Origin of the sequence: Micromonospora sp. NBC_00362, assembly GCF_026342155.1 — a bacterium.
Taxonomy (GTDB): domain Bacteria; phylum Actinomycetota; class Actinomycetes; order Mycobacteriales; family Micromonosporaceae; genus Micromonospora; species Micromonospora hortensis.
This window is the reverse complement of sequence record NZ_JAPENH010000001.1, coordinates 4,287,089-4,515,487: the sequence shown is the minus strand read 5'-3', so window position 1 is coordinate 4,515,487 and position 228,399 is coordinate 4,287,089. Positions and strand designations below refer to the sequence as shown.

Sequence of the window (228,399 nt, the reverse complement as noted above, 5' to 3'; positions counted from 1 at the left end):
CGGTCGACCACCCGGGTCACTCCGCTGGTGGACAGGGAGGTCTGTGCGGCGAGGTCGGTCATGCGTAGTTGGTTGCCCGGCGAGCGGGCCAGTCGGGTGATGACCTCGAACTCGACCGCGGAGAGGCCGTGCTCCTCGAGTTGGGCGTTGAACCGGGCTGACAGCCCGGCGTGTGCCTCGAAGAGCAGGCCGACGGCGGTGATCCGGGGATCGTCGAAGACGTTGGTCACCCGTTCATCATACCAGTGGTTGACACGGGGAATGTTGCAACGGTTATAGTTGCTCAAGCAGTCGTTGGGCTATTAAACAATCTCCTGGAGGACAGCACCATGACCAGCAGCATCGAAGCGGTTACCCGCGACTGGGACAGCCTCACCATCCCGGCGGCCGGCACCTACGCGCTCGACGTGGCGCACAAGCGGGTCGGCTTCGTTGCCCGGCACATGATGGTGAGCAAGGTTCGCGGTGAGTTCAACGAGGCCACCGCCACCATCACCGTCGCCGAGGACCCGCTGCAGTCGTCGGTCGTCGCCACCATTCAGGCCGCCAGCGTCGACACCACCCAGACCGACCGGGACGCCCACCTGCGCAGCCCCGAGTTCCTGGACGCCGAGAAGTTCCCGACGCTCGAGTTCCGCAGCACCGGGGTCAAGTCCCGTCGCGGCAGCGAGTTCGTGCTCACCGGTGAGCTGACCATCAAGGACGTCACCCGCCTGGTCGAGCTGGAGGTGGAGTTCGAGGGTGTCGGCCGCAGCCCGTTCGGCCAGGACATCTTCGGCTTCTCCGCGAGCACCGAGATCGACCGCGAGGAGTTCGGCCTGACCTGGAACGTCGCCCTGGAGACCGGGGGCGTGCTGGTCAGCCGCAAGATCAAGATCGAGATCGAGGGCGAGGCCGTCCGTCAGGCCTGATGTCCCCAGTGATCGCCGGAGGGCAGGGGAACCCTCACGGCGATCCGAAACGCAGGGCCCGCGCCGCACGTCGGCGCGGGCCCTGCGTCGTTCCCACTGGTGGTAATTGTCACGGGTTGTTCGCACCGCAATCGGGTCCAGCCAGTCGACGACGGGGTACAGATGGCGCCACGAGCGCGTCCGCTCCGGTCGCCGTCGGATCAACGCCGTCGGCCTCTGGCCCCGGTCAGGTGGGCGCTCTTACCGTGGATGCTTCACAAAGCGCTTCCGGGACGGCATGATCCCGACCGCGCCGGCCGTCGGGAGGACACATGGGCAGGGACGTCTCAGAGGGCGCCTTCACCCGGGATGATCGCGTCCGATATCGGCAGAAGGTGCGGCGGTGCCTGGACGTCTTCGCCCTGATGCTGGACGACTTCGGCTTCGACGCCGACCGGCCGATGACCGGCCTGGAGATCGAACTCAACCTGGTCGACTCGGCCGCCGAGCCGGCGATGCGCAACGAGGAGATCCTCGCCGACATCGCGGACCCTCTCTTCCAGACCGAGTTGGGGCAGTTCAACCTTGAACTCAACGCCGAGCCCCGACTGATCGAGGGCACCGGCTTCGCTGACTACGAGCACGACCTGCGCGGCAGCCTCTCCCGGGCCGACGAGCGTGCCGCCAGGTCCGACGCGAAGATCGTCCTGGTCGGCATCCTGCCCACCCTCACCGAGGGGCACCTGGTCGAGGACAACCTCTCCACCAACGAGCGTTACCGGGTGCTCAACGACCAGATCGTCGGCGCCCGGGGCGAGGACATCGAGCTGGACATTCGCGGCGTCGAGCAGTTACGCACGCACACCGACTCGATCGCCCCCGAGGCCGCCTGCACGAGCCTCCAGTTCCACCTCCAGGTCGCCCCGGACAGCTTCGCCGACTACTGGAACGCGTCCCAGGCCATCGCCGGGGTGCAGGTGGCAGTCGGGGCGAACAGCCCCTTCCTGTACGGCCGCCAACTGTGGGCCGAAACACGGATCGCCCTGTTCCAGCAGGCCACCGACACCCGTCCAGACGAGCTGAAGGCCCAGGGAGTACGGCCGCGGGTCTGGTTCGGCGAACGGTGGATCACCTCGATCTTCGACTTGTTCGAGGAGAACGTCAGGTACTTCCCGCCGCTGCTGCCGATCTGCGAGGACGAGGACCCGGTGGAGGTCCTGCACGCCGGAGGTGTGCCACAGCTCGGGGAGCTGCGGTTGCACAACGGCACCGTCTACCGGTGGAACCGTCCGGTCTACGACATCATGAACGGCCGCCCTCACCTGCGAGTGGAGAACCGGGTGCTGCCGGCCGGTCCGACGGTGGTGGACATGCTGGCCAACGCGGCCTTCTACTTCGGGCTGGTACGCGGTCTGGCCGAGGCCGACCGACCGATCTGGAGTCAACTCACCTTCAGCTCCGCCGAGGAGAACTTCCACGCCGCCGCCCGACGTGGCCTCGACGCCGTGCTGCACTGGCCCGGGCTCGGCGACGTGCCGGTCACCAAGCTGGTCCTTGACCAACTGCTGCCCACCGCCGCCACCGGTCTGGACGGGTTCGGTGTCGCCCCGGCGCAGCGGGACCGGCTGCTCGACATCATCGAGCAGCGCTGCCGTACCGGCCGCAACGGTGCCGTCTGGCAGACCGAGGCGGTCTGGGCGGCGGAACGGCACCACGGCATGGACCGGACGGACGCGTTGCACCACATGGTCCAGCGCTACGCCGAACTCCAGCGCACCAACGAACCCGTCCACACCTGGCCAACCACCTAGCCCACCCCACCCCACCCACCCCCGAACGCGTTGACCATGAAGTTATTGCCATGACACGCCGGGCGAGGTGGCAACAACTTCATGATCAACAGGTGGGTCAGGGGTTCAGGGTGGGTCGGGGGGGCCAGGGTGGGCCGGGGGGCCAGGGTGGGTCGGGGTTAGTCGGTGGTGCGGCGTGCTGCGCGGGTGCGCCGGCTGGTGGGGGTCAGATCCTCTGCCACTGTTGCTTCGGTGGGACGACCGGCCGGATCCGCGAGGTCCGGGTCCGTACGCGGGGCGGGAACCTGCGGTACGGCGCTGGCGTCGGACGGCGGCGAGCCCGTCCGGGGCGTCTGCGGTGTGGCGTCGGCCCTTCTGCGCCGCGCTGAGGTCCCGGCCGTCGAGGCCGTGGAGCCGGCCGTCGAGGCTGAGGTTGTGGCGGTCGAGCCGGAGACCGGCGGCGCGGGCTCGGTCTCGGCGACCGGGGCCGGGTCGGCCACCGTGTCGCGGGGCGCCGCACTCACCTCGGCCGGGCGGCTCTGTTCGGCCGGGCGGTTTCGCTCGCTTCGCTCGCCGAGGCGGGCGGCCAGCACCGAGCCGCCGATACCGGCGATCACCGCGTACGGGGCGATCAGCTGGGTGGACAGCTGCGCGGGGCCCAGCGTCGACCAGTGCGGCAGGGTGGTCAGGTAGGCGAGCGCGACGAGCACCGGGCCTGCCGCGCCGGAGGCCGCCGCACCGACGCGGTGCCCGCCCGAGCGGGCGGACCGCCGGGCGGCCAGTACGCCGATCAGCAGCGCGGGCACCAGCGCCAGCAGCGCACCGGGCCAGTAGAGCTGGCCCCCGATCCAGTACCGGGCGTGGTCCGGGTCGAACTGCCAGGTACCGAGTTGGGCGCCGGTCAGCCCTCGTCCGACGCGTACCCCGTCGATCACGGAGATCACCGCGAGCAGCCAGAGCCAGGCGGCCGTCGCTGTCACGTTGACCGCTGCTGCTCGGGAGCGAAGCGCCCAGATCGCGACGAGGACGCCGATCAGGATGCCCAGCGTCGCCTGTACGGCGGCCGTCCGTTGCGGAGCGCCGGTGTCCGCGCCGGTCGCGACCCGCGCGGGTACCGCGATCAACAGCACAGTGACCAGCCCGCCCAGTCCGGCGCCAAGCGCCAGGGTCACCCGGCGCAGCAGGCCACCTCGGTCGTGGACCGGCGGCTCGGCCACCGGTGGTGGCGTGCCCGCAACCTCCGGGCGGGCCGTGTCGACGGCCGGTGAAGGCCCGTCGGCCGGGCTCTCGTGCCCCGGCCTCCGATCGTCGAGCTGCGGGCCCTCGTGGCGGGCAGCTCCGTCGGGCGGCGTTTCCGGAGAGATCACGGCCTTCGCCGGAGCGTTCCGTTGGTGCAGCCGCTGCGCGCAGACCGCGCCGAGGACCGTCGAGCTGGCGGCGAGCCAGGTGGCCCAGGCGAGGCCGTCCGCCCAGGCGGTGTCGGTCGCACCGGCATCGGTGGGCGTCCAGGTGATGACGCCGAGCCCGTAGCCGAAGCCCAGTTGTGCGGCACCCGCGCCGGCAGCGACCCCGATCGCCGTCGCGATCGACACTCCCCAGCCCTGTCTGGCCATGCCGGGCAGCGTAACGTCCCGTCGTCGGCGCGGCGAGTCGCAAGGACCCGCCGGTGTGGACCGCCGGTGCGGGCGGGTTGGGCGGCGGGCGGTACGGTCGCCGGTGATGAGGCGGTGGGCGTTATGACGGACACGAACACGGGCCAGCAGGATGCCGCCGGTGGCGGTGCGGGCCGGGCCAGCGTCGTGCTCGGTGGTGGGTTGGCGGCGGTGCTGCTCGCCGCCGTGGGTGCGACCGGCGGCTGGTTGCTGGCCGGCGAGGACGACGCACCCTCTGGTGACCCGCTGGCCGTTGCGACCACGGCTGGCGCGTCGACCACCAGGGCCACCGCACCCCGACCGAGCAGCGGCCGGCCGACACCGTCGGCGGTCCAGACCTCCGCCACCCCGACCAAGGCGGCCGGCCTGACCGTGCCGCCGGTGATCGGCACCGACTTCGAGCAGGCCAGGGATACGCTGCGCAAGCAGCGGCTGGGTTGGCGGCTGGTCTTCGGTGGCGGCGCCGGCCGTACGGTCGAGAGCACCACACCGGCCGTGGGCACCGCTGTCGCCCGGGGGACGACGGTGCAACTACAGGTCGCCGGGCCGGCGCCGGCCGCCGAGGTGCCGGACGTGGTCGGCAAGAGTTGCGCCGACGCCGCCGACGAGTTGGTCGACGAGGGCCTCTACCCGCGCTACCTCAGCGGACGTACCGGGAAGGTCAGCCGGCAGGAGCCCGCCGAGGACGGCCCGGCCCGGTGGAACGACCAGGTCAGCATCTGGTGCGGCTCGGACAACCAGCCGACCGCGAACCCCACGCAGTGAGGTCAGGCCGGCGGGTTCGAGCCTGCCGGTGCCTACCCGCCGTCCTGTCCCGCCGACGGCCGGCGCGGCTCGGCACGCTGGTCCCCACCGATGGGGGTGTGGGCGACTAGGTTGGCGGTCGAGGGCCATGACGCCCGTCCGGGTTCGGGAAAGGACGTGCGATGAGCGACGACCGCCAGGAGCCTCCCGCCGGCGAGCACGACGACGACCGGACCCGCCCCCTGCCCTCCGCCGCTGATCGGCCGGCCCCGACCGGGCCCGCCGCCGAGCGACCGGAGCCGACGCAACCGACGCCAGCGGCCACCGGCCCGGACGAGACGGCACCGATAGACCGGACTGTCCCGGCTCGTCCCGACCTGTCGCCCGACCAGACCATGCCGATCGACCGGTCCGCCGGCACCCGGCCGGGTCCGCCGGCCGACCGGACGGCGCCGATACCGCCAGCCTGGTCCGGTCGGGCCGAGGTGCGCTCGCCTCGACCGGATGACGCCGGCGGTGAGTGGTACGTCGAGGAGCAGGGTGGTCGGCGGTGGTGGTCGCCGATCCTCTGGGGCGTGCTGGCGCTGTTGCTCGCCGGCCTGCTCGGGGGCGCGCTCTGGGTGGTGCTCGCCCAGCAGGATGACGACCGCAACGATCCGGGGCCCACCCCGTCCCCTCCGCCGACCGGTGCCCCCAGGACCCCGCCGACCAGCGCAGCCCCCACGTCGACGGCGCCCACCAGCGAGTCGCCGAGCAGTTCGCCGACCACTGACGCGCCGGATGAGCTGCCCGTGCCACCGCTCGTCGGCCTGCCACAGGCCACCGCCGAGGGGCTGTTGGCTCGGCTGGGCCTGCCCTACCGGGTGGTGTACCGCCCGTCGGAGCTGCCACCGGGGACGGTGGTGGGCACCGAGCCGGAGGCGGGCACGTCGGTGTCGACCGACGACGAGCTGTTGTTGATCATCTCGCAGGCCGTGCCGCCGAGCGGGTCGAGCCCGACCACGCCGAGCCCCACGGTGACGAACACACCGTGACCGCTGGTCACCACATCCGGCGGCGGGTGCCGACGAGACCGATGCCGGCCAGCGAGATGGCGAGGCCGAAGATGCCGGACCAGAAGAGGGAGCGGCGGATGTCAGTTGCGCTGTGCCCGGCCGGAGCGGCTTCGGTGAGTTCCTGGGGGCCGTCGGACTGGCCGCCGGCGCCAAGGCCGGACACCGGCCCGGTCGGGTCGGCACCACCAGCGTGGTCGGCAGGGGTGCCGGTGTCGATCCAGCCAGGTTCCTCGTAAATCGACTGACCGTCGCCCGTCGGCGGGTCGGAGTCGAGCACGGTGATCTCCGGTGCGGGCACCGGTGCGGTCAGCCGGGTGGACGACATCGCCGGGTCGCGGACGAGGACCAGGAGTGTCGCCATCGCCCCGAGGAGGGCGAGGAGTCCGAAGGCATAGGCGATACGGGAGCGGTGGTGCCGCCGCAGGGCGGGCTGATTGACCATGACCATCCCAGGGTCAGGGTCCTGGACGAGCGGTGGAACGGTGCCGGGGTGGGCGTACCGATTCTATGGCGACGGCACGCCCACCGGCGGCGGTTCGGGTCGGTCAGCCCACCCGGAGCGGGGTACGCGCGACCGGGCGGCGGGCCCGCACTGTGTGCGGACGGGGTTCGGGGGCGGCCTGCAGTTGCTGCAGCCCTTCCCGCTGGACGAAGATCGACCGTCGGGTGACAGCGTCGCCCGCGGCGTTCAACTCGTAGCCGTCGAGCCAGAGCCAGCCGTCATAGGTCGGCCAGTCGAGCACCCGGATCACCCGGAACTTGATCGGCCTGAGGAACTGGACACTCGCCGCGCGTGTCACGTGCAGTACGTCACCGGTGCGGGGAAGCACATGGGCTCCTGGGGAGGATCGGCCGGCGGTTGCGCCGGCGGTGCCTGAACGGGGGACGTCTCGGCCGGTGACGGGGTCGTGCCTCGTGAACCGGTGGTGCGGATGGCGGTGGTCGGGCCGTACCCCGCTGGTGACGTGCCGCCACCCGACCACCACCCGGTTGCTTCCGGGAACCGCGCCCGCCGCCGCAGCTTGCCGGCTTGCAGCGGCGGGGTCCTTACCCCGGAGCAGGTCGCGTTGTCGTCGGCCGGGCCCGCGCCGTGCCCGGCTTCCCCGAAGCGGTGGGTTCACCACTCGGAGGGACCGGACGGAGACGCTGAGTGATCCGTGCCATACGGACAGAGTGCATCAGGGACGTGCTTCATGCAAGTTGCACGTCGACTTTTGCCGATACGTGAGCGTGTCGCGCGAAAGGCCTATTGAAGCCATCCGCGTCCGGGCGGCAGACTGGGGACCGGTTTCGCCCGTCGCGGCCGGCCGAGGACCGGCACCACCCCTTCGTCGCGAACGCTCGCCGGTCGACGGTCGCGCCCCCGGCGGGTGTCACCAGTGGCGCGTTACCGGAGGTAGCCCGAGTGGGGTCGAGCAGCCAGCGGCGGGGACCAGTGACTCACGGGTTGCGCGATGAGTGAGCGGCGCAGTCCCACCATCAGACGGCGGCGGCTCGGGGCCGAGCTGCGCCGCCAGCGGGAGTCCGCCGGGATCACCATCGAGGTGGTCGCCGAACAGTTGGAGTGCTCGGCGTCGAAGGTCTCCCGGATCGAGACCGGGCACACCACGGCCACCCCACGCGACGTGCGGGACATGCTGCGGATCTACGGCGTCGTCGGCGCCGAGAGCGACGAGCTCGTGCAGATCGCCCGGGAGGCCCGCCAGAAGGGCTGGTGGCACCCCTACAGCACGGTGCTCGTCGGCGCATACGTCGGGCTGGAGGCGGCGGCCAGTTCGATCCGGGCGTACGAACAGCAGGTCGTTCCGGGTCTTCTGGAGACCGAGGAGTACGCCGGGGCCATGATCCGTGCGGCTCGGCCGGACTTCACCGCCGATCAGGTGCATCAAAGAGTGCGTGTCCGTTTGGGCCGTCAGTCGTTATTGACCCAGGACGATCCGGTCGATCTGTGGGTGGTGCTCGATGAGGCGGTGGTAAGTCGGCCGGTGGGCGGGGACGAGGTGATGCGCGGTCAACTCAAGCGGTTGGTCGAGGTGGCCGAGTTGCCGAACGTGACGCTGCAGATCCTGCCCTTCGAGGTGGGTGCGCATGCCGGCATGGACGGCACGTTCACGATCCTCAGCTTCCCTGAGCCCGGTGATCCGGATGTTGTGTACGCGGAGAACGCCACGGGTGGGCTTTTCCTCGAGAAGAGCGACGAACTACAGAAGTACAGCTTCATCTTCGATCACATCCGCGCTGCGGCCATACGTCCGGAGGAGTCCGTCGCACACATCGCAAAACTGGCAGAGGAGCCGTTGTGGAAATGGCGACCAAAGGGTTCCCCGTGGACCTGACGCAGGCAGCATGGTTCAAGAGCTCGAAGAGCGGGCCGAACTGTGACAACTGCGTGGAGGTGGCGTACGTGACGGGGGCGGTCGGAGTGCGGGACTCGAAGGACAAGGCGGGCCCCGCCCTGGTCTTCGCGCCGGGTGACTGGCACTCCTTCGTTGCCGGCACCCGGGGTGGTGTGTTCGGCGCGGTCTGACCGACTGGTCAATGGAGTCCCCGTCCGGTTCGCCGGACGGGGACTTTGCCGTGTCCGCGGTGGGCGCGGCTGCCTGTCGCGTCGCGGCGGGGGTCGGAGAGGTTCCGTCGGGATTCCCGTCGCCAGAGCGTCCCCGTCTCGTTGAACCGATCGGTACGGCGCTGGTCGACGACCCGCCGCACCGACCCGCAACCGAGCGAGTAGGCGAGACGGATGACGACGATCGGTTCAGACAACCTCACCACCGGTCCGGCAAAGCCGGAGCGGTTCGGTGGCAAGTACCGCGGTGCTCGTCGGGACACGGTTCTGACCGAGGTGGTCTCGACCGACCAGGAGTTGAGCGGTCGGGAGGGTGCTTCCGAGACGACGGATCCTCCGCTCTCGCTGCCCTCACTGGACCCGAACCCGCTGATCGAGCCGTCGTTCCCGCCGGCGGGCTGGCCGATGGAGCCGCCCGAGTCCCTGGCGGACCACCCGTTGCTGCGGGGTCTGCTGATGGAGTTGCCGCCGAAGGGCACAGTGCCCTCGCAGGACTGGCTGGACCGCTGGTTCGAGGCCACCAGGTCGATCCTGGAACTGCTATACGTGCAGAGCGCCAGCCGCCCGCGTTGACCCTGCGACGGCGGGCTGGGCCCGCTCCGCGAGGCGGTTGTGGCGTAGCGCGTGCCGGACCCCGATGGCGATCACCGCTAGTGCCCCCACCGTGATCGCCGGCCCGGTGACGCCGGGGTCGGCGCCGAGGTCGGCACCGGCGGCGGCGATCAATGCCGGCAGCGTGGCCAGGGCGGTGACCTGCGGTGGCAGCCCGACGAGCGGGTGGGCTGCGGCGGCGCGCAGCCCGTGCGGCGCGGGGGTGGCGGGGGCACTGGCGAACGCGCCCGCACCTGCCCAGAGCCGGCGGATCCGTCGTACCGAGCAGACCGTCGCCACCAGCGCCGGGCCGGCGGCCACTGTGAGCCCGGCGGCGGCCCGGTCGACCGGCGCGGTGCCGGCGCTGAGCAGCCCGCCGCCGAGCACGGCCGCGGTGAGCGCCACGCCGGTGAGGGTCAGCGCCAGCAACCATCCGGTACGCCGACGCAGCATGCGGGTGTTGCGCAGCCCGGGGAGGCCGTCGGCAACGACGCCGGCGGCCAGCCAGACGGCGGCGACCGGAAGCAGGATGGTGAGCTGACTCTCCATGTTCGAGAGTCTTTCCCGAATTCCGGCGAGGCGAATCCGGGCGCGTCCCCCGTTCGCCCCGGACGCCGGGCCCGTAGGGGGTCATCACTCGAAGGTATGGCCGTTTCGACATGTTCAACTGCCCGACGACTGACTTACCCTCAGCTAGATCGGCGAGTGTCGATTGATGTTGGGACCGGTGGTCACGTTCCACTGCCGGTCAGAGGGAGGTAGGAAATGGGTCTTCCACGAAGGTCCGTACTGATCGGGGTGGCCGCGGCGACAGTGCTGGCCGTCGGTACCCCAGCCCTGGCCGCCGAACCCGTGGGTGTGGTTCGGGCCGCCGGCGGAGCCACCGCCGTGCCGGACAGCTACATCGTCGTACTCAAGGACAGCGCCGTGGCCCGGGACCGGGTCGGCGACACCGCGAAGCGGCTCTCCGGCCGCCACGGCGGCACTGTGGCCCGCACCTACGGAGCGGCGCTGCGCGGCTTCGAGGCCACCGTGAACGCGAGCGCGGCGGCGCGGATCGCGGCCGACCCGGCGGTGGCGTACGTCGAGCAGAACCACACCGTCTCGATCTCCGGCACGCAGGCCAACCCGCCCTCCTGGGGCCTCGACCGGATCGACCAGCGCAACCGGCCGTTGGACAGCTCCTACACCTACCCGAACACGGCGAGCAACGTGCACGCCTACATCATCGACACCGGCATCCGGTTCTCACACAACGACTTCGGCGGCCGGGCCACGTCCGGCTACGACGCGGTGGACGGTGGGTCGGCCGACGACTGCAACGGGCACGGCACGCACGTGGCCGGCACTGTCGGCGGGTCCGCGTACGGGGTGGCCAAGGGCGTCCAACTCGTCGGCGTACGGGTCCTGAACTGCTCCGGCAGTGGCACGAATGCCGGCGTGATCGGCGGCGTCGACTGGGTCACCGCGAACGCGATCAAGCCGGCGGTGGCGAACATGAGCCTCGGCGGCGGCGCGAACAGCTCGCTGGACAACGCCGTCCGCAACTCGATCGCCTCGGGCGTCACGTACGGCCTGGCGGCCGGCAACGACAACGGCGCGAACGCCTGCAACACCTCGCCGGCGCGTACCACGGAAGCCATCACGGTGGGCTCGACGACCAGCTCGGACGCCCGGTCGTCGTTCTCCAACATCGGCACCTGCCTGGACATCTTCGCGCCCGGCTCGTCGATCACCTCGGCCTGGTACAACAGCAACACCGCCACCAACACGATCAGTGGCACCTCGATGGCCACCCCGCACGTGGTCGGAGCGGCGGCCCTGGTGGCCAGCGCCAACCCGAGCTGGACCCCGGCTCAGGTCCGCAATCAGCTGGTGGCCAACGCCACGCCCAACGTGGTGAGCAACCCCGGCTCGGGCTCACCGAACCTGCTGCTCTACGTGGGTACCGGCAGCACCCCGCCGCCGCCCACCGGCTGCACCGGCACCAACGGCACCGACGTGTCGATCCCGGACGCCGGCTCGGCGGTGACCAGCTCGATCACCATCTCCGGCTGTGGTCGCAACGCCTCCTCGACCTCCACGGTGGCGGTGAACATCGTGCACACCTACCGCGGTGACCTGGTCATCGACCTGCTCGCCCCGGACGGCAGCTCGTACCGGCTGAAGAACAGCAGCACCTCGGACAGCGCCGACAACGTGAACGCCACGTACTCGGTCAACGTGTCCGGTGAGGCCGCCGACGGCATCTGGCGACTCCAGGTGCGGGACACCTACTCGGCCGACACCGGCTACATCAACACCTGGACCCTGACGGTCTGACCGGTCTCTGACGACCGAGGCCCCACCCGGCACGCCGGGTGGGGCCTCGCGTCGTACGGATCGGGCTCAGACCGAGAAGGTGGCCGGCCGCTCGGTGGCCGGGGCCGGCGGGCGGGCCTTCCACAGGCCGATCTTCTGCGCGGCGAGCCGGCTCAGGTAGACCGGGTTGAGGATGACGTAGCGGCGCCAGAGCCGCTTCGGCTCCAGACCGAGGCGCCAGAACCACTCAAGACCGGCCCGCTGCATCCACGGCGGGGGCTGGCGCAGCAGCCCGGCGTGGTAGTCGAAGGCCGCGCCGACCGCCATCAGCGGCATGTCGAGCAGCGGCCGCATGGCGTACGCGAAGACCTCCTGGCGCGGGCAGCCGAGCCCGACCAGCACCAACCGGGCCCCACTGGACCGGATCCGGTCGGCGATCTCGGCGTCCTCACCGGGCTGGACGGCACGGAACTTGGACGGCTCCACCCCGGCGATCTTCAACGCCGGGAACATCCGCTCCAGGGCCGGGATCAACCGGGCGAGGGTCTCCTCGGTCGAGCCGTACAGGTATACCGGTAGCCCCTCGTCGGCGAAGCGCGACAGCACGTGCAGGGTCAGGGTCGGCCCGTACACCCGGTCGCTGAGGCCGGCGTGGTGCAGCAGGTTGAGCGCCCAGCGCACCGGCTGCCCGTCCGGCGTGACCACGTCGAAGGAGTTGAGCCGCGCGTTGTGCGCCGGGTCGAGCACCCCGGTCATCACACCGTGCACTGCCAACGCGGTCAGCGCGAGGGGACGCCGCTCGTGTGCCGCGGTCACCACCGCGTCGGTCGCCGTGGCGTAGTCGGTGGCGTCGACCAGGACGCCGAGCACGTTGCGCTTCGTCCGGACACTCACGGCTGGGCCACCCACTTGTCCACGTTGGCCTCGTAGATTTCCCGCAGGATCATCGGCACGTCGTACGTGATCTTCCAGTCCGGATACTGCGCCTCGAACCGGGCCATGCTGCTGACGTACCACTGGTGGTCGCCGGTGCGGTTCTGCTCGACGTAGTTGATCTGCGCCTCGCGGCCGGTGATCTCCTCAGCGATCCGGAATGCCTCGATGTGCGAGGTGTTGGAGTGCCGGCCGCCACCGAGGTTGTAGACCTCAGCGGATCGCGGGGCCCGGAAGAACGCCTCGAACGCGGTCAGCACGTCGTGCGAGTGGATCGCGTCCCGCACCATCTTGCCCTTGTAGCCGAAGAGGTTGTAGGTCCGGCCCTCCATGACGCAGCGCATCAGATAGGCCAGGAACCCGTGCAGCTCGGCCGCCGAGTGCGCCGGGCCGGTCAGCGTGCCGCCCCGGAAGCAGGCGGTCTTCATGTCGAAGTAGCGCCCGTACTCCTGGACCATCACGTCCGCGGCGACCTTGGAGGCGCCGAAGACCGAATGCAGCGAGTGGTCGATCGACATCTCTTCGGTGATGCCCTGGTACCAGCGGTGGTCCTCGGGCAGTTCGTACCGGGTCTCCAGCTCGATGAGCGGCAGGCTGTTGGGCCGGTCGCCGTACACCTTGTTCGTCGAGCAGTGGATGAACGGTGCGTCGATCGCGTGCCGGCGCGTGTTCTCCAGGATGTTGAGCGTGCCGCCGGCGTTCACGTCGAAGTCCGTGTACGGCTCCTTGGCTGCCCAGTCATGGCTCGGCTGGGCAGCGCTGTGGATCACCACGGCGATGTCCGAGCCGTACTTCTTGAACACCTGCTCCAGGCCGTCCCGGTCCCGGATGTCCACCGCGAAGTGGGTGTACGCGTTGCCCAGGTCACGGCCGAGCCGTTCAAGGCTCCACGAGGTGGAGCCGTCCTCGCCGAAGAAGTACCGGCGCATGTCGTTGTCGATGCCGACAACATCCAGACCGAGGCCGGCGAAATGCCGGACCGCCTCGGAGCCGATCAGACCACCCGACCCTGTCACCAACGCGACACTCACACGCCACTCCTGGTCCATCGGAGGCAGAATCCATCGGAGCATAGCGTGACGTCCAGCACGCCCCGATATGACGGAAGGGCCCCGCATGAAGCGGAGCCCTCGTCGTTGGTGGGGATGGGGGGAGTTGAACCCCCACGCCCTTTCGGGCACACGGACCTGAACCGTGCGCGTCTGCCATTCCGCCACATCCCCGTGGCACAACCCGGAACACTCTAGCCGCCCGGCCCCGCTGTCTCCAACGGGCCTCGGGAATACTACGCTGTCCCCGGCGCTCGCCACGAGCGATTACCGTTCGTGGCGGACGAAAGATTAGCACGACAATCCCGGCCCTTCCGAACGGGTCGAGAGCAGCCGGCCGAGCGGCGTGTGAGCTGCGCGCGCGCCGGCCGGATACCATCATGTCCTCGGGACCCGAGGAGGAGCCGGTGAGCGTGCTGCAACGCTTCGAGAAGCGTCTGGAAGGCCTGGTCGAAGGGGCCTTCGCCAAGGTCTTCAAAGGGGTGGTTCACCCCGTGGAGATCCTCAACGCCATGCAGCGGGAGGCCGAGGCGCACAAGGCGATCCTGGCCGGTGGGCGCACGTTGGTGCCCAACCGCTACGTGATCGATCTCTCGCCGTTCGACCACAGTCGGCTGGCGCCGTACGCCGCCGCGCTGGCCCAGGAGTTGGCCCAGTCGCAGGCGGAGTTCATCGGCGAGCAGGCGTGGACGGTCTACGGCGACGTGATCGTCGAGATCGAGCGAGGCGAGGGTCTGGACACGGGCATGTTCCGTGTCACGGCCGAGGTCTACACCGGCGGTGAGGTCGCCCCGGTGTCGGCGCCCGGCTACGACGCTGGCCCGCCCGCCTACCCCGCGTACGACCAGGGCGGTGGCTACGGTCCGCCGCCCGGGCACGGTGGCGGTCGCAACGTGCGGCTGGTCTCCGGCGACGGTCGCACCTACCCCCTCCAGATGGGGTCGACGGTGATCGGTCGCGGCGACCAGGCCAACCTGCGTCTGCCCGACGTCGGCATCTCCCGGCGACACGCCCGGCTGGATTTCGACGGGGGCCAGGTCGTGTTGACCGACCTGGGTTCGACCAACGGCACCATGGTGAACGGGCAGCGGGTCTCCGCCGTCGCGCTCAACCCCGGTGACATGGTCCAGCTCGGGACGACGACGCTGACCTTCCGCGTGGACGGCTGACCCGCCTTGCCGGAACTGGTCATCACCGTTGCCCGGTTCGGGTTCCTGATCCTGCTGTGGATCTTCGTGTTCACGGTGGTCGGCGTGATCCGCCGGGACCTCTTCGCGGGCGCCCGGTCCGGTCGTCTGGTGGCCGCGCCACGCGCGGTAGGCGCCTCGACGGGGCAGGCGGCGAAGCCGGCGAAGGTGAAACGGGGCAGAGCGGCGCACCAGCTGGTGGTGACGGCCGGTCAGCTGGCCGGCACCAAAATCACTCTCGGTGAAGCGCAGATCACCATTGGTCGGGCTGAGGACTCCACCCTGGTCATCACCGACGACTACGCCTCAGCGCGACACGCCCGGCTCATGCCGCGTGAGGGGCAGTGGTACGTCGAGGACCTCGGCTCGACTAACGGCACGTACCTCGATCGCGCTAAGGTCTCCGGACCAACCCCCGTCCCCCTCGGCGTGCCGATCCGGATCGGCCGCACTTCCCTCGAATTACGGCCATGACTCTGACCCTGCGCTATGCGGCCCACAGCGACCGCGGTCTGATCCGAGACGGCAATCAAGACTCCGTCTACGCCGGGCCGCGGTTACTCGCCGTTGCCGACGGCATGGGCGGTATGGCCGCCGGTGACGTCGCCAGCAACATCGTCATCGGTGCCATGGCGCCGCTCGACGAGGACGTCCCGGGGGACGCTCTCGTCGATGCGTTGCGTTCGGCCGTGGGCACCGCCAACCAACAACTCCGCGACACGGTGGACGCCAACCCACAGCTGGAGGGGATGGGCACCACGCTGACGGCGACCCTCTTCACCGGCAGCAAGCTGGGGATGGTCCACATTGGCGACTCGCGGGCCTACCTGCTGCGCAATGGCGAGTTCGCGCAGATCACCAAGGACGACACCTACGTCCAGATGCTGGTCGACGAAGGCCGCATCAGCGCCGAGGAGGCGAGCAGTCACCCGCAGCGGTCGCTGCTCACCCGCGCCCTCGACGGTCGGGACATCGACCCGGAATACTCGGTCCGCCAGGTCATGCCCGGCGACCGGTACCTGATCTGCAGCGACGGCCTCTCAGGTGTGGTCAGCGCCGAAACCATCGGCGAGACCCTGCGCGAGTACACCGACCCGCAGCAGTGCGTCGAGCGGCTGGTGCAGCTCGCGCTGCGCGGCGGTGGGCCGGACAACATCACGGTGATCATCGCCGACGCCACGGACCAGGACATCGTCGAGGCGACACCGATCGTGGGCGGCGCCGCCGCCCGGGACCGCGGCATGGCGACCTCCGCCGACGACTCGACTCCGGCCGCCCGAGCCTCGGCGCTCTCCGCGCCGCGCCCGGCCGCGCCCGAGGAGCCGGCGGCCTCCGACGACGACGCCGATCGGCCGAAGCGACGCCCGGTCCGGACCGCCGCCATGGCGCTGGCCCTGCTGGTGATCGTCGGTGGTGCGGCGTTCGGTGGTTGGACCTACACCCAGCGGCAGTACTACGTGGGAGCCACCGAAGAGGGCCAGGTTGCCGTCTTCCGCGGTGTCCAGGGTCAGATCGCCGGGATGGACCTGTCCAGCGTGCACCGTCGCAGCGGCACCCGCCTGGACGACCTCACCGTCGCCGCACAGGACACCGTCAAGGTCGGTATCCGGGCCAAGAGTGAGCCGGACGCCGAGCGTCAACTCGCCGAGTTGACCAGCGACACGCCGAGCAACCCCAACCTGAAGCCGCTCTGTCCACTCGACCCGACCGCCGCCGGGGTCACCACGCCGACTCCGACGCCGACCCCGGTCGGTTCGACGCCGACCCCGAACGGCAGCCCGAGCGCCAACGCGTCGCCGACCCCCAACGGGGTTGTCAGCGCAAGCCCGACCGTCGGTGCCACCACCGCTCTCGGTGGGGCCGGCGCGACCACCACACCCGACGTCACGCCCTCCGACTCGGCCACACCGGCGCTCGACACGGCCGGCTGCCGGTCTCCTGAGTGAGCGTCGGCTGAGATCCTGAGGACTCCACCCGTGACCGTAGCGGCCACACCGGCACCCTCGCCCGCCACCGCGGGCGAGCAATCCGGCGTACGCCTGGCGCGGTCGCGCCGCAACGCCGAGCTGTACCTGCTGTTGCTCGCGATGGTGCTGGTGGCCGCGTACGGGGCGACCGTCGAGGCGAACCTGCTGGACACTGTCACCTCGGACTTCTGGATGCCGGCCGCCGCGCTCGGCGCGGTCTTCCTCGGCCTGCACCTGGTCATCCGGTTCCTGGCCCCGTTCGCCGACCCGGCGCTGCTGCCGGCGGTGGCCCTGCTCAACGGGCTCGGGGTGGGCTTCCTGCGCCGGATCGACCTGGGCGACGCCCCGGTGGCCGAGCGGGAGAGCCTGGCCGTCTTCGCGGGGCAGGGCGGGCGGCAGCTGGCCTGGACGCTCAGTGCGGTGATCCTCGCCGCCGGCCTGCTCGCGATCATGCGCGACCACCGGTCGATCTCGCGGTACGCGTACACCCTGGGGTTGGCCGGCATCGTGCTGGTGATGATCCCGGCGGTGCTGCCGCCGAGCATCTCCGAGATCAACGGCGCGAAGCTGTGGGTTCGGGTCGGCAGCTTCTCGATCCAGCCGGGTGAGTTCGCCAAGCTGGCGCTGCTGGTCTTCTTCGCCTACTACCTGGTGCGCAAGCGTGAGGTGCTGTCGCTGGCCAGCCGGCGCTTCCTCGGCATCGACTTTCCGCGTGGCCGTGACCTCGGGCCGGTGGTCGGCGTCTGGCTGATCAGCGTCCTGGTGCTGGTCTTCGAGAAGGACCTGGGCACCTCGCTGCTCTACTTCGGCATGTTCGTGGTGACGCTCTACATCGCCACCGAACGGGTCAGTTGGCTGCTGATCGGCCTGGTCCTCTTCTTCGGCGGCGCGTACCTCGCCTATGTCCTCGGCTCGACTGTCGGCGGGCCGTTCGCCAACTTCTACGTGCGGGCGGAGATCTGGCTCGACCCGTTCGCCGACCCGACCAACAAGGGCTACCAACTCGTGCAGGGCCTGCTCGCCCTGGGCACTGGCGGGCTCTTCGGCGCGGGGCCGGGCGGCGGTCAGCCGGAGATCCTGCCCGAGGTGCAGAACGACTTCATCTTCGCCGGCATCGGTGAGGAGATCGGCCTCTTCGGCCTGTCCGCGCTGTTGGTCGTCTACCTGCTGATCGTGGAGCGCGGGCTGCGTGCCGCGCTCGCGGTACGGGACTCGTTCGGCAAGCTGCTCGCCGGCGGTCTGGCGTTCACCCTCGGCCTCCAGGTCTTCGTGATCGTCGGCGGGATCAGCAAGCTCATCCCGCTGACCGGTCAGACCACCCCGTTCCTGTCCGCCGGCGGGTCGTCGTTGATGGCCAACTGGCTGCTCATCGCGGTGCTGCTGCGGGTCTCCGACGGGGCCCGCCGACCGGTGACCGGGGGCAGCGGGGGCAAGGCGGTCCGACCCGGCGGTGGCCCGCCCGAGCAGCTGCACGGTGCTCCCACGGAGGTGATCAAGCCGTGAACGCACCCCTGCGCCGCGTTGGCGTCGTCGTCATGGTCCTGTTCGGTCTGCTCTTCGCCAACCTCAACTGGATCCAGGCCTACAAGGCGGATGAATACCGGACCAGCGACTACAACGGTCGGGTTCAGGTCGCCGAGTACGACCGCAAGCGCGGCAACATCGAGGCTGGTGGCACGGCCGTGGCCACGAGCAAGGAGACCACCGGCAGCCTGAAGTTCCTGCGCACCTACCCCAGCGGCGCCAAGTACGCCCACGTGCTCGGCTACAAGCCGGTCAACCTGGCCGACCAGGGCATCGAGCAGGTGGAGAACGACTTCCTGGCCGGCACCAGCGACCAGCTGATCGGCGACCGGTTGAAGGACATGTTCACCGGCGACGACACCGGCGGCGGCAACGTGCTCCTCACGCTCTCCAAGCGGGCCCAGGACGTGGCGTACGAGCAGCTGGGCAACAACGAGGTGGGTGCGAAGCGGGGCGCGGCGATCGCCATCGACCCGCGTACCGGTGCCATCCAGGCGCTGGTCTCCATGCCGAGCTTCAACCCGAACCCGCTGGCCAGCCATGACACAAAGGGGGCGGCGGCGGCGTACAACAAGCTGGAACAGGACCCGGAAGGTCCGCTGAAGAACCGCGCGCTCGCCGAGACGCTGCCGCCGGGCTCCACCTTCAAGATCGTGGTGGCGGCGGCGGCGCTGGAGAACGGCGTCACCAAGTCCACCCAGATCCCGGCCGGTCCCAGCTACACCGCGCCCACCTCGGGCACCCCGATCCGCAACGCCGATCCGTCGATCTGCCCGACTCGGCAGGTCAGCCTGCTGGAGGCGGTCACCAAGTCGTGCAACACCGGCTTCGCCCAGCTCGGTGTGCGGCTCGGCGCGGAGACCGTCAAGGAGAAGGCCCGCCAATTCGGTTTCGAGCAGGAGGACCTGACCGTCGGCCAGCTCGGCGAGGGCGGCCTGCCCACGGCGGCCAGTCGAACCGGGACGATGCAGAACCAGGACGGCAGCACCGACCCGGCCGCGCTGGCCCAGTCCTCGATCGGTCAGAACAACGTCCGGATGACGCCCCTCGAAGGCGCCATGATCGCCGGCTCGATCGCCAACAACGGCAGCCAGATGCGGCCGTACCTGGTGCGGCAGCTGCTCGCTCCGGACCGGACCACCAGCTACTACACAGCGAAGGCGCGGGAGCTGCGTCAGCCCGTCGAGCCGCAGGTCGCCACCGACCTGCGCGAGATGATGGTCAGCGTGGTCCAGAACGGCACCGGGCGAAAGGCCGCGATCAACGGCTACACGGTCGGCGGCAAGACCGGCACCGCCCAGTCCGCCCCGGACCGGCCCGACCACGGCTGGTTCATCGGCTTCGCCCTGGACAAGAACGGTAACCCGGTCTCCGCGGTCTGCGTGATGCTGGAGCAGGCCGGCCCCGGTGGCAGCGCCGAGGCGGCTCGGATCGCCGGTCAGATCATGCGGGCCGCCATCGCCGACCCAGGGGGTCGCTGACATGCTCAGCCCCGGCGTGCAGCTCGGCAACCGCTACCGTCTCGACGAGCGGATCGCCAGCGGTGGCATGGGCGACGTCTGGCGCGGCACCGACCAGGTGCTCGGCCGGACGGTCGCGGTGAAGAGCCTGCTGCCCGCCCTGCTCGACGACCCGGACTTCGGTGAGCGGTTCCGCGGCGAGGCCCGCACCATGGCCACCATCAATCATCCCGGCGTGGTGGACGTCTACGACTTCGGCAACGACCAGCAGATCGCCTTCCTGGTCATGGAGTACGTCGAGGGTGACGCCCTGTCGTCCACGTTGAGCCGGGTCGGCCGGCTCACCCCGGCCCGGACGATGGCCCTCGTCGCGCAGGCCGCCGACGCGCTGCACGCCGCGCACGAGAAGGGCATCGTGCACCGCGACGTGAAGCCGGGCAACCTGCTGGTCCGGCCGAACGGCACGCTGGTCCTGACCGACTTCGGCATCGCCCGCTCCGACCTGGTCGGCCAGCTCACCGCCGCCGGTTCGGTGCTCGGCACCGCCTCGTACATCTCGCCGGAGCAGGCCACCGGCGGCGTGGCCACCCCGGCGTCCGACGTGTACGCCCTCGGCGTGGTCGCCTACCAGTGCCTGGCCGGTCGGCGGCCGTTCGAGGGCGACAACCCCCTCGACATCGCGATGCGACACGTCCGGGAGACGCCCCGGCCACTGCCGGCCGACATCCCTCCGCAGGTGCGAGCACTTGTCGAACGGGCGTTGGCAAAGGACCCGGCCGCCCGCTGGCCGAGCGCCGCCGCACTCGCGGGAGTCGCCCGTCAGCTCAAGGCCACGCTCTCCCAGCAGGCTCGGGCCGGCGCCAACTCCGGGCCGGTGTCCGCGGCGCCCGCCTCACCCGCGGCGCCCGGCCGGGCCCAGGTGCCGCAGGCGCACCAGATGCGTCCACCGGCTGCCCGTCCACCGGTGGCCGGAGCCAGGCCGACCGCTGTCGCACCCGCCCAACAGCCACGCCCCACCGCCGTCGCGCCGGCCGTCCGGCCGCAGGGCGCACCGAACGGCTACCCGCGCGGTGCGGCAGCGGTGCCGTCCGGGCCGCCCCGGCAGGAACACCCGCCGGCGTACGTCCGGCAGGCCGGCCCGGCGACGCCGTCGCCCCAGCCCCAGCGGTCCCGGCCGGGAATGGTGCTTCTCGCCATCCTGCTGGCCGTGCTGGTCCTGCTCTGCTCCGGCGTGATTTCCTACAACCTACGGAAGCAGTCGCAGGCCGGTGTATCGGCCGGGCTGGCGCCGCGCACCGTGGCGTCCGGCGCGCTACGACTCGACCGGCGCGACGATCCGACCCGGACGTCGTACCGTCGAGAGGTACGACTCCAGCCGGGCAACGGCGGGACGACGACGAGCGAAGGACGACAGACGCGATGACAGCGCAGGCCCGCCTGCTCGGTGGCAGGTACCAGGTCGGCGAACTGCTCGGCTATGGCGGCATGGCCGAGGTGCACCGTGGTCGCGACCTCCGGCTCGGTCGGGACGTCGCGATCAAGATGCTCCGCACCGACCTCGCCCGGGACGCGACGTTCCAGATGCGGTTCCGTCGGGAGGCGCAGAACGCCGCCTCGCTCAACCATCCGGCCATCGTGGCGGTCTACGACACCGGCGAGGAGACCGCGCCGACCGGTGAGACGCTGCCGTTCATCGTCATGGAGTTCGTCAACGGACGGACCTTGAAGGAGGTCCTCGGCGCCGAGGGGCGGCTTCAGCCGCGCCGTGCGCTGGAGATCTGCGCCGACATGTGCGCCGCCCTGGAGTTCAGCCACCGGCACGGCATCATCCACCGGGACATCAAGCCCGGCAACGTGATGCTCACCCAGACCGGCCAGGTCAAGGTGATGGACTTCGGCATCGCTCGGGCGTTGGCCAGTGGTGCGACCACCATGACCCAGACCAGCGCGGTCATCGGCACTGCCCAGTATCTTTCACCGGAGCAGGCACGCGGCGAGGCCGTCGACGCGCGCTCCGACGTGTACGCGGCCGGCTGCGTGCTCTTCGAACTGGTCTGCGGGCACCCGCCGTTCGTCGGGGACAGCCCGGTCAGCGTCGCCTACCAGCACGTACGGGAGACGCCGCCGACGCCGAGCGACATCAACCCGGACGTCACCCCGGCCGTCGACGCGATCGTGCTCAAGGCGCTGTCGAAGAACCCGCTGAACCGCTACCAGAGCGCTGGCGAGATGCGGGCCGACCTGCTCCGCGCCGCCGCCGGCCGGCCCGTGCTGGCCACCCCGGTGCTGCGCGAGGCGGAGACGGTGGCGATGGCCCCGGCCGGCGGTGGGGGCGGCTATCCGGCTTCCGGCCGTGGGCCGCAGACCGGGCAGATCCCGGCCCGGGTGGGTGACCCCCGTCAGCGCAAGGCGTCCTCCTGGCTGATCGCGACGTTCAGCGCGGTCGGCGTGCTGGCGGTGATCGCCCTGGTCGCCGCCCTGCTCTGGAACATGCAGAAGGACAACGACCTGAAGTCGGTGCCCACCCTCACCGGCAAGGCCCGGGACGTGGCGATCGCCGAGATCCAGAAAGCCGGTCTGTCCGCACAGGTGGGTGACCCGGTGATGGCAAGTGACTGCACCGAGGGCACTGTCGTCAAGCAGAACCCGCTGCCGACCACCTCGGTGAAGCAGAACGGCACTGTCACCATTCAGATCTGTGGCGGTAAGCCCGAGGTGCGTGTTCCCGCCGGGCTCAAGGGCAGCAAGCGGGAGAGCGCCATCGCCCGGCTCACCGAGGCGAAGCTCAAGTTCGACGTCAAGACGGTGAACGACGAGGCGAGCCAGGACGAGGTCCTCAGCGTCGACCCGCCCGAGGGTGAGAGCGTTCCCGAAGGTACGCAGGTGAAGCTCACGGTCTCGAAGGGCAACATCCGCGAGGTGCCGGACGTCGTCGGGTTGGGCCAGGAGGAGGCCACCCGCGTCCTCCGGAACGACGGCTTCACTGTCGACGTGCAGAAGGGGCCGGAGGTGCCCGCCGACCAGGCGGGGACGGTCACCGACCAGAGCCCGAACGGCAAGGAGAAGAAGCCCACCGGCACGAGGGTGATCATCAAGGTGAGTCAGCCCGAGCCGGAGACCGACCCGACGCCCTCCGTGACGCCGACGGGCACGCCGACGGGCACGCCGACCACTCCCGGTAACGGGGGAGGCATCGGTCTGCCGTTCCCACCCCCGCCGAGCCGGCCCCAGGACTAGGCCACCTGCGGGCATCGACGTGACCGAGGCTGAGTCTTCCCCGGTCAGGCCGGTGCGGCGGTCGCCTCGACGCCTCCGCCGGCTGGCCGTCGCGGGCCTCGTCGTGCTGGTGCTCGCCAGCTCCCCGTGGCTGTGGACGACGCTCGCCGCACGCGGCCACCTGTACGCCGCCGCCGACGCGCCGGCCGCCGACGTGGTGATCGTGCTCGGCACCGAGGTGGCGGCCGATCGGCAGCGGCCGGGCGACCGTCTCGCCGGCCGCCTGGACACCGCCGCCGAGTTGGTGACCAGCGGGCGAGCCACAGTGGTCTTGGTGTCGGGCGACGGCGGTGGGGAGTCCGGCGACGAGCCGGCGGTGATGACGACGTACCTCGCCGAGCGCGGTGTCGACAGGCGTCGGATGGTGGCCGACCCGTTCGGCCTGGACACCTACGACAGCTGCGCGAGAGCCCGCGAGGTGTACGGCGTCGAGCGGGCCCTGATCGTCACCCAGTCGTACCACCTGTCCCGGGCGGTGACGCTGTGCCGGCAGCTCGGCCTCGACGTCGACGGGGTGACCGCCCGCTGCGACGGCTGCGGTGCTGCCCTGCTCGCCGAGAAGTCGGTTCGGGACTACTTCGCCAGTGGCAAGGCGGCGTGGGACGCGGTGCGCGACCGACCGCCTGCGGTGCGTTCGCCCGCCAGTTCCGCGGTTCAGGACGCGCTGCGGGGCTGACCCGGCCGGTGCGGGGTCCCGATGATCCGGTGACTGTGCCCTGACGTCCGGCCCCTCAGGCGGTGGCGAAGGCCGCCCGACGACGTGCGTCCACCTCGGCGGCGAGCGCGGGTGCGCGCTCCAGCGCCTCGGGGTGACCGCAACTGGCCAGCCAGTTGGCCAGCATCAGGTGACCGCCCTCGGTGAGCACCGACTCCGGGTGGAACTGGACGCCCTCGATGGGCAGTGTCCGGTGCCGCATCGCCATCACCACGCCGGAGCCGGTCCAGCCGGTGACCTCCAGCTCGTCGGGGAGCGTCTCGGGCAGCACGGCGAGCGAGTGGTACCGGGTGGCGGTGAACGGGTCGGGCAATCCGGCGAGTACGCCGACCGAATGGTGTCGTACCTCGGAGGTCTTGCCGTGCAGCAGCTCGGGGGCGCGTGTCACTGTCGCCCCGAAGGCTTCGCCGATCGCCTGATGGCCGAGGCAGACACCGAAGATCGGTAGCTGACCCGCGTACTCCCGGATGACGTCCAGGCAGATGCCGGCCCGGTCCGGGCTGCCCGGCCCCGGCGACAGCAGGATGCCGTCAGCGCCAACAGTGCCCACCTCGGCGACGTCGATCTCGTCGTTGCGGCGGACCTCGCAGTCCACGCCGAGCTGGCCCAGGTACTGCACGAGGTTGAAGACGAACGAGTCGTAGTTGTCGATCACCAGGACGCGCATGGTCACCTGCTCGGGGAGGGGGGCGCGGGGTTGTTCTGGTCGGTGTCGTACGGCAGATCGTGCTCGTCGCCGGCCGGCGTCTCCCCGGTCACCGGGTCGCCGCCGCCACCCGTCTCGGCGGGTACGCCGGACTCGACCTGCACGTCGTCGAAGGGCAGCAGCGGCTCGGCCCACGGGAAGGCGACGTACCACAGCAGGGCCACTGTGGCAGCCACCAGGAGGACCGAGCCGGTCAACTTCCCGACCACCCCGAACGGCAGCTTGCGCCAGATGAACGCGTACACCGGGTCAGCCTCCCAGCTCCGCGGGGCGGCCCGCGGACTTGGGTTGGGTGCGGTCCAGTTCGGCGTGGATGATCAGGCGTTGGTAGTTGTCGAACTTCGGGTTGCACGTGGTGAGGGTGAGCATCCGCTTGGTCGCCTTCTTGTCCGGTTCGCCGGGCACCGGTGCCACCACCTCGACCTGGGTCGGCCGGACGATCCGGGACTGCGACACCCGGTAGACGTACCAGTCGGTCTTGCTCTCGACCACTATCGGGTCGCCCTCGTTCAGCTCGTCCAGCCGCCAGAAGGTAGCCCGGTTGCGGTGGCCTGCGACGGAGAAGTTGCCCACCTGGCCGGGGAGCGCACTGGTCGGGTAGTGGCCGGGGGCGAAGCGGATGTCCTGCTGAGTGACCCCCTCGACGACGACCCAGTTCTTGTCGAGCTTGGGGATGTAGAGGCCCGCGAGCGGTTTTCCGCGTACCGGCGGGGACGGTTTGACGCTCGGGCCGACCGACGGGGCCACAGTCGGGTCGTCGGTCGGGCCCCACGCCTGGGCCAACTGGTTGTTGAGGTCGTTCTGGTGGGCGTCGACGATGGCCGACTTGCCCCAGACCTCGTAGCCGGCGAAGAGCAGGACCACCAGACCGAAGGTGATCAGGATTTCGCCGGTGATGCGGACGCCGGTGCGCAGTCGCGAGCCGAACGACGGGCGGGTCAGCTCGGAGTAGACGCTCTTGTAGCCCTCGCCGGTCTGGTGCGGCCGGAGTTGCACCACCCGCTCGCCACGTCGGGGTTGGGGAGGGTCGGCGGGGTTGGCGCCGGTCGGCTCGTCCGGGACGGCGGTGCGGGGGACGGCACCCATCAACGCTGTCGAGTCCATTGTCGGCGGCCTGGTGGCAGGAGTGGCGGGCACTGCCGGAATCAACGCGGTGGCGGCCGGGTCCGCGCCGTGATCCCCGCCAGCGTTCGGCGGGACCCGGCCCGGCCCGGTCGGCGGGACCCAGCCGGGCCCGGTCGGTGGGAAGCCTTCCGGCCCGGCCGCTGCGACGCGCTCGGGGGCGGCCGGGGAGACCGGGGTGGCCGGGGAGCCGGTGGGTCGGCCGGGACGGGCGGTGACCTGCGGAATGTACGCGGTCGGCGCGTCGGCAAGCGGCGGCGTCGAGGGCCCGGAGGAGACAGGCCGGCTCGGCGCGCTGGGAGCCGACGGCCGGGTCGGCATCGGCACCCCGCCGGGCGTGGCCGGGCGGGTCGGCGCCGCACCGGGTGGGTTGCCGGCCGGCGGGCGGGGTGCGGCGCCGGGTGGGTTGCCCGCGCCCGGCGGGCGGGTCGGTGCGGCGCCCGGTGGGTTGCCGGTGGTCGGCGGGCGGGTCGGTGCGGTGCCGGGCGCCGTCGGTCGGGTGGACGCGGCGCCGGGCGCGGGGGGTCGGGTCGGGGCGTTGCCGGGGGCAGCCGGCCGAACCGGGCCCTGGTTGCTGGCGGTCGGTCGGCCGGGGGTGGTCGCGGGGGGAACCCCCGCGCCGCCGTGTGAGCCCGGCCCGGCCGCCGCGCTGCCCGGCCATGGCGGCGGCGCTTCGGCACCCGGGCGGCCCGGGTTCCCGGTCGGCTCGGGTCGAGCCCCGCTCGGCGGCGGCTGCTCGGTGCGCGGCTGCTCTGCGCGTGGCTGCTCGGTGCGCGGCGGCTGCGGGGCTCGCGGCGGCTGTTCAGGGCGCGGCGGTTGCAGCACCGGCTCGGGCCAGTTGCTGGCCGGGGTCGGTCGGCCCGGTGTCGACTCGGGCCGGTCGAACTTGGGCAGAAAGGCGGTCGGCTCGTCGGTCTGGTCCCGGTGTCGCCCGTCGCGTCGTTCGTCCGGCCCGCTCACTTGGGCACCGTAGCCGAGCGCAGGGCGGTGGAATCCTCGAATGCGGGAACTCGCACCGTGGAGGCCGTCTCGCTGTAGCCAAGCTGGTAGTCGTCGACCGCGTCCTTGAACAACCGGACTCCCTGAGAGCTGGCGAGGGCCTGCTGGAGGGCAGCGGGATCGCCGATCGCTACGATCTTGAACGGTGGGGAGTACACCCGGCCGTGCAGTAGCAGGGTGTTACCGACGCAGCGTACCGCGCTGGTGGTGAGCACGCGGACATTCATGATTGACATGGCCTCGGCTCCGCCGGCCCAGAGCGCGTTGACCACCGCCTGTACGTCCCCCTGATGCACCACCAGGTCGTCGTTGCTGGCGTCCGACTGGGTCTGGTCGAGCTGGGGCGCGTCGTTCAGCTCGACTGTCACCCCGGGTCCGCTGAGGGCGGTGAACCCGGCGTCCTGGAGGCTGCCCTGGGCGCGATTCTGTTGAGCCTTGATCGGGGCGTCCGACCCGGCCAGGGTGTTGGTCCGTTGCTCGACCTCGCCGCGCAGCGTGGCGGCGCGGCGCTCGCTGGCGGCGACCTGTTCGCGGCGGTCCTCGATGAGCTGGTTGAGCTGGGGGCGCCGGTCCTCTCGGAGAGCGGTGCCGCCCGCGGTGGTCGCGGTGGTGGTGAAGAGCAGCCCGGCCGCCGCGGCGATCAGGGGCACCCCGATCGACCAGCCCGGACGGCGTTGGCGCGGTCGCCGGGGCAGCAGCCCGGCGGCGGCCCGTCGGAGGACCTTCTGCCAGGAGGTTGCGCCGGATGTGTACTCCACCGAGCGTTCCTTCCGCGTGTCGGGGATCGGTCCGTACCGGCTGGGCCGGTGATGCGAACAGTCCCGCCTCTTTCGGTCACTCCGTGCACCGGCCTGACCCCATTCGTGGTCCAGGCGGCCAATCGGGACTACGCTAGCTCTCGAACATTATTGGCCATGGACCGTCGCCCCCGCGCCCGGTTGTCAGGCCGGACGAGGTCGTCACCCCTCTGGAGAGCGCCGTGCCCAAGTCTCAGGTCCGTAAGAAGAAGGTGTACACCCCGCCGACGGACGTACGTCCGACGACGACGACGTCTTCGTCGCGCAAGCCTAGCCCGGTGTGGTTGCCGATCACCGCGGTCGCCTTGATCGTCGTCGGGATCGGCTGGCTGGTGCTCTACTACCTGTCCGAGCAGGAGTACCCGGTCATGGCGTGGGGTTACTGGAACCTCGCCGTCGGCTTCGGTGCGATGGTCGCCTCGCTGGGGTTGCTCTCTCGCTGGCGCTGATCCGAGCGGACCGTCGCGTCGGCGGTCCCACGTCACCCCGTCGAGCCCCTGCCCAGCAGGATCGGGTGGGGCCCCCTATGGTGTGCGCAGGCAGCGCGGCCTACTGCGAGATGACTCACGTTACCGCTGGGTAACCTTCGCGTAGGCTGCACTGCATGACCGAGCAGAGCGAGGTCATCAGGCAGCAGACCGGGGAGGCCAACTCGATGGGCAGCGTCCAGATCGTCACCACGATCCTCGCGGCCGCCATCACCGCTGTGGCGGTGTGGCTTGCGGTGCGTGCGGTCCTGAAGATGGTGGCAGTCATCCGGCTCGGGCAACCCGCGCCGGAGCGGTTCTCCGACAAGGTCGCCCGCGCCAGGACGATGCTGGTGGAGACGGCCGGCCACACCCGGATGCTCAAGTGGGGCGTGGTGGGCGCCGCGCACTGGTTCGTGATGGTCGGCTTCGTCGTGCTGTCGCTGCTGGTGCTCGAGGCGTACTTCGAGGTGGGCACCACCGACGGCGGTCTGCCGATCATCGGGCACTGGACGATCTTCGGTCTGGTCACCGAGATCATCGGGGTGCTGAGTCTGGTCGGCATCCTGGTGCTGATGGCGATCCGGCTGCGCAACCGGCCGACCCGCCCGGGCGGGCGGTCCCGGTTCACCGGCTCGACAATGTGGCAGGGCTACTTCGTCGAGTGGATCGTGCTGCTGGTCCTGATCTTCGGCTTCGTGATCCGGGGCTTCAAGGTCGCCACCGACCACTTCGAGTTCCCGTTCTGGGCCACCCCGGTCAGCCACGCTGTCGGTGCGGTGCTGCCCGACTGGGAGGACGGCGTCAGCGTCGCCGCGGCCATCAAGATCATCATTTCGATGACGTGGCTGATCGTCATCTCCCTGAACGTCACGATGGGCGTCGCCTGGCACCGCTTCCTGGCGTTCCCCAACATCTTCTTCAAGCGGGAGCCGGCCAAACCGGCCGGCTCCGGTCTCGGCGCGCTGCGCCCGATGACGAGCCAGGGCAAGCCGCTCGACTTCGAGGAGGCGGACCCGGAGAAGGACCAGTTCGGCGTCGCCCACGTCGAGCAGTTCAGCTGGAAGGGCCTCCTGGACTTCAGCACCTGCACCGAGTGCGGTCGCTGCCAGTCGCAGTGCCCGGCCTGGAACACCGGCAAGCCCCTGTCGCCCAAGCTGCTCATCCTGAGCCTGCGTGACCACGCGTACGCGAAGGCGCCCTATCTGCTGGCCGGCGGCGGCAAGGACCTGACCGGCGAGGAGAAGGCCACCCAGGCGCAGCTCGCCCACCTGGACGTGCTGGCCCTCGCCGAGGCCGACAAGCCGTTGATCGGCACCGCCGAGGAGGGCGGTGTCATCGACCCGGACGTGCTCTGGTCCTGCACCACCTGCGGCGCCTGCGTCGAGCAGTGCCCGGTGGACATCGAACACGTCGACCACATCGTCGACATGCGCCGCTACCAGGTGCTGATCGAGTCGAGCTTCCCGTCCGAGGCCGGCGTGATGCTGCGCAACCTGGAGAACAAGGGCAACCCGTGGGGTGCCCCGCAGAACACCCGCGAGGACTGGACCAAGGGCCTGGACTTCGAGGTGCCCCGGGTCGGCGAGGTGGACGACTTCGAGTACCTGTTCTGGGTCGGCTGCGCCGGCGCGTTCGAGGACCGGGCCAAGAAGACCACCCGCGCGGTGGCCACGCTGCTCAACGAGGCGGGCGTGACGTTCGCGATCCTGGGCGAGGGCGAGACCTGCTCCGGCGACCCGGCACGACGGATCGGCAACGAGTTCGTCTTCCAGATGCTCGCCCAGCAGAACGTGGAGACGCTGAACGAGGCGTTCGAGGGCCGGGACAAGGCCAAGCGCAAGATCGTCGCGACCTGCCCGCACTGCTTCAACACCCTGGGCAACGAGTACGGGCAGCTCGGTGGCGAGTTCGAGGTGGTCCACCACACCCAACTGCTCGCGCACCTGGTCGCCACCGGCAAGCTCACGCCGGTGCAGCCGGTCGACGGCGGCGTCACCTACCACGACCCCTGCTACCTGGGTCGGCACAACCGCGTCTTCGCGGCCCCCCGGGAGGTCCTCGGCGACGCCATCGCTGGCGACCTGACGGAGATGCCGCGAAACAGCGAACGCTCCTTCTGCTGCGGTGCTGGCGGCGCCCGGATGTGGATGGAGGAGAAGATCGGCAAGCGGATCAACGTGGACCGCGTCGAGGAGGCCATGGCCACCGGGGCGAAGACGGTAGCGGTCGGCTGCCCGTTCTGCTCGACCATGCTCAGCGACGGGGTCAACGGCAAGGGTGCCGGCGAACAGGTCGAGGTGATCGACGTGGCCAGCGTGCTGCTCCGCTCGATCAAGCCCGAGCAGCCGCAGGGCGGCAAGGAGACCGCGCCGATCGGCGGCTGAGACGCGTACTCCTGGGATTTGTTCATCGACGGCGGCGGCCCCTGAGGGCCGCCGCCGTCGTGCAAGAATCTCGCCGAGGTGAGGCGACATCGACGGCCTACTCTTGACGACGCTGTTGCCCCTGGTCGGCTTCGTAGCCCTGACCGCGGGCAACGCGTTCTTCGTCGCGGCCGAGTTCGCCCTGGTCACCGTCGACCGGGCGGAGATCGACCGGCGGGCCGCCGCGGGCGACCAGGCCGCCCTGACGGTACGCACAGCGTTGCGCGAACTCTCCTTCCAGCTCTCCGGGGCGCAGCTCGGCATCACCATCACCGCGCTGCTCACCGGCTACCTGGCCGAGCCGGCCCTGGCCCGGCTCTTCACCCCGTTGCTGCGCCCGCTGGCCGGAGACAGCACCGAGCGGCTCACCCCGTTCATCGCGTTGGGCCTGGCCACGCTGATCTCCATGCTCTTCGGCGAGTTGGTGCCGAAGAACGCGGCGCTGGCTCGGCCCATGCCGGCGGCGCTGGCCACGGCCGGCCCGATGCACACCTTCTCCCGGACGTTCGGCTGGGTGATCCGGGGGTTGAACGGCTCGGCGAACCGACTGGTCCGCGCGCTCGGCGTGGAGCCGCAGGAGGAGTTGGCAAGTGCCCGCTCGCCGGAGGAGTTGGGCCTGCTGGCGGGCATCTCGGCGCGGGCCGGCGCGCTGCCCACCGACACCGCGATGTTGCTGCGTCGCACCATCCGCTTCGGTGACAAGCGGGCCGCCGAGGCGATGACCCCCAGGGTGGACGTGGTCGCGCTGCGCGCCACAGCCACCGTGGCGGAGCTGCTGGAGGCGTCGCGGCGGACCGGGCGGACCCGGTTTCCCGTGTACGAGGAGACCCTGGACCTGGTGACCGGCGTGGCCGGTGTGCCCGACGCGCTGGGTGTCCCGCTGGCCGACCGGGCGTCGACCCGGGTCGGCTCGGTGGCCCGCGAGCCGGTGTACGTGCCGGAGAGCCTGAACCTGGACGGTGTCCTGGCCGCGCTGAAGGAGGCCGGGGCCGACCTGGCCATCGTGGTCGACGAGTACGGCGGCACTGACGGCGTGGTGACCGTCGAGGACCTCGTCGAGGAACTGGTCGGGGAGATCGCCGACGAGTTCGACCCGGCGAGCGTGGACGACGACGGGTCGGCCGAGCTGACGGTGCCGGGCGGTGAGCGCACGGTGCTGGTCGACGGTGTGCTCCGCTCCGACGAGTTGGCCGAGCAGACTGGCTTCCGGCTGCCCGAGGGGCCGTACGAGACCCTGGCCGGGTTCCTGATGGCCCAGCTCGGGCACATCCCGCTCGCTGGCGAGACGGTCGAGACGGACGGCTGGGAGTTCACAGTGGTCGAGGTGGAGCGGCACCGGATCGAGCAGGTCCGGGTGTTGCGCCCGGCGGATCCGGACGACGATGACTGAGCTGCTCGTGACGGTGCTGTTGCTGCTCGGCAACGGGTTCTTCGTGGGCAGCGAGTTCGCGCTCATCGCGTCCCGCCGGACGGTGATCGAGCCGCTGGCCGCCGGGTCGAAACGCGCCCGTTGGGCGTTGTCGGCGATGAACCAGATCCCCCTGATGATCGCTGGCGCGCAGCTCGGCATCACGGTCTGCTCGTTGGGTCTGGGCGCGATCGCCGAACCGGCGCTGGCTCACCTGCTGGAGCCGCCGTTCCACGCGGCCGGCCTGCCGGAGCGGGCGGTGCACCCGGTGGCGTTCGTGCTGGCGCTGGGCGTGGTGGTCTTTCTGCACACGGTCGTCGGTGAAATGGTGCCGAAGAACATCACGCTTGCCGGTCCGGAGGTCTCTGCGCTCTGGCTCGGCCCGGCGATGCTGGCATTCTGTGTGGCCACCAAACCGTTGTTGCTCGCGATGAAATGGGCGGCCCGGCGGGTGCTCGCGTTCTGGCGAATCGAGGCCTCCGAGGCGGTGAAGACGGTGTTCACCGCCGAGGAGTTGGCCGGGTTGGTTTCCCAGGCGCGGACCGAGGGGCTGCTCGACGCGGAGCAGCACGCGCGGATCACGGGCGCGCTGGCCCTGCACGCCCGGACGGCTGCGGACGCGCTGCAACCGTGGTCGACGGTGGTGACGGTGGCCGAGGACGTCTCGCCGGCGTCACTGGAGGTGCTGGCGACCCGGACCGGCCGGTCCCGGTTCCCGGTGGTGCAGCGGTCGACCCGTCGGGTGCTCGGTTTTGTGCACGTCAAGGACGTGCTCGGGTACGCCGGGCAGGGCCGCCGGTCGCCGGTGCCAGCCGACGTCTACCGGCCGCTGGCGGTGGTGCCGCCGGACCGTACGCTGGCCGACCTGCTGCTGGCGATGCGTCGCGAACGGCGGCACATGGTGCTGGTCAGCGACGGGCGACGGCCACTCGGTGTGGTCACCCTTGACGATGTATTGACCGCAATCGTTGGGTGATGAACCAATACCCTTGGTGTGCAAGCGGTTGCACGACAGTGATGGTGACCGCCCTCGCCTTGATTACCGCCCCGAGCTTCCCTAATGTGGGGCACCGACCGCTGTGGGTCGTCTGCCTCGGCCCTTCCCTCACGCGAGGCGCCCGGCGGTCGGTTGCAAAGGAGTCGGTGCCGGTGGCAACCATGCCCCCTCATCGTCACGACCTGAATGCGTCTGCTCGCTCTGGTGGCCTGCGTCGCGTCGCGCACCGGGTGCTGATCCTGGTCGCTGCCGCGGCGGTCGGCGCCGGTCTGCTGACCGCGCCGGCACATGCCGCGCCCACGGTCGACGAGATCGAGGCGCAGATCGACAAGAAGTGGGAGCAGTTGGAGCCCACCATCGAGCAGTACAACAAGGTCCGGGCGCAGTTGAAGGTCAACCGGCAGAAGTCGGCGAACCTGCAGAAGAAGATCGAGCCGCTGGCGCTGCAGAGCGAGTTGGCGCTCAACCGGGTCGGCGACCTCGCCTCCCGCTACTACATCTCGGGCCCGTCGCACGACATCGGCGCGCTGCTGGTCAGCGCCAAGCCGGACACGCTCACCGAGCAGCTCACCATCCTCGACCGGCTCGCTTCGCAGGAGCGCAAGGAGGTCGAGGGTGTGCTGGCCGTGCGGGCCAAGTACGACGGCGAGAAGCAGAAGCTGGACGCGCTGATCGTCACCCAGACCAAGCAGCAGAACGAGCTGGCGGCCAAGAAGAAGCAGATCGACGCCGAGATCAAGCAGCTCGAGGCGTCGATGCCCAAGACCACGGTCAAGACCGCGGCCTGCCCGACCATCAACGGCGTGGTCAGCGAGGCGGCACGCACCGCTATCAAGACCGCCTGCGGCAAGGTCGGCAAGCCGTACGTCTGGGGCGCCACCGGGCCGAACTCGTTCGACTGCTCGGGGCTGACCCAGTACGCCTACAAGGCGGCCGGGATCTACCTCACCCACCACACCGGTGACCAGTGGAACGAGGGCAAGGCCATCTCGCGAGGTGACGCCCGCCCCGGTGACCTGGTCTTCTTCTTCTCCGGCCTGAGTCACGTCGGGCTCTATCTGGGCAACAACACAATGGTGCACGCGCCACGTGCCGGTAAGCCGGTGCAGGTGTCCAGCATCAACACAATGCCGGTCGCCGGGTTCCGCAGACCTGGCTGATCCACCTCACGCGACACGAAGGCCCCCGGTCACCGACCGGGGGCCTTCGTGGTTCTCAGCGGGGCGCGCCGACCGGGGACGGCAGGAGCTGCACGTCGGCGAGGTCGACGTACATGATCCGGTGACCGAACTGGATCTGCGCGTACCGGTTCTTGCCGCGAATCACCGTCCAGTCGCCGGACGAGGAGCCGTCGAACGTGCTGGCCCGGTAGTACTCGCCGGCCAGCACCGCGCCGACGGCGTACCGCTGCCCGGCGGCCAGGGTGTATTGCAGCGGCGAGATCGCCTGGTAGGGCACCCCTTCCGGGTACGCGGACTGCTCCGGGTACGCCCGTCCGTAGACCGGAACTGTGGTCCGTCCGGGCTTCGGCGTGGCCACGATGCCGACGGTCCAGCTGGCGGTCGGCGCGGACGCCGGGTTGTGGAACCAGGCCCGCTGCCCGAGGTACCAGATCGCCGTCCAGTCGCCCTGCCGTCCGGCCAGCGCGTACGTCTGCCCGGCTGACGCCCGGGCCCCGTGGTCCGACACGGCCATCGTGTTCGGGCTGCCGTCAGGGCGGAGCGCGATGTCGTTGACCAGCGGCGCGTCCGCGGACGGTGCGCTGCGCAGCACCACAGCGGAGGAGCCGCGTGGCGCGCAGGGCACGCCCGGGGTGACGCAGTCGGTGAACGCCGGCTGGTTGGTGACGTAGTCCGGATCGATCCGGACCATTCCGGTGGCCGGGGTGCCGGTGTCCAGTCGAGGCGCGTGCAGCAGGTCGAAGTAGTGCGTCCAGTCCCAGTACGGGCCCGGATCCCAGTGCATTCCCCGCACGGTCGAGGGGATGGTGCCGGGCACGTTGTCGTGACCGATGATGTGTTGCCGGTCCAGTGGGATGCCCAGCCGCAGCGCCAGGTGCCGGACCAGCTTCGCCGAGGTCCGGTACATCGCCTCGGTGTACCAGGTGCCCTGCGCCGCGAAGCCCTCGTGTTCCAACCCGATCGACTTCGCGTTGACGTACCAGTTGCCGGCGTGCCAGCCGACGTCCTTGGTCTTCACGTGCTGGGCGATGTGCCCGTCGACCGAGCGCAGCGAGTAGTGCCAGCTCACGTAGGTCGGGTCCTGGACCAGTTGCAGGGTGGTGGCCCAACTCGCCTCGGTGTCGTGGATGACTATGTACTCGATCTTCTGCCGCGTGGGCCGGTCGGAGAGGTCGTGGTTGCCGTAGTCCCCGTCGCCGAACGCCTCGTAGGGCGCCGGGATCCACTCGCAGGAGATGGTGCGCGGGCACTCCACCCCGTCCGGGCGGGCCAGGCGGCGCAGACCCAGCCGGTCCAGCCAGGAACGCTCCGGCCGTACCGCGCGGGCCAGCAGGGTGATCCGCTGGCCGTCGTCGGTCACCCGGGCCTCGCCCGCGCCGATGGTGGTGAAGACCTCGTCGGCGAAGGCCGCGGCGGCGTCGGCGCTGTCCGCGCCCGAGTAGCGGGCCACCGCGCCGTACCAGGCCGCCGGGTCGGTGTCCGCGCCGACCGGCGCGCCCAGATCCCTCTGGTACGCGCTCAGCAGCGCGGCCCCACCCCGGATGTTGAGGCCCGCGTCGGTGCGCAGTGCCTCGGGAGTGGCGCCGGTCAGCGTGGCGGCGGCGTCGACGGTCTGCAACGCGGCGGTGGACGGCGCGGGTGCCTCGACCGGTCGGGGCGCGGGCACTCGGGCGGGACGGGAGTCGTCGCCGCGTGGGTCCTCGACGCCGGCGTCGTGGTGGCCGCGCCCGGGTAGGGCGGCCACGTGCCGCGCGTCGGTCAGGTGCATCGGACCGTAGCCGCCACTGGTGCTCGGCGTGCCGGCGTTGGTGTCCCAACGGGACTGCAGGTAGGAGACGCCGAGCAGCACGACGGCCGGCACGCCGTACTCGAGGGCCGCTGCGGCGTACTGCTGCTGGCGGTCGGTGCTGGGCGCGGCGGCGGCCGGGCCGACGGAGAGTGGCACGGTGGTCGCGGCGGCAACCACTGTGGCGGCGAGCAGCGCGCGCCAGCCGGTCGACAGGGTTGGATGGTGCATCGAACCCCCTAGATTCTCGCGGAGTGAGGTCAGGTCACCATCGCGCCGTCCGGGAGGTCACGTCAATACCTTTCTATCTATCGAAGTGGATGGAAAGAATTCTTCACACACTGTCGGTGACGTCGTCCAATCCGTACGGAGTGTCACCGCCGCACGGGTTGCGGATCGGTAACAGGCGTCTCTACTCTGGTCATTTGTCGGCCCGACAGCAGCTCCGCCCAACCTGGGCGGTAACGGACCGACACCGCCGAGTCGTTTCCGAGCGAACCGGGGACCCAGGTCCCTCGGGGTGAATCCGCAGCCATTGCGGTAGGGCGCCGACTTCCCGCCCGAACCCGTCAGCTAACCCGGTAGGCGGTCAGGAAGAAGGAGTACGGAACCCCGGTGGCACTCCATGCCCCGCGGCCGTCGTCCGAGCGGTCGGCATCAGCCGGCCCGGCGTCGATAGTGCCGCGCCCACGCTGGTCCCGCTTCACCACCGCACTCGCCGCGCTGGCCGGCATCGCCGTCGTTCTGACCGGCAGTGCCACTGCGGCCCACGCCGACCCGTCCGTCGCCGAGATCGAGCGCCAGATCGACGCCGACTGGAACAAGCTCGAACCGATCATCGAACGGCACAACGCCACCCGCATCGACCTCGCCGCGAAGCGCAAGCAGGCAGACGCGCTGGCCGCCCGGATCACTCCGCTCGAGCGCCAGGTCGACGCCGCTATGAACAAGGTCAGCGCCCTGGCCGTACGCGCCTACAAGGGTGAGAACGTCTCGACCGTCAACGCCGTGCTGGGCAGCCGGTCGCCCAGCGAGGTGGTCGGCCAGCTCGAAATGCTCGACCGCTTCGCGCACAACCAGCAGAAGGACGTACGCCAGGTGGCCGACCTGCGCGACCAGTTGGCCGCGCAGAAGGCGCCACTGGACGAGATGGTGGCCCAGCTGACCCGCACGGAAGCTCAGCTCGCGGCGAAGAAGAAGCAGATCAACGACGAGATCGACCGCCTGCAGAAGCTGCGCCTCAAGGTGTACGGCAGCGGCGGCGGCGGTCCGCTGCGCCCGGCGCCCTGCCCGGGCAGCTACCCCGGAGGCGGCGCGGGCACCGCTGTCAAGTTCGCCTGCGCGCAGATCGGCAAGCCCTACGTCTGGGGTGCCGAGGGCCCGAACTCGTACGACTGCTCAGGGCTGATGCTGGCCGCCTGGGCGAAGGCCGGCGTGTCGCTGCCGCACAACGCCGCCGCGCAGAGCCGGGTGACCAAGAACGTCAGCAAGGGCGACCTGCGCCCCGGCGACCTGGTCTTCTACTACAGCGACATCCACCACGTCGGCATGTACGTCGGCGGCGGCTGGGTGGTGCACGCCTCGCAGGCCGGTCAGCCGGTCAAGATGAAGAAGGTCGACGACGGCCCGATCCACAGCTACGGCCGTCCAGGCTGACAGTGAGTCATCGAAGGGCCCGTCGCGATTCCGTCGCGGCGGGCCCTCGTCGTCTCGGTCCTGGCTGCTGAACCTCAGCGTGTTGGCCAGGTGCGCCAGTGCTGCCAGGCGCGGCTGGGTGTCGGCCCCCGCTGGCCCTGGTAGCGCGACCCGTAGACAACCGAGCCGTACGGGTGCTCAGCCGGCGAGGAGAGCCGGAAGATGCAGAGCTGCCCGATCTTCATGCCCGGCCAGAGGGTGATCGGCAGGTTCGCCACGTTCGAGAGTTCCAGCGTCACGTGACCGGAGAAGCCCGGGTCGATGAAGCCGGCGGTGGAGTGCGTGAGCAGGCCGAGCCGGCCCAGGGAGCTCTTGCCCTCCAGTCGGCCGGCGAGCTGGTCACCCAGCGAGATGACCTCCAGCGTCGAGGCGAGCACGAACTCCCCCGGGTGCAGCACGAACGGCTCGCCGTCGGGGACCTCGACCGCCGAGGTCAGGTCGTCCTGCTGCATCGCGGGATCGATGTGGGTGTAGAGGTGGTTGTTGAAGACCCGGAACAGCCGGTCGAGTCGGACGTCGATGCTGGACGGTTGGACCAGGGTGGGCTCGAACGGCTCCAAGCCCAGCGTGCCGGCCTTGATCTCGGAGACCAGGTCGCGGTCGGAGAGCAGCATCGGACCACCATAGCCGCGTTGCCAAAAGTGGCCGGATTCGGTGCCGGTGACCAGCGCGTCGAGGTCGCTGCTCGTACATTTGTTCGATAGAATGCCCACATGGCTTCCTGGTCCGAATTCGCCGCCGACGAGCCCCGACTCGCCGACGGGATCCGCGTTCTCCTCCAGCAATACGGGCCGGGCTTCGGCTATCTGGCCACGGTCCGTGCCGACGGCGGGCCCCGCGTCCATCCGGTCTCTCCGGTCATCACCGCCGAGGGGCTGTTCTGCTTCATCATCGACTCGCCCAAGCGCCGCGACCTCGAACGTGACGGCCGTTACGCGCTGCACTCGTTCCCTGCCGAGGAGAGCGACGACGAGGCGTACGTGGCGGGGCACGCCCGTCCGGTGACCGATCCGATCCGGGTGGCGCAGTTGGCGCAGAGCGCCCGGGCTGAGCCGCAGGTCGACTGGCGGCTCTTCGAGTTCACAGTCGACGTGGCCATGCTCACCCGCCGCGAGCAGCACATCGCGGGCATTCCGGGCCTCGCACCGAGTCGGCCGGCCGTTCGGGTCTGGCTCGACCCAAACGCCCCGTTGACGGTGGCAGCGCCCCTCGCCGTCCCGCAGGCGCGCCCGACCCGCCTCAGCCGTGACGTCCAGTGCACTGCCGCCTGACCACCGCCGGAAGATCACCGGTGCCGGCTCCGTCGTAACGGAGTCGGCACCGGGTCGTACGCACCGCCCGGCACCCTGCCGCCCGCGGTGATCAACTCGACTTCAAGGAAGTCGCGGTGTCCCAGCGCTCCGGATGCCCCGACTTCCAGAAAGCCGAGTGGATCAACCCCGTACGGAGGGGTACGTGGACAGCCGCGACCGGCGGGGGTACCTGGGTGCAGAGGCTCGACGACTCGGGTACAGTGGTGCCGCTTGCGGGTGTAGTTCAATGGCAGAACATCAGCTTCCCAAGCTGACAGTGCGGGTTCGATTCCCGTCACCCGCTCCACTGCGAAGGCCCTGCCCAGGACGTGAGTCCCGGTCAGGGCCTTCGACGTTCACGGTCAAACGATCAGGCGCGTGCCATCAGCCGCTGCTTTTCCAGGTCGTCAAGTCCCCTCGAAGCCCCGGTACGTTCCGGACTCGTCGGCGGCGTCGGCGAACTCGGCGAAGTCCATGTTGGCGATGGTGAGGTTGGCCGAGACGTCCGGATACCAGCGGGGCGGCACGTGGAAGGTGCGACCGGGCTCGCGGCTTAGGTCGACGGCGAGCAGCGGGCGTTCGACGTCGATCATCGTGGCCGCGTCGGCCACGAACAGGTACGGGAGCCAGTCTTCATCACCGATGGGGGCGTTCGCGTCGATCAGCTGCTTGACGGTCGCCTTGCTGTAGGCGGGATCGTCGACGAAGGTCGCGCTGTAGTAGCAGTCCCACCGGCGAAACTCTTCTTTGACGGCCTCCCACGTTGTGTCGTCGGTGAAGTCGGTCCGGAGCACAAGCGATGCGAGGTCGTCGGGTTGCGGCAGAGGGGGCACGACGCAGATCCTCCACCCCGCCAGGCCCTATCGGTAGTCGGCGAAGATGCGACGTTCCACGCCGTCGACGGTGACCGGGCCGCCGTGGGGGAGAACCCACTGTGGTCTGGTGTGGCCGAACGGAACCCCGACGCAGATGACCGCCTCGGGGTTGTAGCGGGTCACCACGTCGACGACAGTGTCGCGCTGCTGCTCACGAAGTCGCGCCCGATCCGCGGCCGGGGGTCGACGGGTGTGGTCGGAGACCGGCGGACGGGCGACCAGGACCGCGTCGACGGCGCTGAGAAGACCGCGTTCACCCAGTGACCGGACGATCCAGCCAACCTCGCGGGCGGGGAGAAGCTCCTCCGACGTCTCGATGATCAACACTCCGCCGTGCAGGACCTCCGGCGGAAACGGGAAGCGTCCCGCCGTCAGGATCCACTGGATGACTTCCAGGCAGCCACCCCAGGTGGGGCCGGTGACCGCGCGGGACGGCCCGTGCCAGCTCCACGGCTCCGTCGGTTCGCGCTCGCCGAACGACTTCAACGCCTGGGGATCTGCCCAGTCGATGCCGACGTCCTCGGACTCACCCGGGTCGGTGATCTCCAGTCGTTCCCCGGTGAGCAACGCCGCTCGCAGTGACCGGACGTGGATGTCGTCGACGGCAGGCCCGGGGCCGAGGTGCACCTGGGAGGACCCGCCGTAGAAGCTGGCGATGCCGAGGCCCCAGAGCCAGTGGTGCAGGTTGGTGTTGTCGCTGGTGCCGAGGAACGGCTTCGGGTCGGCGCGGGCCAGGTCGGCGTCCAGGTGGGGGATGACGGTGATCTGGTCGTCGCCGCCGACGACGGCGAGAATGCCGCGTACCTGGGGATCCGCGAAGGCGGCGTTGATGTCCGCCGCCCGCGCTGCCGCGCTCGCGCCCACCTGGCGGGTCGTGGGGTATTCGACCGGAACGAGGCCGGTCAGGTCGGCGAGCCGTCGCATGGCCTGCTCGTGGATCCCGGGATAGGCACCGGCCGCGGCGAAGGACGGTGAGAGGACCGCGAGGTGGTCCCCCGGGCGTGCCTTCCGAGGACTAACAAGCTCATGCTCCATGTCGAGATCCAACAGGTGCGCGAGCCCGTACGCATCTCATTTCGGGGCGGCTGTGGACGCGCACGCCCGAGGCGTTTCAGCACCAGCGTGTGACATGCCTAGATCGTTCTCTCGGCAGCGAAGTAGGGCTCGGCCGCCTCCAGTCGGGGCACCTCCACTCCCAGCCTGCGCGCCTCCGCCAGGGTGTCGCGACAGACCGCGCGCAGCTCCTCGGGGTTGGCGTGGGCCTCCATGACCAAGCGCATCGGCGGGAAGTGCCTGAACAGCCGGGCCATTGCCGGTGCTGCCAGCCAGACGGGCGCGGTGAACGGAAGTAGCTCGCCGCGGTGCCGCCGCAGATCGACGCCGCAAGCCTCGACGGGCCGCAGGAGTTCGCGGGTGGCAAGGATTGCTTCGCGTACGTTGCCGGGCGTCAGCTTGGACAACGAGCCCAGCTTCAGGCTCTGCGTGTGCGGGCCTGCGTTCTGAACGAAGTGGATCGACAGCCAGCCACGGAAGTCGGAGTTCTCCTGGAGCCTGTGTCGATCCAACAGCTGCGCTCAGGTGGAAGCCCGAAACTCCTGATGGCGTCGCAGGAGTTCCCGTAGTGCGTTGATCTCGGCAGCCAGTGCGGCCTGCCCCTGCTCGGTGATCCTGATCCAGGTCTTGGGCCGGCGGCCGTGGTAGCCCCGTTCGATCTGGATCAGGTCGGCCTCCTCCAGCACGGCGAGGTGTCGGGAGAGGTTGCCGGCGGTGAGTTCGAGGGCGTCGCGCAGGTAGGCGACTTCCACCCGTTCGGCCTCTGCCGCGATGGTGAGGATGCCGAGCCGGTTGCGTTGGTGGACGGTGTCGCTGAGCCCGTTCGTCGGGTGACCGCCGGTGCCGGTGCCGGCGGCCTCTGCGTTGCTGCTCACGCCGGCCTCTTGATCGTGTTGAGGAGGGCGATGCCGCCGCCGACGAGCAGGATCGGTGCGGGCAGCAGGGCCGCCAGTAGGAAGCTGTGGCGGTTCAGGTCCCCGGGCTGGAAGTTGGCGGTCTGGAAGTAGATGTTCACGAGGACGACCGCCGCGGCGTAGACCACGGCCACGACCGTCAGGCCACGACTGCGTTCCAGTCGAGCCAGGACCAGTAGCCCCACCGCGATGACCAGGTGCGGGATCATTCCGCGATCGGAGATGCCCAGCAGCGGTGTGGTCACCCAGCCGGTGGCGTTCGAGATCACCGTCGCCGTGTTGAGCAACAGGTACCGCAGCACGATCGGCAGCACGAGCCCGACGATGGTGCCCACGATGCCGGCGATGACGTACGGCCGAGCCGGTGTCTGGACGCCCACCCGCACACCATGCCACCGGTACCACCAGAGGCTGAGCAGGTAGCCGCCGATGAGCGCCGCCAGCCAGTACCAGCCGAGGGTCGCCGAGCGTTCGAGGAATTCCCCGCCGAGGCCGGTCAGTGCGGGGTTGTCCTGCCCGACACGCATGCCGAGCGGATCGGTCGACTCGACGTACAGGGGTGCGGCTGCCGCCATCAGGAGGCCGAACAGCAGCAGCGGCAGCCAGTAGGCGTTGCGGACGGCCCGGGTACGCCGCTGGAGGGCGGTCACCGAGGCCAGCAGCTCTCCGGGTGTGCTGCCGCTGTTCGGCGCGGTGCTCGATCGGTCCGTCACTGTGACCTCCAGGCTGCTGCGCGGATCTGCACTACCAATAGGTTTGCATCGCAAATCATTCTGCGCAAGTGTTCCAGCGAAGTGATGACATCCGCGGGGATCGACCGTGGTAGTTCCTGCCGGGCCTCGGCAGCGGCTAGGGTCCGGCTTGGAGGTGGTCCGTGTTCACCGAAGCCTTTCCGATCGTGACGACACCTGACCTGCCACGACTGATCGCGTTCTACCGGGACGTGGTCGGCTTCGAGCTGACCTACCAGTTCCCGGACGAGGGCGCCCCGGAGTTCGTCGCCCTGCGGCTGGGCAGCAGTGAGCTCGGCCTGGCCGCCAACCCGGAGGCTGGCGGGCCGGCCGACTCGCACCGCTGGGAGTTGTGCGTCTACGCCGACGACTGCGACGCGGCAGTGGGCGCGCTGCGTACGGGTGGGGCGACAGTCACCGAGGAGCCGGTCGACCAGCCCTGGGGCGAGCGGTCCGCCCGGGTCACCGACCCCGACGGCAACCGGTTGCTGGTGCTGGCCCGGCTCTAGACGATGGTGCCGGGGAGGAGGGCGGTCATCGCCTCCAGAACAGCAGATGGGTGACTCCGCTGGGGCTGGGCGCCGACTCGAGGTGGAAGCGGTCCAGCAGTTCGTCAGGGCTGTCCCACAGCCGCTCGCCCCGGTGTAGGTCGACGGGCGCCACGGCGATGTGCATCGTGTCGACCAGGTCGGCCTCGATGAACTCGCGAATGGTGGCCACCCCACCGCCGAGGCGTACGTCCCGACCGTCGGCTGCCTGCGTCGCCTCGGCCAGCGCCTCGGCCGGGCTGACATCGCGGAAGTGGAACGTGGTGTCGGAAAGGCTGAACGACGGGCGCAGGTGGTGGGTGAGCACGAAGACCGGCGTGTGGAACGGCGGGTTGTCCCCCCACCAGCCCTGCCACTCGTGATCCTTCCAGGGGCCGCGCTGCGGGCCGAACTTGTTGCGACCCATGATCTCCGCGCCGATGTTGCACTCGGCGTCGCGGGTCAGGTAGTCGTCCAGGCCACGAGTCCCGCCCGGCTCGGTGCGATACACGAAGCTGGCGGTGGCGGCACGCCAGGAGAACAGCGGGGTGGGGTCCGCGTGACCAAAGGGCCGTTCCAGGCTCTGCCCCTCTCCGGTCCCGAACCCGTCGCGCGAAACGTTGAAGCACTGCACCCGCAACAGTTGCGGCATGGTGTGTCGTCCTTCCTTCGATGGGCCGTGATTCAGTTCGCGGTCACCGTCGGGCCATCGCCGCGGCCCCGGTCGTCGAGCACGAGCGGGGCGCGACCGCGCACCGCGTACCGGATGTGGGTCACCTGCGGGGTGACAAGGACGCGGGTCGGCGTCAGCTCGACACCCCCCGCCCCGGTGCCGCTCCCCGAGGGGTCGGAGTCGAACGCGATGTCCCTACCGGGAAGAAGTGTGACGCGTGCCACTCTCGGGCTCGGTCAGGTACCACGTCCCGGCGTGTTCCGGGTCGCGTGACCAGCGCATCCGGGCCCGTTCCTCCGGGCGAGGGCTCCAGTCCCGGTAGGGCGCGAGGGCCACCCGCCAGACGATCACCGCGAAGAAGTACAGGCCCGGGCCGACCAGCCAGAGCAGGGCGTCGCGCCGCCGATAGGAGGCGTAAGGCGCGAGCCACGCGGTCGCCGCCATGGGCACCGCGACCGCGCTGAGGTCGGCCACCGGCCCGCGACCGAACCGAGACTCGATCAGCTCGCGGAGGAGGAGCGACGGAATCATCACCCCGACCAGCAAAGCCCCCGTGCGGACCATGCGGAGCCGGTGGGTCCGGCCACCCGGGGATACGCGGGCAGCAGTTCCTTCGGTGGGCACCCCCGGAGAGTACGGGTTTGTCGCAACGAAGCCCGACCCTCTGCTCAGCGTGATGCCGGGGGCGGATGTTCGGCCCGACTAGGGTGGCGATCATGCGGATTGGCATAGTGATCCTGCCGGACCAGCGGTGGGCGGAGTCGCAGCGTCGCTGGCGGCAGGTCGACGAGTGGGGCTTCGACCACGCCTGGACGTACGACCACCTGGGTTGGCGTGACCTGGTCGACGGCCCGTGGTTCGACTCGATGGCCACGCTGACCGCGGCCGCCACGGTGACCTCGCGGATTCGACTGGGCGCCCTCGTGGCGTCACCGAACTTCCGGCACCCGGCCGCGTTCGCCAGGCAGATCACCACTGTGGACGACGTCTCCGCCGGCCGGCTGCTGCTCGGCCTCGGTGCGGGCGGCATCGGCTTCGACTCGGCGGTGCTGGGTGGTGAGACGCTGCCGCCGCGTCAGCGGGTCGACCGGTTCGCCGAGTTCACCGAGTTGTTGGACCTGATCCTGCGGGAGGACGGCACCACCTGGCGTGGCGACTGGTTCGCCGCGGTGGATGCCCGCAACAACCCCGGCTGCGTGCAGCAGCCTCGGGTGCCGTTCGTGGTGGCCGCCAACGGGCCACGGTCGATGCGGTTGGTGGCCCGCTTCGGGCAGGGTTGGGTGACCACCGGCACCGGTGACGACAACGACCTGGCGGGTTGGTGGGCCAGTGTGTCGGCGCTGTCCGCGCGGATGGACCGGACCCTGGACGAGGCCGGCCGCGACCCGGCCAGCCTGGACCGCTACCTCTCGCTGGACGCGGCGCCGGTCTTCTCGCTCAGCAGCGCACAGTTCTTCGCCGATCAGGTCGGCCGGGCCGCCGAGTTGGGTTTCACCGACGTGGTGACGCACTGGCCGCGCGCCAGCAGTTGGTACGCCGGTGACGAGGCCATCCTGGTGGACGTGGCGACGCGGTTGCTGCCACAACTGCGCGGCTGAGGCTGACGCACCGACCCGACCGGGTCAGGTGCCGAGGTCGCCGCTGGCCACACCGCCCTCGCCGCCGGAAACCAGGCGGAAGCGCAGGCAGACGATCGGGGTGTCGCCGTCGACCGGGGTGCCGAGCCGCGCCCAGTAGGTCGAATGCCCGGCCCGCCACTCCTCGATCGAGCGGTCACCCTCGCCCTCGGCGTGGGCGAAGTCCCAGGGCACGTCGGCGAAGCGGACCACCTCGACTCCGGTGATCTCCACGACGCCGGCCAGTGCGTTGTCGTCGTCGACAAGGGCCAGACGTTCGCCGACGTGCTCCAACTCCTCGCCTTCTTCCGCGTACTCGGCGAGCCGGCCGGCCGTCGCGGTCTTCACACCCGCCAGCACCAGAGTGTTGAGGGTCGACCGCAACTCGCCGGGGGTGCCGAGGGCGAGGGCGCGTAGTTCACCGATCCGAGGCCACATCCTGCCGAGGCTAGGCCAGCGCGGGCCGGGCCGCCGCCGCAATACCCGTCGCCCCGCTCAGATCAGTTGGCCGGCGTAGCCGGGTGCGGTGAGGAGCCGCTCGTCAGTGCTCGTCGCGTACGCGTCGAGGATCGCGTCGGCGAGCTTGACCACGTGCTCGTCGCCGTGGCGGGCCGCGCGGGCGAAGACCTCCGACGGCGGCGCGGGGGTCACTGTCGGGGGCGCGATGCCGGTGGCCGGGGCGTACACGGAGGTCATGGCCGCCGCCGCGGCCCAGGCCGCGGCGAAGCTCGGCGCCCACAGACCCCGGTCGAGTGCGGGCAGGGTACGCAGCACGGCGGTCGGCGCGGTGACCGCGTGCACCAGCATGACCGGCGCTGCGTGCCCGAAGCGCAGGTAGTCCAGGCCGGCCCGGTGCACCAGCGTGGTGAGCCCACGCTCCGCCTCGGCCGGGCTCCGCGCGGGGCGCAGCGTCGCGAGTGCCGGCTCCCATCGGGGTACGCCCGGCAGCTGGTCCAGCCGATCCCGGACGCCGCCGGTCTGGTCGTCGATCCGGGGCAGCCCGGCCAGCGCGGCCGCCACGTCGATGTCGTCGGCGCCCGGCTGGTCCGGGTCGCCGGTGAACAGCCGGTCGGTGCCGGGGATCGGCTGCCAGCGGGCCGCCCAGTAGCCGAGGGCCTGACCCAACTCGGTGAGCCGCTGTCGGTTCTCGTCGTCCGGGTCGAGCGCGCGTACGGCGTGCCCGACCCGGATCACACCGTGCGTGGCGCCGGCGGCGATGCCCGGCAGTAGCCGGGGCCACCAGGTGCCGAGCACCGCACGCCACTGGTGTTCGCGCAGTTGCCTGTCGAAGTAGGCCAGCCAGTCACCGGCGCGCCTCGGATCGCCCAGCGCTGACCGCCAGTCGTCGATTGGGTTCAGCCCTCGGGGCACCTCGTCGAGGCGGCCGAGGTAGTCGTCGAGCCAACGGTGCACCCGGTGCGGGTGCCCGTGTCGGACCAACGCCTCGACGGCCATCGGCCCGTGGTTGGACAGCCAGCCCTGATATTCGGGGCCGGTGCGGTGCAGCCGCTCGTACGCCTCGTCGAGAATCCCGTCACTCATCCGTCGATCGTCGGTGCTCAACCTCGCTTCAGGTCAAGCGGGCAGATCCGTGGCGTCGATCAGGCCGGTGATCCGTAGGTCGGCCGCGACCTCGGGCGGGCAGTCCACGGCCACCACCGCGGTGCCGAGCACCTCGGCGCCCCGCGCGGCGCAGATGTCGTAGAGGGCGCGTAGCTGCGCGCCGGTACGCACCCAGTCGTCCACCACCAGCACCCGGTCGTCGGGGCCGAGGTGTCGGTCCCGTACGGCGAGGTCGACCCGTCGGCCCCGGTAGTCCGGCGGGCTCTGCGCCCAGGTGAGTGGCCCTGCCGGCAGTCGCCCGTCACCGGGCTTGTGGGCGGCCACGAAGCCGACCCCGAGGGCGGTGGCGGCCAACGGCCCGAGCAGCAGCCCGGTGACGGCCGGCGCGAGCACCACGGTGGGCCGGGCGGCCCGGTACGGCGCCGCCAGGGCCGGCCCCAGCTCGGCCAGTACCGTCGGGTCCCGCCACCAACCGGAGATGTCGCTGACCAGGTGACTGGTGTCCGGGCCGGGGTCGATCCACTGGAACAGGGCGGCCAGGCGTTCGGTCAGATCGGCGGGCATCCGCTCATCCTGCGGCACGGGGGGTGGGCGTGGCGGCACCCGGGCCACCCGGCCCATCCCGGGTCGGATGATCGGCTACACGTACCTGTGCAAATACGGGCATAGCACCATGATCACGTTGACTTCGGAAGTGCTTCTCTCGTTACGGTCCGACCCGGTTTGTTCAGACGACGAAAGGACCGGGCCGGTGGCAGGCAAGCACTCCCGTACCCGCATCTTCTCCTCCCCGGCGGGCATCGTGGCCACCGCGGCGGTCGGCGTCGCCCTCGCCGTCGGAGGCACTGTAGGTGCCGTTCAGTTGGTCTCCGGCCCCGACCAGTCGGGGCAGGTGGCTCTCGACCTCACCCCGACCACCGCCGCGAGCAGCCTCACCCCCACCAGCGCCCCGGCCGTCACCCCGAGGGTCAGCGCCTCGCCCAGCGTGACCGCCAGCCCGTCGGCGACCCGGTCGCAGCAGGCCGCCTCTCGGGGCAAGGAGCGCACCGCGTCGCCGAAGCCGAAGCCGACGGTCAAGAAGACCACGGCCGCGGCGAAGGTGCTGGACAGCGGCTCGTGCGGCGCCTCGTTCTACTCCGACGGGCAGCTCACCGCCAACGGCGAGTCGTTCAACCCCGACGCGCTGACCGCCGCGCACAAGACACTGCCGTTCAACACCAAGGTCCGGGTGACCAACCCGGCCAACGGCAAGTCGGTGACGGTGCGGATCAACGACCGCGGCCCGTTCATCGACGGTCGCTGCCTGGACCTCTCCCGGGCCGCCTTCGCCAGCATCGCCTCGGTCGACGTGGGCGCGCTCACCGTCCGCTATGAGGTCCTCGGCTGAGTGGGATCGGCGACGCCGATTCGGCCGGCCGACTGGGCCGGCCGGACAGAACCTCCTCGGACGACGGGTCAGGTTCATTCACCGGTTCACGTGGATCAGGCAAACTGTCCCTCGTACCCACGCGACTCCTCCAGTCGGGCCGTCGCCCGCTGAGCCCCGGATCCCGCGCCGGCCTCGGCGCGGCCCTCGTTCTGCTCGCGATCGTCTCGGCGGTGGAGGCGGCGGACGGCCGCAAGGTGCACTACGTCGCGCTCCTGGCGGCCGCGCCGGTTCTCGCCGCCGCCCTGGCGTCCTGGCTGGTGGTCCTGGGAGTGGGCGTCGCGGCGACGCTGATCGGCGCCGGCTTCGCGCTGATCGCGCCGAAGGTCTCGTTGGACACCTCGGTCAGCGTTGTCGCGGTCGCGCTCGTCACCGGGATGGCCGTGGCGGTGGCCTGGGTTCGCCAGCGGCAGGCCGAGCGGATCGTGGAGCTGACCAAACTCGCCTCGGTGGCCCAGCAGGCGGTGTTGCGCCCGCTCGGGCCGCAGGTCGGCACGCTCTCGGTCGCGGGACGCTACATCTCCTCCACCGCGACGGCCGAGATCGGCGGCGACCTGTACGAGGCGATCGACACGCCCTACGGCGTCCGCATGATCATCGGTGACGTGCGGGGCAAGGGCCTGGACGCGGTCCGGCTGGCCAGCATCGTCCTCGGTTCCTACCGGCACGTGGCGTACGAGCGGGCCGACCTGCGGGCCGTCGTCGCCGACCTGGACCGCGCGGTGGCCCGCAACGTCGGCGACGAGGACTTCGTCACGGCGGCTCTGGTCGAGGAGCGCGGCGGCACCCTCACGATCGTCAACTGCGGGCATCCGCCACCGCTGCTGCTACGCCGGGGTGCGGTGATCCCACTGGAACCACCGGCCCCGGCGCCTCCGCTCGGGTTCATGCCAGTGGTCCGCCCCCGGGTCGAACGCCTGGAGCCCGGGGACCGGCTGCTGCTGTTCACCGACGGTCTCGGCGAGGCGCGGCGGGACGGCGAGTTCTTCCCGACCGCCGACCGGGCCTGGCGACTGCTCGGCCATGGCACTGTCGCCGACGGGCTGGCATCGCTGGAGACCGCCCTGGTCGAGTGGGTGCACGGTCGGCTCGACGACGACATCGCGCTGGTCCTGATGGAGTACGTGGGAGCCCGTACCGGCGCGGCCGTAGCCGTGCCGAGCTGGGAGGTCGGCGCCGCCGAGAGCTGAGCCGGCCGACAGCGCCCGCAGGTGTGTAATCGCCGTCACTTGGGTGATCCGCTTGTCGCTGCCTACCCGCGAGTAATACAGTCGGGGTTACTGATCGGTAACACCTGTCCGGAAGCGGGGCCAGCGAGCATGACCCACTACAAGAGCAACCTCCGGGATCTCGAGTTCAACCTGTTCGAGGTCTTCGGGGCGGACCGGGCGTTCGGCCAGGAGCCGTACTCGGATCTCGACACCGACACCGCCCGCAGCTTCCTCGCTGAGGTCGACCGCCTCGCCCGCGAGGATCTGGCCGCCAGCTACACGGACAGTGACCGCAATCCGCCGGTCTTCGACCCGGCGACGCACACCGCGCCGCTGCCGGAGTCGTTCAAGAAGTCCTACCAGGCATTCATGGACTCCGAGTTCTGGCGCCTGGACCTGCCGCCGGCGCTGGGCGGCACCAACGCGCCGCGCGCCCTCTGGTGGGCGCTCGCCGAGCTGGTGCTCGGCTCGAACGCGCCGGTCTGGATGTACGCCTCCGGCCCGTCCTTCGCGCACGTGCTGCACGTCGAGGGTAACGAGCGGCAGAAGAAGTGGGCCAGGCTCTTCATCGACAAGCAGTGGGGCTCCACGATGGTCCTCACCGAGCCGGATGCCGGCTCGGACGTGGGTGCGGGGCGCACCCGGGCGATCCAGCAGCCCGACGGCACCTGGCACATCGAGGGCGTGAAGCGCTTCATCACCTCGGGTGAGCACGACCTGAGCGACAACATCGTGCACTACGTGCTGGCGCGTCCGGTCGGCGTGGAGGGTGCCGGTGGCCCCGGCACGAAGGGCCTGTCGCTCTTCGTGGTGCCGAAGTTCCACTTCGACGAGACCACCGGCGAGCTTGGCGAGCGCAACGGCGTCTACGCCACGAACGTCGAGCACAAGATGGGCCTGAAGGTTTCCAACACCTGCGAGGTGACCTTCGGCGAGCACGGCGTACCGGCCAAGGGCTGGCTGCTGGGCGACAAGCACGACGGCATCCGGCAGATGTTCATGATCATCGAGTACGCCCGGATGATGGTCGGCACCAAGGCCATCGCCACCCTCTCCACCGGCTACCTCAACGCCCTCGAGTACGCGAAGAACCGCGTGCAGGGTGCCGACCTGATCCAGCAGGCGGACAAGACCGCCCCCCGGGTCACCATCACCCACCACCCGGACGTGCGCCGCTCGCTGCTGCTGCAGAAGTCGTACGCCGAGGGTCTTCGCGCTCTGGTCCTCTACACCGCCACCTGGCAGGACAAGGTCGCGCTGGCCGAGGCTGCCGGGGACGAGAAGGCCACCAAGCTGGCCAAGCGGGTCAACGACCTGCTGCTGCCGCTGGTCAAGGGCGTCGGTTCGGAGCGGGCGTACGAGATGCTCGGGCACGAGGCCCTGCAGACCTTCGGCGGCTCCGGGTTCCTCCAGGACTACCCGCTGGAGCAGTACGTCCGCGACGCCAAGATCGACACCCTGTACGAGGGCACCACCGCCATCCAGAGCCTCGACCTGATCTTCCGCAAGATCGTTCGGGACAACGGCAAGGCGCTGCTCGCGGTCTCCGGCGAGATCCAGGAGTTCATCTCCTCCGAGGCGGGCAACGGCCAGCTCAAGGAGGAGCGGCAGGCGCTGGGCAAGGCGCTGGCCGAAATCCAGAACATCCTCGGCGTGCTGACCGGCTGGCTGGGCGAGGCGCAGGGCGGCGACACCCGCGCGCTCTACAAGGTCGGGCTGAGCAGCCGGCGGTTCCTGCTGGCGATCGGCGACCTGGTGGTCGGCTGGCTGCTCCAGCGGCAGGCCGAGGTGGCGCTGAAGGCCCTCGCGGGCGAGGTCTCCGCCAGCGACAAGGCGTTCTACACCGGCAAGGTGGCCGCTGCCCGCTTCTTCGCCCGTGAGGTGCTGCCCCGCATCGGCGCCGACCGGCGGATCATCGAGGGTGCCGACCTCGACATCATGGACCTCCCGGAGGAGGCCTTCTAGGTCTTGTGCTGGGTCGCACCACCCGGCACCTGCCACGGCCGGTGGGGCTTCTGCCCCGCCGGCCGTCGCCGTCTCCGTCCGGCGGCGGCACGTATTGGCCGAGCCCGGTCGGGTATGCCGCTGGCGTGGCGGGTAACCGTCGCGTGACCTCGAAAGGGAACGCCCAGAGCCACCGCACGGGGGAGTGCAGCGCACATGGGTGTAGGAAGCGGCATTTTTCTCATCGCCATCGGCGCGATCCTGACCTTCGCGCTGAGGGCCAACGTCTGGTGGATCGATGTACGCGCGGTCGGCTGGGTGTTCATCCTGGCCGGGCTGGCCGTACTGCTGACCACTGTCTGGTTCTGGCAGGACCGGCGCAAGCGGGCTCGAACCCTCATCGTGGAGGAGAACCGGCTGTCTCATCCGACGGCGATGATGCCGCCACCGCCGGACCCGCCGCCACCAACGGCGCCGCCGTCCTGATCCCCGCACAAGGCGTACCCCTGAGCCACCCGTCGGATCGGCGGGTGGCTCAGTCGCGCGCGGTGTGGCGAGCCGTGAGCGGCGCTCCCGCCCTACTCACTTCCGCCCAAGCGGTTGGGACCCGGTGCACTGCCAGCTCGGCGGTGCGCAAACCCCCGTCGTCCACTCCCTCGGGATCCAGGAGCGCCGAAAGCAGCGAGATGCCCGGATTATGGGCAATGATCAGCGCCGTACGGGCCGCCGGGTCCACAGTGCGGACCAGCGACAACAACTCCTCGGGGTGCGCATCGTACGCACCCGGCTCATAGCGGACGGTTGGCCGAGGACCGGTCGGGCCGCCCTCCGGCGGTGAACCGGTCATCCCCATCGCCACCCCATGCCAGGTCTGCCGGGTGCGTCGGGCCGTCGAGCAGATCACCACGTCGGGCAGCAGCCCCTGATGCGCCAACCAGGCCCCAGCCGCAGCCGCGTCGGCGTTCCCGCGTGCACTCAGCGGCCGCTCCGCGTCGTCCGCCGCGTCGCTGCCCTGCTCGGCCTTCGCGTGCCGCAGCAACACCAGAGTCCGTGTGTCGGGGTCGACGTCCGTCATGCCCCCAGCTTGCCCGATTGGCGATCTCCGTGCCTGGGTAAGTCGATGGATGCCGCACCCCTACCGACGGCCGCGGCGCGACGTTAGAGCCGAGGAGCGAGACATGGGCATTGGTGGCAGCATCTTCTTGATCGCATTAGGCGCGATCTTCGCATTCGCAGTGGAGGCCGACCTGGGCTGGCTGGACCTGGCCGTGGTCGGCTGGGTGCTGATGCTCGCCGGCGTCGCCGGCCTGCTCACCACCCTCTACTTCTGGAACAGCCGCCGCCGCCCGGTGGTGGCCGCTCCGGTTCGCGAGGAGCGCGTGGTGGCCGACCGGGTCGTGCCGGTCCAGGACAACCAGGTCATGCAGGAGTACCGCGAGGTGCGTCGGCCGGGCCGACCGGTCTGATCCTCGCCCACACACTCCGGGGTCCCGCAGCGTCGCGGGGCCCCGGCTCGCGTCTGCGCCCGGTTCGCGTCTGCGCTCGGCTCGCGTCTGCGCCGGGACCGCCGGCGTCCCGCCACCCCTGCCAAGATCCGCACACTTTCAGGGAAGTTGCTGCCTGAGGGTGCGGCGAGGCAGCAGTTTCCCCGATGTTGCGCGGATCTTGAGGGCGGGCCCGATGCCGGGGCCCGCCCGGGAGCGGTGATCGGCCGAAGATCGCGCTCGATCCAGGAAATAGGGCTCTCGGGTGCCAGGGAGGCCACTACATCCTTGATCGAGCACGATCATGGCGGCCGCCGCCGTTGCGTTCGCGCCGAACGGCGTTGCCGGGACCAGGAGGCCGGGCTGCGTTCGCGCCAGTGTGCGTTTATGCCGGGCTGCGTTCGCTGGCCGCCTGTGCACCGGCCGTTCGGGTCGCGCCTGCGTCGTGGCCGTTCGGCTCAGGCGAACAGCGCGAAGTAGATCGCGATGTGGTGACAGAGCGCCGCCAGCAGCGTGCAGGCGTGGAAGAACTCGTGATGGCCGAAGACGGTCGGCCACGGGTTGGGTCGGCGCAACGCGTAGAAGACCGCGCCGACGCTGTAGATCGCGCCGCCGACGATCAGCAGCACCAGCGCTGCGACGCCGCCCCCGTGCAGGATCTCCGGCAGCATGGCGACCGCCACCCAGCCCAGCGCCAGGTAGAGCGGTGCGGACACCCAGCGCGGCGCGTGCGGCCAGATCACCTTGACCGCCACGCCGGCCAGCGCGCCGCCCCAGACCAGGGCCAGCATCACGGTGGCCGGCCGGGGGGCGAGCAGCATCGCGCAGAGCGGTGTGTACGTGCCGGCGATGAAGACGAAGATCATCGAGTGGTCCATCCGGCGCATCACCTGGTAGCCGCGCTCTGACCACACACGACGGTGGTACAGCGCGCTCGTGCCGAAGAGCCCGCAGACCGTCAGGCTGTAGATGAGGCAGCTCACCAGGGGTGCCCACCCCGGCCGGGTCGCGGCGATCGAGCAGAGCACGATGCCGCAGACCACGGCGACGAAGAAGGCGTACGTGTGTAGCCAGCCGCGCATCCGGGGCTTACCGATGTCGACCGGCTTCAGGCGAAGCGGGGCGGAGGTGGTCACCCAGTCAGGTTACGGCACCGTAGGTTACTTGTAAGTAGTGGCGTTGGTGACACCTGGCACCGTCAACGTGAACACCGGATCGACTCGACATCGGCGAGGATGAGCGAATGCGGATCCGGCCCGTCGGGGCGCACGCCCTGCTACTCGACTGCACCACCCCCGCCGACACCCCCGAAGCCGCGGCCGACATCCCGGAAGCCGTGTTTGTCGAAGCGTGGCGGGCCGAGCTGTGGCGGCGTCGGGAGCGGGGCGACCTGATCGCCGTGGAGATCGTGCCGGCGGCCCGGACAGTCCTGCTCGACGGCCTGCCCGACCCGACCACCACGGCCGAGCAGCTGATCCGATGGGCGCCCGCCGTCACCACCGCGACCATTCGCCCCAATCAGGCCGACGCCGACGCCGACGGCAACACCGACGGCAACACCGACGGCAACACCGACGCCGACGCCGACGCCCACGGCAAAGCCCACGCCAAAGCCGAAGCCCACGCCAAAGCCGACGCCCACGCCAGAGCCGACGCCGACGCCCACGCCCACAGCGCCACGACCGGAGACGGAGCCGACGGCGCGGCGGACGTGGACGTACCGGTCATCTTCGACGGGCCGGACCTGCCAGCGGTGGCGGAGCACTGGGGCGTGGACGTGCCGGCAGTGCGGCACCGGTTGGCCAGCACCCGGTTCCGGGTGGCCTTCTGCGGATTCGCCCCCGGATTCCCCTACCTGACCGGGCTGCCCACCGAGTTGGCGCTGCCCCGGCTGGCCACGCCCCGTCCCCGGGTGCCGGCCGGCTCGGTCGCGTTGGCCGGCCCGTACGCCGGCATCTACCCGGGCGCTTCCCCGGGCGGCTGGCTGCTGGTCGGTCGGACCGACCTGGTGCTGTTCGACGTGGCCGCCGACCCGCCGGCCCGACTCGGTCCGGGCACAACGGTCCGGATGGTGGCGGCGTGACCCACCCGGCCGCCATCGAGGTGCTCCGCGCCGGTGCGCTCACCACAGTGCAGGACCTGGGCCGGCCGGGTTGGGCGCACCTGGGCGTACCGCGGTCCGGTGCCCTCGACCCGGGTGCCCTGCGGTTGGCCAACCGACTGGTAGGCAATCCGGAGCAGGCGGCCGGCCTGGAGATCACCCTGACCGGTTGCACAGTGCGGCTGACCCGGGCGGCGACGGTGGCTGTGACCGGCGCCGAGGTCGCCGTCCAGGCGGGTGTCCGACCCGGTGACACCGGACGCCCGCTCACAGTGCCGGCGGGGACGGTGCTGCGGATCGGTCCCGCCCTGCGGGGTGTACGGACTTGGCTGGCGGTGGCGGGCGGCATCGACGTGTCGCCAGTGCTCGGTAGCCGGGCCACCGACACCCTCTCCGGGCTGGGACCGCCCCGGCTACGGGACGGTGACCTGCTGCCGCTCGGTGACCCGGTCGGCGCCCCCGCACCGGTGGACCTGACCGTGTGCCCCACGCCGCCTGAGGAGCTGCACCTGACGTTGGTCCCCGGTCCTCGCGAGGACTGGTTCACGCCGACCGCGTTCGACAGGCTCTTCGGCAGCGCGTACACCATCAGCCCGGTGAGCAACCGGGTCGGCGCGCGGCTCGCCGGCGCGGCGCTGCCCCGCGCGGTGGCTGGCGAACTCCCCAGCGAGGGCATCGTGCTCGGCGCGGTGCAGGTGCCGGCGGACGGACAACCCCTGATCTTCCTCGCGGACCACCCGACCACCGGTGGATACCCAGTCATCGGGGTGGTCACCGACGTGACCCCGCTCGCGCAGGCCCGGCCAGGTACTACCGTCAGATTCCATGGACCTCAACGCTGACCTGGGCGAGGGATTCGGCATCTGGCGACTCGGCGACGACGAGGCGCTGCTGAGCCTCGTCACCTCCGCAAACGTCGCCTGCGGCTTCCACGGCGGCGACCCGTCCACCATGCGGCGGGTCTGCGAGGGCGCCGCGCGGCGCGGGGTCGCGGTGGGCGCGCAGGTCGGCTACCGGGATCTGGCCGGCTTCGGCAGGCGGCACATCGCGTACGACTTCGCCGAGCTACGCGACGAGGTGACCTACCAGTTGGGGGCGCTGGACGCGTTCTGCCGGTTGTTCCGCACCCGGGTCCGCTACCTCAAGCCGCACGGGGCGCTCTATCACGCGGCCAGCACCGACGAGTCCCAGGCGGCAGCGGTGGTCGCCGCCGTCAGCGGCTACGACCCCGAGCTGCCAGTACTCTGCCTTCCCGGCTCGACGCTCGCCCAACTCGCCGTGGGCGCGGGCCTGCCGGTGGTTGCCGAGGCGTTCGCCGACCGCGCCTACCTGCCCAACGGGGCGCTGGTGCCGCGCGGCACCCCCGGCGCGGTGATCACCGATCCCGAGCAGATCGCCGAACGGGCGGCGCGGATGGCCACCGAACGCAGCGTGGTGGCGGTCGACGGCACAGTCATCCCGTGCTCGGTCGACTCGATCTGCGTGCACGGTGACACCCCGGGCGCGGTTTCCGCCGCCGAACTCGTCCGCGCCACCCTGATCGACGCCGACATCACGCTGGCCCCGTTCGCCTGATCGGAGGGGCCCAACTGGGCCCCTCCGATCGCGTCAGGCGTCCAGGCCGCGAAGCACCAGCGGCAGCCGGGTCACCGCGCCGTCGACCACCCGGACCGGTACGCCCCAGTCCTGCCGGGTCAGGTGGCACGCCGCGTGCTCGACGTCCGCGTCACAGGTCGCCGCCTGCGCGGTCACCTGAAGCACCCCTGCGGTGACCTCGCCGTTGAGCACCAACCGGCGGGAGAGTTCGGTGCCAGTGCCGGCACCGTCCACCAGCAGTTCCGGCGGGGACGCGGAGACCACCAGCCGGGTCGACGGCCCGTACGTCTCGTCCAGCTTCTGCCCCGGCGCCGGGGTGAAGACGATGTCCAGGGTGACCTCGCCGGCGGCGACGTCGGTCGGCTTGCGCTCCGTGCGGCGCCGGGGCCCGTCCACAGTGCTGGCACCCGCCGCCGACAGGGCACCGGGGGCGAGCCGGGTCAACCGGTGCGCGGCGGACTCCACCACCAGCACCTCACCGGACGGGGTGAGCACCAGGTCGCTCGGCTCCGCCAACCCGTCGGCGACTGTGGAGACCTGGTTGCTGGCCGGGTCGAAGCGACGCACCGCGCCGTTGTACGTGTCCGCGATCAGCACCGAGCCGTCCGGCAGCGCGCACACGCCCAGCGGGTGCTGGAGCAGCGCCGACTCCGCCGGGCCGTCCACGTGCCCGAAGTCGAACAGGCCCTGCCCGACGGCGGTGCCCAGCACACCGTTCTCGACGTACCGGACGGCGCTGGACTCGCTGTCGGCCACCCAGAGCCGGGTGCCGTCCGCGGAGACGGAGAGCCCCGACGGTTGGGCCATCCACGCCTCGGCCAGCGGGCCGTCGCGCAACGCCTCGACAGTGGTGCCGGCGTACATGCCGGCGGTCCGCTTGATCGGGTCGAACCACCAGAGCTGGTGGATGCCGGCCATCGCGATGATCAGCTTGTCGTCGTACCAGGCCAGGTCCCACGGCGACGAGAGGTCGACGGCGAACGCGTCGTGGGCGTGGTCGTCGACCTCGGCGCGCCACTGCCGCCCACTGCCGGCCACGGTGACCACCTCGCCGGACTCCAGCCGTACGCCGCGCAGCAGGTGGTTGACAGTGTCGGCCACCACCAGGTCGTAGCCGGCCACCTCGGCGACGTGCGTGGGCAGCAGGCACACCCCCTGCGGCTCGGAGAACGTCGCCGCGGTGGCCGGCCCGTCCGCCCGGCCGCGCTCGCCCGAGCCGATCCGACGCACCGGCGTCTCGCCGTCCGGGTCGATCTCGACCAGGGAGTGCCGGGCCGAGTCCGAGACCAGCAGGTTGTCGTTGGGCAGCAGCACCGCCTTACCCGGGAAGCGCAGCGCGGTCTCCGGTGCCGGCGGCGGGACGTATGGGCCGTTCCCCCGGTGCAGGGTGCCCTTCGCCTCGTGGGTGGCGACCAACTCGTCGATCAGTCGGGCCAGCCCCTCGGCGTGCCCCTCGCCGGCCATGGTGGCCACCACGTAACCCTCGGGGTCGATCACCGACAGGGTCGGCCAGGCCCGGGCGGCGTACTGCTGCCACATGTCCAGCTCAGGATCGTCGAGTACGGGGTGGTGCACCCCGTACCGCTCCACCGCGGCGGCGAGGGCGTCGGCGTCCTTCTCGTGCTCGAACTTCGGCGAGTGCACGCCGATCACGACGAGCACGTCGCCGTACTTCTCCTCCAGCGGGCGCAGCTCGTCGAGCACGTGCAGGCAGTTGATACAGCAGAACGTCCAAAAATCGGCAATGACGATCTTGCCGCGGAGGTCGGCGAGCTTCAGTTCGCGCCCACCGGTGTTCAGCCAGCCCCGACCGCGCAGTTCGGGGGCGCGTACACGCGCTGTCGTTCCCATGCCTGTCAGCCTGCCACGCCCCGTGGGCCCAGCCGCCGTGACCCGTACGACAAGCGTCCTAGCCTGCGCCGCCTTCGCTGCGGCGACCTGCGCGATCTTGCACTTTCTGTCCCGACCTAGGGTGCATTTGGTGCAAAAGAACGACCGAAGCTGCAAGATCGACGGGCCGAGCTGCGAATAGCTTGCTCAGTGGCCGAGCTTCCCGATCTCGCTGATCTCGGTCCCAAGAGTGGGACAGGCCCAGACCGCTCGGTCGGCGCGTACCACCGCTGTCAGGGGGTGGCTCTCGGGATGCTGGGGACAGGGCGGCCAGTTGGTGGCACGACCCAGTGACCACAGTGCCTCCACCGCCCAGTCCTGAACCTGGTCGGCGAGTGTAACGATCTGCGTCACTGTGGGTAGTCCGAGGTCGATCGAGATCCCTCGGCCGGAACCGTCGGAAGCGTAGAGGAAGGCGCTGGCGGTCTGTGGGTCGTCTCGCCACGGTTCATCGCGGAGATCGGGCTGCACCCCGTCAGGCTTCCCAAGATCGGACAAGATCGGCTCCAGCGCCGCCGCCAACTCGCGTTGCACGACCGGATTGTGCCTGAAGCAAGAGGCTCCGGGTACGACGACGGCGGAGCCACGGTTGCCCGTGACCCCGCCGTCGGTGGAGCTACTTCGTGGCCGGCTTCAGGCAGAGCACCCGGTTGGTGCCCTCACCCGGCAGCACCACGTGGGGCTGCGTCGTGTCGGTGCACTTCTCCTTGGCGTCCACCTTCGAGACGATCGTGAACGCGCCCGCCTCGCCGCAGTCCGCCGCCGAGGCGCCGCCCTGCCCGGACTGCTTCACGCAGGTGCCGACCGCCGGGTCGAAGGACGGCGTGTCGTCCCCGCCGACCTTGCCGAGCAGCAGCAGCAGGCCGAGCGGCACCGCCAGGATGAGCATCGCGGCGATCAGCACCGCGGCCAGCACCCGGCCGTTGCGCACCTTCGGCGTCGGTGGCTCCACCTTCGGCTCGTCGGCGTCCGGCTTGAACGAGTCGAACCGACCCTGGTCCGCCTGGCCGGTCTCCTGGCCCCAGGACGGCGCGGGCTGCGGCGGTGGCGGGAACGACGGGAAGCCGCCGCCCGGCGCCGGTTCGGTCGCCGGCCCACCGAAGTTCGGCGCACCGAAGGTCGCCGCCCCGTTCACAGTGGCAGCACCGGCGGCAGGCGACCCGGGGCCGCCGAACTGGTCCGCCGGCGGCTCGGCACCGGAGTGCGGGCGGGTGCCGTTCACCGGCCTGTTGTTGCCCGGGGCGTCGACGAAGGACGGCACACCGGGCGGGAACGCCGGCGGTGCCGGCGGGGCCTCGTTGAATGAGTTCGCTGCGGCCTGCCGGTCGTCGAAGCGCGGATCGGCTGGGGACTCGCCGCCCCAGCCGGGCCCAGCCTGCCGCTGCGCGTCGTTCTGCCAGTCGGGTGGGGACTGCTGCCGCTGCGCGTCGTTCTGCCAGTCGGGAGCGATCTGTCGCTGCCCCTCGTGCTGCCAGTCGGGCGTGGCCTGCCGTGGCGCGTCGTTCTGCCACTCCGGAGCACCCTGGCGGTCGGCGCCCGAGTCGCCCTGGAACGCCTCCGGCTCCGGCTCGGCCTCCGGCTCCGGTCGCGCCGGACGGCCGTACACCCGGGGTTGCGGGTTGGCCGTGCCGGTCGGTCGGATGGCCTGGTCGGTCGGGGGCATCACCCGGCTGGCCAGCGGCACCGAAGCGCTCGCCGTGGCGCGGGCGGCTGCCCCGGCTGCCGATTCGGCGTCCGACACCGGTACGACCGCGCGGCCCGCTCCGGACTCCGGAGAGGTACGTGGGGCGGGCACCACGGCGCCGCTCGCAGAGGCGTCCTCGGTGCGGCCACCGTACTGCGCGGCGGCGTCCGGGGTCTCCCGCTCGGCGTAGGCGGGCTGCTCGGGGATCGGAGCGAACTGGGCCTGGGGCGCGTAGTCGGCCGGCGGGGCGGCAGCCAGGCTGGCACCCGGGACGCGCTGCTCCTGCGGGGGCAGCGGCACCGCGTTCGCCGGCGAGATGCCCGGCGCGGGCCCAGGCTGATAGGCCGGTGCCTCGTCGCCCCGGTCCGCCTCCCAGCCTCCACGGGACTGGGCGGAAGCCTCGGCCTCCGCGCGACCCCACACCTCACCGGGTGCCCACGGCTCGACCTCCGACACGCCGCCGGAGTTGCCCTGGGCGGCGTTGTCCGGGCCGGTGGCCCAGTTGGGCGCGCCGCCGCTGGTGGGCACGCTGGCGCTGGCACGGGCGGGGAGGTTGGTCGGCTCCGCCGGGGTCCACGCCGCCTGCTCCGGCCGCTCGGTCGGCTGCTCCGGTTGGGAGAGCACCCAGTCGGGCTGCTGCGGACGGCCTTCGGCCTCGCCCCAGGCGGCCGGCTGCGCGGACTGGTCCTGCCGTGCGTCGCTGCCGTCGTTCCACCCGGCGGGCTGCGCCTGCTGCTGCTGCTGCGCGGCCCACCCGCCGGAGTTGGCCGGATCGTCCTGCGCGGGCCAGTTCGTTGTCGGAGCCGGGACCTGGGCGGCGCCACGGGCCGGGCTCGGCTGGGCGGCCTGACCCCAGCCGGGGGCGGGCTGCTCGGTCGCTTCGGCGGGCTGGCCCCAGGTCGGTGGCGACTGCTCCGCCGGCGTCCACACCGGCTGGTCGTCGCGGGCGGCACCGGCGGCGGGCCAGCCGCCGTTGCCAGTGGCCTGGTCCTGCTGGGCGCCGCCGGACCAGCCGGCGGCCTGCGGTGCCTCGGATTGCGGAGACTCGGCCGCTCGCCAGTCTGCTGCGGGCGGGTTGGCCTGCGCCGCGCCGCCCCAGCCGCTGGCCGGGTCCTCCTGGGCGGGCCAGGCCGCGGTGGCCGGGGGAACCTGCGCGGCGCCCCGTGCGGCAGGCTGGGCCTGAGTCCAGTCCGGCTGCTCAGCGGGGGCGTTCGGGGTCCAGGTCGGTGCGGGAGCGCTCTGCTCGGCCGGCGTCCAGCCCTGCTGTTGCGCGGCCCAGGGGTCGGGCTGTGCCGGCGCTGGCGCACCGTCGTTGCCGGGCCACGTGCCGGGCTGCTGCTGCGGCGGCTCGCTCGCGCCACCACCGGCGGCCCAGGCGGGCTGCGCCGGGTCGTTGGGTTGCGGAGCGGCTGCGGCACCCCAGGCGGGGGCCGCCGGCTGCTCGGGCTGGGCCGCCCATGCCGGCACCGACGGGTGGGGCCGTGTCGGGGGCGGGGGTGCCCAGCCCAGGTCGGGGCCGGCGGCGTTCTGGCCGTTGTCCGGCTGCGCCGGGCGGTCGCCGTACGGCGCCGGTCCGCCGGCGCCCGGCGACACCTCGTCCGGCTCTTGGCCGGGTCGGTGCGGGCCCTCGGACGTCATGGGTGCGCCTCCTCCATCACATGTCGGCTCGCCGGTGCCGATCGGTCTCCTCGGCGTGGCTGCCGGCGTCACCGGCGTACCGCTGTGCCGGCTCCCCGCACGGTATCGGGTGGTGGCACGACACGTCCAAGGAGCACTGGTCGTCACTCACCGTCGCCGGTTGATGTCGAGCAGTTTCTGTCGGCTCGGCCTCTGCCGGGTCGGCGGGCGGCGACCGAAGCCCACCGTACCGGGCGCTGCGGCAGGGCGGAATCCCGGTGGTGGTGGTTCGGAAACGCCGATGGCCCACCCGGTGGGCCGGGTGGGCCATCGATCTGGAGGAGGTGAGGAATGTCGTGGAGCGTCAGCTCATGTGACGCTGGGCGATGACGAGGATCTCCTCGCGAACCGCCGGCGAGTTCGCCGAGCGCAGCGCGTGCTCGATGGCACGGGCGCGGCGGGTCGCGTCGCGGTGGTTGCGGATTCGCTCGATCATGCTCATTGGTGGGTCCCCCTAGCTATTCGGTTGTCAGCCCCTGATGCCTCTATTCAACAGCAGAAGCCGGCGAACTTCCATCGATTATTAGGTGAGCTGAGACACCTGCCTAACAATCAAAGGTCAACAGGCCATCTGGCCGACGGTTCCGTTGCCCAACGGACACGGCCGGTGTGCCGGGCGTTAACCCGTGGCACACCGGCCGTGGCTGGCGTTCGAAGCGATCAGGTCCAGGCGAGCAGGGCCGCCTCCGGATCCGTGAGGAAGTCGCCGATGTCCCGCAGGAACTTCGAGCCCAGCTCACCGTCGACGATCCGGTGGTCGAAGCTCAGCCCCAGCGTGGTGACCTGGCGAACCTTGACCTTGCCCTTGTGCACCCAGGGCATCTCCCGCACCGCGCCGAAGGCCAGGATCGCGGACTCACCCGGCGGCAGGATCGGTGTGCCGGTGTCCACCCCGAACACGCCGACGTTGGTGATGGTCAGCGTGCCGCCGGACATGGCCGCCGGCGAGGTGCGGCCGGACTTCGCCGTCTGCACCAGGTCGGTCAGCGCGTCCGCCAACTCCCGCAGCGAGAGTCGGCCGGCGTCCTTGACATTGGGCACGATCAGGCCGCGTTCGGTGGCCGCCGCGATGCCGAGGTTGACGTACTCCTTGACCACGATCTCGTCGCCCGCCCAGGTCGAGTTGACCATCGGGTGCCGTTGCACCGCCAGCAGCACCGCCTTCGCCACCAGCAGCAGCGGCGAGACCCGTACGTCGCGCCACTCCCGTCGGCCGCGCAGCCGGTCCAGGGCCTTCATCGCCCGGGTCACGTCGACGGTCAGGAACTCCGTCACGTGCGGGGCGGTGAACGCCGAGCGGGACATGTTCTCGGCGGTCAGCTTGCGGACGCCCTTGACCGGGATGCGCTGCTCCCGGTCCGCGCCGAAGCTGGGCGCGGTCGTCGCCGCGATCGGCTCGGCAACCACCACACTCGCGCCGCTCGCCGCCTGCTGGACGTCCTCCCGGGTGATCGAGCCGAGCGGCCCCGATCCGGTCAACGTGCCGAGGTCGACCCCGAGATCCTTCGCGAGCTTGCGCACCGGCGGCTTGGCCAGCACCCCGCCGGTCGCCGTCGCGGCCCGCCCGTTCTGGGCCGGCGCGACCACCGGTGGCGGAGTCGGCGCCGCCGGTGCGGGAGCCGCCACGGCCTGCGCCGGGACCGCGCCCTTGCGGGGGCGGCGCTTCGCGGCGGTGGTACGCGGGCCGTAGCCGACCAGCACCGCCGTCCGCCCACCCGGGGCCGCACCACCGATGAGGCCGGGCTCGACCATGCCCTCGGCCGGTGCCACCTCGACCGCCGCCAGCGAGGCCGCCGACGGGGTGGGCAGGTCAGCGCTGGGCGTGGCAGTGGTCGACGGCGCGTCCAGCGGCCCGGCACCCGGGTCGGTGTCGATCGCGATGATCGGCGTACCGACCTCGACAGTGGTGCCCTCCGGGTGGTGGATCGCCTGGACCTGACCGGCCCACTTCGCCGGGATCTCCACGGCCGCCTTCGCCGTCTCCACCTCGACGATCGGCTGGTTCAGCTCGATGGTGTCGCCTACCTTGACCAGCCAGGCCAGGATCTCGCCCTCGGTCAGCCCCTCGCCCAGGTCAGGCAGGTTGAACGTCTTGATCCGGGACATGTCGCTCACCAGCCGAAGGTGCGGTCGACGGCGTCGAGCACCCGGTCGAGGTCGGGCAGGTACTCCTCCTCCACCCGGGCGGCCGGGTAGGGGGTGTCGAAGCCGGTCACCCGTAGTACTGGCGACTCCAGGGAGTAGAAGCACTCCTCGGTGATCCGGGCGGCCAACTCGGCGCCGAGGCCGATGTTGGACGGCGCCTCGTGCACCACCACCGCACGGCCAGTGCGCTTCACCGACTCGTACGCCGCGGTCAGGTCCAGCGGCGAGAGCGAGCGCAGGTCGATGACCTCCAACTCCCGGCCGTCCTCGGCGGCGGCGGTCGCCGCCTCCAGGCAGGTCCGCACCATCGGGCCGTAGGCCAGCACGGTGACGTCGGTGCCGGGCCGCACGACCCGCGCCGAGTGCAGGGGGTACGCGGCGGACAGCGGCGCGTCCAGGTCGACCTGGCCCTTCTCCCAGTAGCGCCGCTTGGGCTCCAGGAAGACGATCGGGTCGTCCGAGGCGATGGCCTGCTGGATCATCACGTACGCGTCCTGCGGGTTGGAGCAGGTCACCACCTTCAGGCCGGCGGTGTGCGCGAAGTATGCCTCCGGCGACTCGGAGTGGTGCTCGACAGCGCCGATGCCGCCGCCGAACGGGATCCGGATCACCATGGGGATGCTGAGCCTGCCGCCCGAGCGGTAGTGCATCTTCGCCACCTGCGACACGATCTGGTCGTACGCGGGGTAGACGAAGCCGTCGAACTGGATCTCGCAGACCGGCCGGTAGCCGCGGATGGCCAGACCGACAGCGGTGCCGATGATGCCGGACTCGGCCAACGGGGTGTCGATCACCCGCTGGTCGCCGAAGTCCTTCTGAAGACCGTCGGTGATCCGGAAGACGCCGCCGAGCTTGCCGACGTCCTCGCCCATGATGATGACCTTGGGGTCGTTCTCCAGGGCGCGGCGCAGACCGGTGTTGAGGGCCTTGCCGATGGTGAGCGTCTCCGTGGCCATCAGTGGGCGCTCCCCTCGAACGACTCCATGTAGCGGCTGAACTTCGCGCGCTGCTCGTCGAGCAGCGGCGACCCGTTGGGGTAGACGTGGTCGAACATCGTCACCGGCTCCGGGTCCGGCATCTCCAGGACCCGCTCGCGCAGGTGCACCGACTCGCGGCGGGCCTGCTCGTCGACCTCGGCGAAGAAGCCCGCGTCGGCGATCTGCTGCTTCTCGAGGAAGGCCTTGACCCGGGCGATCGGGTCCTTGGCTTGCCACGCCTCGACCTCGCTGGCGATGCGGTAGCGGGTCGGGTCGTCGGAGGTGGTGTGCGCGCCCATCCGGTAGGTGTACGCCTCGATCAGGCTCGGGCCCTGCCCGAGGCGGGCGTTGTCCAGCGCGGTGCGGGTGACCGCGTACGTGGCGAGCACGTCGTTGCCGTCCACCCGTACGCCGGGGAAGCCGAAGCCGGCGGCCCGCTGGTAGAGCGGGACACGGGTCTGCCGCTCCAGCGGCTCGGAGATCGCGTACTGGTTGTTCTGGCAGAAGAAGACCAGCGGCGCGTTGAACACGCTGGCCCAGACGAACGCCTCGTTCACGTCGCCCTGGCTGGTGGCGCCGTCGCCGAAGTAGGCGATCGCCGCCTCGCCGTCGTCGGTGCCGGTCTTGCCATCGATGGTGATCCCCATCGCGTAGCCGGTCGCGTGCAGGGTCTGCGCGCCGATGACGATCGTGTACATGTTGAACTTGAACTCGTTCGGGTCCCAGCCGCCCTGGTCGACGCCACGGAACAGGCCGAGCGGCATGATCGGGTCGATGCCCCGGCAGTAGAGGACGCCGTGCTCCCGGTAGGTCGGGAAGGCCATGTCCTGGGTGCGCAGCGCCCGCCCGGAGCCGACCTGCGCGGCTTCCTGGCCGAGCAGGCTGGCCCACAGGCCCAGCTCGCCCTGGCGCTGAAGAGCGGTCGCCTCGGCGTCCAGCTTCCGGACCAGCACCAGATCCCGGTAGAGACCGCGGTATTCCTCGTCGGTGAAGTCGACGCGGTACTCGGTGCCGTCCGGCCCGGTGGCGCTGTCAATCCGCTCGCCTTCGGGGGTGAGTAGCTGCACCAGCGCGGGGTCGCCGGTCGCGCCCTTCCTGGAGCGGGGTGCAGCCCGCTTGCTGCGGGTGGTGCCCCCGGGGTCGCCCTTTGCCATCGGTCTCTCCCTGTCGTGTCTGCGTCGGCACCGGGGGGTCACCCGGCCGCGCAACTCGTGCGCCTGCCCGGCTGCTGCCGGACCGGTTCCTGGCGGCCGCGCCTAGCCCCGGTGGGGGTTGCCGCACGGCGTGATCCGGGTTCTGGCCGAACCCGGATCGGGAGCGCCGGCGCTCAACCGCGCCTGCCGCGAGGGTGCGCGGAGGTCACGGCTGCGTTGCCGTCGTGCTCCATATTCGCAGAGCAGGTGAGCGCGCCCACAGTACGCCTGCCTCCGCAATCCGACCGCCCATGATTTGACGCCGTTTGTCGTCATCATGCCGGCCCGCGTTTCCCATGCGTTGCGGCACGATTCGTCACCGTTCGGGCAGCACCGCGTGTCGACACGCGGTGGAGGTTGGCTGACCCACTGTGACTGCGCGAGGCTGATTACCGCAGGATCGCGCCTATCGGGTTATTTGTCGGGTTTTTACCCACGACGGCGTCCATTCATGTCCACCGACGGCCGACGACTAGGGGTGTGCGGTGTTCGAGCCAGGTGACGGTCCCGGCATACCAGCGCTTGGCCGGCATCGGTCGGCCGGCGGCTACCGCCGGATGGTCGGTGTCCACCGGGCCCCCGGCGCCGGTGGCCCCTCCCGCGGTTACCTGCTCACCGTCGCGCTGCTGGCCGGCACAGCGTCGATGCCCATCCTCGCCGCGATCAGCGCGGGCTCGGCCACCCCGGGCAGCACCGCCCTACCGGACAGCAGCACCCCGTTCATGCCGACCCCGTCCGTCGGGCCGGTGGTGATTCCCATGCCGATGACCAGCCAACCACCGCTTCCCCCGCTCGGCACGCCCAGCGTCGACCCGACCAGCGGTTGGCTGCCGGCCGCCCCGTCGCGTCCACGGGAAGGGCCCGCCGCCGATCCCGGGCCCGCCCGCTGGACGACAGCCCCGCCGGTGGCACCGAGACCCACGCGGAGCACCTCGCCGCCGGCACCCCCACCCGTCGTTCCGCCGCCGTCGACCGGCCCCGACCCGACCGATCCGCCGGACCCGGACCCGACCGACCCCGACCCGACCGACTCGCCGGATCCGGACCCCACCGACTCGCCGGACCCGGACCCGACCGGCTCGGCCGACCCCGATCCGACCCCGACCCTGACGGTGGACCCGACGCCCACACTGGACCCGACGCTGGGGCCGACACCCACGCCTACCGACGACGCGACAGCGACCGCCGTGCCGACCAGCACCCGGTCCGTCCCGGCCCCCACGCCCACGCCGCCCGCGGTACCGACCCGCCGACCCAGCCCGGCGATCCCGTCGCCGTCGGCCGTCGCCTCGACGCCCAGCGTCAGCCCGGCGCCACTGGCCGGACCGACCTACGGTGCGGTGTCGCCGACGGTACGGTGACGATCAGGCGCGGCTCGTCCGGCGACGGCGGCATGCGGCGGTAGGCGCGTACCGGAGGGGGTGGCGTGGGCGGCGGTGCGGAACCCCGCCCGGTCACCGTCCGGCCCGGCCCGGGGTTGCGGATCGCCCGGCTGGTCACCGAGGTGACCGCCCCAGCGGTGCTCGTGTCGCTGCTGATCATCACGGTGAGTTGGCACAGCGCCAGCCGCCCCGGTCAGGGCCTCGTCTGGGGTCTGCTCGCCACTCTGTTCGTCACCGGCATCCCGTTCGCCTACATCGTCGGCGGGGTACGCCGTGGCCGGCTCACCGACCACCACGTCGGCCGCCGGGAGCAGCGCCGGGCGCCGCTGCTGGTCGGCCTCGGCTCGGTCGCGGCGGGGCTCGCCCTGCTCGCCGTGCTCGGCGCGCCCCGCCCGGTGCTGGCACTGGCGGTGTCCGGCCTCGTCGGCCTCGTCGTCGCCGTGTCGGTCAGCCACTGGTGGAAGATGTCGATCCACTCGGCGGTGGCCGCCGGCACGCTGGTCATCCTGATGCTGACCTTCGGGACCCGGCTGATCGTCGCCGCACCGCTGCTGGCGGTGGTCGGCTGGTCCCGGGTACGGCTGAGAGACCACACTGTGGCGCAGGTGCTGACCGGAGGTGCCCTCGGTGCCCTGATCGCCGCGGTGATCTTCGGCCCGCTGCGCTAGCCCGACCAGGGGCCGGCGGCGTGCCGGTCGGCCCTGGCGGACGATGCCGGCCGGGCCCAGGGCGGGCGGCATGGAGCCGCCCACCCTCAGGCGCCGTCAGGCGCCGTCGTCGGCGAGGCGGTGGCGGTTCGCCTCGATCCACGCGTCCAGCGCGGCCGGGTCGTCCGGGTCCACCCCGTCGGCCATCAGCTGCGCCACCGCGGCGGTGGCAGCGCTGCGCCGCTCACCTGTCGAGTAGAGGCGGGCGAACTCCGGCACCATCTCCTCGATCGCCTCGTCGGTGCGCGTCGCCGCCGCCTCGGGCAGCCCGCGCTGGCGCGACGCGTACCGCGCCCAGGCCCGCAGCACCCGGGGGAGCATCGCCGCGTCGTCCATGTCCAGCACGGCCCGGCGGTGCACCCAGTCGAGGAGGAAGAGCCCGGACACGGCGGGACTCCAGCGCATCGGATCGGCGTCCGGGAAGCTCGCCGAGTGGTCCAGCAGCAGGCTCAGGCAGAAGTGCAGGGATGCCAGCTCCGGGCCGTCCACGGCGTCCAGCCCGAAGCGGGCGGCCTCCGGCGCGGCGAGGAACCGCCGGACCAGGTCGGTGCGCTCGGCAGCGGAGAGCGGCTCGACCTCCGCCGGACCGGTCGGGTCGGCCGCGGTGGGCAGCATCGCCAGCCGGGCCCCGACCAACGCTCGGTCGGTGGCGAGTGACCCCTCGCCGGGCAACTCGCCCAGGTCGTCGGTGACCGCCAGATGACGGGCCACCTCGCCCCGGAACCGGGCTGGATCTTCGGTACGGAACCAGGTCAGCTCGTCGTCGGCGCACATCTGCCGGACCTGGTCCAGGATCCGTTCGGCCGGCCCGCCCACGAAGATGTCCTTGGTGATCCCGATGTTGTGGTCCACCAGGGCCACCAGCGCGTGCTCCGAGCCGCCGGACTCGTCGTCGTAGGCGAAGGTCGCGAGGTAGGAGGTCTGGTCGCCGTACACGTCGCCGTACGCCCAGGTGCCGGTGAGGTGCACCCGGCCGAGCTGGGCCGTCCAGGTGGGCGCCTGGCTGCCCGGGCGCACCCGATCGGTGCCCTCGGCGGTCGGGACGAGCGTGGCGAAGACCTGCCGGATGGTGGTCGCCGCCGCGATCCTGCGGCGGGCGGTGGCGGCGAGAAAGCCGGTGACGAACTCCCGTACGGCGGCGTCGCGGTCGGACTCCGCGATCGCGTAGACACTGCCCAGCAGGGCGCTGCCGAGCATCTCGGCGTCGAGGGCGGACTCCAGCTTGGTCACGTCGCGTGCGGCGTGCAGCACCGCGTCGTAGGGGGTCTGAGGCGTGGCCATGCTCCGACCCTACGCCGCCCGGGGCGTACGCAGAGCGGTAGCGAGCCGTGCGGAGCGTCAGCGGCGTGCGGCGTCCCGCAGCGCGTCGCGTGCCTGCGCGTACGAGCCGAGCACGATCCGTACCGGTGTCAGCACGTACTCGTCGCCCACCTGGGCGACCCGCGCCGTCAGCCGCTGGTCGGCGCGGGCCCTGGCGCGCCGGGCGGCCCAGCGCACCACCGGGCGGGTCAGCGCCGCCACCAGCAGTCCGGCCAGCAGGCCGCCGAGCAGCAGGACGGTCGGCAGCGGCACCTGGCCGACCATCGGGTTGTCCAGCGCGGGCAGGCCGAGCGCCCGCAGCGCGTAGCCGAGCACCAGCCAGCCCAGCCCGACCACGGCGGCGAGGGTGACCAACCACTGCACACCGCCGACGACCCGCCACCACAGCGGGCGACGGTCGAGGCCGAGATCCGTGCCGGCGATCGTGCGATCCAGGGCGTCCGGCAGGTCGCCGAGGCGGGACCGGGCGGCGGAGGTCACCGCGCCGGGCCAGGCGGCGGGCAGGTCGGCTGCGGCCCGGTCGGCCACCGCGCGGATGGCGAGGCCGAGCGCCGAGCGCTGGGCGGCCGTCGGGTCCGGTACCGAGGTGGCCGCCACCAGGCTCTCCGCCGGGTCGGCCTGGTCACCGGTCGGGCCGGGCAGGTGCAGCCGACGTAGCGGGTCGGGGCGCAACCGTCGCCAGCCCCGGACCACGGGCCAGCCGGTGGCCGCGCCGGCCCGGTGTCGGTACGCCCGCTCCACGGCCTCGGTCACCGCTGGCACCCCGGCCGCCCCGGCCAGCGCCCGGTTCAGCCCCTTGACGGCGGTGTCGTCCGGCCCGTCCGCGGGCCGGGCCGAACCGACCAGCTCGTCCAAGCCGGCGACGACCGTGTCGACGTCACCGGCGAGCCGGCGCAACGCGGCCTGCCGCTCGGCGACGGTGCGCTCCAGCGCGTCGCGCAGCCCGACCATCCCGGCCGGATCGAGGGCGGTGGTGGCCAGCAGGGGCACCCCGGTCAGCCCGTCGGTGTCGAGCAGCCGACGCAGGTCGTCCAGGACCCGGGGCACCTCGGCCGGGGGCAGCCGGTCGGCCTGGTTGAGCACGACCACTGTGACGTCGCGGTGCCTGTGGAACTCGCGCAGGTAGCTGTCGTGGATGACCCGGTCGGCGTACTTCTGCGGGTCGACCACCCAGACCACCTGGTCGACCAGGCCGAGCAGTCGGTCCACCTCGAGGCGGTGAGATCGCTGCACCGAGTCGAAGTCGGGCAGGTCGAGCAGGATCAGCCCGTGCAGGGCAGTCTCGTCGTCCGCGTCCAGGGCGCTCTCCCGGACGAATCGGTGTCGGGGCAGTACGCCGATCCAGTCGAGCAGATGGTTGGCGCCCTCCAGGGCCCCCCACACGCAGGCGTGGGTGACGCCGGTGGTCGGCCGGCGGACCCCGACCGGCGAGAGTTCCAGTTGGGCCAACGCGTTGAAGAGGCTGGACTTGCCGCTGCCCGTGGCGCCGGCCAGGGCGACCACCGTGTGGTCCCGGGACAGCGCGAGCCGGGTGCCGGCCCGCTCGACAAGCGTGTGCGCGGGCACCAGGTCGGAGTCCGGCAGCAGACCGTCCACGGCGGTCAGGAACCGGCGTACCGCGTCCAGGCGGGCGATCAGCGCGTCGGCGTCGACCCGCTGGTCCCCGCGGAACACCTCGCGTACCCGGCCGGCGATGTTGCTCACCGGGAACCCTCCTCGTCGGCGGCGGACAGGCCACTGCGGTGCCGGGCCAGCTCGACCCGGCCGGCGGCCCGGCGCAGCCCGTCGCCGGCGTCCTCGGCGGGGCGGGCGTCGGCGGTGCGACTCAGGAAGCGGTCGGCCTCCGCGTCGAGCAGCGTCCGCACCCGGTCCAGCAGGTCGGCGCGGGCCTTGGCGGCAAGGGTACGCACCGCCTGGTCGCCGAAGATCGCCTGGAGGACGGCCTGTGCGGCGACAGTGGTGCCAGCCCCGGTGGCCAGCTCCAGCCCGGTCGGGATGAACGCGGTGGAGGCGAAGACGGCGATCATCACGGCCAGCCCGGTGGCGTTCACCGCGTACGCGGCGGTGCGGGCCACGAACCGCTTGTCGCCGCCCTCGACCCGGACCAGTTCCAGCACTCCGCGCTGCCAGTCCCGGACCATGCGCTCGGCGCGCTCGGGTAGGTCCGCGCTCGGGTGGGCGAGCGCCGGGTCGAGCAGCCCGGCGCCGGCCGGGTGTGCCTTCCACCCGGTGTACGCGGACTCGGCGGCCTCCGAGGCCACCCCGCGTAGCAGCGTCACCAGTTGGGACTCGATGGCGTTGCGCAGCTCGGCGGCGGGCGCGGGTCGGCCGGTGACGGCGGCCACGACCCGGTCCCGGAGGCGGCCGATCCGTGCCTCCAGCGTGCGGAACAGCTCGCCGGTGCCGACGAACTCCTGCCAGCGGGCGAGCACCTCACCCCGGAGCAGCCGGCCGTCCTGGAGCCCCTGCTCGACGGTGCGCTCGGCCCCCCGGTACGCGGCCCGGACCCGTTCGTCCAGCCCGTCGGCGGCGGCGAGCTGCTCGTCGGCGGCGTCGGCCAGATCCTCCACGGCGGGGTGGAGTGCGGCCAGCGCCCCGTCGAGGGTCTGGCGAACCACCGCCGCCCGCGCGTCCACGTCGGCGGCCAACCGGGCGAACCAGTCGGCCAGTGGGGCGGTGACTCCCTCGGGCAGCAGCCCCTGACCGTCGACCCAGGTCTCGGGCAACACGAACAGCGGTGCCCGGCCGAGGTCCTGCTCGGCGAGCATCTCGCTCAGGTGCGCGGCGATCTCGTCGGTGGCCTCGGCGGGCACCCGGTCCAGCACCATGGCGATCACCGCGCCGCGTGCCCGGGCACTGCGCAGCAGCTCCCAGGGCACCGCGTCGGCGTACCGGGCGGCGGTGGTGACGAAGAGCCACAGGTCGGCGGCGGCCAGCAGTTGGGTGGCGAGCGCCCGGTTGGCGTCGACGACCGAGTCGATGTCGGGCGCGTCGAGGAAGGCCAGCCCGGCGGGCAGGGCCGGGGCGGTGACGAGGTGCAGGGCGCGTGGATCGTCGCTCGGCTCGGTGGTGCGGGTCAGCCCGGGCAGGAGGTCACCCTGCCGGAACCAGGCCGCGTCGGACGGGTTGCAGACCAGCACCGGGGAGCGGGTGGTCGGCCGGAGCACGCCGGCGGCGCTGACCCGGGCCTTGACCAGGCTGTTGACCAGGGTCGACTTACCCGCGCCGGTGGAGCCGCCGACCACCACGAGCAGTGGGGCGTCCAACCGGGCGAGCCGGGGCAGCAGGTAGTCGTCGAGTTGGTCGGTGAGTGCTGTGGCGCTGTGCCGGGCAGAGTTGGCGGAGGGCAGCGCGAGGGGATACCGGGTCGCGCCGATCGCCTCCCGGAGGCCCGACAGTGCGCCGGGGAGGCTGTCGTCCCCGGTGGTGGCGGGCGGCTCCTCCGCGGCGTCCGGCGGGTCGGTACGGGCTGCGACGGCGGGCGCACCGGAACGGGTGGCGGGATCGCCGTGCGTCGTCACCGCTAAAGCGTGCCCGACCGATGCAAGGGAAGACAACCGGACGGTAATAACGGCTGGGTTGCGTCGGGTTGACTCAAGTCAACTTGACGATTGGCCAACGCGTGGCACTATTGAGTCAAGTTCACTCAACTTGTGGTGGGGCCCGCTGCGAGCGGTGCTCGCCAGCAGCCCACGGGCGATGCCCGTCACCTGCACAACCTTATGAAGCGAGGAAGCGAAGATGGCACGTGCGGTCGGTATCGACCTCGGCACGACGAACTCCTGCGTCAGCGTTCTCGAGGGCGGTGAGCCCACCGTCATCGCCAACGCTGAGGGGTCGCGGACGACTCCTTCGATCGTCGCGTTCGCCCGTAACGGCGAGGTGCTCGTCGGTGAGGTCGCCAAGCGCCAAGCGGTGACCAACCCGGACCGGACGATCCGGTCGGTCAAGCGCGAGGTCGGCACGAACTGGTCCGTCGACATCGACGGCAAGAAGTACACCCCGCAGGAGATCTCGGCCCGGACGCTGATGAAGCTCAAGCGGGACGCCGAGGCGTACCTGGGTGAGCAGATCACCGACGCGGTGATCACCGTTCCGGCCTACTTCAACGACAGCCAGCGCCAGGCCACCAAGGAGGCCGGCGAGATCGCCGGCTTCAACGTGCTGCGGATCGTCAACGAGCCGACCGCCGCCGCCCTGGCGTACGGGCTGGACAAGGGCTCCAAGGAGCAGACCGTCCTGGTCTTCGACCTCGGCGGTGGCACCTTCGACGTGTCGCTGCTGGAGTTGGCCGAGGGCGTCGTCGAGGTCAAGTCGACCAGCGGTGACAACCAGCTCGGTGGCGACGACTGGGACCAGCGGATCATCGACCACCTGGTCAAGACGTTCCGCGGTGAGCACGGCATCGACCTGGCTCAGGACAAGATGGCCCTCCAGCGGCTCCGCGAGGCAGCCGAGAAGGCCAAGATCGAGCTGTCCGCCGCCACCACCACCAACATCAACCTGCCGTACATCACCGCTGGCGCGGCCGGCCCGCTGCACCTCGACGTGACGCTCAGCCGCGCCGAGTTCCAGCGGATGACGCAGGACCTGCTGGACCGTTGCAAGGGCCCGTTCGAGCAGGCCGTGAAGGACGCGGGGATCAAGATCTCCGACGTCGAGCACGTCATCCTGGTCGGCGGTTCGACCCGGATGCCCGCCGTGACCGACCTGGTCAAGCAGCTCACCGGTCGCGACCCCAACAAGGGCGTCAACCCGGACGAGGTGGTCGCCGTCGGCGCCGCCCTCCAGGCCGGTGTGCTCAAGGGTGAGGTCAAGGACGTCCTGCTGCTCGACGTGACCCCGCTCAGCCTGGGCATCGAGACCAAGGGCGGCATCTTCACCAAGCTGATCGAGCGCAACACCACCATCCCGACCAAGCGTTCCGAGGTCTTCACCACGGCGGACGACAACCAGCCGTCGGTGCTGATCCAGGTGTTCCAGGGTGAGCGGGAGATCGCGGCGTACAACAAGAAGCTCGGCACCTTCGAGCTGACCGGCCTTCCGCCGGCGCCGCGCGGTGTGCCGCAGATCGAGGTCGCCTTCGACATCGACGCCAACGGCATCGTCAACGTGCACGCCAAGGACCTGGGCACCGGCAAGGAACAGAAGATGACGATCACCGGCGGCTCCTCGCTGCCGAAGGACGACATCGAGCGGATGCGCCGGGACGCCGAGGAGCACGCGGAGGAGGACAAGCGCCGCCGCGACGACGCCGAGACCCGCAACGTGGCCGAGGCGCTCCAGTGGCAGACCGAGAAGTTCCTCGCCGAGAGCGGCGACAAGCTGCCCGGTGAGAACCGCGAGCAGCTCAACGAGGCGCTCGGCGAGCTGCGTGGCGCCCTCGGCGGCCAGGACATCGAGAAGATCAAGTCGGCGCACGAGAAGCTGGCTCAGGTCTCCCAGCAGGCCGGTTCGCTGCTCTACTCGCAGCAGGCCGAGCAGGGTCAGCAGCCGGGTGGCGAGCCCGGACCGGGTGCGACCGGTGCGACCGGTGCGACCGGTGCGACCGGCACGCAGGCCGGCGGCGCCGACGACGTGGTCGACGCGGAAATCGTGGACGAGGACGGCAAGAAGTGACCATCGGCCTCCGACACGTTTGCACGGCGAAGGGGATGAGGTAGCCGCATGACGCAGAAGCCACGAGCCGCCGACCCGGGCGACACCGGGTCGACGCCGGGTGGCTCCGCGACCACGGAGCCGACCGGCGACGGGGAGCGGGTCGTCATCCGCAACAACCGCAAGCTCGTCGACACCGCCGAGCCGGAGGGGACCGCCGCCGACGCGGAGACCGGTGTTCCGGCCGAGGGTCTGGTCGAGGACGCCGAGGTAGTGGTCGACGAGATCGAGGTCGAGGTCAACTCCACCGACGGGCCGGAGCCGTCCGGTCCGCCGGTGGTGGACGCCCCGGCGCAGCCGGTGGACGGCGGCGGCACGGGCACCTCGCTCGGCGCCGAGCTGGAGGCGCTCCGGGCCGAGCTCGACGAGCGGACCAAGGACCTGCAGCGGGTGTCGGCGGAGTACGCCAACTACCGCAAGCGGGTCGACCGCGACCGCAGCCTCGTCCAGGAGCAGGCGACCGGCTCGGTGCTGGCCGCGCTGCTGCCGATCCTGGACGACCTGGACCGGGCCCGGGAACACGGCGACCTGGTCGGGCCGTTCGGCACTGTGGCGGAACAACTCACCACAGCGCTGGGCAAGTTCGGCCTGAACGCCTTCGGCGAGCAGGGCGACCCGTTCGATCCGACCCGGCACGAGGCGGTCGCGCACCAGACCTCGGCCGACGTCAGCGAGCCGACCTGCGTACAGGTCATGCGACGCGGCTACCAGCTCGGTGAGCGGCTGTTGCGCCCCGCGCTGGTCGCGGTCGCGGATCCGAAATAGTGCCAGACAGTGACCGAGCTGTCCCGCCCACCGCTCAGCGGTGGGCGGGACGGCCGGGCCACCAGGGTCGGAAGGAGGTGGACCGGTGAGTTCGAAGGACTGGATCGAGAAGGACTTCTACGCCGTGCTCGGCGTGGACAAGGCCGCCTCCGCGGATGACATCAAGAAGGCGTACCGCAAGGTGGCCCGGGAGTCGCACCCGGACCACAACCCGGGCGACCCGAAGGCCGAGGAGCGGTTCAAGGCCGCGTCCGAGGCGTACAACGTGCTGTCGGACAGCGGCCGCCGTCGCGAGTACGACGAGATGCGTTCGCTCTTCGGCTCTGGCGCGTTCCGGCGCAACGCCCGGGGTGGGGGTCAGCCGGGCGGCATGCCGTTCGACGTCTCCGACATGTTCGGCGGCGGCGGAGGCGGAGGCGGCGATCGTCGCTTCGGCGGCGCCGGCTTCCAGGACCTCTTCAGCTCGATCTTCAGTGGTGGTCAGGCCGGTGGGCAGGCCGCACCACACGGTCCGGCCCGTGGTCGGGACGTGGAGACCGAGGTGGCGCTGGACTTCGGCGACGCGGTGCGCGGGGTGACGCTGCCCCTGACGCTGCGCGCGCCGGGAGTCTGCGACACCTGCCACGGCAACGGGGCCAAGCCCGGCACCCAGCCGCGTACCTGCCCGGTCTGTCATGGTGCCGGCGTGACCACCCGCAACCAGGGGTCGTTCAGCTTCTCCGAGCCGTGCCGCAACTGCCAGGGCGTCGGCACAGTGGTCGAGGAGAAGTGCCCGGAGTGCCACGGCAGCGGCGGTGTCACCAAGACCCGCACCATGAACGTGCGCTTCCCGGCCGGTGTGGCCGACGGTCAACGCATCCGGCTGGCCGGGCGTGGCGAGCCGGGCGAGCGCGGTGGCCCGGCTGGTGACCTCTTCGTGCACGTCAAGGTTCGGCCGGACGAGCTGTTCGGGCGTACCGGGGACGACCTGACGCTGACCGTGCCGGTCACCTTCGCGGAGGCCGTGCTCGGCACGGACCTGCGGGTGCCCACGCTCGACGGTGCGATGACCCTGCGGGTGCCGCCGGGAACGCCGAGCGGGCGGGTGCTGCGGGCTCGCGGCAAGGGTGTGGTCCGTCGCGACGGGCAGGCCGGTGACCTGCTGGTCACGCTGGACGTGGTGGTGCCGGCCCGGTTGTCGGACGAGGCGCGTACGGCGCTGGAGTCGTTCGCCGAGCAGACCCCGCCGGCGGCCCGGGAACATCTCGACGCACGGGTGCGTCGAGTCAGTTAGTCCGGTGGAATGGACGCGGAGGTGAGCGGGATGTCGGGCGAGTTCCTCGGTTCGGGCGACCCTGCCTACGAGGCCAAGGTGCTGATGATCTCGGTAGCGGCACGGATGGCGGGGATGCACCCGCAGACCCTGCGCCAGTACGACCGACTGGGGCTGGTGCAGCCCGGCCGGGCCGCTGGTGGCGGGCGTCGCTACAGCGTCCGCGACGTGGTGCTGCTGCGCGAGGTGCAGCGGCTCAGCCAGGACGACGGGATCAACCTGGCCGGCGTCAAGCGGATCATCGGGCTGGAGCGGCTGCTGGAGCAGGCGCAGCAGCGGGTGGCCCGGCTGGAGGCGGAGCTGGACGCCGCGTACCGCCGGGTGGCGGAGCTGGAGTCGTTGGCCCGCTTCCCGGGCCGGGATCTGGTGCCGACCAACCGCACGTCCACAGCGCTGGTGGTGTGGCGCCCCCGCCGGACGCCCGATCGCTGACCTGCCGCTCACCCGGATCTGTCTTCTCGGCCCGGACCGCGCTGGATTCCCGGCGCGGTCCGGGCCGCTTCAGTTAGCCTGTCGATAAGGGTCCAATCGGCTTAATCTGGACCTACCGGCATGGCGAGGGGGAGCGATGGCGGAATCGGCGAAGAAGGTGGCCCAGCAGACCGAGGACCGGTTGGAGAACCTGGCCGAGACCGTCCGCAAGAAGTTCGACAAGGTGACCGAGGGGACCTACCGGGACCGGATCATCGCGGGCCGGTTCGCCGAAGACGGCGACCACGCCGGCGAACGGGGCCGAGCCGAGACGGAACGCAAGCAGGACTGACCGGTGACCGACGTGCGGGCCGGGACCCACGGGGGGTCCCGGCCCGTTCGCCGTGTCGGGGTCGGGGCCCGTTCGCCGTCGGAGTGCGGGCCGGACGTTGGGACGCCGCCCTCGGCCCGGGGTGGGTGGCCAGCCGACGCGTAGGTCCTTTCGAGCTGAATCGTTTATGACATCACGCCACAGCTCTGCCCAGACACAATTCGAGCTCGACCGGCCCCGACCGGCCCCGACCTCGACCGGCCGCGACTGACCCGCCCGATCCGGGCTGACCGATCCTGGGCGGGCCGGGCGTGAATCGTTTGCGACATCAGCTCCAAAGGGCCGCGAACAGCACAGCATCCAGCCACCGCGGGCGAGGGAGCCACCTGAGTCGTCTCAGCCGAGGCGGCGGTTTTCGCGGACCAGGCCGCCCTCGCACCAGTCCCGGTAGACGAAGAGGTCCGGTCGGGCCAATAGCACCCGGCCGTTGTGCGCCCAGACCTTCATCAGCTCGTCGCCGTCACGCTCGGCCTGTTCGACGAGCTTGCGGAAGCGGCGCTTCGGGTGGGCGCGGAAGTTCGTCCGGATGCCGTCGGCCGCGTAGATGTAGAGGCAGTGCAGCGCGAAACGCCGGGCCGGGCAGGTTGGATCCATCGCCAACTCGAAGAGCGTCAACACCAGCCGGTCGCCGGAGACCAGCAGGTCCCAGTCGGGTGGCATCGAGGCCAACGGCACCGAATCGGGCTTGTACGCCCAGGCTCGCAACTCCGCCGGAGTCGGATCGACGGGGTTGGCGAAGCCGTGGAACGTCGACTCCTGCACGCTCACCGGCCAACCTTCCGCTCTCGCCCGCGTTTGGCAACGCTGCCTGCGGACCCTGGCTGCTGGGGCGAAACGGTAACCCGCCGTCGGGTGCTGCGGTAGTACCCGCGAGGAGCAATTCCGCAACCGTTGGCACGGGCGGGTCCGTTGCATCGACAGCGCAGCCGATGATGCTCCTATGACAATCCACGTTAGACGGTTACGGCGGGGTGCCGAGGCCGACTTCGTCGAAGGGCTGGAGTGGCTTTTCGCGAGGATCTCGCCGTGCACCCCGAGTGGCGCTCCCGGGGTGTCGGCTCCCGCCTCCTGGCGGCGGCCAGGGCGTGGGCGCACGACAAGGGTGCCGACTATGTCTTCCTGGAGTCCGGCCTCGCCCGGACCGAGGCGCACCGCTTCTACCTCCGCGAGGGTGCGACGCACGCCGCCGCGGCGTTCAGGTGGAGCTCAGTGCAGTGAGTCGGCGACCGGGATCGGCTCCCGCCGTTGGGCCGCCGCGCGGTTGCGCAGCCACCGCTTGAACCACGGGTAGTCCGGCAGCCGGGCCAGGATCGGCCCGGTCACCACGGTGATCAGGACGTACGTCGCGGCCAGCGCCGCCAACCGCGGCTCGACACTCCCGGCGGCCACCGCGAGTCCGGCGATGACGATGGAGAACTCACCTCGGGGTACGAGTGCCAGGCCGGTCCGCCATCGACCGGGTTCCGCGATGCCGACCCGGCGGGCGGCCAGGTAGCCGGTGAGCGTCTTCGTCGCCATGGTGACCACTGCCAACGCGAGCGCCGGCAGCAGCACCGGGGGGATGTCCTGCGGGTCGGTGGTCAGGCCGAAGAAGACGAAGAACACAGCGGCGAACAGGTCCCGCAGCGGCGAGAGCAACTCGGTGGCGTGGTGCGCCACCGGGCCGGAGAGCGCGATGCCGACCAGGAACGCGCCGACCGCCGCCGACACCTTGAGCGACGCGGCGAGGCCCGCGATCAGCAATGTCAGACCGAGTACGCCGAGCAGCAGCGCCTCCGGGTCCTTCACCGACAGGGCGGACGAGATCAGGTGGCCGTACCGGATGGCGACCACCAGCACGATCAGCACAGTGCCCACCGCGATGGTGAGCGCGATTCCGCCGCCGAGCAGGCCGGTGCCGGCCAGCACGGCGGTGACGAGCGGCAGGTAGAGGGCCATCGCCAGGTCCTCGATGACCAGCACCGAGAGGATCACCGGGGTTTCCCGGTTACCGAGCCGGCCCAGGTCGGCGAGGACCTTGGCGATCACCCCGGAGGAGGAGACCCAGGTGATGCCGCCGAGTACCAGGGCGGCGACCCAGTCCCAGCCGAGCAGCAGGGCGAACCCCGCGCCGGGTAGCGCGTTGAGGACGCCGTCGATCAGCCCGGCCGGTGCCGCCGAGCGCAGGTTGCCGACGAGTTCGTTGGCTGAATACTCCAGCCCGAGCATCACCAGCAGAAGGATGACGCCGATCTCGGCGCCGACCGCGAAGAACTCCTCGCTGGCGTCCAGCGGCAGCAGCCCGCCGTGCCCGAACGCGAGCCCGGCGAGCAGGTAGAGGGGAATGGGAGAGAGGCCGAATCGCCGGCTGAGCCGGCTGAGAAGCCCAAGCAGCAGCAGCAGCGCACCGACTTCGATGAGCAGCGTGGTGAAATCGTGCATCCGCCTAGCCGTCCGGGTCACTGTCGGCGAGGATGGCGGAAACGCCGTCGAGACCTCTACGGGTCCCGACAACGACCACCACGTCGCCGGCCGCGAAGCGGAAGGAGGGGAGTGGCGAAACGATCACTTCGCCTTCACGCAGTACAGCCACGATGGAGGCGCTGGTGCGGGTACGCGCCTTGGTGTCGCCGAGCCTCCGGTTGACGTACGGGGAGCCGGCCGTGATGGCGATCTGCTCGGTGAGCAGGCCGGCGGCCTGCTCCCGGAGCCCGGAGAGCTGGCCGAGCATCAGCGACGCGCCGAGGATGTCGGCGAGAGCCTCGGCCTCGTCGTCGGTCAGCGGGATGTCCGACTGGCAGGCGTCGGGGTCGTCGGGATCGTAGAGAACGAGATCACGGCGGCCATTGCGGTGGGAAACGACGCCCAGGCGGCGTCCGGACTCCGTCACCAGATCGTGACGTACCCCGATCCCGGGTAAGGCGGTCTGCTCGACACGTACTCGCACAGTCCAAGGCTACCGCTTCGTGAACAGAACGCAGATCTTGGAGGGACAGCCCTTCTCGGATCAAGCGGCCGGTGCCCGCGCCGGCAGAGCGGGCGCGGGCACCTGGGCACGTCGGGGTCAGCGGAGGCTGGCGAAGAACTCGCGGATGTCGGTGACCAGCACCTCGGGGGCCTGGTGGGCCGCGTAGTGACCGCCGACGTCGCCCCGGCCGTCGACGTCGGTCTCGTACGCCGTCCACCGGACGATGTTCGCGTGGTCCCGTTCGGCGAAGCGGCGGATGGACTGGAAGTCGCCGGGGAACATGGCCAGCGCGGTCGGAGCGGTGGTCGGCTCGGTCGGCTGCTCGCCAGCGTGCGCGTCCTCCCAGTAGAGCCGGATCGCCGAGGCGGCAGTGCCGGTGAACCAGTAGAGCGCGATGTTGGCCAGCACGAAGTCGGCGTCCAGGCTCTCGTCGAAGAGCTGGGCGTTCCAGGCGAGCAGCCCCACCGGCGAGTCGGCCAGCGCGAAGGCCAGGGTCTGCGGCTGCTGACTGTGCACCTGGTTGAAGGAGAACTTGTTCTCGTAGAACCACTGGAGGTGCCCGAGCGCCGCCTGGTCCGCCTCGGAGAGCCCGGCGAACTCGGCCGGGTCGCCGGAGGGGAACGAGAAGAGCTGGGTGACGTGTACGCCGAGCACCCGCTCCGGGGCGATCCGGCCCAACTCCGGCGCGATCATCGAGCCGGCGTCGTTGCCGACCGCGCCGTAGCTGTCGTACCCCAGGCGGTCCATCAGCTCGGCCCAGGCGCGGGCGATGCGGAACCGGTTCCAGCCGGCGCCGTGGGTCGGGCCGGAGAACCCGAAGCCGGGCAGCGACGGGACGACCACGTGGAAGGCCGGCGCGTCCCTGTCGGTCGGCTCGGTGAGCGGGGCGATCACGTCCAGGTACTCCAGCACCGAGCCGGGCCAGCCGTGGGTGAGCACCAGCGCTGTGGCGTCCGGCCGGGACGATCGGACGTGCAGGAAGTGGATCCGCTCGCCGTCGATCTCGGTGACGAACTGCGGGTGAGCGTTCAGGCGGGCCTCGACGGCGCGCCAGTCGAACCCGCCCCGCCACCGGTCGGCGAGGGCGCGTACCCGGTCGGTGCTCATCCCGTACGAGTCGCCGGCGTCGGGCAGTTCGGCGGGCCAGAGGGTGCGGTCCAGCCGGGCGGCCAGGTCGTCGAGGGCGGTCTGCGGGATCTCGACGCGGAACGGACTGATCGCGGTGGCGCTCATACGGGAACTCCTTCGGAACGGAATGTTTCGTTCTGAAATCACCATAGCAGAGCGGAACGATCCGTTCCACTGTTAGGCTGGGGGCATGTCAACGACTTCCGGCAAGACGCTGGGCGGTCGCCGTGCCCAGGCCGCCCGCAACGACGAGGTCATCCTCGAAGCCGCCCGCGCCGTCTTCCTCGACGACCCGAAGGCCCCGATCGCCGCCGTCGCGGAGCGCGCGGGCGTCGGCATCAGCGCCCTCTACCGGCGGTACGCGGGAAAGGAAGACCTGCTGCGCCAGCTCTGCCACGACGGGCTGCGCCGGTACGTCGCGGAGGCCGAGACCGCCCTCGACGAGCCGGACGACTGGGCCGCGTTCACGGGATTCCTGGCCCGGGTGGTCGACGCCGACGTGCACTCGCTCACCGTCCACCTGGCCGGCACCTTCACCCCGACCGAGGAGATGGGCCGGGACGCGATGCGCGCCGGTGAGTTGGCGACAGCTCTGGTCGACCGAGCCCACGCCAGCGGGCGGCTGCGCCCGGACGCTGTCGTACACGATCTGGGGTTGTTGTTGGAGGCGTGCGCGGCGGTCCGCGTACCCGATCCGGAGCGGACCCGCCAACTGCGCCGCCGGCAGCTCGCGGTCCTGCTGGCCGGTTTGTCGTCGGCGCCGGGAGCGGACCCGCTGCCCGGCCCGCCGCCAGCGGCCGGCGAGTTCGACTGGCGGTGGCGGCGCCGGGAGTGATGGCCGTCACGCGCTAAGGTTGAGCGGAATACGCTCAACTCTGGTTGTGTCCAACCCAATGGACAACGCCGATCCGGGGGAGCCCATGAACACCGAAAGACTCACCACCAAGAGCCGCGAAACCATCACGGGCGCTGTCGCCCTGGCCAACCAGCGTGGTCACGCCACGGTGGAGCCCTGGCACCTGCTCCTGTCACTCCTGGACACCGACGGCTCGACCGCCACCGGCCTGCTGCGCGCCGTCGGGGCAGACCCGACCGAGCTGCGCCAGGCCGCCCAGCGCGCCGTCGACAACCTGCCGGCCGCGCGCGGCTCCAGCATCGCCGAGCCGACGTTGGCTCGGGAGTTCGTCAACGCCATCGGCGCCGCCGAGCAGATCGCCCGGCCGCTGGGCGACGAGTACACCTCCACCGAGCACCTGCTCGCCGGCCTGGCCCGGGTGGGCGGGGCGGTGTCCGGCGCGCTGAAGACCGCCGGTGCCACCGAGGAGGCCCTGGTCGCCGCCTTCCCGACCGTTCGCGGTGGGGACCGTCGGGTCACCACCGCCGACCCGGAGCAGACCTACCAGGCCCTCACCAAGTACGGCGTCGACCTGACCGCCAGCGCCCGGGACGGCAAGATCGACCCGGTCATCGGCCGGGACTCCGAGATCCGTCGGGTCATCCAGGTGCTCTCCCGGCGTACCAAGAACAACCCGGTGCTGATCGGCGAGCCCGGCGTCGGCAAGACCGCGATCGTCGAGGGTCTGGCCCAGCGGATCGTCACCGGCGACGTGCCCGAGTCGCTGCGCGACAAGAAGCTGATCTCGCTGGACCTCGGCGCGATGGTCGCCGGCGCCCAGTACCGCGGCCAGTTCGAGGAGCGGCTGAAGTCCGTCCTGGAGGAGATCAAGAACTCCAACGGGCAGGTCATCACGTTCCTCGACGAGCTGCACACGGTCGTCGGCGCCGGCAAGGGCGAAGGCTCGATGGACGCCGGCAACATGCTCAAGCCGATGCTGGCCCGTGGCGAGCTGCGGATGGTGGGCGCCACCACGCTGGACGAGTACCGCGAGCACATCGAGAAGGACCCGGCGCTGGAGCGCCGCTTCCAGCCGGTGCTCGTCGGTGAGCCGACCATCGAGGACACCATCGGCATCCTGCGCGGGCTCAAGGAGCGCTACGAGGTGCACCACGGCGTACGGATCACCGACGCCGCGCTGGTGGCCGCCGCGACGCTGTCCGACCGTTACATCACCGACCGGTTCCTGCCCGACAAGGCGATCGACCTGGTCGACGAGTCCGCGTCCCGGCTCCGGATGGAGATCGATTCGCGTCCGGTCGAGGTGGACGAGATCGAGCGGGCGGTCCGCCGGCTGGAGATCGAGGAGATGGCCCTGGCCAAGGAGCCGGACGCCGCCTCCGCCGAGCGGTTGGAGCGGCTCCGCAAGGAGTTGGCCGACAAGCGCGAGCAGCTCACAGTGCTCTCCGAGCGCTGGCAGACGGAGAAGAGCCACATCACCAAGCTCTCCACCGCCAAGGAGGAGTTGGAACGCCTCGGCGGTGAGGCCGAGCGGGCCGAGCGGGACGGTGAGCTGGAACGCGCCGCCGAGCTGCGCTACGGCCGGATCCCCGCCCTGAAGGTCGAGCTGAAGCAGGCCGCGGAGGAGCTGGCCCAGCTCCAGGCCGACGGCGCGATGCTCAAGGAGGAGGTCGGCGCGGACGACATCGCCGCGGTGGTCGCCTCCTGGACCGGCATCCCCGCCGGCCGCCTGCTGGAGGGTGAGACGGCCAAGCTGCTGCGGATGGAGGAGTCGCTGGGCGGCCGGGTGGTCGGCCAGACCGAGGCGGTCGGCGCGGTCTCCGACGCGGTACGCCGCGCCCGGGCCGGTATCGCCGACCCGGATCGCCCGACCGGCAGCTTCCTCTTCCTCGGCCCCACCGGCGTCGGCAAGACCGAGCTGGCCAAGGCCCTCGCCGAGTTCCTCTTCGACGACGAGCGGGCCATGGTCCGCATCGACATGAGCGAGTACGGCGAGAAGCACTCGGTCGCTCGCCTGGTCGGTGCCCCGCCCGGCTACGTCGGCTACAACGAGGGTGGTCAGCTCACCGAGGCGGTGCGCCGACGGCCGTACTCGGTGGTGCTGCTGGACGAGGTGGAGAAGGCCCACCCGGACGTCTTCGACGTGCTGCTCCAGGTGCTCGACGACGGCCGGCTCACCGACGGCCAGGGCCGCACCGTGGACTTCCGTAACGCGATCCTGATCCTCACGTCCAACCTCGGGTCGTCGGTGATCAGCGACCTGACGCTCGCCGACGAGCAGCGCCGGGAGGGCGTGCTGGCCGTGGTCCGGTCGCACTTCAAGCCGGAGTTCCTCAACCGGCTGGACGACATAGTGGTCTTCGCCTCGCTGCGCGGGGACGACCTGCGCTCCATCGTCGACATCCAGTTGAACCGGATGCGGCGGCGGTTGGCCGATCGCCGGCTGGGCCTGGAGATCACCGATGCCGCCCGGGACTGGCTGGCCGAGCACGGTTACGACCCGATCTACGGTGCGCGACCGCTCCGTCGCCTGGTCCAGACCGCAATCGGAGACCAACTGGCGAAGGCCCTCCTGTCCGGCCAGATCCGCGACGGCGAAACGGTGAAGGTGGACCGCGCCACCGAAACCAACACCCTCTCCGTCACCGCTGCCTGATCCGTCGCACCCGGGCCGACCCCGCCTCGCGGGCGGGGTCGGCCCGACCCGTCTCTTCGCCGCCGACGGCACCCCACCGGAACGCTCCGTAGCTGCGGTATCACCAGACGACGATGAGTTTCTCCAGGTGCGCGGGGTTGTTACCGTTCCCGCCGACGCACTTGGGGAGGTGGTCGGCATGAACGGTCCCGTGGCGTACCTGGTGACGACGCTGGGGTGTCTGATCGGAGTCGCCGGGGTCGTGGTGGCGGTGGTGGCGGTGCGCAAGGGCCGCAAGGCCGCCCGGCCGGCGGCACCCGCAGACCCGTTCCGGGACACCGACAGCGACGCGCTCCGCGGCGACCCGCGCCGGCTCAAGCCCGGCGACATCGTCGAGATCCGCCGGGTGTCGTACGCGGTCCGAGGCTCGGTGCATCTGAACGAGGGCGGCTGGAGCTGGGCAGAGCACCTGCTGGACACGGTCGAGGGCGACAAGCGCTGGCTCTCCGTGGAGGAGGACCCGGACCTGGAGCTGGTGCTCTGGACCGCCGAGCCGGCCGCGACGATCACCCCCGGTGGGTCCACCCTCGACTTCGCCGGCCGCCGCTACGCCTTGGAAGAGTCCGGTCAGGCCCGCTTCACCGCCACCGGCAGCACCGGCCTCGACCCCAGTGGCACCCTTCGATACCACGACTACCGGGCGCAGGGCGGCGAACGGCTCTCCTTCGAGGCGTACGGCCAGGCCGGCTGGGAGGTCTCCCTGGGCGAGCAGCTGCACCGCGCCGACGTGATGGTGTACCCGCAGGCCGGGCCGGAGGCCAGCTGACGTGTTGGTGAGCCTCCACACCCCGTACGTCGACACCTGCGCCGCCGACTTGAGCCTGGCACTCGGCGGACCGGAGCGGCCCGCGCTGCACGTCCGCGACCTCACGCTGCCCGGGGGCGTCCGGCTGCGGCTGCGCCTGCTGGGCGCGTCCCACCAGGTCGTGCTGGCCGAACCCGGCGGTGCGGCCGAACTCACCGAGACGGTCGCCTGCCTGCCTGGTCGGCCGCCGCACCTGCCCGACGCCCTGCACGACGAGGCGGGCGGCTACCGCTTCACCGCCAGCGTGCTGCGCCCCGCCGACGGTGAGTTGCACACCCGGATCGCCGGGCTCCGCGCCGACCTGGCCGACGACCCGTACGCCCTGGTCGGAGTCTTTCCCGGTGACCCGGACGCGGTCACCGCGCTGGCCGTGCGCACCGACCTGCCGCACCTGTCGGTCGGCTGGCGTACCTGGCACGCGTACCCCCAGACCAACGAGCTGGTCCTGACCGAGACGGTGGTGGCACTGCGATGACGTACCGACGCTGGTTCGTGGTGGGCGCGGCGACGGCAGTGGTCGGCGTGCTGGTGGCGGCCTTCGCGCTCGTCAACGGCACCTTCTCGCCGCGTGCCTATGTGCAGGACAGGTACTCGCGAGCGGCCAGCCGGGACATCGGCCGGGAAGCGATCGCGTACACCTCGTCCAGGTCACCGACCACTGTCGCCAAGGAACTGACCGACGCGTGGAAGCCGTCCGACAGGTACGCCGACGGCAGCGGCGTCTACCTGCGCTACGACGACGACTCGGTGGTGATCCTGCCGATCGCCGCCGGCTCGGTGATCCTGCTCGAAGACATGGACACCGCTCACCCCCGTTACCACTCGACCGTCGGGTCGTACTGGGGCTGGGGACGCGGCAGCAGCGTTCGGGGCGGCGGCCCCGGCACCGGCAAGTAGCCCGACGCCCGACCCCTTGACCTGGAGCCCTCCGTGCAGAACCTCGTCACCGATCTACTGGCCACCCTCGCCTTCGGCGCGGTCGGCGTCGTCCTCATGGGCGTTGGCTACGGGCTGGTCGACCTGACCACTCCCGGCAAGCTCCACGAACTGATCTGGACCGAGCGCAACCGCAACGCGGCGCTACTGCTCGCGTCCAACCTGCTCGGCGTCGGCACCATCGTGGTCGCGGCGATCGTCGCCAGCGACGACGACCTCGCCCTGGGGCTGGTCGGCGCGGCGGCGTACGGGATCGTCGGCCTGGTGATCATGGCCGCGGCGTTCCTGCTGCTCGACGCGGTGACCCCGGGCCGGCTCGGCGAGCTGCTGGTCGACCCGGAGCCGCACCCCGCCGTGTGGGTGTCGGCAGTGGTGCACCTGGCCACCGGCGCGATCATCGCCGCCGCGATCCTCTGATGACCGGGGGACCGCGACCGGGCGGTGCCGGTCGGCCGTACCCGGGGCGGTCATGAGCACCGGGGCGCCGCCGGTGGTCGACGGCGGCACAGAGGCCCGGCCGCACTGGCGGCTGGCCCGCGCGGCGGTGCTGGTCGCGGTCTTCGTCTGCGCCGCCTGCGGGCTGGTCTACGAGCTGGCCCTGGTAGCGCTCGGCAGCTACCTGATCGGCGACACCGTCGGGCAGGCGTCGATCGTGCTCGGCGTGATGGTCTTCGCGATGGGGGTCGGCGCGCTGGTCGCGAAGCCGTTGCAGCCCCGGGCCGCCGCGGCGTTCGCGGTGATCGAACTGACCCTGGCCCTGCTCGGTGGTCTGTCCGTACTCGGCCTCTACGCCGCCTTCGCCTGGCTCGACCTGTACGGTCCGGCGCTGGTCGGCACCGCCTTCGTGCTGGGCCTGCTGATCGGCGCGGAGATTCCGTTGTTGATGGTGATGCTGCAGCGCATCCGCGAGCAGGCCGCCGGCAGTGCGGTGGCCGACCTGTTCGCCGCCGACTACGTCGGCGCGCTGCTCGGCGGGCTCGCCTTCCCATTCCTGTTGATCCCCGTCTTCGGCCAGCTCAAGGGTGCCCTGGTGGTCGGCGCGGTGAACGCGGTGGCCGGTCTCGCCCTGGTCTGCACTGTGTTCCGGAGGGAGCTGAGCCGCCGCGCCCGGCTCGTCCTCGGCGCCGGCTCTGTCGTGGTCGCGCTCTGCCTGGGGTACGCCTGGGTGACCGCCGCCGACTTCGAGGTGACCGCCCGGCAGCAGCTCTACCGGGACCCCGTGGTGTACGCCGAACGCTCCCGTTACCAGGAGATCGTGCTGACCCGGTCGGTGCGGGAGGTCGGCCACGCCGACAGCGACCTGCGGTTGTTCCTCAACGGTGATCTTCAGTTCAGCTCGGTCGACGAGTACCGCTACCACGAGGCGCTGGTGCATCCGGCGATGCGCGGCCCGCGCGGTGACGTCCTGGTTCTCGGCGCCGGCGACGGCCTCGCCGTCCGGGAGATCCTGCGGTACCCGGACGTGCGCAGGGTGACAGTGGTCGACCTCGACCCGGCGGTGGTGGCGCTGGCCAGCACAGTGCCGCAGTTGCGGGAACTCAACGGCGGCTCGCTCGGCGACCCCCGGGTACGGGTGCTGAACACCGACGCGTTCGGCTGGCTGCGTACCGCCGCCGAGCGCTTCGACGTGGTGGTCGCCGACCTGCCCGACCCGGACGAGACGGCCACTGCCAAGCTCTACACAGTCGAGTTCTACGCGCTGATCAGGTCGGTGCTCGCCGAGCAGGGACGGCTGGTGGTGCAGTCCGGCTCGCCGTACTTCGCGCCCCGCTCCTACTGGTCGATCGATGCGTCGGTGCGGGAAGCCGGCTTCGCCACTGTGCCGTACCACGTCGACGTGCCGTCCTTCGGAGACTGGGGTTTCCTGCTCGCCACGGCGGGAACCGTCCCGCCGGTGCTCGAACTGCCGGCCGACGCGCCCCGGCTGCGTTTCCTCGACCCGGGCGTGCTGCGGGCGGCGGCGGCCTTTCCCCCCGACCGCGCTCGCCTGAACGTGCCCCCCAGCACCCTCCTCCAACCGAGGGTCCTCGACTACGCCCGCACGGAGTGGCGCGGCTACTGACCCCCACCACCGGGCGTCTGCACCAGGCGCTGTGTCGGGAGAGTGTCCGCTCATGGCGCAAACCTCGTGATTAACGGGGTGGAGTGGGGGCGGACGGGGAAAGGGTGGAGGCATGTTTGGGATGCGGAAGGCTTGGGAGCGCGAATTGGGCGCCGCCGTCGACGAGTTGGTGGCGGCTGACACGCTCGCCTTCGGTGGGGTCGGGATCGCGGGCGCGCTGTTGCCGGTGACCGAGGCGTACCACCGGGTCGAGGCCGCCGTCAGCGACCACCCCGAGGAGGTACGCCGCCAGCTCGACCGGGTGCTGGCCGACGGCACACCCGCCGGTCGGGCGTACGCGGCCACGCTGCTGGAGCGCGTCGACCCGGAAGCGGCCCGAGCGGCCTGGACGTCGCTGCGGGACGATCCGAGCGAGTTCACCACCTTCGTCGGCTGCGTGATGGACCGCGAAACCCTTGGCACGTACGCCAGTCGGCGGCTCGCCGCAGCATGATCCATTCGCCGGTCGGTGCTGCCCGATTGGTTCTGCCGGTCGCCGACGCCGCGCCGTACGTTGCGAGCCATGAGCCCGCCCGTCGCCGCGCCGCGTCCGCCCCGCCCGGTCACCGTGACCATCGCCTTCTGGCTGCAACTGGCATTGGTGCTGGTGCTGCTCGGCCTGGCCGCGCTGACGGTGGCCGAGGCCGTGCACTTCGATGGCCAGATCGACCGCGCGGCACGACTGGTGCCGGACGCCGACCCGGACGAGGTGGCTGGCGAGCGGCAGGGCAACGTCGCGATGACGCTGGTCCTCGGCGTGCCGGCGGTGCTGCTCGCGGTCTGGCTGGCGGCCACCGCCGGCCGGGTCCGGCGGGGCGCCAACGTCGCGCGGATCCTGGTCTTCGTGGCCAGTGGCGCGCAGCTGTTGGTCTGCTTCGCGCAGTGCTGTTCCGGTGGGTTCCTCGTGCCGCTGCTGACCATGCCGGAGATGGGGGACGAGCCGCCACCGGACTGGGACGAAGAGTGGGAGACCTCGACGTTCTACGACACGCTCTACTCCGGCACCGATCCCTGGGACGACGTGTTCTTCCCCGCGGCGGGGCTGGGGGTGCTCACCGTCCTGGCCCTTTCCGCCGCCGTGGTCCTGCTGCTGGCGCTGCCGCCGGCGAACCGCTGGTTCGTGCCGCGTACCGCGAACGAGGCGCTGCCCGGCCCAGCCTGGGTGATGCCCGTCCCCACCTACGCCCCGACCGGTTACGGATACCCGACAGCTCCGCTCGTGCCGGGCTTCCTGCCGCCGAACCAGCCGCTCCCACCCGGCTACCTGATCTGCCCCGACCCAGCCGCGCACCTGACGGCGGGCGCGCCGGGCACCCCACCAGGGCCGACGGGACCGCCGGCGGCGCCTCCGGAGGACGCACCCGGGCACCTTCGCTAGCTGAGCTGTCGGCCACAGCGCAGGCCTTCCTGGTGCCGAGGGTTGTTACCGTCTGCGCCGACGTACCTGGGGAGGTGGTCGGGTGGACGCGCTGGTGACGTGCCTGGTGGCGGCTGTTGTCGTACTCGCGGTGGTAGTGGTCGTCGTGCGGGCCCGCCGACGGCCGACGGGCCGGCCCGACGGCCAGCCGGCGGAGCCGCCGCGCGACGGCCCGCTCCGCCTGACCCCGGGCGACCGCGTGCGGATCCGGGAGCGGGAGTACGCGGTGAGCGCCACTATCCGTCTGGTCGAGGGCGACTGGAGTTGGGTGCAGCACCTCCTCGACGACGACTCCGGCACCCGCCACCGGCTCTCCGTGGAGGACGGCCCCGAACTCGAGTTGGTGTTCTGGACCGCCGAACCGGGCGCCACCGTCACCCCGGGCGCACCGACCATCGAACTGGGCGGGCGGCGCTACACCTGGGCCGAGACCGGGCAGGCGCGTTACACCGCCACCGGAGAGACCGAGCTGCCGTCGACCGGGACGATGCGCTACCACGACTACCAGTCCGGTGGCGGCGCGCGGCTCTCCTTCGAGGCGTACGGCGAAGAGGGCTGGCGAGTCGCCCGCGGTAATCTGCTTGACCCCGCCGATCTGGTAATTCGCACAGGCGGCGGCTCTCAAGCGAGTTGAATGGTGGGGGAATTGGACGGACGCTCGGTCGTCGTCCAATTGCTGCTCCGCAGCCGGGTCGGCTACTTAAATGTGAACCGACCCGGCTGCGGTGCAACTATCTAGAAATTAAGCCAACAGCCCGAGGAGGGTGTGCGGCATACTTTGAACGTTGAAGAAATTGGGAACACACGCGAAGTCGCTGAGGATTCCGGCGTTCTGGAGCCTCACGCCTTCGGAGATGCAGGTGGCGAGATTTCGGTAGACGCCCCACGCCGGCCAGCCCATGGCCTGGTAATCCCCTGCGGCGCTGGCCACGGGAGCTGCTGAAACGGTCGGGGCAGCCTGCGCTGGTGCGGCCAAGGTGAGCGAACCGACAGCGAGCGCGCCGGACAGGACCGCAGCGCGAACAATCTTTTGCATCCTTGCTCCTTCTGAGCGTTTGGCATTTCCTGTCCAAGACAGGCCGGCTGTCCAAGACAGCTTGCAAACCCCCCGTGGGCCCACGAAGCCTCGTTGACTACCAATTGCTGGCCGTCAACGCCCATCTATGGGAACATGCTCTGGCCTGGCTGGCAACCCCGGTCACCGTGTCCACTCAGGTCTTTGCAGTTCAAGGCTTCTCTAATGTTTGCGATCTAGCCTTATGGCGCAGACAACCGTCGAAGTTGACGGCTCTTCCGCCCAAGGCCCCGGTCGACGACGACGAGAGACCGTCACGAGCAGGCGCGCCAGTCGACCGTCCGACGCTCTGCCCACAGTGGCCCGGCGCTGCGGATCGCACCCACATCTCCGCCTGGGCCTTTGTCCCTGAACTGTCGCTCGTAGGGCGGTGTCGATACGGTGTCATCCTGATCACATAAGGAGAGCCATGGCCAATCCTCTCAGCAAGCCGACTCCAGTGCGCCCGGGTGTCGTGACGATCTCGACGTATCTGTTGCTGCTGTTCGCGTTCACCCAGCTGCTCAGCCTGATCATGGTCATCAGCGTGAGTGGCAGCATCAAGCAGGGCTTCCAGGACGCGTACGAGGGCACCGAGGATGTCGAGACCATTGGAACGGTCGCCGTCGCCTTCGCGGTTGCCTCCGTCGCGGTGGTCCTGGTGCTCGCGCTCGTCCTGGTCGTGCTGGCGATGTTCAACAACCGTGGACGCAACGGAACCCGGATCGCCACCTGGGTGGTCGGCGGCATCCTGGTCTGTTGTGTCGGTGGCTCGGTCGTCAGCGGTGCGTCCGGATTTTCGCAGGGCGCGTCGGGCGGCGGCGGCGATGCGCCGAGCGGCGCAGAGGTCGAGCGCAGCATGTCGGATGCCCTCCCATCCTGGTATGGCCCGACCAGCACGGCGGTGAACATCCTGGGGCTCGCGGCGCTGCTCGCGGCGCTGATCCTGCTGGCGCTTCCGAAGGCGCACCCGTTCTTCCGCAAGGCCACCGCGGAATGGGAGCCGCCGGCCCCAGGCGCCAACTACCCGGGCAACCCGCAGGCGCCCGGTCAGCCGGGCTACCCGCAGGCATCGGGTGAGCCGGGTTATCCGTCGAGTGGGGAGCCGAGCTACCCGCCGCCACCGGCCGCGAACCGACCGGAAGACACGCCGCCCACGGACCGGCCCGGGTCAACCCCGCCGCCGACCAACTGACGGCTCGATAAGCACGACGCCGACGATCCCTCCGAGTAGGTTGCAACCCGACGCCTACCGGAGGGATTCGTCGTGTCGTACCCGGAATCGGCACCGGCCCGCCGGCCCGCCGCCGTCCTGTCGGCCGCGGCCGTGCTGTTGGTGATGGCTGTCGCCGCGCTCGCGTACGCGGTGGTCGACCTGGTGGTGCTGGGCGGGACGGTCGACGCGTTCCGCTCCGCCGCCCGCGACACCGCGGCGAGCCCAGAGCAGATCGACGACGTGGTGACTCTGCTCCGCGCATCCGCGGTGCTGTCGGCGGTGGTGGCGGTGCTCTCCACGCCGCTGCTCGCCGGCCTGGCCCTCGGGCTGCTGGCCGGTCGCAACGGTGTCCGGGTGGCGACCTGGGTGGTCAGCGGGCTCGGCCTGCTCGCCGGCTGCTGCAGCGTGGCGGTGGTCGTCGGCGAACGGGCCGCGCCACTGCAACTGGGCTCCGGCGAGCAGTCTCTCGCCGAGTTGCTGGGTCTACTCGGCGACGCGTACCCGTCCTGGTGGATCCCGCTCAACGCCGGGCTTTCCGTCGCCCAGGGGCTCGGTTACCTTGTAGTAGCTACGCTGCTGGCGCTGCCGGCGGCGAACAGCTGGTTCGGTCGCCACCGCCCGACGGCGCCAACCGCGCCGCCCATGTTCCCGCCCGCCCCGCACCAGCCCCCGTCGGCGCCGCACACGCCCCCGTACCCGCCCAGGTGAGGACCACTCCGTGACGCTCGACCCCACGACTGCCGAGCGCCGAGCCCTGATCACCGGGGCCACCGCCGGCATCGGCGCGGCGTTCACGCGACGGCTGGCCGCCGACGGCTGGCACCTGGTGCTCGTTGCCCGCGACGCGGCGCGGCTGACCGAGCTGGCCACCGAGCTTGGTTCCACGTACGGACGCGAGGTGGAGACGATCCCTGCGGATCTGTCCACCGACGACGGCTGCGCAACGGTGGAGCAGCGGCTCGCCGACGGCAGCCCGGTGCACCTGCTGGTCAACAATGCGGGGATCAGCTTGAACAAACCGTTCCTGCGCTCGACGGCGGAGGACGAGGCGCGACTGTTGCGACTCAACGTGCACGCGGTCATGCGGCTGACCCTGGCGGCGCTTCGACCGATGACTGAACGGCGAAATGGGGCAGTGATAAATGTCTCTTCGGTCGCCGGTTTCGGTACGGCCATGCCCGGATCGACGTACTCGGCCAGCAAGGCGTGGGTCACCAACTTCAGTGAGTCCGTCGGGCAGTCGGCGCGGCCGTTCGGCGTTCAGGTGATGGCCCTCTGCCCCGGCTACACCCGCACCGAATTCCATCAGCGAGCCGGCATCAACATGTCCAAGACGCCGGAGTGGCTGTGGCTGCGGGCCGAGGATGTGGTCGACGAAGCCCTGCGTGACCTGCGCAAAGGCAAGATGGTCAGCATCCCGGCGTGGAAGTACAAGGTGGTCGTCGCCGGCATGCGACACGCGCCGCGGCGGCTGCTCCAGGCGGTCGCGCGGGACACCCGCGGCCGGATCGGTCGCGACGAGCGCTGAGCTTCAACCGGCACGCCGACCCCGAGCGAGTGGTGGGACGGCGTTGGCACGCCGCTGTCGGGCCAGTTGCTGAGCGTAGTCGAACATCGCCAGTCATCGGTTCCCCTCGGGGCTGATCAGGGTGGACCCCGCACACGGCGTTCAGAGTTGCGCAGTAACCTCTATCGCCATGGGGGACCACGACGACCTGCGTAAATTCATTACCGACCTGGCTGTGGTCCACGGCCGGGTCGTGCTCTCGTCGGGGCGCGAGGCAGACTGGTACGTGGATCTGCGGCGCGTCACGCTCCATCACCGGGCCGCTCCTCTGGTCGGCCGGGTGTTGCTCGACCTCACCGCCGACTGGGAGTTCGACGCCGTTGGGGGCCTCACCCTGGGCGCGGATCCTGTCGCGCTCTCGATGCTGCACGCCGCCGCTCCGACCGGCCGGGCCCTGGACGCCTTTGTGGTGCGCAAGGCGGGCAAGGCCCACGGTCTTCAACGGCGGATCGAGGGACCGGAGGTGGCTGGCCGTCGAGTGTTGGCGGTGGAGGACACATCCACGACGGGCGGAAGTGTTTTGACCGCTGTCGAGGCGCTTCGCGAGGCCGGGGCGGAAGTCGTGGGCGTGGTGGTTATTGTTGATCGAGGCGCCGGCGACGCGGTGCGAGCCGCCGGATTGCCGTACCGGGCGGCCTATACGTTGGCTGACCTCGGCCTTGTGGCGTAAAAGTCTGCCGATTCGGATCTGCTGATATGCAGGCGGATCGATGCTGCTGGTGGAAGGATGGAATACGTGGGAACTGCGTTGGCCGAAATGACTATGCCTCAGATCTCGCCGCTAAACGGCGAGCCGATCGAACGTGCCGATGCCGAGCGTCTCGCCGGGGTCCTCAAGGCCCTTGCTGATCCTGCTCGGTTGCGGCTGCTCAGCCTGATCCAGTCGGCCCCCGAGGGCGAGGCGTGCGTCTGTGACCTGACGGCGCCGCTCGGCCTCTCTCAGCCGACGGTCAGTCATCACCTGCGTATCCTCACCGAGGCTGGCTTGTTGCAGCGGGAGAAGCGCGGTGTCTGGGCGTACTACAGCCTGGTCCCGAGTGCGATCGCGACGATCGCCGACCTGCTGACCCCGCCGCGTAAGCGGGCCACCAAGAAGGCCCGCTGACGTAGGCACTACACGCCGTCCCGAGCCGGGGCGGCGTCCGGTGGCGAGCCAGGGGTGGCGCCACCGGTGGTTGACACCTGCTCGTCCCCGGTCGCACCACCGGAGGCCGGGTTCGACATGCCGACGGCCGACCCCCTCACCGGGGGCCGGCCGTCGTCGTACCGCTCAACGGTCCTGACCGTGCTCCGGGCGCTGACGGCCGTGCTCGTGCCGGTCGTGGTCGAACGCCTCACGGGCCGCCTCCACCGCGCCAGCGGCACTGGCCGCCGCGACCACAGCGACCGCCTCGCCGCGCTTACGAGCCCGCCGGTCGCGAAGGAACTCGAAGAAGATCGGCAGCACCGAGATCACAATGATCAGGGCCACCACCGGCAGGATGTAGTGGTCGATCTTGTCCCCGATGGCCTGGTAGATCTGCTCGGCCAGCAGGTAGCCGATCAGCAGGATGCCGTCCACCCAGAGCACCGCGCCGACGACGTTCCAGAGCAGGAACTTCTTGGCCGGCATGCCGAGCGCGCCCGCGACCGGGTTGAGGAACGTCCGGACGATCGGAATGAAGCGCGCCAGCACGACGGCCTTCGCCGGGCCGAACTTCTGGAAGTAGTACTCGGCCTTCTCCACGTACTCCTTCTTGAAGAGGCGGGAGTTCGGCCGCTCGAACATCGGCCGGCCGTACCGCGCGCCGAGCCAGTGCCCCAACTGCGCGCCGACGATCGCGCAGATCGGCCCACCGATCAGCAGACCGGTGAGGGAGAGGCGGGTGCCGTCACCGAAGATCGCGTCCGCCACCGGTGACGAGGCGACTCCGGCGAGGAACAGCAGCGAGTCACCGGGGAAGAAGAAGCCCACCAGCAGGCCGGTCTCGGCGAAGAGGATCACCCACACGCCGATCAGGCCGAAGGTCTGCAACAGATCCTTGGGATCGAGCGGGTTCAGGGCGACGCTCTCCAGGAGAGCGCGGGTCTTCTCAGCTGTGTCCACGGCCACAAAGGGTACCGAAGCCCAGGGCCCCGGCCGCGCCGGACCGGCCCGTCACCACCCGCCCGCGTCGTGGGGTCCAACGACGGCGCCCCGCCGACCGTGGTGGTCGACGGGGCGCCGGTGGTGCGGGGTAGGTCAGGCGACGAAGCGGGTCCGGCGGCGCTTGGCCACCAGGTAGCCGCCGACGCCCGCCGCGAGCAGCAGCGCGCCGAGGCCGACGATCAGGCCGGTGGACTGACCGGTGACCGGCAGCGAGCCGCCGTCGTCACCGCCGCCCTGGCCGCCGTCTCCGCCGCCGTTCACCAGGATCTGCGCGGTGTCGTTGGCCGGGTTCAGATCCTTGATCTCGGTCTCCTCGCGCCCGGTACGCAGCGTGACCTCGCCGGCCTGGTCGCCGGCCTGGTCGATCCGCACCTGGAACTCGTAGTCGACCTTCTCGCCCTTCTTGATCGAGCCGTCCACGAAGCACTGGTAGACCCGCGCGCCGGGCTTGCCCGGCTCCCACCCGTCGTCCTCGGAGTCGAAGCAGTTCTCCGAAGCGCGGACGGCGGTGACGCCCTTCGGCAGCGTGACGGTGGTGCCGACATATGGCGACTCGCCGCCACCCGCGTTGACGGCCGCCGGCCCGTTGTTGACGTAGCCGACCGTGAGCGCGACGGTGGCGCCGACGTCACCGGTCACCGTCGCGCCGCGTGCTGCCACATCGGCCCGCTGGTCGCCGGTCACCTGAAGGTCGACCCAGGTCGAGTTGTCCAACGGGTTGACGTCGGTCTGTCGGGAGCGCAGGTTCATGACCGGCTCGAGCTTCAGCTCACCCTCGGTCCCGTTCGGCCCGATCTTGGCCGGGAGTTCGGCCTCGGACCTGTACTCGTCCCAGTCGGCGGGCGTGAACCAGGTGGAGAACCCGCCGAAGGTGTTCGGCGCCCAGGTGTCGGCGGGCACGGTGAACCCGAAGCTGTCGTCGAGGCGGAAGCTGCTGTTCTCGCCGATGGTCGTGTCGAAGCGGCAGGCGAACGCGAAGTCGTGCAGCGGGCCATCGGTGTACTCGCAGTTCTCGTAGCGCTTCGACGGCTGAAGACCGTCCGCGCCGACGACGTAGAGAACCGCGTCCTTCGCTGGCACCTCGCCCCGGTTGGTCACCTGGAACGGGGCCTTCAGCGTGGCGCCGGGCGCGCCCTTGAGCTCCAGGGACTCGTTGGTGGTGAGGTCGACGCCCTCGCCGATTTCCACAGTCGAGCTGTAGGAGGCGGATTCGGACTTGCCGTCCGGCGTGACGGTGAACCTCAGCTCGCCCTTCTGATCGGGCTTGGCGTCGGCCTTCGCGCGAACGACGAGGGAGACGAGGTTCAGGTACGAGCCGTCGTCGTCCTGGTCCTCGACCTTGCACGTCAGGATCGCACCGGACTCGGTGCAGTTGTCCCCGCTGCTCTCGACGTCGGCGAAACCGTAGACCTTGCTCCGGTCCACCTTGATCGTGTAGTCGTCGGGCTGCCGCTCCGTGGTGAGCGAGAAGAGGGTGAGCCACTTGTCGGTGCCGCCGGGCGCGACGATCACGTTGTTGGCGTACAGGTCGAGATTCTCTACCGGTGCGGCGAGGGCTGCCGGTGCGGCGGCGGCGGGGGCGGCGGCGGCGACGAACGCGCCTGCTACGCCCAGTCCGGCGAGCCAACGCCGGGTGGAGTGGGTGAGCATGAGGGGGGTTCCTCCAGTTGGGGGATCAGGTGGAGCCTGCGGATCTTAAGGAATCGCTAAGGCTGACTGCAGCCCTCAAATCCGCCCGCTGAGCAAGACGAACCAAAAGGTTGATCAGAGTCACCGCAATGTTCGGTCGGTCCGCCTCCGTCATCTGAGGCAGGAGCCCCCCGGGAGGTGCAGTGACGTACGAGGAGTTCGCGGACACGCGGCTGGCCCCGCTACTGCGGTACGCGGTGATGCTGACCGGCGAACCACACCAGGCCCAGGATCTGGTCCAGGAGACCATGGTCCGGGTCCAGCTCAACTGGCGTCGGGTCGCCCGCGCGGACTCGCCCGAGCGTTACGTACGCCGGATGCTCACCAACCAGTACGTCGACTGGCGGCGCGGATCGTGGGTGCGCCGTGTGCTGTTGCGCGGGGAGCCCGACGCGACGGTGCCGGTGCCCACCGACCACGCACAGTCCGCCGTGGACCGGGACCAGATCTGGTCGTGGCTGTCCCGGCTGCCGCGTCGGCAGCGGGCTGCTCTGGTGCTGCGCTACTACGAGGACCTGCCCGACGTCGAGATCGCCGAGATTCTCGGCTGTGCCGTCGGGACCGTCCGTTCGTCCATCTCCCGGGCCCTGGCCACGCTCCGGGCCGAGTACGTGGAGGCGTGAACATGATCGAGGATGACCTGCGTGCCGCGTTCGCCCGGCACGAGACGTTGACCCCGTCGACCGGCCCGCTGCGGGTCGCTATCGACCGGATCGCCGCTGTCCGCCGTCGCCGCCGGCAGCGGTTCCAGGCCGCTGGCGTCACGCTCGCCCTGCTCGCCGCGCTCGGAGTCGGGGTGCCGCAGCTGCGCCCCGATCCGCCGGTCGTTGGCTCGTTGTTGTCCGATCGACCGGCTGGCGTGCAGTCCGGGGCGCTGAACGTCCTGCTGCTCGGGGTGGACGGCTTCGGCGAGCAACCGTCGTACCGGTTGGCGGACTCCGTCCTGCTGGTGCACATCCCGGCCGACCGGAGCCGGCCGTACCTCATCTCGTTGCCGCGCGACCTGGAGGTGTCGATCCCCGGCCGGGGGGTCGAGAAGCTCAACAGCGCGTTCCACAGCGGTGCCGCCGAGCCCCGGCCCGACCTGGGCGCTGGCTACGACCTGACCCGCCGGGTGGTCGCCGACCTGACCGGGGTACGTGTCGACGCCGGCGCGGTGCTGACCTTTGCCGGGCTGCGCAGGATCACCGAGGCGGTCGACGGGGTGGAGGTGTGCCTACCGGAGGAGGTGCGGTCCTGGCACACCCGCCGGACCTTCCCGGCCGGCTGTCAGCGGCTCGACGGGGCTGCCTCCGTCGACCTGCTGCGGCAACGGCGCTACCTGCCCGACGGCACGTTGGACCGGGACCGCAACGCCCAGCGCTACGTCGCCGGGCTGGTCCGGCGGGCGGTCGCCCAGGACGTGCTGACCAATCCGGTACGGCTCACCGCGCTGCTGTCGGCCGCCGGCAAGGGTCTGGCGGTCGACGACGACGGCCTGCCGCTGACCAGGCTGGCGGCGGTGCTGCCCGAGCTGAAGAGCGTCGACCCGGTGGGGCTCAGCCTGCCGGTCAGCCCTCCGGCAGGCAACGCTTCGCGGCTGCCGCTGGACCCGAAGCGGGGCCCGGAGTTCCTCGCCGCGCTGCGCGAGGATCGGTTGGCGCAGTGGGCGGCGCAGCACCCGGAGCAGGTCAATTCCGTCCGCTGACGGACGAGGGCATCACCACGGCGCCCCGCCAGCCCGGTACGAGCCGGCGGGGCGTCAGGCGGGTCGGGGTGGGTCAGGCGGGTCGGGGTGGGTCAGGCGGGGAAACGGCCGCTGTGGCGTCGGGCGAGCAGGTAGCAGCCGGCGCCGGTGACGAGCAGCAAAGCGCCGATGCCGGCGATCAGGCTGGTGGGGGCGCCGGTGATGGGCAGCGAACCACCGCCACCGCCACCACCATCGCCGCCGCCGTCGCCGTCACCATCGCCCGGGCCACCGCCGCCCTGGGCCGCGTTGACCACGATGGTGGCCCTGTCGTTGGCCGGTTTGATGTCGTCCTGGAAACCGCCGCCGGCCGGGCATTCGCACGGCGCGTTGACCCGCACCGCTCCCCGGGCGTTGGGGATCACCTTGTCGATCCGTAGCCGGAACTTCACGGTGTAGGTCTGCCCGGCCACCAGGAGCATCTCCGAGGCGCACAGGTACGTGCGGGTGGTGTCCTGGCGCAACCGGCAGTTGTCGGGGACCTCGACGGCGGTGGTGCCCGGCGGTAGTTCGACGTTCGTGTGGGTGGCGGCCTCGAAGTCTCCGTTCGTCCGGTCGAGCGTCGCCGGGCCGTTGTTCCGGAAGCCGACGGTCGCCGTGACGACGGCGCCGGCCGTGCCCCTGAGCGTGGCCCCGATCGCCGCGAGGTCGGTGCCGTTGGTGCCGGTCGCCTTGATGGTCCACCCGGTGTAGTCGTTGCCCGGGCCGACGTCGGTCTGGGCGGCCTTCCGCATCCTGCCGGGCGCCCCGGTCAGAGTCAGCTTCGGACCGCTACCGGGGGTGGCCGCCCGGGCGCCGACGGCCGTCCGCACCCGGGTCAGGTCCTCGAAGTCGGCAGTGGTCATGAACTGGGCGTAGCCGGACTGGTTGGTCGGCGCGTAGGTGTCCTTGGCGAGTTCGAGGTTCAGCGTGGCGACGAGCCCGGTGCCCACTGGGATGTCCTCGTCGAACTGGCAGGAGAGCAGGTGGTCGTCGGCGTAGCGGCAGTTGCTGAACCGGTCCTTGGTGCGGATCGAGTAGGGGAGGTCGAAGACCGCGACGAATCCGTTGACGACCTTGTCGCCGGCATTGGAGACGGCCAGCGGAACAGTGAACTTTCCACCCGGCTTCGCGGAGAGGCTGGTGAACGGGCCGCCGGCCAAATCGACCCCCTCGCCGACCCGGACGTGCGAGGTGTAGCTGCCGCTCCGCCCGCCCGCCGCCTCGAAGCTGACCGCGACGTCGCCGGAGTCGCCGAGCTGCGCACCTGCGGTGACGCCGAGGTGCACCCGCTTGACCCCGTTGCGGTAGATCCCGCTGCCGATCGGCGGCATCTCGTACAGGACGACATCGGAGGGTTCCGTGCAGACGAGAACGCCAGGCTCCGGCGCGGCGCACTCCTGGCCGTCGGCAGGAGTCACAGTGACCTTGTCGGCCAGGGAGCGGTAGTCGTACCGCACGGAGACGTCGGTGAGGACCGTCGGCTCGTCGGCGTACAGCAACAGGCCGCGGATGGTCGGCTCCGAGCCGACGGCCACTGTGGCGTCCTGGAAGTAGGGCTCGATCGTGGGTGCGGCGACGGCGGGGGTGGCGGAGGCGGCGATCAACGCGCCTGCGGCGCCGAGCCCGGTCAGCCAGCGGAGCGAGTGCTTGAGCATGGGGTCCTCCCGTGGGGGTACAGGTGGCGCTCGTCCAACCTAGGGACGCCTCGGCTCCTCCGGTAACCCCCTTCGGATCGATATCTATCTTAATGACCCGAACGGCTGAACACCCCTGTCGCAACGGGCAGCCGACCCCGCGACGGATCAGCGGTAGTCGTCCTCGTCCCCGGTGACCACCCGGGCCTGCTCCATCGCGTCCCAGTCGCCGACCTCCAGGCCGCGGTGCGGCTCACTGTCGACGTCGGCCGGGCCGGCGACTGTGGCCTGCTCGACCGCGTCGGCCGGGTCCGCCTCAGGGTCGCGTTCGTTGGGCGCTAGGTGGTCGCCGGGGGTGAAGTCCTCGTCGGGCTGACCCATCATCCCTCCCGGGGGTCTCGGGGCACGGTTCCCACCCACCGTACGGGTTGGGCCGGCGCACCGCCCGGAAGCGGAGTAGGCGGAATCAGCCCTCGGCGACGCGACCCGGTGCCAGGATGGTGCAGTGGGCTTCCTCATCAGACTGGCGATCACCGCTGTCGCGTTGTGGATAACCACGCTGATCGTGCCCGGGGTCGACGTGCACGGTCGTTCGGGTGGCAACACAGTCCTCACCCTGATCGTGGTGGCGCTGATCTTCGGCGTGATCAACGCGGTGCTCAAGCCGGTGATCCGAGTCGTCGGTTGTGTGTTCTACCTGCTGACCCTGGGCCTGTTCGCGCTGGTGGTCAACGCGTTGCTGTTCCTGCTCACCGACCGGATCGCCAGTGGGCTCGACCTGCCGTTCCAGGTGGACGGATTCTGGCCGGCGTTCTGGGGAGCCATCGTGATGACAGTGGTGACCTGGTTGATCAGCGTCATCGTGCCGGACAACCTGGACCGCCGGTGAACGGCTAGGACCCGGGTCGGTTGTTCCGGCGCACCTCACCTACGGGATACTTCCGGGCGGAGGACAGCGCGGTCCGGCGCACAAATGAAGAACAGCGGCCAGCACGGCCGAGAGTGGTAAGTAAGGAGCGCATCACATGCCCATCGCTTCCCCCGAGGCTTACGCGGAGATGCTGGACCGCGCCAAGGCTGGCCGGTACGCGTACCCCGCGATCAACGTGACCTCCTCCCAGACGCTGAACGCGGCGCTCAAGGGCTTCGCCGACGCGGAGAGCGACGGCATCATCCAGGTTTCCACCGGTGGCGCCGAATACCTCTCCGGCCCCTCGATCAAGGACATGGTCACCGGCGCGGTGGCGTTCGCCGCGTACGCGCACGAGGTCGCCAAGAAGTACTCGGTGAACATCGCCCTGCACACCGACCACTGCCCGAAGGACAAGCTGGACGGGTTCGTGCGTCCGCTGATGGGCATCTCGCAGGAGCGGGTGAAGCGCGGCGAGGAGCCGCTGTACCAGTCGCACATGTGGGACGGCTCGGCCGTGCCGGTCGCGGAGAACCTTGAGATCGCCGCGCAGCTGCTCGACGAGGCCGCCAAGGCCAAGATCGTCCTTGAGATCGAGGTCGGTGTCGTCGGTGGCGAGGAGGACGGCGTCGAGAACGCCATCAACGACAAGCTCTACACCACCACCGATGACGGCCTGGCCATGGTCGAGGCGCTCGGCCTCGGCGAGAAGGGCCGCTACATGGCGGCGCTGACCTTCGGCAACGTGCACGGCGTCTACAAGCCGGGCAACGTCAAGCTGCGTCCGGAGATCCTCAAGCAGATCCAGGACGCCGTCGGCGCCAAGTACGGCAAGGACAAGCCGCTCAGCCTGGTCTTCCACGGCGGCTCGGGCTCCCTGCTGAGCGAGATCCGCGAGGCTCTGGACTACGGCGTGGTGAAGATGAACATCGACACCGACACCCAGTACGCCTTCACCCGCCCCGTCGCGGACCACATGCTCCGCAACTACGACGGCGTGCTGAAGATCGACGGCGAGGTCGGCAACAAGAAGCTGTACGACCCGCGTGCCTGGGGCAAGGCCGCCGAGGCCGGCCTGGCCGCCCGGGTCGTCGAGGCCTGCGAGCACCTGCGCTCGACCGGCACCACGATGACCAAGTAACGACGCCCCACCCGACGGCCGGCTCCCCGCACGGGGAGTCGGCCGTCGTCGTCAGGTCGTCAGCAGGCGTACCGCCTCGCGGACGTCGTCGGTGAGGTGGATCGTCGACGACAGGTCGCCGAACGGGGACGCGGCCAGCAGCGGACGCAACAGCGCCTCCACCGGCAGCTCCACGGTCCAGTAGGCGCGGTCCAGGAAGATGTACGCCCCGCTGGCGCCGTCGGTGCCGTAGTAGGTCTTGGTGGCCGCCTGGAACACCTCCTGCACAGTGCCCGCCCGCCCCGGCGCGAAGACGATGCCGCCCCGGGCGAGGCGCAGGATGGTGTCCTCCCGGATCGCGTTCGAGAAGTACTTCGCGATCCGCCCGGCGAACAGGTTCGCCGGCTCGTGTCCGTACAACCAGGTCGGAATGGCCAGGCCACCCGCACGCGCCCAGCCCAGGTCGTCGCCACGCTGCCGGGGCACCCCCGCGTACCGCTGCCGGACCGTCAGCGCGGTAGCCGTGTAGCGGTGGTGGTCGGTGAAGTCGGGGGCGGTGGCCAGCAGGTCGATCGCCGCCGTCACGTCGGTCGCCGGCCGGTCCGCCAGGTAGGCGCCGAGGTTCGCGGCCTCCATCACACCCGGGCCGCCGCCGGTCACCACCAGCCGATCAGCCCGTGCCAGCTCCCAACCCAGCACGGCCGCCATCCGGTACGCCGGGCTGCCGCGCCGCACCGCGTGCCCGCCCATGATGCCCACCACCGACTGCGGCCCGTACGCGGTCAGCCAGACCCGGGTGGCGTCGGCCAGCGCGTTGTCCACGCCGTGGTCGTGCAGCCGCTGACCCAACGCCTCCTTGACGTCCGGCAACGCGCCGCCGTGCGCCCGGTAGTGGTCGTACACCCGGGTGTCGTACATCCCGGTGAACCCGCCCTCGGCGAACCCGGCGGCCAGGTCGTCCGGGGTGTACAGGTGCGTCGGCTGGGTCGGGTACGGCAACCCGGAGAACGGCGGCACCACGTTCGCGCCACGCCGGACCAGGTCGGCGCCCACGTCCCGGGACGCGAACCGGCAACCGACGAAGAGGGTGCCCGCGACGTCGACGCCGGTCAGGTCGGGCACCGGCGCGAGGTCGAGCCGTAGGCCCTGCACGGTCAGCCCGGTCAGCCGACCGGTGGCCAACTGATTGTCGAACTCGGCACGGGTCTGGATCTCACCGGCGTGCAGGTGCGGCTCGATGACGTCCGCGGGAGGTGGGGTCGGCACCGGGCCATCCTGCCCCTCCACCAGGCCCGGTCAAACCTCGGGCCAGGGGTGGAACCGACAGGAGCCCGGTGGTCGTGGCCACCGGGCTCCTGCATAACCGGTTCCTGGGGAGGCTCCGGACCATTAGTTGTAGTGGAAAACACCAGGCAGCGGCATAGGCCGCAGGCGTGACCAACTCCTCAGCCGTTCAGCGGGACACGTCGGCCGACCCGCTCGCGTGTCGCACTGTCCAGCGGGTTGAATGGGGCGATGCAGAACCTTTTGCCAGAGCCACCGGCCACCCGCCTGCCCGTGAACGACGAGGCCGACGCCGCCCTGGCCGCCGCCGCCGAGGCCGGCACCGATGAGGCGTACGCCAATGTGGCGGCCGGCTTCCCGACCTACAGCGCGGCCTGGGCGGAGCTCGCGGCGCGGGCGTTCGCGCAGGGTCAGGTGGTGACGGCGTACGCGTACGCCCGCACCGGATACCACCGGGGCCTCGATCAACTGCGCCGCAGTGGTTGGAAGGGGCACGGCCCGGTGCCGTGGTCACACGAGCCCAATCGGGGCTTCCTCCGCTGCCTCTACGTGCTGTCCCGCGCCGCCGACGAGATCGGCGAGGCCGACGAGGCGGCCCGCTGTGCCCAGTTCCTGCGCGACTGCGACCCGGAAGCGGCGGACGCGCTGGCGAGCAACTGACCCCGCCCCGACGGCCGGCCCGACATTGGGCCGGCCGTCGGCGGTTACAACCCTTCGGCGACCGCCGCGGCGATCTTCAGCCAGGCGTCCCTGGTGGCCGAGGAGAGCCCGCCGTACCGGATCGGCTCGCCGCTGTCGATGAGCCGCTCGTACGGGGCCAGCAGCACCGCCCGGGTGCGGGCCGCGAAGTGCTCCTGGATGGCCGGCAGGTCGATCTCCTTGCGGGACGGTGGCATCGACACCACAGTCACGGCCTGACGGACCAGCCGTTGCCGGCCGCTCTGCTCCAGGTGGTCGAGCATCCGGGCGGCGGTCTCGGCGGAGTCGTTACGGGCCGACATGGTGACCACCAACTGGTCGGTGGCATCCATCGACGCCTGCCAGTTCTGCGCTCGGACGTTGTTCCCGGTGTCCACGAAGATCAACTTGTAGAACCGGCTGACCACCTCACGGATCTCGGCGAACGCGGCAGCCGTCAACATCTCGCCACCGGTGGCCGACTCGTCCGAGGCCAGGACGTCGAACATCCCCTCGCCCTGCGAGCGGACGTACTGCGACAGGTCGCCGACCCGCCCGTGCGCGCCCTGGAACTGCCCGAGGTCACGCAACATGTCCCGCACGGTGCGGGAGTGGAAGTCCTGTTGGGCCCGCATCCCGAGGGTGCCCTGGGTTTCGTTGTTGTCCCAGGCCAGCACGTAGCCGCCGCGCTTCTGACCGAACGTCATCGCGAGCAGCAGGATGGCCACCGTCTTGCCGGCGCCGCCCTTCGGGTTGACGACTGTCACCTGCCGCAGACCGCCGAAGTTGCGGCGCACCATCTCGATGTCCCGCTTGAGCTCCTGCTCGTGCCGCCCCGGAGAGAGCCGGAGCAGGCCCATCTTGTTGACCACCGCGCGTACACCCATTGTCGCCACCGGGTCGGCGGGTCGTACCTGGCGGCGTCGGGCGAAGTCCTCGGCGGTCGGTGCGGCTGTGGTGTCCGGTGTCCAACTCGCGTCCGGGTACGCGGTCGCGTCCGGGTACGCGGGGGCCGGCACCCGGGTCACCCCGTCGGCCTCCTGGTACGGCTGCCCGGGCGCGCCGCCGGGCGAGCCCTGCTGCCAGGGCGGTGGATACCAACCCGGCGAGGGCGGGAACGGCCCGGGCGGTGGGGTCCCCGGCCCGGCCTGCCCAGGAGCGTGCTGCGGTGCGGCAAGGCCGTGCGGCGGGTTGCTGAACTGCGTCACGTCGGGCGGCGGCGGAATCTGTGCCGGGCCGGCCTGGCCGGGGATGAGCGGCTGCCCGGGGTGTGCCTGCGCGGGACCGGCGTGCGGAACGATCGGCGGCGGCGGAATCGGAGGCGTCGCGCCGGCCTCGTCGTGGGCGGGCGCGGCCGTTCCGGCCGCGCGTTGCGGCGGGTACGCCCACGGCGACTCGGCTATCGGCCGCGCCGGCCCGTCAGCGGACCCGTCCGCACCGGGTCCACCAGCCTGCGGTGCTGGTCCCGCCTGTGGTGCTGATCCGCCGGCCTGTGGCGCGGACCCGCCGGGCTGTGCTTCCGGACTACCAGGCTGCGGTGCCGGACCGGCCACCGCAGGGCCTGCGGCCGAGGGGTCTGCCGGCGCGGGGCCGGCGGCCGTCGGGCCGTCGGTGGCGTGCGGGCCGTCAGTGGCGTTCGGGCTGGCGGTGGCGTTCGGGCTGGCGGCGGACGCGGTGGGACGGTCGGTGGGTGCCGATGCGGCGGCGCGGGTCGGCTGGTCCAGGGTGAACGGCAGGTTCAGGTCGACGCCGCCCGGGGCGACCGGCGCGGCGGTCGGACCCCGGTCGCCGGGCTGTACCTGCGCCGCTTCGCTGGCCTGGCTGGCCGCGTCGGGCGCAGCACTGCCCGCGTCGCTCGTGGCGGGACGGCCGTCCCTCGGCGCGGAGGTGGTGGTCGGTGTCGCGGCGGAACCCGGGATGCCGGGGACGGCTGGACCGCCGTTGCTCCCCGGGCCGGTCGACGGCGTCGTCGGCTGGGCACCGGTCGCCGGCGGAACGGGCGGCGGTGACGCAGCGGCCGGGGCGGTCGGTGGCGGCCAACTCGGCTGCGCCGGTGCCCAACCCGACCCGGCGCCGGACGGGCCGCTGACCCCCCACCCCCCGGGCGCCGGAACGACACCGGTGAGCGACGGGTAATCCGACGGCGAGGGAGGCGACTGGGCCGCGGCGCCGGGCTGGCCGGGCACCGGCGGTCGCCCGGTCGGCGGCGCGGCCACCGGTGGCGTGACCGGTGGCGTGACCGACGACGGCCCACCCCGCTGCTCGGCGACCGCAGCCCACGGCGGCACCGCGCCCCGGTCACCCGGATCCGGTGGCCAGAGTGGTTCGACGTCCCGCTCCGGCACCGGCTGCTGGCCGGGCACCTGCGCCCGGTCGGCGTTCTCGTCCATTACGGCCCTCCCCAGTCCTCCTGCGAGGATAGGCCCAATCACCCAACAGGGCCGATCGGTGCAGGCAGGTCGGCCGGTCGGTGCGGTCGAGGTCAGTTCGACCAGACCGCCCAGGCGCCCGGCTCGACCCACCAGGAACGCTTACGGGTCAGCTCGCCCTCGACACCATCGTCGAGGTACGGCACCTTGCCCTCCCTGGGCAGCACCGACACCGCCCGCCCACGGGCCCGCCGAACTTCGAGGCGTACCCGCTTGCGTCCCCACGCCGAGCGGACGACCACCGGCACGGCCACCGCGACCTCGACCTGGCCGTCGGCCGGGTCCGGCGCGGTCAGCAGCGTCACGTCGTTGAGCGTCGCGTACCCGCCGGCGTTGCCGACCGCACAGGCCAGCAACGGTTCCGCACCGTCGGTGAGGATGGTGTCGTCGACCTCCACCCGGGCGCGCCAGTGCAGCGGCCGGCCGGCGTCGTCGGCAGCGCCGAGGAGCGCGCCGTCCAGGGTCACCGAGCCGCCGTCGTTGCGCAGCAGGTCCAGTCGCCGCGGTGAGCCGTCCAGCACCGCGGCGGCCACCGCCGCCGGATCACGGGGCAGCCCGAGCTGCGCGGCCAGGTCCCGGTGGGTGCCACCACGGGCCGGGTCGAGCGGGAGTACGGCCACCGGCGGCAGGTCGGGCAGGGTCCGGTTGCCGGGCAGATCCGCCGGGCGCTTGCTCGGCGCCGGGGCGTACCGCTTGACCAGCCGGCGCAGCACGGCGCGCAACTGCCCGTCGCTGGCGGTGGCGATGACCAGCCGGGTCTTGCTGTCCGGGTCCGGCCAGGTGAGGCCGTCCGGGCGGGGCGGGCCGTCGAGCCGGGCCAACACCGCGTCGATCTCGGCGTCGGAGCGGGCGGTGACCGTCTCCACCCGGGCGCCCCGGGCGTTCAGCGCGTCGGCGCATGCCAGCACCGGCACCCGTGGCCGCTCCGTCGCGCACTGCTCGGTGTCGGTGCTGGCCTGGCCGGTGTCGGTCTGGTCGGTGTTCGCTCGGCCGGAGTCGGTCTGGTCACTGTTGGCGTGGCCGGTGTCGGTCTGGCTCGTTGGGGCGGTGTCGGCCCCGGTCGCGCCGCCGCAGCAGGCCCCGCCGCTGCCACAGCCCCCGGGAGCGTCCCGCTCCGAACCGAGGGTGAGCAGCACCACGTCGTACACGGAAGGAGCCTCCTGCCTCTCGACGCGACCCCTGCCGGCCACGCCGTCACTACTTGTTAACCTGACACCCCGGGCTCGCCGAGCGGTCGCCACCTGGCACCCGAGCCTTCTGGAGGCGGAAAAGATGCCAGCGATCGTGCTCATCGGCGCTCAGTGGGGCGACGAGGGCAAGGGCAAGGTTACCGACCTGCTGGGTGAGCGGGTCGACTACGTCGTGCGCTACTCCGGCGGCAACAACGCCGGGCACACGGTGATCACCCCGGACGGCCAGAAGTACGCGCTGCACCTGATGCCGTCCGGCGCGCTCTCGCCGAACGCGATGATCGTCATCGGCAACGGTGTGGTGGTCGACCCGAAGGTGCTGCTCGCCGAGATCGACGGCCTGGCGGAGCGCGGCGTCGACGTGTCCCGGCTGCGGATCTCCGGTGACGCGCACCTGATCATGCCGCACCACCGGGCGCTGGACCGGGTCATCGAGCGCTACCTCGGCTCGTCCCGGATCGGCACCACCGGCCGCGGCATCGGCCCGGCGTACGGCGACAAGGTCGCCCGGATCGGTATCCGCCTCCAGGACCTGCTCGACCCGGGCATCCTGCGCAAGAAGCTGGAACTCGCGCTGCGCGAGAAGAACCAGATCCTGTTCAAGGTCTACAACCGCAAGGCGATCGACCTCGAGGCGACCGTCGAGGAGTACCTGGCGTACGCGGAGCGGCTCAAGCCGTACATCGCGGAGACCCGGGCGATGCTCTGGGACGCCCTGGACCGGGGCGAGACGGTGCTACTGGAAGGCGCCCAGGCCACCATGCTCGACATGGACCACGGCACCTACCCCTTCGTGACCTCGTCCAACCCGACCGCCGGTGGCGCCTGCGTGGGCGCTGGCATCCCGCCGACCGCGATCAACAAGGTCATCGCGGTGAGCAAGGCGTACACCACCCGGGTGGGTGCCGGGCCGTTCCCCACCGAGCTGTTCGACGCCAACGGTGACCACCTGCGCAAGGTCGGCGCGGAGTACGGCACCACCACCGGGCGGGAGCGCCGGTGCGGGTGGTTCGACGCGGTCGTCGCCCGGTACGCCTGCCGCCTCAACGGCGTCACCGACCTGGTCATCACCAAGCTGGACGTGCTCACCGGCCTGCCGAAGGTGCCGATCTGCGTCGGTTACGAGATCAACGGCGTCCGGGTCGACGACATGCCGATGAGCCAGACGGACTTCCACCACGCCAAGCCCGTCTTCGAGGAACTCGACGGCTGGTGGGAGGACATCACCAAGGCCCGCACCATCGACGACCTCCCGGAGAACGCCCGCCGCTACATCGCGAGGGTCGAAGAACTCTGCAACACGAAGGTCAGCGTCGTAGGCGTAGGCCCAGGCCGAGAAGAAAACGTAGTCCTCCACCCCCTCCTCCCCTAACCCCCACCCCCCACCCCCACCCCCACCCCACCCCACCCCCACCCCCACCCCACCTCGGTGCTCGCCTCGGTGATCAAGAAGTTTGCGTCAGATCTGGCCGCGAGGTTGACGTAAAGCTCTTGATCACCGGGGCGGACTGTGGGGTTATCCACAGGGGCTCGAGGGTTGTCCACAGGGGCTTCGTTCGAGGGGGGTGGGTGGGCAGGGTGTGGGTGTGGGTGCACATCAACTTTTACGCCACATCGCGGCCGGGCAGGACGGCATGGTCACCCTGGGCCAGGCATTGCGTGCCGGCCTGACCAGGGACCAGATCCGACAGTTACACCGGTCCGGCAGGTGGCAGCGGCTTCTCCGTGGGTGCTTCGTTCCAGAAGCGGAGTTGAGTGATTCGACGCGTCGGCGGGCGCGAATCCGCGCTGCGGTCGTGAGCCTCGGCCCAGGCGCCTTCGCTGTTCTGGACTCCGCGTTGGAGTTGCACGGCATCGCGGGTCTTCGCCGGACAGCACAGGTCCACGTCTCGGTGCCAGTCGAACGACCCCGACCTCAGCGCTCACTGGTGCCGTGGTTGACGGTGCATCAGGTGACCGTCGGCCCCGGCGACATCGTCCAGGTTGCGGGCATCCCGGCGACCTCTCCGCTTCGCACCGTCTCGGACGTCATCCTTCGGGTTGATCGTTATCCAGCGGTTTCGGTCCTCGACTCAGCTCTGAACCAGGGTCGCATCGATCCGGCACATCTGGCGGCCATTCCGAGCCTGATCCGGGGACGTCGGGGCGCGGTCATGGCACGCGCCTGCCTCGCCGAGGCGGACGGGCGGGCGCAGTCGCCGCTGGAGACGCGTAGCCGGCTGCGGTGCGTGGACGGCCGGGTGCCACCGGACACGCTGCAGTTGGAAGTGCGCGACGATGACGGCTATCTGCTCGGCATTGGCGACCTGGGCTGGCGCGGCCCAAGGCTGATTGCCGAAGCGGACGGCCGAGACGCGCATGGCACCCCGGAGGCCGCCTACGCCGACCGCCGTCGCCAGAACCGCCTGGTCAACGCCGGCTGGACCATCCTCCGATTCACCTGGCAGGACACCCTCCACCCCACCTACATCCCCCAAACAGTCCGCCAAGCGATCGCGGTCGCGGTCGCCCAACGAAGGTGATCAAGAGGTTTCCGTCAAGAACGAGTCCACCGCTGACGCAAACCTCTTGATCACCGAGGCCCTACGGGGGCGGGCGAGGTGGAGGGGGACAGTAGGATCTCGGGCGTGCGGGTTCTTTTGGTGGGTGGTGGCGGGCGGGAGCACGCGCTTGCGCTTGGCCTGGTGGCGGATTCGGGTGTCTCCGCGCTGATCGCGGCGCCGGGTAATCCGGGGATCGCCAGCGTGGCTGAGCTGCGAGCGGTCACTCCGACAGATCCGGCCGCGGTGGCGGCGCTGGCCGTGGAGGTGGGGGCTGACCTGGTGGTGGTCGGGCCCGAGGCCCCACTGGTCGCCGGGGTCGCCGATGCGGTACGCGCCAAGGGCATCGCCGTGTTCGGTCCGTCCGGTGCGGCCGCGCAACTGGAGGGCTCCAAGGCGTTCGCCAAGGACGTGATGACCGCCGCCGGCGTGCCGACCGCTCGGGCGTACGTCTGCACGGACGAGGTGAGCACCGCTCGGGCGCTGGACGAGTTCGGCGCGCCGTACGTGGTGAAGGACGACGGGCTCGCCGCCGGCAAGGGCGTGGTGGTGACCGACGACCGGGCCGCCGCGTTGGCGCACGCGGACGAGTGTGGACGTGTCGTGGTCGAGGAGTTCCTCGACGGCCCGGAGGTCAGCCTCTTCGTGGTCACCGACGGCGAGGCGGCCGTGCCGCTGGTGCCGGCACAGGACTTCAAGCGTCTCGGCGACGGCGACACCGGGCCGAACACCGGTGGCATGGGGGCGTACGCGCCGTTGGCCTGGACCCCGCCCGGCCTGGTTGACGATGTCATGCGCGATGTGGTGCACCCGACGCTCGCGGAGATGCGTCGCCGGGGCACCCCGTTCGCCGGCCTGCTCTACGTCGGTCTCGCGATCACCGCCGCCGGCCCGCGGGTGATCGAGTTCAACGCGCGCTTCGGTGACCCGGAGACCCAGGTGGTGCTCGCGCTGCTGGAGACCCCGCTGGGTGGGCTGCTGCACGCGGCGGCCACCGGTTCGTTGGCCGAGCACCCGCCGCTGCGGTGGCGGGACGGGAGCGCCGTGACAGTGGTGCTCGCCTCGGCGGGTTATCCGGCCGCGCCGCGCACCGGCGATGTGATCACCGGTGCAGACCGTCCGGGCATCATCCACGCGGGCACCGCCCGCCGGGCCAGCGACGGCGCGTTGCTCTCCGCCGGCGGCCGGGTCCTCTGCGGTACGGCCACCGGCGCCGACCTTACCGCCGCGCGGGACGCCGCGTACGCGCTGGTGGACGGGGTGGAGTTGGCCGGCTCGCAGCACCGCACCGACATCGCCGCCGCCGCGATCGAGGATCGGATCACGATTCCCGGCTGAACACCGACGTCGACCCGGCGGCACGCACGAGTCGCCGCGCCTCGCCACCGTCAGCCGTAGTAGCGGCGTAGTTCTCGGGTGAGCACCTTGCCGGTGGCGTTGCGGGGCAGGTACTTCACGAAGATCACGTCCCGGGGGACGCTGAACCGGGCCAGGAAGTGCCGGACGTATTCGCGGACCGCCTCGGGGTCGAGGGTTTCGCCGGGGTGCAGGGCGAGGAACGCGGAGAGGCGCTGGCCGTACTCGGGGTCGGGCACGCCGATCACGGCGGCCTCGCGGACCTGTGGCAGTTGCGCGAGCAGGTCCTCCACCTCGGACGGGAAGACGTTCTCACCGCCAGAGACGATCATGTCGTCGGCTCGGCCGTCGACGAAGAGCAGCCCGTCGGCGTTGAGCCGGCCGAGGTCGCCGGTGTCGAGCAGGCCGTCGTGGGTTTCCCGGTTGGCACCGGAGGTGTAGCCCTCGAAGAGCATCTCGTTGCCGACGAAGATCCGCCCGACCCGTCCGTCCGGTACGGGCTGGCCGTCGTCGTCGAGCAGTTCCAGCCGGGTGCCGTGCGGCGGACGGCCAGCGGTGGTGGGTGCCTGACGCAGGTCCTGCGGGCCGGCGATGGAGGCCCAGGAGACCTCGGTGGACCCGTAGAGGTTGTAGAGGACGTCTCCGTAGACGTCCATGAACTTCGGGGCCAGCCCGCCGGGCAGGGCGGAGCCGCTGACCGCGACGACGGTGAGCTGGGGGCGCGGGTCCGGCGGGGGCACCTCCAGCAGCCGTTGCATCATCACCGGTACGGCGAAGAGCGCGTCGCACCGGTGCGTGCTCAGGGCGGCGAGAGTGGCGGCCGGGTCGAAGCGGCGGTGCAGCACGATGGTGGCCCGTAGTGCCAGGCAGACCTGGAGGGCGGCGAATCCCCAGGTGTGGAAGATCGGGGCGGCGATCATCACGCGATTCCGGGCGTGCAGGGGGATGCGGTCGATGATGGACACCAGTGGGCCGAAGCCGCTGGGCGTCGGCCGGCGAGCGCCCTTGGGCGTACCGGTGGTGCCGGAGGTGAGCACGATGATCCGACCGTCGCGCTCGGGCGGGTGCAGGTCACCCGGTAGTGCCCCGGCCACCAATTCCTCGCGGGCGCGTTCGTCGAGCCGGGGCAGCTCGGCGGGGAGGCCGAGGACCCGCTCGGCGAACTCGTCGTCGTGCACGAGGAGCCGCAGTCGCTGTTCCTCGGCGACGGTGCCCAGTTGGGCGGCGCTGAGCCCGGTGTTGACCAGTACCGCGTCGACGCCGAGCAGGGTGGCGGCGACGATCGTCTCGATCAGCCCGTGGTGGTTGCGGCAGAGCACGCCGATCCGGTCGCCGGCCTGTACGCCGAGCCCGGCCCGCATCGAGCGGGCCATCCGTTCGGCCCGGTCGAGCAGGTCGTGGTAGGTCAGTTCGACGCCGTTCTCGTCGATGACGGCGGGACGGCCCGGGTCCCGGGCGGCTGCTTGGCGTAGCTCGCCGGCCAGGCTCCACCCCCACGTGCGCAACGCGTTGAGCTGCGAGGCGACTCGGACCGGGCTGCCGGGGGTGAGCAGCCCGCGACGGGTCAACGTGGCAACGATGAACGGCAGGTCCATGCCGCAGACCTCCTCGGGGTGGTGCGCGGGCGGGGCGGTGGCCCGCCCGTCCATCAGGGCTTCTTTCCTTGATCATGCACTGGGCGCGGCTGAAGGCCCAGTTGGCGTCGGCGTGGGGTGACAAAGACGGCACAGATCGTGGAATTCGGCCGCCGTCGGCCCGACCCCGCTCAAGGAGGGGCTGGGCCGACGGCGGTCAGCGAATCTGCATCCCGGAGATCGCCCGGGAGATGACCAGTCGTTGGATTTCCGAGGTGCCCTCGAAGATGGTGTAGATCTTGGCGTCCCGGTACCAGCGCTCGACCGGGTGGTCACGCAGGAAGCCGGCTCCGCCGAGCAGTTGCACTGCCTTCTCGGTGACCGACACGGCCACCTCGCCGGCCTTGAGCTTGGACATCGATCCTTCGCCGGCGGTGAATGGACGGTTGTTGCGGCCCATCCACGAGGCTCGCCAGACCAGCAGCCGCGCCGCGTCGATTTCCATCCGCATGTCGGCCAGCGCGAACGCGACCGCCTGGTTCTCGATGATCGGGCGTCCGAACTGGACCCGGTCCTTCGCGTAGTCGAGGGCGTACTCGTAGGCGGCCCGGGCCACGCCGAGCGCCTGGGCGCCGACGGTGGGTCGGGACAGCTCGAAGGTGCGCATCGCGGCCTGTCCGGTGGCCCGCTGACCGGAGCGGGCCCGGTCCAGGCGTGCCAGCAGGGCGTCTCGTCCGCCGAGCAGGCAGCGGCCGGGTACGCGTACCCCGTCGAGGAAGACGTCGGCGGTGTGTGACGCGCGGAGGCCGAGTTTGCGCAGCTTGCGGGTGGCGGCCAGGCCGGGGGTGCCCGGCGGTACGACGAACGCCGCCTGGCCCCGGGAGCCGAGCGCGGGGTCGACGGAGGCGGTGACCACGTGCACTCCGGCGATTCCGCCGTTGGTGGCGTACGCCTTCTGGCCGGTGAGCACCCATTCGTCGGTGGCCTCGTCGTAGACGGCCCGGGTGCGCATCGCGCCGACGTCGGAACCGGCTTCCGGCTCGCTGGTGCAGAAGGCGGCGACGGATGGCGAGTCGACGTCGCCGAAGCACTGCGGCACCCACTCGACCATCTGATCGGGGGTGCCGGCGCCGTAGATGGCGGCGACGGCGAGCGAGGTGCCGAAGATGCTCATGCCGATGCCGGCGTCACCCCAGAAGAGTTCCTCGCTGGCGATCGGCAGGGAGAGCCCGGTGGGGTCGGCCCAGCAGGTGGCGAGGAACTCGAAGCCGTAGAGGCCGACCTTGGCGGCTTCCTGGATCACCGGCCACGGGGTGTCCTCGCGCTCGTCCCACTCGGCTGCGGCTGGGCGCACGACCTCGGCGGCGAAGCCGTGCACCCAGTCGCGTAGATCCCGCTGTTCCTCGTTCAGGTCGAGCGAGAACTCAGCCATGTCAGGCCTTGGGGATGTCGAACAGGTTGGCGATGTTGGCGGCGAGGCCGAGGTCGCCCTTCGCCTTCAACTTGCCGGTCATGAACATCATCACCGGGTTGGCGCCACCGGAGACGATCTTCAGGAACTCGACAGGGCCCATGGTGAGGCTCAGCTTCGGGTCGTGCTGCGGGGTCTCGTTGACGACGCAGGTGCCGTCGGCGATGACCACCTCGTAGGTGTCGCTGCCGCCGTCGGGGCGACCGGTGATGATCCAGTGGATGACCGCGTTGGTGGAACCGGCGCGGTCCGCGCGGAACAGCGACGGCATCCGGCCGAACACCTCGCCCAGGACCTTGTCGCGCAGGTCGCCGGACATCACCTGGGCGATCTTGTCGTCCGGGGTGGACTTGACCAGCTGGGCGAACTCCTTGGGGCCCACGTTGGCGAAGGTGGCCGGGTCGAAGTCAGTCATCAGGTGCGCCTTCCGGAAGATTGGCTACTCGCGCGTAACCCTACGCACGAGTAGGTATGCTCGCAAGGTGTCCAGCGTCCCCGCCTTCAAGCGCCTGCCTCGCGCCGTCCGCGAGCAGCAGATGCTCGACGCGGCCGTCAAGGTCTTCTCTCGACGTGGCTTCCACGCCGCCAGCATGGACGAGATCGCCGAGGACGCCGGCATCTCCAAACCCATGGTGTACGCGTACCTCGGCACCAAGGAGGAACTCTTCGTCGCCTGCCTGCACCGGGAGGGCACCCGGATGATGCAGGCCATCGCCGGGGCGGCGGCTCCCGACCTGCCGGCCGACGAGCGGCTCTGGCGCGGGTTGAGGGCGTTCTTCGGCTTCGTGGGCGCCCACCGGGACGGCTGGGCGGTGCTCTACCGGCAGGCCCGGGGCGAGCAGCCGTTCGCCGGAGAGCTGGCCACCATGCGGGCTCGGCTGGTCGAGGTGGTAGCCGGGATGCTCGACCACGCGTTGCGCGCCGAGGGCCGTGAGATCGCCGCCATCGACCTGGAGGTCGTCGCGTACGCCCTGGTCGGCGCGACCGAGTCGTTGGCCGACTGGCTCGCGGACCACCCGGACGCGGACCCGGAGAAGACTGCCACCCGGATGATGAACGTGGCCTGGTTGGGTGCCGCCCAACTGCTGCACGGCGTCACCTGGCGTCCGCCGGCCGACTGACGGCCCCGGCGGGAAGGGCGTCGGTGTCCGGCTCGCCAGCCCGCGCCGTACGGCGGCGGTTGCGGAGCCAGCGGACCACCTCGACGACCACCGTCACCGTCAGGGCGAGGCCCAGACCGAGCAGGAGGCCACGCAGCGGGTCCTGCTCGAACGCCAACCCGCCGACGTAGCCGACCAGCGCCGAGTAGAGCCCCCACGAGCCGGCGGCCAGCGCGTCGAAGGCCAGGAACCGTCGCCGTGGATAGCGCACGGCACCCATTGTGAGCGTGACAGCGGTTCGGCCGCCCGGAATGTAGCGGGCCACTGTGAGGATCAGACCGCCCCGGGTGGCGATCCCCCGACGGGCCCGGTCGATGGCGGCTCGACGTCGACCGTGGGGCGGCAGCCGGTCGAGCAGCCGGGTGCCGCCACCCCGCCCGATGGCGTACGAGATGTGGTCGCCGACCAGCGCCCCGGCGGCGGCTACCAGGATCACCGCCGGCAGGTACGGCGCTCCGGAGGCCGCGAACACCCCGGCGGTGATCACCGCCGTCTCGCTCGGCACCACCGGGAAGAAGCCGTCGAGCACCGCGATCGCGAAGATCGCCAGGTACACCCAGGGCGAGGACATCGTGTCGTGCAGCAGGTCGAGCAGATCCATGATTTCGATGCTGGTCGGGACGGCGGCTACCGACATCGGCCAGTGGTCAGGTGGACGGCACTACTTAGGTAGCGGCCGGCCCGGACTGTGCCTCGGGGTCATCCCCCACCTCACCCGGGTCCCGGGGCGCGGGGCGGCCCCTTGCGCCCAAAGGGCCCTAGGCTCGCTGCGTGGCCTCCAGCGCCGTCGCCCTCCGGCGGGTCGTCCATCGGTACGCCCCGCCGCTGCTCGCCGTCCTGGTCGCCGCGGCCGTGTGGGCCAGCGCGACCGGTGACATCGGGGTCCGCTCGCCGCTGCCGAGCGCGGTCGTGCTGCTGATCGCACTGGGCTCGGCGTGGGCCGCCGGCACGCTCCGGAGCCGCCGCTGGCCGTTGTTCCTGGCCGCGGCGGTCGGCTGGTTGGTGCTCGCCGCGGCGGCGGCCGGGGTGCTGGCCTCGTACCAGGCGGGTCTGCGGTTGCGCGGTCGCCAACTCGCCGGCTACCTCGCCGGGGCGGCCCTGGTGTTGACCGGCGGGGTGCTGGTCGGGCTGGCGGTCGGCGGCGTACGCCGGATCACCACCGCCAGCACCGGCAACGTGCTGCTGCTCGCCGCCTGCCTGGTGGGGCTTCCGTTGGTCTTCGGCCTCTGGGTGCGGGCCCGTCAGGACACGCTCGCCGCCCTGCGGGACCGGGCCGAGCGGCTGGAACGCGAGCAGGAGGCCCGCGCCGACCGGGTCCGCGCCGAGGAGCGGACCCGGATCGCCCGGGAGATGCACGACGTGGTGGCACACCGGGTCTCGTTGATGGTGGTGCATGCCGGTGCGCTGGAGGTGACCGCCGTGGACCCGGCGACCGTCGAGGCCGCCGTGCTGATCCGGACGACCGGCCGGCAGGCGCTCACCGACCTGCGCGAGGTGCTGGGTGTGCTGCGCCAGGCAGGCCCGACCGTGACGCCGGAGCGGGGGCTCGACACGTTGGACGAGTTGATCGGGGAGTCCCGTGCCGCCGGGCTGCGGGTGTCCCGGCAGGACGAGGGTGTGCCGACGGCACTGCCGGAGACGCTGGGGCGTACCGCGTACCGGGTGGTCCGTGAGGCGCTGACCAACGTGCGCAAGCACGCGGCCGACGCCGAGACGACCGTCTGCCTGCGCTACCTGCCCGACGGGCTGGAGGTGCTGGTCCGCAACGGCCCTTCCGAGGGCGGGTCGGCGCTGCCGGGTGCCGGGCAGGGGCTGCTCGGGTTGCGTGAGCGGGTGGAGCTGCTCGGCGGCCGGCTGGAGGCAGCTCCCGTGGACGGCGGTTTCCTGGTCCGGGCCCTGATCCCGCTGGCGGGTGCGGCGTGATCCGGGTCGTGGTGGTCGACGACGAGCAGCTGGTTCGGGCCGGGCTGCGGCTGATCCTTGAGGCGGCGGAGGACATCACTGTCGTCGGTGAGGCGGCTGACGGCGTCGGCGCGCTGGAGCAGGCCCAGCGGTTACGCCCCGACGTGGTGTTGCTCGACGTGCGGATGCCGGGCGTCGACGGGCTGACCGTGGCGCCCGACGTGGTCGCCGTCGGCCCGAAGGTGATCATGCTGACCACCTTCGACCTCGACGAGTACGTGCACCGGGCGCTGCGGGCCGGCGCTGTCGGCTTCCTGCTCAAGGACACCCCGCCCCGGGAGTTGGCCGCCGCCGTCCGGACGGTGGCCGCCGGTAACGCGATGCTCGCACCGACGGTGACCCGGCGCCTGATCAGCTCGTTCGCCGAGCGTGGCCCGGCCCGCCGGGACGCGGCCCGCGAGCGGCTCGCACCGCTGACCGAACGGGAGTTGGCGATCGTCCGGGAGGTGGCACGCGGGCACGGCAACGCGGAGATCGCCCGGCGGCTGACGATGAGCGAGGCCACCGTCAAGGCGCACGTCAGCCGGGCGCTGGCGAAACTGCACGCGGGCAATCGGGTGCAGCTGGCCATCCTGGTGCACGATGCCGACCTGCTGTGACGCATGTCAGGTCGGTCCGGCCCGATCGGTGGTGGCGGCGGCGCGGCGGCGCGCCCGGTGGCGCAGCCAACGGATGCCCTCGATGCCCAGTGTGACGATCACCGACAGGCCGATCCCGGCGAGGATGCCCTTGACGGGGTGCCGTTCGAAGGCCAGCCCACCGAAGTAGCCGAGCAGCCCGCAGTACAGGGCCCAGGTGACCGTCGCGATCGCGTCGTACAGCAGGAACGACCGGCGAGGATAGCGCACCGCGCCCATGGTGAGGGTGACGGCGGTCCGCCCACCCGGCAGATACCGGGAGGTGGTCAGGATCAGCCCGCCACGCCGGTTCAGTGCGCGCCGGGCCCACTCCGAGCTGGCTCGTCGGCGGCTGCCGTCGGGAAACCCGGCGAAGCGTCTCGCGCCGCCACCGCGCCCGATGGCGTACGAGACGTGGTCGCCGGCGCAGGCGCCCAGCGCGGCGGCGACGATCACCGCCGCCAGCTTGGGATTTCCGCTGGTGGAGAGCACGGCGGCGGTGATGACGGCCGCCTCGCCGGGTACGGCCGGAAAGAACGCGTCGACCGCCGTGAGCCCGAAGATCAGCAGGTACACCCACGGTGAGGTGACCAGCTGCCGGAGCAGGTCGAGCGCGGAGTCCATGCCCCCATGCTCGCCGTGTGCGACCCGCCCGGTGGCCGAAGCTGCCGGATAACCCCCACCTCTCCCCGCGCCGATCTTGCACTTTGTGTCCGGACCAATACCTGCAAAAGCCGCAGAACAACGACCGAAAGTGCAAGATCGGCGGGGTTGGGGCGGGGTTGGGGCGGGGTTGGGGCGGGTTGGGGTGGGGTGGGGTGGGGTGGGTCAGGCTGTGTGGGCCAGGGTTGGTGGGGCTAGCAGTGGACCTTGTGGGGTCTTGTTGTCGGCGGTGGGGCCGTGTGAGGTGAGCACCACAGGGGTGTCCAGCTCCGCGCTCACCGCTGCCGGCCAGTCCTGCGGCGCTTCGTCGTACAGCGGGCGGGAGCGCAGCAGGCGGGCGGTGAGCGCGGCCTGCCGGTCGAGGTCACCGGGCGGGCCCGGGGTGAGCCGGTCGGTGGTGTCGTAGCGGCGGCAGATCCGCAGGTCGGGGCCGGCCAGGTCGAGGTGGGTCAGGGCCAGGCCGTCGACGCCGCCGGCTGCGGCGAGGGCGTACCGGTGGGCGACCGCGTCGAAGTGGCCGAACCGGAACCGGCCCTGCCACGGGTTGGTGGCGTTGTGCGCGTCGGCGAACGGCAGGCTCCGGTCCTCGGTCACCAGCGGGCCGTGCCCGTGCCGGGTGGTGACCACGCGGAGCACCCCGATCCGGGTCACGTCGCCGGGCCGGCCCGCCTCGGCGAGCAGGCCGTCGACGTTGGCGAACGTCGTGGTGCTCCAGGTGGTGTACGGGTGGAAGCCGTGCCACTCGTCGAGCAGCACCCCCTGCGCGCCCTCGAAGACGCAGGTCCCGGAGCGGAGCGCCCCGGCGAGCCAACCGCCGTCGACGATGGCGACCCGCCCGGCGAACCCGGTGAACGCGGGCAGGCAGTCCTCGATCGGTGGCGCGTCCAGGGGGCCCAGTTCGGCCGTCAGCCGATCCCGCAGTGTGGTCAGCCGGCGGCGCAGCAGCGCTGGGTGGTGGCAGTCGGCGACCCGCGGCGCGTCGTCGGGGTGGGCGAGACCGTACGCGACGGCCTCGCCCACTCCCAGCCCGCAGGAGCCGTGCCGGTCGGCTCCCCGGGCGATCTCGCGGGCCCGGTTGGCGGCCCGGTGGTACGGGGTGGCGAGCAGCGCGTCCCCGTCGACGGTCAGCCGGTCGAGTGCGTCGGGCACCCCCACCGTCCCGAGGTGGTCGGCCTCGGCGGCCAACGCCAGCGGGTCCACCACCACGTGCCGGGACAGGTGCGTACGCACACCGGGATGGAACGTGCCGGCGCCGAACTGTGCGAACGTGTGGTGCCGCCCGTCGGGCAGCACGACGTTGTGTGCCGCCTGCGCGCCCCCGTTGAAGCGGACCACGGTGTGCACGGGACGGGTGGCGCAGAGCCAGTCCACCACGGTGCCCTTGCCGGCGTCGCCGTAGCCGAGGTCGACCACCGCCACGTGGTTCACAGCCGGGTCACCCCGCTGGCCGTGTCGGTGAATGTCGGCAGCGTCGACACCTGGGCGCGCCGTTCCCGGCCGAGGCGGGCCAGCGCCTTCGACACGGTCCCGGTGGCGCCGGAGCCGGCGCGGTCCAGGTCGCGCAGGCCCTCGTCCAGGTCGATGGCCTGTTCGCCGAGGCCGATGGTCAGTGCGATGGTCTCGCAGACCGCGTCGAGGTCGTCGAGCACTACGGTGTTCTGCCCGAGCAGGTCTCGCCAGAAGTCGAGCACCTTGGCGTTGCCGGCGTAGTGGCTGCCGGCGGGGAGCAGGTAGTAGGTATCCCAGCGGCGGGTCACCTCGTCGACCACCTGCCGCAGCGGCACGTCCTCGGAGAGGCCGTCCCCGATCAGGCCGGCCACCTCCCGGGCCTTCACCCGCTGGTACGCCAGTTCGTCGCCGATGATGAACAGGTAGCCGCGCCGGCCGCGCTTCTCCCAGTTGTCGGTGACTGTGTGCCGGGCCATGAAGTACATGGCCAGCTCGTACGACTCGCTCATCTGTCCGCCGCCACCGCCCTCCAGCACGATCCGGCCGAGGTCGTCGTCCATCCGGTTGTCCGACTCGAACTGGCCCACCTGCAACGGCACCCGGTCGCAGGTGGCGTCGCCGATGGCGCCGAACATGATCTGCGGGTCGCTGGCGTAGCCCTGCCGTTGCAGCAGCCCGAGCAGTTGCGGCAGCTTGGTCTGCAGGACCCGCGGCACCGTGCGCATCGAGCCGGTCACGTCGAAGAGCACCGCGACGGGCGTCGACCGGGGGTGCTCGTCGGAGTCGCGGCTCTCGCGGGTCGCGTCCCTGGGGTCGAGCGCGGGGTGCACGGTGCGCGCCCCGCTGTCGCTGTAGGAGAAGGCGCTCTTGCCGGTGGACCGGCGGTAGCGGTCGGCGGCGTCGTACACGTCGGTGGACCAGATTCCACTGCCCATGACAGCTCCTTAGGGGGTGAGGGTGAAGGGTCGGAAGGCGCGTGGCCCGTAGAGCCGGTCCAGCACCTGGTCGAGTTCGCGCAGGAGGCGCCAGGCGTCGTCGGGCCGGGCGTGCAGGGACCGTTGCCGGCAGCCCTGCGCGAAGGTGTGCAGCTCGCGGGGCGCGCGCGGCCCCATCAGCCAGCTCATGCAGTGGCTGGCCATCGCGATGTCGGTGCCCGGCCCGCACCGCTGTTTCTTGAGGACTTCCTCCGGGTCCCAGCCGTGGCCGGGCACGACCGCCGGGATCGTGCTCCCGACGGCCGCGGAGAAGCACCAGTCGATCAGCACCACGCCGTGGGCGTCCGGCTCGATCAGCACGTGTCGGGGCAGGACCGCGCCGTGCACGACGCCCGCCCGGTGGGCCAGGCCGAGCACCACCAGCAGCCGCCGCCACATCCAGGCCACGTCCCGGGCGTCCAGCCCGTCGGGGTACGCGCGCCGCACCTCCTCGAGGTCGTGCAGGCCGGGTGCGGTGGCGAGGACGTTGATCCGCCGTTCCGCTCCGGTGGTGGCGTCGCGGTGCCGGAACTCGTCGACCAGCCGGGGCACGTACGGCAGGTAGCGGGGGTCGCCGCGCTCGGCGATGGTGCGCAGGGCGTGCGCCTCGCGGGCCATCAGGTCGTTGTCGGTGGGCCGTCGGGGGAGCTTCAGCAGCCTGTCGTCGCCGACGTCGTAGAGGTCGGCCAGGTCACCCGAGTGGGCCGGCGCGCCGAGCCGGTAGTCGCCGAGGACTGTGGTCTGCCGGGCCTGCCACCGGGTGGTGACGTGGATGAACGCGTCGATGGCTTCGGCGCGTACCGCCGGGTCGGTCGGCAGGCGGTCGGGGTGCAGGGCCGCGACCAGCTCGCGGTAGCGGTGAGCCGGCTGGTCGGCGCCGAAGAGGTCCGCGTCGGTGCGGGCGGCCGCGACCAGGCGGATCGCCTCCGTGGCCCTCACCGCACCGTCTCCTCGCGGGCGGGGCGCAGCAGCGCCGGGTGCAGCAGGCGGGCGTCGCCGGCCCGGTAGAGCCGGGCGCGCGGGCCGCCTCGGGCGCCACCGCGCTCGGTGCTGGCGCCGGTGCTCTCCACGAAGCCCGGCACGGAGAGGACCTTGCGGTGGAAGTTGCCGGCGTGCAGAGGGTGCCCCCAGACGGTCTCGTAGACGGCCCGCAGGTCGCTGATCGTGAACTCGGCGGCGAGGAAGCGGGTGGCGAGCGGGGTGTACTCCAGCTTGGAGCGGGCCCGTTCCAACGCGTCGTCGATGATCCGGCCGTGGTCGAAGGCGAGCTGTCGGCTGGTCAACGCGGTCACCGGCAGCCAGATCGCGTCGTCGGCGTCGCTGCCGGCGGCCGGGTCCGGCAGGTCGGGGGCGAACGCGAGGTGGGCGATCGAGACGACCCGCATCCGCGGGTCACGGTCGGGGGCGCCATAGCTGCCCAACTGCTCCAGGTGTACGCGGCGCAGCGCCTCGCCGCCGAGCCCGGTCTCCTCGGCCAGCTCCCGTCCGGCGCCAGCGGTCAGGTCCTCGTCGGGGCGGACGAAGCCCCCGGGCAGCGCCCAGTGCCCGGCGAAGGGCGCCTCGCCGCGCCGGATCAGCAGCAGGTGCAGTGCGCTGTCGCGGATGGTCAGCGCCACCACGTCGACGGTCACGGCGACCGACGGGTAGGCCCGGGGGTCGTACGCGGCAAGGAACTCCTGCTCGTTCATCACGTCTCTCTCACTCTGAGAACATCTCGCTGTGAGAACAACTTAGCGTAGAAGTGCGCGCCTGCCAAGGGCCGAGTCAGCGCACGAAGCAGCGCGGTGCGCTCAGTGCACGAAGCAGTCAGGTGCGCTCAGCGCACGAGACCGGTCAGGTGCGGTCGGCCACGGGAGTCGTGCAGGGCGAACCCGCCGTCCGGCAGGAGCGCGAAGTTCACAGTGCTCGGCAGCGGCACGGGCAGCTTGAAGGCGACCTCGACTGCGTACGCGTCCGGCAGTCGGGCCTCCAACGCGGCCAGGCAGCGCGCCTTGCTCCACATGCCGTGCGCGATCGGCCGGCGGAAGCCGAGCAGTCGCGCCCCCAGTCGGGAGGTGTGGATCGGGTTGTGGTCACCGGAGACCCGCGCGTACTCCGTACCGATGCGCGGCTCCACCCTCCAACGGGCGGTGGCCGTCGGCGCCTCGGGACGTTCGCCGGGCTCGCGTCCGCCCGGCTTGCGCTCCCGACCGAGGTACGTCGAGACGCCGCGCCACACCTCAGCCCCGTCGACCGAGCCGACAAGCACGACGTCCACCTGCCGCCCCCGGTCGTGGGGGCGCAGGTTCTCCGCGTACGTGGTGAAGTCGAGGGTCTCGTCGGCGGTGATCGGGCGGTGCGTGGTGATCCGGTTGCCGACGTGCACCAGCCCGATCAGCGGGAGGGGGAAAGTCGGCGCGGTCATCAGGCGCAGGGCCAGCGGAAAGCCCATGACGTGCGGGAACGTCGCGGGCAGCCGATCGGTGAGCCGGAACCCGCAGACCCGGTCGTAGTCGGCCAGTTGCGCCCGGTCGACGCTCACCCCGCCCACCGTCAACTCGACCGCCGGCAGGTCGGGCCCGCGCCGCCCACCGCCGAGGCCCGGCAACGCGCCGAGCAACGCCCGTCGGTGCAGCGCCCCGACCGCCGGCATCCGAGACAGCTCGACAGGGGTGCGGCTGCCCGACTCCGGCCGCGTGTCCATCACGCCCCCAGCAGGCTCTGGCCGCAGACCCGGACCACGTTTCCGCTGACCGCGCCGCTGGCCGGCCAGGCCAGCCAGCCGATCGTCTCGGCGACGTCCACCGGCAGCCCGCCCTGGGCCAGGCTGTTCATTCGCCGGCCCGCCTCGCGGACCACCAGCGGGATACGCGCGGTCAGTCGGGTCTCGATGAAGCCGGGAGCCACCGCGTTGACGCTGATCCCGCGCTCCCGCAGGGTCGGCGCGAGTGAGTCGACCAGCCCGATCACGCCGGCCTTGCTGGTGGCGTAGTTGGTCTGCCCCCGGTTGCCGGCGATCCCGGCGATCGAGGAGACCGAGATGATCCGTCCGCCGGCCGGGATCAGCTCCCGCTCCAGCAGTACGTCGTTGATCCGCTCCTGGCTGGAGAGGTTGACGTCGATCACCTGGTCCCACCGGTCGGCGTCCATCCGGCCGAGCGTCTTGTCCCGGGTGATGCCGGCGTTGTGCACCACCACGTCGACCCGGCCGTGCCGGCTGGCCAGGTGCTCCGCGAGTCGGGTCGGAGCGTCCGGCGCGGTCAGGTCGAGTTGGACGGCGGTGCCGCCGATGTCGTTCGCCACCGCGGCGAGTGCGTCGCCGGCGGCCGGGATGTCCAGGGCCACCACCTTCGCGCCGTCGCGGGCGAGCACCTTCGCCAGCGCCGCACCGATGCCCCGCGCGGCACCGGTGACCAGCACGACCTGCCCGTCCAGCGGGCGGTCCCAGTCGGCCGGGATGCTCGCCGCGCCGCCGCTGACCCGAATGACCTGCCCCGACACGTACGCGGACCGGCCGGACAGCAGGAACCGGAGTGTCGATTCGAGGCCGATGCTGGGATCGCCCTGGGCGCGGGCCACCTGGACGAGTTGCGCGGTGATGCCCCGGCCGAACTCCTTGCCGATGCTGCGGACGAGTCCTTCGAGGGCGCGTTGGGCGGTCGCCTCGCGGGTCGTCGCGCACTCCTGCGGCGGGGTGCCCAGCACGATTACCCGGCCGCCGGGCAGCACGGCCCGGGCCTGCGGGTGGAAGAAGTCATAGAGCTGGCGCAGGTCGGTCGAGTCGGTGATCCCGGTGGCGTCGAACAGCAGTGCCCCGTACCGCCGCGGGGTGGCGGCGGCCGGATCGGCCGGATCGGCCAGCTCGACCCCTGCGGCGGTCAGTCGCATGGTCACCGGAGCCGCGTACCGGCCGCCGGTGGCCGCCCCGAGCAGGGCCGGGCCGGGCAGCAGTGGGTCGCCGGGGTGGTGCCGGCGCAGTCGGGGCGGGTCGGGCAGCCCGAGGCGCTTGACCAGCGCGCGGCCGGCGGCCGATTGGACGAAGCTCGCGTACCTGTCGGTCATGGGCGTAGCCTACTGGCCAGTAGGGTTCGAGCAACATATGTCGAGGAGGCGGATCGTGCAGAGCATCCGGCGGGTCGCGGTCATCGGGGGCAACCGCATCCCCTTCGCCCGTTCCAACGCCCGCTACGCGGACGCGTCGAACGCGGACCTGCTCGGCGCGGCGCTCGACGGCCTGATCGCCCGCTACGGGCTGGCCGGGCAGCGCATCGGCGAGGTGGTCACCGGGGCGGTGCTCAAGCACTCCCGCGACTTCAACCTCACCCGCGAGGTGGTCCTCGGTTCCCGGCTCGACCCACACACCCCGGCGTACGACATCCAGCAGGCCTGCGGCACCGGCCTGGAGGCAACCATCCTGGTCGCCAACAAGATCGCCCTCGGTCAGCTCGACGTGGGCATCGCCGGCGGTGTCGACACCACCTCCGACGCCCCGCTCGCCGTCAACGAGGAGATGCGCCGCACGCTGCTCAAGCTCAACTCGGCCCGCACGCTGGGCGAACGGCTCAAGATCGCGGCGAAGCTGCGCCCTCTCCAGCCGTTCAAGCCAGAGATCCCGCGCAACGCAGAGCCGCGTACCGGCCTGTCCATGGGCGACCACGCCGCCCGCACGGCCCTGCGCTGGCAGATCGACAGGCGCTCCCAGGACGAGCTGGCGCTGCGCTCACACCAGCGCCTCGCGGCCGCGTACGACAGGGGTTTCTTCGACGACCTGATGACGCCGTACCTGGGGCTCACCCGCGACCAGAATCTGCGCCCGGACAGCAGCCTGGAGAAGCTCGCCTTGCTGAAGCCGGTCTTCGGCACCCGCGGCCCGGACGCCGAGCAGGCCACCATGACGGCCGGCAACTCGTCACCCCTCACCGACGGCGCGTCCACGGTGCTGCTGGCCAGCGAGGAGTGGGCGGCGGCGCACCACCTGCCCGTGCTGGCCTGGTTCAGCTGGTCGGAGACGGCGGCGGTGGACTTCGTGCACGGCGACGAGGGACTGCTGATGGCACCCGCGTACGCGGTGCCCCGGATGCTGGCCCGTGCCGGGCTGACGTTGCAGGACTTCGACTACTACGAGATCCACGAGGCGTTCGCGTCGCAGGTGCTGGCCACCCTCGCCGCCTGGGAGTCGCCGGAGTTCGCCAAGGACCGGCTCGGGCTGGACGCACCGCTGGGCGCGATCGACACCGACCGGCTCAACGTCAACGGCTCGTCGCTGGCGGCCGGGCATCCATTCGCCGCCACCGGCGGACGAATCGTGGCGACCCTGGCCAAGCTGCTGGCCGAGCGGGGCAGCGGGCGCGGGCTGATCTCCATCTGCGCCGCCGGTGGTCAGGGTGTGACCGCCATCCTGGAGCGCTGAGCGGAGTGTGCAGGGCGACGCCCGCCGGACCCGAGGGTCCCGGCGGGCGTCGGACGCTGCGGTAGGGCTCAGCCGATGGTGAACCTCTCCCAGGTGCTGACGACCGGGCCCTTGGCGATCAGTGGCTTGCTGCCCGCGCCGTCGGCGCTGACGTACTTGTTGTTGACGGCGGCCTTGAAACTGACCGTGCCGTCGCTGCTGCGGACCATGGTGAACCGCTCCCAGGTGCTGGCCGTCGGTGCGTTCGCGATCAGCGGCTTGGCGCCCGCGCCGTCGGCGGACACGAAGCGGTTGTTGACGCGGGCGAGGAGGCCAACCTGCCCGTTGCCGAGATCCACCACGTCGAACCGCTCCCAACTGCTGGCGGTCGCCGCGCTCGCGATCAACGGCTTGGTCCCCGCGCCGTCGGCGCTGACGAAGCGACCGTTGACCCGGGCCTTCAAGGAACGGTTCGCATCCGGTACGACGACCTGGAGGAACTTCTCCCAGGTGCCGATGGTGGGCCTGCTGGCGCTCATGGCGAGCGTGCCGCTGGGGTCGGCAGTCACGTACTGGGTGGTGATGGGGGCCTGGAGGCTGATGGTGCCGTCGCCGTTGCGCACCAGCGTGAACATTTCGCGTACGTCCACGAGAACGCTGTCCGCGGTCAACGTGACGTGGTCGAACTGGGAGATGGCGACGTAGCGCCCGACCACCCGGGAGAAGAGGGCGACCTTGCCGTCGCCGGCGTCCGCCAGGTCGAACTGCGCAATGGTGCTCGGCTCGGCCTGGTTCGGTCGAAGGCCGAAGCCGGTCTGGTAACTCACGTAGCGGCGGTTGGACAGGGCGCGCAGACCAACGGTCCCGGTCGGCCGCAACATGCTGATCTGAGTATGGCGAGTATCCGACCGGCCGTCGGTGCCAGTGACCGTGACGGTGACCTGGTAGCTACCCGGGTTCGCGTACGTGTGCGAGGCGATCGGGCTCGACTGGGTGACGACGCTGTCGTCACCGAACGAGAACCGGTAGGACGCGATCGGATTGAGGCCGGGGGTGGAGGCGGACGCGTTCACGCTCACCGAGCGCGCCTGGATGTTGAGGGCGACGTCGAACGACACCACAGGGCTTCGGACAGTCTCCACGGTTCCACGGTCGGCGTACGTGACCGGGCCGGCGCCGGTGTTCGGCACGGTCAGGTCGTCGACGCGCGGCGAGCCGGCGTGGTCGAGGGTCGGGTAACCGGGGGCCGCCGAGTTCGCCGAGTCGATGTCGTCCCGGGCCTGTCCCGTCTCGCGGTCGTGCGCGGCCTGGCCGGAGGCGGCCCGGAACGCGGCGAGACCCATCCGGGTGTTCCAGGCGTAGATCTGCGGTGAGTCGTTGTAGTAGTGGTGGGCGTTGTTGTAGTCGACCACCGTCTTCCCGACGGCCCCACCGTAGACGCCGATCTCGACGCCGTCGAGGAACGCCGGCTCGCAGTAGCCCTGGTTGAAGTAGCCGTTCGTGACCAGCACGTTGTTCTGCACGGAAACGCCGGACGAGGCTCCGTCGACGCGGATGCCGTCGCGGCAGCGGTCCCTGACGGTGTTGTTGGTGATCGCCGTGCCGGTGGCCCCGTTGTTGTGCACGCCGTGGCCGCCGCCCCCGGAAATCACGTTGTTGGCCACCACGGTGCCGGCCGCGGCGGGCCCGAGCGCGAGCGCCGCGCCGGTGAAGCCGTCGATGCGGCCACCGACGTACGAGTTTCCCGGCCCGTCGATCCGGACACCGACCGTGTCGTCGGCAAGGAAGTAGTTGGCATAGCCCTGCAGTGTCGTTCCCTGGATGTCCACGTCACTGCTTGCGGCGTCCACTGTGATGCCGGCGGTGGAGGTCAACCCGGTGACGCTTGTCTTCGACACGCTCGAGCCGGTTACACCGGCGAACCGGATCACCGGCGACGTCGCGGGAGTGTGCAGGGCGTAGGTGCCGCCCCGGATGGTGATGCCCGAGGAGTTGCGCACATCCGCGGCCGGCACGTCACCCGACCCGACGACGCGGATGTTCTGAAGCACCACATCATGCTGGCCGTCGACGACGAACCCAGCCGATGCGCCGCCCAAGGAGGCGTTGATGGAGCTGCCCACGAACACGATCGGCTGTTGCGGAGTGCCGGACGAGGTGACGCTGACTCGCTCCATGTAGACACCGCCGCCGATGTCGACGGTCTGCCCGCCGGTGACGATCGCTGCCGCGGCGCTGATGGTGCAGAACGGCTGCGCCAAGGTCCCCGGGAACTGGTCGGAGCAGCCACCGGCGAGGTTCTGCCGGACGTAGAGGGTCGTCGGAGCGTCCGCCTGGGCGGGCAGCGCGGTGCCCACCAGGGCGCCGCCGGTCACCACGACGGTCGCGAAGGCGGCGAAGGAGGATTTACGCATGCGGGCCTCGAAGATGAGGAGGACCCGGCGACGCCGGGAGTCAGATAAGGCGATCCTGCATGATCAACAGGCGAGGCGCTGACCCGGGTGACAAAACGGCCACCCACCTCGTGATCGTCCTGGTCGCAGCGGATCGGAGCGGCCGGCAGGTAGACGTTCACGTCCTGTTCAGCGGCTGGCTGACCGCCCGTGAGGTTGTCGGGTAACGGTGACCGTCCGCACCCCCGAACGAGGTGCGTTCGATGCCACCTGCGTCCGGAACGGGGCCGGTAAGTGTTGGTGCTGTCTGTCGTCATTCCGATGTACAACGAGGCCGCTGTCATCCCGGCCCTCATCGCCCGGTTGCGTCCGGTGCTCGACGCGCTCAGCGTCGAGTACGAGGTGGTGGCCGTCGACGACGGCAGCCGGGACGACACCGTCACTGTGCTCTTCACCCACGCGCGGAGCTGGCCGCAACTGCGCCTGGTCCAGTTGCGCCGCAACAGCGGACACCAGGCGGCGTTGACCGCCGGGCTGTACCGCGCCCGTGGACAGTGGGTGGTCAGCCTGGACGCCGACCTGCAGGACCCGCCGGAGACGGTCGCGGAGATGCTGCGGGTGGCCCGTGAGCAGGGCGTCGACGTGGTGTACGGCGTACGAGCCGACCGCAGCTCGGACACCGTGTTCAAACGACGTACCGCGCAGCTCTACTACCGACTGATGCGCCGGCTCGTCGGCGCCGAGGTGCCCGCCCAGGCCGGCGACTTCCGGCTGGTCAGCCGGGAGGTGATCGAGGCACTGCGTGAGCTGCCCGAACGCACCCCGGTCTACCGGCTGCTGGTACCCGCGCTCGGCTTCGCCAGTGCGGAGGTGCGCTACTCCCGGGCAGTTCGGGCGGCCGGCGAGACGAAATATCCACTGCCCCGGATGATCGCGCTCGCCTGGGACAGCGTCGCCAACTTCTCCGCGGCGCCGCTGCGTCTCGCCACCTGGCTCGGTGCGATCAGCTTCCTGGCCTGTCTCGGCCTCATCGGCTTCGGCGTCGTGGCGTACCTGCGCGGTCTGACCATCCCGGGCTGGACGTCGACCTTCGTGGCGGTCCTACTCCTCGGTGGCGTGCAACTGGTCTGTCTCGGCCTGCTCGGTGAGTACGTCGGACGGATCTACGCGACAGTGCAGGGTCGACCGACGTACCACGTCGGAGCCGACTCGGCGGATACCGAGCTGTCCTCCCCGTTTCCCGCCGCACCGGTGGGTAGCGCCCGTGGCTGACTCGCTCGGACTGGTGGAACGACAGGCCCCAGCACCCGCGCCGCACCCGGCCCGACGACCCGCCCGGTCGCTGGGGTCCGCAGTGGTCGCGACCCTGCCCTGGTCGGTGCTCCTCGCCGCGTTGCCGGCCGCCTGGTCGTACACCGACGTGCCCGCCGTCGACGTGCTCCGCTACGTGGCCTACTGGTCGTTGGCTGTGGTGTTACCCGGCACCCTGGTGCACCGGGCGGTACGCGGTGGCCGCGGCAACCTGCCGGAGGACCTGGGCTTCGGCGCGGCCACCGGTCTGCTCCTCGAACTCGGCGCCTGGGTCGCCGCGGCGGCCACCGGTCAGCAGCACCTGCTGCGGTGGTGGCCGGTGCCCCTGGCGCTGGCCTTCCTGGCCGTTCCCCGGCTACGTCGGCACTGGCGGGTCGGGACCCGCCGGCCGCTTCCACTCGCCTGGCACTGGTCAGTCGTCGCGGTGCTGCTACTCGTGCTGCTGTGGGCCGTCGCGCAGTGGCGTCTGGTGCCGCTCCCGCCGGTGAACCACGGCTACTACCAGGATCTGCTCTACCACCTGTCGCTGGTCCAGGAGCTGACCCGGGACCTGCCCTTTCAACTGCCGCAGATGGCCGGCGAGCCGCTGCGCTACCACTACCTGTCCGACGCGCACATGGCCGCCGGCAGCATGATCACCGGCATTCCACCCGCGACGGTACTGCTCCGGCTGTGGCTGGCGCCGGTTGCCGTCGTCAGCGTGCTGGTCACCGCCGGCCTGGCCCGGGACCTGACCGGCCGCTGGTGGGCGGGCCCGGTGGCGGGCGCGGCGGCTGGCCTCGGCATGCCGGTGGCCGTCAACTCGGCCATCGCGGACGGCGCATTCGCGTTCTCCTTCTCCAGCCCGTCACAGACGTACGTCCTGCCACTGCTGGTGCTGCTCGCCGGCATCTGCGTCGACGCCGTACGCGGGCGCCCGCTGGGCGTGGCCTGGGCGCTGCTGCCGGTACTCGGGCTGGCCTGCGCCGGCGCCAAGTCCAGCGCGCTGCCGCCGCTGATCGCCGGCGTCGCAGTGGCTGTCGCCGCCACCTGGTGGCAGCAGCGACGGCGGGTGCCCTGGCCGGCGCTCGCGACCCTGCTCTGCCTCGTGGTGCCGATGGGCGTCGGCTATCTCCTCTTCGCCGGAGGCGGAGCGGGCACCCTGGCCCCACAGGCGTTCGCGTTCCTGCACGCGATGCCGCAGTACCGGGAGACCATCGGCGCGGGCGACGGGGTGCGCGGCGGCGGGCTGCTGCCGTTCGGTCTGAGCAGGGCTGGGGCGTCCGGTTGGCTGCTGACGTTCGTCCTGCTCGGCTGGTGGCTGCTGGTGCAGTTGCCCCGGCTGATCGGCATGCTGGTCCTCGCCGGGCCACGCCGTGCCGATCCGGCGCCCTGGCTGCTGTCGGGCGCGGTGCTCGCCGGCGCGGGCGGCATCTGGACCCTGCACCATCCGTCGCTGAGCCAGGTCTACTTCTGGCTGGACGTGCTCCCGTTCGGCGCCGTGCTCACCGTGTGGCTGCTCACCCTCGCCCGGCCGCCCTGGCCGGTGGCGGTGTCCGCCGCCGTGCTCGGTGTGGCGTCGTATCTCCTTGTGCCAATGATGCCCAGACCGGCCGCGACCATGACTGGATGGATGGGCGTCCTCGGCCGCTCGTACCTGCGGCTCGCGGTCCTTCTCCTGCTGGCCGCGCTCGTCGCGGTCGGAGTCCGTGCGCTGCTGGGTCGCCGGGACGGCGGCGGGCGGCGGCGGACAGTGGCGGTGGCGCTGGCTGGCGTCACGGCGGCGCTGCTGGGCGCGAGCGTCGCCCGGGGCGTCGACGGTGCCGTCCGGTACGTCCAGGTCGCACCGGGGTTGCCCGCGTCGGCCGCGCAGCCTTCCACAGTGACGGCAGCGGAGATGCGGGCCGCGTTGTGGCTGGACGAGCACGCCGCGGACGACGACGTGGTGGCCACCAACGTGCACTGCCGGCCGGTTCGAACCACCGCGCACTGCGACGCCCGCGCCTACTGGGTGACCGGACTGGGTGGGCACCGGACGGTGGTGGAGAGCTGGGGTTACACCGATGCCGCCCTTGCCGCCAACGGACGGCGGGGTCTCGGATACGTACGACAGGATCCGCCGGACCCGGCCCGGTTCGCGCTGAACGAGAGGGTGTTCCAGGCCCCCACCGCGGCCGACCTGGACCAGTTGCGCGTCGACTACCGGGTCCGTTGGCTGTTCGCCGACACCCGGGCCGGCGAGGTGTCGCCCGCGTTGGCCGGGTTGGCTGAGGTACGCCTCGTCTCCGGCAGCGTCACGGTCTACGAGCTGCGCTGACTGTGCCCTCGCACGACGGCGCCCGGTGGCCGGCAGGGTGCCGCCGGTCATCGCGATCGCGCCGAGGCCGGCTGGTAGCACACCGCCCGGCCGACAAACCGGCCAGCGTGTCCCACCGGCTCCGGTAGTGGCCTCGCGGCTGGGCGACCCGCCGGGTAGGAGAGAATGAGGCACGTGACGACGATCCCCAACGTGCTGGCCAACCGGTACGCCTCGCCCGAACTGGTCGCCCTCTGGTCCCCGGAGGAGAAGGTACGGATGGAGCGGCGGCTCTGGCTCGCCGTTCTCCGCGCTCAGCGCGACCTGGGTGTGCCCGTGCCGGACGGCGTTGTCGAGGCGTACGAGCGGGTGCTCGACCAGGTCGACCTCGCCTCGATCGCCGAGCGGGAGCGGGTCACCCGGCACGACGTGAAGGCCCGGATCGAGGAGTTCAGCGCGCTCGCCGGGCACGAGCACGTGCACAAGGGGATGACCTCCCGGGACCTCACCGAGAACGTCGAGCAGCTCCAGGTGCGCGCCTCGCTGGAGCTGATCCGCGATCGGGTGGTGGCCACCCTGGCTCGGTTGGCCTGGCTGGCCCACGAGCACTCCGAGCTGGTCATGACGGGTCGTTCGCACAACGTGGCGGCGCAGGCCACCACGCTGGGCAAGCGCTTCGCGTCGGCGGCGGAGGAGCTGCTGATCGCGTACGAGCGGCTGGAGGACCTGATCGCCCGCTACCCGCTGCGGGGGATCAAGGGGCCGGTCGGCACTGCCGCCGACCAGCTCGACCTCTTCGACGGCGACGCCGACAAGGTGGCCGAGTTGGAGCGACGGGTCGCCCAGCACCTGGGCTTCTCCCGGGTGCTGGACAGCGTCGGGCAGGTCTACCCGCGCTCGCTCGACTTCGACGTGCTGGCCGCGCTGGCCCAGACGGCCGCCGCGCCGTCGTCGCTGGCCACCACGATCCGGTTGATGGTCGGCCAGGAGTTGGCGACCGAGGGCTTCAAGCCGGGTCAGGTCGGCTCCAGCGCGATGCCGCACAAGATGAACACCCGCTCGTCGGAGCGGGTGAACGGCTTCGCCGTGATCATCCGGGGTTACCTGTCGATGGTCGGCGAGCTGGCCGGTGACCAGTGGAACGAGGGGGACGTGTCCTGCTCGGTGGTCCGCCGGGTGGCGCTGCCGGACGCGTTCTTCGCCGCCGACGGGCTGTTCCAGACGTTCCTCACAGTGCTCGACGAGTTCGGCTCGTACCCGGCGGTGATCAACCGGGAGTTGGAGCGCTTCCTGCCGTTCCTGGCCACCACGAAGATCCTGGTCGCGGCGGTCCGGCGGGGCGTCGGCCGGGAGGTCGCCCACGAGGTGATCAAGGAGCACGCGGTGGCGGTGGCCCTGGCTATGCGCGAGAAGGGCTCACCGGAGAACGACCTCTTCGACCGCCTGGCGGCGGATGGCCGACTCGGGCTGTCCCGCGCCGACATCGACACCCTGGTCGCCGACCGCAACGCCTTCGTAGGCGCCGCCCAAGCCCAGGTGGCAGCGGTGACAAGCCGCATCACCACAGTGGTAACCGCCCACCCAGAAGCCGCCACCTACAGCCCACCCCCAATCCTCTAACCCCCCACCCCCACCCCACCCCACCCCCCCCTCCCGGGTGATCAAGAGGTTTGCGTCATCTTCGATCTCCCTGATGACCGAAACCTCTTGATCAACAGGGGAAGGGCGGGGCGACGGGCTGGGCTGGGCGGTGAGGTCGGGCGTTACTCGCCGGTTGGGGTTTCGGCGGCGGTTCTCAGGTTGGGGGCGCTGGCGGGTTCGGCGATGCCGCCGGGCGACTCCGTGATGCCCGCGACCTCCGCGGTTCCCGCTGCGACCGCCGGCTGGTCGGCCGGCATGACCTCGGGCATCTTCTGTACGGCGACCACTGCCGTCCCGTACGCGCAGATCTCCATCCACATCTCGCCACAGTCCCGGCTGTCGAACCGCATGCCGATCACCGCGTTCGCGCCGAGCCGCAGGGCCTCCTCGCCGAGGCGGGCCACCGAATCGGTGCGCCACCGGGTCAGGTTGTCCGGGGCCATCGGGTCGTACGCGCCACCGCGCAGGTTCTTCACACCCTCGCGGTACGGGTTGCGCGTCCTGGCCATCGATGACACCACCTCACCGAGAATCTGGCGGATCTCGTAGCCGGGCAGTTGCTCTGTCGTCACGACCAGCACGTTTCCGATGCTGTCAGGAGTGGCGCGACCCGATCGTGTGCATTGTTCACCTGATCGGATGCTGCAAAACGACGCGGCGCGGACGGCCGGCACGTGGCCGACCATCCGCGCCGAGCGGGGCGCTAACCGTCAGACACCGGCCACCGAGGTGATCCAGGCCCGGTTGTACGCAACGCTGCCGTAGTTCTGGATGCTCGACCCGTCGGCGGTGGAGGCGACGCCGACCTGCTGACCGTTGTAGAACTGCGGGCCGCCGGAGTCACCGCGCCAGGCGTTGCCGTTGACCCGGGTGCTGCGGATCGCCTGGCCGCCGTACGCGTCGGTGGCGCTGTTGCTGGTCACCCGGACGGTGGCGGTCTTCAGTTGGGTCGACGCCGAGCAGCCGCTGTAGCAGGTCATGCCCCAGCCGTAGATCGAGTTCGTCGAGTTGATCGGCGGGTTGCTGCTGGCCAGGCTCACCGCGGAGGTGCTGACGGTGCTGGAGAGCCGCATGAGGGCGAGGTCGTTGCGGGTGTAGGTGGCGCTGACCGTGCGGGTGACCCCGCCGGAGGTGCGGTTCACGCTTCCGACGCGCACCGACATGGTGCCGCTGATGCAGTGCCGGGCGGTGAGCACCCACTGCGCGGCGATGACGCTGCCGGAGCAGGTGAACGAGCCGTTGCTGAGCACCGCGGCGGCCCACGGCGCGGACGAGACGGTGCCGCCGCCGATGATGGGCTGCGGGCCGGCGGGGGCGGCGGAGGCGGCGGACGTGACGCCGAGGGCGCCGATAAGCGCGGTGCTGAGTACGGCGAGCAGGGGGCGGATGCGCATCGGGTGGACTCCTTGGACGGGGCGCGCCCGGGGTCGCCGGGTGCGGATGGTGCCGGGCCGCGGGGATTCCCGGAGCCGGCGAAATCGACCTACGTCGATGTAGAGTAGGGCGCGACGCGATCGTTATCAAGGAGGTGATCGAGGTTGCCCAATGTAACGATTCGGCCACCCGCTGCGCCGTATATGTCCTGCTAGGGCCACCTGTCGCGCCTGACAGGTCAGACTGAGCGTCAGTAATGTCGATCACTGCCTGAACTGCACCCGGCCGGTGCGTCCGCGGCGATATCTGCCAGGTACGCTGGCTGCGCTCGCCCATTGTGGGTCGGCACCCAACTGCGTACACAGTCAGGAGTGCCCAGTGCCTCGCGTCGTCGTCGACGTCATGCTCAAGCCCGAGATCCTTGATCCGCAGGGCCAGGCCGTCGCAAACGCGCTGCCCCGACTCGGCGTCGGTGACGTCGCCTCGGTTCGGATCGGCAGGCGGATCGAGATCGAGTTCACCGGTGAACCGGACCTGGACCGCGCTCGGGAGATTGCCGACAAACTGCTCGCCAACCCGGTCATCGAGGACTTCACCGTCCGCCTGGTCGAGGCCGACGAGACTGCGGACGCCCGCTCGTGACCGCCCGGGTCGGTGTGGTCACCTTCCCCGGCTCGCTCGACGACGGGGACGCGGCCCGGGCCGTCCGGATCGCCGGCGCCGAGCCGGTCCGGCTCTGGCACGGCGACCCGGCTCTGCACGGTGTCGACGCTGTCGTCCTGCCCGGCGGATTCTCCTACGGTGACTACCTGCGGTGCGGTGCCATCGCCCGGTTCGCCCCGGTGATGGAGACGATCGTGGACGCCGCCCAGGGTGGTCTGCCCGTGCTCGGCATCTGCAACGGCTTCCAGATCCTCTGCGAGGCGCACCTGCTGCCGGGTGCGCTCACCCGCAACCAGCACCTGCACTTCCGCAACCGGGACCAGGTCCTGCGCATCGAGTCGGCCGGGACGGCGTGGACCAACGCTTTCCAGCCCGGCCAGGAGGTGCTCATCCCGGTCAAGAACGGCGAGGGCTGCTACGTCGCTGACACCGCGACGCTGGACCAGCTCGAAGCCGAAGGTCGGGTGGTCGCGCGCTACGTCGGCGGCAACCCCAACGGGTCCCAGCGCGACATCGCCGCGATCACCAACGCCGCGGGCAACGTGGTCGGCATCATGCCGCACCCCGAGCACGCGGTGGAGGCGCTCACCGGCCCTTCGCTGGACGGCCTCGGCTTCTTCACGTCGGTCCTCAAGCACCTGGTGGGGGCGCCGGCATGACCGGCGGCACGATCATCGGTCAGCTCAACCGCCGGCCTGGCGGGCACGAGCGCAGCGAGGAGAGGTCATGACCACCCATCCGGACCCGGTACGCGACACACCGGAGGCGTACTCCGCCCCGGCGCAGCCGGCCGAGCCGAACGCGGCGCAGCCGGTCGCACCGGCGACCGCTCCCGCCCAGCCGGCCGCCGCCGTCTGGACCGAGGGCGTGGACACCGTGCCGCGCGCCGGTGGCACCCCGGGCGAGCTTCAGCCGTACACCGAGCTTGGCCTGCGCGACGACGAGTACGACCGGATCCGGCAGATCCTCGGCCGCCGGCCCACGCAGTCCGAGCTGGCGATGTATTCGATCATGTGGAGCGAGCACTGCTCCTACAAGTCGAGCAAGGTGCACCTGCGTCAGTTCGGCGAGAAGGCCCCGCACAGCGACCGGATGCTCGCCGGCATCGGTGAGAACGCCGGTGTCGTGCAGATCTCCGACGAGCTGGCGGTGACCTTCAAGGTCGAGTCGCACAACCACCCGAGCTTCGTCGAGCCGTACCAGGGCGCGGCGACCGGCGTCGGCGGCATCGTCCGGGACATCCTCGCCATGGGCGCCCGCCCGGTCGCGGTGATGGACCCGCTGCGCTTTGGTGCCGCTGACCACCCGGACACCGCCCGGGTGCTCACCGGTGTGGTCGCCGGCGTGGGCGGCTACGGCAACTGCCTGGGCCTGCCCAACATCGGTGGCGAGCTGGTCTTCGACCCCTCGTACCAGGGCAACCCGCTGCTCAACGCGCTCTGCCTGGGCGTGCTGCCGGTCAGTCGGCTGCAGAACAAGGCCGCCGCCGGCCCGGGCAACGTTGTCGTCCTGATGGGCGCCAAGACCGGCCGCGACGGCATCGGCGGCGTCTCGGTGCTGGCCAGCGCCACCTTCGACGAGGGCAGCGAGGCGCGTCGCCCGGCCGTGCAGGTCGGCGACCCGTTCACCGAGAAGCTGCTGATCGAGGCCTGCCTCGAGCTGTACGACGCCGAGCTGGTCGTCGGCATCCAGGACCTCGGTGGCGCCGGCCTGACCTGCGCGCTCACCGAGACCGCCGCCGCCGCCGGCACCGGCATGCGGGTCTGGCTGGAGCGGGTGCCGCTGCGCGAGCCCTCGATGGACCCGCACGAGATCCTGGCCAGCGAGTCGCAGGAGCGGATGCTGCTGGTCGTCGCGCCGGACAAGCTCGACGCGGTGCTCAAGACCTGCGAGAAGTGGGGCGTCCTCGCCACCGCGATCGGTGAGGTCACCGCACCGGAGCCGGACGGCAGCCCGGGTCGACTGCTGATCACCTGGCAGGACCACCTGGTCGTCGACGTGCCGCCGGGTTCGCTTGTCGACGACGGCCCGGTCTACGCCCGGCCGATGCGCGAGCCGGCCGACCTGATCCTGCTTCAGGCCGACCGGGCCGAGACGCTGCCCCGCCCGGCCGACCCGGAGGCGCTGCGGGAGACCGTGCTGCGCATGATCGCGTCGCCCAACCTGGCCGACAAGAGCTGGGTCACCGAGCAGTACGACCGCTACGTGCTGGGCAACACAGTGCTCGCCCAGCCGGAGGACGGCGGCGTGATCCGGATCGACGAGCGCACCGGCCTCGGTGTGGCGCTGTCGGTCGACGGCAACGGCCGGTACGCCCGACTGGACCCGTACAACGGCACCAAGCTGGCCCTGGCCGAGGCGTACCGGAACGTGGCGGTGACCGGCGCGAAGCCGATCGCCGTGACCGACTGCCTCAACTTCGGCTCGCCGGAGGACCCGGGCGTGATGTGGCAGTTCGCCGAGGCCGTGCGCGGCCTGGCGGACGGCTGCCTGGAGCTGGGCATCCCGGTGACCGGCGGAAACGTCAGCTTCTACAACCAGACCGGCGCGGCGGCCATCCACCCGACCCCGGTGGTCGGCGTGCTGGGCGTGCTGGACAACGTCGCCGACCGGGTGCCGATGGGCTTCGTGCCGCGCGCCGGTGGCGACCACGACCAGCTCTACCTGCTCGGCGAGACGAACGTGGAGCTGTCCGGCTCGGAGTGGGCCTGGGTGACGCACGAGCACCTCGGCGGGATTCCGCCGCAGGTCGACCTTCTCCGCGAGAAGGCGCTCGCCGAGTTGCTGGCCGAGGCGGCCCGCGTCGGTCACCTCAGCTCGGCACACGACCTCTCCGACGGTGGCCTGGCCCAGAGCCTGGTCGAGTCCTGCCTGCGTCGCGGCGTCGGTGCCCGGGTCGCGGTGCCGGAGCAGTTCGCCGAGGGCTCGATGCCGTTCGTGTACCTGTTCAGCGAGTCCGCCACGCGGGCGCTGGTCTCGGTGCCGCGCGGCCACGACAAGGCGTTCGCGGCGCTCTGCGCCGAGCGGGGCGTGCCGTTCGAGCTGATCGGGGTCACCGACCCGTCCGGTGGTGCGCTCGAGGTGCACGGCCAGTTCCGGATCGGCCTGGACGAGCTGCGCACGGCGCACACCGAGACGTTGCCGCGCCTCTTCGGGGGCTCGGCGGCCGTCGAGGTGCCAGCGCCGGCCGCCGGTGTGGCGGGTGCGGTCGAGGCCGTCCCGCTGCCTGTCGCGCAGGCCGAGCCGGTCGACGCGGCGGCTGTGGTCTCCGAGCCGATCGCTTCCTCGGGTCCGTCCCCGGAGACCGGCGCGGTCGAGCCGATCGGGTCAGAGCAGCCGGGCGGGGCGTCCGAGTCTGACTCCGGTGTCGCCGAGCCGTCGCCTGACGAGCGCTGAGGCGTTGACGGCCGCCGTCTACGGCCAACCCGGATCGGGTGCCCGGTTCGACTGGGGGCTGACCGGGGCGGCCGAACTCGGCCGGGTCTGCGCGGCGCTGGTGGTGGTGGACGTTCTCTCGTTCACCACCGCCGTGGAGGTGGCGGTCGCCAGGGGCATGCGGGTGCACCCGTTCCCCTGGGGTGAGCAGGCCGCCGAGTACGCCCTCCGGGTCGGTGCGACCGCTGCGGTCGGGCGGCGGCAGACGACCACTGAACATCCGTGGTCGCTCTCGCCCGCCGCGCTGAGCACCGCGCCCGTGGTGGCCGACCTCGTGCTGCCCTCCCCGAACGGCTCCGCCATCAGCGCCGCCGCCAGCGCCACCGGCCTGCCGGTGGTGGCGGCGTGCCTGCGCAACGCACGCGCCGTCGGGCATTGGCTGCGCCGCCAGGGGTACGGCACGCTCGACTCCCCGATCGGCGTGATCGCCTCGGGGGAGCGGTGGCCGGACGGGTCGCTGCGCCCGTCGGTGGAGGACCAACTCGGCGCCGCGTCGGTGCTGGACGCCCTCTCCGGCGTGCCGGGTGGGCTCTCGGTGGAGGCCGCCATGGCGCTAGCCGCGCTGGCGAGCACCCCGGATCTACCCGCCGCGGTGCGCGGCAGCGTCTCCGGACGGGAGTTGACCGAGAGCGGCTTCGCCGCGGACGTGGACATCGCCGTCCGGATCGGCGTGTCGGACGTCGTGCCGGTGCTCCACCAGGGCGTCTTCTCCGCCGCCTGACCGCGCCCCGACCCCGCGCCCCGACCCCGCGCCCCGACCCCGCGCCCCGACCCCGCGCCCCGACCCCGCGCCCCGACCCCGCGCCCCGACCCCGCGGCGATCTTGCACTTTCTGTCCCGACGTAAGGGGCATTCCGCCCGTAAAGGCGACCGAAACTGCAAGATCGGCGCGGGGTCGGGTTTTTCTTGGGACAGCGAAACGGCCACCCGGATCTCCGGGTGGCCGTTTCCATGTGCTGTGGTGGGTCAGTCGTCCAGCCAGTCGAGGCGGCGACCGCCGCGCTCGGTCGGTGGCGGCGGCGGGGTGTCCGGTCGGTTCCGCCCAGCGGGCTGGCCGTAGCCGCCCTGGTCGTAGCCCCGGTCGTCGTAGCCGCCGCGCTGCTGCGGAGGCTCCTGGCCGTAGTTGCCGCCCTGGTCGTATCCGCCGGCGGGCTGGCCGTAGCCGCCCTGGTCGTAGCCCCGGTCGTCGTAGCCGCCGCGCTGCTGCGGAGGCTCCTGGCCGTAGTTGCCACCCTGGTCGTATCCGCCGGCCGGTTGACCGTAGCCGCCCTGGTCGTACCCGCCAGCCTCCGGAGCGCCGTACCCTGCGGTCGGCTCGGCGGCGCGACCGCCGTACGGGGCGGCATCGGGCTGGCCATAACCCTGCCCCTGCCCCTGCTCCGGCTGGTAGACGCCTGTGGCGTACGGGTCGGCCGGGGCCGGGTACTGGGTGCTGTCACCGGTGTACCGGCCGGTCGGCTCGTCGAACCGCTCGCCGTACGCCGCGCCGCCAGCGGGAGCCGGCGGGTAGGCGGCGGTGCCACCGGGGGCTTCGTAGTCACGACCGCCGTAGCCGCCACCGGAGGCTGGGGCGTTCCCGTAGCCGGCACCGGAGGCCGGAGCATTGCCGTAACCGGCACCGGGCGCGGCACCGTAACCGTCACCGGCCGCACCGGCGCCGTACCCGCCCTCCGGGCCGGCCGGAGCGCCGTAGCCGCCACCGGAAGCGGGGGCGTTGCCGTAGCCGCCGGCACCGTACCCGGCGGACGCGGGCTCCTCGCCGTAGCCGGCGCCGCCCCAGCCCTGCTGACCCGCGCCGCCGTACGCCTGGGCAGGCGCGCCGTACGGGTCCGGCGGAACGTCGTCGACCACCGGGCGGTGCATCATCGTCGGCGCCTCGCTCAGCGCCGCGCCGCCGACCATGGTCGGGTCCGCTCCGCCGCCGGGACGACCGCCGACCACCCGGGTCTGGTCGTCGGGGCCACGGAACCCGCCGCGCGAGGGCGGCACCACACCGCCGCCACCGGCAGCCGCCGGGGCGTCGTCGTCGTCGCCGTTCTCCCTGCGCTTCATCCAGAGCAGCACGATCGTGCCGACACCGGCGGCGACCAGGAGACCACCGAGCAGGATGATCAGGTACGAGCCGATGCCGCCGCTGTCCTCGTTGTTCGCGGCGTTCGCCGGAGCGCCCTGGCTGGCCTCCTCGGTGGGCTCCTCCTCGGTGCCCTCCTCGGTCGCCTCCTCGGTGGCGGTGGCCTCGGGGGTGGGGGACGGGGTGGCGCTGGGCGTCACCTCGACCTTGATCGCGAGGCTGATCCGTTGCCCGGTGACGGCCTGTCCGGCGGCAGCGTTGATGGTCTTGGTGGCCACCACGTTGTCGAAGCTCGCGCCCAGGTCGATCCGACCGGGTGCGATCGGCTTGTCGGTGGTGCCGGTGAAGCGGAAGTCGCCGCTTCCGTTGCTGGTGGTGTCGAGCTGCCGGCCGGTGCTGTCGCGCAGCATGACCACCGCGTTCGCGACCGCCTTGCTGTTGGCCTGCGAGATCACCTTGCCGGAGATCGACCGCACGGTCTGGTTCTGCGGCGGCGGCGGAGCGGCCTTGCCCTTGACGGTCAGCGAGACGGTGGCGGTGTCCGGGCCGGACTCGGCCTCGACGGCCACCGTGACGGTCGCTGTCGCGTCGCCAGCGTTGTCGTTGGCAGCGATCCGGACCAGCTGCGACCTCGCCTGATTACCCAGGCCGGGGAAGTCAACCTCGCCGCAACCGCTGGCGCATCGAACACCCGAGGGCAGGCCGGCCAGGCTGATCGTCGCCTTGTCGTCACCGTTACCCGGGGTGACACTTACGGTGATCGTGGCGTCGCTGCCGGCGTTTACTGTGATCGAGCCGGGAGAAACGCTGACATCTGCGGCCATTGCTGGTGTGGCGGGGACGGCGAGCAGAGCGCCGGCAACCAGCGCTACGACCACACCGGCCCGCTGCTTCCAGGCACGTCGGTGTGTTGACACGTCCACCGCCTTCCGGGCTGACTTCCCTCTGACCGGCGGGGCGCCGGGCCGGGGATCATCACGGTACGAATACGCCGTCGGCAACTATGCCTTGTCCGACTGCATGAGCGCGACCCAGGGCCAGCGTCGCGTGTCTGGCCTGAGGGTCGTATCGTCCCGTCGTGTCCTCTCCGCACAGTAAGTCCGCTGCCGTTGCAGCCGCGTTGTCGGCGCTCGACGAGGGGCGTACACCCGAACGGCCGGTGTTCCGGGAGGCGGTCCGGTCGTTGTTGGCCGTCCTCGCGGAGCGCGCCCCCGGCCGATCGGTGGAGGTGCGCGTTCCACCATACGGGGCGATCCAGTGCGTACCGGGGCCTCGACACACCAGGGGAAATCCACCAAACGTGGTCGAGATGGCCCCGAACACCTGGTTGGAGCTGGCCACCGGCAGGCTCGACTGGGCGTCGGCGGTCACCGACGGTCGCGTCCAGATGAGTGGCAATCGCGCGGACCTCTCGGCGTATCTGCCCCTCTAGTCGTCCCGATGTCCCACTGGCCGTGACGCTGAGCAGGGGAATCGTGACTTTCTGTATTGACGTCGATTCGCGTACACTGTCAGGCGATGACAGTGGTCCCGGCAGAGGAGAGTGGATCCGCCCGTGATCCCCGCCCGGCCGGTCCAGACCAGCATGAGGGAGCGGTAGGTGCCCCGAGGCGACGGCCGGCTGAGCCACGACCTTGACCCCCAACGACCTGGCCCCCAGGACGCCTGTGGCGTCTTCGGTGTCTGGGCCCCCGGCGAAGAGGTTGCCAATCTGACCTACTTCGGCCTCTACGCCCTGCAGCACCGTGGCCAGGAGGCGGCGGGCATCGCGGTGAGCGATGGCTCCGGCGTGGTGGTCTACAAGGACCTCGGCCTGGTGGCGCAGGTCTTCGACGAGCCCACCCTGGCCAGCCTGCGTGGTCACCTGGCGATCGGGCACGCCCGATACTCCACCACCGGCGCGTCCAACTGGGAGAACGCCCAGCCGACGATCCGGTCGACCACCTCAGGCACGACCATCGCGCTGGCCCACAACGGCAACCTGGTCAACACGGCCGAGCTGGAGAAGGAGGTCGCCGAGCGCGGCCTCATCGCCGACGGTTCGACGAACGACACCTCCCTGGTGACGATGCTGCTCGCCAGTCGACCGGATCTGTCGGTCGAGGCGGCCGCGCTGGAGGTGCTGCCGCAGCTGCGCGGCGCGTTCAGCTTCGTCTTCATGGACGAGGCGACCCTCTACGCGGCCCGCGATCCGCACGGTGTCCGCCCGCTGGTGCTCGGCCGCCTGGAGCGCGGCTGGGTAGTCGCCAGCGAGACGGCCGCCCTGGACATCGTCGGCGCCAGCGTGGTGCGCGAGGTCGAGCCGGGCGAGCTGATCGCGATCGACGAGAACGGGCTGCGCTCCACCCGGTTCGCCGCGCCGGAGCCGAAGGGCTGCCTCTTCGAGTACGTCTACATCGCCCGCCCGGACGCCACGATCGCCGGGCGCAACGTCCACTCGGCGCGGGTGCAGATCGGCCGGCAGTTGGCCAAGGAGCACCCGGTCGAGGCCGACCTGGTGATCCCGGTGCCCGAGTCGGGCACTCCGGCCGCCATCGGGTACGCGGAGGCGTCCGGCATCACGTACGGCGCCGGCCTGATGAAGAACCCGTACGTGGGTCGCACCTTCATCCAGCCGTCGCAGACCCTGCGTCAGCTCGGCATCCGGCTCAAGCTCAACCCGCTGCGGGAGAACGTCCGCGGCAAGCGGTTGGTGGTGGTGGACGACTCGATCGTGCGCGGCAACACCCAGCGCGCCATCGTGCGGATGCTGCGTGAGGCGGGGGCGCTGGAGGTGCACGTCCGAATCTCCTCCCCGCCGGTCAGCTGGCCGTGCTTCTACGGCATCGACTTCGCCACCCGGGCGGAGCTGCTGGCCAACGGGTTGGACAACGACGGCATCCGGCGCTCCATCGGCGCCGACACGCTGGGCTTCGTATCCCTTCCCGGCCTGATCGCCGCGACCGAGCAGCCGAAGACCAGGTTGTGTCGGGCGTGTTTCGATGGGGAGTACCCGATCGAGTTGCCAGCCGGCAACCTGATCGGCAAGCACGTGCTCGAAGGGGTGGGTCGACGCGTCGCCAACTCGGCGCCGGAGGCCCCGCACACCAACGGCTCGTCCGTCGCCACTCCGGGTGGCGTTACCGCAAACCGCCCGTAGCACCAACCGGCGCGGCCCGGCTACCGCCGGCGGCACCGAGAACCAAAGGGGAGAACCGTGACGCACGTGTCCGAGCGCAGCGGCGCAGGAAGCAGCCCGACCGGCGCCGGCGGCGACCGCCAGCCGTGGACGGGCGGTGCTGGCCGCCAGGCGCGCAAACGCTCGGTCTCGTACGCCGACGCCGGTGTCTCCATCGACGCGGGTGACCGCGCCGTGGAGCTGCTCAAGTCGAAGGTGCGGCAGACTCGCCGTCCCGAGGTGCTCGGTGACCTCGGTGGCTTCGCCGGCCTGTTCCGGCTGGACACGAAGAAGTACAAGAGCCCGATCCTGGCGTCCTCCACCGACGGGGTGGGCACCAAGCTGGTGATCGCCCAGCAGATGGACATTCACGACACGGTCGGCATCGACCTCGTCGCCATGGTCGTCGACGACCTGGTGGCCTGCGGCGCCGAGCCGCTGTTCCTGCTCGACTACATCGCCACCGGCGAGGTCGTGCCGGACAAGGTCGCCGAGATCGGCGCGGGCATCGCCGACGGCTGCCGCTACGCCGGCTGCGCGCTGCTGGGCGGGGAGACCGCCGAGCACCCCGGTGTCCTGCGTCCGGACGAGTACGACATCTCCGCGACCGGCGTGGGCGTGGTCGAAGAAGCCGACATCCTGAGCCCTGAGCGGGTCGAGGTGGGCGACGTGGTGATCGCCATGCGTTCCTCCGGCCTGCACTCCAACGGATACTCGCTGGTCCGCCACGTGCTGCTGGGCGCGGCCCGGATGCGTCTGGACATCGTGATCGACGACTTCGGTCGGCAGCGGACCCTCGGCGAGGAGCTGCTCACGCCGACCAAGATCTACGCCAAGGACTGCCTCAAGCTGATCGCCGAGGCCGAGGTGCGGGCGCTGTCCCACATCACCGGCGGCGGCATCCCTGGCAACCTGGTCCGGGTGCTGCCCGAGCACGTCGACGCGGTGGTCAACCGGTCCACCTGGAAGCCGCAGCCGATCTTCGACCTGATCCAGACGAAGGGTCGGATCGACGACCACGACATGGAGTCGACCTTCAACATGGGCGTCGGCATGTTCGCGATCGTCTCGGCCGAGGACGCCGACCGGGCGCTGGCCACCCTGACCGGCCGTGGCGTCGAGGCGTGGCAGGCCGGCGAGATCATCGAGGGCACCGGCAACGTGCAGATGGTCGGTCAGCACACCCGAGGATGATCACCCTCCGGTGATCGTACGGGCACCTGATCAGGGCTTCACCCGAGTGGCCAATGCCGCCTAGCCTGAAGGGCACCCTTCAGAGACGGTCGGGAACCCCGCCTCGCTCGCTCCGAGGCTTCCCGACCGCCCCTCAGGCTAGGCGAAGGAGGGCGATGGCTGCTCGGGGACAGTCGTTCAGCGGGATGCGCGGTCTGGCCGCCGTCCCGTCGTACGTCGTCATGCAGCCCACCACCCTCTGCAACCTCGACTGCACGTACTGCTATCTGCCGTTTCGCGCCGCCGACCGCCGGATGCCGGTGGCGGTGGCCGAGGCGGTCGCGGCCGCCGTCAAACCCTGGGCGGCGAACGGTCGGTTCTCCGTCGTGTGGCATGGCGGCGAGCCCCTGGCCGCTGGTCGAGAGCACCTGGCCGCTCTGATCGCCCCGTTCGGGCCAGAGGTCGAGCACCATGTGCAGACAAACGCCACCCTCATCGACGACGACTGGTGCGATTTCTTCGCCCGGCACGAGATGCGGGTGAGTGTCAGCGTCGACGGGCCCCGGGCGCGCAACGGTGACCGGGTCAACCGGGGCGGTCAGCCGGCGTACGACCGGATCCTGCACGGCATCTCGGTGCTGCGGCGGCGCGGTCTGCCCTTCTCCGCGCTGGCCGTGGTGTCCCGGCCCGAGCCGGGGCTCGCCACCGAGCTGTACGACTACTTCCTCGAGCTGGGCTGCGACGTGCTGGGCATCAACATTGAGGAGACCGAGGGAGTCAACACCCGCGACAACCGCCACGACCCGTCGAAGGTGTCCGCGTTCTGGGCGGAGTTGGTCGGGGCGTGGCGCCGGGAGCCCCGGATCCACCTCCGCGAGATCGAGTGGTCGTTGCGCTACGCCGCGGCGGTGCTCGACAACTCGGCGGACGGTGTGCTGCCCCGCCACCTGGACCCGATCCCGACCATCGGTCACGACGGCTCGGTGATCGTGCTCTCCCCGGAGTTGGCCGGTTTCACCGACCCCCACTACGGCGACTTCAGCAGCGGCAACGTGCTGACGACGCCGTTGGCGCAGATCCTCGGCAACGCGGCGACGACGCCGTGGGTGAGGGAGTTCCTGGCCGGGGTGGAGGCGTGTCGGGCGTCCTGCCCGTACTTCGGCTTCTGCGGTGGCGGCCATGCCGCCAACCGTTACTTCGAACTGGGGCGTTTTGACGGTACGGAGACCGAGCACTGCCGCAACAGCAAGATCCGCCTATTGGAGGGAGTGTTGGAGCATGCCCGAGACCACCAGTCACCGGCGGCCTGAGCGCGAAGCGGACGACGGAGTCACCGAACGGGTGCGGGACGCGGGTCCCGCGCTCGTCGTGCTGCTCCAGGAGGCCGAGGACGCACGGCGGCTGCGTTCGGAGGTGTCGGGCGCGGAGGATTCCAGCGCGGTCTGCGCCTGGAACCACTTCGAGAACATCCCGACGTTCTACAACTGGAACAATCGCCCGCGCTGAGGGAGCCGTTGTCAGGGGCCTGTCGAGCGACCGGAGTGGATCCGGTCGGGCCAGGCCCCTGATCGTCGGCTACTGCACCTGCACGGGACGTGCGTGAGCACGCGGGGGTTACCGCGTGCTCAGCTGCGCCGATAGGTCAGCGGGTCGGACGGACCCAGGGATCCGGATCGTCGTCCGCGTGATCCTCATCATCGTCGTCGACGAACTCTTTAGAGTCGTCGTCGAAGTGGTGCTCAGACTTACCAGCACCCGCCAGTTCGCGCTGCAAAGCGGTGAGGTCGGTGTTCGGGGAGTGGTACTTCAACTCCCGCGCCACCTTAGTCTGCTTGGCCTTAGCACGGCCGCGCCCCATGGCTCGACCCCCTCGCACAGAATGCGGGGCAGCCCGAAGGCGGGCCCCGATGACGTCAGGCATCTCTCGTGGCTCTTACGGTACATGGGGATGCCATCGTTCGGCACCTCGGGTTACCGTCAGCCGGCTCTGCGCGTCGCGTCGATCCGGCCGTCACCCAGTGTACCGGGTAAGGAGCGGGACGGTTAGCACCCGTGACACCGGACAAACCGCATCAAATTTGACCCCGGCTCAGCTTACCCAGCGACGCCCGGCACCGGGGCCCGGAGGCGGATCTCGTCGATCCGCCTCCGGGGAAAGCTCAGCGCAGGTGGATCGCGCGCAGCCGGCCGACGTCCGCCATCCGCCGCTCCGCCAGACGGTCGGCGGCCACCGCCGGCGGCACGCCCTCAGCGTCAGCCAGGTGCAGGATCTCGCGGGTGGTGTCGTAGATCCGCGTCGCCCGCAGCTTCGCCCGGTCGAAGTTGAAGCCCTCGATCTCGTCGGCCACCTGGATCACGCCGCCGGCATTGACCACGTAGTCCGGCGTGTAGAGGATGCCCCGGTCGGCCAGCAGCTTCTCGATGCCCGGGTGGGCGAGCTGGTTGTTCGCCGCCCCGGTGACCACCTTGGCGCGCAGCGCCGGCACGGTGTCGTCGTTCAGGGCGCCGCCCAGCGCGCACGGCGCGTACACGTCGATGTCCGCGGCGACCAGCGCGCTGGCGTCGTCGACGAGGGTGACCTGCGGGTGGTTGCTGCGCACCCACGCCAGCGCCTTCGGGTTGACGTCGGTGGCGACCACCTCGGCGCCATCGTCCAGCAGGTGCCCGGTGAGGTACTTGCCGACCTTGCCCAGCCCGGCCACGCCAACCCGCCGGCCCCGCAGGCTCGGGGTGCCCCACACGTGCTCGGCTGCGGCCCGCATCCCCTGGAAGACACCCCAGGCGGTGAGGATCGACGAGTCGCCGGCGCCGCCGTGCTCGACGCTGCGCCCGGTCACGTAGCGGGTCTCCCGGGCCACGACGTCCATGTCCGCCACGTACGTGCCGACGTCACAGGCGGTGTAGTAGCGGCCGCCCAGCGACTCCACGAAGCGGCCGTACGCACGCAGCAGCGCCTCGCTCTTGATCTGCTCCGGGTCGCCCCAGATGACGGCCTTGCCGCCGCCCAGGTCCAGCCCGGCGAGCGCGTTCTTGTACGCCATCCCGCGGGACAGGTCCAGCACGTCGGCGAGGGCGTCGTCCTCGCTCGCGTACGGGTAGAAGCGGGTGCCGCCGAGCGCCGGGCCCAGCGCTGTGGAGTAGATCCCGATGATCGCCTTCAGGCCGCTCTGCTTGTCCTGGCAGAACACGACCTGTTCGTGACCTGTCGATACCGGGTCGTCGGTGCTCGCGAATACGCCCATTGTTGGCTCCTACTGTGGTGTGCGTCCTTGTGGGACGCGGACCTGGTGGACCCCGGCGGGGATGCTGCCGGTGTGATCGAGCCTAGTATCGGCCGCCGGGCGGGCGCTCGACGCGCCGCCGCCGTCCCACGGTGCGGCGCGCGTGCTCCGGCCGCTGACCGCGTACGGGCGTGGTTCGTGGGAGGATCGCGCGGTGCCGTCGCTCTTCGCTTCTTACCTGCGCGTGTACGAACCGCTGGCCGCCTTCGATCGAGACCGGCAGAGCTACTGGCGTCGCTACGTCTCGGAGGGGCGCGCGATCGCCCCGGTCGAGGGGCCCGGTCGGCAGCGGACGGCGGTGATCGAGGCGCTGGGTGCTGGCTGGACCCGGCTGCCGGACCTGCCGGAGGAGGCGTACGTCCTGGAGACGGACGAAGGCCTACTGGTCTGCCCCTGGAACCTGCGCATCCGGGTCGCTGAGGCGGCGCTCAGCGCCCGGGACGGGGTGCCCTCGGTGCTCGCCGACGCCTTCGTGCCACCGGTGCTCGCCGGGCAGGCCAGGGCGGTGGTGGACGACTGGCGCAGTGGCGCCCGGGTGCTGGAGCACGGGGTGCCCCGGGTGCACGAGCAGATCGCCACCTGGGGCGTACCGCTGCGGTGGTTCGTGCTGTTCGACCCGGAGGAGCGGGACCTGGTCAGCCAGCCGGGCCGGCGGGCGTTGCGCTACCGCACCGAGATCTCCAAGGCGCGACGCCGCTCGTCGCGGGCGCTGTCGGTGCTGCGCAAGTCGGTGGGCGAGGCGCCGATCACCGAGGCGGTGGAGGAGGCGGCCCGCTGGCTGGAGGAGTTCCATCCGCGGTCCGTGGTCGAGCTGGACTACGGCGGCCTGGTCGATCTGCTCTCCGACGAGACGCTCGCCGCTGACGACTCGCCCGAGCTGGTCGCCAGCGGCCTCGCGGGGCTGTCGCGCGGCGAGGCCGAGGAGGCGTCGGCCGCGTACGACAAGTTGGTGGCTCGGTGGCGTGCGGTGCAGCTTTTGGAGCGGTGCAACTAGGGCATATCACCCTAGGAGCGCTCCCAAGGTGAGTTGTGCTCGTAGTTGACGCATCACGAACCGTGATCATGAGTCCGAATAAGGTAGTTTCTGCCGTGTAAAAGTCGTAAAAATCGGGCATGGTTCATCCGTCCGTCTAGGGACCTTCATCCGTTCGGCCCATGTCGGACATCGGGGACTAGCCGGACCATGGGAGACGCGTCGGCCGGCGGGACCCCGGCCGATGTCTATACATGTGGAGGAGTGACCGATGGCATCGCGAACGCACGAACCAGAGCCGCTACTCACGCCGGCCGAGGTGGCGTCGATGTTCCGGGTCGACCCGAAGACGGTGACCCGGTGGGCCAAGGCTGGCAAGCTCAGTGCCATCCGCACCCTGGGTGGCCACCGTCGGTACCGTGAGTCGGAGGTCAGGGCGCTCTTGCAGGGCCAGATCCCGCAGCAGCGGCAGGGCGATTGAGCAGGCAACAGTTCTACGTCAGGGGCGGTGGATCTCGATCCGCCGCCCCTTTCGTGTGCCCAGCCGAGCACGACCCCGGGCCGCGGGTCAGCGACGCGGGTCAGCGCTGTGGCTTGGCCAACGTCACCCGGATGCCGACAGTGCCGCCCTCGCCGCGGCGCAACCGGCTGCCCAGCAGGCTCAGCCGACCGATCAGGCGGTACTTGTGTTTGAGCAGGTCGCGGACCCGACCGGTGTCACCGCCCCCGTAGATCGTGGCGTGAGCTGACACCTCCGCCCCGTGTGGCCGACCCCGCACGTCGCACGGCGCCACTGTCACCTCGCCGTTGCGGCGGATCCGCTTCACCTTGCCCGAGTCGGCCCGGGTCCAGACCGCCAGCGCCTCCCCGTCGCGTACCGCCCAGACCGGGGTCGGCACCGCCCGACCGTCAGTGCGGAAGGTCGTGAGCAGGATGTACTTCTCGGCCGACAGCCGGTCCAGCATGGTCACGCCGCCAGGATACGGCCGGCGCGGGCCACTGAGTGGCCGGATAGCGTGAACGCCGTGACGGTCGAACCTCGAATCGGTGACGTGATCGGCGAACTGCTGCGAGACACGCTCGCCGTGGCCACCGGGGTGGGCCCCCGGCCCCTGGTCGGTGGTCGACTGCCGCGACCGGTCATCGAGATCATCGAACGGGACGACGGTCTGATCAACGGCGCCCCGTCCGCGCACTACCTGGACGGGCCGGCGGAGTGGCAGCCGTACGACCACCGCGCGGTGGACCGGGCGCACGGCGAGACGCTGGACATCGGTACCGGCGCCGGCCGGATCGCGCTGCTGCTCCAGGAGCGCGGCGTACCCGTCACCGGGCTGGACACCTCGGCGGGGGCGCTGGAGGTGAGCCGGCGTCGCGGGGTCCGGCGGCTGGTGCACGGCACCGTCGACACGCACGTCGCCGACGGGTCGCGGTACGACACATTCCTGCTGCTCGGCAACAACCTCGGGCTGTTCGAGGGGCGGGAGCGTGCTCCCGAGTTCCTGGCCGCGCTCGCCGCGCTGGCCCGGCCTGGGGCGCAGATCATCGCGCAGGGCACCAACCCGTACGGCACCCGTGACCCGCTGCACACCGGCTACCACGAGCGCAACCGTCGACGCGGCCGGCTCGGTGGCCAGCTGCGGCTGCGGCTGCGCTACCGCGAGTTGAGCACCGAGTGGTTCGACTACCTGGTCTGCTCGGCGGACGAGTTCGCCAACCTGGTGCACGGCACCGGATGGCAGCTCACCGATGTGGACGACCGCGACGCCCCCTACTACCTGGCCACCCTGCGCCTCGTCGACTGAGCAGAACGGCCCCCGCTCTCCGCCGGACGGAGAGCGGGGGCCGTCCGTACGTCTCAGACCTGGACGGTCGGGGGGAGCTGCTCGGGCGGAAGGCCGCCGTCGCCGTCGACCACCTCGTCCGGTTGGCCGTCCTCGTCGATGTCGACCATGGTGATGTCCACCTTGCCGTCACCGTCGGTGTCGAACTGGAACAGGTCCGCCTTGCCGTCGCCGTCGGTGTCCACCACCCACACGTCGGTCTTGCCGTCGTTGTTGGTGTCGGCGCGCAGCAGTTCGACCCGCTCGTCGCCTCGGGTCTCCACGATCTCCCCGTCGGTGACGCTCTCCGGTGCCTGGCTCATGTCGATGCGGTCCTTCCCTCGGTTGACGGGCCGTCATTACCCGATCCGGCGCTCCCCCACGCATGGGCCGGGTCGTCGCGCTGTCTAGGGTCGCACCATGAGCGAGCGGAGCGGGCGGGACACCCGGGCCGGCGCAGCGGGGACCCCGCGCGTCGGCGGGCGGGACAGGGAGGCGTGATGAGCGATCGTTTCGTGGTCGTCGGTGCCGGCACGATGGGGCTTGGCATCGCGTACGTGGCGGCCGGCGCAGGGCACGCCGTCGAGTTGGTCGAGGTGGACCCCGAGCGGGGTGCGGCAGCGCTGAACCGGCTCGCCGAGCTGTGGGAGCGGGCGGTGCAGCGCGGGAAGCTGAGCGCCGACGAGGCCGCCACGAACCGCCAGCGGGTGACGCTGCGCCCGACCCTCGCCGCCGTCGCTCCCGCCCCCCAGGTGATCGTGGAGGCGGTGCCGGAGCGTCTCGCCCTGAAGCGTGCGGTGCTCCGGGACTCCGCCGCGCTGCGCCCGGCGCTGCTGGGCAGCAACACCTCCAGCATCGCCATCGGGGCGCTGGCCGCCGAGTTGGACGCGCCCGAGCGCTTCGTCGGCCTGCACTTCTTCAACCCGGTCTGGGCGATGGCGCTGCTGGAGATCGTGGTCGGCCCGGCCACCGCCGACGAGACCACCGCCGCGGCCGTCGCGCTCGCCGGCCGGCTCGGCAAGGACCCCGTCGTCGTACGCGACATGCCCGGCTTCGCCACCTCCCGGCTCGGGGTCACCCTCGGGCTGGAGGCGATCCGGATGGTCGCCGACGAGGTGGCCAGCCCGGCGGACATCGACAAGGCCATGGTGCTCGGCTACCGGCACCCGATCGGGCCGTTGGAGCTCACCGACCTGGTCGGCCTCGACGTGCGGCTGGACATCGCCCGCACCCTTCAGGCCGCGTACGGGGACCGCTTCGCGCCGCCGCCGCTGCTGGTGGAGATGGTGGCCGCGGGGCGGCTGGGTAAGAAGTCCGGGCAGGGCTTCTACCGCTGGGAAGGCGGTGTCAAGCAGTGAGCGGGTTGCGGATCGAGGAGCGGCCGGACCGGCTGGTGGTCACCCTGGACCGGCCGGAGAAGCGCAACGCCATCGACGCCGACCTGATCGCCGAGCTGCACCAGGTCTGCGCCGAGTTGGAGGCGCGCCCGCGCCTGCTGCTGCTCACCGGCGGCGCGTCGGGCATCTTCGCCGGTGGCGCCGACATCGGCCAGCTCCGCGAACGGGGTCGCACGGACGCCCTCGCCGCGATCAACTCGGCCGCCTTCGCCCGCATCCGGGCGCTGCCGATGCCGACCGTGGCGGCCGTCGACGGCCCGGCGTTGGGCGGTGGCGCGGAGCTGGCGTACGCCTGCGATCTGCGGGTCTGCACGGAGCGGGCGGTCTTCGGGCAACCGGAGGTGCGGTTGGGCATCCTGGCTGGCGCCGGCGCGACCCACCGGCTGCCCGCGTTGATCGGTGAGGGCCGGGCCAAGGAGCTGCTCTTCACCGGCCGGCGGGTGGACGCCGCGGAGGCCCTGCGGATCGGCCTGGTGAACCGGGTGGTGGACGAGCCCGGCGAACTGCTGACGGTGGCGCACGCGTTGCTGGACGAGATCGCCCTGGGCTCACCGCTGGCGGTGCGGCTGACCAAGCTGGCGGTGGACGCGCCGGCCGCCGCGCACCCGCATCTCGACCTGGTCAGCCAGGCGGTGCTGTTCGAGGACGACGAGAAGCACCGCCGGATGACCGAGTTCCTGGAGCGCCGCCGGCCGCGCTGATCCCGCGTACCAAAAACGGCCGCACCGGCGGGAAGCCGGTGCGGCCGTAGTGGTTCTCGGGTCTCGCCTACTGCCGGATCTGCACCCCGGCGTCGGCCAGGCCGCGGATCACCTGGGCGGACTCACCGAAACCGATGATCAGTACGGCGTCCGCGCCGAATTCCTTGATCTCCTTCGCGCCGCCGCTGAAGTCGACCGGAGCGGCCTTCGCGTCGGCCGGCGGCTCGTACGTCAACAGCTTGAGCCGGTCGTTGGCGATACCGGCCTTCTCCAGCTCCTCGCGGACGGTGCCCTGGAGGCCCTCACCGTAGGAGTCCTTGCGGGCGACGATGACGATCTTCTGTGACCCGTCGCGGAGGATCACGTCGGCCAGCGCCCGGCCCTGGAGGCTGTCCGGCGGGGCGGTACGGAAGTAGAGGCCCTCGTCGTCGACGTCGGTCAGGCTGGCGTCGGTGTTGGACGGGGAGAAGAGGATCTTCCCGGCCTGCACCACGTCCGGCAGCACCGCCCGGGAGATGCCCGAACCGCCGGCACCGATGATCACGCTGACGCCGTCCGTCACGTGCTTGGCCACCGTCGCCTTGGCCACTGCCGGGTTGGTGCCGTCGTCGCCGTCGAGCCACGTCACCGGCTTGCCCAGTGCGCCCCCAGCGGCGTTGATCTCCTTGATCGCCAGCGCGGCGCCGGCGGCCATCGGCGGGTAGGCGATCGAGAGGTCACCGGTCTTCGGCAGCAGGCCGCCCAGGATCAGCGGCTCCTGGTCGGCGGCGGCACCCGGGCGCTGCTTCTTCGGCTTCGGCGGCGTCTTGGTGCTTGCCGCCGACTCGATGCCCGCGCCGACGAACTCGGTCTTGCCGTCGTTGATCTGCTGCCCGTCGAAGGTCAGCGTGGCGTAGCTCGCGGTGGCCGGCTCACCCTTGTCGGTGAAGCCTGCCCGGGTCAGCGACACGCCGCGGTACTCGATGTCCTGCCCGTTGCGGGCCAGCGTGAGACAACTGGCCGGGTCTTCGCAGCGCTGCCCGTCGTTGGTCACGGCGACGATCTGCTTGGTGATGGCGGCCGGGTCGGTGCTCCCGGCCAACTGGGAGGCGAGCACGGCGATCACCACCGCGTCGTACGTCTCGGCGGAGTACACGTAGTCCGTCAGCGCCGGATTGACGGCCCGTAGCCGGCCCTTGAAGTCGTCTGGCAGCGGAACGAGGGGCGTGGTGCCCTTCATCCCGTCGACGAGACTCGCTCGTTCCTTCAACTCCGCAGGGTAGGAGTTGAGCATGTTGCCGTCCGTGCCGTAGAGGCGCACCTGTTGGGCGCTGGCCTCTTCGGGCTTGTCATCCCCGCAAGCGCTTGTGGCGAGCAGGATCGTCGCGCAGGCAGCCAGTGTGGCTACCCGCGAGCGGCGTGATACGAACATGGTCGTCCTTCCTCCGGCGAAGGTCCGCTGCGCACATTAGCGTGCCGAGGCCGGCGGCGGGACCGTGGAGGTGGCGTAATGCGCAGGTAGCTCGCGTTGAACACGGACAGTGACGGTTGCGGGGACGCTTGACCACCCGTCCTACTGTGCGCTGCGTGACCGACCTACCACAGCAGACGTTCGATGACGCGGCCGCCGTGCTCCGTTCGGCGCTGACCGGCGATGGAGACGCGGTGGTGGGAGCGTTCGACGCGGTCGTCGACCGGGCCGGCCTGGACGGCGCGTACGGCGTCGCCTGGTGTCTGGCCGCGACCATGCTCGGTGACGCGCCGGCGGCCAGCGGTGCGGCGCTCGACTTTCCGGGGATCGATCAGGCCGGGTACGACACCCGCTGGGTGGCCCGCTTCGTCAGCGCGTACGCGAATCGGGACGAGCCGACCGGGGAGGCGCTGTTCGGCGCCGCGGCAGCCGACGGGCTGCTCCCCGACTGCCTGCTCACGCTCGCCGGCTCGACGATCGCCACCCTGCGCAGCCGCGCCGGGTGAACCGCCGCCGGGTCGCGGCGTCCGTCGGGGGGCGGACGCCGCGACCGTGCGGATCGGTCAGAACGCGTGGTACGCGATCAGCGGTTCGTACTCGTACCGCAGGTTCTCGAAGCGGACCCGGAAGTTGACGCCGTCCCGGACGTTTGTCGCCACCGTGATCCAACCCGAGTTGGCCGGCAGGTAGGTCCAGTAGTTGCAGGCACTCGTCTTGTCGACGAAGATCACGCACGCGTCTGTGGCGTACACGCTCGCGTTGCGCACGTTGATGTCACGACAGCGCGTCGTGGTGCGGTACTGGCCGGCCGAGCCGCCGTAGCGGCCGGTCTCGAAGTACGAGCGGACCGCTCCGCCGTAACAGGTGGCGAGCGGGGCGAACGCGTTCGGCCCGGAGCTGACCGGCGTGGTCGGCGTGGTGGGCTCCGCCTGCGCGGGCGTGCCGACGGAGAGCAGTGCGGTGGCCGTGGCGACGGCGAGCAGACGAGCGGTCGGGGATGGCATCCGTTCGTTCCTCCAAACAGTTGGTTGACCGTCCGTATCGGACTGATCATCTGGCCGTGACGATGATACGTATCGATCGATCACCGTGCGGCCCCGATGATGTCCGGCCCGTGTGGTAGCTCTGTAGGCATGTCCGAGGCGATGCTCAGCAAGGTGCGCAAGCTGCTGGCCCAGGCCGAGGACCCGGCCTGCACGCCGGCCGAGGCCGCCGCGTTCACCGCCAAGGCGACCGAGCTGATCGCCCGCTACGGCGTCGACCGGGCGCTGCTCGCCGCCCGGGACCCGACCACCGACCCGGTCGGCGATCGAGTGCTCGACGTCGTCGCCCCGTACGCCCGCGACAAGGTCGGCCTGCTCGCCGCGGTGGCTGAGCCGCTGCGCTGCCGCTGCGTACGCCGTCGGCAGGGCAACGGCTTCGCCCTGCACCTCTTCGGCTTCGCCAGTGACCTGGAACGGGTCGACCTGCTCTTCACCTCACTGCTCGTACAGGCGGCGCACGGCCTGGCCGCCACCGAGGTGCCCGCTGACGACCACCCCGCAGCCTTCCGCCGCTCCTGGCTGGCCGGCTTCGCGGAGGTGGTCGGAGGTCGACTCTGGGCGGCCGAGTCGGCCGCGGCCAGCGAGTCGGGCGCACCGTCGATGGCACTGGTGCTGGCCGACCGGTCCGACCGGGTGCAGCGCCGGCTCACCGAGGAGTACCCACGGCTGCGTACCGCACCGCCACGTCGCCTGGGCGGCACCGGCTTCGGTTCGGGGGCGGAGGCAGGCCAACGCGCGAACCTTGGTGGTCGTGACCTCGGCGCCGCCGCCGGTCGACGGCTCGGCCGGTGACCCGTGGGTCGTCAGGCCGTCGTGCTGGGGCGGTGGCGCGACAACGTGGCGACGTAGCGGGTGAGCAGCTCGTGCCAGCCGGCCGTGAGCGCCTTGCGGTAACCCTCGGCAGCCTCGCCGTGCCGGTCGAAGTGCCGGTGCTCCAGCTCGACCCGGGTGTGTTCCGGCCCCTCGGCATGGAACAGCACCTCGACCTCGCTCGCGCGGGCCGGGTCCGGCACCGGCGCCCGGTCGGGGCCGATCTGCCAGACGAAGACCAGTCGGCGAGGCGGATCCCAGGTGAGCACCCGGCCCCAGTCGGCGCGGAAACCGTACGGGCCGATCTCGTAGAGCATGCCGCCGGCCCGGGGCTCCATGCCCAGCTCGGCCAGCGCGTCCGGGCCGGACCAGGTGTATTCGGTGACCCACCAGTCGGTCAGCTCGTCGGTGAAGACCGCGAACGCGTGCTCGGGGGAGCCCGGGACGAGAAGGCTGCACCGGAGAGAGAACTGGCCGACGTCCTGCCGGATGTCGGCCGGATCAGTCAATTCCTGTCCCATAGGCCCGGACCATACCGGCTGATGCCTCGGTGTGCAGCTTCGCGCGGTGCCCGGTTCCAGACAGAGGGTCGTCGAGTCGTCACGGACGGGATGGCCCGCCGGAAAGCGGGTAACCGCGCCCAACGGCTCGGACGACCGAGCCGGTGTGCAGGTGGGGCGGGAGAGCATGAGCGAGAGCGGTCAGCAGCGGGAGCCGGACCGGAACGTCGACAGCGGGGACCCGGACGTCCTGCTCGACATTCCGAAGGTCTCCGTCGACTCCATCCGACTGGCGGTCGACGGCCTGGAGGCCGACCTGTCGCTGCGGGCCCGAGTGGCCAACCTGCTCCAGGTCGACGCCGGCGTACGGGTGCACCTCAACGGCGGCGAGTTGAACATCGATGGGGTGAACGCCGAGGCACAACTGCGGGTGCGGTTGGAGCAGCTGACCAGAATCCTGGGCCGCGCACTCGACACGCTCGACCACAACCCGCACATCATCGAGGCGCTCGCCCGTACGGCCGGCACCGCCGTCGACGACGTGAACCGCAGCGCCCAGCAGTTGGCCGCGGGCGCAGCGGAGATCAAGGCATCACGTCGACGCTCGGACGACGGACGCGACGAGCCGGGCCGGCAGGTCGGCGCGGCCAGCCCCGTGGCCGACCGCGACCGACTGGGTTTCGACAGGCCGGGCTCAGGTCGACCGAGTTCTGGCCGGCCGGGCTCTGATCGGGCGGATGCCGGTCGATCCGGGGCGGGTCCGGTCGGGTCGGCACCGGACGCCGGAGGACCCGGGCCGCGAGCTGGCGGCCCGGGGTCAGCCGACCAGTCGCATCCGCAGGGCCCGCAGCCGGAGGGCCCGCAGCCGGAGGGCCCGCAGCCGGAGGGCCCGCAGCCGGAGGGGCGGCGTCCTGAGGGCCAGCAGCCACAGGGCCGGCAGCAGCGGCGCCCCGAGGGATCGGCGGGTTCGGCGGCCGGGCAGACCCGCAACCAGCCAGGCCGGTCGACTGCATCCGGTCCGAGCCCGTCCGGGGATGGAGACGGTGGTCTGCCGGGTGCCGCGCAGGCCGCAGCCCAGGGCGCGGCGCAGCTGGCCGAGCAGGCGGGGGAGACGCTGCGACAGGCCGGACGGAGCGTGTGGGAGGCGATCCAGGGCAGCGTGACGCAGCACCGCCCGCAGGGTCGCCGCGACCACTGACGCCGCGCCGTTCCTCGTTGTGCGGGGGCGGTCTCACCTGGGTGGCCGTGCACAGGGCGCCAAGATCTGAGCATCTTCAGGGAAACTGCTGCCTCAGCCGGTCGGGAGGCAGCAGTTTCGGTGATAGTGCATGGACGCCGCTCGCGGTTGTCGTCCGAGCGTCGCCGGCAGCGGTGCCAGGGCATCCTTCTCGCATGATCACGCTCGATCCTTGATGTAGTGGCCTCGCACGCGGGTGGAGGGCCCTGTTTCCTGGATCGAGCACGATCTTGGAGGTCGTCGCTTCGGCGCCATGCCGCTGATGTCGCGGGGGTCGCGGCGCTCTGCTCGCGCGTGCCGGCAGTGGCGCCGGAAAAAGCAAGATCCCCACCTGCGTTTCCGCTGGCGGGGACCTCTGTAGCCCGGCGAAAGGCTATGTGGCCAGGGGCGGGGTCGAACCGCCGACCTTCCGATTTTCAGTCGGACGCTCGTACCAACTGAGCTACCTGGCCGTGTCGCTCGGCTCATGTTACCCGGCAACCGGACGAACCGGCGGCAAGGCGACCTGCTCCGATACGCAGAACGCCGCGCGGGGCGCGGCGTCAGCGCTGCGGTCCTGACGGGACTTGAACCCGCGACCTCCGCCTTGACAGGGCGGCGAGCACTCCAACTGCTCCACAGGACCTAGCTTGTGTTGCTCCGGCTTACGCCGGTCTTGCCTTGCTCCGGCTTACGCCGGTCGTGCCCCCAACGGGATTCGAACCCGTGCTACCGCCTTGAAAGGGCGGCGTCCTGGGCCGCTAGACGATGAGGGCGGCCCCGCCATCATTGCACATTCGCAACTTCAAGCGGACTTGCTCCCATCCGGCCCCGCCGGAGGCTTGGAAAGCATACGTGATGCTCCGTCGGTCGACAAAATCGGTGTCGGCAAGGGCTTGGGACGGGCCATAACTGCAGGTCAGACCGGTTCTAGCGGAGTCGGGTGATGCCGAAGCGCTGCTTCAGGTCGGCGATCAACTTCGGGCATGCGGCCAGTGTCGCGGCCCGATTACCGCCCCCGTCGTGCAGAAGAACGATCGCACCGGCCCGGGTGGCGGTGTGGACACGCTTGCCGATCGTGGCCGCTGTCGGCTTGTCCCAGTCCTGCGGGTCGACCGACCAGTGCAGCGGACGCATGCCGAGGTCCTTGGCCACCCCGATCACCTCCGACGTCCACCGGCCGCCGGGCTGCCGGTAGAACGACACCTTCGCGCCGGGAACGGCCTTCCGGATGGCCTTGTTGGTGCGGTCCAGGTCGGCCCGGATCTCGCCGGCAGGTCGACGGGCGAGATCGAGGTCGTGACGCCAGCTGTGGTTGCAGAGCTGGTGTCCCTCCCGGACGATCCGCCGGACCAACTCCGGGTGACGCTGCACCTCGCGACCGACGACGCAGAAGGTCGCCGTCACCTTGGCGGCCTTCAATTGGTCGAGCACCTTGGGTGTCCAGGCCGGGCTGGGCCCGTCGTCGAACGTCAGGGCCACCGGGCGTACGCCGGTGTTGCGCCCCAGACCGGAGGGCAGCTTGGCCGGCAGCGGCCGCAGTGGCGGCTTGGCCGGCTTGGTGACGCTGGGGTGCGGTTTCGGGGTGGGCGGCGTGGTCGATTCCACAGGCTGTGGAACTGCGGCGGGTGTGATGGAGCGGGTCGGCTGGGCGCAGCCGGACAGGAGCAGCGCCACAGCGAGGACGGACGCCAGGACTGCGCGGGCTTGCATCTGCTCGCTCCCGGAGGGTCGGGGTAGGCGGACCCGCCCGACGGTAGTTCACGCCGCGATCCGGCGACAGTGCGATCAATCACGCCTCGACTGGTCCAGGGAGTCGCGGACGGCGGCGGAGAGCGAGACCGCCTCGGCCAGGTCGACCGGCCGCACCACCCCGGCGGGCAGCGTGTCGGCTCGCCAGCCGGGCCCGGCGGCGAGCACCAGCAACGGGCGTCGGGGCGCGGCGAGCAGCGCGCTGAGTTGGGTCGGGTCGGCGGTGGCCCGGGTGTGCGACCAGAGCACCACGGCGGCCGGTCCGGTCCGGTTGACCGCCTCGACGAGAGCGGCCACCGGCACCCGGGCGCCGAGCATCCGGTAGCTGACACCGGCCTCCGCGAGAGCCGCCGCCAACGCCTCCAGCGGCAGGGTGTGCTGTTCCTCGTCGGCGCAGGAGAGCAGGATCCGGGCCGGCCCGGTGGGGACGTTGGCCCGACTGGCCGCCGCGAGCGCCTCCGAGACGCAGCGGGACACCAGGTGTTCCACCTCGATCAGGCCGGTGGTGGCGGCGTGCCGTTCGCCGATGCCGGCGAGCACCGGGCGCAGCAGGCCCTCCCAGGTGGCGACGACCCCGCTGGCGGCCAGTGCGTGCGCGATCGTCTCGCTGATCGCCGCCGCGTCCAGTCGCATGGCGGCCCGGGCCAACCCACGGGCCGCCGGACCGGCGCGGCCGACCGGGATGGAGCCGCCGTCACGGCCGGTCGGGTGGATCCGGGCGGGGGCGACGGTGCCGGCGCCGTTGGGCGTCGGGTCCGGTGCCTGGCGGGCCCACCGAGCCGCCTCGGCGGGGCTCACCCCCTCGGCGGTGAGCCGTCGCATGATCTCGAGACGGGCCAGATCGGTGGGTGTGTACCGGCGGTGGTGACCGGGGATGTGTTCACTGGGCCCGAGCCCGTAGCGCTGGTGCCAGGTGCGGAGGGTCGTCACCGCGACCCCCAACCGACGTGCGACAGCGCCCGCGCTCAGCGCCTCATCGACCACCCGACCGCTCCGCCGTGTCATTCGCCGACGATCCGGGCGGCGTCAGGGCCGGGCCGGTTGCGCCGGACCGGGACTCCGCGGGGCGTAGCAAGCGGTTCACCACCCCGCCCAGCCAGGGCGCGTACGACCGGGGGTCGACTTTCAACTCGGCCTCCAGCGCGGCGGGGTCGGCCCACCGCAGCTCCGCCACCTCGTCCGGGTCGGGCAGTAGCGGAGCGCCGGGCAGGAACTCGCCTCGCAGTACGTGGTCGTACTCGAACTCGACCCGACCGGTTGCCGGGTCCTCGGCGTAGTAGACGTAGACGCCGACCTCGGTCAGCTCGACCGGGCCCGCGCCCAACTCCTCGCTCAGCCGTCTGTTGGCCGCCTCGGCGAGCGACTCCCCCGGCTGGGGGTGGCCGCAGCAGGAGTTGGCCCAGCGCAGCGGGAACCGGGTCTTCACCGCGGCTCGCCGCTGGAGCAGCACCTGGCCGTCCGGGTCCACCAGCAACACCGAGAAGGCCCGGTGCAGCTGCCCCGGTGGTTGGTGCGCCGCCGCGACTGTCGTCTCGCCGTGGGCCTTGCCGGACTCGTCGACGAGTTCGACGAGGTGCTTCTCGCGACTGATCATCGGCCTTCCCCGGTGATCCGGCCGGCGGCGAGCTTGCCGGAGATGAGCACCATCGGTACGCCGACACCGGGCTGGGTCCCGGAGCCGACGAAGACCACGTTCGGCAGGTCGCGGTGCAGGTTTGACGGGCGGAACGGGCCGGTCTGGAAGAGGGTGTGCGCGGCGGCGAACGGAGTGCCGGCGGCCATCCCCTGCTCCTCCCACTCGGCGGGGGTGATCGCCCGGAGTACCTCTACCCCGGCGCCGAAGCCGACGTAGCCGCGCTCCTCCAGGGTGCCGATCAGCTGGTCGGTGTAGCGCTGGGTCAGGTCGCCGCGCCACTCGAACGGCGCCCGGTGCAGGTTGGGCACCGGGGCGAGCACGTAGTAGGTGTGTCGGTCCGGTGGTGCCACCGCGGGGTCGGTCCGGCTGGGGTTGGTCACCAGCAGCGACGGATCGGTCATCAGCTCACCCCGTCGGATGACCTCATCGAAGGTGCCCTTCCACGCGCGTCCGAAATGGATGTTGTGATGGGCGATCTTCGCATAGGCCTGTCGGGAGCCGACGTGCAGAACGACGCAGGACGGCGAGTAGGTGAGCCGGCGCCGCGGCGCGGCGGGGAGCAGGTCCCGGTAGGCGACCGGCAGGTCGGGGTTGAGCACCACCACGTCCGCCGGCACCAGGTCGCCGTCGGCGGTGAGCACGCCGGTGGCGCGGCCGTTCACGGTCTCCACCCTGGTCACGGTGGTGTCGTACCGGATCTGCACGCCGTGCTTCTCGGCCGCGCCGGCCATCGCCCTGGAGACCGCGTGGATGCCGCCGCGTGGGAAGTAGACCCCGGCCACCGAGTCGAGGTACGCGATGACCGCGTAGATGGCCAGCGCGTCATGCGGCGCGAGGCCGGCGTACATCGCTTGGAAGGAGAAGATCCGCTGGGTACGCGGGTCCCGGAAGAACTGGTTGATCTTCGTTTGGAGGCGCCGGAAGGCCCCGCCGCTGAGCAGCTTGAGCAGGTTGCCGGTGATCAGGTCGGTCGGCGCGTCCAGGTTGCGCTCGATGAAGTCGGTGCGCTCCAGCCGCCACAGCTCCCGCGCGTACTCGACGAACCGTAGGTAGCCGTCGGCCTCCCGGGGCCCGCAGACCCGGGAAATCTCGGCCGCCATCCGGGTGGTGTCGGTGAGCACGTCGAGGGTCGAGCCGTCCGGGTAGTACGCCCGGTAGGCGGGGTCGAGCGGGGTCAGGTCCAGCCAGTCGTGCAGCTCCTCGCCGACCGCGCCGAGTGCCTCGGCGATCAGGTCGGGCATGGTGAGCACTGTCGGGCCGGTGTCGAACTCGTAGCCGTCCACGCCGAGGCGCCCGGCTCGCCCGCCGGGCACCGGCTCGCGCTCCAGCACCGTCACCTGTCGACCGCTGCCGGCCAGGTGCAGCGCGCAGGCGAGCCCGCCCAGCCCGGCTCCGACGACCACCACCCGGTCCGTCCGTCCTGTCACCGTCCGCACGTGACCACCTCCTCGCTCAAGTCGCTCATCAGGCTCGCCGGTTGGCGGCGGCGGTGGCCAGCCCGGTCAACGCGGTCCGCGCCGTCTGGTCCACGGGTGCGGCGTCGAGCGCGGCCAGCGCGTCGCTGACCCGCTCGGCGATCATCTGCTCCACCCGGGTCACCGCACCGGTCTCGGCGACCAGCGCGGCGAGCGTGTCGACCGATCCGTCGGCGGCTCGCTCCAACGCCGTGAGCTGGGCGGGCGTGGCCAGCTCACGGGCCAGCATGAGCAGCGTGGTCGGCTTGCCGGTGCGGAGGTCGTCCCCGGCCGGCTTGCCGGTGGCCGCCGGGTCGCCGTAGACGCCGAGCAGGTCGTCGCGGAGCTGGAACGCTTCGCCGACAGCCAGGCCATAGCGGGTGTACGCGGAGACCAGCGGGTCGTCAGCGGGCACCCCGGCCAGGCAGGCACCGAAGAGCAGTGGTCGCTGGACGGTGTAGCTGGCGGTCTTGTATCGGGCCACCCGTAGTGCCCGGTCGACCGACCAGTTGCCCGGGTCGTTCTCGCCGAGCACGTCAAGATACTGCCCGGCGACCGTCTCGACCCGCATCTGGTCGTAGCAGCGGCGCACCTCGAAGAGGCGCGTCGACGGCACCGAGGCGTGGGCCAGCAACTGGTCGGCCCAGACCATGCAGAGGTCGCCGATGAGCACGGCGACGGCCTCACCGAACCGGCCGGGATCACCTCGGTGGCCGGCGGCGACGTGCTGTTCGGCGAGCGCGATGTGCGCGGTGGGCCGGCCGCGGCGGGTGGTGGACGCGTCCATCACGTCGTCGTGCACCAGCGCGAAGGTGTGCAGCAGCTCCAGCGCGGCCAGCGCGGGCAGCACGGGTGGCAGAGGCGCGGTGCCACCGACGGCTCCGCGCCAACCCCAGTAGGCGAACGTGGAGCGGATCCGCTTGCCGCCGGTCAGGACGGCCTCCCGGGCGGTGGCGGCGAAGCTGCCCATCGACGCGTCGATGTCGTTGAGGGTGTCGACCTCGGCGGTGAGGAAGGCGTCCAGGGTCTCGTCGACCGCCGTGACCAGATCGTGGGTATAGGCAGCCAGAACGGCGCGGACCGGATCGTCCCCGTCCCCCGGCCCTGTCGGCGCCACGCGGGTCGCGTTGCCCGCAACTGCGTCGTTGGCCATGCGACTGAGCGTACCCTAGGCTACGAGTTGCGTCGATTGGTGCGTCGATAAATGGAGGAGGGCCGGTGGAAACTGATCTCACCGCTGCCTATGACCGGTGCCGTGAGCTGCACAAACGCCATGGCCGCACCTACTATCTCGCCACCCGTCTGCTTCCCGCTTGGAAACGACGACATGTGCACGCCCTCTACGGGTTCACGCGGTACGCGGACGAGATCGTCGACCGCACCGAGGACCTGCCGCCGGCCGAGCGGGCCGCCCTGCTGGACCACTGGGCCAGCCAGTTCGTGGCCGGTCTGCACGGTGCGCCGGTCGACGACCCCCTGTTGCCGGCAGTGCTGCACACGATCGCCGTCTTCGATCTCGACCGGGACGACTTTGCGTCGTTTCTGAAGAGCATGGCGATGGACCTGACCGTCACCGCGTACCCGACCTACGACCACCTGCTCGACTACATGGAGGGCTCGGCGGCGGTCATCGGCACCATGATGCTGCCGATCCTGGGCACCTCCGACCCGGTGGCGGCCCGGGAGCCGGCCCGTCAGCTCGGCTTCGCCTTCCAGCTCACCAACTTCATCCGGGACGTCGCCGAGGACCTCGACCGGGGCCGCACCTACCTGCCGGACGAGGACATGGCGAAGTTCGGGGTCACCCGCGAGGAGTTGGCCGAGGCCCGCGCCCGGGGCCGCGTCACCCCCCGGATCCGCGAGCTGATCGAGTACGAGGTGACGCGCGCCCAGGCGCACTACGCCGCCGCCGCACCGGGCATCACCATGCTGGCACCCGCCTCGCAGGCCTGCATGCGCACCGCGTACGCGCTCTACGGCGGCATCCTCGACGAGGTGGCCGCGCAGGACTACGACGTCTTCGTCCGGCGGGCCCTGGTGCCGCAGCGGCGACGGATGGCGGTGGCCGCGCGGGCCCTGCTCAGCTCGACCGGTACGCCGGTCGTCATCCCCGGGCCGACGATCCAACCGGAGAGCCGGTGACAGCGAGCACGGCGATCGTGCTCCTCACCCGCGACCTGCGAGTGCACGACCACCCGGCGCTGGCAACCACCTGTGCCGCCTTCGACCAGGTGGTGCCGCTGTACGTGCTCGACCCGGCGCTGGCCGACCTCTCCGCCAACCGCACCCGCTTCCTGCACCAGGCCCTCGCCGACCTGCGCGACCAGCTCCGTGAGCGTGGCGGCGACCTGGTGGTCCGGCACGGCGACCCGGTGGCCGAGACGATCCGGCTTGCCGACGAGGTCGGGGCCACCGCCGTCGCGCTCTCGGCCGACGTCAGCCACTACGCCGTCCGTCGGGAGCGGCGACTACGCACCGAGTGCGAGCGGCACCGGCTGCACCTGCGACTGTTTCCCGGTTTGACAGTGGTCGAGCCGGGCGCGTTGCGGCCCGGTGGCGGCGGCGACCACTACCGGGTGTTCAGCCCGTTCCACAGGGCCTGGGCGGCCAACCGGTGGCGCGAGGAGTTGGCCGCGCCGCGCCGGATCGCGCTGCCCGACCGGGTACGCGTGGGCCGGTTGCCGGCGCTGCCAGCCGGAGACTCACCGGACGCGGCCATCGGTGGCGAGCGGATCGCCCGGCAGCGGCTCACCGACTGGCTGCCCGACCTGACCCGGTACGGCGATCAGCACGACGACATGGCCGGCGACGACACGTCCCGGCTCAGCCCGTACCTGCGCTTCGGCTGCGTGTCGCCGCTGGCGGTGGCGAACCTCGCCGGCGACCGATCGGGCCCGTTCGTCAGGCAGGTCTGCTGGCGGGACTTCTACTACCAGGTCACCGCCGCCTTCCCGGAGATCTCGACAGCGGCGTACCGGCGGGGTGCCACCGAGCAGTGGCGCTACGACGACGACGCGTTGGCGGCCTGGGCCGAGGGACGCACCGGGATGCCGATCGTCGACGCCGGGATGCGGCAGATGCTGGCACAGGGCTGGATGCACAACCGGGCCCGGCTGATCACCGCCGGCTACCTGACCAAGCACCTCGGGCAGGACTGGCGGTCCGGGGTGGCGGTGTTCTTCCGGTGGCTGCTCGACGGGGACGTGGCGAACAACTCCGGCAACTGGCAGTGGGTCGCCGGCACCGGCAACGACACGAAGCCCTACCGGGGGTTCAACCCGGTCCGGCAGGCCGAACGGTACGACCCGGACGGCGACTACGTGCGCCGGTGGGTGCCGGAGCTGGCGGGGGTGCGGGGCAAGGCCATCCACCAACCGTGGCGGCTGCCCGAGGCGTTCGACTACCCACCGCCGCTCTCGGTACCGGGCACCGACCCCGTCTGGCTGCGCTGATCAGAGCACCGAGTGCAACGCCTCGACCAGCTCGTCCACCCGGTCGTGCTCGGCGAGGTGCGCAGTGGCGTACGCGAAGGTGTAGCCCCGCTCGGGGTCGGCCCACGCGCTGCTGCCGCCGATGCCACCCATGCCCCAACTGCCGTCCGGCTCCCACTGCATGCCCAGGGTCCAGTGGGCGTCGCGGTCCAGCACCAGGTCCGGCCCGTCGTACTGGACCCCTGTCGCCTCCGCTACCAGCTCCGGGCTGAACAGCCGAACCCCGTCCAGGACACCACCGGCCAGCAGGCCGGCGTAGAGCCGGGCCAGGCTGGCCGCGGTGGCGTGCAGGTTGACCGCGGGCACCTCCGCGCCCCGCCACATCGGGCTGTTCAGCACGGCCAGGTCCAGCCCGCCGGCCGGGTTGCCGATCGCCCGAGCCCGCAGCGAGCCGGGCTCACCGAGCATTCGGGTCGGCCAGTGCGGGTCGCCGTACCGCAGGTCCGCGCTGCGCAGTTGGTCCGCCTCGGTCAACCCGAAGCCGAGGTCGAGCTGCCACCGGTCGGCGATCTCCTCGGCCAGGAACCGGCCCACCGACCGTCCGTCGACGCGGCGGACCAGCTCGCCCACCAGATGCCCGTACGTCCAGGCGTGTTCCCCGGCGACCGAGCCCGGCGACCACTCGGGGTCGGCGGCGGCCAGGTCGCCGGTGAGCACCGTCCAGTCGGCGATCGCGGTGGCCGGTCGGGGCACCGGAAAGGCCGGCAGCCCGGCGGTGTGCGACAACACCTGACGGACCGTGGCGGGTGTGCGGAACTCCGGCCAGTACCGGTCCACTGGCGTGTCGAGATCGACGGTTCCCCGGTCGACGAGCAGCAACAGGCAGAGCGCGGCCACCGGCTTGCCGACCGAGTAGACGTTCACCAGCGTGTCCGGCAGCCACGGCTCGCCGCCCGGCCCGTGGCCGCGGCGGGAGCCGCCGACCAGGTCCACTACCGGCTGCCCGTCGTACCAGATGGTCACTGCGGCGCCGGTTTCCCGGCCGGAGGCGAACAGGTCGTGGAAGCAGTCCCGGACCGGAGCGAAGCGTGCGTGCATCCGGCCACGGTAGGCGTCCGGGCCGGTGCACGCTCCGACTTTTCCGCCGACCCCGGTGGTTGGTGTGGTGTCGCTGGGGGATGCTGTTCGGTGTGGCGGAGCCGGAGCTGGTGGATGTGGTCGTGGTCGGGCTCGGGGTCGGGGGCGAGGAGGTGGCCGAGCGACTTGCCGAGGCCGGCCTGAACGTCGTCGGCGTCGAACGGGATCTCGTCGGCGGGGAGTGCCCGTACTGGGGCTGTATCCCGAGCAAGATGATGATCAGAGCCGCCAACGCGCTCGCCGAGGCTCGCCGGGTCGACGGGCTCGCCGGGACGGCGCAGGTCCAGCCGGACTGGGCGCCGGTGGCGAAGCGGATCCGTGAGGAAGCCACCGACACCTGGGACGACACGGTCGCGGCGGAGCGGTTCGTCGGCAAGGGTGGCCGACTCGTGCGGGGCAGCGGTCGGCTCGACGGTGCGCGCCGGGTCCGCGTCGGTGACCAGGTGTTCGAGGCCCGACACGGGGTGGTCCTGGGCACCGGCACCCGCCCGTCGGTGCCGCCGATCGACGGCCTGGCCGACACCCCGTACTGGACCAACCATCAGGCGATCGAGGTCGAGGAGCTGCCGCAGTCGCTGCTCGTGCTGGGTGGCGGCGCGATCGGCCTGGAGTTGGCGCAGGTCTTCGCCCGCTTCGGGGTCCGGGTCACAGTGGTCGAGGCGCTCGACCGGGTGCTGGCCGTCGAGGAACCCGAGGCGTCCGAGGTCGCCGCCGCGGCGCTGCGCGCCGACGGCGTGGAGATCCACACCGGGGTACGCGCCGAACGGGTCGAGCACGACGGAGCCAGGTTCACTCTGCGCGGTGGCGGCGGCGCGAAGTTCACCGCCGACCGGCTGCTGGTGGTGACCGGGCGCAAGGCCCACCTCGCCGAGCTGGGCCTGGACACGATCGGCCTGGACGCCAGCCAGCGTTACCTCCCGGTCGACGACCGTCTGCACGTCACCGACCACGTCTGGGCGGTCGGCGACATCACCGGCGAGGGCGCCTTCACGCACATCGCCATGTACCAGGCGGGGATCGTGATCGCCGACATCCTGGCCCGCGCCCGGCAGGCGAAGGCGGGGGCGGACGCCAGCGGCACCTCCAGCGTGGTCGGCGGGGCGATGGGCGCGTCCAGCTCCCTGGCCGCCAGCGGATCGAGCGGATCGGCCGGCACCGTCCCGCGAGCCGACTACCGCGCGCTGCCCCGGGTGACCTTCACCGATCCCGAGATCGGCGCTGTCGGGCTCACCGAGCAGCAGGCCCGCGAGCGCGGCATCAACGTGCAGGTGGGTTTCACCAAACTCGGCAGCTCGACCCGAGGCTGGATCCACCGGGTCGGCGACGACGGTTTCATCAAGCTCGTGGCCGACGCCGACCAGGGCGTGCTGATCGGCGCGACCTCGGCCGGCCCGGCCGGCGGCGAGGTGCTGTCCGCGCTGGTGGTGGCGGTGCACGCGGCGGTGCCGCTGAGTCAGCTCCGGCACATGATCTACGCGTACCCGACCTTCCACCGGGCCATCGAAACCGCCCTACGCGACCTGTCCTGACCCCGTCTCCGCGCGGCGATCAAGCAGTGCGCTGGCAAACGCCGGCAATTTGCTGTTCATTTCTTTCATCCAGGTGACGTACGATTGCGAACGTGACCAAGCGGTTGACTGAAGTTGCCAAGAAGGCGGGCGTCAGCGAGGCCACCGTCAGCCGGGTGCTCAACGGCCGCGACGGGGTCTCCGAGGCGACCCGCACCGCAGTGCTCACGGCGCTGGACGTGCTCGGTTACGAGCGGCCGACCAAGCTGCGCGGCGAACGCGCCCGGCTGGTCGGGCTGGTGCTGCCCGAGTTGCAGAACCCGATCTTCCCGGCGCTGGCCGAGGTGGTCACCGGCACTCTCGCCCAGCGCGGCTACACCCCGGCGCTCTGTGCCCGGACCATCGGCGGGGTCTCCGAGATGGACTACGTGGAGATGCTCCTCGACCACCAGGTCTCCGGTGTGATCTTCGCCGGTGGGTCGTACGCGCTCGCCGACGCCAAACACGACCACTACCGTCGGCTGACCGACCGGGGGCTTCCGGTCGTGCTGGTCAACGCTGGTGTGGAGGAGTTGGGCTTCCCCCGGGTCTCCACCGACGACGCGGTGGCGGTGGAGCAGGCGTACGGGCACCTGCGCTCGCTCGGGCACGAACGGATCGGGATGGTGCTCGGCCCGGAGGGGCACGTGCCGTCCCGGCGCAAGCTCGACGCGATGATGAAGGCCGCCGGCTGGGACGAGGGCGACGCCGAGTGCGTGGAGCGCTCCAGCTTCTCCATGGAGGGGGCGCGGGTCGCCGCGACGAAACTGGTCGAGCGGGGCGTGACCGGCATCATCTGCGCCAGCGACGTGCTCGCGCTGGGCACGATCCGCGCGGCCCGGCGGCTCGGTCGCTCGGTGCCGGCCGACGTGTCGGTGGTGGGCTACGACGACTCCGCGTTCATGACGTGCACCGACCCGCCGTTGACCACTGTGCGGCAGCCGATCGAGACGATGGGGCAGGCCGCAGTGGATCTGCTGGTCACCCAGATCGAGGGCGCCGGCGTCCTTCAGGACGAGCTGCTGTTCGAGCCGGAGTTGGTGGTGCGGGGTTCCACCGCTCCCGCCCCCGGCCGCTAGGCACCACACCGAACGACGCTTCGGCCGTCGACCGCCTCTCGCGGTCGGCGGCCGTTTTCGTCGTTGCCCGCCACGGTCGCCATCGACCAAGCCGAATGATCGGCCATAAGGCATCAATAGTCGGCAAACCGGTCTGCTTTCAATTGCTTGCCAACATCTGTCGTGATCGCGTCGTGTCCTTTCGGAACAGGGTCGATACCTTGCCGAAATGAGTCGGCCTCGCTACAGTGACTCCACTCACACCTGGCTCCGACGCAGCTACTGGGCGTCAGGTCGTATCACCGCAGATCAGCAAAGGTCATTGGAGTCACCCGTTCCCGAAGGGATGGACAGATGTCCGTACCGCAATACCGAAAGGCTGCGGCGGTTGCGCTCGTGGCCGGCCTGGGGCTCAGCCTCACGGCATGCTCCACGAAGAGCGACGACAAGGGCTCGACCGCCGGCGGCAAGGTCACCATCACTGTCGACTGCCAGCCGGTCGGCGCCCAGAAAGAGCTGTTGAAGAACTGGAACGACGACGTCGCCGAGTTCCAGAAGCAGAACCCGGACATCACCATCAAGAGCGTCAGCGTCGGCGAGCAGTGCAACAACCCGCCGGACTTCACCGCCCGCCTCGCCGGCGGCACCGTGACCGACGTCTTCTACGGGTACATGACCGATCTCCAGCAGGTGCTCGACTCCGGTCAGGCGATGGACATCAGCCCCCATGTCAACAAGGACGCGATCGCGACCTGGGACAGCGTCGACCCGGCGCTCAAGGAGGTCTTCACCGACGGCGGCAAGCTCTACGCCGTGCCGGTGAAGAACTACTCGATGGGCCTGGTCTACAACAAGGCCCTGTTCCAGCAGGCCGGGCTGGACGTGAACAACCCGCCCAAGACCTGGGCCGAGGTCCGTACCGCCGCCAAGAAGATCTCCGCGCTCGGCAACGGCATCGCCGGCTACTCGGAGTACAGCGCCGGCAACACCGGCGGCTGGCACTTCACCTCCCTGCTCTACTCGCAGGGCGGCAAGGTGCTGACCGAGGACGGCAAGAAGGCCGACTTCAACAACACCATGGGCAAGCAGGTCCTGCAGAACCTCAAGGACATGCGGTACGGCGACAACAGCATGGGCGCCCGTCAGCTCCTCCAGTGGGGTGACCTGTTGACGAACGCCGGCGCGGGCAAGGTCGGCATGTTCATCGGCGCGCCGGACGCCACCCAGGCGATCGTCAGCCAGTTCCAGGGCAAGTTCCAGGACTGGGCGATGGCTCCGCTGCCCGGCCAGGACGGCGCGGCGAAGGGGACGCTCGGTGGTGGCGAGGGCTACTTCTTCAAGAAGGACCTCACTCCCGAGCAGGTCAAGGCCGGTCTGAAGTGGATCGCGTACCAGAAGCTCACCCCGGGCAAGGGCCAGTTCGACTACGTCCGGGCCAAGCCGCAGAACTACCCGGTGGGTCTGCCCCAGCCGCTGCTCTTCGCCAACGGCAGCGACGCGCAGAAGCAGGAGCTGGAGCTGCGGAAGGCGAACGCGAACGTCGACACGACGAACTTCGCGCTCTTCGAGGCGACCCCGGTCCCGATCAAGGGTGAGCCGCGCAACGCCCAGGCCGTCTACGCGGTGCTCGACGGCGCGATGTCAGGTGTGCTGACCAACCCGAACTCGAACATCGACGCACTGCTCAAGACCGCCGAGGAAAAGGTCAACCAGCTCCTCGCCGCCGAGAGCTGACCGATCGTGTGGGGGTCGGGACGCCGACCCGACCCCCACGCCACTCGCACCGCATCTCGACGTCACCGACTCACCCAGGAGTTGCCTTGGCGATCACCACCGTCCCGGAGACCCCCAGGAAACCGGGCCGCCCGCCGTCGCCGTACTCGGCCAGGCCGCAGCGCACGAGTCTCGGCCGCAAGGTACGGGACAACCTCAGCGGTCACGCGTTCCTGATCGGGGCGGTGCTCTGCTTCGTCGTCTTCTCCTGGTACCCGATGATCCGCGGGATCGTCATGAGCTTCCAGCGGACCCGGCGCGGCGAGACCACCTGGGTGGGCTGGGACAACTACTCCCGCATCATCGCCGACCCCAGCTTCTGGACGGCCTGGCAGAACACCTTCTACTTCACCGTCCTGGCGCTGGCCCTCGGGTACGTGGTGCCGTTCTTCGTGGCGATCCTGCTCAACGAGTTCCGCCACGCCAAGGGGTACCTGCGGATCCTGGTCTACCTGCCGGTGATGCTGCCGCCGGCCTCGGCGCTCTTCCTCTTCAAGTTCTACGCGTACGACCCCAGCGAGGCCGGGCTCTTCAACGCGATCCTCAAGGCGCTGCACCTGCCCACCTCGCAGTGGATGCAGTCGCCGGAGATGACGATGCCGGCGATGGTGGTCGCGTCGACCTGGATGAACATGGGCGGCGCGGTGCTGATCTACCTGGCGTCGTTGCAGAACATTCCCGGGGAGCTGTACGAGGCGGCCGAGCTGGACGGCGCCGGAATCTGGAAGCGAATCGTCCACGTCACGATCCCGCAGACCCGGCTGATCCTCGCGCTCCTGGCGATGTTGCAGATCGTCGCCACCATGCAGCTCTTCATCGAGCCACTGATCCTCGCCAACGGTGCGGGCGCGGAGGACTCGGCGACCTCGGTGGCGTACCTCATCTACCAGCACGGGTTCTTCCAGAACGACCTCAACGGCGCCGCCGCCCTGGGCGTGATCATGCTCGTGGTGCTGGCCGGCTTCTCCGCCGTGTACGTGCGGCTGACCGCGAAACAGGACTAGGACGGCGAGGAATGGCACAGGATTCCGGAACCCGGACCCTCATCTCCCAATCCCAGCTCAGCCGGGGGCGCGGCCGGGTCATCTACTGGACGCTGCTGGTAGTGGTCGTGGCGGGGTTCACGCTCGTCTTCCTCGGACCGCTCTACTGGATGGTCACCGGCGCGCTCAAGTCCGGCCAGGAGATCGCCCAGACCCCACCGTCGCTGTGGCCGAGGGACCCGCAGCCGCAGAACTACGTCGACGCGTGGAACAACCTGGCCCTCGCCAAGCTGCTGTTCAACACCTTCTACTACGCGATCGGCGCGGTGCTGTTCCAACTGGTCTTCGACACCGCCGCCGCGTACTCGCTGTCCAAGCTTCGACCGATCTTCGGCAACGTGATCCTCGCCCTGATGCTGGGGACCCTGATGATCCCGGCCATGGTCCTCATCGTCCCGCAGTACGTGACGGTGATCGACCTGCCGATCGTGCACATCAACCTGCTGGACTCACCGTTCGCGATCTGGTTGCCCCTGGTCGCGAACGCGTTCAACATCTTCCTGCTGAAGCGGTTCTTCGACTCGATCCCCGAGGAGCTGATGGCGGCGGCTCTGATGGACGGGGCGTCGTCGCTGCGCACGCTGTGGTCGATCATCCTGCCGCTGTCGCGTCCCATCCTCGGCGTCGTCTCGATCTTCGCCGTGACGGCGGTCTGGAAGGACTTCCTCTGGCCGAAGCTGGTCATGCCGTCGCCCGAGACCCGGACGGTCAGCGTCGGCATCTACGCCTTTGCCGGTGGCACGCCGATGAACGTGGTGATCGCCGCGTCGGTCATCGCCGCGATCCCGACTGTCATCATCTTCTTGATCTTCCAGCGGAACATCATGTCCGGTCTGACCACGGGCAGCATCAAGGGATAGCGACCACCGGTCCTCCCGCGCGGCGAACAACGACCGTTCGCCCGACACATAACCAGGTCCGGCGAACCCGCCGACGTACTGACGCAGAAAGCAGGTGCTCGTGTCCACAGCTGACAGAAGTCCGTGGTGGCGTGGAGCCGTGATCTACCAGGTGTATCCCCGGAGCTTCGCCGACGGCAACGGCGACGGCATCGGCGACATCGCCGGCATCCGGTCCCGGCTGAACCACCTGTCCGCGCTCGGCGTCGACGCGATCTGGTTCAGCCCCTGGTACCCGTCCCCGATGGCGGACGCCGGCTACGACGTCTCCGACTACCGCGACATCGACCCGGTCTTCGGCACCCTGGCCGAGGTGGAGGCGCTGATCGCGGAGGCGCACGCGCTGGGCATCCGGACCATCGTCGACGTGGTGCCCAACCACTGCTCCGACGCGCACCCCTGGTTCCAGGCAGCGCTCGCCGGCGGCCCCGGAGCGCCCGAACGGGACCTGTTCTGGTTCCGACCCGGCCGGGGGCCGAACGGCGACGAGCGACCCACCGACTGGGTCGGCGAGTTCGGCGGCGAGACCTGGACCCGCACCACAAACCCGGACGGCACCCCCGGCGACTGGTACCTGCACCTGTTCGCCCCCCAGCAGCCGGACTTCAACTGGGACCACCCCCGGGTGCGGGAGGAGTTCGAGGACATCCTGCGGTTCTGGTTCGACAGGGGCGTGGACGGCATCCGGATCGACTCGGCCGGGCTCCTGGTCAAGGACGGGACACTGCCCGAGGTCCGCGAGGACCAGCCGCACCCGTTCCACGACCTCGACGGCGTGCACGACATCTACCGGGGCTGGCGTCGCGTCGCCGACGAGTACGCCGACCGGGCGCTGATCGGTGAGGTGTGGCTACCGGACCGGCAGCGGTTCGCCAACTACCTGCGCCCGGACGAGCTGCACGCCGCGTTCAACTTCGACTTCCTCGGCTGCGCCTGGGACGCCGCGGCCCTGCGGGAGAGCATCGACGGGACGCTGAGCGCGCACGCGCCGGTCAACGCGCCGGCCACCTGGGTGCTCTCGAACCACGACGTCACCCGGCACGTCACCCGCTACGGTCGCGCGGACACCCGGTTCAGCTTCGCCGCCAAACGCGAGGGGACCCCCACCGACCTGGAGCTGGGCACCCGCCGGGCCCGCGCCGCAGCGCTGCTCTCGCTGTCGCTGCCCGGCGCCGCCTACGTCTACCAGGGCGAGGAGCTGGGCCTCTACGAGGTCGAGGACATCCCGTACGCGCTGCGGCAGGACCCGATGTGGGAGCGGTCCGGTCGGATCGACCCCGGTCGGGACGGCTGCCGCGTGCCGCTCCCCTGGGGCGGGGACGAGCCGCCGTTCGAGTTCAGCCCCGAGGGCGCCGCGGCGCCGTGGCTGCCGCAGCCGGCCGACTGGAAGGACCGGACAGCCAGCGCGCAGACCGGCGACTCGGCCTCGATGCTGGAGCTGTACCGAGCGGCGATCCAGGCCCGAAAGGCCGACCCGGCGCTCGGTGACGGCGAGCTGACCTGGTTGCCCGCCCCGGACGGGGTGCTGGCGTTCCACCGCGGCGGTGGCTTCACCTGCCTTGTCAACCTGTCCGCCGCGCCGGTCCCGATGCCAGCTCGGGGGGAGTTGCTGCTGGCCAGCGGGCCGCTCGACGACGGGTTACTGCCGTCCGACACAGCGGTCTGGCTGCGTACCGCCGAGTCCACCGACGGGCCGCGCGGGGCGGACGGCCCGGCCTGACCTGACTCTGCTCGCCGTGGTGCCGGCGGCCCGTCCCGGTCGCCGGCACCACGCCACCAAGAAGGGAGAACCGAGGGGGGACGCGCGACACCGCACCGACACGGGGGGATCTGGCCTGCCTGACGAAAGGGAGAGCGCAGCTCATGGCCAACCACACCACCGGCACCCCGCACCACCTTCGACACCCGGCCCGCGCACTGTTGGCCGCCATCGCCGCCACAGTGCTCGCCGCCACCTCGGTCACCGTCCTCGCGGTCACCGGCACCGCTACCCCGGCCTCGGCGGCGGGGTTGTCCCCCTTCGACATCCCCAACCGGGGCGCCACAGTTCCGTTCGTCGAGCAGGAGGCGGAGGAGACCGCCCACAACGGCACGAAGATCGGCCCGGACCGGCGGTACGGCACGCTGCCGTCCGAGGCGTCCGGTCGGGAGGCGGTCACCCTCGACGCCGTCGGCGAGTACGTCGAGTTCACCCTCACCGCCCCGGCCAACGCTGTCACCTTCCGGTACAGCCTGCCGGACAGCCCGGCCGGCACCGGCCGGGACGCCGCCATCGACCTGCGGGCCAACGGGTCGCTGCTGAAGTCGGTAGCGGTCACGTCGAGGTACGGCTGGTACTACGGCGGATACCCGTTCAACAACAACCCGGGTGACACCAACCCGCACCACTTCTACGACGAGACCCGGGCCATGTTCGGCAGCACCCAGCCGGCCGGCACGAAGATCCGTTTCCAGGTCTCCTCGACCGCGCAGTCGCCCACGTTCACCATCGACCTGGCCGACTTCGAGCTGGTCGCCCCGGCGATCACCAAGCCTTCCGGTGTGCTCGACGTGGTCACCGACTTCGGCGCCGACCCGAGCGGCGCTACCGACTCGACGGCGAAGTTCCAGGCGGCTGTCGACGCCGGCAAGGCCCAGGGCCGGGCGGTCTGGATCCCGACCGGCACCTTCACCCTCTGGGATCACGTGGTGGTCGACGGGGTGACACTGCGCGGCGCGGGCCCCTGGTACTCGGTACTCGGCGGCCGTCACCCCACCGAGCGGAACAGGTCCGTCGGCATCTACGGCAAGTACGTCCCCGGTGGCGGCTACACCGGCCCGGTCCGCGCACACGAGGCGAACGGGCCGAGCCGCAACGTCACGCTGCGGGACTTCGCCATCATCGGCGACATCCGCGAGCGGATCGACGACGACCAGGTCAACGCCCTGGGCGGGGCGATGACCAACTCGGTGGTGGACAACCTCTGGCTGGAGAACACCAAGGTCGGGGCGTGGATGGACGGCCCGATGGACAACTTCACCATCCGCAACAGCCGGATCCTGGACCAGACCGCTGACGGGGTGAACTTCCACACCGGCGTGACCAACTCGACGGTGACGAACACGTTCGTCCGCAACACCGGCGACGACGCGTTGGCGATGTGGGCGCAGAGCGTGCCGAACGTCAACAACTCCTTCACCCGCAACACCATCGGGGTGACCCTGCTGGCGAACCACCTGGTCAGCTACGGCGGTCGGGACATCAAGATCACCGACAACGTGACGGCCGACTCGCTGACCAACGGCGGTGGCATCCACGTCGCGAACCGCTACCCCGGCGTGCAGGGCGCCACCGGCGTCCAGGGCACCTGGACGATCGCCCGCAACACGTTGATCCGTAACGGCAACTCGGACTACAACTGGAACTTCGGTGTCGGGGCGATCTGGTTCTCCGCGCTCAACGAGGCGTTCCAGAACCCCACCATCAACATCACCGACACCGACATCCTGGACAGCTCGTACGCGGCGCTGCACTGGATCGAGGGCCAGACCAACGGGATCAACCTCAACAACGTACGGATCGACGGCGCCGGCACGTACGCGCTCCAGGTGCAGGCGAACAGCCAGGTGTCGTTCACCAACGTGCGGGCCACCAACATCGCGCAGAGCAACCCGATGCACAACTGCGTGGGTGCCGGCTTCCAGATCACCCAGGGCTCCGGCAACTCCGGCTGGTACACCCCGACCCCGTACTGCGGCCCGTGGCCGAACCCCCAGTGGGGTGGCGGACCGACCTCGCCACCGCCGACCACCCCGCCGCCGACCACCCCGCCCCCGACCACCCCGCCGCCGACCACTCCGCCTCCCACCAGTGGAAACCTCGCCCTGAACCGGCCGGCGACAGCGACCAGCACCAACCAGAGCTACACGGCCGCCAACGTGGTCGACGGCAACGCGTCGACGTACTGGGAGAGCGCCAACAACGCCTTCCCCCAGTCGGTCACCATCGACCTGGGCGCGTCCCGGTCGGTCGACCGGGTGGCGCTCAAGCTGCCCAGCGGTTGGGAACAACGCACCCAGACCCTGTCGGTCCTCGGCTCCACCGACGGCTCGTCGTACACCACACTGGCGTCGTCCGCCGGTCGGGTCTTCGCCCCCGGCGCGGGCAACACCGTGTCGATCGGGCTGCCCTCCGGTGACCGCCGCTACGTCCGGGTCACCGTCACCGGTAACTCCGGCTGGCCGGCCGCGCAACTCTCCGAGGTCGAGGTGTACGGCGGCACCCAGACCACCCCGCCCCCGACCACCCCGCCCCCGACCACGCCGCCCCCGACCACGCCGCCCCCGACCACGCCGCCGCCCAGCGGCAACCTGGCGGCCGGACGGTCGATCACCGAGACCAGCCACTCCGACGTGTACGCCGCCCCCAACGCGGTGGACGGCAACGCGAACACCTACTGGGAGAGCGCCAACAACGCGTTCCCGCAGTCGTTGACAGTGGACCTGGGCGCCGACCGCTCGGTGTCCCGGGTCGTGCTGAAGCTCCCACCCTCATCGGCCTGGCAGACGCGCACGCAGACGCTGGCGGTGCTCGGCTCCACGAACGGCTCGACGTTCAGCACGCTGAAGGCGTCCGCCGGCTACAGCTTCAACCCCGCCAGCGGCAACACGGTCACCGTGACCTTCACGGCGACCACCCAGCGTTACCTGCGGCTGACCGTCACCGGTAACAGCGGCTGGCCAGCCGGCCAGCTCAGCGAGTTCGAGATCTACTCCAGCTAGGTCGGGAGCCCCCGCCCGGACCGGGCGGGGGCACCCGGTCCGGGCGCCCCGGCGCAACGCCGCGCCAGCCGCCCGACCCCGTCCCCAACCCGCACCGTCCCCCACCTGTCGCGGAACGACGGGCGTACCCCTGCACCCGTCACCGGGCAACGCACCCACACCCACCCCCGAAAGAGGTGTAGCGACCCCATGTCCAGGACCGGCACCAGACGAGGCACGCCGCCAACCGGCGCGCCCACCACCGTCCCCCGTACCGCCCGCACGGGCCGCCGTCGGATGCTCGCCGGCGCGCTCGCCGGGATGCTCCTCGCCACCGCCCCGGTCGTCACCCCCATGGCGAGCGCGGCACCGGCGGCCGACCCGTCAGCGGCCGCCGCCCGCGTGGCAATGCTCGCCGGGCTCTCCGCCACCATGACCGCCAGCAGCTACAACCAGAACTACGTGGCGGGCAACGCCAACGACGGCAACGCGTCGACCTACTGGGAGAGCGCCAACAACGCGTTCCCGCAGTGGATCCAGGCGGACCTCGGCGCCACCGTCAGCGTCGACCGGGTGGTGCTCAAGCTGCCGCCCGCGTCGGACTGGCAGACCCGTACGCAGACGCTGTCGGTGTTGGGTTCGACGAACGGCTCGTCCTTCACCACCCTGAAGGCGTCCGCCGGCTACACCTTCAACCCGAGCAGCGGCAACACGGCGACCGTCAGCTTCACCGCCGCCAGCACCCGTTACGTACGCGTGCAGGTCACCGGCAACACCGGTTGGCCGGCCGCCCAGCTGTCCGAGGTCGAGGTGTACGGCGCCACCGGCAGCAACGACACCCAGGCACCCAGCGTGCCGGGCAACCTGGCCTACACCCAGCCGGCCAGCGGACAGATCCGGCTCGCCTGGTCGGCGTCCACCGACAACGTCGGGGTGACCGGCTACGACGTCTACGCCAACGGCGCGCTGCGTGGCAGCGTCAGCGGCTCGACCCTCACGTACACCGACAGCCAGCCGACCACTGCCACGGTGTCGTACTACGTGCGGGCCAAGGACGCGGCCGGCAACCAGTCGGCCAACAGCAACACGGTGACCCGGACCGGCACCGGCAACCCGCCGACCGGTTCCAACCTGGCGATCGGCAAGCCGATCACCGCCTCCGGGTTCGTGCACACGTTCGTGGCCACAAACGCCAACGACAACAACGTGGCCACCTACTGGGAGGGCAACGGCAACCCGAGCACGCTGACAGTGCAGCTCGGCGCGAACGCCAGCCTCAGCCAGGTCGTCGTGAAGCTCAACCCGGACTCGGCGTGGGGCGCGCGTACCCAGAACATCACAGTGCTGGGCCGCGACCAGGGCTCGTCGAGCTTCACCACCCTGGTCGGCGCGGCGAACTACGCCTTCAACCCGGGCAGCGGCAACACGGTGACCATCCCGGTCTCCGGCGCGGCGGCCGACGTACGGCTCTCGATCGCCTCGAACACCGGTGCTCCGGCCGGTCAGGTGGCCGAGTTCCAGGTCTTCGGCACCCCCGCGCCGAACCCGGACCTGACCGTTACCGGCATGTCGTTCAGCCCGTCCGCACCGGTGGAGACCAGCACCATCACGCTCTCCGCTACGGTGCGTAACGCGGGCTCGGCGGCCTCCGGCGCGACCAACGTCAACTTCTACCTGGGCTCCACCCGGGTGGGCACGGCCTCGGTCGGCGGTCTCGCGGCCGGCGCCTCGACCACCGTCAGCGCCAGCATCGGCACCCGGGACTCGGGCAGCTACCCGCTCAGCGCCAAGGTCGACGAGTCGAACACAGTCGTCGAGCAGGACGACACCAACAACAGCTACACCAACCCCAGCCCGTTGGTCGTCGCCGCGGTCGCCAGCTCCGACCTGGTCGCCTCGGCGGTCGCCTGGTCGCCGGGCAACCCGTCGGCGGGCAACACGGTGACCTTCTCCGTGTCCATCCGCAACGCCGGTAACCAGGCGTCCGCCTCCGGTGCGCACGGCATCACCCTGACCGTGCTCAACGAGTCCGGCACCGTGGTCCGTACCCTGACCGGCTCGCACTCCGGCGTGATCAACGCCGGAGCCACTGTCGGCCCGATCAACCTGGGCACCTGGACCGCCGCGAACGGCAAGTACACCGTCCGGGTGGTGCTCGCCGTGGACGGCAACGAGCTGCCGGTGAAGCAGGCCAACAACACCAGTGACCGGCCGCTCTTCGTCGGTCGCGGCGCCAACATGCCGTACGACATGTACGAGGCCGAGGACGGTGCGATCGGCGGCGGCGCCAGCGTCGTCGGACCGAACCGGGAGATCGGCGACCTGGCCGGTGAGGCGTCCGGTCGGCGGGCGGTGACCCTGAACTCGACCGGCAGCTACGTCGAGTTCACCACCCGGGCCAGCACCAACACGCTGGTCACCCGCTTCTCCATCCCGGACGCACCGGGCGGCGGTGGGATCAACTCGACGCTGAACGTCTACGTCAACGGCACGTTCCACAAGGCCATCGACCTGACGTCCCGGTACGCCTGGCTCTACGGCAACGAGGCCAGCCCGGGCAACTCGCCGAGCGCGGGCGGACCCCGGCACATCTACGACGAAGCCAACGTCATGCTCAACTCCACAGTCCCGGCCGGCAGCAAGATCCGCCTCCAGAAGGACCCGGCCAACACCACCACGTACGCCATCGACTTCATCAACACGGAGCAGGTGGCGCCGATCGCCAACCCGGACCCGGCCCGCTACACCACGCCGACCGGCTTCACCCACCAGGACGTGCAGAACGCCCTGGACCGGGTGCGGATGGACACCACCGGCAACCTGGTCGGCGTGTACCTGCCGGCCGGTAACTACTCCACCTCGTCGAAGTTCCAGGTGTACGGCAAGGCCGTCCAGGTGACCGGCGCCGGCCCCTGGTACACCCGGTTCAACGCTCCGTCGGGCCAGGACAACACCGACATCGGCTTCCGGGCGGAGAACTCGGCGGCGAACTCGTCCTTCAAGAACTTCGCCTACTTCGGCAACTACACCTCGCGGATCGACGGTCCGGGCAAGGTGTTCGACTTCGCCAACGTGTCGAACATCGTGATCGACAACATTTGGAACGAGCACATGGTGTGCCTCTACTGGGGCGCGAACACCGACTACATGACGATCAAGAACTCCCGGATCCGGAACATGTTCGCCGACGGCATCAACATGACCAACGGCAGCACCAACAACCTGGTCAGCAACAACGACGCCCGGGCCACCGGCGACGACAGCTTCGCGCTGTTCTCGGCGATCGACGCGGGCGGCGCCGACATGAAGGACAACATCTACGAGAACCTGACCTCGACCCTGACCTGGCGGGCCGCCGGTGTCGCCGTCTACGGCGGTTACGGCAACACGTTCCGCAACATCTACATCGCGGACACCCTGGTCTACTCGGGCATCACCATCAGCTCGCTCGACTTCGGCTACCCGATGAACGGCTTCGGTGCCAACCCGCCGACCCGGTTCGAGAACATCTCGATCGTGCGGGCCGGCGGGCACTTCTGGGGCGGGCAGACCTTCCCGGCGATCTGGGTCTTCTCCGCCTCGAAGGTGTTCCAGGGCATCCGGGTCAGCGATGTCGACATCATCGATCCGACCTACAGCGGCATCATGTTCCAGACCAACTACGTCGGCGGGCAGCCGCAGAACCCGATCACCGACACGGTCTTCACCAACGTCTCGATCAGCGGCGCTCGGAAGAGCGGGGACGCCTACGACGCGAAGTCCGGCTTCGCCATCTGGGCGAACCCGATGCCGGAGGCCGGGCAGGGGCCGGCCGTCGGGTCGGTCACCTTCAACAACCTCCGGTTGAGCAACAACGCGGTGGACATCCAGAACCCCACGACAACCTTCACCATCAACCGCAACTGAGCTCGGGCCTGTTTCATAAGGGCGGTCGAGCCGGGCCCGCCGCAGGCCGGCCAGTTCTCATGAAACAGGCCTAACCGGTAGCCGACGCCGCCGGGGGGTGTACCCCTCCCGGCGGCGTCGCGCCGTGTCGGCCCTCGCCCGCGGCGAACCGGGCCGCGCCGGCCGCCGCGTCCGTCGTCAGTGAGTCCATCCCGTACGCCAACTCGGTCGCCAGCGCCTCCGGCTCGGGCCGCCCCGCGCCGGCCAGCAGAGCCGCCCGGTCGTTGCGCAGGCAGGTCTGCGGATGCCGGGCGATCGCCGCCGCCAACTCCTCGGCCGCGGCCCGCGCCTGGCCGGGCGGCACCAACCGATTGACCAACCCCATCGTGTACGCCTCGTCGGCCGGCACCGGGCGGCCGGTGAGGATCAGGTCCATGGCCCGACTCTCGCCGATCAACCGGGGCAGCCGGACGGTGCCCCCATCGATCAGCGGCACTCCCCAGCGGCGGCAGAACACCCCGAGCGTCGCGTCGGACTCGGCGACCCGCAGGTCACACCAGAGCGCCAGTTCGAGCCCGCCCGCCACCGCGTACCCGGAGATCGCCGCGATCACCGGTTTGCTGAGCGTCATCCGGGTCGGACCCATCGGACCGTCCCCCTCCGGCTCGACCCGGTTGCCGCTCGGTGTGCCGATCGCCTTGAGGTCGGCGCCGGCGCAGAACGTTCCACCGGCGCCCCAGAGCACCGCCACCGCCGCGTCCGGGTCGGCGTCAAAGGCCCGAAACGCGTCAGCCAGCGCCCGAGCGGTAGGACCGTCCACGGCGTTTCGCGCGTCCGCCCGATCCAGCACGACGGTGGTGACCGCCCCGACCCGCTCCACCCGCACACCCATCCCGCCAGCATGCCGGCCCGCCCCCACCCCCACAATCCCGTCGATCTTGCAGTTCCTGTTGCCGTTTCGCGGCTTGTGCCCCGGATTATGTGAGCAGAAACTGCAAGATCGGCGGTGTGGGTGGTGCGACAGGTTTGTCGCCGCCGACCGGTTTGCGACGGCGATCGCCGGGAAGTCGGTACTCGTGCGAGCACTTTTGACGAAAGTTGAGCAGGACTCCCGGCTGGACCGCGCGGGTGACCGGTTGCAGAAGGTCGTCCTGGGAACGCTGCGTCCGCGCCGGCTGCGCGACCTGCTGCACGGGGTGACCCTCGGGCATCCGCTGCATCCGGCGATGGTGCAGGTGCCGGTCGGCGCGTGGATCAGCGCCGCGGTGCTGGACCTCATGCCCGGGCAGCGCCGGCCCGCCACCGTGCTGGTCGGTCTGGGCACCGTCAGCGCGCTGCCGGCGGCGGTCGCCGGTCTGAACGACTGGGCGGCACTCGCCCGGGACCAGCGCCGGGTCGGCCTGGTGCACGCCGCCGCCAACACCGTCGGCATGACGCTCTACGCAGGCTCGTTGGCCGCCCGGCTGTCCGGCCGCCACGGAATGGGTCGTGCCCTCGGCTTCCTCGGGCTCTCCACTGTGAGCCTTGGCGCGTACATCGGGGGTCACCTGGCGTACAAGCAGGGGGCGCAGGTCAACCAGAGCGTCTCCGAACTGCACCGGATGACCGATGGCTGGCACTCGCTGGCCGACATGGCGACGCTGCCGCAACGCACCCTGATCACCCGAGAGGTGGACGACGACATCTCGGTGATCCTCTACCGGCACGGCGACGAGGTGACCGTGATGTTGGAGCGCTGCCCGCACCAGAGCGGGCCGCTCGGCGAGGGTGAGGTGCAGGAGATCGACGGCCACGCCTGCGTGGTCTGCCCGTGGCACGGCAGCGCCTTCCGGCTCAACGGCGGTGAGGTCGTGCAGGGACCGTCCGGCAACGACCAGCAGATCCTGCCCACCCGGATCCAGGACGGCGTGCTCCAGACCCGCCTGCCCTGACTGGCCTGCCTGGACCGCCTGCCTGACTGCCTGCCTTGACCGCCTGCGCTGACTGCCTGCTTTGACCGTCTGCGCTGGCCGCCCTGCGCTGGCCGCCCTGCCCTTACCCAGGTGCCTCCGGCGTTGGGTATGTCGCCCCGCGCCGGTGCTCCTCGCCGCGCGGCAGTAACGCCTACGACGCATATGCCTGTGAGTCATCTCTATGACTCACAGGCATATCGCTCTCGGAGACATTGCCCCGGCCACTCCCGCCAGGCGGCGGGCCTCGACCGTCGCGGGCGCGACCGGCGCGACCTGGAGACACCAACTCCGGCATCGGTGATCAGCCGGATCGCCGGTCGGGTGTGCGGGTGGTCAGCCAGGTCGTCGATCGGGTGTGCGGTGGTCAGCCAGGTCGTGGGCCCGGTATGCGATGGCCGACTGACTCGCTGGCCTGGGGCACCCGGCACCTCCCTGCCTGGGTTCGCGAGCCTCCGCCGGACAGCGGAGACACCAGGTCGTGCGGGCCCGCTCAGGTGCGTCGGTGTCGGCCGACCGGCGGACCGTCGGGCACGGAGTCCAGGCCGTGCCCGCCGTCGAACAGCCCGCCCTCGCCACCGGCACCGGCCCAGCCCTCGTCACCGCTCCAGCCGCCAGGGCCGGCGGCCGTCATCCCGCCGCCGTGGGGCGCCGTGCCGCCGGAGAGAGCCATCCCGCTGCCCGGGAACGCGGTGCTGCCGGGGTAGGCCATTCCGCTTCCGGCGGGCGCCACTTCGCTTCCGGCGGGCGTCACCCCAGTGTGGGCAGGTGCGACCCCACTGCCGGTGGGCGTCATCCCGCCGCCGCGAGGTCCGAAGTCGTTCCCGCCCGGTGCCGCGCTGCCGTGCGGTGTCGCCGGTGCTTCGATGGCCGCCGCCGCCCGGCTGGCAGCCCAGGCGGCACCGCTCCCGGCCGCCCCACCACTGCCCCGCCGGCCCGCGCCGCTGCTACTTTGGCCCGCGCCACCGCTTTGGCCCACGCCACTGCTGATTTGGCCCGCGCCACCGCTTCCCCCCGCGCCACCACTTCCCCCCGCGCCACCACTTCCCCCCGCGCCACCACTTCCCCCCGCGCCACCGCGGCTTCGGCCCGCGCTGCGGCGGGGTGTGCGGGAGGAGGCGGCCAGTCGGGGAGCCGCCCCGGCGGTGGCTGGACGGCGGCGCAGTCCCAGGACCGCGCCGATCTGGGCGCCGACGATGCTCGCCACCGCCAGTACGGCGGAGACCGCCAGCGGGCGGTTCACCCGGTCGGCGGCACCGACCCGGGCTGCGCCGACCGTCATCGCTGGCGGTTGGCCCGCTGACTCCGTACCGCTGGGTGGTGCCGGGGCCACCCGCGGCGGTGCGGCTCGCTCGGGCGCCGGCCGGGGCGCGGGCGGCTTCGGCGCTGCGGGCCGGTCGACGACCCGGCCGGTGGCGTGCTGCCGGGCCCCCTGGTCGGCGGCCTCCGTTGGCAGGCGGAGCAGTTGGCCGGGGCGGATCCGGTCCGGGTTGTCGAGCTTGTTCAGCTTGGCGAGCTGTCGGTAGTCCCCGAACTCGTCCAGGTATCGCTCGGCCACCCCCCCGAGGTAGTCGCCACGTGCCACCCGGTACACCGGCGCGGCCTCGTCGTTCGCCGTCGGTGCACCGCCTGCCGCCAGCCCTGTCCCGGCCATGCCGAGCAGGCCGCCCCGGGCCACCGGCGCGGCCGTGTCCGGTGTCGTCGCGGCGCGGGTCGGCGCGGCCAGGGTGGTGACGGACGTTGCGCTCGGGCTCGCGTACACCGGAGTTCCGTAGATCGCCGCGGCGCTGGCGGCGGCGGGGCTGGCAACCAGGATCAGCGCGACCGAGCCGACCAGCGCGGCGGCGGCCTTCTGCTGGCGGCCCATCCCGGGCAGCTTCGGCGCCGGCCGGCGCAGGGTCTGTGCGCCCAACTCGACGAGGACGGAGAAGGCGAACGTGGCCCAGCCGAACCAACCGGCCACTGCCAACGCCCGCAGGAAGAGCTGACCGTCGTCCCGGCTGGTCAGCGCGGTGCCCACCTCGCTGATCGTGGGGAGGTGATCGGGCAGCGGGTTACCGGCGAAGGCGAGCAGCGCGATCGGCGCGCCGACCAGCAGCACCAGGAGCACGGCCAGCGCGCCGATGCCGGTGAGGATCCGTCCGGTCCGCCGTACGACGGACCCACCCGATACGGGCATGGCTGCCTTCCTTCCTACGGTGTTGCGGTGATGGCACGCGCGGTCGCCTCGCCGGTGACGGTGACCGTCTTCTGCTGGATGAACGGTCCGACCATCGAGCGGTGGTAGGTGATGGAGACGGTCACTCGGATCAGGGATTCCCCGTCGACCTGGGGGAAGTTCACCGTGTGGCCGGCGGTGTTCACGGTGGCCAGGTAGCTGGCGACCGCATCGCGCGCCTCCGGCTCGTTGATTCGCTTCGGTCCGCCCTCGATGGCGGTGGCCCGGTCGATGGCCTGACCGCCGGCCCGGGCCGCCTCGGCGGCCAGGTTCTGGGCGCGTTGCAGGGTGCGGAGCTGCCCGGCGCCGTCGAAGGAGAGGCCGATGATGGCCAGTACGCCGACCATCGTCACCGCGAGGAAGATGCTCACCCGGCCGTGCTCACCTGCCCGCGAGGGACTGGCAGCCGACGTGGTGGCCGTCATTGCCGACTCCGGTAGCGGTCGAGTGGGGAGGTGAACTGCGCGGAGATCAGCCGTTCACTCTTCATCCCGGGCAGGATGTCGAGGGTGATGTCCTTGAAGGACACGCGGCAGCTGATCGTCACCGTCACCGTGGCGTTCGTACCGACTGTGCTGCTGAAGGCTCTGTCGAAGCTGGACTCATTGCCGGGCGACTTGCCGCTGAATGCCGGGTCCAGGCCGTTGGCGCAGGCCAGGCCGTGCCAGTCCAGCTGTTTCTGGGCGGCCTCCCGCGCCTCTTCTTTGGCGACGTCGGCATTCCGGGAGATCGACGCGGCCCGAGCGGCGTCGTGCGCGGCTGCTTCGAGCGCCTCCGCGGCAACCGCGCTGCGCCCGACCACACCGGCCAGCACCATCAGCGCGATGAACGCGGGCGCGAGCACCGCCACCTCGATGGAGACCGAGCCCCGCTCGGCGGTACGGGTCATGGCGGGGTCACCCTCTCCACCGTTCCGTGGGCAGTCTGCTGTATTGCGAAGTCCACGCCCGGCACCACGGACAGGGACCGGCCGCTCACCGTGCAGGTCACGTCGGTCGTGGTGGTCACGCAGGTCGGGCCGGCCTTGTCCCAGCCCACCAGCCAACCGCCGGCGGCCCTCAGGAAGCGGGAGGCGCTGTCCACCCCGGCGCCGCTGCTCGCCTCGTAGGTCCGCTGCGCGTTGACGCCACTCTGCGCGGCGTTCAACGCTGTGGAGCGGGCGAGGAAGACGGCCGCGACCTGGATCGAGGCGAAGAGCAGCACCAGGATCAGCGGCATCATCACGGCCAGTTCCACCGGGTTGGCGCCCCGCTCCCGGTCGCCGGCCGCGAGGCGGCGCCGGGTGGCGTTGACCACCCGGCTCCACCTCGGGTACGCGGCTCGACGCATCCCGGCTACTTCGGGACCGTGTAGTCCGGGATGCCGTCCATCCAACCCTTGGCCTTGGTCAGGGCCAGGGCGGTGATGGCCATGGCGACGGCGACCAGGCCGGCGATGATCACCGCGGTGGGCACCGGGCTGTCGCCCCGTTCACCGTCCCGGCGCAGCTCGGCCAGGCGCGTCGTCACCACGACGTGCAGATAGCTGAGGATGGACATGGCGTTCTCCTTCGAGGGGGAGGGGTCAGACACGGGCGATGAACGGATAGAGGACGAACCCGAGCAGCACGAAGACGAGCAGCGCGCCCGGGATGTCGAGCTTGCTGGTCACCCCTTCGGCGCGCGTCAGGTTGTCGGTGCGGATCTGGTCGCGCAGCGAGTCGGCCCGGCTGCGCAGCGTCTCGTGCACCTGAGCGCCCTCGCTGCCGGAGGAGCGCATGATCGCGCCGACGTCGCCCAACTCCGGAATGCCGATCTTGTCGGCCAGGTCGCGCAGTTCGTCCCAGGGCGCGTGCATCTGCATCTGGGCGATCCGCAGCGACTCCTGGAGGCGGTCGAACACCCAACCGTCGCAGACCGCCGCCGCCCGCTCCAGCGACTGAACCGGCCCGTGCGCGGCGGAGAGCTGCAACGCCACCAGGTCGAGGTAGGTGCAGACGGCCTGGCGGAACTCGTCGCGGGCGGCGTTGGCCTTGGTCAGCACGGCGCGGTGCGCCAGCAGGCCGGCCAGCAGCGCCAGACCGAGGCTGCCCAGCACCGGCACGACCAGCGGGAACGGGATGCCGAGCACCCACAGCACCACCCCGAGCAGTGTCGGTGTGGCCAATCCGATCAGCGCGGAGAGCAGCACCGACAACGCGTACTGCTCGGAGGTCTGACCGATCAGGGCGAGCTGCATCTGCGGTGGCCGCAACCAGCGGGACATCCCGGTCAGCCAGTCGAGCCGCCGGGACGCGGGCGTGGCCACCCGACCGGTGCCCGGCGGCTGGTGCAGTCGGCGCAGCGCAGGCCCGAGCGCCGGTGTCGCCGGCACCAACTCCCGGACCACCAGGAACACACCCAGGCCGATCCCGGCGCCACCGCAGACCGCGAGGACAAAATGCCAGTTCACGATCATGGGAGCCGCCTTTCGTTCGCGACTGCGGGGCTCCGCTGCGCTGCACTCCTCGCGCTCACCGGGCTGGCCTTTCGTTCGCGACTGCGGGGCTCCGCTGCGCTGCACTCCTCGCGCTCACGCGATCACCTCGGCCGGGTTGGGCGCGGGCAGGAACCGGGCCGGCCGTTGCGGCTGGCTCATCGACCGCACCCAGGCCAGCAGGCCGATGAAGGCGGCGCCGAGGGCGGCCATCACCAGCTGACCCACCGGTGTGCCGTACGGCCTGATGTACTCGGTGTTGACCAGCCCGTACGCCAGGGTCGCCAGCGTCATCCCGGTGAGGAAGCGGACCGCGAACCGGGGCTGGGTGCGCTTGGCCTCGATCTCCCGACGGGTCGCCACCTCCGCGGACGCCGCACCCGCGATCGAACCGAGCACGTCACCCAGCCGCTCACCCCGGTCCGACAGGTGCAGGATCAGCGCCGCGACCACCTGGTCGCAGACCGGGTCGGCGATCTCGTCGGCGAACGCCAGCAGCGCGGAGCGGGCCATCCAGCCGGCCTGGAGGCGGGCGGCGAGCAGCCGTACCTCGTCCTCGACGCCGGGTGGCACGCTGCCGATCGTGCCGATGATCGACTGCTGGAGGCCCTGCCCGGTGCCGGAGACGTCCTTGAGTCGGCGGGTCCACTCGCCGACCGCCTCGATCCGGGCGATCGCCCGCTGCTCGGCCTTTCCCACTCCGAACAGCCACGGGGCGCCGGGCACCGCGACCGCCACCAGCAGGCCCACCACCGGCAGCCCGGTCAACAGGAACGCCAACGCGCCGGCGACCAGTGCGGCCACCAGCAGCGCCTGGTAACCCCGCTGCTCGGCCGGGGTGCTGCCCGGCCCACGCCACAGTCGGCTCAGCCCCGGCCCGCTGCCCGGGCGCGGCCCGGGGGGTCGGCGGGTGCCGACCAGCGCGACCACGGCCAGCAGCAGCCCGGCCACACAGGCGGCGCCGGACACCACCGCGATCAACTCCAGGCTGCCGAGCATCAGGTCACCCGCCGGGCCAGTTGGGTCTGCCGTGGCCGCCGCCAGGCACCGGCACCGGCCTCGACCCACCGGGTCAGCAGCCGCGCGTCGTAACCCACCCGCAGCAACTGGTCGCGGACCCGCTCCGGCAGGTGCCGGGGGACCGCACGACCGTCCGGGCCGGGCCCGAAGACAGTGGTGGTGGTGATCCGACCGGCTTCGCCGGCGCCGATCACCTCCTCCACATGCGAGACGAACCGGTGCTTCCGCCCACCGATCGCGGTCTCGTCCTCGATGGTGACGTAGACGATCAGGTCGAGCGCGTTGCCGGCCATCCGGCGGGCCTGGTCGACTGTCATCTCGCGGCCGTGCGCCAGGGCCAGCTCGACGATCCGTTCACCCACCCCGGCGGCGGTACGGGCGTGGATGGTGCACATCGACCCCCGGCTGGTGGTCATCGCCTGGAGCATCGGCACGATCTCCCGGGATCGCACCTCGCCCACGATGATCCGCAGGACGCCCATCCGCAGCGACAGCGGGATCAGGTCGGCGATGGTCACCTCACCGGCTGGGCGCCCGTCGAAGCCGCGCTCGCCGTGACCCTCCCGAGCCTCGAAGCTCATCACCGCCCGGTGCCGCTCCCGACGGCGGGCCGGGAGCAGCTCCCGACTCTCCTCCAGCAGCACGTACGGCTCGTCCTGCGGGATCTCGTTCATCAGCGCCCGGATGACAGTGGTCTTCCCGGCGCCGGCCAATCCGGCGACCATGATGTTCAGACCGGCGCGCATCGCCGCGCGGAGGAAGTCGCGCAGCAGCGGATCGATCATCTCGTCCAGGTCACCCCGGGCGCCCGCGAGGTCGTCGAGGCTCACGTCCAGGGTGTTGTGCTTACGGATCACCGCGTACGGGCGGTGGCTGACCAGGAACACCGCGGCCAGCCGGCTGCCGTCGGGCAGTTGCAGGTCGAGGGTGGGCTTCACTGTGGAGAGGGACCGCTCGGTCGCGCCCGCCCGACGGGCCGCCGCCTGGAGGATCTCCACCAGTTCGGCGTCGCTGTCGGCGATCGGCTCGGCCCAGTCCACCCCGCCGCCGTGCCGGGTGATGCGCACCTGGTCGCAGCCGAGGATGTGCACCTCCTCGATGGTGTCGTCGACCAGCAGCGTCTGGAGCCGGCCGAGCCCGACCAACTCGGCGGTCACCTGGTCGAGCAGCAGGCGTTCATCGCCGGCGGCCATCGGCGTGCCGGCCCGGCGCACCGAGTCCGCGTACGCGGCGACCACTGTGACGGCGAGTCGGGCCCGCTCGGTGTCCTCCTCGTCGACAGTGAACTCCCGGCCGCGCTGCCAGAGGGTGAGCCGCTCGGTGAGTTCCCGGCGTAGCTCCCGGACCACCTGGAAGTCCATCCGGGCCCGGGGCGGCGACTCCGGCGGCGGGGTCGCCACGGGCGTCGGCTGCGGCTGCGGCCCGGACTGGTGGTGCCGGCCGTTCGGCACGGCCAGGGGCGGCGCGGTGGAGGTCACTGCCGGTGGCTGCTGGCGCGGATCGGTGGAGACCGGCTCAAACCGCATCCGGCACCCCCTGCTGCACGGGCCACGCCAACCGGGCCCGCCGCCGTTCCAGGAGCGCCCCGATCGGGACCTCCAGCGCGGCCGCCGCGCGCATCAGCGGCCGACCGGCCCGCACTGTTCCGCCCAGGGCGAGCACCCCGGCGGTACGAGGATCGTGCGGCAGCCGTGCGATGACCGGCAGTTTCAGGGCGCGGCTGATCTCGGACCGCCCGTGCCCGTCGCCGACCAGCAGCAGCCGCAGGGTGCCCGGGGGCACCCGGTGCTCGGCGAAGTCCCGTTCCATAGTGGTGACCACCGCGCGGGTGCCGGAGAGGTCCGGCAGGTTCGCCCGGGTCACCAACAGCACCACCGAGGCGGCCCGCAGCACCGGCCACGGGGGCCCGGTCACGTGCAGCCGACCACAGTCGACAATGACGTCGTAACCGGGGGTGCCACGGTCGAGGGCGTCGAAGTAGTCGGCGAAGCGCTGCCAGAGGGGGGTGACGCTGCCGCCCTGGGCCGGGTCGACGAGGCCGGGCAGCAGCAGCCGTTCCCGGCGGGGCGCGTCCAGGTCGACCAGCTGGGACCAGAACGCGGTTTCCAGGTTGCCGTCGCGCAACTCGCCGACTGCCAGCTCTCCGATGCCGCGCGGGCCGTCCAGTTGGCCGCCGAGGTATCCGGCGAGGATCGAGCCGCCGGCCGGGTCACATTCGGCGACCACCAGCCGCCGGTGCCAGGCCAGCGCGCAGGCCAGCGCCGAGGTGGTGACGCCGGGCGAACCCTTAGCGGACACCAGCGCGATGATCGCCATGCTCAGGCCGCCTCGGTCAGCACGACGGCGAGCCGTTCCTGTGCGGCGAGCGCCACCACCGCCGGCACGTCACGGATGAGCAGCGCCAGGTACAGGACCTTGTCGTCGGTGGCCGGGCTGACCATGTCGATGACGGTGGCCGCGAACCGGGTGCCGGCGGCGGCCGTGTCTTTGTCGGCATTGGTGTCCGGAGTGCTGACCAGCAGCACCTTGTCGCCGGGGTGCAGTTCGCGGGCCGGCACCTGGGCGGTCTTCAGGCCGAGCGCGATCTGCTGCTGGCCGGGGCCGAGCAGCGGGTCGTCGGTGACCTGTCCCAGTGTGAGCAGCGTGCCCGGTAGCAGCGCGACGGCGGCCCGTTTGCCGACCACCTCGTCGAGCCGTGCGGCGGGCACCGGGCGCAACCCCTGGCCGCCGGCGACCTGCACGGTGACCAGGTCGGCGGCGCTGATCTCCCGGCCCACCTCCACCGGTCGGGCCACCGCCAGATAGCTGCCGGTGGCCCGCACCGAGGTGACAGCGAAGGCCGCGCCCAGCCCGCCCAGCGCGATCAGGAGGACGGCGAGACCGAGCAGCCCGGGACGGACCCGGCGCTGGCGGACCACTGTGGGCGGATTGACGGGTGCGTCCACCGACGGGGTCCCGTTGCGCGTCGCGAGGCTCATCTGGTGACCACCTGGAGTTCGTTGATCTGGATCTGCACGATGCCGCTGTTTCGGGTCACCAGGATTTCTCCGCTCTCGCCACCGCCGCGCCAGGTCACCTTCCAGTGGGTGGTGGCGGTGACGTCGTAGGTGTCGGCCTCCGAGTAACCCTCGTCGTAGCCGCAGTCGGGGGACGTGAGGCCGGCGCGACTGCCCTTCGGGTCGTACGGGGTGCCGGGACCGTCGCAGGTGACGTACTCGTCGTCGCCCATGTCCCAGACGATCCGGTCGACCTTCGCCTCGATGGAGACGGTCACGCCCCGGTCTGACGCGGACGCGGTCAGCGGGCCGAAGTAGCTGGGGGTCGGGGTCGCCCACATCCACACCGGCAGGCCGACCAGACCTGGACCGATGTCCTTGCGGGGTGCCACCTTCAGGCGCGCCGGCAGCAGGCTGATCGACGCCAGGGCGCGACGGGCCAGTTCCTCCGGGTCTGGCGGCGCGCCGAAGCCGGCCGGCGGGTCGGCCAGCGACACCACGACCTGGGCACCCAGGTCGCCGCCGTTGCAGGTCTGCAGATACCACTGCTCACCCTCGGGCGGCTCGACCGGCCCCTCGGTCAGCTTGTAGTAGCACCCGTCGCCGTTGTTGAACCAGCCCAGGTCCTCGTCGTAGCAGGGGATGGTCCGCCCGTTCCACTGGCAGACGCCGCCACCGCCACCGCCGCCGTCGTCCCCACCCCCGCCGTCGTCCCCGCCGCCCCCGGGACCACCGGGATTGCCGGGCTCGTCGTCCCAGACGCTGCAGTCGGGTTGGTCGGGTGGGCAGCCCGCTCCCGGGTCGGCCCGTAGGGCGGCGGCGGTCGGCGGGGCCGCACCGACCACCAGCAGGAGCGTGAGGCCGAGCCCGGCGAGCACCCGTCGGGTTGTCGCGGCCCCGCTCAACACGGCTGGTCCCGGTGCGTCGCACCGTAGTTGATCAGCCAACGGCCGTCGGGATAGCGGGTCGCGGTGGCGGTGGAGAGGTGCCTGCCGCCACCGCTGCCCGGGACCGAGCGCTTGTCCTTGGCGTAGACCAGCCGGTAGCCGGTCGTGTCCAGGCAGTCCTGGATCTCCACGGTGGCCGGCTTCGCGTCCAGGCTGACGGCGGTAACGGTCGGCTCGGACTTGAACGTCCCGGTACGCATAGCGCCGTGCTCCTTAGCCTCGCGAATGGACACCCGAACCCGAGTCAAAAGTGGATCACCGAGGAACCGGGACAGTTCCGGCGAACGCGGATCACTGCGCAGGCCCGCCGCGCGCGAGGCCGCGAGATACCCGGAGTACGCGTCAAGTGCCGCCTTTTCGGCAGCGCGTCGTTCGACGTCGGAATCGGTCCGGGGCCTGTTGTCGCGGACTTCCGTCGGCCGTTCGACCGCTTCCCGTCCGCTGGCGCAGGCGGTGACCGGCATCGCCGCCACGCCCACCAGCAGGCAGATTGCCGCTCTTCTGAGCTGCCGTCCGCGCACCGTCGAGCCTCCTCGTGGTCGCCCGGGGCGGTGACGGTTCACCGCCGTCGGGCATGCGGAAGCGCGCCCGGATCAGCACATCCGGAGCCGTTCATTGCGCTTCTGCATTCACCGTTACGGATCTTTTACAAATTCGGGGTCCTGTGTCGTCCGATGGTGAAGGTGAGGCTTGCGTCACACCCAAGGGGCGAGCATAGGCTGACGATCGCCGATGCAACAGAGGCAATTCAAGCGAACACTCTGCGTGATGACAGGTGGTGGTAGTGGGTGTCCGCACTGCTCCGGGGGCAATGGGCGAGAAAACTGTCGTTATTGGTGGGGCGTCGCCGCTCCGGATGGGTTGACCGGAGTCACGCCACCGGTCGCGGGAGTGGGACATCGCGGTCTCATCCCGGCATTCGACCGGCGTCGGCACCCTGTCGGCGGGCTGCCGCGTCCAACGGCACCCCTGACGTGGAAGCGGTCGAAAGCGCGCTCACAGGCTCCGGTCGGCACGTCGCTTTCCGCGCCATCCGCTACACCACTGCGAGCGTTCAATCACGATCCGTGTTCAGCATCGCGGGGGAGCAGTTGGCCGCAATGGAGGCGACATGGCGCTGACCGGCCCCCCGGCGGCCATCCCCGGTCGGGAGGACCCACCCGATCGGAGCCCGGCACCCCCGCCGTCCGGTGCTACGACGGAACCCCCAAGCCAGGCAACGCCCGGTTCGCCGAGCCAACGACCGGCGGGCCTCGCCTCGGCGGTGGCACGCAGCCGCGTTCCGACGGTATTCGCGATCCTCGCGATCAGTCCGCTGATGCGGCTGGCCGCGCTGCGCTACGCCGTACCCCCGGGTCTGCCCAGCCGGACCGGCTGCGACGCCTGCGGCGCGCCGGTGGGCCTGACCCGCTCCTGGCCGGCGCTGGGCCCGGCGGCCCGGTGCGGTCAGTGCCGCGCCCGGGTCGGCCCACCGCCGGCCACCGTCGAGCTGGCCGTGCTCGCGGCGGCGGTGCTGCTGGCGTTCGCCGGTCCGCCGGGCGGGGCGCTGCCGGCGCTGATCTGGTGGCTCGGCTGGACCATCCCGGCGATCCTCGTCGACCTGGCCGTGCACCGGTTGCCGGACCGGCTCACACTGCCCGCGGCGGCCGGGACCTGGCTGCTGCTCGGCGTGGCCGCGCTCGACGCCGACCCGGGCCACTGGCTGCGAGCCGTCATCGGCGGCGCAGGGCTGGCGCTCTTCTTCGCCAGTACCGCCCTGCTGCTCGGCCGCCGCGGCTTCGGGCTGGGCGACGCCAAGCTGGCGCTCAGCGTCGGCGCGCTGCTCGGCTGGTACGGCTGGCCGGTGCTGCTGTTCGGGCTGATGCTCACCTTCGGGCTCTCCGCCCTGGTGAGTGTGGCCCTGCTCGCCACCCGCCGCGTCAACTGGAGCACCCACCTGCCCTTCGGCCCGTTCCTGCTGCTCGGCACAACGGCCGCCCTCCTACTAGCGACCTGACCCCGCCCCGCCCCCGCCCCGCCCCGCCCCGCCCCCGCGATCTTGCACTTCCTGTCCCGGCATAAGGGGCGTCCCGCTCATATCGACAACCGAAAGTGCAAGATCGGCGTGGCGAGGGGGCACGCTCTCTCACTCCAGGTCGCGCTGCCGCTAGGGGCGGGAGCGGCTGGCCAGTTTGGCGACCGGGCTGTCGGGGCGGTTGGCCCGGCGGCGGAGCACCTCGCTGGTCGGGCGGGCCAGCAACGGGGTGACCACCACGGCGACCAGGGCGCCGAACAGCACACCAGCGATCACGTCGTGCGGGTAGTGCACGCCCACGAAGACCCGGGAGAAGGCGCCGAGTGCGGCCAGAGGCAGCGCGATCAGGCCGAGTCGGCGGGAGAGCAGCAACGTGGTGACCGCCAGCGCGCCGGCGATGGTGGCGTGGTTGCTGGGGAACGACCAGTCGCCCGGCGGTGGGCAGGCACCCGCGATGATCTCCCGACCGATCGTCCGGCAGGGCCGATCCTGGTCCACCACCGTCTTGAAGAACTCGCTGCCCACGTACGCCAGGAGGGCCGGCACCGGCGCGATCAGGGCGAGTGCCCGATCGTGCGGGCCGCCGGACCGGCGGCTCAGCGCGGCCATCACCAGCAGCGCGCCGAGTAGCAGGATCACCCCCTCGGTGGCGTGTCCGACGAACCACTGCACCGGCTCTGGGCTGCCGGCGGCGGCGTCGACGACGTCGTCGTACCACTCAGCGCTGATCTCCGGAACGTCCATGCTGCCGTTGTCGACCATGCATCACCTCACTTCACGTTCATACCCTGTTCACCTTGGGCACACCCTAGGAACGCGCCAGAGGGCATCGCTGCTGTCGAAGGTCGGGTGGTCCCTCAGACCTTCGTCCAGGATTCGCACAGCCGGCTCTGGTTGGCTGTTGCAGGACGTCGACATCGACAGGAGGCCTCGTGCAGACCGGTTCGGCCACCGATCAACAGCAGCCCACCGCTGCGGCGGACGACGAGACCTGGCGGATCCGGCGTACGGAGGCCGACGTGGACCGGCTCGGCGAAACCGAGTCGATTTTCGCGTTGGGCAACGGGTGGATCGGCTGGCGCGGGGTGCTCGACGAGGGTGCCCCGTGCGGGATGCCGGGCAGTTACGTCAGTGGCTTCCACGAGCGGCGCGAGCTGAGCTATCCCGAGGAGGGGTACGGGTTCCCGCAAGCCAGTGACACCGTCATCAGCGCACCGAACGCCGCGCTGATCCGACTCTGGGTCGACGACGAGCCGTTGGACCTCCGGACCGGGATGCTGCGCAGCCACGAACGGGTGCTCGACCTGCGTACCGGCGTGCTGCGCCGGGAGACCGAGTGGATCTCGCCGGCCGGGCGGGGCGTACGCATCCGCAGCACCCGGCTGGTGTCCCTGCCGCGTCGCCCGGTGGCCGCCGTCCAGTACGAGGTCGAGCCGTTGGACACCGCCGTCGAGCTGCGGGTCTGTTCGGATCTGCTGGCCAACGAGAAGGTGCCGGAGCGTTCGGACGACCCTCGGGCCGCCTCGGTGCCCACCGACCCGCTGACCGCCGAGACGCACCGTGCGACAGGCCTCGACGGCGTGCTGGTGCACCGCACCGAGCGCAGCGGCCAGCGCGTCGCGGTCGCTGTCAGTCACCTGCTGGAGTGCCCAGGCACTGTGACGACCAGCGGTGACTGCACCCCGGACCGGGTACGACTGACAGTGACGGGTCGCCTGCACCCGGGGGAGCGGTTGCGGCTGACGAAGTTCGCCGCCTACGAGTGGGCGGCGCTCGACGCGACGCCCGCCGACGAGTTGGCCGCCCTGGTCGCCGCCGAGGCGGACGCGGCGCGCGCGGACGGCTTCGCCGCCCTGCTCACCGACCAGCGCGCCGCCCTGGACGCGGCGTGGCAGGTCGCCGACGTGCAGCTCGACGGCGATCCGGAGCTTCAGCAGGCCGTTCGGTTCGCGATGTTCCACCTGATCCAGGCCGGTCGCCCGGACTCCGACCGGACCATCTCGGCCAAGGGGTTGACCGGCAACGGCTACGACGGGCACGTCCTCTGGGACACCGAGAGTTACGTCCTGCCGGTGCTGACCTACCTGGCTCCGACGGTGGCCCGCTCGGCGTTGAGGTGGCGGCACGCCCACCTGCCCGAGGCGCGGGAGCGGGCCGCCGAGCTGCGGTTGACCGGCGCGACCTTCCCGTGGCGCACCATCGGCGGCCGGGAAAGCTCCGGCTACTGGCCGGCGGGCACCGCCGCGCTGCACGTCAACGCCGACATCGCCGACGCGGTGCTGCGCTACCTGGCGGCCACCGACGACAAGCGGTTCCTGGCGGAGGCGGGGCTGGAACTGCTGGTGGAAACCGCCCGGCTCTGGCACGGCTTCGGCCACTGGTCGGACGAGGGCGACTTCCACCTGCACGGGGTTACCGGCCCGGACGAGTACGCGGCACTGGTCGACGACAACGTGTTCACCAACCTGATGGCGAAGCGCAATCTGCGCGGCGCGGCGGACGCCGCCGAGGCGCATCCCGAGCTGGCCGGCCGGCTCGGCGTGGGCCGTGACGAGGTGGCCGGCTGGCGGGCCGCCGCCGACGCAATGGCCGTCCCGTACGACAGCGAGCGTGGGGTGCACCAGCAGGCCGCCGGCTTCACCGACCAGCCCGAGTGGGACTTCGCGAACACCGGCGACGACGACTACCCCCTGCTGCTGCACTTCCCGTACCTGGAGCTGTACCGCAAGCAGGTGGTGAAGCAGGCCGATCTGGTGCTGGCCATGCAGCTCTGCCCCGGTGAGTTCACCGCCGACGAGAAGGCCCGCAACCTGGCCTACTACCAGGCCCGCACGGTCCGCGACTCGTCGCTGTCGGCGGCACCGCAGGCCGTGCTGGCCGCCGAGGCCGGGCACCTGGATCTGGCGTACGACCTGTTCGCCGAGTCTGTCCTGCAGGACCTGGCCGACCTGGGTGACAAGACCGCCGACGGGCTGCACCTGGCCTCGCTGGCCGGCGCGTGGCTGGCGCTGGTGCAGGGCTTCGGTGGGCTGCGCGACGATCGGAGGGTGCTCTCCTTCGACCCCCGGCTGCCGCGCCGGATCGACCGGCTGGCGTTCAGCCTGCGCTGGCGCGGCCACCGGCTGCGGGTCACGTTGACTCCCGCCGAGGCCCGCTACGAGCTGCCCGACGCCGCCGCGGATGCCGAGGTCGAGCTGTGGCACCACGGCGAGTCGTTGCGGGTCACCGGTGCCGAGCCGGTCACCCGGCAGATGCCACCGGTGCCCGACCCCGGCCCGGAGCCGCCCTCCCCGCCCGGCCGCCGCCCCACCCGCCGCTCGGCCGACTGAGCCCGCTGCCGCCTCAGATCGACGCGGGACCGCCGGCCATCCGCTCGCGGACGGCCTCCAGCGCCTCGAAGGCGTACGCCCAGTTGTGGCACTTGAAGCTGCGCAGACCGTCGATAGCCGTGTGACAGTCGGAGCAGCGCACCCCGGCGATGGCATCCGGGATCTCGGTGTTGACGTACTTGCGCTCGCCCAGGATGACCGTGGCGATCATGGCCTTGTCGTGCAGGCCGGAGAGCGCCGACGAGACGATGTCGTACCAGGTGACCCGGCGGCGGCACTTCGGGCAGTCGGGTTCGTCGCCGCTGACCCAGAGCGGGGCGCCGATGCTGCGCGCCGGCATGCCGAGCAGTTTCTCCAGCCGCCGGACGTCCGACTCGGGGGTGGTCCAGCGGTGTCGGCCGGGCAGTGATGCGGGCGAGTCGTACACGGCGCGGAACAGGTCGTTGTCGACCTGCACTGTCTCGCGCTGAGCGGTCATCGGCGTCCCTCCTCGTTGAGTCGGTGCCCCCACCGTGGTCAGCGGTGACCATGGGCGCAGCCGGATCAACGACACGAGGGGTCAGCGGGTCGTCGCCGCGGGTGCTAGACATCGATTTCCGCGCTCGCCGCCGAAGGGATCCCGCATGACCGATCAGCCGGCACCTGACGTCACCACCAGACCCAACGTCGCCCGGATGTACGACTACTTCCTCGGGGGCAGCCACAACTTCCCGGCCGACCGGGCGGCCGCCGACCGGGTGCTGGAGATCTTCCCGGAGACCGGGGTCGCCGCTCAGACGAACCGGCACTTCCTGCGCCGAGCCGTCCGGTACGCCGCCGAGCAGGGCGTACGCCAGTTCCTGGACATTGGCGCCGGGCTGCCCACCCAGGATGCCGTGCACGAGGTGGTGCGGGCCGTGGCGCCCGACGCGCGGGTGGTCTACGTCGACTACGACGAGGTGGCCGTCGGGTACGCCCGGCAGTTGCTGACGGGTGTACCCGCCACCGCTGTCGTTCAGGGCGACCTGCGGCGGCCGGACGAGCTGCTGGCCCACCCGGACGTGCGGGCCACCCTCGACCTGGACCAACCGGTGGCGGTGCTGCTCCTCGCGGTGCTGCACTTCGTGCCGGACCAGGACGACCCGTGGGCGGCGATCGCCCGGCTACGCGACGCCACAGTGCCCGGCAGTCACCTGGTGCTGTCCCACCTGACGTTGGACGGCATCTCGCCGGAACTGGCCGAGCGCGGCCAGGCCGTCTACCGCAACAGCAGCGCACCGCTGGTGCCCCGGACGCGCGCCGAGACGGCACGCTTCTTCGCCGGGTACGACCTGGTGGAACCCGGCCTGGTCGCCACCACCCGGTGGCGACCGGACGGCGAGCCGGAGACCGTGGACGCCCACGGGTACGCGGGGGTCGCCGTCCGCCGCTGACAGCGCTTTCGCCGTCAGCGGCGGGCTTCGGGTGGTACGACGGACGCAGCGCGTGCCACCGGAGGAGGAAGCGCCGATGGCGAGCAGACCCGAACGGCTGCTGCGGGGAAGTGACTCGCCGCTGAGCGCCTCGTTCCTGGAGTTGTTCTTCGACTTGGCGTTCGTGCTCGCCCTCAGTCAGCTGGCCGCCCACCTGTTGCACGACCTCAGCGTGGTCGGCGCGCTGCACACCGCAGTGCTGTTGACCGGCGTCTGGTGGATCTGGGTGACCACCACCTGGTTCGCCGACTGGTACGACCCGGAAAGCCCTGCCGTCCGGTGGCTGCTGGTCGGTGCCGCGCTGGGCAGTCTGCTGACCGGGGCGGCGATCCCGCAGGCGTTCGACGGGCGGGGCCTGCTCTTCGCCGGCGCGTACGTCTCGGTGCACATCGCCCGGGGCGTGGTCACCGCCCTGGCGCTACGCGGCCACCCGAGGCAGAGCCGGGCGCTGCGCATCCTCTGCTGGTTCAGCGTGTCGGCCGTACCGTGGTTGGTCGGTGGGTTTCTGCCGGAGTGGCGGGTGCCGCTCTGGCTGCTCGCCCTCGCCATCGATCTCACCGGCCCGCGCCTCGGCTGGCCCACTCCACTGATGGGTCGGACCGGTCCGCAGGAGTTGCATCTCGCCGCTGAGCACTTCGCCGAGCGGTACCAACAAATCATGATCATCGCGCTCGGTGAGCTCGTCCTGGTGGCCGGCCTGTCGTACGCCGACAGCGACCTCGCCCTCCCGCAGACCGCCGCGTTCCTGCTGGTCTTCGCCGCCGCGGTGCTGATCGGTCTGCTCTACGTCACGCCTGCCGGTCAGCGCCTCGGCCCGGCCATCGAGCACGCCGACCCGTCCCGACTCGGTGTCACCACCGGATACCTGCACCTCGTGATGATCGCCGGGTTGGTGGTCACCGCCGTCGGCGCCGAGCTGAGCATCGCCCACCCTCTGCGCACCGGTGACACCGTCGCGGTCGTGGTCATCCTGAGCGGCCCGTTGCTGTTTCTCGTCGGGCGGATTCTGTTCTCGGCGGCGATCCACCGGCGACTCTCCTGGCCCCGGGTCGCCGCCCTGGTCGTGCTGGCGGGTGCGGCAGCCGTCGTGCGGCTGCCGCTGGTGGCGGTCAGCGCGGTCGCCACCGGGGTGGTGCTCGTGGTGGTGGTCCTGGATCACGCCGGCATCCGGTCCTACCGCCACGAGCGAACCCGCTGACGACCGAAATCAGCTCCGACCACCCATCCACCGGATGGCCTGATTCAGCTCACCGCTTCATCTCTTGTTTCGCCATCCGTGCTGCCCCAGGTGCTGCTCACGCCCGTAAAGCGCGATTCCACCGCCGAATGTGAGCAGACGCGAACAGGGGGTCTCCTGCCATGATTTTGCCGCCGCCTTAGTGCAGGGCGACAACGAGGAGGAGCCTTGACCCACCATCACCGACGCCGGTGGCTCCGGACGTCGGGCCCGAGAAGCCTGAGCGGGGCCCGGGTCACGCGGGCCGCGCTCAGCGTGGCGATTGTCGGCAGCCTGTCTGTGGGGTTGTCGGTCCCGGCCGGCGCAGCCCAGGCCGCCGAGGAGAACACGTACCAACCGACGGCAACCATCGAGCCACAGTTGCGCGGCTACGTCGACCGCGCCACCCCGGACCAGACCTTCCCGAACCCGTCCGGTGACCTACCGGTCGGCGCCACCGTCGATCCGAGCGGGAAGCACGTGACCCGCTCCTACTTCACCTTCGACGTCGCCGCCCTTCGAGGGAAGCAGATCATCAGCGCCACTCTCGCGGCCAACGAAACGCACGCGAACGACTGCGGACACCGTGCGGTCGAGGTGTGGGTCACGGACCCCTACAGCGAGGACTCGCGGTGGGACTATCAGCCGGCCCAGAAGTTCCGGGTGGCGAGCGCTGGCGTGCCCGAGTCGGGTTGCGCGGTGGCGGAGGCGAAGTTCGACGTCGGCAAGGCGCTCACCTGGGCGGCGAAGAACGACCAGGAGACGCTCACCCTCGCCGTTCGGGTGGCGGGTAACAAGGAGACCGACGAGCGGTACGGCCGGCGGTACGCCAGCAGTGCGACCCTGACCGTGCACCACAACACGCCACCGCCCCGGCCGACCGACCTCGCTCTGGGTGGCCGCCCCTGCGCGACCTCGGCGCCGGGCCTCTGGTTACCGGCGACAAGCACCGACGTCTACGCCGTGCTGCCGGACGACGCCGATGGCGTGGAAGAGGACAAGCTCGGACGACTGGCAGTCTGGCCGGTCGACGATGAGAGCCAGCGTCAGGAGCGGGTCAGCCGGACCTACTCACACTGGCCCAACGTCAGCTTCTCCACCTACTACCTCGACCTGAGCTTCGAGCAGGGCCGGACCTACGCCTGGCAGCTCCAGGCCGACGACGGTGACGCCACGTCGCCATGGACGCGGACGTGCTACTTCACCGTCGACACCACGGCACCCAGCACGCCCACCGTGACCTCGCCGGAGTATCCCAACGCCGACCAGCCGACCGGTGACGTCGGCCTCGCGGGGAAGTTCACCTTCACCGCCAACGACGACGATGTGGTCGCCTTCCGGTGGGGCCGGCACTGGCCGGAGACCGACGTCAAGGCCGACCGCCCGGGTGGAACGGCGACGATCACCCTGCGACCGGAGGATGCGGGCCAGCAGTACCTGACGGTGCAGAGCGTCGACCGGGCCGGTAACACCTCCGACGTCAATTACTACAACTACTGGGTGCGGGACACCCGGCCCACGGTCGAGTCCTGGCTCTACACGCCCTGGGGCCCCGCCGGCGGGATCGGGGTGCCCGGTGAGTTCCGGTTCACCAGCAGTCAGGAGGGCGCGACCCGGTTCATCTACCAGGTCAACGAGGGAACGAATCAGACCGCTCAGGTCGCCTCGGACGGGCCGACCACGGTGACCATCACGCCCAGCGTGGGTGGACTGAACACGCTACGGGTGCGTACCCGCGACGCGAGTGGCGCGCTCAGTGCGTGGCGTACCTACACCTTCACCGTCGACACCGCACCCACTGTGCAGTTCGACGGGGATCTGATGATGGGGAAGGTCAGCACCGTCTCGCTGAGCCCGGGCATGCCCGACGTGATCGAGTACGAGTACTGGTTCAACGACGAGCCGGAGAAGACGACAGTGCCCGCGGCGGCCGACGGAACGGCGAGCTTCACCTGGGTGCCCTCGATGGCGATGTGGCCACTGGAACTCAAGGTACGCAGCCGCACTGCGGGCGGCGTCTTGTCGGCCGTCGCGGAGCCGTACGCCCGACCCGATGAGGTGAGCCCGGAGATCACCGGCCCCGAGCAGGGAAAGCCCGGGCAGGCGATGACCTTCACCTTCACCTCCCGGATGCCAGGTGTGACGGAGTACGTCTGGTCGCTGGCGCCGGATGAGGAGAAGCATGTCCTGCAAGCCGGGCCGGACGGAGTCGGTCGGCTCACCTGGACCCCGACCGAGGACGGCAGCTACTACCTCGGGGTGCAGGCCCGCAACGCCACTGGCGCTCTCTCCGGCGGTTCGGGAACCAGCTTTTACGTCTCAAGCGCACCGCAGGTGAATTCCACTGTCTACCCCGCGTGGAGGACCGGCGGCGGTGTCGGCGTAGAGGGCACCTTCGACGTTCAGCCGCAGATGCCGAACGTCACCGAGTACGTCTACCAGTTCCAGGTGAATTTCCGGAGCGGACCGGAGACCACGGTCCCCGCCGGGGCGGACGGGAAGATCTCTCTCAGCTACACCCCGACCCAATCCGGCTACCACACTCTGAAGATCCGTAGTCGGAGCGCCGACGGCACCCTGTCGGGCTGGAACGAGCACACCTTCATCGTCGACTGGGACAACTGACCAGGTCCGCTGCGTGCCGCTGGCCTACGGCGGCACGCAGCGGTGGTTCCCAAGCGTGGAGGAGGGGATTGCCCGCCATCGCCGTGTCGGTGGGTGAAGGGCCGCCCGCCGGTCAACGCCCCCGGCCCGGCCACCGAGCTGGCGCGTAGGCTAGAAGCCTGACTAAAGTCAGGCATATGGACTCGGCTCTTCTCGCCGCCGTGCGGCGGTTCAACCGGACTGTCACCCAACGGGTGGGTGCGCTCGACGACGAGTACATGGCCCAGGGGCGCCCGCTGGGGCAGGCCCGGCTGCTCTGGGAGATCGGCCCCGCCGGTGCCGAGGTGGCCGCGTTGCGGGCCCGGCTCGGCCTGGACTCCGGACATCTCAGCCGACTCCTGCGCACCCTGGAGAACGACGGCCTCATCACCGTCGGACCGGCCGACCAGACCGGCGGCGACGGCCGGGTCCGCGTCGCCACGCTCACCGACGCCGGCCGGACCCAGTGGGCCGACCTCGACCGGCGGTCGGACGATCTCGCCGCCTCGATCCTCGAACCGCTCACCGAACACCGCCGCGAACGACTCGTCACCGCCATGGCCGAGGTCGAACGGCTGCTCATCGGCTCGATGGTCGTCATCGAGCCATGCCCGCCGAGCGACCCGCGAGCCCGCGCGTGTCTGCGGGCCTACGCCCGCGACATCGCGCGACGATTCGACGACGGGTTCGACCCCGCACTGAGCAACCCGGTCCACGACGAAGCGCTCGTCCCGCCCAACGGGGTGCTCCTGCTCGCCACCCTCAACAGCGAACCGATCGGCTGCGGCGCTGTCAAACTCCACAGCGACGCGCCCGCCGAGATCAAACGCGTGTGGGTGGCCGACACCGTCCGCGGGCTCGGTGTCGGGCGGCGGCTGCTGGGCGAGTTGGAACGGTACGCCGCCGAGCGCGGTGCGACAGCGGTCCGGCTGGACACCAACCGCAACCTCACCGAGGCGATCGCCCTGTACCGGGCGACCGGTTACCGGGAGATCGAGGCGTACAACACCGAGCGCTACGCCCACCACTGGTTCGAGAAGCGGCTCAGGCAGTGACGGCCACCGTCCGGTGATCGGGCGTCGCGTTCGCGGCGGCTACAGCCGCTCGAAGCTCTCCATGCCGGCGAGTTTCAGCACCTCGGTCCGGGTCGCCGGGCATTCCTTGCGGGTCTGGTCGTCGATGTCGCGGCCGTTGGGTACGGGGCCCTGCTTCTCGTACCAGGAATAGAGGTTCACTGTGAGATTGGCCATCGCGCCGGTCTCGGACCCGATCCCCTTGAGCGTCGGCACCTGGCCGTCCAGGTAGGCGCACACGTCCTTCGCCGACACCGCAGAGCCGTCGGCCGGAGTGGAGCCGGCCGCGCTGGTCGACCGTGTCGTGTCTGGCGCCGCAGCGGGCTCGGGCGCGTCGGCCTCGGTGCACGCCGTCAGGGCGAACATGAGGCAGAGGGCTGGTGCGAGCGGTCGGAACGTACTCATTGGATGTTGTCCTCACGGGCTTCGTGGTGGGTAGGGGTTTCGGCGGCGTTCGCGGTGACGAGCCAGAGGCCGGTGGGCAGCCGGTAGCCGACGCCAGGCTCACGGAACCGGCCGAGCAGCCGGGCGCACCCCGCCCGGGCCGAAGCCTGACCAGCCGGCGGAGCCGCCCGGTACGCGGCACCGGCCGGGCCGACCTCGATGAGCCATTCGGCCACCGCGTCGGCGTCGTCCGGTGTTTCCAGGGCGACATCGCACTGTGTGACTGTGACGGCGGTGAAGCCGGCGGTGGTGAGGATCCGGACGAGCCGTGCCGGGTCGGCGAACGCGAACGGACCGGGCTCGTCACCGACCGGGAGCGGTGGCAACGGTCCGAGATGCGGTGCGGCGCCGAGCATCGCCGCGGATAGCCACGGGTTGACGCCGCTGTCGCGGAAGACGGTCGCGGCGAGGCGCCCTCCCGGGAGCAGTGATCGCCGGATCGTGCGGCAGCCGGCAACCGGGTCCGCCAACAGCATCAGGGTCATTCGTGAGAACGCCGCGTCGAACGGGGCACCCGGCACGACATCGAGAGTCTCGATGTCGGCCACGTGGAACTGGAGGCCCGGGTACCCGTCGGTGGGGAACCGGCGTCGCGCGGCGGTCACCATCGCCTCGTCGATGTCGACACCGATCGCCGCGCCGGTCCCGCCGACTGCGGCGGCGATCTCGGCTGTGGTGCCGCCGCAGCCGCAGCCCACGTCGAGGATTCGTTCGGCGGGTCGTGCGGCCAGTCGATCCATGGCCACCGCTCCCAGCGGCCGACCGGTCTCGTCCTGCCGATCGGCGTGGCGAATCCAGCCAGCTGCCGCGCCCGCCCAAAAAGCGGCGCCGCGGGCCCGCAGGCTGGCGGTGTCGGCCATCAGAACGGCATCTCGGCGCCGTCGACGCTCACCGAGCGGAAGTGAGCCGCCTTCGTCGGGTCGAAGCCATCCTCCTGTGCCGCCAGGCCAGCAGCCCGGACCAGCCGTTCGGACTGGAACCGGCGGAATGCCGCCTCGTCCTGCCAGATGTTGATGATCCGCCAGCCGTCCTCCGTCGGCCCGGCGACATGGGCGAGGAGACCCGGCGGTCGGTCCGGTCCGAGGTGGCGTTCCACCTGCCGGTACTCCGCCTCGCTGACGCCGGGCATCTCCTGCAACACACCGAACGGCATGACCGTCACCTCTCGATAGAGTGAGCCTCTATCCAATAGAGCACTACACTTGGGAGGTGGTTGTCAAGCGACGTTATGACTCTTCGCGCCGACAGGAGCAGGCCCGACAGACGCGGCGAACGATCCTCGAAGCGGCTGGCCGGCTGTTCGTCGACCCGGGCTACGCGGCCACACCGCTGACCGCTGTCGCCGTGGAAGCCGGCGTCGCGGTCCAGACCCTGTACGCGGTGTTCGGCAGCAAGCGGCAACTGCTCTCCCAACTGGTCGACGTCACACTGGCCGGCGACGACGAACCGGTGGCCCTGCCGGACCGGCCCTTCGTCGCCGAGATCCGCGCCCTCGCCGACCCCCGGGCCAAGCTCGTCCGCTACGCCCGTCACCTGGCCGAGGTCAACGCCCGGCAGGCCCAGGTGATGCTGGCGCTGGCCGGCGCGGCCACTGCCGATCCAGACGTCGCCGAGATCTGGCGCAAGAACGTCGACGACCGCCGCCGCGGCATGGGCATGTTCGCCGCCGAACTCGTCGGCACCGGAGGCGTACGCCCCGACCTGAGCGTCGATCAGGTGGCCGACATCCTCTGGTTGGCCCAGGACGTCCGCAACTTCGACTGGTTCGTCAGGCAACGCGGATGGACGATCGAGCAGTACCAGCGGTGGTATGTGGACACCGTCAGCGGCGCGATCATCGCCAGCGCCGGGTAACGCGGCGGGCTATTCGACGGACTGGAGACCCTGCGCGATGCCGGCGAAGGATCGAATGAGCTCGGTCTCGCTGCCGGTACGCCAGATCAGCCCCCACCGACCCGGCGGGGCGTCGTGGATGGGCACGTAGGCGATGTCCGGCCGCGCGTAGTAGCGGGCGGCCTGGGCGTGCACCGGCGAGACGGCTTCGCCGGTGACGAGGATCGGGATCATCTCCTGGAAGTTGGAGACCGACGGGCCGATCGGTATCAACCGTCCGCTGGGTGTGCGTACGGGCACCAGGATCTCCCGCCAGTAGTCCGGCCGGGCCCCGCCCATGACCGTCTCGTCCGCCAGGTCCTCGTAGGAGACCGATTTCCGGCCGGCCAGCCGGTGGGTCACCCCGACGGCCAGCACGATGGGTTCGGTGTAGATCACCGGGCCGACGGTGAGGTCCGGTTCCTTGACGGGCAACCACACGATCTGCACGTCGATGTCGCCGGCGCGCAGCCGACCGAAGGGATCGCCGAAGTCGACATGGCGCAGCTGCACCTCGCAGTCAGGGTGGTCCTTCGCGAACCCGTCGAACAACTCGCGGAAATCGTGGAGGTTGACGGCGATCGACCCGACCCGCAGCACCCCGGTCTTGCCGCGAGCCGCGAGCCTGGCCCGGTCCATGCCCTCGTGCAGACCTCGGTACATGGGCTGAATGTCGTCGAAGAGCCGTTGGCCGATCGGTGTGAGTGTCACCTGCCTGTTGTTCCGCTCGAACAGCGCGGCGCCGATCCGACGTTCCTGCTTCTTGATCGCCTGGCTGACCCGGGCCTGGGTCACATGTAGCCGCTCGGCGGTGCGGGTGAAGTGCAGTTCCTCCGCCAGGGTCAGAAAGATCTCGATGTCGCGGAGTTCCATGCACTGTTCCCGATCCACGCATTAGCGAAGGGTTATGGCACGTTACCAGTTCTGATCTTGTAGCCCGGTGCCTCGCCCGGCAGGCTGATGGACGTCGCCGCTGAACAGCATCCGGCAGCCTGAACGAGGAGATCGTCGTGCGCAAGCTCGTGTATTACATCGCCGCCACACTGGACGGCTTCATCGCCGGTCCTGACGGCGCCGACCCCACCGGCCCCGACGGCTTCTGGCCCATCCCGGACGACTACCTGCACCACCTCGTCAGCGAATATCCGGAGACCCTCCCCGGTCCGGCCCGGCAGGCGTTCGGCATCACCGACCAGGGCAGCCGGTTCGACACAGTGCTGGAAGGGCGCCACTCCTACGAGGTGGGCCTGAAGGCCGGCGTGACCGACGCGTACCCGCACCTGCGCCACCTGGTGTTCTCCCGCACGCTGGGCAGCAGCCCGGACCCGGCCGTCGAGGTCATCGGCCAGGACCCGATTGCCACGGTACGAGAGCTGAAGCGGCACGACGGCAAGGACGTCTGGGTGATCGGCGGCGGCGCGCTGGCCGGTGCCCTCTACCCCGAGATCGACCAGCTGATCATCAAGCTTGCCCCGTTGACAATTGGCGCCGGCATCCCGCTCTTCGGCCGCGACGCCGTCTTCGCACCACGCACCTGGCGCCTGACCGACCACACCGCTCTGGACAGTGGCGCCCTCTTCCTCACCTACACGCGCACACAGACCGGAAACACGTCCGCATGACCATGTCCCGGGACGACGTCACGATCCGTCCCATCACCGGGCCGGACGAGATCGCCCTGTTTAACCGCCTGCCGTACACGATCAATCACGAGCTCGACGACGACCTTGCCGACAAGCGCCGCCGACCGGAGTGGATGTGGGTGGCAGTGCGCGGCGACCGACTGCTGGCCAGGGTCGCCTGGTGGGGCCGTGGCGACGACACCGCTCCGCTGCTGCTGGACATCCTCGACGTCGACGACACCGCCGAGGATCTGACCGAGGTGGCACAGGCGTTGTACGAGACCGCCGCGAAGCAGGTCCTGGCACCCGGCACGGTCCCTCCCGGATACGGCCGATTCATCCCGGCGGACTGGCGGGAGAACCCGGACACCTACCGGGCCGTGCGTACCAGGACGGGCGTCCTCGAGAGCACCGGCGCCCGCCTGACTGTCGAACGCCTACGCCTGGAGTGGCGCCCCGCGGCCGGCCTGCCCACGCCGGATCAGCGACTGGCCTTCCGCCCGGCCCTGGACACCGACGAACTGCTCGCGCTGATGACCCGCGCACTGGACGGGACCCTGGACGCGCACAGCCGTACCGACCTGGCGCAGATGTCGCCGCACGAGGCCGCGCTCAAGCACTACGAGCAGGAACTCGCCACGTACTCCAGCCCTCGCGAGTGGTGGCGCATCGGCACGTTGGGCGAGAGCGGCGAGCCCGTCGGGTTCGTCGTCCCGGCCCGCAACGCCTACCACCCGGTGATCGCCTACCTCGGCGTCGTCCCCGAACACCGGGGCCACGGGTACGTCGACGGCCTTCTCGCCGAAGGCACCCGAGCCCTTGCCGCCGAGGACGTCCCGCGCATCCGCGCGGCCACCGACCTGGGCAACGTACCCATGGCACAGGCCTTCGCCCGCGCCGGTTACGTCAACTTCGAGCGGGCCATCAACATGGCCTGGCGCTGACCGGCGGAGTGCCGCGGGGGAGCTTTTCGTGCGGGGCCGCTGGTGCGCGATCGGCACCAGCGGCCCGTCCGGTTCACAGCACGTACTCAGCCCTTGACCGCGCCCGCGGTGAGCCCTTCGGTCAGGAAGCGCTGCCCGAGGGCGTACATGATCACCACGGGGATGCTGACCAGCAGCGACGCCGCGGCGAGTTGTCCCTGCGGCACGACGTCCCCGGCGATCATCGATTGCATCCCCACCGGGAGCGTCTTGTACTCGTCCTTCGTGATGAACACGAAGGCGAAGAGGAACTCGTTCCAGGCGTTGGTCAGGGTGAAGAGCGCGACCGCCAGCAGCCCTGGCTTGGCCAGCGGCAGCACCACCTTGCCGAACGCCTGGATGCGGCTGCAGCCGTCGACCAACGCGGCCTCCTCCAGCTCGATGGGGATCGACGAGAAGTACCCCACGAGCAGCCAGGTGGCGAACGGCAGCGTGAAGGTCGGGTACGTCACCACCAGAGACCACAACGAGTCGGTGAGCCGGGCGCCGATGAGCATCTGGTACAGCGGGATGAACAGCAGCGCGCCCGGCATCACGTAGGTGAGCAGCACAGTGACGGTGAAGCCCTGCGCCCCGCGGAACCGCAGTCGGGCCAGCGCGTAGCCCGCCAGCGCTGCGCAGACCAGTGCCACGGCCGTCGACGCCGCGGACACCAGCAGGGTGTTGAGATACCAGCGGCCGAACGGCTGGTTGTCGAACAGGGCGCCGAACTGCTCAAGGGTCCACGGGGTCGGCCACAGGTCGTCGGTACGCATGACGACCTGACCCTCGGACTTGAAGGCCGTGACGGCGATCCAGTACAGCGGGCCCAGCACGAAGAACAGCAAGCCGGCCAGCGCCGCCCAGGAACCCAGGCCCGACACCGCCGACGACGAACGGCGACCACCTCGGGACTGGAGGGTCGAGACCACCCGGCCGACCCCCGTCGCGATCAGCAGCATCACACCGAGGACCACCGCCGCCTTCCAGAAGATCTGCGGTGACGCCCAGGCCAGCAGACCGGTGACCAGCGCGGCGACGACCCACGGCAGCGCCTTCCGTGCCTTCGGAGCCCAGCGCCGTGTCCCGGTCCACCGCGCTGTCCGGCGTCGCCGGGGCAGTTTGATGTTGGTGTCCTGGCGCAACAACCGGACCAGGACGAACACCAGCCCGCCGATGATCGGCAGCATGACGAGCGTGACCGCCGCGCCCGCGCCGTACTGGAGCTGCAGGATGGCCTTCGAGTAGGCGATGAGCACGTACGGCGCTGTCACGTCGCCGGGGCCGCCCTGCGTCAGCAACCAGACCAGGTCGAAGTTGTTGAACGTCCAGATCGACGACAGGGTCACCGTCACGGTGATCACATGGCGCAGTCCGGGCAGCGTCACGCTTCTGAATCGCTGCCACGCCGAGGCGCCGTCGATGGTTGCCGCCTCGTAGAGGTCTGCCGGGATGGCCTTCAACCCCGCGAGGAAACACACTGTGAAGAACGGCACCCCCTTCCAGACGTTGACGAGGATCACCGACGGCATAGCCAGCGACGGGTCGGACAACCAGCCGGCGGGCCAACTGTCGACCAGGTGCGCGCTGGCCAGCAGCGGCCCGATCCCGGTCGCGGTGAGCAGCGTGTTGACGCTGCCGAAGATCGGGTCGAGCAGCGCGCGCCAGCTGAACGCCGTCACCACCGTCGGCACCACCCAGGGCACCAGGAGCAGCCCGGCCAGCACGGCCCGCCCACGGCGGCGATGGTGCAGCAGCAGGGCCGCGGCCAACCCCAGCACGACCTTGAAAACCTCGGCGTACGCGGTGAAGACGAACGAGTTCACCACGCCGGTGTGGAACTGGTCGTCGCCGACGAGCGCGAGGTAGTTGTCCAGGCCGACGAAGACGCTGTCCTGCCCGTGCCGTTCCGTGGTGCTGGTGACGATCGAACGGGCGATCGGCACGAGAACGAGCCCGCCGACCAGCACGGCCATCGGTGCCAGGAACAGTGCCGCGAGTCGCCAGTCACGACCCAGCCGCCGCTGGACCGCGGTGAGGGAGCCGGGCCCCGACGGCGGGGATTTCCTCGCCGTCGGGACCCGCGCAGGACGGACCGACCTCACTGCCGCAGCCCCTGCTGGTTGAAGATCTGCACCATCTTGGCGTGGGCGGCCGTCACGGCCTGCGCCGGCGCCGTGCCCTGCACGACCTGCTGCATCATGTCGGTGAGGACGTAGGCAGACCCCACCGCCTGCTGGCCCGCGCTGGCCTTCTGCGGGAAGGCCAGGCCGTTCTTCGTGTTCAGCGGCAGCTTCAGTTCAGTGATCTTGCGCAGCATGGGGAACGCGGGGTCGCCGCTGGTGAAGAACGGGTCGGCGTCCCAGACCTTCTCCCAGGCGGGCATCACCAGGCCGGGTGCCTCCTTCGCCACCCCGAGCAGCGCGGGCGCGCTGACCAGGTACTGCGCCAGGAGCTTGGCGAGCGCCGGGTTCTTGGCGCCCTTGAAGACGACGAAGCCCTGCGACTGGCCGAGCAGCAGCGGATTGTCGGTCGCCGGCCCGATGCAGTCGGAGAACACGTGGGTGTTCGCGTGCACCGGGTTCTTCTTGGTCCTGGAGTCCGCGTAGACGCTGAACTGGTTGCGGGTGTAGCCGAGGATCCCGGCGAGCCAGTTCTCGTTGTTGCTGGTGTCGGTCCAGCTCGCGATCCCCGGCGGCAACATCGGCTTGTACTTGGGGTTGGTGTAGATGTCACCGAGGAAGGTCACCGCCTGCACCGTCTCGGGTGAGTTGAAGGTGACCTTCCGGCCGTCGTTGGCGGCGATCGACCCGCCGTAGGCGTTGATCAGCGCCTCGATCATTCCGTTGCCGTCACCGGACCGGTTCACCGTCATGCCCCAGCCGAACCGGCGCTTGGTCGGATCGGAGATCTCCAGGCACAGGTCCCGCAGTTCCTCCCAGCTGTAGATGTCCTTGGGAGAGATGCCCTTGTCCTGCATCCAGTCCTTGCGCAGGAACGACCCGATCCCGATGAAGTGGTACGGGATGGCGAACCACTTGCCGTCGAAGACGCAGAAGTTCTTGGCCTCGGCGCAGGGCTCGCCGTACTTGGCGGTCAGCGCCTTGACGACGTCAGTCACGTCCTCCAGGTCGCCCAGCGCCTGGAACTGCGCGACGAACCGCGAGTCGGTCATGAACGCCAGGTCACGGGCCACCCCGCCCTTGACCTCGGCGTCGATCTTGGCCACCACGTCACCGGCGTCGGCCTGGACCAGACTGTTCTCGATCTTCGTTCCGGTGCTGTCGGCGAACTTCTTGATCGAGCTGTCGAGGGCTTCGTTCGCCGCCGTCGAGTACAGCTTCTGCGACAGCATGCCCATCGAGGAGCCCTTCATCGCCGCCGCGGCGTCGATCAGCTCCTGCGGAACCTCCGGCTGCACCCTGGTGGGTGATTCGGAGCCGTCCCCACACGCGGCCAGACCGGCCGCGCCGAGTACCCCCACTCCCATTCCCAGAAAGCCGCGCCGGGACCACCCCGAGTTGTCCTCCATGGACGTTCGCCTCCTCTGTTTCCCGCGTGATTGCACGCCGAAGGCGTGCCTGTGCTCCAGGTGTCCCTATGACGGCGACCACGCACGCGTCGCCCGCATCGATCAGTGCGCTCGCGTACCCGTTGTTGCGGTCGACGGGGTAGCGACGGGCCTGCCTTTGCCGCCGCCCACCGTCGGTTGTCCGCTGACGCACGCGTCGTCTTGGCCGCCCAGCGCGCCGCGCGAGAGATTCCGCGTGCCGCGCGCCGGGAAGCGCGACGAGGTTGAGGCGATCGGCGACCGGGCCGAGAAAGCTGCGCTGACGTTGCAGTTCGGTCGGGCCACGAGACCACCACCGTTCGAGATTTCGAACTGAGTTCGAGATACCGTATCGAGTGGTCGCGACGCTAGAGCAGCGTCAAGAAGAATGTCAATGTTTCGATGGGGTTTCGAACCGAAAACGGGAGGCGGCCAGCTATCGAGGCTGGGCCCGGTAACCCATGCGAGCCGACAGCGCCGCCGCGCCCTCGCGAACCAGCCCGGTCCACTCCACGTGCGCCTCCGGCGTCCAGCGGATGATCGGCGCGGACAGGCTCATCGCGGCGATGGTGGTGCCGGAATGGTCCCGGATCGCCGCAGCCACGCAGCGCATGGCGGTGTCGGACTCGCCGATGTCCACAGCGACGTTCTCCGCCCGGACCCGATCAAGATGCTCGCGGAGCCGGGCCGGGTCGGTGATGCTGTCCGGCGTCATGCCCGGCAGGGCGTTCTTCATCAGGACGGCGTCCAGGCCCGCCCGATCGAGGCCCGACAGCAGAACCTTGCCGACAGCCGTGCAGTGCGCCGGCAGCCGCCGCCCGACAGCGGAGACCATCCGGACGGGGTGCGTGCTGTCGAACTTCACCAGGTAGATGACATCGGCGCCGTCGAGCACCGCCACATGGACCGCCTCGTCGCACGCGGCAGCCACGTCCCGCGCCACACACTGCGCCTCGCGGACCAGATCAAGTCGGCCGGCGAACGCCGCACCGAGCTGGAACAGCGGCATGCCGAGCCGATACTGCACCGGCTGCCCCGGTACGGAGATCAGGTACGAGCGAGCCTCAAGCGTGACGAGCAGTTCATGGACCGTGGTGCGGGGCAGGCCGAGCCGCTCCATCACCTGACGGGCCGACAACTGGGGGCAGTCCAGGAACAGTTCGAGGACGTCGAGCGCACGGTTGACCGCCGGTACCACACGGGGCATGTCGATAGTCCCTTCGCAGCGCCGGACCCATGTCAACGATCTCCACACGGGCCAGCACCTGAAGAGGATATCTACGTCAGCCTCCGGCGCCAGGTGTCATCACCACCCCCACCGGCGGAGCCGCTGCTGTCTGTCCGGATCACCGCCCGCCCGAAACATCTCGGGCGGGCGGCGAGGGGCTCAGCTCTGGCTGACCAGGCCGGCGTCGACCACGTACTCTGCGCCATGCACCGCCTGGAATTCGGCGCTGGCGACGAGCAGGGTCGGCTCGAACTGGTACGACCTCACGATGTCCGAGTCCGTGGCGTCGTCACCCACGTCTGCGACAGTCCGGCCGTACGTGGCGGCTGCCTCCAGCCGGACCTCGTACAGCAGCTCGGTGCGGGCGGTGATCGACCAGGTTCCGTCCGGGTTGACGGTGGCCGAGCCACCGCCAATCGCCTGTCGCTGCGGACTCGACAGACTCACCTTCAACACGCCGTCCGGGCCACCGGCGATGGCAGGCTCATCCGCCTCGCGCTGCCCATCCCGGTCAAGGTCGTGCCACACACTGCCGCGGATGACGCACGTGCCCGAGATCGCCACCGTGACGGATGCGGTGTTGTTGTCGGTGTTCGCCTCGCGGCGTTGCGGGGTGATGCTCGTGGTGATGGGCACCCTGCTGCCCGGTGTCGCGCCGGCCACGACGAACGGCACGAACAGCCGGCTCGCCCGACCACCGGCCGCCAATTGCGGATACGAGCACGTGTAGCTCGTCGTGCTCACTGCCGTGCAGGTCCAGGCAGGGTCAACGACCGACGGGGTCGTGGTCCTGAGCCCGGCGGGCACCGCGACAGTGACGCTGATCGGGTCCGACGCTCCGGTGCCGTAGTTCCGGATGTCGATCTCGGCGGAGAAGGTCTCGCCCTCCGCCGGATTCAGCACGTCGGTCATCATCAGATCGACGACCAGATCGGGCTGGAGTCGCCCGGCCGCCACCGCGTCGGCCGGAGCGAGTGCCGCCGTGCCCCCGACGAGGGCGAGGGTGGCCAGCGAGGTGGAAAAGGTACGTCGGATCGAGCGGGAAAGGGAACGAGGGCGCATAGGTTCCTCACGTCGCAGGTGACGGCCCTTCCAGGAGAGTGAAGGCCGCATTGGAGATCAAGATCTCCACTCGTCCGGCGTCGTCGATCAGCCCGGCGTTACACGGAGCCGGTGTCAGTTGTGCCTGTCCCCTATGCTGCGCCAGGCAGTTGGTGTGAGCAGTCCACTGAGGAGATGCGTAGCCGCATGGCCGACGAGATCAAGTACGAGTACAAGACCGTACGGCCAGTTCGCGGCACCGACGGCTGGGTTATCTCGAAGATGCAGAAGGATGGCTGGGAGCTCGTACGACAGACCCCAGGCGCGCTTCGCTCCACAGTCGACTTCCGTCGGCCGAAGAAGCCGCAGCCGTGGCTTCTGATCGGCGCGGCGGCCGCCGTCCTCGTGTTCCTTGCCGTCGTCATCGGCGCCGCCTCTGCACTCAGCGGCGGAGACGAAAAGAAGGACGAGTCAGACAAGTCGACGGCTGCTGTGAGTGAGAAACCGTCTGCTACGCCGGCTCCGACCGCTGTCGAGTCGGCTGCCACTGAGGTGATCACGCCGCAGAACAATCCGGAATTCGCCGCGCTGCTGAAGGCGGACAGTTGCGACGACGCGAACCTGGCCTTCGCGACCAGGCACGAGGGCAAGACGGTCGCGTTCAACGGCTCGATCGTGAACATGGCGCCCCACGGTGACTACGACACCCGCTACGACTTCCTCCTGGGCCCAGGCGACAAGGGCCCGAACACGGCAGTCGGCCCGGCCTTCAAGTACGAGGACGTCAACATCCTCGACCTGAAACTGACCGGCAAGCAGATCCCGGCCACCGTCGGCGAAGGCGACAAGTTCCGCTTCGTCGCCGAGGTAGGCGAGTTCAAACCCGCCCAGTGCCTCTTCTTCCTCGACCCGGTCTCGACGGAAGTCCGGTAGTCAAGATAGGCGGCGGCGTCATCACCGACCGGCTTGCCCGGTGATCACCTAGGCGGACACGTCACGGCCGCGCCGTGACCCGCCGACGGACCCCCGACCATCCTGGAGCCCGAGCGCCCCGCCGGAGGCGAAGTAACCGCAACCCCGCTACCCGCCACCAGCTCGCCGACGCAGCCGGCGTGCGCTGCACTATGCCGCGGGCTCGTGACCGCGCGGCCCGGCCGGCTGCCGGCCCCATGGGCTGACCACTTCCGCGCCAGCCGCCGGGCGTGTTGCGTGGCCGGAGTCGGAGCGACGGACGCGCGCCCAAACGGCGGCGCGTGCGGCCCGTCAGGAGTGGCGTTTACTGGCAGAGGCGATTGGGATCAGCCTGGCTGCTACGTCCTCGAAGTCGCCGAAGCCACTGACGGTTTGCCACAGGCCATGGGCCCGGTAATAGGCGCGCAACGGCTCGACCTGCTCTCGGTAGGTCTCCTGTGAATGCGAGTACATCACTAAGAGTTCCTGGCGTCGCTCGGCTTGCTGAGAGTCCAGGCCTATCTGACGTTCCACCCGGCGCTGCGCGGCGAGGCGGAGTTGGTCCTCCGTAAGGACAACTTCGATCACTGTGTCGGGGACATGGCCGCTCTGCGTCTGCAACTCAGCTTGGCGGATGTTGCGAGGGAAGTTGTACAGCACCCAGCCACCGTCGGCGTTGGTTAGGGCGTCAGCGATGGCTTTGACTATTAGTTCATCCGGGACAAGACGTCCGGCCTGCATATACCGGCTCGCCTCTTTGCCCAGCGAAGTCTGCTGCTGCACGTGACCGCGGAAGACGTTACCTGCGCTGACAACCTGTAGGCCGATGGCGTCTGCCAGAGCCCACGCAGCGGAAGCCAGGTCGACTACCGGCCCGGCGATGAGGACCACGTTGGGCATGTGTACTCCATGTGGATGACGCCGAAGCGCCAAGCTAGCCACCCGCAACGCGCTCAAGCGGCTCGGCAGAGCACTGGACCGGTGGAGCGCTACTGCTGTACTTCGCTGTTGTACGAGTCGTGCTGACAAAGACAGCAGCCCTGCAAAGGGCCGCTGAGCTGGAACGGAGTGGGCCGCCAGGGACTCGAACCCTGAACCTATGGATTAAAAGTCCACAGCTCTGCCATTGAGCTAGCGGCCCGCGCGCTCAGGTTACCCGACGGTGAGCGTCGACGGCTCTCGGCTTCCGGCCGGCCGTCGATGGCTGCGGTTGGACGGCTGTCCGCCGCAGTTGATCATCACCTGTCGGGGCGCGGCCGAGGGTCCGGGGCGCTGGGTCGGTGATTTGGGGTGGATCGAGCGACCTCGTCCGGCGGCGCATGGGTGTGGGTCGGTGGGGAACCAGGACCGGCATGGGATCGAGCCGATTGCCTGCCGTGGCGGCCTCCGGGGAGGAGGTCGGGCGTGACGGCGTACGCCAGCCGGGTGGCGAGGTGCACGCCTGGTTGCCCGGCCAGAACCAGACGGTCTGTGGCCTGGCGCTGAGCCGTACCCGACTGCGTCGCTTCCCGCATGTACCTTTCGACTACTCGGGTACCGACGTGCTCACCGAGGCGGATGCGGTGGGCTGGATCTGCCCGCGCTGCCTGGCCGCCACCGCTGGTAGGCGGGGCAAGGAGAAGCACGGCTGGGTACGGGAGTCACCTCGACCTTGATCGACTCGGGATCCCGGAAGTCGGGTTGTCCTGCGCGCGCGGATGCCGCGACTTTCAGGAAGTCGAGTGGATCAAGACGCGCTCGCCGGCGGCGGTCGCCGCGCTGGTGGGTGGTTGAGCTGCTGCTGGGCGGGTACGGGGTCGGTCATGCGGATCGTGGTGGTGGGGGCGAGCGGCAACGTCGGTACGGCGGTGCTGCGGCGGCTGCGCCGGGAGCGGGGCGTGGAGCTGGCCGGGGTCGTTCGACGGTTGCCCGGCCCGGATGCCGGCGAGCCGTACGACCAGGTGGAGTGGCACTCCTGCGACATCGGCGCGCCGGGCGCGGTCGGGCAGCTCGCCGAGGTGTTCGCGGGTGCGGACGCGGTGGTGCACCTGGCCTGGCAGATCCAGCCCAGCCACGACCAGCGGGTGCTGCGCCGGACCAACGTCGAGGGCAGCCGGGCGGTGATCAACGCGGTGGTCCAGGCCGGTGTTCCGGCTCTGGTGTACGCCTCGTCGGTCGGCACCTACGCGCCCGGCCCGAAGGATCACCCGATCAGTGAGCGGTGGCCGGCCACCGGTGTGCCCGGTTCGTCGTACAGCGAGCACAAGGCGGAGGTGGAGGCGCTGCTGGATGGCGTCGAACGGGATCAACCTACGCTGCGGGTGGTGCGGATGCGACCCGGGTTGATCTTCCAGCGGGCTGCCGGTGCCGAGATCACGCGTTACTTCCTCGGCCCGTTGGCGCCGGTGCGGCTGCTTCGCTTCGGCCGGATTCCGCTGGTGCCGACGAACCGCCGGTTGCGGATGCAGGCGGTGCACGCCGATGACGTGGCTGACGCGTACGCCCGGGCGGTGTTGGGTGATGCGCGCGGCGCCTTCAATGTCGCCGCGGACCCGGTGCTCACTCCGGAGCTGGTGGCCCGGCACTTCCACGGTTGGACGGTGCCGGTCGCCGCGCCGGTGCTGCGGGCGGCGGCGGCGCTGACCTGGCGGGCGCGGCTGCAACCGGTCGACGTGGGCTGGGTGGAGCTGGGTCTGAACGCGCCGCTGATGTCCAGTGAGCGTGCGGAGACCGAGCTGGGTTGGCAGCCCAAGATCAGTGCGCTGACGGCGCTCAAGGAACTCTTCGCCGGGATGGCCGATGGCGACCACACGCCGAGCCCGCCGATGTCCGGCGCACGGGACCTGCCCGGCCGCCCCGCCGCCCTGCTCCGCGCCCGCCCCCCAGGCGAAGGAAACCCCTACTGACCCCACCCCAGCTTGTTGATCAAGAGGTTTCGGTCAGAAAACGCCGCCCCGATGACCGAAACCTCTTGATCACCGGCGCGGGCGCGGGGGTCGGGCGCGCGGGCAGGCGGGCAGGCGGGTTAGGAGAGCTTGGAGTTGGTGAGCGTGGGGTTGCGGGCGCCCAGGAAGAAGATGCCGGGGAAGCCGCGGGTCTCGAACGTGGCGCTGGGGTTGCGGCGCAGGGTCGAGTTTTCGATCTTCATCGTGCCGGTGCGGTTGTTGCTCACGAAGAAGACAGCGCCACCACCCTCGTTGGCAGTGTTGTTCTCGATGATCGTGCCGGCGATCCGTACGGTGAACTCGTTGCCGTCGCAGTAGATCGCGCCGCCGCTGCCGCCGCCGGGCGTACCGGACTTGGCCGGGTTGGCGCCGCTGCCGATCGCCTCGTTGTTCCTGAGCAGGCTGTTCAGCACCACCCACGACACGCCGATGCTGCTCAGCGCCCCTCCGTTGGAGCAGGAACCGCCGTCGAAGGTGCTGCTCACCACGTACACCGGCTTGTTCTCGTACTGGCTCAGCACCCGGACGGCCGCGCCACCCAGGTCGGGGCCGGTGCGGTCGCAACGGTTGCGGACGAAGCGCGAGTTGACCACCTTCAGCCGCCCGCCCCGTACGAAGATCGCCCCACCGCCGCCGCCCTCGGCCTTCTCGCCTGTGGAGTTGCCGTCGGCGAAGGTCAGGTTCTGCACTGTGAGTTGCGGGTGATCCTGGTTCTGGCAGTGCGAGGTGGTGAAGCCCTGGGCCTCGTCGCAGGTGTTCATGTAGAGGATGCGGCGCCGCCCCTGGCCGCTCAACGTGACAGTGCCGCCGCCGTCCAGCACTATCTTCGGCCCGTTGGCGTTGCGGACCTTCGCGGTGGCGGCCATCTTGATCGTCACCGGGGCCGGTCCACAGTTGAAGGTGATGACACCGCCGGCCGCGACGGCCTTCACGACCGCCGCGGAGGTGCAACTCGCCGGGGTGCCGGAGCCGATGGTCCGGGTCGGCTTCGAGGTGTTCACCGCCCGCGCCTCGGCCGGCACTGTGGCAGTGCCGTTCGGGTTGCCGGCGGCGAGCACCTTGTTGGCGGGCTTCGGGCTGGCGCTGGCCCCCGGGCCGCCGAGGCCGTCCCGCGCACCCGGCGCGTCGCTCTGACCGCCGGTGGGCAGCGCCGTCGGTGAGGCGGTCGAGCCGGCCTCGAAGGCGGGGGCCGGGTCGTTGGACGCGCAGGCGGGCAGGGCCGCGGTGGCGACACCGAGGACGAGGAGAGCGGCAAGCGACGTCAAGCGCACCCCGTGATGCTAGGAGCCGCGACGGCGTCGCGACGAATCCGCCGAGCCGGCTTAATGCACCGCTAAGCCACGCCTGCCGCCCGCCGCCCGCCGGCCGCCGCCCGCCGGCCGCCGCCCGCCGGCCGCCGCCCGCCGGCCGCCGCCCGCCGGCTGCCGCCCGCCGCCCGCGGCGCGGTGGGCCCCGGCGGCAAACCGGGCTCAGAAGTCGGCGAAGAGGTACGGCACCCGGCGGGGGAACAGGCCGCGCAGCTCCGTGGCGGCGTCCACCGGCACCTCACCCAGACCGCGTAGCGGCAGCTCGGCCGGGTCCAGCACCCCGTACGCGAGGGCGGAGAGCCCGGCGGCGGTGAGCGTGGCGGTCGGCGCGCGGCCGGTGGTGTCGTCGACCAGTTCCAGCGCTCCGGTCGTGCCGTCGAGCAGGTGGGTGCCGGTCAGCCAGCGGTCCCCGGTCAGCTCGATCCGCACCCGGCCCGGGCCGGCGGGCAGCCCGCTCAACGCGTCCAGCGACAGCAGCCGGGCCATCGGCGCGGACGAACCCGGCACTGCCGTACGGGCCTCGACGTGCACGTCCAGGTCGGTCAGCCACAGCTCGGGCAACTCGTCCGGCGGAACCTGAACGGTGATCCGCTCGATCTGGTCGACGTGCCGGGCGAAGAACTGCAACAGCAGCGTCCGCGCGAGCGGGTCGGTGACAAGCAGCTCGTTGCCGTGCAGCGTGCCGCCGTGTTCGTCGATCCGGTACGTCACCGCGCCGGTGACCTCCCCGCCGACCCGGGCGGTGAGCAGCCAGTACTCGTCACGGTCACGCATCCCGACCGCCCGGTGGTCCGGGAAGATCGCGAAGCCGTGTCGTTCCTGGAGGTTGCGCTCGGTGAACGCCCGCCACGCCGGATAGCCGGCGGCGACGCGTTCCCAGCCGACCTCGCCGGGCAGGTCCACCCGGAGCAGCGAACCCAGGTTGGCCGGGGTGAAGGTGACCCGGCGCGGCTTGGGCAGCCCGACGTAGCCGAACCGGGCGTAGAAGCTGGGCCGGAACGGATAGAGCGCGCTGAGCGGGTGGCCCTCGTCGCGCATCTCGTCGAGGAGTTGGTGCAGCAGCGTCCGGACGTGCCCCTGCCGGCGGGCCAGCGGATGCGTCGCCACCCCGGCGACACCGGCCATCGGCAGCACCACCCCGCGCAGGTTCTGTCGCATCGGGATGGCCGAGACGGCGGCCAACGTGGTGCCGTCCTCCTCGGCGATCAGCGTCCGGTTGCCCTGGTTGTAGGGCAGGTAGTCGCGGAACTCGGCGGTGCGGGCAGCGCTGAGCGGCGAGGACTCGAAGGCGTACGCGGCCAGCGGGAAGCTGGTGGTGAGACGGTCGTCGTCGGTCACCCGGCGAATGGTCATTCGCCTATCTCAACCCGCCGCGCGGGTCGCAGCAACCGGATTGGCCCGATCCGCGGCCGGTGCGGCGGTCAGCCGACCGGCAGGTGCCGCAGGTGGCGACGGCGGCGCAGACGGACGCTGGCCACCGCGGCCACGCCCAGGGTCAGCAGGGCGGTGACGACGAGCCCGTGCAGCAGGCCACGGAAGAGATAGCCCTGGTCGGTGTTGTCGACAGTCCAGGTGGCGACCTCCCGGCTCGACCAGAACGGCGTCAACCTCGCCCCGGACCCGGCCGGGTCGATCAGCATCTGCACCGTCACCACTGTGAGCAGCAGCAGCGTGCCCTCCAACTCGCGGGGCAGCAGCGCACCGATCAGCATCCCGAACGGCGCCGCCACCGCGACGGAACAGAGCAGCGCCGCCGCCAGGCCACCGTACCGCAGGTCCGCGCCGTCGATCATCGGGAGCAGGAAGAAGGGTACGGAGATGACCAGCCCCACCGTCCACAGACCGAGCATCCGACCGAGGTAGAGGTGGTGTGGGCGGTAGCCGGCCAGCCGCAGCCTCGGCTCCAACTCGCGGGCCGCGGTCGTGGCGAACAGCGCGGCGGTGCTCACCGCCCAGCCCACGCCGAGCAGCAGCGAGCGAACCGACTGCCCGAGGTAGGCGTCCCGCCGGATCAGGTAGAAGGTCAACGGCATCAACAACAACAGCAGGAGTACGCCTCGACGCCGCAGCAGCTCCCGCATTGTCATCTCGGCGACGGTGACGAGCCGGTTCACGGGCGGCCTCCCTGGATGCCGGGCGCGTGCCGCAGGGTCTCGTGTGCCGGGGTCAGGTCGAGCACGATGTCCACCCGGTCGAGTTGGTTCAGCAGGTGGGTCACCACGACGATGGCGGTGCCGGCGTCGCGCAACCTGCTGAGCTGGTCCCAGAAGTTGACGTACGTGCCCTGGTCGAAGCCCTGGTACGGCTCGTCGAGCAGCAGCACGTCGGGGGCGCTGAGCGTGGACATGGTCAGGTTGAGCTTCTGTCGGGTGCCGCCGGAGAGGTGGCGGGCCTGCACGTCGCCGCCCGCTTCCCAGCCGAGCTGCCGGGCCGCCGCCCGACCGGCGCGGCGGGCCGGGCCCCGGGCCACATCCTGGCCGGCGCCGATCAGCACGAAGTGCTCGTCGGCGAGCAGGAAGTCGGAGGTGCCGCCGGATTGCGGGCAGTAGCCGAGCCGCCCGGAGACGGTCACCTCACCGGCGTCCGGTGACATGAGTCCGGCGCAGATCCGGAGGAAGGTGCTCTTGCCGCAGCCGTTCGCGCCGACGACTGCGGCGATCTGTCCGGCCCGGACGGTCAGCGTGGCGTCGCGCAGCACGGTTCGCCGTCCGTACCGCTTGGTGATGCCCGCGGCGTGCAACCGGACCGGGCCGGGGCGCGGTCCGGGCGCGGTGCCGATGCTCTCCACGACGGCACCCGCGTACTGCTGGGGTGGGCCGAAGACGACCCAGGGGTCGCCGCCGCCCTCGCGTAGGTGCGTGGCGGCCTCGGCGACCACGTGCCGTGCGGCGTCCGCCGCGACCCGGCGCTGGTGCAGCTCGGCTGTGAGCGTACGCAGCCAATCGTCGGCGTTCACCGGCTGACCCCCTTCGTGACGATGTCGTTCACCGGCCGGACGAAGGTGAGCCAGGCGCTGCCGCCGGCGCGGAGTGCCGCGTGCCCGTCGTCGGTGAGCCGGTAGTACTTGCGGGCTGGCCCGGCGCTGCCCTCCCGCCACTGCGCGGTCACCAGGCCGGTCTTCTGTAGGCGCAGCAGCACGGGGTAGAGCGTGCCGCCTTGGATCGGCCCGACGCCCGCCGCGTCGAGCGCCTGGGCGAGCTGGTAGCCGTAGGACTCGCCGTTGGACAGCAGGGCCAGGACGCAGATGTCGAGCACCCCCCGCAGCCACTGCCCACGCCGGTCGGAATCCACCCGTCGGACAGTAGCGGCGCTAGCTAGATGGCACAACCACCTACTGTGGCAGCGGAGCCCGAACCAGTCGGTCCGGGTGAGCCGCCGAGCGAGCCGTACGGGTCAGCGGGCGACGACGTCGGAGACCACGACTGTGACGTTGTCCGGCGCGCCGGCGTGGTGGGCCAGCTTCACCAACTGCTCGCCGCACTGCTGGCGGTCGGCGTACATGCCCAGGGCAGCGGCGATGGCCTCGTCCTCGACGTAGTCGGAGAGCCCGTCGCTGCACAGCAGCAGCCGGTCACCGGGGACCACTGTGAGCACCCCGACCGCGGGTGGGGTGTCGGCGCCCTGCACGGCCCGGGTCACCAGGGACCGCTGCGGGTGGTGGCGGGCCTGCTCGGGAGAGAGGGTGCCCTGATCGACGAGCGCCTGTACGAACGTGTCG

The 228,399-nt window shown here is 71.0% G+C and carries 213 protein-coding genes, 6 tRNA genes, 3 pseudogenes and 1 riboswitch (2 of these 223 only partly in view); of the genes and pseudogenes, 113 read left to right on the top strand and 109 right to left on the bottom strand.

Annotated features, from left to right (window positions below; all coding sequences use genetic code 11):
• Positions 1-230, bottom strand: the start of a protein-coding gene (locus tag OG992_RS20785; protein ID WP_238687668.1) for a MarR family winged helix-turn-helix transcriptional regulator. Its footprint begins 289 nt before the window's first position; 230 of the gene's 519 nt are visible here — the first part of the coding sequence; its start codon is at positions 228-230; its stop codon lies off the left edge, out of view.
• Positions 231-329: 99 nt separating this feature from the next.
• Here OG992_RS20785 and OG992_RS20780 point away from each other — a divergent pair, with 99 nt between their 5' ends.
• Both OG992_RS20780 and OG992_RS20775 read left to right on the top strand, forming a co-directional pair.
• The gene (locus OG992_RS20780; protein WP_238687669.1) at positions 330-911 is read left to right on the top strand and encodes a YceI family protein; all 582 of its coding nucleotides are present in this window, start codon (positions 330-332) and stop codon (positions 909-911) included.
• Positions 912-1,222: 311 nt separating this feature from the next.
• Positions 1,223-2,701 carry a glutamate--cysteine ligase gene (locus OG992_RS20775; RefSeq protein ID WP_238687670.1) on the top strand — a complete coding sequence of 493 codons (1,479 nt, stop codon included), beginning with the start codon at positions 1,223-1,225 and terminating at the stop codon, positions 2,699-2,701.
• 158 nt (positions 2,702-2,859) lie between these two features.
• Here the strand turns inward: OG992_RS20775 and OG992_RS20770 are convergent, their stop codons facing one another.
• The gene (locus tag OG992_RS20770) at positions 2,860-4,293 is read right to left on the bottom strand and encodes a hypothetical protein (protein WP_266304084.1); all 1,434 of its coding nucleotides are present in this window, start codon (positions 4,291-4,293) and stop codon (positions 2,860-2,862) included.
• 123 nt (positions 4,294-4,416) lie between these two features.
• Here OG992_RS20770 and OG992_RS20765 point away from each other — a divergent pair, with 123 nt between their 5' ends.
• Positions 4,417-5,097 (top strand): PASTA domain-containing protein, encoded by a 681-nt coding sequence (locus OG992_RS20765; RefSeq protein ID WP_266304083.1) that lies wholly within the window; start codon positions 4,417-4,419, stop codon positions 5,095-5,097.
• Between the two features lie 161 nt (positions 5,098-5,258).
• Positions 5,259-6,110 (top strand): PASTA domain-containing protein, encoded by an 852-nt coding sequence (locus OG992_RS20760; protein WP_266304082.1) that lies wholly within the window; start codon positions 5,259-5,261, stop codon positions 6,108-6,110.
• Between the two features lie 7 nt (positions 6,111-6,117).
• Here OG992_RS20760 and OG992_RS20755 read toward each other — a convergent pair whose 3' ends face one another.
• Complete coding sequence (locus OG992_RS20755) at positions 6,118-6,579, bottom strand: hypothetical protein (protein WP_238687674.1); 462 nt, start codon at positions 6,577-6,579, stop codon at positions 6,118-6,120.
• A gap of 97 nt (positions 6,580-6,676) precedes the next feature.
• Positions 6,677-6,961: a hypothetical protein gene (locus OG992_RS20750; RefSeq protein WP_091396374.1), complete on the bottom strand. Its 285-nt coding sequence runs from the start codon at positions 6,959-6,961 to the stop codon at positions 6,677-6,679.
• Between the two features lie 624 nt (positions 6,962-7,585).
• On the opposite strand from OG992_RS20750, the gene OG992_RS20745 reads away from it, so the two are divergent.
• From OG992_RS20745 to OG992_RS20735, 3 genes are all read left to right on the top strand, one after another.
• Positions 7,586-8,467: a helix-turn-helix transcriptional regulator gene (locus tag OG992_RS20745; protein ID WP_091396372.1), complete on the top strand. Its 882-nt coding sequence runs from the start codon at positions 7,586-7,588 to the stop codon at positions 8,465-8,467.
• On the top strand, positions 8,437-8,658 hold the full coding sequence (locus tag OG992_RS20740) for a DUF397 domain-containing protein (RefSeq protein WP_091396369.1): 222 nt from the start codon (positions 8,437-8,439) through the stop codon (positions 8,656-8,658). Before OG992_RS20745 ends, OG992_RS20740 begins: the two co-directional genes overlap by 31 nt.
• A 213-nt stretch (positions 8,659-8,871) precedes the next feature.
• Positions 8,872-9,270 carry a hypothetical protein gene (locus OG992_RS20735; protein WP_238658498.1) on the top strand — a complete coding sequence of 133 codons (399 nt, stop codon included), beginning with the start codon at positions 8,872-8,874 and terminating at the stop codon, positions 9,268-9,270.
• Here the strand turns inward: OG992_RS20735 and OG992_RS20730 are convergent.
• The gene (locus OG992_RS20730; RefSeq protein ID WP_238687675.1) at positions 9,238-9,837 is read right to left on the bottom strand and encodes a hypothetical protein; all 600 of its coding nucleotides are present in this window, start codon (positions 9,835-9,837) and stop codon (positions 9,238-9,240) included. The two genes, OG992_RS20735 and OG992_RS20730, sit on opposite strands and share 33 nt — an antisense overlap.
• A 216-nt stretch (positions 9,838-10,053) precedes the next feature.
• On the opposite strand from OG992_RS20730, the gene OG992_RS20725 reads away from it, so the two are divergent.
• Positions 10,054-11,610: a S8 family serine peptidase gene (locus OG992_RS20725; protein ID WP_238687676.1), complete on the top strand. Its 1,557-nt coding sequence runs from the start codon at positions 10,054-10,056 to the stop codon at positions 11,608-11,610.
• Positions 11,611-11,676: 66 nt separating this feature from the next.
• On the opposite strand, the gene OG992_RS20720 is transcribed toward OG992_RS20725, so the two are convergent.
• The 3 genes from OG992_RS20720 to OG992_RS20710 all read right to left on the bottom strand — a co-directional run bounded on the left by OG992_RS20720 (position 11,677) and on the right by OG992_RS20710 (position 13,745).
• Positions 11,677-12,483: a WecB/TagA/CpsF family glycosyltransferase gene (locus tag OG992_RS20720; protein WP_238687677.1), complete on the bottom strand. Its 807-nt coding sequence runs from the start codon at positions 12,481-12,483 to the stop codon at positions 11,677-11,679.
• On the bottom strand, positions 12,480-13,595 hold the full coding sequence (locus OG992_RS20715; RefSeq protein ID WP_238687678.1) for an NAD-dependent epimerase/dehydratase family protein: 1,116 nt from the start codon (positions 13,593-13,595) through the stop codon (positions 12,480-12,482). Before OG992_RS20715 ends, OG992_RS20720 begins: the two co-directional genes overlap by 4 nt.
• Before the next feature lie 64 nt (positions 13,596-13,659).
• A tRNA-Leu gene (locus tag OG992_RS20710) sits at positions 13,660-13,745 on the bottom strand.
• A gap of 206 nt (positions 13,746-13,951) precedes the next feature.
• Between OG992_RS20710 and OG992_RS20705 the strand changes: the two genes are divergently transcribed.
• From OG992_RS20705 to OG992_RS20670, 8 genes are read left to right on the top strand one after another with little or no spacing between them, the layout of a single operon-like run.
• A complete protein-coding gene (locus OG992_RS20705) occupies positions 13,952-14,740 on the top strand; it encodes a DUF3662 and FHA domain-containing protein (RefSeq protein WP_007454122.1) in 789 nt (262 codons plus the stop codon).
• 6 nt (positions 14,741-14,746) lie between these two features.
• Complete coding sequence (locus tag OG992_RS20700; protein ID WP_238687679.1) at positions 14,747-15,232, top strand: FHA domain-containing protein; 486 nt, start codon at positions 14,747-14,749, stop codon at positions 15,230-15,232.
• The gene (locus OG992_RS20695; RefSeq protein ID WP_238687680.1) at positions 15,229-16,704 is read left to right on the top strand and encodes a PP2C family serine/threonine-protein phosphatase; all 1,476 of its coding nucleotides are present in this window, start codon (positions 15,229-15,231) and stop codon (positions 16,702-16,704) included. Before OG992_RS20700 ends, OG992_RS20695 begins: the two co-directional genes overlap by 4 nt.
• A 30-nt stretch (positions 16,705-16,734) precedes the next feature.
• Positions 16,735-18,228 (top strand): FtsW/RodA/SpoVE family cell cycle protein, encoded by a 1,494-nt coding sequence (locus OG992_RS20690; RefSeq protein WP_266304081.1) that lies wholly within the window; start codon positions 16,735-16,737, stop codon positions 18,226-18,228.
• On the top strand, positions 18,225-19,730 hold the full coding sequence (locus OG992_RS20685) for a penicillin-binding protein 2 (protein ID WP_266304080.1): 1,506 nt from the start codon (positions 18,225-18,227) through the stop codon (positions 19,728-19,730). The genes OG992_RS20690 and OG992_RS20685 overlap by 4 nt, the downstream gene beginning before the upstream one ends.
• A gap of 1 nt (position 19,731) precedes the next feature.
• On the top strand, positions 19,732-21,132 hold the full coding sequence (locus OG992_RS20680) for a serine/threonine-protein kinase (protein WP_238687683.1): 1,401 nt from the start codon (positions 19,732-19,734) through the stop codon (positions 21,130-21,132).
• Positions 21,129-22,946: a Stk1 family PASTA domain-containing Ser/Thr kinase gene (gene pknB / locus OG992_RS20675; RefSeq protein ID WP_266304079.1), complete on the top strand. Its 1,818-nt coding sequence runs from the start codon at positions 21,129-21,131 to the stop codon at positions 22,944-22,946. The genes OG992_RS20680 and pknB overlap by 4 nt, the downstream gene beginning before the upstream one ends.
• A 52-nt stretch (positions 22,947-22,998) precedes the next feature.
• Positions 22,999-23,661, top strand: coding sequence for a vancomycin high temperature exclusion protein (locus tag OG992_RS20670; protein ID WP_266304078.1), 663 nt, complete (start codon positions 22,999-23,001; stop codon positions 23,659-23,661).
• 55 nt (positions 23,662-23,716) lie between these two features.
• Here OG992_RS20670 and OG992_RS20665 read toward each other — a convergent pair whose 3' ends face one another.
• Genes OG992_RS20665 through OG992_RS20650 form a run of 4 tightly spaced genes read right to left on the bottom strand, consistent with a single transcriptional unit; the run spans position 23,717 to position 27,285 of the window.
• Positions 23,717-24,367, bottom strand: a complete 651-nt coding sequence (locus OG992_RS20665; RefSeq protein WP_238660647.1) for an aminodeoxychorismate/anthranilate synthase component II — start codon at positions 24,365-24,367, stop codon at positions 23,717-23,719.
• 2 nt (positions 24,368-24,369) lie between these two features.
• A complete protein-coding gene (locus tag OG992_RS20660; protein ID WP_238687687.1) occupies positions 24,370-24,651 on the bottom strand; it encodes a hypothetical protein in 282 nt (93 codons plus the stop codon).
• Positions 24,652-24,655: 4 nt separating this feature from the next.
• Entirely contained in the window at positions 24,656-26,488 is a 1,833-nt protein-coding gene (locus tag OG992_RS20655; protein ID WP_266304077.1) for a class E sortase, read from the bottom strand.
• Entirely contained in the window at positions 26,485-27,285 is an 801-nt protein-coding gene (locus OG992_RS20650) for a DUF881 domain-containing protein (RefSeq protein ID WP_238687689.1), read from the bottom strand. The genes OG992_RS20655 and OG992_RS20650 overlap by 4 nt, the downstream gene beginning before the upstream one ends.
• Before the next feature lie 221 nt (positions 27,286-27,506).
• On the opposite strand from OG992_RS20650, the gene OG992_RS20645 reads away from it, so the two are divergent.
• The 5 genes from OG992_RS20645 (at position 27,507) to OG992_RS20625 (ending at position 33,782) form a co-directional block, all read left to right on the top strand.
• Positions 27,507-27,773, top strand: coding sequence for a cell division protein CrgA (locus tag OG992_RS20645; RefSeq protein WP_238687690.1), 267 nt, complete (start codon positions 27,507-27,509; stop codon positions 27,771-27,773).
• 206 nt (positions 27,774-27,979) lie between these two features.
• A complete protein-coding gene (locus tag OG992_RS20640; protein WP_266305242.1) occupies positions 27,980-30,178 on the top strand; it encodes a (Fe-S)-binding protein in 2,199 nt (732 codons plus the stop codon).
• 103 nt (positions 30,179-30,281) lie between these two features.
• Entirely contained in the window at positions 30,282-31,607 is a 1,326-nt protein-coding gene (locus OG992_RS20635; RefSeq protein WP_266304076.1) for a hemolysin family protein, read from the top strand.
• A complete protein-coding gene (locus OG992_RS20630) occupies positions 31,600-32,601 on the top strand; it encodes a hemolysin family protein (protein ID WP_112601088.1) in 1,002 nt (333 codons plus the stop codon). Before OG992_RS20635 ends, OG992_RS20630 begins: the two co-directional genes overlap by 8 nt.
• A 167-nt stretch (positions 32,602-32,768) precedes the next feature.
• Positions 32,769-33,782: a C40 family peptidase gene (locus tag OG992_RS20625; RefSeq protein WP_238685188.1), complete on the top strand. Its 1,014-nt coding sequence runs from the start codon at positions 32,769-32,771 to the stop codon at positions 33,780-33,782.
• A 55-nt stretch (positions 33,783-33,837) separates the two neighbouring features.
• Here the strand turns inward: OG992_RS20625 and OG992_RS20620 are convergent, their stop codons facing one another.
• Positions 33,838-35,820, bottom strand: coding sequence for an N-acetylmuramoyl-L-alanine amidase (locus OG992_RS20620; protein ID WP_266304075.1), 1,983 nt, complete (start codon positions 35,818-35,820; stop codon positions 33,838-33,840).
• A 235-nt stretch (positions 35,821-36,055) separates the two neighbouring features.
• Positions 36,056-36,191, top strand: a riboswitch (cyclic di-AMP (ydaO/yuaA leader).
• A gap of 13 nt (positions 36,192-36,204) precedes the next feature.
• Here OG992_RS20620 and OG992_RS20615 point away from each other — a divergent pair.
• On the top strand, positions 36,205-37,245 hold the full coding sequence (locus OG992_RS20615) for an NlpC/P60 family protein (RefSeq protein ID WP_266304074.1): 1,041 nt from the start codon (positions 36,205-36,207) through the stop codon (positions 37,243-37,245).
• A gap of 74 nt (positions 37,246-37,319) precedes the next feature.
• On the opposite strand, the gene dcd is transcribed toward OG992_RS20615, so the two are convergent.
• Entirely contained in the window at positions 37,320-37,898 is a 579-nt protein-coding gene (gene dcd / locus OG992_RS20610; RefSeq protein WP_030332009.1) for a dCTP deaminase, read from the bottom strand.
• Positions 37,899-37,997: 99 nt separating this feature from the next.
• On the opposite strand from dcd, the gene OG992_RS20605 reads away from it, so the two are divergent.
• Together OG992_RS20605 and OG992_RS20600 are read left to right on the top strand one after the other, a co-directional pair.
• Positions 37,998-38,555: a pyridoxamine 5'-phosphate oxidase family protein gene (locus tag OG992_RS20605; RefSeq protein ID WP_323181902.1), complete on the top strand. Its 558-nt coding sequence runs from the start codon at positions 37,998-38,000 to the stop codon at positions 38,553-38,555.
• Between the two features lie 254 nt (positions 38,556-38,809).
• Positions 38,810-38,883: transfer RNA gene (locus OG992_RS20600), tRNA-Gly, on the top strand.
• Positions 38,884-38,983: 100 nt separating this feature from the next.
• Here OG992_RS20600 and OG992_RS20595 read toward each other — a convergent pair.
• The 5 genes from OG992_RS20595 to OG992_RS20575 all read right to left on the bottom strand — a co-directional run bounded on the left by OG992_RS20595 (position 38,984) and on the right by OG992_RS20575 (position 42,131).
• Positions 38,984-39,409, bottom strand: a complete 426-nt coding sequence (locus OG992_RS20595) for a hypothetical protein (protein WP_266304073.1) — start codon at positions 39,407-39,409, stop codon at positions 38,984-38,986.
• Between the two features lie 27 nt (positions 39,410-39,436).
• A complete protein-coding gene (locus OG992_RS20590; protein ID WP_266305241.1) occupies positions 39,437-40,375 on the bottom strand; it encodes an LD-carboxypeptidase in 939 nt (312 codons plus the stop codon).
• A gap of 209 nt (positions 40,376-40,584) precedes the next feature.
• Entirely contained in the window at positions 40,585-41,016 is a 432-nt protein-coding gene (locus tag OG992_RS20585; protein WP_266304072.1) for a hypothetical protein, read from the bottom strand.
• Positions 41,017-41,025: 9 nt separating this feature from the next.
• Entirely contained in the window at positions 41,026-41,379 is a 354-nt protein-coding gene (locus OG992_RS20580) for a transcriptional regulator (RefSeq protein WP_266304071.1), read from the bottom strand.
• Positions 41,376-42,131: a hypothetical protein gene (locus OG992_RS20575; protein ID WP_266304070.1), complete on the bottom strand. Its 756-nt coding sequence runs from the start codon at positions 42,129-42,131 to the stop codon at positions 41,376-41,378. The genes OG992_RS20580 and OG992_RS20575 overlap by 4 nt, the downstream gene beginning before the upstream one ends.
• Positions 42,132-42,316: 185 nt before the next feature.
• On the opposite strand from OG992_RS20575, the gene OG992_RS20570 reads away from it, so the two are divergent.
• Complete coding sequence (locus OG992_RS20570) at positions 42,317-42,658, top strand: glyoxalase/bleomycin resistance/extradiol dioxygenase family protein (protein WP_238685215.1); 342 nt, start codon at positions 42,317-42,319, stop codon at positions 42,656-42,658.
• Positions 42,659-42,683: 25 nt separating this feature from the next.
• On the opposite strand, the gene OG992_RS20565 is transcribed toward OG992_RS20570, so the two are convergent.
• Complete coding sequence (locus OG992_RS20565) at positions 42,684-43,328, bottom strand: dihydrofolate reductase family protein (RefSeq protein ID WP_266304069.1); 645 nt, start codon at positions 43,326-43,328, stop codon at positions 42,684-42,686.
• A 216-nt stretch (positions 43,329-43,544) separates the two neighbouring features.
• Positions 43,545-43,913, bottom strand: a complete 369-nt coding sequence (locus OG992_RS20560; protein ID WP_266304068.1) for a hypothetical protein — start codon at positions 43,911-43,913, stop codon at positions 43,545-43,547.
• Positions 43,914-44,038: 125 nt separating this feature from the next.
• On the opposite strand from OG992_RS20560, the gene OG992_RS20555 reads away from it, so the two are divergent.
• Complete coding sequence (locus tag OG992_RS20555; RefSeq protein WP_266304067.1) at positions 44,039-44,947, top strand: LLM class flavin-dependent oxidoreductase; 909 nt, start codon at positions 44,039-44,041, stop codon at positions 44,945-44,947.
• 24 nt (positions 44,948-44,971) lie between these two features.
• On the opposite strand, the gene OG992_RS20550 is transcribed toward OG992_RS20555, so the two are convergent.
• From OG992_RS20550 to OG992_RS20540, 3 genes are read right to left on the bottom strand one after another with little or no spacing between them, the layout of a single operon-like run.
• Positions 44,972-45,403 (bottom strand): ASCH domain-containing protein, encoded by a 432-nt coding sequence (locus tag OG992_RS20550; protein WP_112700111.1) that lies wholly within the window; start codon positions 45,401-45,403, stop codon positions 44,972-44,974.
• Positions 45,404-45,460: 57 nt separating this feature from the next.
• Positions 45,461-46,507 (bottom strand): questin oxidase family protein, encoded by a 1,047-nt coding sequence (locus tag OG992_RS20545; protein WP_266304066.1) that lies wholly within the window; start codon positions 46,505-46,507, stop codon positions 45,461-45,463.
• Positions 46,508-46,540: 33 nt separating this feature from the next.
• On the bottom strand, positions 46,541-47,092 hold the full coding sequence (locus OG992_RS20540; protein WP_266304065.1) for a phosphoribosyltransferase family protein: 552 nt from the start codon (positions 47,090-47,092) through the stop codon (positions 46,541-46,543).
• Between the two features lie 187 nt (positions 47,093-47,279).
• Between OG992_RS20540 and OG992_RS20535 the strand changes: the two genes are divergently transcribed.
• The 4 genes from OG992_RS20535 to OG992_RS20520 all read left to right on the top strand — a co-directional run bounded on the left by OG992_RS20535 (position 47,280) and on the right by OG992_RS20520 (position 51,595).
• Positions 47,280-47,915: a septal ring lytic transglycosylase RlpA family protein gene (locus OG992_RS20535; protein WP_266304064.1), complete on the top strand. Its 636-nt coding sequence runs from the start codon at positions 47,280-47,282 to the stop codon at positions 47,913-47,915.
• 104 nt (positions 47,916-48,019) lie between these two features.
• Positions 48,020-49,144: a PP2C family protein-serine/threonine phosphatase gene (locus OG992_RS20530; RefSeq protein WP_266305240.1), complete on the top strand. Its 1,125-nt coding sequence runs from the start codon at positions 48,020-48,022 to the stop codon at positions 49,142-49,144.
• Positions 49,145-49,273: 129 nt separating this feature from the next.
• Positions 49,274-51,130, top strand: a complete 1,857-nt coding sequence (locus OG992_RS20525) for an acyl-CoA dehydrogenase (RefSeq protein WP_238685222.1) — start codon at positions 49,274-49,276, stop codon at positions 51,128-51,130.
• Positions 51,131-51,325: 195 nt separating this feature from the next.
• On the top strand, positions 51,326-51,595 hold the full coding sequence (locus tag OG992_RS20520) for a DUF6458 family protein (protein ID WP_030487564.1): 270 nt from the start codon (positions 51,326-51,328) through the stop codon (positions 51,593-51,595).
• Between the two features lie 49 nt (positions 51,596-51,644).
• Here the strand turns inward: OG992_RS20520 and OG992_RS20515 are convergent, their stop codons facing one another.
• Positions 51,645-52,184 (bottom strand): histidine phosphatase family protein, encoded by a 540-nt coding sequence (locus OG992_RS20515; protein ID WP_266304063.1) that lies wholly within the window; start codon positions 52,182-52,184, stop codon positions 51,645-51,647.
• Between the two features lie 103 nt (positions 52,185-52,287).
• Between OG992_RS20515 and OG992_RS20510 the strand changes: the two genes are divergently transcribed.
• Entirely contained in the window at positions 52,288-52,575 is a 288-nt protein-coding gene (locus OG992_RS20510; RefSeq protein ID WP_238685224.1) for a DUF6458 family protein, read from the top strand.
• A 476-nt stretch (positions 52,576-53,051) separates the two neighbouring features.
• Here the strand turns inward: OG992_RS20510 and OG992_RS20505 are convergent, their stop codons facing one another.
• Positions 53,052-53,729: a hemolysin III family protein gene (locus tag OG992_RS20505; protein WP_112601190.1), complete on the bottom strand. Its 678-nt coding sequence runs from the start codon at positions 53,727-53,729 to the stop codon at positions 53,052-53,054.
• Positions 53,730-53,836: 107 nt separating this feature from the next.
• Here OG992_RS20505 and OG992_RS20500 point away from each other — a divergent pair, with 107 nt between their 5' ends.
• Genes OG992_RS20500 through OG992_RS20490 form a run of 3 tightly spaced genes read left to right on the top strand, consistent with a single transcriptional unit; the run spans position 53,837 to position 56,269 of the window.
• Complete coding sequence (locus OG992_RS20500) at positions 53,837-54,676, top strand: allophanate hydrolase subunit 1 (protein WP_266304062.1); 840 nt, start codon at positions 53,837-53,839, stop codon at positions 54,674-54,676.
• Positions 54,673-55,536: a biotin-dependent carboxyltransferase family protein gene (locus OG992_RS20495; RefSeq protein ID WP_266304061.1), complete on the top strand. Its 864-nt coding sequence runs from the start codon at positions 54,673-54,675 to the stop codon at positions 55,534-55,536. The genes OG992_RS20500 and OG992_RS20495 overlap by 4 nt, the downstream gene beginning before the upstream one ends.
• A complete protein-coding gene (locus OG992_RS20490; protein WP_238685227.1) occupies positions 55,520-56,269 on the top strand; it encodes a LamB/YcsF family protein in 750 nt (249 codons plus the stop codon). Before OG992_RS20495 ends, OG992_RS20490 begins: the two co-directional genes overlap by 17 nt.
• A gap of 33 nt (positions 56,270-56,302) precedes the next feature.
• Here the strand turns inward: OG992_RS20490 and OG992_RS20485 are convergent, their stop codons facing one another.
• The 6 genes from OG992_RS20485 to pdhA form a co-directional block, all read right to left on the bottom strand.
• Entirely contained in the window at positions 56,303-58,141 is a 1,839-nt protein-coding gene (locus tag OG992_RS20485; protein WP_266304060.1) for an NHL domain-containing thioredoxin family protein, read from the bottom strand.
• Between the two features lie 655 nt (positions 58,142-58,796).
• Entirely contained in the window at positions 58,797-61,502 is a 2,706-nt protein-coding gene (locus OG992_RS20480; RefSeq protein WP_266304059.1) for a hypothetical protein, read from the bottom strand.
• Positions 61,503-61,845: 343 nt separating this feature from the next.
• Positions 61,846-61,983, bottom strand: coding sequence for a hypothetical protein (locus OG992_RS20475; protein WP_165435866.1), 138 nt, complete (start codon positions 61,981-61,983; stop codon positions 61,846-61,848).
• Positions 61,984-62,201: 218 nt separating this feature from the next.
• Positions 62,202-63,656: a dihydrolipoamide acetyltransferase family protein gene (locus OG992_RS20470; protein ID WP_266304058.1), complete on the bottom strand. Its 1,455-nt coding sequence runs from the start codon at positions 63,654-63,656 to the stop codon at positions 62,202-62,204.
• Positions 63,653-64,642: an alpha-ketoacid dehydrogenase subunit beta gene (locus OG992_RS20465; protein WP_238685242.1), complete on the bottom strand. Its 990-nt coding sequence runs from the start codon at positions 64,640-64,642 to the stop codon at positions 63,653-63,655. Before OG992_RS20465 ends, OG992_RS20470 begins: the two co-directional genes overlap by 4 nt.
• Entirely contained in the window at positions 64,642-65,817 is a 1,176-nt protein-coding gene (pdhA, locus tag OG992_RS20460) for a pyruvate dehydrogenase (acetyl-transferring) E1 component subunit alpha (RefSeq protein WP_238685243.1), read from the bottom strand. The genes OG992_RS20465 and pdhA overlap by 1 nt, the downstream gene beginning before the upstream one ends.
• A gap of 524 nt (positions 65,818-66,341) precedes the next feature.
• Here pdhA and OG992_RS20455 point away from each other — a divergent pair.
• Together OG992_RS20455 and OG992_RS20450 are read left to right on the top strand one after the other, a co-directional pair.
• Complete coding sequence (locus OG992_RS20455; protein WP_266304057.1) at positions 66,342-67,217, top strand: hypothetical protein; 876 nt, start codon at positions 66,342-66,344, stop codon at positions 67,215-67,217.
• Between the two features lie 65 nt (positions 67,218-67,282).
• Entirely contained in the window at positions 67,283-67,906 is a 624-nt protein-coding gene (locus tag OG992_RS20450; protein ID WP_266304056.1) for a phosphatase PAP2 family protein, read from the top strand.
• Positions 67,907-68,002: 96 nt separating this feature from the next.
• Here the strand turns inward: OG992_RS20450 and OG992_RS20445 are convergent, their stop codons facing one another.
• The 3 genes from OG992_RS20445 to OG992_RS20435 are packed head-to-tail and all read right to left on the bottom strand — an operon-like array spanning position 68,003 to position 72,786.
• Positions 68,003-69,226: a hypothetical protein gene (locus OG992_RS20445; RefSeq protein ID WP_238685246.1), complete on the bottom strand. Its 1,224-nt coding sequence runs from the start codon at positions 69,224-69,226 to the stop codon at positions 68,003-68,005.
• 57 nt (positions 69,227-69,283) lie between these two features.
• Entirely contained in the window at positions 69,284-70,969 is a 1,686-nt protein-coding gene (locus tag OG992_RS20440; protein WP_238685247.1) for a GTPase, read from the bottom strand.
• Complete coding sequence (locus tag OG992_RS20435; protein ID WP_266304055.1) at positions 70,966-72,786, bottom strand: ABC transporter; 1,821 nt, start codon at positions 72,784-72,786, stop codon at positions 70,966-70,968. Before OG992_RS20435 ends, OG992_RS20440 begins: the two co-directional genes overlap by 4 nt.
• Before the next feature lie 220 nt (positions 72,787-73,006).
• Between OG992_RS20435 and dnaK the strand changes: the two genes are divergently transcribed.
• The 5 genes from dnaK to OG992_RS20410 all read left to right on the top strand — a co-directional run bounded on the left by dnaK (position 73,007) and on the right by OG992_RS20410 (position 77,763).
• A complete protein-coding gene (gene dnaK, locus OG992_RS20430; protein ID WP_266304054.1) occupies positions 73,007-74,884 on the top strand; it encodes a molecular chaperone DnaK in 1,878 nt (625 codons plus the stop codon).
• Positions 74,885-74,932: 48 nt separating this feature from the next.
• Positions 74,933-75,688 (top strand): nucleotide exchange factor GrpE, encoded by a 756-nt coding sequence (gene grpE, locus OG992_RS20425; RefSeq protein WP_238685250.1) that lies wholly within the window; start codon positions 74,933-74,935, stop codon positions 75,686-75,688.
• A gap of 85 nt (positions 75,689-75,773) precedes the next feature.
• Positions 75,774-76,961: a molecular chaperone DnaJ gene (dnaJ, locus tag OG992_RS20420; protein ID WP_238685251.1), complete on the top strand. Its 1,188-nt coding sequence runs from the start codon at positions 75,774-75,776 to the stop codon at positions 76,959-76,961.
• Between the two features lie 30 nt (positions 76,962-76,991).
• Positions 76,992-77,432 (top strand): helix-turn-helix transcriptional regulator, encoded by a 441-nt coding sequence (locus OG992_RS20415; protein ID WP_030332087.1) that lies wholly within the window; start codon positions 76,992-76,994, stop codon positions 77,430-77,432.
• Between the two features lie 136 nt (positions 77,433-77,568).
• Positions 77,569-77,763: a hypothetical protein gene (locus OG992_RS20410; RefSeq protein ID WP_238685252.1), complete on the top strand. Its 195-nt coding sequence runs from the start codon at positions 77,569-77,571 to the stop codon at positions 77,761-77,763.
• Positions 77,764-78,138: 375 nt separating this feature from the next.
• On the opposite strand, the gene OG992_RS20405 is transcribed toward OG992_RS20410, so the two are convergent.
• On the bottom strand, positions 78,139-78,570 hold the full coding sequence (locus OG992_RS20405) for a hypothetical protein (protein WP_112677468.1): 432 nt from the start codon (positions 78,568-78,570) through the stop codon (positions 78,139-78,141).
• 222 nt (positions 78,571-78,792) lie between these two features.
• On the opposite strand from OG992_RS20405, the pseudogene OG992_RS20400 reads away from it, so the two are divergent.
• Positions 78,793-79,020 (top strand): annotated as a pseudogene (locus tag OG992_RS20400) (GNAT family N-acetyltransferase); the annotation flags it as partial.
• Here OG992_RS20400 and OG992_RS20395 read toward each other — a convergent pair.
• The 3 genes from OG992_RS20395 to OG992_RS20385 form a co-directional block, all read right to left on the bottom strand.
• Positions 79,009-80,223: a cation:proton antiporter gene (locus OG992_RS20395; protein ID WP_238685255.1), complete on the bottom strand. Its 1,215-nt coding sequence runs from the start codon at positions 80,221-80,223 to the stop codon at positions 79,009-79,011. The pseudogene OG992_RS20400 and the gene OG992_RS20395 sit on opposite strands and share 12 nt — an antisense overlap.
• 4 nt (positions 80,224-80,227) lie before the next feature.
• Complete coding sequence (locus tag OG992_RS20390) at positions 80,228-80,728, bottom strand: cation:proton antiporter regulatory subunit (RefSeq protein WP_266304052.1); 501 nt, start codon at positions 80,726-80,728, stop codon at positions 80,228-80,230.
• Positions 80,729-80,845: 117 nt separating this feature from the next.
• Complete coding sequence (locus OG992_RS20385) at positions 80,846-81,982, bottom strand: epoxide hydrolase family protein (RefSeq protein ID WP_266304051.1); 1,137 nt, start codon at positions 81,980-81,982, stop codon at positions 80,846-80,848.
• Between the two features lie 85 nt (positions 81,983-82,067).
• Between OG992_RS20385 and OG992_RS20380 the strand changes: the two genes are divergently transcribed.
• From OG992_RS20380 to OG992_RS20335, 10 genes are all read left to right on the top strand, one after another.
• Positions 82,068-82,712, top strand: coding sequence for a TetR/AcrR family transcriptional regulator (locus OG992_RS20380; RefSeq protein WP_238685257.1), 645 nt, complete (start codon positions 82,068-82,070; stop codon positions 82,710-82,712).
• 85 nt (positions 82,713-82,797) lie between these two features.
• Positions 82,798-85,389: an ATP-dependent chaperone ClpB gene (gene clpB, locus OG992_RS20375; RefSeq protein ID WP_112621231.1), complete on the top strand. Its 2,592-nt coding sequence runs from the start codon at positions 82,798-82,800 to the stop codon at positions 85,387-85,389.
• 178 nt (positions 85,390-85,567) lie between these two features.
• Positions 85,568-86,194: a DUF4178 domain-containing protein gene (locus tag OG992_RS20370; RefSeq protein ID WP_238685258.1), complete on the top strand. Its 627-nt coding sequence runs from the start codon at positions 85,568-85,570 to the stop codon at positions 86,192-86,194.
• Position 86,195: 1 nt separating this feature from the next.
• Positions 86,196-86,708 carry a DUF2617 family protein gene (locus OG992_RS20365; protein WP_238685259.1) on the top strand — a complete coding sequence of 171 codons (513 nt, stop codon included), beginning with the start codon at positions 86,196-86,198 and terminating at the stop codon, positions 86,706-86,708.
• Complete coding sequence (locus OG992_RS20360) at positions 86,705-87,130, top strand: DUF4247 domain-containing protein (protein WP_266304050.1); 426 nt, start codon at positions 86,705-86,707, stop codon at positions 87,128-87,130. The genes OG992_RS20365 and OG992_RS20360 overlap by 4 nt, the downstream gene beginning before the upstream one ends.
• Positions 87,131-87,163: 33 nt before the next feature.
• Entirely contained in the window at positions 87,164-87,586 is a 423-nt protein-coding gene (locus OG992_RS20355) for a DUF350 domain-containing protein (protein ID WP_124815985.1), read from the top strand.
• A 52-nt stretch (positions 87,587-87,638) separates the two neighbouring features.
• Positions 87,639-89,231: a polyamine aminopropyltransferase gene (locus OG992_RS20350; RefSeq protein WP_266304049.1), complete on the top strand. Its 1,593-nt coding sequence runs from the start codon at positions 87,639-87,641 to the stop codon at positions 89,229-89,231.
• A gap of 112 nt (positions 89,232-89,343) precedes the next feature.
• Positions 89,344-89,724 (top strand): hypothetical protein, encoded by a 381-nt coding sequence (locus OG992_RS20345; RefSeq protein ID WP_266304048.1) that lies wholly within the window; start codon positions 89,344-89,346, stop codon positions 89,722-89,724.
• A gap of 69 nt (positions 89,725-89,793) precedes the next feature.
• Positions 89,794-90,648: a hypothetical protein gene (locus OG992_RS20340; protein ID WP_266304047.1), complete on the top strand. Its 855-nt coding sequence runs from the start codon at positions 89,794-89,796 to the stop codon at positions 90,646-90,648.
• Positions 90,649-90,730: 82 nt separating this feature from the next.
• Positions 90,731-91,321 carry a DUF4178 domain-containing protein gene (locus OG992_RS20335; RefSeq protein ID WP_266304046.1) on the top strand — a complete coding sequence of 197 codons (591 nt, stop codon included), beginning with the start codon at positions 90,731-90,733 and terminating at the stop codon, positions 91,319-91,321.
• A gap of 108 nt (positions 91,322-91,429) precedes the next feature.
• Here OG992_RS20335 and OG992_RS20330 read toward each other — a convergent pair whose 3' ends face one another.
• On the bottom strand, positions 91,430-91,723 hold the full coding sequence (locus tag OG992_RS20330; RefSeq protein ID WP_238685265.1) for a hypothetical protein: 294 nt from the start codon (positions 91,721-91,723) through the stop codon (positions 91,430-91,432).
• 448 nt (positions 91,724-92,171) lie between these two features.
• On the opposite strand from OG992_RS20330, the gene OG992_RS20325 reads away from it, so the two are divergent.
• The 5 genes from OG992_RS20325 to OG992_RS20305 all read left to right on the top strand — a co-directional run bounded on the left by OG992_RS20325 (position 92,172) and on the right by OG992_RS20305 (position 95,629).
• Complete coding sequence (locus OG992_RS20325; protein ID WP_238685266.1) at positions 92,172-92,936, top strand: hypothetical protein; 765 nt, start codon at positions 92,172-92,174, stop codon at positions 92,934-92,936.
• A gap of 72 nt (positions 92,937-93,008) precedes the next feature.
• A complete protein-coding gene (locus OG992_RS20320; protein WP_238685267.1) occupies positions 93,009-93,665 on the top strand; it encodes a hypothetical protein in 657 nt (218 codons plus the stop codon).
• A gap of 10 nt (positions 93,666-93,675) precedes the next feature.
• Complete coding sequence (locus OG992_RS20315) at positions 93,676-94,485, top strand: SDR family oxidoreductase (protein ID WP_091396159.1); 810 nt, start codon at positions 93,676-93,678, stop codon at positions 94,483-94,485.
• 169 nt (positions 94,486-94,654) lie between these two features.
• Positions 94,655-95,194, top strand: a complete 540-nt coding sequence (gene pyrE / locus OG992_RS20310; protein ID WP_112586136.1) for an orotate phosphoribosyltransferase — start codon at positions 94,655-94,657, stop codon at positions 95,192-95,194.
• A 57-nt stretch (positions 95,195-95,251) separates the two neighbouring features.
• Positions 95,252-95,629 (top strand): helix-turn-helix transcriptional regulator, encoded by a 378-nt coding sequence (locus tag OG992_RS20305; protein ID WP_030332125.1) that lies wholly within the window; start codon positions 95,252-95,254, stop codon positions 95,627-95,629.
• Positions 95,630-95,794: 165 nt separating this feature from the next.
• Here the strand turns inward: OG992_RS20305 and OG992_RS20300 are convergent, their stop codons facing one another.
• Together OG992_RS20300 and OG992_RS20295 are read right to left on the bottom strand one after the other, a co-directional pair.
• Complete coding sequence (locus OG992_RS20300) at positions 95,795-96,616, bottom strand: DedA family protein (RefSeq protein WP_238685268.1); 822 nt, start codon at positions 96,614-96,616, stop codon at positions 95,795-95,797.
• A gap of 129 nt (positions 96,617-96,745) precedes the next feature.
• Positions 96,746-98,302 (bottom strand): LPXTG cell wall anchor domain-containing protein, encoded by a 1,557-nt coding sequence (locus tag OG992_RS20295; protein WP_266304045.1) that lies wholly within the window; start codon positions 98,300-98,302, stop codon positions 96,746-96,748.
• A gap of 182 nt (positions 98,303-98,484) precedes the next feature.
• Here OG992_RS20295 and OG992_RS20290 point away from each other — a divergent pair, with 182 nt between their 5' ends.
• Both OG992_RS20290 and OG992_RS20285 read left to right on the top strand, forming a co-directional pair.
• Positions 98,485-98,964, top strand: coding sequence for a SigE family RNA polymerase sigma factor (locus tag OG992_RS20290; protein WP_238685270.1), 480 nt, complete (start codon positions 98,485-98,487; stop codon positions 98,962-98,964).
• A 2-nt stretch (positions 98,965-98,966) separates the two neighbouring features.
• A complete protein-coding gene (locus OG992_RS20285; protein WP_266304044.1) occupies positions 98,967-100,028 on the top strand; it encodes an LCP family protein in 1,062 nt (353 codons plus the stop codon).
• Between the two features lie 92 nt (positions 100,029-100,120).
• Here OG992_RS20285 and OG992_RS20280 read toward each other — a convergent pair whose 3' ends face one another.
• On the bottom strand, positions 100,121-101,704 hold the full coding sequence (locus tag OG992_RS20280) for an LPXTG cell wall anchor domain-containing protein (protein ID WP_266304043.1): 1,584 nt from the start codon (positions 101,702-101,704) through the stop codon (positions 100,121-100,123).
• A 147-nt stretch (positions 101,705-101,851) separates the two neighbouring features.
• On the bottom strand, positions 101,852-102,064 hold the full coding sequence (locus tag OG992_RS20275; RefSeq protein WP_238685273.1) for a hypothetical protein: 213 nt from the start codon (positions 102,062-102,064) through the stop codon (positions 101,852-101,854).
• A 124-nt stretch (positions 102,065-102,188) separates the two neighbouring features.
• Between OG992_RS20275 and OG992_RS20270 the strand changes: the two genes are divergently transcribed.
• Positions 102,189-102,572 (top strand): phage holin family protein, encoded by a 384-nt coding sequence (locus OG992_RS20270; RefSeq protein ID WP_238677616.1) that lies wholly within the window; start codon positions 102,189-102,191, stop codon positions 102,570-102,572.
• A 136-nt stretch (positions 102,573-102,708) separates the two neighbouring features.
• Positions 102,709-103,734: a class II fructose-bisphosphate aldolase gene (gene fbaA / locus OG992_RS20265; RefSeq protein ID WP_266304042.1), complete on the top strand. Its 1,026-nt coding sequence runs from the start codon at positions 102,709-102,711 to the stop codon at positions 103,732-103,734.
• Positions 103,735-103,785: 51 nt separating this feature from the next.
• Here the strand turns inward: fbaA and OG992_RS20260 are convergent, their stop codons facing one another.
• Positions 103,786-104,979, bottom strand: coding sequence for an LOG family protein (locus tag OG992_RS20260; protein ID WP_238685275.1), 1,194 nt, complete (start codon positions 104,977-104,979; stop codon positions 103,786-103,788).
• Between the two features lie 249 nt (positions 104,980-105,228).
• Between OG992_RS20260 and OG992_RS20255 the strand changes: the two genes are divergently transcribed.
• Entirely contained in the window at positions 105,229-105,657 is a 429-nt protein-coding gene (locus OG992_RS20255; RefSeq protein WP_238685276.1) for a DUF3151 domain-containing protein, read from the top strand.
• A gap of 44 nt (positions 105,658-105,701) precedes the next feature.
• Here OG992_RS20255 and OG992_RS20250 read toward each other — a convergent pair whose 3' ends face one another.
• Together OG992_RS20250 and OG992_RS20245 are read right to left on the bottom strand one after the other, a co-directional pair.
• Positions 105,702-107,399 (bottom strand): chromosome partitioning protein, encoded by a 1,698-nt coding sequence (locus OG992_RS20250; RefSeq protein WP_323181955.1) that lies wholly within the window; start codon positions 107,397-107,399, stop codon positions 105,702-105,704.
• Between the two features lie 758 nt (positions 107,400-108,157).
• Positions 108,158-109,252 (bottom strand): acylglycerol kinase family protein, encoded by a 1,095-nt coding sequence (locus OG992_RS20245; protein WP_238685278.1) that lies wholly within the window; start codon positions 109,250-109,252, stop codon positions 108,158-108,160.
• 124 nt (positions 109,253-109,376) lie between these two features.
• Between OG992_RS20245 and OG992_RS20240 the strand changes: the two genes are divergently transcribed.
• The 4 genes and pseudogenes from OG992_RS20240 to purD all read left to right on the top strand — a co-directional run bounded on the left by OG992_RS20240 (position 109,377) and on the right by purD (position 113,172).
• Positions 109,377-110,666, top strand: coding sequence for an adenylosuccinate synthase (locus OG992_RS20240; RefSeq protein WP_238685279.1), 1,290 nt, complete (start codon positions 109,377-109,379; stop codon positions 110,664-110,666).
• A 193-nt stretch (positions 110,667-110,859) separates the two neighbouring features.
• Positions 110,860-111,018 (top strand): annotated as a pseudogene (locus tag OG992_RS33815) (type IV toxin-antitoxin system AbiEi family antitoxin domain-containing protein); the annotation flags it as partial.
• Between the two features lie 228 nt (positions 111,019-111,246).
• Complete coding sequence (locus OG992_RS20235; RefSeq protein WP_238689268.1) at positions 111,247-111,816, top strand: endonuclease domain-containing protein; 570 nt, start codon at positions 111,247-111,249, stop codon at positions 111,814-111,816.
• A gap of 105 nt (positions 111,817-111,921) precedes the next feature.
• Positions 111,922-113,172 (top strand): phosphoribosylamine--glycine ligase, encoded by a 1,251-nt coding sequence (purD, locus tag OG992_RS20230; RefSeq protein WP_266304040.1) that lies wholly within the window; start codon positions 111,922-111,924, stop codon positions 113,170-113,172.
• A gap of 50 nt (positions 113,173-113,222) precedes the next feature.
• Here purD and OG992_RS20225 read toward each other — a convergent pair whose 3' ends face one another.
• The 3 genes from OG992_RS20225 to OG992_RS20215 form a co-directional block, all read right to left on the bottom strand.
• Positions 113,223-114,785: an AMP-binding protein gene (locus OG992_RS20225; RefSeq protein ID WP_266305239.1), complete on the bottom strand. Its 1,563-nt coding sequence runs from the start codon at positions 114,783-114,785 to the stop codon at positions 113,223-113,225.
• A gap of 196 nt (positions 114,786-114,981) precedes the next feature.
• On the bottom strand, positions 114,982-116,196 hold the full coding sequence (locus OG992_RS20220) for an acyl-CoA dehydrogenase family protein (protein WP_238685281.1): 1,215 nt from the start codon (positions 116,194-116,196) through the stop codon (positions 114,982-114,984).
• A gap of 1 nt (position 116,197) precedes the next feature.
• Positions 116,198-116,650: an SCP2 sterol-binding domain-containing protein gene (locus OG992_RS20215; RefSeq protein WP_196920508.1), complete on the bottom strand. Its 453-nt coding sequence runs from the start codon at positions 116,648-116,650 to the stop codon at positions 116,198-116,200.
• Between the two features lie 67 nt (positions 116,651-116,717).
• On the opposite strand from OG992_RS20215, the gene OG992_RS20210 reads away from it, so the two are divergent.
• A complete protein-coding gene (locus OG992_RS20210) occupies positions 116,718-117,356 on the top strand; it encodes a TetR/AcrR family transcriptional regulator (RefSeq protein ID WP_112586169.1) in 639 nt (212 codons plus the stop codon).
• Here OG992_RS20210 and OG992_RS20205 read toward each other — a convergent pair.
• Positions 117,331-117,999 (bottom strand): DedA family protein, encoded by a 669-nt coding sequence (locus tag OG992_RS20205; RefSeq protein ID WP_266305238.1) that lies wholly within the window; start codon positions 117,997-117,999, stop codon positions 117,331-117,333. The two genes, OG992_RS20210 and OG992_RS20205, sit on opposite strands and share 26 nt — an antisense overlap.
• A gap of 167 nt (positions 118,000-118,166) precedes the next feature.
• Between OG992_RS20205 and OG992_RS20200 the strand changes: the two genes are divergently transcribed.
• Positions 118,167-119,318 carry a sensor histidine kinase gene (locus OG992_RS20200; RefSeq protein WP_266304039.1) on the top strand — a complete coding sequence of 384 codons (1,152 nt, stop codon included), beginning with the start codon at positions 118,167-118,169 and terminating at the stop codon, positions 119,316-119,318.
• Positions 119,315-119,956, top strand: coding sequence for a response regulator transcription factor (locus OG992_RS20195; protein ID WP_238685283.1), 642 nt, complete (start codon positions 119,315-119,317; stop codon positions 119,954-119,956). The genes OG992_RS20200 and OG992_RS20195 overlap by 4 nt, the downstream gene beginning before the upstream one ends.
• Before the next feature lie 6 nt (positions 119,957-119,962).
• Here the strand turns inward: OG992_RS20195 and OG992_RS20190 are convergent, their stop codons facing one another.
• The 7 genes from OG992_RS20190 to OG992_RS20160 all read right to left on the bottom strand — a co-directional run bounded on the left by OG992_RS20190 (position 119,963) and on the right by OG992_RS20160 (position 127,101).
• Complete coding sequence (locus OG992_RS20190; protein ID WP_238685284.1) at positions 119,963-120,598, bottom strand: DedA family protein; 636 nt, start codon at positions 120,596-120,598, stop codon at positions 119,963-119,965.
• A gap of 204 nt (positions 120,599-120,802) precedes the next feature.
• Positions 120,803-122,065 (bottom strand): adenylosuccinate synthetase, encoded by a 1,263-nt coding sequence (locus OG992_RS20185; RefSeq protein ID WP_266304038.1) that lies wholly within the window; start codon positions 122,063-122,065, stop codon positions 120,803-120,805.
• A complete protein-coding gene (locus OG992_RS20180; protein WP_238685286.1) occupies positions 122,062-123,021 on the bottom strand; it encodes a hypothetical protein in 960 nt (319 codons plus the stop codon). The genes OG992_RS20185 and OG992_RS20180 overlap by 4 nt, the downstream gene beginning before the upstream one ends.
• 9 nt (positions 123,022-123,030) lie before the next feature.
• Positions 123,031-123,999 carry a serine/threonine protein kinase gene (locus OG992_RS20175; RefSeq protein WP_266304037.1) on the bottom strand — a complete coding sequence of 323 codons (969 nt, stop codon included), beginning with the start codon at positions 123,997-123,999 and terminating at the stop codon, positions 123,031-123,033.
• On the bottom strand, positions 123,996-124,748 hold the full coding sequence (locus OG992_RS20170) for an NUDIX domain-containing protein (RefSeq protein WP_266304036.1): 753 nt from the start codon (positions 124,746-124,748) through the stop codon (positions 123,996-123,998). The genes OG992_RS20175 and OG992_RS20170 overlap by 4 nt, the downstream gene beginning before the upstream one ends.
• A 128-nt stretch (positions 124,749-124,876) precedes the next feature.
• Entirely contained in the window at positions 124,877-125,743 is an 867-nt protein-coding gene (locus OG992_RS20165; protein WP_266304035.1) for a MaoC/PaaZ C-terminal domain-containing protein, read from the bottom strand.
• Positions 125,743-127,101: a 3-oxoacyl-ACP reductase gene (locus OG992_RS20160; RefSeq protein WP_266304034.1), complete on the bottom strand. Its 1,359-nt coding sequence runs from the start codon at positions 127,099-127,101 to the stop codon at positions 125,743-125,745. The genes OG992_RS20165 and OG992_RS20160 overlap by 1 nt, the downstream gene beginning before the upstream one ends.
• A gap of 55 nt (positions 127,102-127,156) precedes the next feature.
• On the opposite strand from OG992_RS20160, the gene OG992_RS20155 reads away from it, so the two are divergent.
• The gene (locus OG992_RS20155) at positions 127,157-128,449 is read left to right on the top strand and encodes an acetyl-CoA C-acetyltransferase (protein WP_266304033.1); all 1,293 of its coding nucleotides are present in this window, start codon (positions 127,157-127,159) and stop codon (positions 128,447-128,449) included.
• A gap of 68 nt (positions 128,450-128,517) precedes the next feature.
• Here OG992_RS20155 and OG992_RS20150 read toward each other — a convergent pair whose 3' ends face one another.
• Positions 128,518-130,842: a PKD domain-containing protein gene (locus tag OG992_RS20150; protein ID WP_266304032.1), complete on the bottom strand. Its 2,325-nt coding sequence runs from the start codon at positions 130,840-130,842 to the stop codon at positions 128,518-128,520.
• A 273-nt stretch (positions 130,843-131,115) separates the two neighbouring features.
• On the opposite strand from OG992_RS20150, the gene OG992_RS20145 reads away from it, so the two are divergent.
• From OG992_RS20145 to purB, 3 genes are all read left to right on the top strand, one after another.
• Positions 131,116-132,093 carry a glycosyltransferase family 2 protein gene (locus tag OG992_RS20145; RefSeq protein ID WP_323181901.1) on the top strand — a complete coding sequence of 326 codons (978 nt, stop codon included), beginning with the start codon at positions 131,116-131,118 and terminating at the stop codon, positions 132,091-132,093.
• Complete coding sequence (locus OG992_RS20140; RefSeq protein ID WP_266304031.1) at positions 132,086-134,428, top strand: hypothetical protein; 2,343 nt, start codon at positions 132,086-132,088, stop codon at positions 134,426-134,428. Before OG992_RS20145 ends, OG992_RS20140 begins: the two co-directional genes overlap by 8 nt.
• Positions 134,429-134,602: 174 nt before the next feature.
• Entirely contained in the window at positions 134,603-136,027 is a 1,425-nt protein-coding gene (gene purB / locus OG992_RS20135; RefSeq protein WP_266304030.1) for an adenylosuccinate lyase, read from the top strand.
• Between the two features lie 143 nt (positions 136,028-136,170).
• Here purB and OG992_RS20130 read toward each other — a convergent pair whose 3' ends face one another.
• The gene (locus tag OG992_RS20130; protein WP_238685295.1) at positions 136,171-136,734 is read right to left on the bottom strand and encodes a YbjQ family protein; all 564 of its coding nucleotides are present in this window, start codon (positions 136,732-136,734) and stop codon (positions 136,171-136,173) included.
• Positions 136,735-136,758: 24 nt separating this feature from the next.
• Entirely contained in the window at positions 136,759-137,442 is a 684-nt protein-coding gene (locus tag OG992_RS20125; protein WP_238685296.1) for a trypsin-like serine protease, read from the bottom strand.
• Positions 137,443-137,800: 358 nt separating this feature from the next.
• Between OG992_RS20125 and purS the strand changes: the two genes are divergently transcribed.
• The 4 genes from purS (at position 137,801) to OG992_RS20105 (ending at position 142,241) form a co-directional block, all read left to right on the top strand.
• A complete protein-coding gene (purS, locus tag OG992_RS20120; RefSeq protein ID WP_030491392.1) occupies positions 137,801-138,064 on the top strand; it encodes a phosphoribosylformylglycinamidine synthase subunit PurS in 264 nt (87 codons plus the stop codon).
• Positions 138,061-138,744, top strand: a complete 684-nt coding sequence (gene purQ, locus OG992_RS20115) for a phosphoribosylformylglycinamidine synthase subunit PurQ (RefSeq protein WP_266304029.1) — start codon at positions 138,061-138,063, stop codon at positions 138,742-138,744. Before purS ends, purQ begins: the two co-directional genes overlap by 4 nt.
• Before the next feature lie 67 nt (positions 138,745-138,811).
• Positions 138,812-141,481, top strand: coding sequence for a phosphoribosylformylglycinamidine synthase subunit PurL (gene purL, locus OG992_RS20110; protein ID WP_238685298.1), 2,670 nt, complete (start codon positions 138,812-138,814; stop codon positions 141,479-141,481).
• A gap of 4 nt (positions 141,482-141,485) precedes the next feature.
• Positions 141,486-142,241: a 2-phosphosulfolactate phosphatase gene (locus OG992_RS20105; protein ID WP_238685422.1), complete on the top strand. Its 756-nt coding sequence runs from the start codon at positions 141,486-141,488 to the stop codon at positions 142,239-142,241.
• A gap of 245 nt (positions 142,242-142,486) precedes the next feature.
• On the opposite strand, the gene OG992_RS20100 is transcribed toward OG992_RS20105, so the two are convergent.
• On the bottom strand, positions 142,487-144,508 hold the full coding sequence (locus tag OG992_RS20100) for a hypothetical protein (protein WP_266304028.1): 2,022 nt from the start codon (positions 144,506-144,508) through the stop codon (positions 142,487-142,489).
• A 161-nt stretch (positions 144,509-144,669) separates the two neighbouring features.
• Between OG992_RS20100 and OG992_RS20095 the strand changes: the two genes are divergently transcribed.
• From OG992_RS20095 to amcA, 5 genes are all read left to right on the top strand, one after another.
• Positions 144,670-145,023 (top strand): sterol carrier family protein, encoded by a 354-nt coding sequence (locus OG992_RS20095; protein WP_238685300.1) that lies wholly within the window; start codon positions 144,670-144,672, stop codon positions 145,021-145,023.
• A gap of 168 nt (positions 145,024-145,191) precedes the next feature.
• Positions 145,192-146,730, top strand: coding sequence for an amidophosphoribosyltransferase (purF, locus tag OG992_RS20090; RefSeq protein WP_124853505.1), 1,539 nt, complete (start codon positions 145,192-145,194; stop codon positions 146,728-146,730).
• A 57-nt stretch (positions 146,731-146,787) separates the two neighbouring features.
• Positions 146,788-147,942, top strand: a complete 1,155-nt coding sequence (gene purM / locus OG992_RS20085) for a phosphoribosylformylglycinamidine cyclo-ligase (RefSeq protein ID WP_196920530.1) — start codon at positions 146,788-146,790, stop codon at positions 147,940-147,942.
• 185 nt (positions 147,943-148,127) lie between these two features.
• Positions 148,128-149,231: a cyclophane-forming radical SAM peptide maturase AmcB gene (amcB, locus tag OG992_RS20080; RefSeq protein ID WP_323181954.1), complete on the top strand. Its 1,104-nt coding sequence runs from the start codon at positions 148,128-148,130 to the stop codon at positions 149,229-149,231.
• Complete coding sequence (amcA, locus tag OG992_RS20075) at positions 149,200-149,427, top strand: multiple cyclophane-containing RiPP AmcA (RefSeq protein WP_238685302.1); 228 nt, start codon at positions 149,200-149,202, stop codon at positions 149,425-149,427. The genes amcB and amcA overlap by 32 nt, the downstream gene beginning before the upstream one ends.
• Before the next feature lie 136 nt (positions 149,428-149,563).
• Here amcA and OG992_RS20070 read toward each other — a convergent pair whose 3' ends face one another.
• Both OG992_RS20070 and OG992_RS20065 read right to left on the bottom strand, forming a co-directional pair.
• A complete protein-coding gene (locus tag OG992_RS20070) occupies positions 149,564-149,779 on the bottom strand; it encodes a DUF3073 domain-containing protein (RefSeq protein ID WP_030332207.1) in 216 nt (71 codons plus the stop codon).
• Between the two features lie 301 nt (positions 149,780-150,080).
• Positions 150,081-151,163 (bottom strand): Glu/Leu/Phe/Val dehydrogenase, encoded by a 1,083-nt coding sequence (locus OG992_RS20065; protein WP_266304026.1) that lies wholly within the window; start codon positions 151,161-151,163, stop codon positions 150,081-150,083.
• Between the two features lie 193 nt (positions 151,164-151,356).
• On the opposite strand from OG992_RS20065, the gene OG992_RS20060 reads away from it, so the two are divergent.
• Positions 151,357-152,196: a hypothetical protein gene (locus OG992_RS20060; RefSeq protein WP_238685423.1), complete on the top strand. Its 840-nt coding sequence runs from the start codon at positions 151,357-151,359 to the stop codon at positions 152,194-152,196.
• A 250-nt stretch (positions 152,197-152,446) separates the two neighbouring features.
• The gene (locus tag OG992_RS20055; protein ID WP_007073996.1) at positions 152,447-152,656 is read left to right on the top strand and encodes a BldC family transcriptional regulator; all 210 of its coding nucleotides are present in this window, start codon (positions 152,447-152,449) and stop codon (positions 152,654-152,656) included.
• Positions 152,657-152,756: 100 nt separating this feature from the next.
• Here OG992_RS20055 and OG992_RS20050 read toward each other — a convergent pair whose 3' ends face one another.
• Positions 152,757-153,146, bottom strand: a complete 390-nt coding sequence (locus tag OG992_RS20050) for a PPOX class F420-dependent oxidoreductase (protein ID WP_266304025.1) — start codon at positions 153,144-153,146, stop codon at positions 152,757-152,759.
• 54 nt (positions 153,147-153,200) lie between these two features.
• On the opposite strand from OG992_RS20050, the gene OG992_RS20045 reads away from it, so the two are divergent.
• A complete protein-coding gene (locus tag OG992_RS20045) occupies positions 153,201-153,980 on the top strand; it encodes a bifunctional 2-polyprenyl-6-hydroxyphenol methylase/3-demethylubiquinol 3-O-methyltransferase UbiG (protein ID WP_238685305.1) in 780 nt (259 codons plus the stop codon).
• 53 nt (positions 153,981-154,033) lie between these two features.
• Here OG992_RS20045 and OG992_RS20040 read toward each other — a convergent pair whose 3' ends face one another.
• Complete coding sequence (locus OG992_RS20040; protein ID WP_091396025.1) at positions 154,034-154,321, bottom strand: hypothetical protein; 288 nt, start codon at positions 154,319-154,321, stop codon at positions 154,034-154,036.
• Positions 154,322-154,498: 177 nt separating this feature from the next.
• Here OG992_RS20040 and OG992_RS20035 point away from each other — a divergent pair, with 177 nt between their 5' ends.
• Both OG992_RS20035 and OG992_RS20030 read left to right on the top strand, forming a co-directional pair.
• Positions 154,499-155,356, top strand: coding sequence for a 3-hydroxyacyl-CoA dehydrogenase family protein (locus OG992_RS20035; RefSeq protein WP_238685306.1), 858 nt, complete (start codon positions 154,499-154,501; stop codon positions 155,354-155,356).
• Positions 155,353-156,096, top strand: a complete 744-nt coding sequence (locus OG992_RS20030) for an enoyl-CoA hydratase/isomerase family protein (RefSeq protein WP_238685307.1) — start codon at positions 155,353-155,355, stop codon at positions 156,094-156,096. The genes OG992_RS20035 and OG992_RS20030 overlap by 4 nt, the downstream gene beginning before the upstream one ends.
• 67 nt (positions 156,097-156,163) lie before the next feature.
• On the opposite strand, the gene OG992_RS20025 is transcribed toward OG992_RS20030, so the two are convergent.
• Positions 156,164-157,507, bottom strand: a complete 1,344-nt coding sequence (locus tag OG992_RS20025; RefSeq protein ID WP_266304024.1) for an ABC transporter substrate-binding protein — start codon at positions 157,505-157,507, stop codon at positions 156,164-156,166.
• Between the two features lie 155 nt (positions 157,508-157,662).
• On the opposite strand from OG992_RS20025, the gene OG992_RS20020 reads away from it, so the two are divergent.
• Positions 157,663-158,052 carry a hypothetical protein gene (locus OG992_RS20020; RefSeq protein WP_091396011.1) on the top strand — a complete coding sequence of 130 codons (390 nt, stop codon included), beginning with the start codon at positions 157,663-157,665 and terminating at the stop codon, positions 158,050-158,052.
• Between the two features lie 57 nt (positions 158,053-158,109).
• Here OG992_RS20020 and OG992_RS20015 read toward each other — a convergent pair whose 3' ends face one another.
• Positions 158,110-158,550, bottom strand: a complete 441-nt coding sequence (locus tag OG992_RS20015) for a hypothetical protein (protein WP_238685309.1) — start codon at positions 158,548-158,550, stop codon at positions 158,110-158,112.
• Between the two features lie 129 nt (positions 158,551-158,679).
• On the opposite strand from OG992_RS20015, the gene OG992_RS20010 reads away from it, so the two are divergent.
• Positions 158,680-159,381 carry a DUF2786 domain-containing protein gene (locus tag OG992_RS20010; RefSeq protein WP_266304023.1) on the top strand — a complete coding sequence of 234 codons (702 nt, stop codon included), beginning with the start codon at positions 158,680-158,682 and terminating at the stop codon, positions 159,379-159,381.
• Between the two features lie 11 nt (positions 159,382-159,392).
• Here the strand turns inward: OG992_RS20010 and OG992_RS20005 are convergent, their stop codons facing one another.
• Positions 159,393-159,920, bottom strand: a complete 528-nt coding sequence (locus OG992_RS20005; RefSeq protein WP_266304022.1) for an SRPBCC family protein — start codon at positions 159,918-159,920, stop codon at positions 159,393-159,395.
• Between the two features lie 166 nt (positions 159,921-160,086).
• Here OG992_RS20005 and OG992_RS20000 point away from each other — a divergent pair, with 166 nt between their 5' ends.
• Positions 160,087-161,097, top strand: coding sequence for a hypothetical protein (locus tag OG992_RS20000; protein WP_266304021.1), 1,011 nt, complete (start codon positions 160,087-160,089; stop codon positions 161,095-161,097).
• A 417-nt stretch (positions 161,098-161,514) separates the two neighbouring features.
• Here OG992_RS20000 and OG992_RS19995 read toward each other — a convergent pair.
• From OG992_RS19995 to OG992_RS19960, 8 genes are all read right to left on the bottom strand, one after another.
• Positions 161,515-161,588 (bottom strand) — tRNA-Phe (locus OG992_RS19995).
• A gap of 99 nt (positions 161,589-161,687) precedes the next feature.
• Positions 161,688-161,761: transfer RNA gene (locus OG992_RS19990), tRNA-Asp, on the bottom strand.
• A 57-nt stretch (positions 161,762-161,818) separates the two neighbouring features.
• A tRNA-Glu gene (locus OG992_RS19985) sits at positions 161,819-161,891 on the bottom strand.
• Positions 161,892-162,045: 154 nt separating this feature from the next.
• A complete protein-coding gene (locus OG992_RS19980; protein WP_238685313.1) occupies positions 162,046-162,828 on the bottom strand; it encodes a polysaccharide deacetylase family protein in 783 nt (260 codons plus the stop codon).
• Between the two features lie 75 nt (positions 162,829-162,903).
• On the bottom strand, positions 162,904-163,851 hold the full coding sequence (locus tag OG992_RS19975) for a MerR family transcriptional regulator (RefSeq protein WP_266305236.1): 948 nt from the start codon (positions 163,849-163,851) through the stop codon (positions 162,904-162,906).
• Entirely contained in the window at positions 163,841-164,461 is a 621-nt protein-coding gene (idi, locus tag OG992_RS19970) for an isopentenyl-diphosphate Delta-isomerase (RefSeq protein ID WP_266304020.1), read from the bottom strand. Before idi ends, OG992_RS19975 begins: the two co-directional genes overlap by 11 nt.
• Positions 164,458-165,939: a phytoene desaturase family protein gene (gene crtI, locus OG992_RS19965; RefSeq protein WP_238685315.1), complete on the bottom strand. Its 1,482-nt coding sequence runs from the start codon at positions 165,937-165,939 to the stop codon at positions 164,458-164,460. Before crtI ends, idi begins: the two co-directional genes overlap by 4 nt.
• A 28-nt stretch (positions 165,940-165,967) precedes the next feature.
• Positions 165,968-167,110 carry a polyprenyl synthetase family protein gene (locus OG992_RS19960; protein WP_238685316.1) on the bottom strand — a complete coding sequence of 381 codons (1,143 nt, stop codon included), beginning with the start codon at positions 167,108-167,110 and terminating at the stop codon, positions 165,968-165,970.
• A 65-nt stretch (positions 167,111-167,175) separates the two neighbouring features.
• Between OG992_RS19960 and OG992_RS19955 the strand changes: the two genes are divergently transcribed.
• Together OG992_RS19955 and OG992_RS19950 are read left to right on the top strand one after the other, a co-directional pair.
• On the top strand, positions 167,176-168,099 hold the full coding sequence (locus OG992_RS19955; RefSeq protein ID WP_238685317.1) for a phytoene/squalene synthase family protein: 924 nt from the start codon (positions 167,176-167,178) through the stop codon (positions 168,097-168,099).
• Positions 168,096-169,409, top strand: coding sequence for a deoxyribodipyrimidine photo-lyase (locus OG992_RS19950; RefSeq protein WP_266304019.1), 1,314 nt, complete (start codon positions 168,096-168,098; stop codon positions 169,407-169,409). The genes OG992_RS19955 and OG992_RS19950 overlap by 4 nt, the downstream gene beginning before the upstream one ends.
• Here OG992_RS19950 and OG992_RS19945 read toward each other — a convergent pair whose 3' ends face one another.
• On the bottom strand, positions 169,410-170,486 hold the full coding sequence (locus OG992_RS19945; protein ID WP_266304018.1) for a serine hydrolase: 1,077 nt from the start codon (positions 170,484-170,486) through the stop codon (positions 169,410-169,412). It abuts the gene before it with no gap.
• Between the two features lie 80 nt (positions 170,487-170,566).
• On the opposite strand from OG992_RS19945, the gene OG992_RS19940 reads away from it, so the two are divergent.
• The 8 genes from OG992_RS19940 to OG992_RS19905 all read left to right on the top strand — a co-directional run bounded on the left by OG992_RS19940 (position 170,567) and on the right by OG992_RS19905 (position 185,491).
• Positions 170,567-172,054, top strand: coding sequence for an NAD(P)/FAD-dependent oxidoreductase (locus OG992_RS19940; protein WP_266304017.1), 1,488 nt, complete (start codon positions 170,567-170,569; stop codon positions 172,052-172,054).
• A 92-nt stretch (positions 172,055-172,146) separates the two neighbouring features.
• Positions 172,147-173,151, top strand: a complete 1,005-nt coding sequence (locus OG992_RS19935) for a LacI family DNA-binding transcriptional regulator (RefSeq protein WP_238685321.1) — start codon at positions 172,147-172,149, stop codon at positions 173,149-173,151.
• Positions 173,152-173,484: 333 nt separating this feature from the next.
• On the top strand, positions 173,485-174,864 hold the full coding sequence (locus tag OG992_RS19930) for an ABC transporter substrate-binding protein (protein WP_238685322.1): 1,380 nt from the start codon (positions 173,485-173,487) through the stop codon (positions 174,862-174,864).
• An 86-nt stretch (positions 174,865-174,950) separates the two neighbouring features.
• Positions 174,951-175,907, top strand: coding sequence for a carbohydrate ABC transporter permease (locus tag OG992_RS19925; protein ID WP_266304016.1), 957 nt, complete (start codon positions 174,951-174,953; stop codon positions 175,905-175,907).
• Positions 175,908-175,918: 11 nt separating this feature from the next.
• On the top strand, positions 175,919-176,806 hold the full coding sequence (locus OG992_RS19920) for a carbohydrate ABC transporter permease (RefSeq protein WP_238685324.1): 888 nt from the start codon (positions 175,919-175,921) through the stop codon (positions 176,804-176,806).
• Positions 176,807-176,945: 139 nt separating this feature from the next.
• Positions 176,946-178,565, top strand: a complete 1,620-nt coding sequence (locus OG992_RS19915) for a glycoside hydrolase family 13 protein (RefSeq protein ID WP_266304015.1) — start codon at positions 176,946-176,948, stop codon at positions 178,563-178,565.
• A gap of 143 nt (positions 178,566-178,708) precedes the next feature.
• On the top strand, positions 178,709-181,606 hold the full coding sequence (locus OG992_RS19910) for a discoidin domain-containing protein (RefSeq protein WP_266304014.1): 2,898 nt from the start codon (positions 178,709-178,711) through the stop codon (positions 181,604-181,606).
• Positions 181,607-181,795: 189 nt separating this feature from the next.
• Positions 181,796-185,491 (top strand): discoidin domain-containing protein, encoded by a 3,696-nt coding sequence (locus OG992_RS19905; protein WP_266304013.1) that lies wholly within the window; start codon positions 181,796-181,798, stop codon positions 185,489-185,491.
• Positions 185,492-185,561: 70 nt separating this feature from the next.
• On the opposite strand, the gene OG992_RS19900 is transcribed toward OG992_RS19905, so the two are convergent.
• Positions 185,562-186,362, bottom strand: a complete 801-nt coding sequence (locus OG992_RS19900; RefSeq protein WP_266304012.1) for a crotonase/enoyl-CoA hydratase family protein — start codon at positions 186,360-186,362, stop codon at positions 185,562-185,564.
• A gap of 184 nt (positions 186,363-186,546) precedes the next feature.
• Between OG992_RS19900 and OG992_RS19895 the strand changes: the two genes are divergently transcribed.
• Positions 186,547-187,401: a Rieske 2Fe-2S domain-containing protein gene (locus OG992_RS19895; RefSeq protein ID WP_238678720.1), complete on the top strand. Its 855-nt coding sequence runs from the start codon at positions 186,547-186,549 to the stop codon at positions 187,399-187,401.
• Between the two features lie 1,162 nt (positions 187,402-188,563).
• Here OG992_RS19895 and OG992_RS19890 read toward each other — a convergent pair.
• The 12 genes and pseudogenes from OG992_RS19890 to OG992_RS19835 form a co-directional block, all read right to left on the bottom strand.
• Positions 188,564-189,598 (bottom strand): annotated as a pseudogene (locus tag OG992_RS19890) (LysM peptidoglycan-binding domain-containing protein); the annotation flags it as partial.
• 14 nt (positions 189,599-189,612) lie between these two features.
• On the bottom strand, positions 189,613-190,062 hold the full coding sequence (locus OG992_RS19885; protein WP_238685329.1) for a pilus assembly protein TadG-related protein: 450 nt from the start codon (positions 190,060-190,062) through the stop codon (positions 189,613-189,615).
• Entirely contained in the window at positions 190,059-190,526 is a 468-nt protein-coding gene (locus tag OG992_RS19880) for a TadE/TadG family type IV pilus assembly protein (protein WP_238685330.1), read from the bottom strand. Before OG992_RS19880 ends, OG992_RS19885 begins: the two co-directional genes overlap by 4 nt.
• Positions 190,523-190,966, bottom strand: coding sequence for a TadE family protein (locus tag OG992_RS19875; RefSeq protein WP_266304011.1), 444 nt, complete (start codon positions 190,964-190,966; stop codon positions 190,523-190,525). The genes OG992_RS19880 and OG992_RS19875 overlap by 4 nt, the downstream gene beginning before the upstream one ends.
• 5 nt (positions 190,967-190,971) lie before the next feature.
• Positions 190,972-191,175 (bottom strand): hypothetical protein, encoded by a 204-nt coding sequence (locus OG992_RS19870; RefSeq protein ID WP_210784183.1) that lies wholly within the window; start codon positions 191,173-191,175, stop codon positions 190,972-190,974.
• 25 nt (positions 191,176-191,200) lie between these two features.
• Positions 191,201-192,073 (bottom strand): type II secretion system F family protein, encoded by an 873-nt coding sequence (locus tag OG992_RS19865; protein WP_266304010.1) that lies wholly within the window; start codon positions 192,071-192,073, stop codon positions 191,201-191,203.
• Positions 192,074-192,187: 114 nt separating this feature from the next.
• On the bottom strand, positions 192,188-193,090 hold the full coding sequence (locus OG992_RS19860; protein WP_238685333.1) for a type II secretion system F family protein: 903 nt from the start codon (positions 193,088-193,090) through the stop codon (positions 192,188-192,190).
• Complete coding sequence (locus tag OG992_RS19855; protein WP_266304009.1) at positions 193,090-194,637, bottom strand: ATPase, T2SS/T4P/T4SS family; 1,548 nt, start codon at positions 194,635-194,637, stop codon at positions 193,090-193,092. The genes OG992_RS19860 and OG992_RS19855 overlap by 1 nt, the downstream gene beginning before the upstream one ends.
• The gene (locus OG992_RS19850) at positions 194,627-195,427 is read right to left on the bottom strand and encodes a ParA family protein (RefSeq protein WP_266304008.1); all 801 of its coding nucleotides are present in this window, start codon (positions 195,425-195,427) and stop codon (positions 194,627-194,629) included. Before OG992_RS19850 ends, OG992_RS19855 begins: the two co-directional genes overlap by 11 nt.
• Before the next feature lie 2 nt (positions 195,428-195,429).
• A complete protein-coding gene (locus tag OG992_RS19845; RefSeq protein ID WP_266304007.1) occupies positions 195,430-196,089 on the bottom strand; it encodes an SAF domain-containing protein in 660 nt (219 codons plus the stop codon).
• Positions 196,086-197,015, bottom strand: coding sequence for a hypothetical protein (locus tag OG992_RS19840; RefSeq protein ID WP_266304006.1), 930 nt, complete (start codon positions 197,013-197,015; stop codon positions 196,086-196,088). Before OG992_RS19840 ends, OG992_RS19845 begins: the two co-directional genes overlap by 4 nt.
• Positions 197,009-197,575 carry a hypothetical protein gene (locus OG992_RS19835; RefSeq protein ID WP_266304005.1) on the bottom strand — a complete coding sequence of 189 codons (567 nt, stop codon included), beginning with the start codon at positions 197,573-197,575 and terminating at the stop codon, positions 197,009-197,011. Before OG992_RS19835 ends, OG992_RS19840 begins: the two co-directional genes overlap by 7 nt.
• A 797-nt stretch (positions 197,576-198,372) precedes the next feature.
• Between OG992_RS19835 and OG992_RS19830 the strand changes: the two genes are divergently transcribed.
• Positions 198,373-199,050 (top strand): A24 family peptidase, encoded by a 678-nt coding sequence (locus tag OG992_RS19830; RefSeq protein ID WP_238685426.1) that lies wholly within the window; start codon positions 198,373-198,375, stop codon positions 199,048-199,050.
• A 150-nt stretch (positions 199,051-199,200) separates the two neighbouring features.
• Here OG992_RS19830 and OG992_RS19825 read toward each other — a convergent pair whose 3' ends face one another.
• On the bottom strand, positions 199,201-199,830 hold the full coding sequence (locus OG992_RS19825) for a phosphatase PAP2 family protein (protein WP_266304004.1): 630 nt from the start codon (positions 199,828-199,830) through the stop codon (positions 199,201-199,203).
• Positions 199,831-200,000: 170 nt separating this feature from the next.
• On the opposite strand from OG992_RS19825, the gene OG992_RS19820 reads away from it, so the two are divergent.
• The gene (locus tag OG992_RS19820) at positions 200,001-202,397 is read left to right on the top strand and encodes a glycoside hydrolase family 65 protein (protein WP_266304003.1); all 2,397 of its coding nucleotides are present in this window, start codon (positions 200,001-200,003) and stop codon (positions 202,395-202,397) included.
• Between the two features lie 13 nt (positions 202,398-202,410).
• On the opposite strand, the gene OG992_RS19815 is transcribed toward OG992_RS19820, so the two are convergent.
• Positions 202,411-202,875: a hypothetical protein gene (locus tag OG992_RS19815; RefSeq protein WP_238685340.1), complete on the bottom strand. Its 465-nt coding sequence runs from the start codon at positions 202,873-202,875 to the stop codon at positions 202,411-202,413.
• A 145-nt stretch (positions 202,876-203,020) separates the two neighbouring features.
• On the opposite strand from OG992_RS19815, the gene OG992_RS19810 reads away from it, so the two are divergent.
• From OG992_RS19810 to OG992_RS19795, 4 genes are all read left to right on the top strand, one after another.
• On the top strand, positions 203,021-203,809 hold the full coding sequence (locus OG992_RS19810; protein WP_266304002.1) for an SAM-dependent methyltransferase: 789 nt from the start codon (positions 203,021-203,023) through the stop codon (positions 203,807-203,809).
• Positions 203,810-203,885: 76 nt separating this feature from the next.
• Positions 203,886-205,046 carry a low temperature requirement protein A gene (locus OG992_RS19805; protein WP_266304001.1) on the top strand — a complete coding sequence of 387 codons (1,161 nt, stop codon included), beginning with the start codon at positions 203,886-203,888 and terminating at the stop codon, positions 205,044-205,046.
• 318 nt (positions 205,047-205,364) lie between these two features.
• A complete protein-coding gene (locus tag OG992_RS19800) occupies positions 205,365-207,689 on the top strand; it encodes a hypothetical protein (RefSeq protein ID WP_266304000.1) in 2,325 nt (774 codons plus the stop codon).
• A gap of 176 nt (positions 207,690-207,865) precedes the next feature.
• The gene (locus OG992_RS19795; RefSeq protein ID WP_266303999.1) at positions 207,866-208,762 is read left to right on the top strand and encodes a helix-turn-helix domain-containing GNAT family N-acetyltransferase; all 897 of its coding nucleotides are present in this window, start codon (positions 207,866-207,868) and stop codon (positions 208,760-208,762) included.
• A gap of 39 nt (positions 208,763-208,801) precedes the next feature.
• On the opposite strand, the gene OG992_RS19790 is transcribed toward OG992_RS19795, so the two are convergent.
• The 3 genes from OG992_RS19790 to OG992_RS19780 are packed head-to-tail and all read right to left on the bottom strand — an operon-like array spanning position 208,802 to position 210,377.
• Positions 208,802-209,185 carry a hypothetical protein gene (locus tag OG992_RS19790; RefSeq protein ID WP_238685345.1) on the bottom strand — a complete coding sequence of 128 codons (384 nt, stop codon included), beginning with the start codon at positions 209,183-209,185 and terminating at the stop codon, positions 208,802-208,804.
• On the bottom strand, positions 209,182-210,084 hold the full coding sequence (locus tag OG992_RS19785; RefSeq protein WP_266303998.1) for a class I SAM-dependent methyltransferase: 903 nt from the start codon (positions 210,082-210,084) through the stop codon (positions 209,182-209,184). Before OG992_RS19785 ends, OG992_RS19790 begins: the two co-directional genes overlap by 4 nt.
• Positions 210,084-210,377 (bottom strand): hypothetical protein, encoded by a 294-nt coding sequence (locus OG992_RS19780; RefSeq protein ID WP_238685347.1) that lies wholly within the window; start codon positions 210,375-210,377, stop codon positions 210,084-210,086. Before OG992_RS19780 ends, OG992_RS19785 begins: the two co-directional genes overlap by 1 nt.
• 56 nt (positions 210,378-210,433) lie before the next feature.
• Here OG992_RS19780 and OG992_RS19775 point away from each other — a divergent pair, with 56 nt between their 5' ends.
• A complete protein-coding gene (locus tag OG992_RS19775; protein ID WP_238685348.1) occupies positions 210,434-211,078 on the top strand; it encodes a TetR/AcrR family transcriptional regulator in 645 nt (214 codons plus the stop codon).
• Positions 211,079-211,087: 9 nt separating this feature from the next.
• Here OG992_RS19775 and OG992_RS19770 read toward each other — a convergent pair whose 3' ends face one another.
• A complete protein-coding gene (locus OG992_RS19770) occupies positions 211,088-211,969 on the bottom strand; it encodes a LysR family transcriptional regulator (RefSeq protein WP_266303997.1) in 882 nt (293 codons plus the stop codon).
• 137 nt (positions 211,970-212,106) lie between these two features.
• Here OG992_RS19770 and OG992_RS19765 point away from each other — a divergent pair, with 137 nt between their 5' ends.
• Entirely contained in the window at positions 212,107-212,718 is a 612-nt protein-coding gene (locus OG992_RS19765; RefSeq protein WP_266303996.1) for a dihydrofolate reductase family protein, read from the top strand.
• Positions 212,715-213,662, top strand: a complete 948-nt coding sequence (locus tag OG992_RS19760; RefSeq protein ID WP_266303995.1) for a GNAT family N-acetyltransferase — start codon at positions 212,715-212,717, stop codon at positions 213,660-213,662. Before OG992_RS19765 ends, OG992_RS19760 begins: the two co-directional genes overlap by 4 nt.
• An 86-nt stretch (positions 213,663-213,748) precedes the next feature.
• On the opposite strand, the gene OG992_RS19755 is transcribed toward OG992_RS19760, so the two are convergent.
• From OG992_RS19755 to OG992_RS19740, 4 genes are all read right to left on the bottom strand, one after another.
• A complete protein-coding gene (locus OG992_RS19755) occupies positions 213,749-215,656 on the bottom strand; it encodes an ABC transporter permease subunit (RefSeq protein WP_266303994.1) in 1,908 nt (635 codons plus the stop codon).
• Positions 215,657-215,781: 125 nt separating this feature from the next.
• Positions 215,782-217,212, bottom strand: coding sequence for an extracellular solute-binding protein (locus OG992_RS19750; protein WP_238685353.1), 1,431 nt, complete (start codon positions 217,210-217,212; stop codon positions 215,782-215,784).
• Between the two features lie 454 nt (positions 217,213-217,666).
• Positions 217,667-218,437, bottom strand: coding sequence for an IclR family transcriptional regulator (locus OG992_RS19745; RefSeq protein WP_238685354.1), 771 nt, complete (start codon positions 218,435-218,437; stop codon positions 217,667-217,669).
• A gap of 180 nt (positions 218,438-218,617) precedes the next feature.
• Positions 218,618-219,520, bottom strand: a complete 903-nt coding sequence (locus OG992_RS19740; RefSeq protein WP_266303993.1) for an SdrD B-like domain-containing protein — start codon at positions 219,518-219,520, stop codon at positions 218,618-218,620.
• A 186-nt stretch (positions 219,521-219,706) separates the two neighbouring features.
• Here OG992_RS19740 and OG992_RS19735 point away from each other — a divergent pair, with 186 nt between their 5' ends.
• A complete protein-coding gene (locus tag OG992_RS19735) occupies positions 219,707-220,432 on the top strand; it encodes a DUF4839 domain-containing protein (RefSeq protein WP_266303992.1) in 726 nt (241 codons plus the stop codon).
• A gap of 330 nt (positions 220,433-220,762) precedes the next feature.
• Here OG992_RS19735 and OG992_RS19730 read toward each other — a convergent pair whose 3' ends face one another.
• Positions 220,763-221,350 (bottom strand): nucleoside monophosphate kinase, encoded by a 588-nt coding sequence (locus OG992_RS19730; protein ID WP_266303991.1) that lies wholly within the window; start codon positions 221,348-221,350, stop codon positions 220,763-220,765.
• Positions 221,351-221,519: 169 nt separating this feature from the next.
• A tRNA-Lys gene (locus OG992_RS19725) sits at positions 221,520-221,591 on the bottom strand.
• Between the two features lie 211 nt (positions 221,592-221,802).
• On the opposite strand from OG992_RS19725, the gene OG992_RS19720 reads away from it, so the two are divergent.
• Positions 221,803-222,105, top strand: coding sequence for a hypothetical protein (locus tag OG992_RS19720; RefSeq protein ID WP_112624649.1), 303 nt, complete (start codon positions 221,803-221,805; stop codon positions 222,103-222,105).
• A 147-nt stretch (positions 222,106-222,252) separates the two neighbouring features.
• Positions 222,253-223,335 (top strand): NAD-dependent epimerase/dehydratase family protein, encoded by a 1,083-nt coding sequence (locus OG992_RS19715; RefSeq protein ID WP_266305235.1) that lies wholly within the window; start codon positions 222,253-222,255, stop codon positions 223,333-223,335.
• 119 nt (positions 223,336-223,454) lie between these two features.
• On the opposite strand, the gene OG992_RS19710 is transcribed toward OG992_RS19715, so the two are convergent.
• The 6 genes from OG992_RS19710 to OG992_RS19685 all read right to left on the bottom strand — a co-directional run.
• Positions 223,455-224,645 (bottom strand): hypothetical protein, encoded by a 1,191-nt coding sequence (locus tag OG992_RS19710; protein ID WP_266303990.1) that lies wholly within the window; start codon positions 224,643-224,645, stop codon positions 223,455-223,457.
• A 198-nt stretch (positions 224,646-224,843) separates the two neighbouring features.
• Entirely contained in the window at positions 224,844-226,019 is a 1,176-nt protein-coding gene (locus OG992_RS19705) for an enhanced intracellular survival protein Eis (protein ID WP_266303989.1), read from the bottom strand.
• A gap of 83 nt (positions 226,020-226,102) precedes the next feature.
• The gene (locus tag OG992_RS19700) at positions 226,103-226,795 is read right to left on the bottom strand and encodes a hypothetical protein (RefSeq protein ID WP_266303988.1); all 693 of its coding nucleotides are present in this window, start codon (positions 226,793-226,795) and stop codon (positions 226,103-226,105) included.
• Positions 226,792-227,637, bottom strand: coding sequence for an ATP-binding cassette domain-containing protein (locus OG992_RS19695; protein ID WP_238683202.1), 846 nt, complete (start codon positions 227,635-227,637; stop codon positions 226,792-226,794). Before OG992_RS19695 ends, OG992_RS19700 begins: the two co-directional genes overlap by 4 nt.
• Positions 227,634-227,972, bottom strand: coding sequence for a PadR family transcriptional regulator (locus OG992_RS19690; protein ID WP_238683203.1), 339 nt, complete (start codon positions 227,970-227,972; stop codon positions 227,634-227,636). The genes OG992_RS19695 and OG992_RS19690 overlap by 4 nt, the downstream gene beginning before the upstream one ends.
• Before the next feature lie 102 nt (positions 227,973-228,074).
• Positions 228,075-228,399, bottom strand: the 3' end of a protein-coding gene (locus OG992_RS19685) for a PP2C family serine/threonine-protein phosphatase (RefSeq protein WP_112586332.1). It continues 395 nt past the right edge of the window; only the last 325 of its 720 coding nucleotides appear in the window; the start codon falls outside the window, past its right edge; the stop codon is at positions 228,075-228,077.

Excerpts from the sequence above, each read along its gene's own strand:
- clpB (WP_112621231.1), top strand. The coding sequence starts at position 82,798 with ATGAACACCGAAAGACTCACCACCAAGAGCCGCGAAACCATCACGGGC.
- grpE (WP_238685250.1), top strand. The coding sequence starts at position 74,933 with ATGACGCAGAAGCCACGAGCCGCCGACCCGGGCGACACCGGGTCGACG.
- OG992_RS20640 (WP_266305242.1), top strand. The coding sequence starts at position 27,980 with ATGGGCAGCGTCCAGATCGTCACCACGATCCTCGCGGCCGCCATCACC.
- purL (WP_238685298.1), top strand. The coding sequence starts at position 138,812 with ATGACCACCCATCCGGACCCGGTACGCGACACACCGGAGGCGTACTCC.
- OG992_RS19785 (WP_266303998.1), bottom strand. The coding sequence starts at position 210,084 with ATGGCCGACACCGCCAGCCTGCGGGCCCGCGGCGCCGCTTTTTGGGCG.
- OG992_RS20565 (WP_266304069.1), bottom strand. The coding sequence starts at position 43,328 with ATGCCGCAACTGTTGCGGGTGCAGTGCTTCAACGTTTCGCGCGACGGG.
- OG992_RS20170 (WP_266304036.1), bottom strand. The coding sequence starts at position 124,748 with ATGAACGAGCAGGAGTTCCTTGCCGCGTACGACCCCCGGGCCTACCCG.
- OG992_RS19960 (WP_238685316.1), bottom strand. The coding sequence starts at position 167,110 with ATGGCCAACGACGCAGTTGCGGGCAACGCGACCCGCGTGGCGCCGACA.
- OG992_RS20480 (WP_266304059.1), bottom strand. The coding sequence starts at position 61,502 with ATGACGTCCGAGGGCCCGCACCGACCCGGCCAAGAGCCGGACGAGGTG.
- OG992_RS20035 (WP_238685306.1), top strand. The coding sequence starts at position 154,499 with ATGAGCGATCGTTTCGTGGTCGTCGGTGCCGGCACGATGGGGCTTGGC.
- OG992_RS20125 (WP_238685296.1), bottom strand. The coding sequence starts at position 137,442 with ATGCGCATCCGCCCCCTGCTCGCCGTACTCAGCACCGCGCTTATCGGC.
- OG992_RS20765 (WP_266304083.1), top strand. The coding sequence starts at position 4,417 with ATGACGGACACGAACACGGGCCAGCAGGATGCCGCCGGTGGCGGTGCG.
- OG992_RS20240 (WP_238685279.1), top strand. The coding sequence starts at position 109,377 with ATGCCAGCGATCGTGCTCATCGGCGCTCAGTGGGGCGACGAGGGCAAG.
- OG992_RS20745 (WP_091396372.1), top strand. The coding sequence starts at position 7,586 with ATGAGTGAGCGGCGCAGTCCCACCATCAGACGGCGGCGGCTCGGGGCC.
- OG992_RS20385 (WP_266304051.1), bottom strand. The coding sequence starts at position 81,982 with ATGAGCGCCACCGCGATCAGTCCGTTCCGCGTCGAGATCCCGCAGACC.
- OG992_RS20350 (WP_266304049.1), top strand. The coding sequence starts at position 87,639 with ATGAGCACCGGGGCGCCGCCGGTGGTCGACGGCGGCACAGAGGCCCGG.
- OG992_RS19880 (WP_238685330.1), bottom strand. The coding sequence starts at position 190,526 with ATGACCCGTACCGCCGAGCGGGGCTCGGTCTCCATCGAGGTGGCGGTG.
- OG992_RS19730 (WP_266303991.1), bottom strand. The coding sequence starts at position 221,350 with ATGCCCAACGTGGTCCTCATCGCCGGGCCGGTAGTCGACCTGGCTTCC.
- OG992_RS19900 (WP_266304012.1), bottom strand. The coding sequence starts at position 186,362 with ATGGGTGTGCGGGTGGAGCGGGTCGGGGCGGTCACCACCGTCGTGCTG.
- OG992_RS19930 (WP_238685322.1), top strand. The coding sequence starts at position 173,485 with ATGTCCGTACCGCAATACCGAAAGGCTGCGGCGGTTGCGCTCGTGGCC.
- OG992_RS19855 (WP_266304009.1), bottom strand. The coding sequence starts at position 194,637 with ATGCGGTTTGAGCCGGTCTCCACCGATCCGCGCCAGCAGCCACCGGCA.
- OG992_RS20295 (WP_266304045.1), bottom strand. The coding sequence starts at position 98,302 with ATGCTCACCCACTCCACCCGGCGTTGGCTCGCCGGACTGGGCGTAGCA.
- OG992_RS19980 (WP_238685313.1), bottom strand. The coding sequence starts at position 162,828 with ATGCAAGCCCGCGCAGTCCTGGCGTCCGTCCTCGCTGTGGCGCTGCTC.
- OG992_RS20255 (WP_238685276.1), top strand. The coding sequence starts at position 105,229 with ATGCAGAACCTTTTGCCAGAGCCACCGGCCACCCGCCTGCCCGTGAAC.
- OG992_RS20545 (WP_266304066.1), bottom strand. The coding sequence starts at position 46,507 with ATGAGTGACGGGATTCTCGACGAGGCGTACGAGCGGCTGCACCGCACC.
- pknB (WP_266304079.1), top strand. The coding sequence starts at position 21,129 with ATGACAGCGCAGGCCCGCCTGCTCGGTGGCAGGTACCAGGTCGGCGAA.
- OG992_RS20755 (WP_238687674.1), bottom strand. The coding sequence starts at position 6,579 with ATGGTCATGGTCAATCAGCCCGCCCTGCGGCGGCACCACCGCTCCCGT.
- OG992_RS20555 (WP_266304067.1), top strand. The coding sequence starts at position 44,039 with ATGTTCGGCCCGACTAGGGTGGCGATCATGCGGATTGGCATAGTGATC.
- OG992_RS19825 (WP_266304004.1), bottom strand. The coding sequence starts at position 199,830 with ATGGTCGACAACGGCAGCATGGACGTTCCGGAGATCAGCGCTGAGTGG.
- OG992_RS19870 (WP_210784183.1), bottom strand. The coding sequence starts at position 191,175 with ATGTCCATCCTCAGCTATCTGCACGTCGTGGTGACGACGCGCCTGGCC.
- OG992_RS20475 (WP_165435866.1), bottom strand. The coding sequence starts at position 61,983 with ATGAGCATGATCGAGCGAATCCGCAACCACCGCGACGCGACCCGCCGC.
- OG992_RS20160 (WP_266304034.1), bottom strand. The coding sequence starts at position 127,101 with ATGACCGACAGGTACGCGAGCTTCGTCCAATCGGCCGCCGGCCGCGCG.
- amcA (WP_238685302.1), top strand. The coding sequence starts at position 149,200 with ATGCCCGAGACCACCAGTCACCGGCGGCCTGAGCGCGAAGCGGACGAC.
- OG992_RS20680 (WP_238687683.1), top strand. The coding sequence starts at position 19,732 with ATGCTCAGCCCCGGCGTGCAGCTCGGCAACCGCTACCGTCTCGACGAG.
- OG992_RS19750 (WP_238685353.1), bottom strand. The coding sequence starts at position 217,212 with ATGGAGGACAACTCGGGGTGGTCCCGGCGCGGCTTTCTGGGAATGGGA.
- OG992_RS19910 (WP_266304014.1), top strand. The coding sequence starts at position 178,709 with ATGGCCAACCACACCACCGGCACCCCGCACCACCTTCGACACCCGGCC.
- OG992_RS20395 (WP_238685255.1), bottom strand. The coding sequence starts at position 80,223 with ATGCACGATTTCACCACGCTGCTCATCGAAGTCGGTGCGCTGCTGCTG.
- OG992_RS20540 (WP_266304065.1), bottom strand. The coding sequence starts at position 47,092 with ATGCCCGCCGATCTGACCGAACGCCTGGCCGCCCTGTTCCAGTGGATC.
- OG992_RS19760 (WP_266303995.1), top strand. The coding sequence starts at position 212,715 with ATGACCATGTCCCGGGACGACGTCACGATCCGTCCCATCACCGGGCCG.
- OG992_RS20000 (WP_266304021.1), top strand. The coding sequence starts at position 160,087 with ATGAGCGAGAGCGGTCAGCAGCGGGAGCCGGACCGGAACGTCGACAGC.
- OG992_RS19940 (WP_266304017.1), top strand. The coding sequence starts at position 170,567 with ATGCTGTTCGGTGTGGCGGAGCCGGAGCTGGTGGATGTGGTCGTGGTC.
- OG992_RS20225 (WP_266305239.1), bottom strand. The coding sequence starts at position 114,785 with ATGGACCTGCCGTTCATCGTTGCCACGTTGACCCGTCGCGGGCTGCTC.
- OG992_RS20285 (WP_266304044.1), top strand. The coding sequence starts at position 98,967 with ATGATCGAGGATGACCTGCGTGCCGCGTTCGCCCGGCACGAGACGTTG.
- OG992_RS20415 (WP_030332087.1), top strand. The coding sequence starts at position 76,992 with ATGTCGGGCGAGTTCCTCGGTTCGGGCGACCCTGCCTACGAGGCCAAG.
- OG992_RS19780 (WP_238685347.1), bottom strand. The coding sequence starts at position 210,377 with ATGCCGTTCGGTGTGTTGCAGGAGATGCCCGGCGTCAGCGAGGCGGAG.
- OG992_RS19770 (WP_266303997.1), bottom strand. The coding sequence starts at position 211,969 with ATGGAACTCCGCGACATCGAGATCTTTCTGACCCTGGCGGAGGAACTG.
- OG992_RS20025 (WP_266304024.1), bottom strand. The coding sequence starts at position 157,507 with ATGTTCGTATCACGCCGCTCGCGGGTAGCCACACTGGCTGCCTGCGCG.
- OG992_RS20730 (WP_238687675.1), bottom strand. The coding sequence starts at position 9,837 with ATGGAGAGTCAGCTCACCATCCTGCTTCCGGTCGCCGCCGTCTGGCTG.
- OG992_RS20500 (WP_266304062.1), top strand. The coding sequence starts at position 53,837 with ATGCGGATCCGGCCCGTCGGGGCGCACGCCCTGCTACTCGACTGCACC.
- OG992_RS20695 (WP_238687680.1), top strand. The coding sequence starts at position 15,229 with ATGACTCTGACCCTGCGCTATGCGGCCCACAGCGACCGCGGTCTGATC.
- OG992_RS20215 (WP_196920508.1), bottom strand. The coding sequence starts at position 116,650 with ATGACTGACTTCGACCCGGCCACCTTCGCCAACGTGGGCCCCAAGGAG.
- OG992_RS19805 (WP_266304001.1), top strand. The coding sequence starts at position 203,886 with ATGGCGAGCAGACCCGAACGGCTGCTGCGGGGAAGTGACTCGCCGCTG.
- OG992_RS20515 (WP_266304063.1), bottom strand. The coding sequence starts at position 52,184 with ATGACGGACGTCGACCCCGACACACGGACTCTGGTGTTGCTGCGGCAC.
- OG992_RS20380 (WP_238685257.1), top strand. The coding sequence starts at position 82,068 with ATGTCAACGACTTCCGGCAAGACGCTGGGCGGTCGCCGTGCCCAGGCC.
- OG992_RS19875 (WP_266304011.1), bottom strand. The coding sequence starts at position 190,966 with ATGCGTCGAGCCGCGTACCCGAGGTGGAGCCGGGTGGTCAACGCCACC.
- OG992_RS20775 (WP_238687670.1), top strand. The coding sequence starts at position 1,223 with ATGGGCAGGGACGTCTCAGAGGGCGCCTTCACCCGGGATGATCGCGTC.
- OG992_RS20070 (WP_030332207.1), bottom strand. The coding sequence starts at position 149,779 with ATGGGGCGCGGCCGTGCTAAGGCCAAGCAGACTAAGGTGGCGCGGGAG.
- OG992_RS19745 (WP_238685354.1), bottom strand. The coding sequence starts at position 218,437 with ATGCCCCGTGTGGTACCGGCGGTCAACCGTGCGCTCGACGTCCTCGAA.
- OG992_RS19850 (WP_266304008.1), bottom strand. The coding sequence starts at position 195,427 with ATGGCGATCATCGCGCTGGTGTCCGCTAAGGGTTCGCCCGGCGTCACC.
- OG992_RS20040 (WP_091396025.1), bottom strand. The coding sequence starts at position 154,321 with ATGAGCCAGGCACCGGAGAGCGTCACCGACGGGGAGATCGTGGAGACC.
- idi (WP_266304020.1), bottom strand. The coding sequence starts at position 164,461 with ATGATCAGTCGCGAGAAGCACCTCGTCGAACTCGTCGACGAGTCCGGC.
- OG992_RS19860 (WP_238685333.1), bottom strand. The coding sequence starts at position 193,090 with ATGCTCGGCAGCCTGGAGTTGATCGCGGTGGTGTCCGGCGCCGCCTGT.
- OG992_RS20760 (WP_266304082.1), top strand. The coding sequence starts at position 5,259 with ATGAGCGACGACCGCCAGGAGCCTCCCGCCGGCGAGCACGACGACGAC.
- dcd (WP_030332009.1), bottom strand. The coding sequence starts at position 37,898 with ATGCTGCTCTCCGACCGCGACCTGGTCTCCGAGATCAAGGCCGGCACG.
- OG992_RS20715 (WP_238687678.1), bottom strand. The coding sequence starts at position 13,595 with ATGCTCCGATGGATTCTGCCTCCGATGGACCAGGAGTGGCGTGTGAGT.
- OG992_RS20550 (WP_112700111.1), bottom strand. The coding sequence starts at position 45,403 with ATGTGGCCTCGGATCGGTGAACTACGCGCCCTCGCCCTCGGCACCCCC.
- OG992_RS20275 (WP_238685273.1), bottom strand. The coding sequence starts at position 102,064 with ATGGGTCAGCCCGACGAGGACTTCACCCCCGGCGACCACCTAGCGCCC.
- OG992_RS20630 (WP_112601088.1), top strand. The coding sequence starts at position 31,600 with ATGACTGAGCTGCTCGTGACGGTGCTGTTGCTGCTCGGCAACGGGTTC.
- OG992_RS19790 (WP_238685345.1), bottom strand. The coding sequence starts at position 209,185 with ATGAGTACGTTCCGACCGCTCGCACCAGCCCTCTGCCTCATGTTCGCC.
- OG992_RS20735 (WP_238658498.1), top strand. The coding sequence starts at position 8,872 with ATGACGACGATCGGTTCAGACAACCTCACCACCGGTCCGGCAAAGCCG.
- OG992_RS20780 (WP_238687669.1), top strand. The coding sequence starts at position 330 with ATGACCAGCAGCATCGAAGCGGTTACCCGCGACTGGGACAGCCTCACC.
- OG992_RS20055 (WP_007073996.1), top strand. The coding sequence starts at position 152,447 with ATGGCATCGCGAACGCACGAACCAGAGCCGCTACTCACGCCGGCCGAG.
- OG992_RS20620 (WP_266304075.1), bottom strand. The coding sequence starts at position 35,820 with ATGCACCATCCAACCCTGTCGACCGGCTGGCGCGCGCTGCTCGCCGCC.
- OG992_RS20560 (WP_266304068.1), bottom strand. The coding sequence starts at position 43,913 with ATGGTCCGCACGGGGGCTTTGCTGGTCGGGGTGATGATTCCGTCGCTC.
- OG992_RS20510 (WP_238685224.1), top strand. The coding sequence starts at position 52,288 with ATGGGCATTGGTGGCAGCATCTTCTTGATCGCATTAGGCGCGATCTTC.
- OG992_RS19795 (WP_266303999.1), top strand. The coding sequence starts at position 207,866 with ATGGACTCGGCTCTTCTCGCCGCCGTGCGGCGGTTCAACCGGACTGTC.
- OG992_RS20325 (WP_238685266.1), top strand. The coding sequence starts at position 92,172 with ATGGCCAATCCTCTCAGCAAGCCGACTCCAGTGCGCCCGGGTGTCGTG.
- OG992_RS20770 (WP_266304084.1), bottom strand. The coding sequence starts at position 4,293 with ATGGCCAGACAGGGCTGGGGAGTGTCGATCGCGACGGCGATCGGGGTC.
- OG992_RS20520 (WP_030487564.1), top strand. The coding sequence starts at position 51,326 with ATGGGTGTAGGAAGCGGCATTTTTCTCATCGCCATCGGCGCGATCCTG.
- OG992_RS19755 (WP_266303994.1), bottom strand. The coding sequence starts at position 215,656 with ATGGCCGTGCTGGTCGGCGGGCTCGTTCTCGTGCCGATCGCCCGTTCG.
- OG992_RS20370 (WP_238685258.1), top strand. The coding sequence starts at position 85,568 with ATGAACGGTCCCGTGGCGTACCTGGTGACGACGCTGGGGTGTCTGATC.
- fbaA (WP_266304042.1), top strand. The coding sequence starts at position 102,709 with ATGCCCATCGCTTCCCCCGAGGCTTACGCGGAGATGCTGGACCGCGCC.
- OG992_RS20665 (WP_238660647.1), bottom strand. The coding sequence starts at position 24,367 with ATGCGCGTCCTGGTGATCGACAACTACGACTCGTTCGTCTTCAACCTC.
- OG992_RS19815 (WP_238685340.1), bottom strand. The coding sequence starts at position 202,875 with ATGACCGCTCAGCGCGAGACAGTGCAGGTCGACAACGACCTGTTCCGC.
- OG992_RS19715 (WP_266305235.1), top strand. The coding sequence starts at position 222,253 with ATGCGGATCGTGGTGGTGGGGGCGAGCGGCAACGTCGGTACGGCGGTG.
- pyrE (WP_112586136.1), top strand. The coding sequence starts at position 94,655 with ATGGGGGACCACGACGACCTGCGTAAATTCATTACCGACCTGGCTGTG.
- OG992_RS19885 (WP_238685329.1), bottom strand. The coding sequence starts at position 190,062 with ATGACGGCCACCACGTCGGCTGCCAGTCCCTCGCGGGCAGGTGAGCAC.
- OG992_RS20445 (WP_238685246.1), bottom strand. The coding sequence starts at position 69,226 with ATGGCCACGCCTCAGACCCCCTACGACGCGGTGCTGCACGCCGCACGC.
- OG992_RS20165 (WP_266304035.1), bottom strand. The coding sequence starts at position 125,743 with ATGGACACGCGGCCGGAGTCGGGCAGCCGCACCCCTGTCGAGCTGTCT.
- OG992_RS20280 (WP_266304043.1), bottom strand. The coding sequence starts at position 101,704 with ATGCTCAAGCACTCGCTCCGCTGGCTGACCGGGCTCGGCGCCGCAGGC.
- OG992_RS20150 (WP_266304032.1), bottom strand. The coding sequence starts at position 130,842 with ATGCGTAAATCCTCCTTCGCCGCCTTCGCGACCGTCGTGGTGACCGGC.
- OG992_RS20740 (WP_091396369.1), top strand. The coding sequence starts at position 8,437 with ATGGCGACCAAAGGGTTCCCCGTGGACCTGACGCAGGCAGCATGGTTC.
- OG992_RS19720 (WP_112624649.1), top strand. The coding sequence starts at position 221,803 with ATGGGATCGAGCCGATTGCCTGCCGTGGCGGCCTCCGGGGAGGAGGTC.
- OG992_RS20190 (WP_238685284.1), bottom strand. The coding sequence starts at position 120,598 with ATGGACTCCGCGCTCGACCTGCTCCGGCAGCTGGTCACCTCACCGTGG.
- OG992_RS20410 (WP_238685252.1), top strand. The coding sequence starts at position 77,569 with ATGGCGGAATCGGCGAAGAAGGTGGCCCAGCAGACCGAGGACCGGTTG.
- amcB (WP_323181954.1), top strand. The coding sequence starts at position 148,128 with ATGCGCGGTCTGGCCGCCGTCCCGTCGTACGTCGTCATGCAGCCCACC.
- pdhA (WP_238685243.1), bottom strand. The coding sequence starts at position 65,817 with ATGGCAAAGGGCGACCCCGGGGGCACCACCCGCAGCAAGCGGGCTGCA.
- OG992_RS20180 (WP_238685286.1), bottom strand. The coding sequence starts at position 123,021 with ATGGGCAGTGGAATCTGGTCCACCGACGTGTACGACGCCGCCGACCGC.
- OG992_RS19920 (WP_238685324.1), top strand. The coding sequence starts at position 175,919 with ATGGCACAGGATTCCGGAACCCGGACCCTCATCTCCCAATCCCAGCTC.
- OG992_RS20065 (WP_266304026.1), bottom strand. The coding sequence starts at position 151,163 with ATGGGCGTATTCGCGAGCACCGACGACCCGGTATCGACAGGTCACGAA.
- OG992_RS20015 (WP_238685309.1), bottom strand. The coding sequence starts at position 158,550 with ATGCCATCCCCGACCGCTCGTCTGCTCGCCGTCGCCACGGCCACCGCA.
- OG992_RS19865 (WP_266304010.1), bottom strand. The coding sequence starts at position 192,073 with ATGATCGTGAACTGGCATTTTGTCCTCGCGGTCTGCGGTGGCGCCGGG.
- OG992_RS20605 (WP_323181902.1), top strand. The coding sequence starts at position 37,998 with ATGGCTTCCTGGTCCGAATTCGCCGCCGACGAGCCCCGACTCGCCGAC.
- OG992_RS20485 (WP_266304060.1), bottom strand. The coding sequence starts at position 58,141 with ATGGGAACGACAGCGCGTGTACGCGCCCCCGAACTGCGCGGTCGGGGC.
- OG992_RS20360 (WP_266304050.1), top strand. The coding sequence starts at position 86,705 with ATGACGTACCGACGCTGGTTCGTGGTGGGCGCGGCGACGGCAGTGGTC.
- OG992_RS20345 (WP_266304048.1), top strand. The coding sequence starts at position 89,344 with ATGTTTGGGATGCGGAAGGCTTGGGAGCGCGAATTGGGCGCCGCCGTC.
- OG992_RS20465 (WP_238685242.1), bottom strand. The coding sequence starts at position 64,642 with ATGGCCACGGAGACGCTCACCATCGGCAAGGCCCTCAACACCGGTCTG.
- OG992_RS19740 (WP_266303993.1), bottom strand. The coding sequence starts at position 219,520 with ATGCGCCCTCGTTCCCTTTCCCGCTCGATCCGACGTACCTTTTCCACC.
- OG992_RS19845 (WP_266304007.1), bottom strand. The coding sequence starts at position 196,089 with ATGAGCCTCGCGACGCGCAACGGGACCCCGTCGGTGGACGCACCCGTC.
- OG992_RS20220 (WP_238685281.1), bottom strand. The coding sequence starts at position 116,196 with ATGGCTGAGTTCTCGCTCGACCTGAACGAGGAACAGCGGGATCTACGC.
- OG992_RS20005 (WP_266304022.1), bottom strand. The coding sequence starts at position 159,920 with ATGGGACAGGAATTGACTGATCCGGCCGACATCCGGCAGGACGTCGGC.
- OG992_RS20340 (WP_266304047.1), top strand. The coding sequence starts at position 89,794 with ATGAGCCCGCCCGTCGCCGCGCCGCGTCCGCCCCGCCCGGTCACCGTG.
- OG992_RS19735 (WP_266303992.1), top strand. The coding sequence starts at position 219,707 with ATGGCCGACGAGATCAAGTACGAGTACAAGACCGTACGGCCAGTTCGC.
- OG992_RS20725 (WP_238687676.1), top strand. The coding sequence starts at position 10,054 with ATGGGTCTTCCACGAAGGTCCGTACTGATCGGGGTGGCCGCGGCGACA.
- OG992_RS20305 (WP_030332125.1), top strand. The coding sequence starts at position 95,252 with ATGGAATACGTGGGAACTGCGTTGGCCGAAATGACTATGCCTCAGATC.
- OG992_RS20525 (WP_238685222.1), top strand. The coding sequence starts at position 49,274 with ATGACCCACTACAAGAGCAACCTCCGGGATCTCGAGTTCAACCTGTTC.
- OG992_RS20590 (WP_266305241.1), bottom strand. The coding sequence starts at position 40,375 with ATGCGACGGCTCGCCGACCTGACCGGCCTCGTTCCGGTCGAATACCCC.
- OG992_RS20705 (WP_007454122.1), top strand. The coding sequence starts at position 13,952 with ATGTCCTCGGGACCCGAGGAGGAGCCGGTGAGCGTGCTGCAACGCTTC.
- OG992_RS19945 (WP_266304018.1), bottom strand. The coding sequence starts at position 170,486 with ATGCACGCACGCTTCGCTCCGGTCCGGGACTGCTTCCACGACCTGTTC.
- OG992_RS19830 (WP_238685426.1), top strand. The coding sequence starts at position 198,373 with ATGCGGCTGGCCGCGCTGCGCTACGCCGTACCCCCGGGTCTGCCCAGC.
- dnaK (WP_266304054.1), top strand. The coding sequence starts at position 73,007 with ATGGCACGTGCGGTCGGTATCGACCTCGGCACGACGAACTCCTGCGTC.
- OG992_RS20130 (WP_238685295.1), bottom strand. The coding sequence starts at position 136,734 with ATGGTCGGCCACGTGCCGGCCGTCCGCGCCGCGTCGTTTTGCAGCATC.
- OG992_RS19810 (WP_266304002.1), top strand. The coding sequence starts at position 203,021 with ATGACCGATCAGCCGGCACCTGACGTCACCACCAGACCCAACGTCGCC.
- OG992_RS19905 (WP_266304013.1), top strand. The coding sequence starts at position 181,796 with ATGTCCAGGACCGGCACCAGACGAGGCACGCCGCCAACCGGCGCGCCC.
- OG992_RS20010 (WP_266304023.1), top strand. The coding sequence starts at position 158,680 with ATGTCCGAGGCGATGCTCAGCAAGGTGCGCAAGCTGCTGGCCCAGGCC.
- OG992_RS20490 (WP_238685227.1), top strand. The coding sequence starts at position 55,520 with ATGGACCTCAACGCTGACCTGGGCGAGGGATTCGGCATCTGGCGACTC.
- OG992_RS20330 (WP_238685265.1), bottom strand. The coding sequence starts at position 91,723 with ATGCAAAAGATTGTTCGCGCTGCGGTCCTGTCCGGCGCGCTCGCTGTC.